We start from the raw sequence: 230686 nt of genomic DNA, 5'->3' as shown, positions 1-230686 counted from the left end.
GGTGGAATTAGCGACAGCAAAACCACAAAATGTAGCTAATGCCAAAGTAACAAGTGATTTTTTCATGATATTCTCCTCATTAGAGTTATTGTATTTGCATTTTTATTATTCTATTAAACCTTTTATTTTAGACATCTAGATGGCTAAAATAAATTTGATATTAAAAAAAATCTTGCCCGAAAGCAAGATCTAATTTGCAAATTTTTGAAAAAATCTAACCGCTATAAAATTAGTCGTTTACCAATACGCGTGAAATTCTCTCTAATTCTTCATCACGAATTGTCATAATCTCACAACCATCTTTTGTTACAACAATTTGATGCTCATATTGTGCTGAATGACTACGGTCTTTGGTTTTTACTGTCCAACCATCTTTCATTAAACGCAGCTCTTTTTTACCTGCATTGATCATCGGCTCAATAGTAAAAACCATTCCTTCTTGTAAAATCACACCACCATCATCACCATAATAGTGTAATACTTGTGGATCACAGTGGAATTCGACACCGATACCGTGTCCGCAGTATTCGCGAACCACAGAGAACCCTTCTTTTTCAACATAGGTTTGGATCACTTTACCAATTTGGTTTAAACGCACACCTGGTTTTACAACACGAATCGCTTTATACATTGCTTCTTGAGTCACTTCACAAAGACGCTTATCTTTTAACGAAGGTTCGCCCACAAAATACATTTTGGAATTATCGCCAAAATAACCGTCTTTAATCACAGTAACATCAATATTAACGATATCACCTTTTTTCAATTTTTTATCATCACTTGGGATACCGTGACAAATCACTTCATTGATTGAAATACATACTGATTTTGGGAAACCGTGATAATTTAAACAAGCAGGAATCGCTTTTTGCTCATTCACGATATAATCGTGACAAATGCGATCTAATTCACCTGTCGTTACCCCTTCTTTTACATAGGGTTCGATCATAACTAAAACATCAGAGGCGAGTTTACAAGCGATACGTAATTTTTCAATTTCTGCCGCTGTTCTAATTGGAATATTGTTCATTAAAATTTACCTTTTTAACAGAATTTATCTAAGAAACGATAATAACGTACACCGACAAATAATGCCGCCTTTTTAACTAATTTGCCACCAAAAACGCTTGGCACTTTTAATTGTTCAAAAATAGCTAATCTTTCATCATTACCACAAATTGCTTCGCTGATAATTCTACCTGCTAATCCAGTTAATGCAACACCGTGCCCCGAAAAACCTTGTGCAAAATATAGATTTGGTTTAATTCGCCCAAAATGTGGCGCAGAATTAAGCGTCATATCGATAGGGCCACCCCAACCATAGTTGATTTTTACATTCTCAAGATGAGGGAAAACTTTCAACATATTGCTACGCATTTTAGCAATCATATCGACATTAGTACTAGAATCACTACCAAACAATAAACGGTTATCAGCACTAATACGATAATAATTAAGTAAATAGTTACTGTCGCACACCGACATTCCGTTATTGATAATGCTATCCACAACATTTTGTTCTAATGGTTCAGTAGCTACGATAAAGCTCTCTACAGGTAAAATTTTCTTCGCAATGCCAAAATGAATTCTATCTGAAAGCTCTGAAATATAAGCATTTGTAGCTAACACTACATCTTTTGCGACAACCGTTGCTTTGTCTGTTTTAACCGTAATTTTACTCGTACCAACATCAAGATCAACCACTGGCGAATGCTCATAAATCTGCACACCTAAATCTTGACAGGCTTTTGCTAAACCTAAGCAATAGTTAAGAGGATGTAAATGCCCAGAAAGACTGTCATATAATGCCCCACAGTAAACATCACTGTTTAAGTGTTGTTTCAGCTGGTTTTTATCCCAAATTTGTGAGTGCTTGTAATCAAAAATATCACGAGCGACTTTTTCTGAAAGCACTAATTCTTCCATTCTACGTTCATTTAAGGCTAAGGTTGCATAACCTTGTTGCCAATCGCATTGAATATTATATTTTTTAATTCTTTCTTGGATAATATCTAAGGCTTCAAGGGACATATCCCAAATTTTACGGGTTTTTTCTAACCCTAATTCTTTGATATAAGATTCAATGCCTTCTTCAAAACCATTGATGGCTTGCCCGCCACTACGGCCTGATGCACCAAAGCCTACTCTTGCACCATCAAGCACAATCACGCTTTTGCCTTGTTCTGCAAGTTCTAATGCTGTCGATAAACCAGTGAAACCAGCCCCAATAATACATACATCAGCGGTCTGATTTTGGGATAAATTTGTAAATTCTAAATGGATATTTGCCGTATCTGAATAATACGTTTTAATATGTTCTTGATATGCGAAATTAAGCATAAAAAATCACTTTGTTAATAATGTTAAGAGTAAGAAATGGGATTTGATAAAAAGAAAATGGTGCACCCAAGAGGAGTCGAACCTCTAACCGCTCGGTTCGTAGCCGAGTACTCTATCCAATTGAGCTATGGGTGCATATTTTTGAAGTATTATAAACCGTTTTACATTATTTGCAAAGTAGAAAATGGTGCACCCAAGAGGAGTCGAACCTCTAACCGCTCGGTTCGTAGCCGAGTACTCTATCCAATTGAGCTATGGGTGCATATTCTATTTACAAATGGCGGTGAGAGAGGGATTCGAACCCTCGATAGAGTTTTTGACCCTATACTCCCTTAGCAGGGGAGCGCCTTCAGCCTCTCGGCCATCTCACCACACGGTCTGTGGGTGCGAATATTACTAGAATACGTAATAATGTCAAATAGTTTTTTATATATTTTTCATCATTTGATTGATTACTAATCAAGTTGTTTGATTTTAGATAATTTTATGCTGAGATTTGTTAAAAAATGTAAATTCATCAGAAAAAATGACCGCTTACTACATTCATTTTTATGCTTATACTTAGACAAATATAAATAAGGTGTTTGTCTCGAAAATGATAATTGAATGTTGTTCTATGGTTACTTATCCCTAAATTTTATTCAATCATAAGCGGTCACATTTTGAGGAGATTTTACAAATAATAAAATCCCAAACATTATCTCTAACATTTGGGACTTATTCTAAAAGAGTAAATTTTATAAAAAATATAACCGCTTCTCTTTTATTACTGAGGGCTAAAACGCAATTTTATACACTTCTAAAATTTCTTCTGCGGTACAATCTCTTGGGTTTCCGCCTGTACATACGTCGTTAAAGGCATCAACAGAAAGTGCTGGTAAATCTTCTTCTTTCACGTCAATCATTGAAAGTTTTTCAGGAATGCCTACATCTTTTGCAAGTTGTTTCACCGCTTCAACCGCTGCATTGCGATATTCAGCTTGCGACATTTCATCAACACCTTTCACGCCCATTACACGAGCAATTTCACGATATTTTTCACCTGTGTAATCTTTATTAAAGTCCATTACATAAGGTAATAATACAGCGTTTGCGATACCGTGAGGGGTGTCATAATAGGCTGAAAGTGGATGTGCCATTGAGTGAACCACACCTAAACCTACGTTAGAGAAGCCCATTCCAGCAACATATTGCCCTAATGCCATTCCTTCACGTCCTTCTGGTTCGCCATTCACTGAGCTACGTAATGAGCGAGAAATCAATTCGATTGCTTTTAAGTGGAGTGCGTCTGTTAATTCCCACGCAGCTTTTGTGATGTAACCTTCGATAGCGTGTGTTAATGCGTCCATACCTGTTGCAGCAGTTAAGCCTTTTGGCATACTCGCCATCATATCAGGATCAACAATCGCTACCGCTGGAATATCATTCACATCAACACAAACAAATTTACGTTTTTTCGCTTCATCTGTGATTACATAGTTAATGGTTACTTCTGCGGCTGTACCTGCTGTTGTAGCGACAGCAATCACAGGTACGCATTTTTTCTTAGTTGGTGCGACACCTTCAAGGGAAAGTACATCGCTAAATTCTGGGTTATTGATGATAATTCCGATTGCTTTTGAGCTATCAATTGGCGAACCGCCCCCAATTGCAATTAAATAATCTGCACCTGCTTGTTTAAATTTTTCAACACCACGTTTGATAATATCCACGCTCGGATTTGCTTTTACTTCATCAAAAATTTCGTAAGCAAGCCCTGCTTCATCCAATAATGAGGTGACTTTGCTTGCAACATTAAATTTAATTAGATCTTTATCTGTTACAACAAGTGCTTTTTTGAAACCACGTGCTTTTGCTTCTACCACGATATTTTGGATTGCACCTTTGCCGTGATAGCTGGTTTCATTTAAAATCATTCTGTTAGCCATAGTAATAACTCCACAATTACTTTTAAAAGATGGCGTATGTACTACGCCATCCGCGTTTTACTAGTAAAGCACGCCTTGTGCTTCTTCTGAGTCAATGTTGTCTTTTGTTACATACACAACACCAGTATCAATGAATTTCTCAACTTTTTCTTTATTTAAGATACGGCTGATAGTATTCACACCTTTTTTACCCATTTGGAAAGAAGATTGAACCACGATACCATCTAATGTTCCATCTCTTACAAAGTCTTGTAATGCTTTGTTACCGTCAAAGCCTACTGCAACAATTTTACCTGCATAGCCTTTTGCTTTCACAGCACGTCCCATACCAACCGCTGTTGGTTCGTTTGCCCCAAAGATTGCAACGATATCAGGGTTAGACTCGAGTACGTCGGTTGTTTGGTTAAGTGCGGTTTCCATTTTTGAATCGGAGTATTTGGTCGCTAATAATTCAAGACCTTGTACTTTTTTCACTGTGTCAATGAAACCACCGCCACGTTTAATCGCACTATCAGAGCCTGGTGTGTAAGACATTACGCCGATTTTTCCTTTTTTATCTCCTAATTTTGCAAGTAATTTTTCTGCTGCAAGTTTACCTGCGGCATAATTATCTGTTGCAAGATAAGATTGATAATATTTGCCGTCACTGTTGATGCCAGAGTCAATAATTACCACTGGAATACGATGTTCCCACGCTTTTTTCACTGGTTGAATAAGTGCATTTGGATCTGAAGCCGCTAATACGATACCCGCAACATCACGGTTAATTGCGTTAGTAACCATATCCACTTGCTTATCAACATCTGTTTCAGCAGGTGGACCTTGGAATGAAATAGTATATTTTCCACCCAATTCTTTTTCTGCTGTTAACGCTCCCTTTTTAACATTTTGCCAGAAGTTAGAGTTTTCTGATTTTACAATCACAGCAATTTCATTGGTTTTAGCGAAAGTCGCTTGTGATGCAAACAGAGTTGATAAACCTAAGATAGTTGCACTAATTACGGTTAATTTTCTCATTTTGATTTCTCCTGTTTTTGTTTAGGTTGATTTTTTGGGCTTTTTTGGGTTTTCTTAACTTGACGAAGTTGATCCAATCCAACAGTAACGATAATTACCAGACCGATGATGATTTGTTGCACGAATGCTGACACACCATTCATATTCAAGCCATTACGTAACACCCCAATAATGAAGGAACCGATTAAAGCACCAGGGATTGTTCCCACACCACCAGATAATGATGTTCCTCCAACTACCGCACTCGCAATGGCATCTAACTCTGCCGCAATTCCCCCATTAGGCTGTGCAGTAATCAAACGTGAAGCCACGATTACCCCAGCTAGACCAGATAAGAGACCACTTGCAATGTACGCGTAATTTTTTACTTTATTTGTTTTAATACCTGATAAACGAGCCGCTTCTTCATTTGAACCGATTGCATAAATGTAACGACCTGTTTTTAATTTAGAAAGTGCGAAGGTAAAGAGTATGACCACGAAGATCATAATGATTACAGGATATGGAATACCTGTAAAGGTCACAATTGGGAAGCCATCATCGCCGATTTCTACCATTCTGAACAATGCACCATTACCTAGCTCACCAAAGCTTTCTGGCATACCTGAAACTGGTGCCGCATTCGTAATATAAAGGGCAAGACCACGTGCTACCATCATCATCCCTAGTGTGGCAATGAAAGGAGGCAAACGCATTATGGTAACGATAATACCATTAGTGAAACCACATAATCCGCCAATAAACACCCCAAACACCATACTAATTGGAACAGGTACACCAGCATTCGCTGCAAGTGCAGCAGATACCCCTGCTAAAGCCATCACAGACCCTGTACTTAAATCGATACCACCGGTTAAGATAACGACGGTCGCACCAATACCAATTAACGTGATGGTTGAAGTTTGTAATCCAACGCTTAAAATATTGTTGAAAGTAAAGAAATATTCGTTAGTCATACTAAAAACTAACACCAATAATAATAACCCTGCGAGCGATGCGACTTTTCTTAGCATCTCTTTTTGTTTATCGTTCATTTAAGCCTCCCCATATTCGTGAGTAAACATATCTTTCACACCTGTTGCATAGTGCATAATTTCTTCTTGGTTGGTTGCTTTTGTTTCAAGCATTCCAGTCATACGACCTTCTCGCATTACGATCACACGATCCGATACCCCTAAAATTTCAGGTAACTCAGATGAGATCATAATGACCCCAACACCACTGGCTGCTAATTCATCTAATAATTGATAAATGGCATATTTTGCCCCAACGTCGATACCACGCGTTGGTTCATCAAAAATCATTACCGTTGCATCACGGAATAACCATTTTCCGATAACCACTTTTTGTTGGTTACCACCACTTAAGTTATTCACCAGTTGCTCGATAGTCGGTGTTTTGATTTCCATTTTATCGATAAAAGTATTAGCCGCTTTTTTCTCTTTATCATAAGAAATTACCCCTGCCCCATTGGATACTTTATCCATCGATGCCATCGTAATATTCTCACGAATCGTCATCCGAACAGCGACACCATTTAATTTGCGGTCTTCGGAAAGATACGCGATCCCCGCTTTGATCGCATCAGAAGGATCTTTTATGGAAACTTTATGATCATGCACATAAATATCCCCACCATCTAATGGATCCGCACCAAAAATAGATCTCGCTAATTCTGTTCGTTTTGCACCAACTAACCCTGTAATACCTAAAATTTCACCTTTACGTAAATCAAAATTAAGCGGTTCAAACACCCCATAACGCTCCGCATTCATTACCGATAAGATCACTTTATCTTCAATCGTCGCTGTTTTTGGTGGGAAATGGTTATCTAATGAACGTCCTACCATTTTGGTAATAATTTCATCCATTGAGATTTCACTAAACACGTGATCTGAAACATAAGTACCATCACGGAAAATCGTAATATGGTCACAAATACGTTTTAGCTCTTCCATACGGTGTGAAATATAGACGATACTCACGCCTCTTTCGCGAAGTTTATCCACTAACTCAAAAAGTTTATCAATTTCTTTCTCCGTTAATGCAGAGGTAGGCTCATCCATAATTAAGATTTCAACGTCAAAGGATAGCGCTTTAGCAATCTCAACCATTTGTTGTTTAGCCACAGGTAAGGTACGAACTTCATCCGTTGGGCTCACGTCGATATCAAATAATGATAAAAGTTTTTCTGATTCTTTAATCATTTTCGCTTTATCAACCATTCCCATCTTCATTGGCTCACGAGCAAAGAAAATATTTTCCGCCACGGTTAAATGAGGAATTAGGTTTAATTCTTGGAAAATCATACTAATTCCAGCATGTTGAGCTTCTAAAACGGAGGCAAATTTTACCGTTTTACCTTTGTAAACGATTTCCCCTTCATCCGCTTCGTGAACCCCAATCATACATTTCATCAATGTTGATTTACCCGCACCATTCTCGCCCATTAAAGCGTGAACCTCTCCTTTTCTCAAAGTGAGCTGCACGTCTTTTAATGCTTGAACACCTGCAAATCCTTTACTAATGTTTCGCATTGTGAGTAACGTTTCTTTCTGTTTCGACATTGCGCACTCCAATTCTAATTAAGTTATTGATTTTTATAAGACTGATGATTTAAGCGCTACAAAGGCAACCTTTTTTATCATCTTCTATTCTTAAACCATAAGATTTGAATTTCTCTAATACCACATCCATTTCTTCTCTTGGAAGTATTGGAATAGGTTGATTTGTTGCGAGTAATTTGAGATACCATTCTGCCAAAACTTCAACTTCGTGAGCAAGCCACAATGCTTTATCTAGATTTTTCTCCGCACCAATAAAACCATGATGAGCAAGTAAAATAGCTTTACTTTCTTTGATTCCTTCACCTACATATTCCGCTAGTTTACGAGAACCAAAAGTTGCATAAGGAATACAAGGAATGCGATCGGTTCCACCAACAGCAATCATATAGTGAATAGCTGGAATTTCTTTTTCCAAAATAGATACAGCTGCACAGTTGATTGCATGGTTATGAATAACAGCATCACAATCAGGACGATTTTCATAAACCGCAAGGTGGAAATTCCATTCACTTGAAGGTAATTTACCTTCTTCAAAATTTCTATCTCCATCAACGTAAACAATACTATCTTCAGTTAATAATTCATAAGGTGTACCCGTTGGTGTGATTAACATACCATCTTTATAACGTACACTCACATTCCCTGCTGTGCCTTGATTTAACCCTAAACGCGTCATTTCTAAGCAGGTATCAATAATTTTTCTGGATAATTCTTTTCTGTTCATTTTAAATTCCCCCTCGTTTTAGATAATTGGTGTCACACCTTTTTTAATGATGATATTGCCATATTTTGCGGTTTCACCACTGATCACAACGGCATAAGCAGTTTTGGCACGATCATAAAAGGCAAAGCGATCAATTCTTGTTAATTTTGGTGTAAATCCGACCGCTTGCTGGATTGCATTTAAGTAGTTTTTCTCAACAGTTGGATCGAGCGTATCCCCTTCCACTGCTTGCATCATTACTAACGGTGCATCAACATAAGCATCAAATTCAAAGAGTGGGCTAATGCCACTTAATAAGGTGCTGACACTGATTCCATCGGCTCGAATAACCTTATGATGAAGTGAATGTGCAGGGAAATGTGCATCGGATAATACAAGTTCATCGCCGTGCCCCATTTCTGCAAGTATTTTTAGCAACTCTGGCGAGATTGCTGGATGAATACCTTTTAACATACAATTTTCCTTAGTTTTCTTTTAATATGAGTTATTTGTAAAAATGAGTGCTTTAAATTTCTTTTAACCATTTTTGATAGCTTTCACTATCTTGTGATGGATAAATCCGTTGTTTATTTGGTTGCATCTGTTGTTGAGCTTGTTCGACATTTTCAAACACACCCACACCTGCAAAGGTAAACATTGCAGCACCTAGAACGGTACTTTCTGCCACATCAACGATATCTAATGGCAAACCTAAAACATCGGCACGGATTTGATTCCATAATTTATTTTTAGAACCACCACCCACACAAATTAAACTTTCTGCTTCGAAGTGGCTGACTTTTTGTAATACTTCCAGACCATTTTTAAGCTGTAATGCCATATATTCCAACGCCGCACGATAAATCTGTCCGCGTTGATTGTGCATTGATAAACCGGTGATGCCTCCCAAACCCACTGGCTTATCTGTTGCTGCGAATGTACCCGTAAAGCGGATACCATTTGAACCTACTGCGACTTTTTCACCTTCGCTGATCATCGTTGGATAATATTTATCTGTTCCCACCACATCAGCAAAGAAGAGCTTACCGATCCACTCCATCACGCCTGAACCGACCCATTGCACCGCTGGATTAAAACAGCGATCTTGAGCATCAAATTCAGTAGTCAAACCTTGCGGAACAAATTCAATATGTGGCTCGGCTTTCTCGGTTCTCGCCATTAAAATTTCCCACGTACCAGAACTTAATACTGGCTGATTTAAACCTGCCCCTGAACCGAATACCGCAAATTGCGTGTCGTGTCCGCAAGAAATAACTGGCACTTCATTTAAACCAAATTTTTGAGCTAACTCTTTTGATAGTGTCCCTATTTGCTCACCTGCATTGACCATTGTTGGAAAATGATCTTTGGTTAAACCTAATACAGATAACACATCACTATCCCAATCATTGCTTTCAAGATTGGTCATCATTGAGGTTCCCGCCATTGTGCGGTCAGTGGTAAATTGACCCGTTAAGCGTTGGCTAAGCATTGAAGAGATAAACACCCATTTATCCATTTTTTGGAATACATCAGGTTTATTTTCTTTAAGCCATAATAATTTGAAAAGCGTGTTAAAGCTGTATTGACCAATACCGTTGCGTTGATATAACTGTTCAACATTTAAGTATTTATCAAGGTTCGCCATCACAGGTAAGGTGCGTGGGCATTTCCACGAAATAATCGGATAAATTTGTTTACCATTTTTATCAAAAGGCGCACCGTCCACCCCAAAAGTGGTCACAGCAATCCCTTTAATATCCGATAAAGCGGTGTGATTTTTTTGTAAATTTGCAATTGTCTGTTCAGCACAAGTTTCTAACTTTTGCCAAATTTCTGCGAAATCCCAAATATGGTATTGTGGGTTTTCAGGATCTGGTTGAGTGTTGTTTGCAATGTGATGAGAAGCCACTATTTTACCTTTTTCATCAATCGCAATTGTGCGTAAATTAGTCGCGCCACAGTCAAAAATGAGTGCAATAGACATTCACGCCTCCCCTTTTAATAAAATTAAAATAAGATTTGAGTTGTAGTGCGACTAATCAATCACTAGCCGCACTTTGATTTTTATTGATTATTTATGCTTTCTTATTTATATAATGCACCGAAGTTTTCACAAGCACGATAATCTTGACCTTCTTTCTCTTGACCGAATGCACTCCACGCACTTGGACGGAAGATGTCTTTTTCATCCACGTTGTGCATACAAACTGGAATACGTAGCATTGATGCAAGGGTAATTAAGTCAGCACCCACGTGTCCGTAAGTTGCTACACAGTGGTTTGCACCCCAGTTCGCCATTACAGAGTACACATCAGTAAATGCCCCTTTACCTGTTAAGCGTGGTGTAAACCAAGTAGTTGGCCACGTTTCATTGGTACGTTTATTTAAAATATCGTGGACATTTTTAGGTAACTCAACAGACCAACCTTCGGCGATTTGTAACACAGGACCAACGCCTTTAACGATGTTGATACGGTGCATTGTGAATGGCATTCCGCCTTTGGTTAAATATTGAGATGAGTAGCCGCCCCCACGGAAGTATTCGTGAACCGCTGGACACCATTTAGTGTTTTCATAGCAACGTTTTGCTTCTTCTTCGGTTACTTCCCAGAATGGTTTGATCACAGGTTGACCATTTTCATCGGTATGTTGCCCTGTACCATCTAAGCTTGCTGAACCTGAGTTCACTAAGTGGATAAAGCCTGCTTCTGGTTTAAAGCCTGTTGCTTTTTCTACTGATTCAGGTGACCAGTAAGTACGCACATCAGCAAAGATTTGAGCCTGACCGGTTAGTTGATGACCCAACAACATTCCCACACCATTTAAGCTATCATTTTCCGTAGCAAGAAGGTGTGGCGGACGTAATCCATTCCAGTCATAAGTGGTATTTAATACCGCTTCCATAAAGTCACCATTTGGAAGATGATCTGTCCAGTGGCGTTGACCTTGGAAGCCTGCTAATACAGCATTATGACCTAACGCTTCTTCGCCATAATCTAAATCGGCTAAACGTGGATTACCCACCATTAAATCACGCACAATGATGGTCATTTTAACCACTGTTGCCCAAAGTTCTTCACGTTCTTCAGGTGTACGTTGATGTTCTGGTGTGTTCACATCAATGCCTTCTGGGCAGTTTTCTTTCACCCATTTGAAAGCAAGTTCAAACTCTTCTTTATCATAAATTTCACGATCTAGGCGGCGTTTGATTTCTGTCATATCCACATATTCATTACGCATACCTAAATATTCTTGGAAGAATGGTTGATTCACAATTGAACCTGCGATACCCATTGAAACCGCACCGATAGATAAATAAGATTTACCACGAATGTTTGCCACAGTTAAGGCTGCACGAGCAAAGCGTAATAATTTTTCTTCAACGTCTGCTGGAATGGATGTATCGTCTGCTTCGCAAACCTCTGTACCGTAGATAGAGAATGCAGGTAAGCCCATCTGGTTATGACCCGCTAACGCAGCGGCTAAATAAACTGCCCCAGGGCGTTCTGTACCATTAAAACCCCAAATCGCTTTTGGAAGGTGTGGATCCATATCAATGGTTTCAGAACCATAGCACCAACAAGGTGTTACTGTAATAGTTGCACCCACATTTTCACGTTTAAATTTCTCAGCACAAGCTGCCGCTTCGGTTACCCCACCAATACAAGTATCAGCAATTACACACTCTACTTTCTCGCCAGTCGTGTGATAAATTTTGCTTTCTAGTAATTGTTTAACCGATTTCGCCATATTCATGGTTTGATCTTCAAGGGACTCACGTACTCCCATACGACGACCATCAATAGTTGGACGGATACCAATTTTTGGTAATGCAGGTTTGAATGTTTTCATATTTATTCTTCCTCTTTTTGTGATTAAGAAAATCTCTCTTGTTGGAGTTTATTTTCAAATAAAAAAAAGAAAAAGAATAATGATTTTGGACTTTTAATGTTGATTTTGTGATACGAATCACAAAAATCGATGTTTTTTAATACTAAAAATGAATAATTTATGCCTGAATTTGCCCGAATTATAAAAAAACGGTCAAATTATTATAGACACATTGTGGGTTTTACAAATTTCTTGCAAATGATTATCAACATTTTCAGTAGTAAAAATCATATCAATTTGAGAAAAATCGGTAAGCTGAATTAAATTTGTTTTTTGATATTTTGAATCATCTGCGAGTAGAAAAACTTGTTTAGAGACATTCATTAACTTCTGTTTTACAGACGCATTCATCTCATTGGATTCCCAAATTCTCCCTTCACTATCAAAGCCTACGCAAGAAATAAAACTAATATCAATATGCAAGCGTGATAACAAATGTTCTGACAAAGGTCCATAAAAGGCATTATATTTGCTCGAATATACCCCGCCCGTCGCAATGGTTTTAATGTTGGGTTTATTCACCAAAGCGGTCATATTATGCATCGAATTTGTCACAACCGTACAAGGCATATCGGGCATTAACTGGGCAAAATGCCAACTTGAAGAACTTGCATCTAACCCAATGACCATATCTTCAAACAAATATTCCATTGCTTTTTGCGCCATTACTTTCTTTTTATCTAGGTTATAACGTTGTCTCGTTTGAAAAGAGTTACCTGCATCTTTCACTTTCTTATTGATCGCCCCGCCATGCACACGATAAAGCAGCCCCTTTTTCTCTAGCGCCGTTAAATCACGACGAATCGTTTCCACAGAAACCCCATATTCCTGTGCCAAACGGATCACCTCAACCTTACCAAGTCGATTCACCGTTTCTAAAATAAGATCGATACGTTTTGTCATAATAATTCGAGAAGTTAATCAATTTCACCTTATTATCTGTATATAATGACTAAATAACAACCATTTTTTAAATAATTTGAAAATTATTTGTAAATTTATATAAAAATATGACCGCTTGTAAACTTTAAAAAGGTTTAAATACTTCAATAAATATTTTTGGTTCTTTGTAACTAAATAAGTCAATATTACTTTTCACTAAACTATAAGAAAAATGTAATTTAGGAATAACACCCTGCATTGACCATTTGGGGTTCCAAATGGCTATCCCTAAATTTACTGTTGATTTTTTCTCAGTAGTATTAAAAATCATTTTTAAACCTTTGTATCGAGATTGATAATATTCCATAGAAAACTGGCTCCCCAAATGGCTTCCCCAAATCTCATTCCACAATACGCCTACTCCAAAGGTTTTATATCCTTTTGATTTAAAAATAGAATTATAAAAACTTTCTTCATAGAAAATATTTGTTTTTAAATTTGTTCTTAATCTTGGTTTAAATAATGTCATTACATCAATTTTATGAATATGATTATTTAATGCTTCATTCTCTTGATGATAAGATCGATATTGAACTTTATATTCAGTACCAACTTGCCATCTTGATGAAATGTTATAATTCATTTGGGTCTTAAAACCTAAAATGGTAGCACCATAATCAAAATGAGAGTTCATATTATTAAATACAATCTCTGAAAATGGCGTTAATTGTATTTCTTTTTTGGTATCTTGATAGCCAATCCCAAAATTAGAATAAATACTCAAATAATTTAGTGGTTTGTACTTAGGATAAAAATCACTTTCTGTCATTAGTTTAGTATTTATAAAAAATCCTTTTGGTAAATGCCATCTTTTTTCTAAGCCTATACCTAAATGAATACCATAGGTATGTCTAGGCTCTCCAAAAGTCCAACCATTTTGAGAACTATTTCCTTGATTTACATTATAATTACTAACAACATTAAAATTACCGAGTAAATTCCATTTATGCTCTAAATCAATATGTTCTAATATCTGGTTAGGAACTTGAGAATTTATCTTACCTTTAAGTTCCGTAAAAATCCTTTTTGCCTCATAATACCGTCTATTTGCAAATAGGCTCATTCCCCACTGAAATTTTAATGGTAGCATTTCTGGGTAGATATTATGTAATTTTTCATAATAATTAAGTGCTTCTAAATGTTCTCCTTTACTCGCACTTAAAATAGCCAATGACCAAAGTCTAATATCCTTAGTTTGAAATGACTTAGGCAGTTTTGAATAAAGAGGAAATAACTGAGAAACAGCATCTACATTTGTCTGTAATAGTGCATTGACTAATTGTGTTAACAATTTGTCGGGTTGTTCGTCTAATTTTTTATAAGTATTTAAAATAGCCTTTGAAGGTTCTTGAGTATATGCAAAAACCATTTGAAAATTTAGTAAAAAACAGAGAAAAAATAATCGCTTAATATAATGATTCATAATATAAAAAATAAAAGCATTTCTTATTTTTTATTAAAGAAATGCTTTAAATATAAATTTCAATAAAAATTAACGTTTACCGCCAAAAACATAATTGCTATCAAGTAGCACACCTTTCTTAGTCCAATAGCCACCAATTTCTTGTGCTTTTGGACCATAGAAGAATCCTGTTCCATTCCCTTGATCAAAAATAAACGCATTTCCTGAAATTCGTCCTGACATATATTTATCGTTATTGTAAACCATATCAATATGTGCTTTACCAAAATCTGCTGTAGCTCTTAGAGGATATTTTTGTCCATTAGAAACTTTAACAAACTCTCCATTATAGGTAGCAATACCTTCATTATCCATTTTAGATGTTCTAAATCCATAAGATACCATCTTATTATTACCAATTACGCCATAAAGAGAATAGTTATAATAATTTTGGCTACTATCGCTTAATATTTTAATAGAAGAGCCATATTTATTTTGTACATCTTTTAGTACCTGAGATCGAAGATCACCAGCAACAGTTCCACCACCTTCACTTCCACCTGATGAACTACAAGAAGCAAGACATAGAGATAATAAACTTAATAAAATTATTTTTTTCATTTTAAGCTCCAATGAACTAAATTAGGATATAGAATAAAAAGAGATTATTCTTGATTACTTTGTCTTTTACGTGACACAACTTACAATTAGCAAATTGTTGATATAATAATACTATCAAAAAAAAAAAAACAATAGGTCATAACTATGTAAGTAAAATCTCTTTCTTTAGTCTTGATATAATTTAAAATCTAAGTTCAAAATCTATTTATTTTCATAAATCTAAAATTTTTTTTATTTTCCCCCTTGATCCTTAAAAATTTACCCCTATTTAATAGAGCGTCAGGATGAGGAACAAAAACCTCACTCTTTTTTATAACATTGAAAAATTTAAAATCTTATTGGAGAATGAAAATGGGAAAAATTATTGGTATTGACTTAGGAACAACTAACTCTTGTGTAGCGGTAATGGACGGCGATAAGCCACGTGTAATTGAGAATGCAGAAGGGGCGAGAACGACTCCTTCAATCATCGCTTATACAGATAAAGAAACCTTAGTTGGACAACCTGCAAAACGTCAAGCTATCACAAACCCAAAAAATACCGTATTTGCAATCAAACGTTTGATCGGTCGTCGTTTTGAAGATAATGAAGTACAACGTGATGTGGATATTATGCCATTTAACATTGTTAAAGCAGACAATGGCGATGCGTGGGTATCAATCAATGATGAAAAATTAGCACCACCACAAATCTCTGCGGAAGTATTGAAAAAAATGAAAAAAACAGCAGAAGATTTCTTGGGCGAGAAAGTTACAGAAGCGGTTATCACTGTACCTGCATACTTTAACGATGCACAACGTCAAGCAACCAAAGACGCAGGTCGTATCGCAGGTTTAGAAGTAAAACGTATCATCAACGAACCAACAGCGGCAGCATTAGCGTACGGTTTAGACAGCAAAAAAGAAAACCAAATCGTGGCAGTTTATGACTTAGGTGGTGGTACATTTGACTTATCAATCATTGAGATGGATAACTTCGATGGCGAGCAAACTTTTGAAGTGCGTGCAACCAATGGTGATACTCACTTAGGTGGTGAAGACTTTGATAACCGTGTAATCAATTACTTAGTTGATGAGTTCAAAAAAGAACAAAACATCGATTTACGCAACGATCCAATGGCGATGCAACGTGTGAAAGAAGCGGCTGAAAAAGCGAAAATCGAGCTTTCTTCTGCACAATCAACGGAAGTAAACTTACCTTATATCACAGCGGATGCAACAGGTCCTAAACACTTAGTAATCACAATTTCTCGTGCGAAATTAGAATCATTAGTGGAAGATTTAGTGGCAAAATCATTAGAGCCAATCAAAATCGCATTGAAAGACGCAGGTTTAAGCGTGTCTGAAATCAACGATGTAATTCTTGTTGGTGGACAAACTCGTATGCCTCTTGTACAGAAAAAAGTAGAAGAGTTCTTCGGTAAAGCACCTCGTAAAGACGTAAACCCTGATGAAGCGGTAGCAATCGGTGCGTCAGTACAAGGTGGTGTATTAGCGGGTGATGTAACAGACGTATTATTATTAGACGTAACCCCATTATCATTAGGTATTGAAACAATGGGCGGCGTGATGACTACGTTAATCGAGAAAAATACTACGATTCCTACTAAGAAATCACAAGTGTTCTCAACAGCGGAAGACAACCAAAGTGCGGTAACAATCCACGTGTTACAAGGTGAGCGTAAACAAGCGTCTGCAAATAAATCATTAGGTCAATTCAACCTTGAAGGCATTAACCCAGCACCTCGTGGTATGCCACAAATTGAAGTGACTTTTGATATTGACGCGAACGGTATCATCAACGTATCTGCGAAAGATAAAAATACCGGTAAAGAGCAACAAATCAAAATTCAAGCGTCAAGTGGTTTGAGTGATGAAGAAGTAGAAAAAATGGTACGTGACGCAGAAGCGAATGCGGAAGAAGATCGTAAGTTTGAAGAATTAGTTCAAGCTCGCAACCAAGCAGATCACTTAGTTCACTCAACGCGTAAACAAGTTGAAGAAGCAGGCGATGCAATCAGTGCTGACGATAAAGCAAAAATTGAAGACGCAGTGAAAGCATTAGAAGCTGTTGCGAAAGGCGATGACAAAGCAGAAATTGATGCAAAAGTTGAAGCATTAGTAAAAGCAGCAGAACCTTTAATGCAAGCAGCACAAGCTCAGGCACAAGCAGCTCAACAAGGTGCAGGTCAAGAGCAATCATCTGCGAAAAAAGACGACGATGTTGTTGATGCAGAGTTTGAAGAAGTAAAAGATAAATAATTTTATTTAATTCAAATTGTAGGGGCGTATTGAATACGCCCCTTTACCGTATATAGAAAATTACATATAAAATTTTTGCTATTCTCGTTCCCTGAGCTTGTCGAAGGGAATTTTATTTAAAAAGCACTTATGCTTCGACAGGCTCAGCAACCGTGCTTAGATAGTTCCGTAGTTTAATAAAATGATTAGCAATGATTTTAATTTACTATAAAACAAAGCGGTATTTTTTAGCGAAAATTTGCAAATTTTTATCAAAATATTACCGCTTATAATTAGGTCAAAACAATGTCAAAAAAAGATTATTACGAAATCCTTGGTTTAAACAAAGGGGCGAGCGAGCAAGAAATCAAACGTGCTTATAAACGTTTGGCGGCGAAGCACCACCCTGATAAAAACCAAGGCAGTAAAGAAGCAGAAGAAAAATTTAAAGAGATCAAAGAAGCCTATGAAGTGTTAGGCGATCAAGAAAAACGCTCAATGTACGATCAATACGGACACCAAGCCTTTGAACAAGGCGGTTTTGGTGGCGGATCAGGTGGATTCGGCGGTGGTTTTGGTGGCTTTGAGGATATTTTCAGTGAAATGTTCGGCGGCGGTGGTCGTGGACGTTCACGCGTGGTGCGTGGCGATGATCTACAATATAACCTTGAAATTACCCTTGAAGAAGCGGTGCGTGGGGTTAAAAAAGATATTCGCATTCAAACCTTAACCCAATGTGATCGCTGTCACGGTAGTGGTGCAGAAGAAGGCTCAAAAGTTTATACCTGTTCGCACTGTCACGGAAATGGACGCATTCGCCGTCAGCAAGGTTTCTTTGTGTCAGAAGCAATCTGTCCAAGCTGTAACGGAAGCGGTAAGAAAATTGAGAAAAAATGTAATTCTTGCTATGGCGAAGGACGTGTTAATAAACCTCGCAATCTTTCTGTTACTATTCCAGCTGGCGTGGATACAGGCAACCAACTTCGTTTATCAGGCGAAGGAGCAGCAGGCGAACACGGTGCACCAGCGGGCGATTTATACGTCGTCATTCACGTTAAACCACACGATATTTTTGAGCGTGACGGTTCAAACCTTTATTGTGAAGTGCCAATCAGCTTTACGATGGCAGCTCTCGGTGGTGAAATTGAAGTCCCAACCCTTGAAGGCAGAGTAAAATTAAAAGTACCTGCTGAAACTCAAACAGGGAAATTATTCCGTGTGCGTGGTAAAGGCGTACCTTCTCCTCGTGGTGGTTATGCAGGCGACTTAATCTGTAAAGTGACGATTGAAACCCCTGTTTCATTAACGGACGAGCAAAAAGAGTTACTTAGAAAATTAGAAGAAACCCTTGAAGGACATAAAAAACATCGTCCAAAACACGACGGTTTTTTTGACGGCGTAAAACGTTTTTTTGATACGCTAGGTAAATAATTTCTTATTTAATAAGGGCAAATATGTTGAGTATTTGCCCTTTTTTATTACGATTAACGAGAATGAAAACAGCGATTTTTTTAGAAGCACAAGCTCACTATTATGAGCGAGCATTACAAGAAATTCAGCAAGGTAAAAAACGTTCCCATTGGATGTGGTTTATTTTTCCGCAATGTCAGGGTTTGGGCAAAAGTAAAATGGCACAACAGTTTGCGATTGAAAACGTTACAGAAGCAAAAAATTATTTACAGCACCCTATTCTTGGGCAACGCTTGATTGCCATTACCACCGAATTACTTAAACACAGAGATACAGATCCGTTGCAGATTTTAGGCTTTCCAGATAATCTGAAATTACAATCCTGCATGACGCTTTTTAGTGCGGTTTCAACGGATGAAAACAATGTGTTTAAACAGGTTTTAGACCTTTTTTATGATGGTAAAATGTGTCAAAAGACGATGGATTTTTTGAGTCAATAAGGGCAGTAATCTGCCCTTGTATTAGAATTGATGTTCAAGGGATTTTCCACAATGTGGGCAATGTTTATAATGTTCCTCTTCTATTCGCTGATATTCCATTCTCTCGATGTCTTCAGCTTCTTCATCGGATAAATTATTTTTTAATTGAATATCTTTTAACAGCTCTCTTTCTATTTTAGATATTTTTCCATCTCTTAAACTAATTTTTACTGCTTTACGATACTGATCTTGATTTTTATGTAATTTATCAGAAAAACCTGATGCCAGAATACCCGCAGGCAATGCAACTAAGCCAATCCCCATTACCATAATTACGGAGCTAAATAATTTTCCCATTGGGGTGATTGGGAATACATCGCCATAACCAACCGTCGTTAAGGTGACCATTGCCCACCACATTGATTTTAAAATACTGCCAAAATGCTCTGGCTGTGCAGTACGTTCAAAGTAATACACACCACTTGCGGCAATCACAAGAATAATCATCAAAATAAAAATCACGGATAAAAATGCATTTGCTTCTTGTTTGATCACGCTTAATAAGGTGTTCATTGCGGTGTTATAACGTGTTAACTTAAAAATTCGCACTAATCGCAATAAACGAAGTATTCTAAGATCTACGAAGAAAAATGAAACAATAAAAGGAATAATCGCCAATAAATCAATCACACTAAAAAAGGAGGTTGCATATTTTAAACGTGCTTTGAAAGGAGAAAGATGACAATATTCCTTATCAAGAGGGATAACATATAAACGTGCGATATACTCTAGGGTAAATAAGAGGGTTGAACCGATTTCAATGCAATAAAACCAGTGACTATATTGTATTCTGATACTTGGCTCTGATTCAAGAATGATAGATACAACAGTAATTAAAATGGTAGAAATAATGATTCCATTGACGATTTTAGATAGGCGTCCTCCATTTGAGGGGGTAAGTGCGTTAAATAATATTTGATTAACTTTATTAGATGTCATAAAACGTAATATTTGTTATTAAAACAAAATTTTAACATAAAAAATCGCACCAAAAGGTAACTTCTGGTGCGATTATCTAATTTTCAAAAATTATTTACTTAATTTAAGTGGCATTGTTTTCCAAATTTTCTCTGCATATTCCGCAATTGTACGATCTGATGAGAAGAAACTCATATTTACAATGTTTTGTAATGCACTTTCTACCCACGCTTGTTGATTTTGGTATTTCTGGTCCACTAATTTTTGTGTTTCAACATAACTACGGAAATCAGCAAATGCTTGATAGTAATCGTAAGATTTTAATCCATTCAACAGATCTTGATAACGATTTGGCTCTTCAGGGGAGAAATAGCCACTTGAGAGTTGATCAATCACAGTGCGTAGTTGCTCATCAGACTGATAAATCTCAAAAGGATGATAGCCATTTTTACGTAAGGTTTCGACTTGCTCAACCGTATTACCAAAAATAAAGATATGTTCTTCACCAACATTCTCTAAAATTTCAACATTTGCACCATCGAGTGTACCCAATGTTAATGCACCATTTAAAGCAAACTTCATATTACTTGTCCCAGATGCTTCTGTTCCTGCAAGAGAAATCTGCTCTGAAATATCCGCTGCAGGAATAATTATTTGGGCAAGGCTCACGCTGTAATTTGGAATAAAGACAACTTTTAAACGACCTTTTAAGCGAGGATCATTATTGATAACCTTCGCAACGTCGTTAATTAAGTTAATTGTCTGTTTCGCTGTATAATAAGCAGAGGCAGCTTTACCTGCAAGAATAAATACACGTGGTGTCCACGCTTTTTCAGGATTCGCAATCATTTCATTATAACGAGCAACAATATGTAATACATTTAAAATTTGACGTTTATATTCGTGAATTCGTTTTACCTGTACATCAAAAAGTGCATTTGGATCAATTTCAACGCCTAGCTCTTTTTTAACATAGCTTGCTAAACGCTCTTTATTAGCACGTTTAATTTGTGGAATCGCTTGTTGTAACTCGCTATCGTGTAGGTGTGATTTTAATTTTTCCAGCTGCCCTAAATCACGTCGCCATTCTGTACCAATATATTTATCAAACAATGCGGATAAGTCTTGGTTTGCTACGGCAATCCAACGACGAGGCGTAATACCATTTGTGACGTTTGTAAAACGTTCTGGATAAATTCGAGCAAAATCAGCAAAGGTTGAGCTAACCATTAGATCGGAATGAATTGCAGCGACTCCATTTACTTTATGTGATCCTACAACAGATAACCAGCCCATTCTCACTTTTCTAGCATGCCCTTCTTCAATCAGAGAAACACGACGCACAAAATCATTATCTGAGGTGATATTGGCACGCACGTGATCTAAGAAATGTTCATTGATTTCAAAAATGATTTGTAAATGACGAGGTAAAATTTTTGCCATCATTTCAACTGGCCACGTTTCTAATGCTTCTGACATTAACGTATGGCAAGTATAAGAGAAGATATTACAACACATTTGCCACGCTTTATGCCATTCATAGCCTTCTTGATCAATGAGAATATACATCAATTCAGGAATGGCGAGTGCTGGGTGGGTGTCATTTAGGTGAATCGCAATTTTATCAGCAAGATTATCTAATGTTTTATGAGTACGTTTATGGCGTTTTAAAATATCTTGTAACGATGCGGAAACTAAGAAATATTCTTGGCGTAAACGTAATTCTTGTCCTGCCCAAGTTGAATCATCAGGGTAAAGCACGCGAGAGACATTTTCAATGGTAGAACGTTTTTCAATTGCACCAAAATAGTCACCTTTATTAAAGTCACTTAAGTCAAACGTGTCTCCAGCATGTGCACTCCATAAGCGTAATGTGGCAGCTGAATCATTTTGATAGCCTGGTATCATTTGGTCATAAGCAAGAGCAACTAGCTCTTCATCATTATTCCAAATGCATTTTTTACCTTCAAAATAGATATGTCCGCCAAAACGAATATTAAAACGTTTTGAAGGGCGAATAAATTCCCAAGGTGCATCTTTTTCCAACCAAGCATCTGGTGTTTCTACTTGGCGACCATTTTCAATCGTCTGTTGAAACATTCCATATTCATAGCGAATACCATATCCCATTGCTGGAATACCTAAGGTTGCAATAGAATCCATAAAACAAGCTGCTAAACGACCAAGCCCACCATTTCCAAGACCTGGATCAACCTCTTTCTCTAATACATCTTCTAAATCAACCTCTAATTTGGCTAAAGCGTCTTTGGTCAGTTCATATATTCCTTCTGCAATTAAGGCATTAGATAAAGTACGTCCGATCAGAAACTCCATTGAAAGATAGTAAACTCGTTTGGTTTCTTCACTTCTCGCTTGATGTGCTGTCGAAATCCAACCTTCTGTGACTAAGTCGCGTACCGCATATAAGGTTGCATTTAACCAATCTCGTTGACTTGCTTCTTTTGGTGAGCGTCCAATAAGAAAAATCAACTTATATACAATCATATTTTTTAACGTCTCTGCGTCATCTTTCAAATGATTATATAAAAAGGGAAATTGAATGTTATTTGTCATAATTTGCTTCTCCTCCAATTTTGAATATATAAAAATAGATACTTTTATGTTTTTTTAATTATTGATATAACTGTTTGTAATTTTCTGCTGCAATCTTCCAACTAAAATCTTGCTCCATTGCAACAGTTCGTACGCTAAACCATAAACGTTGTTTCTGCCACAATGTAAAGGCATTGCCTATCGCTTGGCTTAATGCTTCTGAGGTTGCTTCATCAAATACAAACCCCGTCGCCGTGCGTGATTTTATATTTTCTGATGTACTATTGACGACGGTATCCGCTAATCCACCTGTTGCTCGAACTAATGGCAAAGTGCCATATTTCAAGCCGTATAATTGGGTTAATCCGCAAGGCTCAAAACGACTAGGAACTAAAATCACATCGCCACCGGCAATAATTAAGTGAGATAATGCTTCATCATAGCCAATTCTCACCGCAATATTTTCAGGATAACGTGTTGCAAGTTCATCAATGCTCTGCTCCAATTCTGCCGCCCCTGATCCAAGAATAATAAGTTGCCCACCTTGTTTGACAATCTCTTCGGCACTCTCAATCAATAAATCCACCCCTTTTTGCTCCGTTAAGCGTGTCACCATTACAAATAACAATGCCTCTGCTTGCTGTGGTAGATTAAAATAAGATTGTAATTTCTGTTTGTTATGACGTTTTTTGGTCATAAATTTAAGTTTATAATGATCTTGAATATAAGGATCATTATTAGGATGCCAAATCGTTTCATCCACACCATTGAGCACACCAAATAATTTACCTTGCTGCGTTAATGTTGTGAGTAAACCTTCTAAGCCGTAACCAAATTCTGGTGTGGTAATCTCTTTCGCATAGGTTGGACTCACCGCTGTGACTTTATCAGAATAATAAAGCCCTGATTTTAAATAAGAAATTTGACCGTGTAATTCTAATCCATTGATATTAAACATTTCACTCGGCAAGCCAATTTCATATAAATGATGAGCTGAAAAATTACCCTGATAAGCCAAATTATGAATCGTAAAAATAGATTTTGCCGGACGACCCTTATGCGCTAAATAGGCACTCACTAAACCTGCATGCCAATCATGGGCGTGAACCACTTCTGCACGCCACCAGCTATCTAATCCTGTTGCTAGCTCTGCCCCTACCCAACCTAACAAGGCAAAGCGTTTATAATTATCCGCATAGTCTTGATAATTTTCACCATAATAAGGATTGCCCTCACGAGCATATAAATGTGGTGCATCAATTAAGTAAATCCCAACACCATTATATTCGCCATAACGTAATACGATATGTCCCGCAAAATTATCAAATTCATGCACAATTACTGTATTCGGTATGCCTGTCATAATGGCTGGGTAGGCGGGTAATACTATTCTTGCATCAATACCAATTTCTTTCTGTGCGAAAGGTAACGCACCGATCACGTCAGCTAACCCACCAGTTTTTAAAAGGGGATATAACTCTGAACAAACGTGTAATACTCTCATTTAATTTATCCTTTTAATATTTCCTTGCTAATATAAAAACAATATTGTAGAGGCAAGCCATTTCTCACCTCTACAAATTCATTCAAATAATCACTTTAATCTAAATGCTCTTCATGAGCGATTTTTTTACCTTGTAACTTTTCAATCATCGGCTTAGTGACTAAAACTACTTTACTCGAGCTACTCACTCTAAAACGCTGACGATCTTCTTCTAAATTTACACCGATTTCCGTACCATCCGGAATAACGACATGGCGATCAATAATACAATTTCTTAATGTACAATTTTTACCGATAGTCACCTGTGGCAATATCACACTATATTCTACCGTTGAACCTTCTTTTACAATAATATGGTCAAACAGTACCGAATGACTAATTTCAGCGTCAGTAATCACACAACCGCCAGAAATCAATGAATTATCCACCGCCTTGCAATTGGCTTTTTTATAGAAAAATTTTGAAGGATAGGCTTGAATTGGATTACCACGAATTGGCCAACGTTGATCATAAATATCTAGTTGCGGATGTTCAGAAACTAAATCAATATTTGATTGCCAGAAGCTGTCTAATGTCCCCACATCACGCCAGTAAATTTCACCTTCCGTATTACGTCCCATACAAGAACGGCTAAATGGGTGTGCATACAATACACCTTCTTTTAAAGTACGCGGTAAAATATCCTTACCAAAATCGTGGGAGGTGTAAGGGGTTTCCACTTCTTTTTCTAACACTTCATATAAATAATCTGCGTCAAACACATAAATTCCCATTGAAGCAAGAGACATATCAGGTCGACCAATCATCGCAGGAGGATTTTCTGGTTTTTCCACAAAAGATTTCACTTTTAAGTTTTCATCAACTGCCATCACACCAAATTCGGAGGCAATTTTACGTTCTACTTCAATACAGCCAACGGTACATTTTGCCCCACTTGAAATATGATCCAGTAGCATTTGGCTATAATCTTGTTTATAAATATGATCCCCCGCCAAAATTAGCACATATTTCGGGCGATAATGATTACGCAAAATCGCCATATTTTGATAAACGGCGTCTGCTGTACCACGATACCACGTTGAATCATCAATTTGCTGACGAGCGGGCAACATATCTACAAATTCGCCTCGTTCCTGTGGCAAAAAAGACCAGCCTTTTTGTAAATGGCGTAACAATGAATGGGCGGCATATTGGGTCACAACGCCAATACGGTTTAGCCCAGAGTTAATACAATTAGATAATGCAAAATCAATAATGCGACGATTACCACCAAAATAAAGGGCTGGTTTTGCACGCTTATCCGTTAGTTCATGAAGACGAGACCCTCTACCACCGGCTAAAATCAGCACTAGTGTGTCTTTTACCACTTCATATTTATTTGGGGATTTTGTCATACTACTCATAGTCACTCCTTGTTTTTCTTAAATTCACCATTGAATTCAATTTGTTAATGAAATACTTTCTTCAAAATAGAAAATGACACATCTTCTACATCAAAAATTTTTCCATTTAATGTAAATTTTGGATCAAATATGACCGCTTGCCATTCGCCTTCTGGTAACTGAAATTGCTGTAAACCTGCTTTTCCATTTATGACGAATAGCCATTGATTATCTAATTGAATTTGAAATGCTTTTTTTTCTACATTGTGCCAATCTGTAATATCCATCAAATGCCCTTCAACATTAAACCACTGCACCTCATTGAGTTGCCACCAGTTATCTTTTAATGTCTTTGGTAAAGCTTTACGTATCGTAATTATCTGTTTTGTTAGCTCAAAAAACGTTTGCTGAAAATCATTCCATTTCAGCCACGCAATGTCATTATCTTGGCAGTAGGCATTGTTATTACCATATTGCGAATTACCAAATTCATCGCCTGCCAGCAACATTGGTGTCCCATTTGCTAATAATAGGCTGGTTAGTAATGCACAACAATGAACTAAACGCATTGCTTCTACGGTTGAGGATGCCCCTAATGAACCTTCAAACCCCTGATTGTTACTGTAATTTTCATCTCGTCCATCACGATTATTCTCGCCATTGGCAACATTATGCTTATGGTTATAACTCACCAAATCTCTAAGGGTAAAACCATCGTGGGCAGTAATAAAATTGATAGAATTGTGGGGTAGGTATCCCTCTCGTCGATAAATATCACTCGAACCTGCAAAACGTTGAGCAAACATATCTAATCTGCCACTTTTTTGAAGCCAGAAACGGCACATATCATCACGGAAATGATCATTCCATTCTGAAAAATAGACAGGGAAATTCCCGACTTGATAACCCCCTTCACCAATATCCCAAGGCTCGGCAATAAATTTACATTTCTGTAAGCTCGGTACTTCGGCAATTTCTTGAAATAATTTTGCATTCGGATTAAACGCCGGTGTTTCTCGCCCTAAGGTGGGTGCTAAATCAAAGCGAAAACCATCTACGTGGCACTCTTCAACCCAGTATCTTAAACAATCAATCACCCAACGACGCCCAATATCAGAAGAGACGTTGAGCATATTGCCACAGCCCGTTGCATTGATATATTCCCCTTGATCATTCCGCCAATAATAGGTTTCATCATCAATACCACGCTGACAAAACGTAGGAAAATGTTTTTCCGATTCTGCACTGTGGTTAAACACCACATCAAGTACCACTTCAATCCCCGCTTTATGCAAAGCTTGTACCATTGCTTTAAATTCTGAAAGTGGTGAGGTGCCTTTTCTTCCCGACCAATATTTTGGTTCTACCGCAAACATCGCCAGTGGATTATAGCCCCAATAATTCTGTAACCCTTTTTCCTGTAAATGCGGTTCATCTAAATGATAATTGATAGGCAATAGCTCTAAGGTCGTAATCCCTAGCTCTTTTAAATAAGCAATCATTTTAGGGTGAGCCACGCCAGCATAAGTGCCTCGAATATCTTCTGGCAGATCTTCACGTAATTTGGTTAATCCTTTTACATTTGCTTCATAAATAATGGTGTCCGCCCAAGCAATGTTTGGAGCTTGATCATCTTGCCACGCAAATTTATCTTCAAAAATGACCGCTTTAGGTGCAAGGTGGGCGTTATCTCTTGGATCATCTAATAAAAACCACGATCTTTTTTCCGTACTACTCAGATCCGGCTTTCCGATCACCTCTTTAGCATAAGGATCAAGAATCAATTTATTTGGATTTAAGCCATCGCCATACATACGATAGCCATATTTCATTCCGTGATTCACTTCCGATAACCAGATGTGCCAAATATCATCTGTTTCATACATCGGTAAACGAATTTCTTGCCAATTATTTTCATCAAAAAGACACAGTTCCACTGCCACCGCTTTTGAAGAGAAAATAGCAAAATTGAATCCTTTAAATCCTTTTTTAGGTCTAAGGGTACAGCCTAAAGGATACGGCTTCCCTAATGTTATCTTTTTCATTCTATCCACTTTTAACTAAGAGAAATGTTCTCTTAGTTTTACTCACCTTACTAACTTAATTTTAAATAGATTGTTGCCAATGGCGGAACAGTAACCTTAATAGATTGTGCTTTTCCGTGAGAGCCAATAGCTTCGGCCTCCACTCTACCTAAATTTCCGATATTTGATCCCATATAAACTTGAGCATCAGAATTTAAAATCTCCGTATATGTCCCCATTTCATTGACACCAATACGATATTCATTATGTGGAACTGGGGTAAAGTTACTGATAACAATAACTCGCTCGCCATTACGGCTACGACGCTCAAAGGCAAATACAGAGTTTTGTGCATCATCAACCACTAACCACTCAAAGCCATTTGGATCACAATCTAATTCAAATAATGGAGCGTTTTGCTGGTAAGTATGATTAAGATCTTTAACAAAATCCTGCACCCCTTTATGCCAGCCACCACCCTGTTGCTCATCTAATAAGAACCAGTCCAAACTTTCTTGATAATTCCACTCACGCCCTTGTGCAAATTCATTACCCATAAAGAGCAATTTCTTACCTGGGTGACCCCACATATAGCCATAATAAGCACGTAAATTTGCAAATTTCTGCCAAGTATCGCCCGGCATTTTGCCCAATAAAGAGGATTTTCCGTGTACCACTTCATCGTGAGAAAGGGGCAATACAAAGTTTTCACTGTATTGATACATCATTCCAAAAGTCATTTGATTATGATGGTGCTTGCGGTAAATCGGATCTTTTTGCATATAGGATAAAGTGTCATTCATCCACCCCATATTCCATTTAAAATTAAAGCCTAGCCCACCATTTTCCAAACTGTGGGTTACGCCTGCAAAAGAGGTCGACTCTTCCGCAAAAGAAACTGCACCATTCATCTCTTTATTGATTAAATAGTTGGTTTGTTTTAAAAATTCTATTGCTTCTAAATTTTCACGTCCGCCATATTGATTTGGGATCCATTCTCCTTCCTTACGGCTATAATCTCGATAAATCATTGACGCCACTGCATCAACACGGATCCCATCTAAGCCAAAACATTCCAACCAATACAACGCATTACTTACTAAGAAATTACGCACTTCATTACGGCCATAGTTATAAATCAGCGTATTCCAATCTTGATGATAACCTTCTCTTGGATCTGCGTGTTCATATAATGCAGTGCCATCAAACGCCACTAAACCGTGTGTATCACTTGGGAAATGACCAGGTACCCAATCTAAAATCACATTTATGCCTTCTTTGTGTGCTTTCTCGATTAAACGTTTAAATCCTTCTGGTGAACCAAAGCGACTCGTTGGAGAATATAATCCAATTGGCTGATAACCCCACGAGCCATCAAAAGGAAACTCTGAAAGAGGTAAAAATTCGATATGGGTAAAGCCCATCTCTTTAACATAAGGAATCAGCTCATCAGCAATTTGATCGTAATTAAGCCAATAATTATTTTCGAGATTACGACGCCACGAACCTAAATGGACTTCATAAATAGAAATCGGTTGATCGGATTGATTTGCCTTACGACGCTGTTCTGTCATTGGCACAATTTCTGGCAACATACTCACTTGCGATGCAGTATCAGGACGTAATTGAGAACTAAATGCGTAAGGATCCGCTTTTAAACGAAGTTGATCATTACAATCAATCAGTTCAAATTTATAAAACTGCCCAAGTGACACTTTGGGTAAAAACAGCTCCCAAATCCCACTTTCAAAATGTTTTTGCATTGGATGACGACGACCGTCCCAATAGTTAAAATCCCCCACCACTGAAACTCGTTTCGCATTCGGTGCCCAAAGACGGAAAACCACACCTGAAATACCATCACATTCTGTAAAGTGAGCCCCTAAAATTTCATAAGGACGGTGATGCGAACCTTCAGAAAGCAGCCAGTTATCTAATTCATCCACCATCAAATGGAAACGGTAAGGATCTTCAATTATTTGGGATTCATTACCCCAAAAAACCTGTAATTGATAATCGTAAAAAGAATGGGTATCTGGTGTGATTCCCGCAAAAAAACCACGTTCATCAAGCGGTAATAATTCGAATAAAATTTGCTGATTTTCTCTCTCAATCACTAACACCCGTGTCGCATCAGGTAATAATGTACGAATTTCGATGCCATTATCTGTCTCGTGCATACCTAACACAGCAAAGGGGTTTGAGTGCTGCCCATTAAAAAAAGCGTCTATTTCTGCTTGTGATACTAATTCCGTTACCATAAATCCTGCCTATCATTGTTAAGTATTACGCATAAATAAGCCTTGTTAAATATAGATAACAATAGTGAAGTAAAAAAAGGCAATATGCGTAAAGGGAGATTATTTAATATTGAAAATAAAAAGGAGAAGGTTGTTAGTTGAGAAATAAAGGTGCGTAGCAAAGATAAGGAGGAAAAAGGAACGGAACGTATCATATCTAAGCATATGAAATACAAATGCCAAAAAAAGCCATCAGCCCAAAAAGTTGGCATCAGCACTCTTTCCGTGTATTTATGTTGTATTTGCTCCGCAATAATCATCTGACAACCTTAACTAAAATGATTGTTACGGCAATATTACAACCTTATTGATAAAAAGCAACCGTTTACATTATAAATTATGATCTTTATCAAATAAAAAAACTATTCCGATGCATAAGTTTTTCTTATGCATCGAAATAGTTTAAAATGACTTACTTTCTAAGAATTACTTTTCTGTAAGAGACAGCACAATATCGATATAACGCTGAATAAATTCTTCGTTCGTTTTCACATCAGAGAAACCTTCATTGTTTACTTGATATTTATTATCCACGAAGAAAGCTGGCACACCTTGAACATTTAACGATTCTGCTAAATCTTCTTGCTTTTTCACCAATCCATTCACAGCAAAACTATTGATTCCACCATCAAATTGCTCAGCTGAAATCCCATTTTCAATAAACAACGCTCTAATATCATCCATTGAATTGATTTTATGCCCTTGCACCGCTTCAAATAACGGGGTTTTTACTTTATCTTCTACGCCCATTGCCATTGCAAGTGACCATGCGCGCGTTAAGTCTTTTCCTTCCTTACCTAAAAAACTCACGTGATATTGCTTCATCGTCACGTCTTTTGGTAATTTTTCCTTGATTAAACTTGGAATTTTATATTCCATTTCAAAGTTATAACAATGCGGGCAGTAGAAAGAGAAAAACTCAACCACTTCTTTTTGTGCCACAGGGGCTTGGCTGACTTCAATATAATCCTTGCCTAAAGTTGGTTCAAACGCTGTTGCATTAAAACTTGCTAGACCTAATAACGCCACAAGGCTACTTTTTAATAATAATTTTTTCATTTTGCTTCCTTAAAAATAAATGTCTTACATTGACAACACTAATCTTTTAAAATTCCACGTGCTCTTAATAATGCCGTTTTAAAATCGTCCTCGTAATCTTTTTGAATACCAGGAATAACCGTATCACTGCTCGTGCCACGCATTTTTAATTGATAAACCAAGACTTCATCCGTCAACGCCGTTAAATCATCTGGCTTGCCAACTTCTTTCGCTAATTGATGTAAAAAATCCATCAAAGATAAATCCGGCTCTTTACGCCAATGTTTACCCATTAAATCAAGAATTTCATCTACTCGGTGTGTTAACGCATTATTCATTTTCATGTCCTTTATATCAAAATAGTGCTTAATCATATATTTTTAGTCAAAAATTTGCAAAATTTTCTTAAAATATGACCGCTTACTATTTGGTTGTAACTAGAAGTTATTATATGATAAGCACAATTTTAGAAATTTAATTGGGTAATAATAATGACAACTAGCACCTTTAATCGTTCTTGGTCATATCTTATTTTAAATGCGTTATTGCATCACGGTGTAAAACATTTCTGTATTGCACCAGGCAGTCGTTCAACACCTTTAACTTTAGAAGCGATAAACTTACAAAAACAAGGTGTTGTAAAATGCCATACTCACTTTGATGAACGTGGATTAGGCTTTTTTGCTTTAGGTATCGCAAAAACGACGATGGATCCTGTAGTGATCATCGTCACCTCAGGCACTGCGGTTGCAAACTTATACCCCGCTATTATCGAAGCAAGTATTACCCATCATAATTTAATTATTCTTTCAGCAGATCGCCCCCCTGAGTTAATCAGTTGTGGGGCAAATCAAGCAATTCAACAGCAAGGAATATTTGCAAATTACCCAATTGAAAGCCTCAATTTACCTAAACCAAGTCGAGATTACAGTGCAAATTGGGTGCTTTCTCAAATTGAAAGAGCTTGTGGTAAACAGCAACATCAAGCGGGTGTCATTCATATCAACGCCCCTTTTGCTGAGCCATTATATGACGCCGATGAGAGCAGAATTTATAACGATGAATGGCTCGATTCTGTACAACATTACCTTAAAGCAAAAGACAGAAAATATTTAGTACAACACGCCAATCACAGTGAAGTATTTACTCACTCAAACTGGGAAGAATGGCGAACTAAACGAGGAGTCATTGTTGTTGGAAAATTAACAGCTGGCGAAGGTGCAAAACTTAGAAATTGGGCGGAAACGCTCGGCTGGTGCTTAATTTGTGATATTCAATCTTCTGTTACGCCAAATTTACCGTATGCGGATATCTGGCTTGCCAACAACACAGTGCGTAAACGATTAAGCCAAGCGGATATCGTAATCCAATTTGGCACACAAATTATCAGCAAACGAGTCAATCAATTTTTAAGCGGATTTAATGGCGAATTGTGGATTGTTGATCAGCATTCTGATTACTTAAACCAATTTGCAAAACCCCATACTCGTTTTATTGCCAAAGCATCCCATTTTGTACAAACGCATCCAGCGATACCACAAAAAAAATGGTTGCTTGAACCCTTAGCTCTATCTAAATTCTGCGATGAGTTTGTTACAAAACAAGTAGGGACGAGCCTAAATGAAGCCTCTTTTGCTCATCAGTTAAGTCAATTATTACCGCCAAACGGACACTTATTTTTAGGTAATAGCTTATTTGTTAGGCTAGCTGATGCCTTTGCTCGCTTACCAGATAATTACCCAATTTACACAAACAGAGGAGCGAGTGGCATTGACGGTTTAATCGCTACAATGGCAGGAGCAGCAATTGGTGGCGAGCGTCCAAATGTTGCTATTATTGGCGATATTTCCGCATTACACGATCTCAACTCAATCGCCTTATTGCGTCAAATTACTCAACCGACCACTCTTTTTATTATCAATAACAGTGGTGGAGCAATTTTTGATACCTTAGGCGTAGATCCAAAAGTAAAATCCAAATATTACCGTGCTTCACATAATTTTGAATTTTCCCATATTGCAACTATGTTCGGCATTGATTATATTCGCCCATTCACTTGGGCAGATTTAAAAACTAAGCTCAAACAGGCTTACATTCGCAAAGGTGTAACCATTGTTGAAATAAAAGTAAATGAGATTGAAGGTAGCTCAATTTACCAATCTATTCTGAAACAAATTGCCCGAGCTTCTATTGACTAATGTTAGCATTTCAATGGCATAATGTACCAAATCTAGCAGAACCGAGTATTCCGGTGGTCTTTTTACACGGACTACTCGGCTCGCAACAAGATTGGAATAAGGTGCTAAAAAATTTGCAAAATCATCCAAAAATTAGACCGCTTACTCTCGATCTTCCTTTTCACGGACAGAGTGAAACAATTTGTTGTAATGATTTTAATGAAGTATGCCAGCAAATTCACGATACCTTACAAACTCAAATCGATCGTCCTTTTTATCTTGTCGGTTATTCACTCGGCGGACGAATCGCACTGCATTATCATTTATTCAAGAATAATCCACTTCTACTTGGTACTATTGTAGAAGGGGCAAATATCGGCTTAGAAACTAAATCTCAACGCTACGTTCGCTGGCAAAATGATATCGCTTGGGCAACACGTTTTGAAACGGAAAATATCGAAAATGTATTACAAGATTGGTATCAACAAGCGGTCTTTTTTGATCTTGATTTTGCAAAAAAACAACAGCTGATCCAAAAGAGAAAAAGCAATAACGGAAAATGTATTGCTCAAATGCTCAAAGCCACTAGCCTTGCAAAACAAGCCTTTTTATTAGAGCAAATAAAAACTCAGTCTAATTTACATTTTATAATCGGCGAGCGAGATAAAAAATTCCAAACCCAAGCAATACAATATCAATTAAATTATCAACTTATTGAAAATGCAGGGCATAATTGCCATTGGGAAAATCCTGTTGGATTCATTAAAAAATTGGAAACAATTGTGCGATAAAATAAAACCCACCTAAAATAGATGGGTTTTAGCAGTCTAATACAACAAACGATTAGTCTTTTTTCTTCATATCTAGAACCATTCGTCCTTGAATTTTACCATCACGCATTTCTTGGAATACGTCTGCTACTTCATCTAATCGGCGCTTTTGAACGATTGGTGTAACAATGCCACGAGCACCGAAATCAAATGCTTCTGCAAGATCTTGCCGTGTACCAACCAAAGATCCAATAATTTCAATGCCATCAAGTACGGTACGAGGAATAGATAGATCCATCGTTTCAACTGGCAAGCCCACAGCAACAACTTTACCACCCGCACGAACACAATCAATTGCACTATTAAATGCCACTTTTGATACTGCGGTTACAACAGCAACGTGAGCACCACTTTCTGTCACTTCTTTAATTTTTTCTGCTGCATTTTCTCGACCCGCATTGATAACAACCTCAGCACCTACTTCTTTGGCTAAATTTAACTTATCATCATTAAGATCAATTGCAATGACTCTTGCTCCAAAGACATTATGAGCATATTGAATAGCTAAATTACCTAAACCACCTGCACCATAAATCGCAATCCATTGTCCTGGACGAACAGCTGAAACTTTAATCGCCTTATAAGTGGTTACGCCAGCACAAGTGATACTACTTGCCTGAGCTGGATCTAAGCCTTCTGGTACTTTAACCGCATAATCTGCCGTTACAACGCAATATTCTGACATACCGCCATCAACGGTGAAACCTGCATTTTTTACGCTTCTACATAGGGTTTCACGCCCACTATTACAGTATTCACATGTGCCACAGCCTTCAAAAAACCAAGCGATACTTACACGATCGCCAATCTTCAATGAGGTAACATTTTTGCCAATCTCTTTTACGATTCCAATTCCTTCATGCCCTAATATTCTTCCCGGTTGTTTTCCATAATCCCCAGAACAAACATGCAAATCCGTATGGCATACGCCACAGTATTCTACTTCAACTAATGCTTCACCTTCCCCAATAGCAGGTATTGGTTTTTCAACGATTTCAACGTCAGTACAAGCTTGATTTACAACTGCTGCTTTCATAGTGAACTCCGTAATAAAATTTTATTGAGGCTAAGTCAAATTTTAATAACGAGATAAAGAAATGAGAATCTAATGATGAGTAAGGTAAATAGATTAAATCTTCCGTTCGTTATTATCTTATTTGACCTACTTATATAAACAAAAATAATGATTATCTTTGCTATACAGTATTATTGTAACGCTATGAAAAAAGATAGGCAACATAAAATAATAATGAAGAAATAATTTAAGTATATGGAAAATAAGTAAAATATATAGTGAAATAAAAAGGAAAGTGGTCGGCGAGATAGGATTCGAACCTACGACCCACTGGTCCCAAACCAGTTGCGCTACCAAGCTGCGCTACTCGCCGATCTTAATTTGAACTAGACAAAATGGGGTGGCTAATGGGACTTGAACCCACGACAACTGGAATCACAATCCAGGGCTCTACCAACTGAGCTATAGCCACCATCGTCTATTTTGTTGTTTTAAAGCATTAACTTCTGGCGCGCTCGACAAGATTCGAACTTGCGACCTTTGGCTCCGGAGGCCAACGCTCTATCCAACTGAGCTACGAACGCCTTTAAGTATTGCGTCGTTGCGGAAGCGTATATTAGTGATTTTATCTAATCTTGTCTAGCTTTTTTTTTAAATTTTTCACTAAGTGTAGTATTTTTATTCAAAACTAGCTTTCTGGTGAATAATAAAGCGTTCCAATTTCTATTTTTTGACGCCCTGTCGCTTCTCGCCATTTATTTGAATCACGTAATGAATAAACGCAACCACAATATTCTTGCTGATAAAATTTCTCTCTTTTGCTGATTTCTATCATTCGTTGCGAACCACCACCTTTACGCCAGTTGTAATCCCAATATATGACATCATCATAAGGTTCAGCCGCACGATGTCCACAACCATTGATTTGGTTCATATCCTTCCAACGAGAAATCCCTAAACAGCTCGTATAAACGGGAAAACCATTCTCGTGAGCATACTGAGCAGCTTTCTCAAAACGCATATCAAAACACATTGTACAACGAATACCGCGCTCAGGTTCATCTTCCATTCCTTTGGCACGTTCAAACCAATCCTTACGGTTATAATCCGCATCAATGAACGGAATATTATATTTTTCAGCAAAGCGAATATTTTCTTCCTTGCGAATTAAATACTCTTTCAGTGGATGAATATTCGGATTATAAAAATAAATCGTAAATTCGATCCCTGAAGCTAAAATTGCTTCCATCACTTCACCAGAACAAGGTGCACAGCAAGAATGCAATAATAACTTGTTATGCCCGTCTGGTAATTCTAATTTTGGTCGTACAAAAGGAGCATTTGGATCTTTCTTTTGACGGCGCTTCTTTTGTCTGTGTTCTAATGGTTGCTGCTGTTGGTCTTGCATTTAGTTAAATAATCCTTTTACTGTTAATACACCCCAGTCCCAAGCTTGTCCTAAGATATTGCTTTCCATTACATCTTCCATTACTTGTAAATTTGCAGAAGCGATATCTTTTCCAGCTAATTGATAAATTACTTTACCCACAACTTGCCCTTTCACTAATGGTGCTTTTAAAACTTTGCCTTCTAACTCGTAACGTGCTTTTAGCTGAGATTGCTTACCTTTTGGAATAGTAATATAGCTATCCGTGAATGAACCTAGATGAACCTTGTTTTTATCGCCATAATAAACACTTTGTTCAGCAATACTTTTGCCAGCTTGAAGCGGTTTAAAAGTTTCAAAATTTGCAAATCCCCATTTAAGTAATTTCTTACTTTCAGTTTCACGACCTTTATAGGTTGGTACACCCATTACTACTGAGATTAAACGTGTATTTGCATTGTTTGCTGAAGCTACTAGATTATAGCCAGCTTCATCGGTGTGACCTGTTTTCATTCCATCAACATTCATTGATTTATCCCATAACAAGCCATTACGGTTATTTTGTTTAATTTTATTAAATGTAAATTCTTTCTCTGAATAAATTTTATATTCTTCTGGTAAATCACGAATAATACGAGAACCAATAATTGCCATATCATAAGCTGAAGAATACTGATTTGGATCATCTAAGCCGTGAACTGTCGCAAAATGAGTGTTTTTCAAACCAAATTTTTTCACATACTGATTCATTACGTTAATAAATTCTTTTTGCGTACCTGAAATATGTTCTGCCATAGCCACACAAGCATCGTTTCCAGAAGCAATAATAATCCCACGATTCAAATCAGCCACAGAGACTTTTTGATTCAAATTTAAAAACATTTTTGAAGAGCCTGGAAATTTTGCTCCCCACGCATTTTCAGAAACCACTACTTTATCATCATTACTAATATAGCCCTGCTTTAATGCTGAGCCAATCACATAGCTAGTCATCATTTTGGTTAAGCTAGCAGGATAATGACGTTGATCTGGGTTTAAGCTCGCTAACACTTGCCCTGAGTTATAATCCATCAGAACATAGCTTTTAGCTTGTAATTTGGGAATACCCTTATTAAATTCAATCGTATCATCTGCATAAACTGTTGATGAAATAAATAACGCACTCACGCCTAATTGAAATAATTTTTGTCTAATCTTTAACATTGGGTATTCCTTTTTGTTTATTTAGTATTATAAGTGTAAACTTTATTATGTGTAAGAATTGCCAGTTGCTGTCTTACTTTTTGTGATTGTTTTACATTTTCTGGGTAAATTAACACATCGTAATATTTACCATTCTTTTTGATTTCAGCTTTAGGTTTCACCGCTTTCATCATTTTAGTTGCAATATGTTTAGACTTAAATTGAGCTACTTTTACAATAATTTTATTAGTTGCAATTTTAGCCTTAGATGATCGCGTCTTCTTTTGCTCTTGAACAGACTTTGTATAAGTATAAACCTTATTATGTGTTAACAGTGCAAGTTGTTTTTTAACCTTCTGTGTATTCTTCGTATCTTTTGGATAAATGAAAACATCAAAATATCGACCATTTTTCTTAATTTCAGCTTTAGGTTTTACCACTCTAGCTATTTGCTTTGCCAACTTCTCAGATTTAAATTTAGTCACTTTTACAATAATATTGTGACTAGAATAGTGCGTTACTTTTGCCTTATTCGATCTATCTGAGCGTACTTTTAATTTTAATCCTGATCTTTTCGCAATTTTTAATAACGAATGCGTTCCCTTACCAAAAATATATCCGTCTTTATCAACCTGCAATGCTTCAATTTTTACTTTTGAAATTCCTGATTTCAGCATCCCCAAATAGCGTGCAGATCTTTTCGACAGGTCTAAAATACGCTTATTGCTAAATGGACCTCGGTCATTAACACGAACAATCAGCTTACGTCCATTACGTAGATTCGTAACAAGCAAATAAGTTCCAAATGCCAGTGTTTTATGTGCTGCAGTAAAATGGTTTTCATTAAAAATTTCGCCATTTGCGGTTTTACGACCATTAAACTTTCCACCATAATAACTTGCCATCCCAACTGCTGAATAACGTGCTGATTCTGCTGGAGTTAATGTGGTATATTTTCTACCTCGATCACGGTATGAGTATTTGTGATTAGATACTTTAGAAGGCAATAATTTTGCCCCTTTAATCCCACCATTCACTGAATATTTCGCTATTGCGGGCATTCCGCCTATTATCAACATAGCGACCAATAATGATCGAATGACCTTTGTTATTTTCATAAATTACCTTTAATTTCTCAAATATTTTTACGCTCTATTCCTTGCTAGTTTTCTATTATAAGGATTCGTATCCTTTTGTTTAGCTTGATGAACATAAGTGGACATAATCAATCCAAATGCTGCCATTAAGGTTACATAAGATGTTCCACCATAGCTAAAGAGCGGCAATGGTACACCAACTACTGGAAGAATTCCACTTACCATCCCAATATTTACAAAAACATAGACGAAGAATAATAACGCCGTTCCTCCTGAAATTAAACGTCCAAATGCTGAATTTGCTTTCACGCCGATGATTAAACCTCGACCAATAATAAACAAATAAATACCAAGTAGAACCAGTACGCCAACCATACCTAATTCTTCCCCTAATACCGCAAAAATAAAATCAGTATGCGGTTCAGGTAAGAATTCTAGCTGAGATTGCGTTCCTTGTAACCAACCTTTTCCATAAAATCCACCCGATCCAATCGCAATCTTAGATTGAATAATATGATAACCAGCACCCAAAGGATCTTTCTCAGGATCAAGCAACGTCATCACTCGCGTTTTCTGATAATCGTGCATTAGATAGAACCACATTATCGGAATAAATCCCGCAACGCCCACAACACCCGCACCAATAAGTTTCCAGTTTAATCCCGCTAAAAAGAGAACAAACATACCTGCTGCACAAACTAAAATCGCCGTTCCCAAATCAGGCTGTTTCGCCACTAATAAAGTGGGAACAAAAATAATCAATAGTGCTATGCCTGTATCTTTTAATGAAGGTGGTAATGCTCGCTTACCTAAATAAGTTGCAACCATTAAAGGTACAGAGAGTTTCGCAATCTCAGAGGGCTGAAAACGAATAAAACCAAGATTTAACCAACGCTGAGCCCCTTTACTAACCTCTCCCGCTACATCAACTAAAATCAACAAAATAATACAAAGAATATAAAGCAATGGCGAAATACGTTGATAAAAAGTAGGTGGCAACATTGCCATTACAAATAATACAAAAAAACCAAGCGAAACTTGAATAATACGCAAAGTAAACATTCGCTCATTTGCACCACTTGCACTATATAACACCCACAAGCCATAGCAACTAATCACGATTAGTCCGAGTAATAGCCAAATATCAATATCAAATATTTTTTTTATAAAACCAGTGATTTGATTACTCATTACAGCCCCTTTTCAAGCGGTGATATTTTTGGATCTTTTTGCGATTTTTTAAATATATCGGAATGCAACAAAATATAATCTAAAATTTGTCGTACTACTGGAGCAGCATGACTTGACCCGCCCCCTTCATTTTCTAAGATAATCGAAATAACTACTTTCGGGTTATCATAAGGAGCAAAACTAATAAATAATGCGTGATCGTGCAACTCTTTTTTAAGCTCTTTTGCATCATATTCTTGGTTTTCAGCTAAACTAAACACCTGTGCCGTGCCTGATTTTCCAGCGACTTTATAAGGTGTATCAGCAAAGGCTTTACGTGCTGTACCATTTGGTGCATTTACTACGCTATACATACCTTGCTTTGCAGCTTTCCAGTAAGCTTTTGGCACATTTTTAATATCTTCATAAAGCAGTGGGTCTTCATAGGTTTGTACGTCTGTACCGACAATCTGCTTCATCAAATGTGGCGTATTAACTTGCCCATTATTCACTAATACCGCCAATGCCTTCGCTAATTGTAATGGCGTCGCAATCCAATAACCTTGTCCGATACCTATAGATACCGTATCCCCTTGCAACCACGATTGTTTATAACGTTGTTGCTTCCATTCACGGCTTGGCATAATCGCCGCAGACTCTTCAAAAATATCAATCCCTGTTTTTTGCCCAAAACCAAATTTTTTCATCCATTCTGATGCTTTATTGATCCCTAAATTAAAGGCAAGCTGATAGAAATAAGTATCCGATGATTCTGCGATTGCTTTGTTTAAGTTGGTTGTACCATGCCCCACTCTTTTCCAATCCCTAAATTTACGAGTAGTATTTGGCACAATCCAATAACCAGGATCAAAAATAGTTAATTCAGGCGTAATTATCCCTTCTGTTAATCCCGCTACCGCCATAAAAGGTTTGATGGTTGAAGCTGGAGGGTAAGAACCTTGCGTTGCTCGACTATATAAAGGACGATCAGGATCATTAAGCAATAATTTATAATTGTCATATGAAATCCCATCAACGAATAAATTATTGTTATAACTTGGATTCGTCACCATCGCTAGAATGCTACTATCCTTCGCATCAAGCACCACAACAGCCCCTTTCTTGTCTATCAATAGATTTGAAATATAACGTTGTAAATCAATATCAAGTGTTAATTGAATGCTACTTCCAGCAACCGCCGATTTTTCTCGTAATTTACGAATAACCTTACCACGATTATTGATTTCTACCTCTTCAAAACCTGTTACACCGTGTAGCTGATCTTCGTAATATTTTTCAATTCCCAGCTTCCCAATATTGTGCATACCAGCATAATCGTGGTATTTTCCTTCCTCTTTAAGACGTTTTTGGTCACGATCGTTAATTTTAGCGACATAACCAATAATATGCGTCAACGCTTCACCATAAGGATAATTTCTCTTGAAGTAGGCTTGCACATCCACATTAGGAAATAAATATTGGTTTACCGCAAAGCGTGCAATTTGTTCTTCACTCAGATCTTTTTTGAGTAAAATTGGTGTATAGCGAGAAGCACGTTTGCGTTCTTGATAAAACTCAGCAATGTCTTCATCCGTTAGCCCAACGACTTCCTTTAATTTTTCTAAAGTCTCAGATAAATTATCTACTTTTTCAGGCACAACATACAAGCCGAAAAAAGTCAGATTTTCAGCTAAAACTTCTCCTTTACGATCATAAATTAAGCCTCGTACAGGAGGGATTGGTAGTAATTTGATGCGATTACCATTTGAGCGAGTTTGATAGTCTTGATAATCTGAAACTTGTAAATGGTAAATATTGGCTAATAACACCGACGTTAATGCCAATACACCTAAAAAACCGACTAAGGCACGGCGTGCAAATAAATTAGCTTCAACCTTACCATCTCTGACTCGCTCTCGAGTTGTTAATAGAAATGGTGATTTTTTTTTACTAAAAAACTTCATTATTCTCGATGATAAGGGTGGTTCGTTGTTAATGACCACGCACGATATAAACTCTCGGCCACCACCACTCTCACAAGCGGATGCGGTAAAGTTAAAGGTGAAAGCGACCAACTTTGTTCTGCTCGCTGTTTACATTCTTGGGATAAACCTTCAGGGCCACCGATAAGTAAACTCACGTCTCGCCCATCGTTTTTCCACATTTCTAACTGTTGTGCTAATTGCTCCGTTGTCCAAGGCTTACCTGGAATATCTAAGGTAACAATACGATTACGCCCACAGGCATTCAGCATCGCATTCCCTTCTTGATCAAGAATGCGTTTAATATCAGCGTTTTTTCCTCGCTTTCCAGCTGGAATTTCCACTAATTCAAAAGGCATATCCTTAGGAAAACGACGTTGATATTCTTCAAATCCCGTTGTTACCCATTTCGGCATTTTTGTGCCAACAGCGACTAACTGAATTTTCATCTATGCCACAATTTCTCTAATTGATACACTTCACGGCTATCTTGTTGCAAGATATGTACAATTGCTTGCCCAAAGTCAACGGCAATCCAATCTGATGTCACTTTACCTTCTGATGCAAATACTTCAATACCTACTTTTTTGCTCTCTTCTGTTAAATTGTCCGCCATCGATGCCACGTGACGGCTTGATGTCCCTGTGCACACAATCATTGTATCAGTAATACTTGATTTACCTGTTACATCAATGACTTGAATATCCTCAGCTTTTAAATCAGCTAAAGTATTCTTTAAAAAATCAACTAAATTCTTTTCCACGTTATCTTTTTCCTTGTATTTTAAATATGTAAGCGGTCATATTTTTTTCACTTTTTGCAAAAAATTTTCTGTAAAAAATAATAATAATGACCAATAAATTTTCTGATGAATTGGCGAATTCTATCACAAATGCACTAATCCAAAGAAATTATTTTAATAAAGCATTTATTTAAACATTTAAAACTTTCGTGCAAACTCCGTCACCTTATTCCAATCTGTATATTCAATCTCTTTGGTCGTATCTGTTTCGCCACCCGTTAATTTCATAATAAAGCGGATAATCGCACGATCATACCAATTATATTTTGGATAACTTAACTTCCCTGCAAACACAGCCGCTTCTGTCGGTTTCCAACTGATTTCTGCCAACAACTTACGCGTATAAGAATTGGTTTCAGGGGTATTTTTTTCTTCTTTTCTCGCCACTAAATTGACACTAAAAAATGCCGATTTTTTTTGATTTAAAAGTTCATAATGTTGTTGTATGAATTTTTTCAACATTGGACTAAAATGCCCATAACGAATAGACGCGCCAATAATGATTTGATCCGCCTCTTTTAATTGCTCTGCTGAAATTTGTTGCTCTTTTAAATCAATTAACGTTATCTCGCCCTGTATTTCATTTGCGATATGTTGAGCAATTTTTTGCGTTTGCCCATCTGTGGTTAAATATAAAATCAATGTTTTCATTACTCTGCTCTAAAATCTTTTTTACGTAATCCTAATAATACCAAGCACCCAAAATAGAGCCCTGCTGCTAATAAAATCAACCAAGCAAGCCAATGAATTCGTCCTAATAAGGTTAAGCTGTACCACTGTTGTAAGGTTGGCGAGAAATAATTGACGACCGCCCCCATTAGTAAAGCTGAAATCAATAATTTTAAACTAAATATAATCGTTTTTTTGGAAAGTTTATAAATGCCCCGTTGTGATAAGCCACGATAAAGCAAGGTGGCATTCACTGCTGCGGAAAGGGCGGATGCCATAGCTAATCCAATATAGCCAAAAGGAATCGCTAATAAGCCAAAACAAATATTACTGATTGCCGCGATAATCCCGATTTTTACCGGCGTTTTAGTATTTTGATTGGCATAAAAACCATTCGCTAAAATGCTGATCATCATATAGCTAATCAAACCAAAGCACATTACTGTTAAAGAGTGCGACGCTGCTACCACATCACTTAACTGAAATTTACCTCGCATAAAAATTGTCATCAATAACGGCTGAGCGAGCAAAGCAATACCAATCATCGCTGGGATACCGAGTAACAATACCATTCGCACCCCCCAATCCATTGTTTGATTAAACTGTGCTTGGCGTTGAAGGTCATCAATATCTTTCTTTTTAGCAATTTTAGACAGACTCGGCAACACGACCGTAGAAATCGCAATCCCAAATAAACCGAGTGGAAATTCAATTAAACGATCTGAATAATAAAGCCAGCTGATCGATCCTGTTACCAAAAAAGAGGCGATCACTTGGTTTAACAATAAATTGACCTGAGTCACTGACACGCCAAACAGGGCAGGAATCATTAAACGGCGAACCTTCGTGACCCCTTCATCTCGCCACGCCCATTTGGGTTTAACTAATAATTTTTCTTTTTTCAAAAACGGAATCTGAAACAGAAATTGTAATAATCCCCCTAAAAAGACCCCAAAGGCGAGTGCAATATCCGTCGAGGGAAAATAATCTGCCCCAAACAGAGCGACACCAATAATCGCCACATTCAACAAAACAGGTGAGAATCCCATTACCCCAAATTTGCCAATGGTATTTAAAATCGCCCCTGAAAGAGCGACAAAAGTGATAAACCATAAATAAGGAAAAGTGATTTTTAAGAGTAATGAAGCTTGGGTAAATTTCTCTGCGTCCGCCCCACCATTGAGCCAATCCACAAACCAACCTGTACCAAACAAAGCTGCCACGATAGGCGAGCCAATCATTGCGACAAGGGTAATAATCGTGACCAATCCCCCTAGTGTTCCTGACACTTTGGCGATAAATTCACGAGTTTTATCCAATTCGCCGTCGGCATTATATTCCGCCAACACCGGCACAAATGCCTTAGAAAATGCCCCTTCGGCAAATAATCGGCGTAAAAAATTAGGGATACGATTTGCGAATAAAAAGACATCGGCAGACACGCCCGTGCCTAGTATATTGGCAATCACCACATCTCGTACTAAACCTAACACACGAGAAAGCAAGGTCATTGAACTGAAAATCAATCCTGATTTAATCAATTTGTTACTCAAAATAATCTCTCTCTACTTTGTTTTTTAAAATTGTTCGGAATTTTATCAGTTTTGTATGGGAAAAACAGAAAAAAACTGTTAGAATTGCACACTATCTTTTCCACGAGAGTTTTCTTTGTGTGAAATGGTATTATTTTCAAGCCCGTGTCTCATTGAAAATGACAGATTTCGTCGCATAGATAATCGAATTTATGCGTAGTATTATTTTATATAGATATTTTTAGGAGTTTGACCTTGGCTAATATCAAGTCGGCAAAAAAACGTGCGGTTCAATCAGAAAAAAACCGTCAACACAATGCAAGCTTACGCTCAATGATGCGTACTCACATTAAAAAAGTTTACGCAGCAGTTGAAGCTGGTGACAAAGAAGTTGCTCAAAAAGCATTTTTAGAAATGCAAAAAGTTGTGGATCGTATGGCATCAAAACGCTTAATTCACAAAAATAAAGCGTCTAACCACAAAGCTAAATTAGCAGCTCAAATCAAAAAATTAGCATAATTTAATTTGCAAATTTTGATAAAAAACCTACCGCTTGGTAGGTTTTTTTATGCACAAAAAAACACCTCAAAATGTCAATTATTTTGAGGTGTTATGCTATTTAATATATTAAATTACAATACTTTTTTCAATCCTTCGATCGTTGCGGTTACGCTACGAACTTCAACGGTTTTCGCATCTTCTTCATTTGGAATTTCTTTTTGAGTACGGTTTACAATTACACCTGAAACCATCGCTGCTTTTAAGCCTAATGCGTGAGCCATTGTGTAAAGTGTTGCAGATTCCATTTCAAAGTTCATTACGCCAAGATCTTGCCATAATTTGAAGTTACCTTGATAATCTTTCCACACACGACCTGTGTAAGTGTCATAACGTTCTTGACCTGGATAGAAAGTATCAGATGACGCAGTTACACCGATATAAGTTGGATATTCACAGCCTTTTGCCGCCTCATACATTGCTTGGGTTAATTCAAAGTCTGCAACCGCAGGGAAACACATTGGTGCGAAATGTTGGCTTGCACCGTCAAGACGTACTGCACCTGTTGTGATCAAGATATCACCGATATTGATATGTGGTTGAATTGCCCCTGTTGTACCGATACGCACAAAGTTACGCACGCCTAATTGTGCTAATTCTTCTACACAGATAGACACTGATGGACCACCGATACCTGTTGAACATACTACAACTGGTTTGCCATTGATATAACCTAACCAAGAGGTATATTCACGGGTTGAGTTTAAGAATTTTGGATTATCCATATATTTAGCAATACGCTCACTACGTGCAGGATCTCCAGGTACGATCGCATATTCCGCACCTTCTAACATTGCTTTCGTTAAGCCTAAGTGGAAAACTTCTGACATTTTGATTCTCCTTATTATTGTTAAAATTTATTAAAAATCGATTTTTGAGGGATTGATACTTCTCTTAATTGGATTTTGCATTGAAACAATTGTTTCGGTTGATTGAATCTCATCAAGAGATTGAATTTTTGCTGACAGTAAATGATGCAATTCTTCGATAGTATGTGTCATTACTTTCAAAAAGATAGAATAATTACCAGTGGTATAATAGGCTTCAATAATCTCATCAAACTGAGATAATTTTTGAATAACCGCATTACTATCTTTGGCACTTTTCAAAATAACACCAATAAAGCAACACACATCATAGCCAAGCTTCTGTTCATCGATACGAATCTTCGTACCCTTAATCAAACCTGACTGACGCATTTTTTCAACACGAACATGAATTGTTCCCGCACTTACATTAAATTGTTTTGCCATTTCCGCATAAGGCGTGCGAGCATCAAGTGTCAACACCCTTAAAATTTGTCGATCTAACTGATCCGTCGGAATGGTATTTTGATAATTTTTCATCATTTTTATCTCGAATATTATTTTATCTATTAAAATATATCTGCTATTTTTAAATATATTCTAATTATATCGCTAAAAAATAATCTCAATACGATTAAATTCTTAAAATGTGAGCCAGATCACGAAATTTTGTAAAAAAAATAACAAGATAATAAAAAACATTCGATTTTATATCAAAAGAAATGTTTAAATTTCTATTTCAAATAAAACTGTATAAAAAGCATCATAATAAGCGGTCATTTTCTTACAAAAATTTGCAAATTTTTAAGGAAATTTGACCGCTTTTTTGTTATGGTTAGCCTTATTTTCTTATCTAAAAAAACACTATGAAAAATCAATCCTTATCACAACAAACTGACACAACCCATTTTGGTTTTAAAACCGTTGCCAAAGAAGAAAAACAACAACTTGTTGCCCAAGTTTTTCACAATGTAGCGGGTAAATATGATTTAATGAATGATCTGCTCTCTTTTGGTATCCATCGTATTTGGAAGCGTTTTACAATAGATTGCAGTGGCGTACGAAAAGGGCATAAAGTCTTGGATCTTGCAGGTGGAACAGGCGATTTTACCGCTAAATTTTCTCGTATTGTGGGGTCAACGGGCGAAGTCGTGCTTGCGGATATTAACAGTTCTATGCTGGAGGTTGGACGTGAGAAATTGCGTAATCTAGGCGTGGTAGGTAACGTGAGTTATGTGCAAGCGAATGCAGAAATGTTACCTTTTGCTGACAATACTTTTGATTGTGTGATTATCAGTTTTGGGCTACGCAATGTGACCGATAAAGATAAAGCATTGCGTTCAATGTTCCGTGTCCTAAAACCAGGTGGACGTTTATTAGTATTAGAGTTTTCTAAACCGATTATTGATCCTATCAGCCAAGCTTATAATTTTTACTCTTTTAATATTTTACCAAAAATTGGTGAAGCGGTTGTTAACGATGGCGACAGTTATCGTTACTTAGCGGAATCAATCCGAATGCATCCAAAGCAAGACGAGCTAAAAGCAATGATGGAACAAGCTGGGTTCGAAAGTGTAAATTATTATAATTTAAGTGCGGGCATTGTGGCGTTGCATAGAGGCTATAAATTTTAAGACATTATGCTAAGGAGTAGTTAATGGTTATTACGCAGTTATGGATATACCCTATCAAATCCTGTCAGGGAATAGCTGTTTCATCGGTGGATTTACTTGCGAGTGGTTTCAAACACGACCGAGAAATGATGATTGTTGATGAAAAAACAGGGATGTTTGTCACACAGCGTAGCGATAAAATTTTATCACATATTAAAGTGGTATTACCTGATGAAAACAATGTGTCTATTATCTTTAACCAGCGAGCCATTACCTTTGAAAAACAATATGTTAACACGGTTAACTCAAAAGTTTGGAAACGTGAATTAAAAGCGTTTGATCAGGGCGATACAGTAGCTCAATTTCTCAGTGAGATTATTGGGCGTAATGTCCGTTTATTAGCAATTCGCCCAATGGATACTCTCAATTCAGCTAAAAATATCTTATTCCAAGATAGCCAAGCGGTGCATTTAGTAACAGAATTTTCATTACATCATTGTCAGCAACACTTAGCCGATTATCATATTGATGTGCAACGTTTCCGTCCCAATATTGTGATTGGAAGCCGTATTTCAGAAGACGCATTTCCGCCTTTTATTGAAGATAACTGGCAAAAAATACAAACAGAACACACCGAACTCATCATTAAAAAACGTTGTGAACGCTGTACCATTCCAAGCATCAATCCGCAAACCTTAGCAAAAGAAAAAGCAATTGACCATTATTTACAACAACATCGTACTTTTAAGAAAAAACCTGTTTTTGGCATCTCTGGATATGCATCAAAACTGGGAACATTACACGTTGGCGATCCCATTCAATATACATAAATCACAAAATAATTGATCTAAATTTATTCCGATTTTAAGAATTGATTGGTAAACTACGCATAGTTTCTGTTAGAGGAATAAATTGATGAAAAGTAGTGATATAACCATCATTGGTGGTGGAATGGTAGGGCTTGCATTAGCCGCATTGTTAAAAGAAGCTCGCTGTAAAATTACCATTATTGAACGTGCATTGCCATTTTTTGAGCCAAATTTACTGACAAATCGAGTCAGTGCAATCAATTTTACAAGTCAAAAAATGTTAGAAAACGTTGGAGCATGGCAAAATATTCCAGAGAATAAACGCTCCCCTTACTCTAAAATGCACGTTTGGGAAAAAGACAGTTTTGCTAAAATTGAATTTGATAATAATTCAGCTGAAATTAAATCATTAGGTTTAGAGCAGTTAGGTTTTATTATTGAAAATCAACATATTCAGCAAGCATTATGGCAACAAGTCAGCACACAAGATAATGTAGACATTATTTTGGCAACCCCAAAAAACCTTGCAATCAATGAGTCTAGTGCGTTTTTAACCCTAGACAACGGTGAAACAATTTCATCAAAATTGATTATAGGTGCGGACGGTGCAAATTCTTGGGTTCGCACGCAAATGAATATGCCTTTAGTTTCAAGGGAGTATCAACATACTGCATTAGTTTGTAATGTTAAAACCCAAGAATCTCATCAACAAACAGCATGGCAAATTTTCTCGCCTGAAAGTATTCTCGCTTTTCTTCCTTTTAATGATGAACATCACTGCTCTATTGTTTGGTCTTTACCACCAGAAAAAGCCAATCAATTAGTAAACTGCGATGAAAGCGAATTTAATAAGGCATTAACTATTGCCTTTGATAATAAATTAGGATTATGTGAACTTGCTACCGATTTGCAAAATCCTCGTGGAATTTACCCGCTTACTGCACGCTATTGCCGTGATTTTGCCAAAAATAGAGTGGCGTTAATCGGCGATGCTGCTCATACAATCCATCCGTTAGCAGGGCTTGGGGTTAATCTTGGTTTTGCTGATGCCATAGAAATGGCAAAACAAATTCAAGCAAATCTCGAACAAGGGATGGATATTGGCGAATACCGTCATTTACGAGAATATGAAAGAATCCGGAAAGTCGAGGCAGTGAAACTTTTGGGGGCAATGGGTGTCTTAAAAGAGTTATTTTCAGGCAACAATCCAATGAAAAAATTGCTCAGAGGTATGGGGCTAAGCCTTACAAATCAACTTCCTATTGTGAAAAATAGCCTGATAAAACAAGCGATTGGTTTATCAATTTCAGAAACATAAATAACATTCAATTTTATAATACTAAGGAATTTTAAATGAAAAATTTACTCAAACTTTGCCTTGTGGCAATCACCACTTTTTTTATTGTAGCTTGTGATAACAGCAACGAAATCAAATCAGATCTTGCTCAGTTACAAAAAATTGATAGCTATTTTGAAACAGCAATATTAAACAATACAGAGTCAGAAAAAGTGCTTCCAATTATGCAAGAAACAATTAAGCAATATTCTGCATTAACACTGGAAACGCCTGAAATCAAAGCAATGCGAGATGATTCTGTTTCCGTGTTAAAAGATACAATGATATTAGCTCTGTCAGCTAAAAAACTTCAACAAGAAGATGTGTTGAAACAAAGCCAAGCTCTCGTTAATAGAGGAAAAGAGCTTAAAAAGAAAAAAGCTGAATTAGAGAAAAAATACGCTAAATAGAAAAAAGAGCAATAAAAAAGAGTGAAATATTAAATAGATTTCACTCTTTTTTTTACCAAGATGATTAAGATAACATTTCTACTTTCGCTTGCTTAACCATATTATCTGCCACTTCCAATACCGTCACTTTTAAATTATAAAAAGTAAATTGCGTATCTTCATCTGGAATTTTTTCCAAATATTCCATAATTAAGCCATTAAAAGTACGAATTTCCTCAGCAGGCAAGTTCCATTTAAACATTTTATTCAAGTCTCTTAAATTTGCAGAGCCTTCAATAATAATCGAACCATCAGACTGCTTTTGAATCTCTTGTTCAAGGGTTGGCGAGGTTGATGTAGTAAACTCACCAATAATTTCCTCTAAAATATCTTCAAGAGTAATTAAACCTTTAATATCACCATACTCATCCACAACTAAACCCACTCGCTCTTTATTCTCTTTAAAATTGATCAGCTGTGAAGTTAGTGGCGTACCTTCTGGAATAAAATAGATATTATCCAATGCTCGAACTAAAATCTCTTTACTAAATTCGTTCTTTTCAAGCATAAAACGGAAAACTTCTCGAACACGTAACATTCCTAATACATTCGTATCAATGCTTTCTTTATAGATAACAATTCGTCCGTGTGCTGCCCCTTTTAATTGACGCATTATAGACTTCCAATCATCATCAATATTGATTCCATCAATATCATTACGAGGTACCATAACATCATCAACTGTTGCTTTTTCTAAATCCAAGATAGAAACCAGCATATCTTGGTGTTCTGTTGGAATAAACTTACCAGCTTCTAACACCACACTACGTAATTCTTCCGCACTTAATCCGCTCTTATCATGGGATTTAATACGCAATAATTTTAATAATGTACTGATGATTATATTCATTATAAAAATCAATGGGGTAAGTAATTTTTTTAAAGGTGTTAAAATATAACTTGCTGTAAAACCTACCCTTTCTGGATAAATTGCCGCGATGGTTTTCGGTAAAATTTCCGCAAACACCAGCATAACCAAAGTAAGTAAACCTGTTGCAATCGCCACCCCAGCATCCCCAGAAAGACGCATCCCAATCATTGTTGCAATAGCTGATGCAACAATATTAACAAGGTTATTACAGATTAAAATTAAACTTAGCAAAATATCAGTTTTCGCCAATAATTTTTCTGTTTGTATTGCCCCACGGTGACCTTTCTCAACAAGGCTTCGCATTTTATAGCGATTTAGCGACATTAGCGCCGTTTCAGAGCTTGAAAAAAAGGCAGAAAGAAAAAGAAGAAAGACAAGAGTAATAAAAAGCGTACTCAAGGATACGGTATCCAAAATTAAAGTCCTATGTTAGTTGATTACCTAACGATCATTTTTATAAATTTTTGCAAAATCTTATAAAAATATGACCGCTTACTATATAAAAATCACTTGTGAAATTTATCTGATTCTATTCAGCATCTAATACAGCCGATAGTGAGCAAGATCATACCTGAAATTGAATAAATTAGCACACATTTTCCACATCTATATAATCATCATTATATAAAAAATAACGCATAATCTATAAATAAGACTCAAAACAATAAAAAAGATAAAAATGCTTAATAAATATTTTATTTTTTTATAAATTTGATGTGGCTTAATACCGATACTTATGCCATTTTTTATCAAAAAATAGTTAATTTTTACTCTAAACCCTTATTTTTGATGAAAAACAAATCAAACAAACATTTTTTTTATTTTTCTACTTGACCAATTCTTACAATATCTATATTATTCACCTCGTTTTCAACGGAGGAATGGTCGAGCGGTTGAAGGCACCGGTCTTGAAAACCGGCGAGGGTTTAAATCCTCCGTGAGTTCGAATCTCACTTCCTCCGCCACTTATTCTAAACCACTGATAAGAAATTATCGGTGGTTTTTCGTTTTTTTCATAATAAACACCTTTCTCTTTGTAATATTCTTTACAAGAGAAAGGCCTGTTTTAAACTCCTAAGATTTATTCACTTATTTTAGTTCACCAAAATACGTTCTCTATTTTTTTCTAATGTGGCTTTGCCAATCCCAGAAACTTCTGTAATTTGTTCCACACTTAAAAATGTCCCATTGTTCTCTCGATACTCCACAATAGCCTGTGCTTTTTTGGTTCCAATGCCCACTAATTTATCCTTTAATTCAGCTGCTGTCGCAGTATTGATATTCACACTATTTAAATCCTGCAAAGCCACTTGTTGTTGCTCTGTAACCTCTGTTTTTTGTACTTCTTTTGGCACGCTCTTAACATTTTCCTTTGCCACAACTGAGGTGGCTAAGACACCTAATAAAACACTAATTCCCAAATTTTTTAAAATTTTCATGTAACGCTCCTTGAATGTAAATGGAGTGACTAGATTAGGAGAATTTATTTTTCACAGCAATAACTCACCATTATTTTGTCGATCTTGATCGAAAAAAATATATTTTTATAAAAAATAACCAAGATGAAATAAAACTAGGTGATGATTACTAAAAAATCAATTAAACTATGGCAATCTATTTATAGCTCAATACAGGATAATATTATGTCTGAGAATAACCTTCAGAATGAATCAAATTTAGAAAACACACCGAAGAAAAAATCTAAATTAAACCTTACCTACCCAAAACCAGACTTTGCTTACAAAGGTCCTAAATTTACAGAAAATAAAGATATGTCAATAGAAAAACCTACTGAAGTTGAAGAGCAAGAACCATCAACAAACGTCATTCCAGATAATATCGTATCAGAAAAAACAGAAGAAACTGTTGAGGAATCACAACCATTTATCAGTCATATTGCACCTGAGCGTGTTATTCCTGTTACATCAACGCCAAAAGAAAAAACGGTCGTAAAAGAAAATTTCTTTGCAAAATATAAACGATTATTACTTGTTTTACTGATTCTTTTATTACTTTTTATTGCATTTTGGGCATTGAAACCAAGTACACCTAAAATCGTAGAAGAATTGAAAAATAACCAAGAAAATGATTTACCTATTGAATTTAGACCAATAGACGCAGAAGAAGCAAAACGTGCCGAAGAAGCCAAAAAAGCCTTACTTGCACAAAAAGAAGCTGAATCTAAAGAAGAGCTACAAAAAACAGAAGAGCAAAGAGCAAATGCCATTCTGAATGCAACAGAGCAGCCAACAACTGACGTTGTTGAAAAAGCAGATAATGCTCCAGCAACACCTGATATTGCAGCAGTACCAGATACAAACCTTGTAGCCAAAACTAAGGCAACAGATAACGTTATAGTGACTGAGCAAGTAGCTAAACCAGTAAAACAAAAAGTTGAAGAGGTTAAAAAAGCACATAAAATTGAAAAACCTGCATCAAAAGTTAAACCTCAGCCAAAATCTGATACAAAAACAAAAGTTTTAGTAATGAAAGATGGGGTTTCTTTAATGCAGTTATTCCGTAACCATCATTTAAGAATCTCTGATGTGAATGCAATGACTAAAGCCAAAGGTGCAAGCCGTGTATTTAGACACTTAAATCAGGGAGATAAAGTAGTTTTACACTTAGATAATCACAATCGAGTAACCTCAATGAGTGTTAAGGGTGGACGTTTCATTCGTCAATCAAATGGCACATATATTTATAAAAAATAATTTAAAATCAAAAGAGTGAGTTTTTACTCACTCTTTCTTTTTATAAGAGAACAGAATGAATATTTTAATTATTGGACCTTCTTGGGTGGGCGATATGATGATGTCCCACTCTCTTTACCAACAACTCAAAAAAAACTATCCAAATTGTCAAATTGACGTAATGGCACCTGACTGGTGTCGTCCTTTATTATCTCGTATGCCTGAAATTCGCAAAGCTATCACAATGCCACTGGGACACGGTGCGTTTGAGTTACGCAAGCGGTATGATTTAGGAAAAGATTTGCAAAATCAATATGATATGGCAATTGTGTTACCTAATTCATTGAAATCAGCATTTATTCCTTTCTTTGCAAAAATCCCCGTGAGACGTGGTTGGAAAGGCGAAATGCGTTATGGATTATTAAATGATTTACGCAATAATAAAAATGATTATCCGATGATGGTACAACGCTATGTGGCACTTGCCTATGAAAAAGGGCGAATTCCAAACGCTGAGAAAATCAAGATTGATTATCCATATTTAAGTGTTGAAAAACAACAAGTTGAGCAAACACTCACACAGTTTGAAAAGCAATTTGCTTATGCAGAAAATCGAGAAACCATCGGATTTTGCCCTGGGGCTGAATTTGGTCCTGCAAAACGTTGGCCACATTATCATTATGCAAAATTAGCTCAACTTTTGATTGAAAGAGGCTACTCGATCACCATTTTTGGTTCAGCTAAAGATAATACAGTTGGTGAAGAAATTCGTACTGCATTATCAGAAGAACAGCAACGTTACTGCATTAACCTTGCAGGACAGACTAACTTAAACCAAGCCGTTGATCTGATTTCAACTTGTCGTGCTGTTGTGAGTAATGATTCCGGCTTAATGCACATTGCGGCGGCTTTGGGTAAACCACTTGTGGCACTTTATGGTCCAACAAGCCCACAATACACCCCGCCACTTTCTGAAAAAGTGAAGATTATTCGCTTAATTGAAGGGGGCTTGATTAAAGTCCGCAAAGGCGACGCTGAGCAAGGTTATCATCAAAGTTTGATTGATATTCAGCCTGAAACAGTATTGAGTGAATTAGATAAATTATTAACAGAATGAAAATCTGTCTTGTAAAAACCTCATCAATGGGCGATGTGATCCACACCTTGCCCGCTTTAACCGATGCACAAAATGCTATTCCTGATTTACAGGTGGATTGGGTCGTTGAACAGGCTTTTGCAGAAATTCCCAAATGGCACAGTGCCGTTAATCAAGTTATCCCTATCAAAATTCGTCACTGGCGTAAAAATCTGTTTCAGCGACAAACGTGGCAGGAATGGCAGGCTTATAAAAAGCAATTACAAAGCACACAATATGATGCTGTGATTGATGCTCAAGGGCTGATTAAAAGTGCTTGTTTAGTCACAAAGTTAGCCAAAGGCACAAAATATGGTTATGACAGCCAAAGTGCTAGAGAAGGATTAAGCAGTCTGTTTTATGATGAAAAATTTACTATTCCTTACCAACAACACGCCGTTGATCGGATACGTCAGCTACTCGCAAAAAGTTTAGGTTATCCTGTTCCAACACAAATCGGTGATTATGGTATAGCGGGCATATTTTTAGCAAAATTTGCAAATTCTTCACAAAATATGACCGCTTATAACCCTTATATTGTAGCAATCCATTCCACGACCAGAGCCGATAAACATTGGAATGAAAATTATTGGATTGAAATTATCAAAGAAATTACAGCTCTGCAAATTGAAGTCCATTTACCTTGGGGAAATTTAACGGAAAAAGCCCGAGCGGAACGTTTAGCCACAGTATCGCCCTTAGCAAAAGTGTTGCCAAAACTGACTTTAACAGAACTCGTTCAACATATTGCGAACAGCCAAAGTGTAATTTCAGTGGATACTGGATTAAGCCATTTGACCGCTGCCTTAAACAAGCCTAATATTATTCTGTATGGGGCAACGGATCCCAAATTGATTGGGGCTTATGGTCAAAATCAGCATTATTTACAGGCAGATTCAATGCAAAACATTAAGCCAAGCCAAGTTTTAGACATATTGAGAACAGAAAATGCAATTTAAAAATTCACGTCGTTTTTATCAAATTATTGAAACCTTTTTACGCTACGGCATTGATGAGGCAATTCCTGATCATCGCCTGACGAATTCGCTAGGGATTGCTCGCAAAGGGCTATTTTGGATTAAAAATCAGCACGTGGATAAACCTTTTGGGGAAAGATTGCGTTTAGCCTTGCAAGAATTAGGACCTGTTTGGATTAAACTTGGGCAAATGCTCTCAACGCGTCGAGATCTGTTTGAGCCTGAATTAGCCGATCAGCTTGCATTATTACAAGATAGCGTTGAGGCGTTTGATGGCAAATTAGCACGTCAAATTATTGAAACTGCCTTAGGGGATAAATTAGAAAAATGGTTTGATGATTTTGATGAAAATGCCTTAGCCTCAGCCTCTATTGCTCAGGTTCACACCGCAAAATTCAATCAAAATCAACCTCTTGCAGGTAAAGAAGTGGTGCTGAAAGTCATTCGCCCTGAGATTGAGCCGATCATCAAATCTGATATTGAATTGATGTATCGCCTTGCCAATTTAATCCCTAAATTATCCCCAGAAGGTAAGCGACTACGAGCCGTTGAAGTGGTGCAAGAGTATGAAAAAACCTTAGTAGACGAGCTGAATTTACGTCGTGAGATGGATAATGCTATTCGTTTAAGAGCAAATTTTCACGAGAGCGAAGAACTATATATTCCAGAAATGTACCCTGATTTTTGTCACAAAAATGTGATTGTAATGGAACGTATCTATGGCATTCCTGTGGCAAATATTGATGAGTTGAAAACGAATGGTACGGATATGAAATTACTTTCTGAACGTGGCGTGCAAGTCTTTTTCACACAGGTGTTTAGGGACAGTTTTTTCCACGCTGATATGCACCCCGGTAATATTTTTGTGAACCCAAATCACCCTGAAAATCCACAATATATCGGCATTGATTGTGGCATTGTCGGACAACTTAATCAGCACGATAAACGCTATCTCGCAGAAAGTTTTGTGGCATTCTTCAACCGTGATTACCGCCGTGTCGCCTTAATGCACGTGGAATCAGGTTGGACACCTGCCGATACCGATATTGACGCTTTTGAACAAGCATTTAGAGAAGTGTGCGAACCGATTTTTGCCAAACCTTTATCAGAAATCTCCTTTGGACACGTGCTGTTAAACCTGTTTAAAGTCGCTCGTGAATTTAATATGGAAGTGCAACCACAGTTAGTCTTACTCCAAAAAACCTTGCTCTATATTGAAGGCTTAGGCAGACAAATTTACCCTGAATTAGATTTATGGCAAACCGCCAAACCATTTTTACAAAACTGGCTGAACGAACAAATCGGTGTCAAAGCAATATTTAAAGATATTCAGCAACATTTACCACAATTTAGAGAACATTTTGCGGAATTTCCTGAGGCAATGTTTAATGCATTTCAGCAACAAAAACAGATTAACAAACATTTGCAAGCAATCAATCAAAGCTTAGAAAAACAAGCCAAAAGCAGTGAAAAACGCACGCGTTGGATTATTGTAGGATTGGTGTTACTCGGCACACTTTGGAAGTTTGAAAGCTTACCGACTTGGGTTAGTGTGCCGTTGTTACTGGCTGAATTATGGGTGTTGATGAAATAGAGATTATAATAATTTTAAAAACATCATTTTAATTCAATAAGTTAATATTTTTAATTTTGTAAATTATATAAAATGTTTTCGGGGCGTATGGCATACGCCCAATGTTTATTACGATTTGTGGGATATAGGACGAATGCAATTCCCCCTATGAATTTCACAACAAAAAAATATGTTATAATGCCCTACAACAGGTTTTTGATTAGAAGAAATCAGTATTTTAAGAACGGACTGTGCTCCCGTATTGCCTTTTCTTGCAGATTTTTTCAGTGCTATTTACAAAACTAAAAAGAGAAAAAGATAAAATTACGATTAAATATATAAGTTTTTTCATTTTAAATTTCCTTTTTGATTAAGAATATTTTTTATTACTTTCCATAGCCATTTACATAGTATTAGCTCTACAACTATACAGCTAATTATAATGAGTATCATTGATTGAGTTGAAACCTCAGTTTCATTAACACATTGATATATGGTACAGGCTACAAAAATAGCTAAGATTAGAAATGTGAAAATCCCCATTGTTAAATAATATATACAGAATTTTATTGCTTCGAAATCAAAGTCTCCTTTCAATCTAGCAAGTTGTTCAAAACAGAAGAATGAGCAGATAATAGGAATAAAACAAGAAACAATTAGGGCTATATAACAGAGAGGGTGAAGAGATGCTTTTAATAATACAAGATTATCAGGTAAGTTACTTAAAAAAATGGCATTTGTTGCAACAATCATTGTAAGAAAAACGAAATAACTATCTATATTTTTTTTATTTATTGCTAGCCATTTACAAGGGGACTGTTCTTCTTGGATCTGACTTTTAGAATCAGATATTTCCATTTGCAAAGAAACATTTTCAATTTTAATTTGTTTTGTTGATTTACTCATAAAGTGTCCTTTTATTAAATTCGAATTTAAAGTAAAAATGTATAAATTCTCAGCATTTAACGTGATTTTTTCAAAAAAATCTTGCACTTGAATTTATACAGGACACAATTTTATCCGATCCGATCCGATCCGATCCGATCCGTCTAGCCATTTTTTAGCCAATTTTTGGTGGGATATTGAAATGTTTTAGAGTGCTTATCATAAAATAAAACAACCTTAAAAACAAAGAGTTATGCGAGGTTTAGTTTTATTATTCAAATAAAATAGGTTCAACTAACTCCATCGCTGTCGGCACACCATCTTGGCGTAAGAATGTCGCTTTATAGCAAAGCATTTGCACGCCATTTAATTGTGCGGTTTTGCATAACTCGGCATATTTAGGATCGATTTGTTCCGCTACTTGAAAGGAATTGATCCCTGAATGCAAAATGGCAAACAATACCACAGCTCTATTTCCTTGATTTGCAACGCTGGTTAATTCTCGTAAATGTTTTTGTCCACGCAAGGTTTGGGTATCTGGGAACATTCCGATTCCCTTTTCTGTTAGTAAAGTCGTTGATTTCACTTCCACAAAACATTTTTCATCAAGTAAAAAATCAATGCGACTTTTTTCATCACCATATTTTACTTCGGCTTGAATTTGCTGATATTCGCTCAGTTCAGCAATCCAGTTATTTTGTAACGCTTCTTGCACAAGCTGATTGGCTCTTTGGGTATTGACGCAAATTAAATCCCCCGTTTGAGTTTCGGTTAGTTCCCACGTGTATGCATATTTACGCTTTGGGTTATCCGATGTTGAAAACCAAACTGTATCACCGACAGTTGCACAACCTATCATTGCTCCGGTATTTGGGCAATGAATAGTAGTTTGCTCACCATTGGGAAGTTGAATATCGGCAAGAAAACGTTTGTAGCGTTGAATAAGTTTGCCCTGTTGAAGTGATGGAAGTTGCATAATATATTTCCTAAGCGGTTAAATTTTTATATGTTTTTGCAAAAATTATATCTAATTTATTTTCGTTGATATAAAAAATCCTCTAACAGTCGTTACCGTTAGAGGATTTTATTGGATATTAGATAGTTAATTTATAAATTAGTTATCTAAACCTGCATTTAATAATGCTGCTAAGCTTTGTGCTGCTTCATCAGTTGCAGAAGATGTTTCTTGCTCCTGTGCAAATGCAACTACTGGTTGCTCATCGGCTTGTGCTGTCATTGCAGAGAAATCTAATTTAACTTCACTTTCTTGACGTTTTTGTGCACGTTTTTGATGATATGCAAAACCTGTACCTGCAGGGATTAAGCGACCTACGATTACGTTTTCTTTCAGACCACGTAATTCATCACGTTTACCCGCAACTGCTGCTTCAGTAAGCACACGTGTTGTTTCTTGGAACGATGCCGCAGAAATGAATGATTCTGTTGCAAGTGATGCTTTGGTAATACCTAATAATTCACGTTGATATTGAACTAATGGTTTACCTTCTGCTTCACGTTTACGGTTCACAATTTTCACTCGTGCTACTTCAACCTGTTCCCCATTTAAGAATTCAGAATCTTGAGCATTTGTAATAATTGCTTTACGTAACATCTGACGAACAATTACCTCAATGTGCTTATCGTTAATTTTTACCCCTTGTAAGCGGTAAACTTCTTGCACTTCGTTTACGATATAATCCGTTACTGCGTGAACGCCACGTAAACGTAAAATATCGTGAGGCATTTCAGGACCATCAGAGATTACATCACCTCGCTGGATCATCTCACCTTCAAACACGTTAAGCTGACGCCATTTTGGAATCATTTCTTCGTAAGCTTCACCTTCCGCTGGTGTAATCACTAGGCGACGTTTTCCTTTGGTTTCTTTACCAAATGAAATGATACCTGAGATTTCTGCTAAGATTGCTGGCTCTTTTGGTTTACGTGCTTCGAATAAGTCTGCTACGCGAGGAAGACCCCCTGTAATATCCTTAGTTCCCACAGATTCTTGTGGCATACGTGCAATCGCATCACCGACAGAAATTTCTACGCCATCAGTTAAACTTACAATCGCTTTACCTGGTAAGAAGTAATTCGCTGGTACATCTGTACCTGGAATTAACACATCATTACCTTTTGCATCAACTAGTTTGATTGCAGGACGTAAATCTTTACCTGCTGCAGCACGTTCACCGATATCTTGAACCACAATAGAAGATAAACCTGTTAATTCATCGGTTTGACGAGTAACAGTAATACCATCAATAACATCGCTGAATTGAACAAAACCACTTACTTCTGAAATAATTGGCAATGCGTGAGGATCCCAGTTTGCAATCACTTCACCAGCATCAACTTCTGCACCATCGCCTTTAGAAAGAATTGTACCGTAAGGCACTTTATATTTCTCTTTAGTACGACCAAATGCATCAATCACGGTTAATTCTGTTGTACGAGAAGTGATAACTAATTTACCATCTTTGTTCGTTACAAATTTCGCATTCGCAAGTTTTAATGTACCTGCTGTTTTCACTTGAACGCTAGATTCTTTCGCTGCCGCTGATGCCGCACCCCCGATGTGGAACGTACGCATCGTTAACTGTGTACCTGGTTCACCGATTGATTGTGCTGCGATAACCCCAACGGCTTCACCTTGGTTGATGATATGACCACGAGCAAGATCACGTCCGTAACATTTCGCACACACACCGAAGTCTGTATCACAAGTTACTACTGAACGTACTTTAATTACATCAACAGACTCAACATCAATCACATCACACCATTTTTCATCAAGTAATGTATTGCGAGGGATTAAGATTTCTTCTGTACCTGGTTTGAACACATCTTCTGCAACTACACGACCTAACACACGCTCACGCAATGGTTCTTTAACATCACCACCTTCAATAAGCGGAGTCATCATAATACCTTCGTGAGTATGACAGTCATCTTCAACGATAACTAAATCTTGTGCCACATCAACTAAACGACGGGTTAAGTAACCTGAGTTCGCTGTTTTAAGTGCCGTATCCGCAAGACCTTTACGTGCACCATGGGTTGAGATAAAGTACTGAAGTACGTTTAGACCTTCACGGAAGTTCGCGGTAATTGGTGTTTCGATGATCGAACCATCTGGTGCCGCCATCAAACCACGCATACCTGCCAACTGACGAATCTGTGCTGCCGAACCACGCGCTCCTGAGTCCGCCATCATAAAGATACTGTTGAATGATGCTTGTCTTTCTAGTTCGCCGTTGCGATTTTCAACTTCTTCCGTAGAAAGATTTTCCATCATTGCTTTTGCAACACGCTCATTGGCTGCTGCCCAGATATCGATTACTTTATTGTAACGCTCACCTGCGGTTACTAAACCTGATTGGAACTGCTCTTGGATATCCGCAACTTCTGCTTCTGCTGCTGAAATAATTGCTTCTTTCGCATCAGGAATAACCATATCATCAATACCAACTGATGCACCACTACGTGCCGCATAAGCGAAACCGGTATACATAATTTGGTCAGCAAAAATAACACTCTCTTTTAACCCTAATTGACGATAGCTTTCGTTAATTAGTTTAGAGATTGCTTTTTTACCTAATGTTTGGTTAAACAACGCAAACGGCATACCTTTTGGTGCGATCATCCATAAAATTGCACGACCAACGGTAGTATCCACTAAGTTAGTTGTCGCAACGTAATTTCCGCTTTCTGATTTTTGGTATTCAGTAATACGTACTTTTACACGTGCGTGTAATTCTGCTTGACCTGTACGATATGCTTTTTCAGCTTCACGAGGGTCTAAGAAATACATACCTTCACCTAACGCATTGATATTTTCACGCGTCATGTAGTAAAGACCTAATACAACGTCCTGAGAAGGTACGATAATTGGCTCACCATTTGCAGGAGATAAAACGTTGTTGGTTGACATCATTAACGCACGTGCTTCTAATTGAGCTTCAAGTGTTAATGGAACGTGAACCGCCATTTGGTCTCCATCGAAGTCCGCATTGAACGCCGCACAAACAAGTGGGTGTAACTGAATCGCTTTACCTTCAATCAACAATGGTTCAAACGCTTGGATACCCAAACGGTGAAGTGTTGGTGCACGGTTTAATAAGATTGGGTGTTCACGGATTACTTCCGCTAAGATATCCCAAACAATCGGCTCTTCACGCTCAACCATTTTCTTCGCCGCTTTGATTGTTGAAGCAATGCCACGACCTTCTAATTTAGAGTAAATAAATGGACGGAATAATTCCAACGCCATTTTTTTCGGTAAACCACATTGGTGTAAATGTAAGTATGGACCTACGGTAATAACCGAACGACCTGAATAGTCTACACGTTTACCTAATAAGTTTTGACGGAAACGACCTTGTTTACCTTTGATCATATCCGCTAATGATTTAAGTGGACGACGGTTTGAACCGGTAATTGCACGACCACGACGACCATTATCTAATAATGCGTCCACAGACTCTTGTAACATACGTTTTTCGTTACGTACGATGATATCTGGTGCAACTAAGTCTAATAAACGTTTTAAACGGTTATTACGGTTAATAACACGACGGTATAAATCATTCAGATCTGATGTCGCAAAACGACCACCATCAAGTGGTACTAATGGACGTAAATCTGGTGGTAATACAGGTAATACAGTCATTACCATCCACTCAGGTTTATTGCCTGATTGTTCAAATGCTTCTAATACTTTTAAGCGTTTTGTGATTTTTTTACGTTTGGTTTCTGAATTGGTTTCTTGTAATTCTTCACGCAACATTTCACATTCGTGATCTAAATCTAATTCACGAAGTAAATCTTGGATACCTTCTGCACCCATTTTCGCTTCAAATTCATCACCCCAACGCTCTTCTGCATTCCAAAACTCTTCTTCAGTTAATAACTGACCTTTCTCAAGATCCGTCATACCTGGTTCTACAACCACATAAGATTCGAAATAAAGTACACGCTCAATATCACGTAATGGCATATCTAAAATGATACCGATACGAGATGGTAATGATTTTAAGAACCAAATGTGAGCCACTGGACACGCAAGATCGATGTGTCCCATACGGTCACGACGAACTTTAGTTTGAGTAACCTCAACACCACATTTTTCACAAATAACACCACGGTGTTTTAAGCGTTTATATTTTCCACAAAGACACTCATAATCTTTTACTGGTCCGAAAATACGAGCACAGAAAAGACCATCACGCTCTGGTTTGAATGTGCGATAGTTAATTGTTTCTGGTTTTTTTACTTCCCCGAAAGACCACGAACGGATCTTATCTGGTGACGCTAAACCAATTTTAATGACATCAAAATCATCATTTGTTTGAGATTGTGATTTTAAAAACTTTACTAAGTCTTTCACTTTCTACTCCTAATAAGGAATTAAAGTTTATCTAAGGCATCGCCTTAAACAATGAAATTTTATTTTGTTGGAAGCGGTCAAATTTTTTTAAGATTTTGCAAATTTGCAAATATCTACTTTTTCTTGACCGCTTATAACGTAATTAAATTACGCTTCGTCCAACTCCATATCAATGGCTAATGCACGAATTTCTTTCGTGATTACATTAAATGATTCAGGCATTCCTGGTTCCATATAATGTGTGCCGTCTACGATGTTTTTATACATCTTCGTACGACCATTCACGTCATCAGATTTAACTGTTAGCATTTCTTGTAGAGTATAAGCTGCACCGTATGCTTCTAATGCCCATACCTCCATCTCACCGAAACGCTGACCACCGAACTGTGCTTTACCACCTAATGGCTGCTGTGTTACAAGACTATATGAACCTGTTGAACGTGCGTTCATTTTATCATCAACTAAGTGGTTCAATTTCAGCATATACATATAACCAACAGTTACAGGACGCTCAAATTTCTCACCAGTGCGACCATCGTATAAGGTAATTTGACCCGATGCTGGTAAACCACCAAGCTCTAATAAGCCTTTGATTTCATGCTCGTGAGCACCATCAAATACAGGTGTTGCAAGTGGCATACCTTTGCGAAGATTTTCTGCTAAACGCATTACTTCATCATCAGTAAAGGTATTTAAATCAACAACTTGAACGCCTTGACCTAAGTCATACGCTTTTTGGATATATTCACGTAATTTTGCAATTTCTTGTTGCTGTTTAAGCATTTGGTTGATCTTATCACCAATACCTTTCGCCGCTAAACCTAAGTGAGTTTCAAGAACCTGACCGATGTTCATACGAGATGGTACACCCAGTGGGTTTAACACGATTTCAACTGGCTGACCGTTTTCATCATACGGCATATCTTCTACAGGGTTGATTTTTGAGATAACCCCTTTGTTACCGTGACGTCCCGCCATTTTATCACCCGGTTGAATGTGACGTTTAACCGCAAGGTAAACTTTAACCACTTTCAATACACCTGGTGCTAAATCATCGCCTTGAATAATCTTATTACGTTTGATTTCTAACTTACGTTCAAATTCTTTACGTAACTCTTCGTGCTGCTCAGCAAGCTGTTCAAGTTGATTTTGTTTTTCTTCGTCATCAATCGCTAATTCTAGCCATTTTTCACGTTGTGTTTTATCAAGTTCAGCTTCTGATACACCGCTCGTAATCAACAAGTTGCGAACACGAGAGAATAGACCTGCTTCAAGAATCGTTAATTCTTCCACTAAATCTTTCTTCGCTTCTTTCAACTGCATTTCTTCGATTTCTAATGCACGTTTATCTTTTTCAACACCATCACGCGTAAAGACTTGAACATCGATTACTGTACCTGAAATACTGTTTGGTACACGTAATGATGAATCTTTCACGTCTGACGCTTTTTCACCGAAGATTGCACGAAGTAATTTTTCTTCTGGGCTTAATTGGGTTTCACCTTTAGGGGTTACTTTACCTACTAAGATGTCCCCGCCTTTTACTTCAGCACCCACATAAACAATACCTGATTCATCAAGTTTGCTTAATGCAGATTCACCTACGTTTGGAATATCCGCTGTGATTTCTTCTGAACCTAATTTAGTATCACGTGCCACACAAGATAATTCTTGAATATGAATGGTTGTGAAACGATCTTCTTGAACCACACGCTCTGAAACTAACATCGAGTCTTCGAAGTTATATCCGTTCCAAGGCATGAATGCGATACGAATATTTTGACCTAAAGCTAATTCACCTAAATCTGTTGATGGACCATCAGCTAAAATTTCGCCACGCTCAACTGGTTCGCCTAAATTCACACAAGGAATTTGGTTGATACAAGTATTTTGGTTCGAACGGGTATATTTAATTAAGTTATAAATATCGATACCTGATTCGCCCGCGATAGTTTCATCTTCATTTACTTTCACTACGATACGAGATGCATCAACGTATTGGATTGTACCACCACGTTTTGCTACCACTGCTACACCTGAGTCTAGTGCTACTGCTTTCTCAATACCTGTACCTACTAATGGTTTATCCGCACGTAATGTTGGTACCGCCTGACGTTGCATGTTCGCACCCATTAAGGCACGGTTCGCATCATCGTGTTCCAAGAATGGAATTAACGCTGCCGCCACAGATACCATCTGTTGTGGTGAAACGTCCATATATTGGATGTCTTCTGGACGGAATAAACCTGATTCACCGTGTTCACCTCGAGCAGTAACATAAGTATCGGTAAAGCGTAAGTTTTCGTCTAAGTTTGCATTCGCCTGAGCGATAACATACTGACCTTCTTCAATCGCTGATAAGTATTCGATTTCTTCGGTTACTTGACCATCAATTACTTTACGATATGGTGTTTCTAAGAAACCATAGCTATTAGTACGCGCATAAACTGAAAGTGAGTTGATCAAACCGATGTTTGGTCCCTCTGGTGTTTCAATCGGACATACACGACCATAGTGAGTATTATGAACGTCTCGAACCTCAAAGCCCGCACGCTCACGGGTTAAACCACCTGGACCTAATGCTGAAATACGACGTTTGTGCGTGACTTCTGAAAGTGGGTTATTTTGATCCATAAATTGCGAAAGTTGTGAAGATCCGAAGAACTCTTTCACTGCCGCAGAAATAGGTTTTGCATTGATAAGATCTTGTGGTGTTACACCATCTAAATCACCTAATGATAGACGCTCACGAACCGCACGCTCAACACGTACTAAACCGATACGGAATTGGTTTTCAGCCATTTCACCAACCGAACGAATACGACGGTTACCTAAATGGTCAATATCATCCACTTCGCCACGACCGTTACGAATTTCAATCAGTTTTTTCATTACACCAACGATATCATCGTTGCTTAAAATGCTTGAACCTTCTTCTCCTGGAATATCAAGAGAACGATTGAATTTCATACGACCTACAGAAGAAAGATCATAACGATCCGTTGAGAAGAACATATTCTCAAATAGACCTTCTGCTGCTTCTTTTGTTGGTGGCTCACCTGGACGCATCATACGGTAAATTTCAACTAATGCACTTAAACGATCAACGGTTGAATCCACACGTAATGTTTCTGAAATATAAGCACCGTGATCTAAATCATTAGTAAATAATACATCAATTACTTTATAACCAGCCGCGGCTAATTTCGCTAACATTTCAAGTGAAATTTCTGAGTTTGCTGGGCAAACGACTTCACCAGTTTCTAAATCAATATAATCTTTTGCTGCAACTTTACCGACAATGTACTCAGCTGGTACTTGAATTTGAGTTACACCATCTTTATCTAAACTACGAATATGACGAGCGGTAATACGACGGCCAGCTTCTACATATACTTTGCCATTTGCTTCAATATCAAATGCTGCTGTTTCGCCACGTAAACGTTCTGGTACTAACGTCATCAATAATTTATTACTTCCGATCTCAAAGGTAATGGTATCGAAGAATAAATTTAAAATTTCTTCTGTTGTATAGCCTAATGCACGTAAAATGATAGTCGCTGGTAATTTACGACGACGGTCAATACGAGCAAATAAATTATCTTTTGGATCAAACTCAAAATCTAACCACGATCCACGGTAAGGAATAATACGTGCGTTATATAAGATTTTTCCTGATGAGTGAGTTTTACCTTTATCACTATCAAAGAATACACCTGGACTACGGTGTAATTGCGATACGATTACACGCTCTGTACCGTTAATAACAAAAGTTCCGTTATCTGTCATTAACGGGATTTCACCCATATATACTTTTTGTTCTTTAATATCTTTTACGGTTCCGGCTGCTGCTTCACGATCATAAGTGACTAAGCGAAGTTTTACACGTAATGGTGCAGCATAGGTAATTCCACGAATTTGGCATTCACGCACATCGAAGGTTGGTTCGCCAAGATCATAAGAAACGTATTGTAATTCAGTGCTTCCATTGTTACTTACAATAGGAAATACTGAACGGAATGCCGCTTCTAAACCTAGTTGTCCTTCTGGATCTTGTTGGATAAACTTATCGAAAGAATCAAGCTGAATTGCTAATAAATATGGAACATTCAAAACTTGCTGACGTTTACCGAAGCTTTTACGGATACGTTTTTTCTCTGAATAGGAATACGTCATTTTTTTATATCTCTGTTATTGATTCTTTGGTTGAATTCACAATCCGGCACTCAGAAGAGGCTGGAAGTGGCATTAAAAGTAAAAATAAATTTTACTTTCTTAATTACGGGGTGTCGTTTTCCAACTTTGCAAACTACAAGTCAAAAATCACTACTTATAGGGCATAAACTGGGGAAATGGAGTTCGTCAAACTAACGATAATTTAACAGATTAAAACGACAAAATCTGCTCAAGTTTTTAAAGTACAAAAGGCTGATGGAAAAATCCACCAGCCATTGACTCCTAAAAGAGCGTAACAGAAAAATCAAAATTATTTGATTTCTACTTCTGCGCCAGCTTCTTCTAATTGTTTTTTAAGTGCTTCAGCTTCATCTTTAGCAACACCTTCTTTTAAGGTTGCTGGTGCTGATTCAACTAAGTCTTTAGCTTCTTTTAAGCCTAAACCAGTTGCACCACGTACTGCTTTGATTGCTGCTACTTTGTTAGCACCTGCTGCTTTTAATACAACATCAAATTCTGTTTTTTCTTCTGCTGCTTCAGCTGGTCCTGCAACTACTGCTGCTGCCGCTGCTGATACACCGAATTTTTCTTCCATTGCAGAAATTAATTCTACGATTTCAGTTACTGATTTTGAAGCAATCGCTTCAATGATTTGTTCATTAGTTAATGACATAACAATTGTTTCCTAAAATAAAAAAGTTAATAATTGCACAACTTATTTAGTTAAAACTAAAATTAAGCTGCGGCTTCCATTTGATCACGAAGAGCTGCAAGAGTACGAACAAGTTTGCCCGCTGATGCTTCTTTCATTACACTCATTAATTGAGCGATTCCTTCGTCAAATGTTGGTAATGTTGCCAAGAAGTTAGGATCTTGGATTTTACCTTCAAAGGCTGCACCTTTTACTTCAAACTTATCATTTGCTTTAGCAAAGTCTTTGAACAAACGTGCTGCTGCACCTGGGTGTTCATTTGAAAAAGCGATAAGTGTTGGACCTACAAATGCGTCTTTTAAACACTCATATTCTGTCCCTTCTACCGCACGACGTAATAAAGTATTACGAACAACACGGATAGAAACGCCAGCTGCACGAGCAGATTTACGCAATTCAGTCATTTTATCTACAGTCACACCACGAGAATCCGCGATAACTGCAGACAGCGCACCTTTGGCTGTTTCATTTACTTCAGCAACAATTGCTTGTTTGTCTTGAAGATTTAATGCCATTGGTTTTAGCTCCTGATACCTCTGCCGTTCATTTATATAAATAAGCGGTCAGATTTTTTCTAAAATTCTCAAAAATAATTTACATCATCTTTGAGGCTAAAGGTGAACAGAAGCAGAAAAATTCTTCTATCATTCTGACACCATCTACGTAGGAAAATTAAGAAAATAACCTAAGTCACCTCACCTACGGTCTTGGACGGGGCTTGAAAAAGGTCAAGCACCAACCAGAAATTACTACCACGTCTTGTGATAAAAATTAGGGGGTTATTATACTTTTAAATAATCCCCTTGTAAAGCCTATTGTTGAAAATTACAACGCTTCTAATTTTTTAAGTCCACGATGTGACAAATAACAGAATACAAAACATAATACTGCACCAACCATAATGGTATAAAAACCACTTTCCCAACCGAAGTTATCCACTACATAACCGAATAAGGTTGTACCTAGTGATGAACCTACGATATAACTCATAAAGCCACGTAAACCAACCGCAGAACCTAATGCAAATGAAGGAATAACTTCCATTGCTTGTACGGCAACCATTGATTGTGGTACATAAATCAAACAACCTACAATTGTTGAGAAAAGCGTAATCGCTAATACTGATGACGATGACATATAGCCAAACACACAGAAAAATACCACCACTAAACATATCATTGGTAGATACATTACTTTACCACGAAATAGTTTATCTACTAAGAACCCAGCCACAATCGTTGAAGGAATTGCTGCCCATTCATAAAGTAGGAATGCACTTCCCATATCCGCTTTACTAAATCCTTTCACATTTAATAGATAAAGCGGGATCCAAGTAAGCATTCCGAAACGCACCATATAAGTGAAAATATCCACACCCACTAAATACCAAGAATTTGGATTTTTAAGAATATGCTCTACAAAAATTTGTTTTGAGGTTAAATCTTTTGGATCTTTGGTTAAATGTTTTGCGATATGTTTATTGACAGAATCTTCTTGATACATATCTTCAACTGTTGGTAAGCCTTCTTCAACAGGACGCTTTTTAACAAGAATAAAAATCAAAATAACACCAATAAAAGCACAAATAGCAGGAATAAAATACGCAGATAAACGCCAATTTTCTGTGCCTAAATACGCTAAACTTGCTCCAACAATTGGTGCAACTAATCCACCACCTAAGTTATGTGAAACATTCCAGATAGTACTTGCACGTCCACGCTGTCTGCGAGGAAACCAATGTCCAACAGTAATAATGGAAGGGCCAACCCCCATACCTTGAAATAGACCAAGCAATACAACAAGCCCTGCAAAAATATAAAAGCCGCTTGAAAAACCAAGTGCAATATTCACAATCACACATAACACTAGACCTAACGCCATAAAATTACGTGGATTTGCTTTATCTGCAAGAATACTCATTAACCCTTTACTACAACCATAAGTAATTAACATCAATGAAGTTAAAAAACCAATTTGGGTATTTGAAAGACCTAAATCCTGCTGAATATAAGGTGTAGAAAATGTAAAGTTATTACGCACAATGTAATAGCACATATAACCAATAAACACACCGACTAATGATTGAATTTGAAATGATTTAAACTTCTTTTCTAAATTGTGATCAGACATATACTCTCTCTGTTAAAAATAAAATCTTTAAATAAATAAGGAGGCGAATTATAGAAAAATCACATAATGAAAAATAGTAACAAATATTATTTTTGTGACATTTCTCACAAAATTTTATTTTTATGTATGCTTTTTAACTCTTTTTGTTCTTTTAATGTTATTTTTCACACATTTTGTAATGAGTATAAAAAAAGCGCAACTTAAAAAGTTACGCTTTATATTTAGAAAAATCTAAAAATTAAAGAGCTAATGAAGCTTGATCTACTTCAACACCAGCACCTTGAGTAGTAGAAATCGTTACTTTCTTAACGAAAACACCTTTAGCTGTTGTTGGGCGAGCTTTAATTACTGCACCTAAGAATGCTTCTAAGTTACCTTTAATTTGCTCTTCAGAGAAGTTAGCTTTACCGATTGAAGTATGGATAATACCATTTTTATCATTACGGTAACGAACCTGACCTGATTTAGCATTTTTCACTGCTTCAGCAACGTTTGGTGTTACAGTTCCAACTTTAGGGTTTGGCATTAAACCACGTGGACCTAAAATTTGACCTAATTGACCAACGATACGCATTGCATCTGGACTAGCGATAACAACGTCAAAGTTCATTTCGCCTTTTTTCACTAATTCAGCAAGATCTTCCATACCCACGATGTCTGCACCCGCTTCTTTCGCAGCGTCTGCATTTGCACCTTGTGTGAATACAGCAACACGTACTTCTTTACCAGTTCCGTGTGGTAACACAGTTGCACCACGCACGTTTTGGTCAGATTTACGAGGATCGATACCTAAGTTAACTGCTACATCAACGCTTTCAACAAATTTCTCTGTTGCAAATTTTTTCAATAAAACTACCGCTTCGTTGATTTCATAAGATTTAGTTGCGTCAACACCTTCTCTAATTGCTTTCATACGTTTAGTAAGTTTAGCCATTGATTAGTCCTCCACCACTAAACCCATTGAACGTGCAGTACCTTCAATAGATTTCATCATTGTTTCAATAGTTGCACCAGTCATATCTGCCGCTTTTAATTCTGCGATTTCTTGAACTTGTGCACGAGTTACTTTACCTACTTTAGTTTTGTTAGGTACACCTGAACCAGATTTAACGCCTGCTGCTTTTTTCAACAATACAGCTGCTGGTGGTGTTTTAGTAATGAATGTGAAAGAACGGTCTGCGTAAACTGTGATTACAACAGGAATAGGTAAACCTTTTTCCATGCTGTCAGTTCTTGCGTTGAACGCTTTACAGAATTCCATAATGTTCACACCGTGTTGACCTAATGCAGGACCAACTGGTGGACTTGGGTTTGCCGCACCAGCTGCAACTTGCAACTTAATGTAGGCTTGTACTTTTTTTGCCATTTTTGATTTCCTCTTAATGGGTAATAACGCTAAAAATTAGCTTCCCTAGTTGTGTAAAGACCGCAAATTCTAATGATTTTACGACCATTTTTCAAGCAAAACCGTCAAGATTTTGCAAAAAAGATAAAACAGACCACAATGAAGCGGTCAGTTTTTAATAAAAATTTACTAAAAATAAAAGTAAATATTGAGTCGCTGATTATAACTTAAAGTTAAACAATCTCAAAATGCGAAGGCGACATTATATCAAAATGATTCTCTAATTTAGCAAATGCAATATTTGTGCCGTGATCCTGATAAGATAATACGCCTGTCGATTGATTATAATCTAACATTTCCATTAAATTACTTTTATCTACACGTAATTCACTGAAAATTTCGTGATCTAATCTGATTTTATCACCTTGTTCAAAATCTAAAATCGTATCTAATGTTCCATCAAGCTGATTATTAAAAGCAAAAACATCATTTCCAGCACCACCCATTAAGGTATCCGCACCGACTCCGCCATCTAAATAATCATTGCCTTCGCCGCCTTTAATAAGATCATTGCCGTTACCTCCCCAAATTTTATTATTCGCTTTGTTACCGATTAAAGTATCTGCATATTGTGAACCTTTTAAATTCTCAATTTGAGTACCAAAGCCGATGAACGCATTATCTGTTGAAAATTTATAGCCAAATAGCCCTTCATTAAAGCTGTTACCGTCTTCTATTTTTATGCCTTTAGCGACTTCATCTTTGAAATATTCATTATAATTGCGATAAAACTCAATTTCTTCTAAACCAAAGGCTTTGTTATTCCAATCTGGTGCTTCGCTACCGCCACGATAAATACGAGAACCTGGTGTTAAATCAACATAAACACCATTACCATCAAGTTCATTTGATGCGTCAAAGGTATCAACACCCGCACCATCCCAAATATAAATATCACCATCGCTGCTAGTTTGATTAAAATCTTTAAAGGTATAAACATCATCACCTTTACGTGCGTTTGGGTTTACGCCATAACGATAATGTAAATAAGCCAAATCATACATTCTTAAATCATCAGTTTTGAGCCAGTCTTTATCTGTGACATAGCTCATTAAGGTTGAACCTCTGCTATCCAATTTCCCCTGAGACTCCCACTGATTTCCCTTATCAAACGGGTGCTTTAATCCCATTGTATGTAGCACTTCGTGGGCAATAGTCTGGAAATTCATCGCACTTGAACGATCATCAATCACGACATCGCCACCTAATTCAGCGTAAGCATTACTATTCGGCTTTTCAAGGTGTCGGTTGATATCAAAACGATAAAAATCTAACACTTCATTTTTATCCGATTGCGTTGTATCATTTGTCTCTTCAAATCTCACATCCACATATTCAGCTATCTTATCAAGGGCTGATTTCACTAACGCTTTATCTTGCTCTGAATACTCTTTAGCACCTCGATCAATTTTACCAGTAATGACTTGCCACCATTTTGCACTACCCCATCGAACATTATTTTCGCTATCAAAATGGTTAACGCTTTCTTTTTCGGTCGCAAAATGATATTTAATCACTTTTGTGCCATGAGCATTGCCATATTCACTGTCGGCTAAGCGACCTTCCTTATGAATATGTCCAGCTTCATCATTATAATTTTCATAGCTAAGTACTTTCATAAAGGATGGTAATTGATAATTGCTTAGTTTTTGCTGAGTATGTACCATCTTGCCATTATATTGTTCAAGCTCAACCTCTGAAAGATTAACGGATGTATGAGTTAATTTCGTTGAATCAATAATATAATGCCCATTTTGTTTGCTTAAAAAAGAATTATCAAAAGAAATATTGCGTTCAAGAATGGAAGGGGATGACATGACAAAAGGTTTATATTGATCACTAAACTGGACTAATCCTTGAATATTGGTATCTTTATGGATTTGATATGAAATGGTTTTATGATTGGCGTTGTAAAGATCTTTATAAGGAATATCAGTATAAAAGGTTTTTGTTTCTGAATTAAAGCTCGCAAAATACGCTTTATTATCAATAATAATATCAATGCCCTTAATCGTCTGTGGATTGTGTCCTTTATTAAAGATACCATCAAGATTGTAACCGTGATAATCCACAGCGATATTTTCTAAATCAATCTTTCCGCTCACTCTAATCATCTCGTTACTATTGCTATTTACGCTCATAAATAAAACTCCTATTTCTATAATAAATGATGATAAAGATACCACTGATTATAAAGATTTTTATACATTGAAATACCAAATAATCAGTATAAAATAAAATTAAACAGATAATTAAAAACAACCAGTTAGACCTATTTAATCACAAATATTCTACCATTGTTATTACCAATGAAACCATAAAAAAATACCCCAAATATTGTTTCCAACATTTAGGGTATCTTCATTATTTATAACTAAAAAATTAGCTCTGTTTCTCAACCTGATTAAATGCTAACTCCACAGGGGTTGCACGACCAAAGATTGAAACTGATACTTTGACACGGCTCTTCTCGTAATCCACTTCTTCCACAGTACCAGAAAAGTCTGCAAATGGACCTTCGGTAACACGCACCAACTCACCTGGTTGGAAAGTTGTTTTGTGTTTTGGTTTATCTGAAGTTTCTTGTACACGATTAAGGATACGCTCAGCTTCTTTTTGCGTAATTGGAGCAGGACGATCTGCGGTTCCACCAATAAAGCCCATTACACGTGGAACACTTTTCACTAAGTGCCACGTTTCATCATTCATATCCATTTGTACAAGTACATAACCTGGAAAGAATTTACGTTCTGTTTTACGGCGTTTACCTGCTACATTCTCAATAACTTCTTCTGTTGGCACCAATACTTCACCAAACTGATCTTCCATTTGATGTTGCTTAATATACTCACGCAATGTAATAGCTACTCGAGACTCAAAGCCAGAAAAAGCCTGCAACACATACCAACGTTTATCGCTTGGGGTTGCTTGCTGCTCTTCTTGTGATGTTACTTCTACTTCACTCATCTTAGAACCTCAACTCAGTTAAAAATGTCACTAATTGCACAATGATTGAATCCATTGCCCATAGAATTAAAGATACAACGACAGTAATTGCGATTACAATAAAAGTCGTTTGTGTTGTTTCTTGACGTGTTGGCCAAATAATTTTTCTTAGTTCTAAACGAGATTCTTTTAAAAATCCAATTGCTTTTTTACCTTCATTAGTTAGAGATGCAACTACTAAACCTGCAACACCTAGACCAACCATCAGTAAAACACGAACTAATAAACTAAAATGTGTTGAAAAATACACATTTCCAACGGCTACTACTGCTAAAAGTGCAATAGCAACAACCCATAAAAATGTATTTACACCTTTACTTTTTAATGTAATCTCTGGTGTTTTTTCAGAGACTTTTTTCTTGTTCTTATTTGCCATATAAAACCTAAAATTTGTGTAAAAAAAAGAATATTCAATTTTGAAAGCGTGTAATTCTACCATTTTCTACGCCACTTGCCACGATCTTTTACAAACTTTTGTAAATTTTAATAAAAATATGACCGCTTGGTTTATTTTTTCTTTTCTTGCACGCTTTCCAAAAACCGCTCAAAGTCAGAAATAATGCGTTCAATGATAGTCAAAAAACAGAAATAGTACGCTCTAAACGCTTGATTTCATCAGAGGATAAATAATTTTAGCAATCACGCTATCTGATTTTAAAATAATAATATCATATCGCTATATAAATGAAGTAAATTCTTATCAAAATATCACCGCTTATCCTTCACATATCCCCCTGAAACCTGCTTCACAGCCCCTTCCAATTCGAGGGTTAAAAGTTCAATGAGCAACGTTTCAATACTCATTTCACACACTTCTGCTAAATCATCAGCACTGATTGGCTCAAAACTTAATTTAGATAAAATTTGTTGCTGGCAAGCGGTTAAATTTAGATCGATTTTTGCAAAATTATTTTCTTTGGGTATATCAAACAAGGTCGCTTGTTTTGGGATATTAAAAACAGGCTGAATCTGAAATTCTATTGCTTTTAAAATATCTTCGACACAATCAACTAATAATGCCCCTTCTTTGATCAATTTATGGCAACCCTGTGCATAGGGATCTTGCACTGAATTAGGAATAGCAAACACTTCTCGCCCTTGCTCTAAGGCATAGCGAGCCGTAATCAATGAGCCACTTTTTATGGTTGCTTCCACGACCAATGTTCCCAATGATAAACCACTTATAATTCGATTTCGGCGGGGAAAGTTTTCAGCCAAAGGGGGCTGGTTAGGAAAAAATTCAGACACCAATGCACCATTATTTTCTAAAATCTGTTCAGCAAGCCTTTTATGGCGTGCGGGATAAATTTTATCTAACCCACTGCCTAAAACAGCAATAGTCCGCCCTTTTTCTTTGAGTACTTGTTGATGACAAAATCCATCAATCCCTATCGCCAACCCGCTAGTAACCACAATATTATTTTTCACTAATTCCGCTGAAAAATGTTTTGCCCAGTATTCGCCATAATGGGAATAATCACGGCTTCCCACAATGGCAATTTGTGGCTCAGAAAGCACCGCTTGATCGCCTTTCACAAAAAGTAGCGGAGGTGCTGTGCTGATTTGTCTAAGTAAAAAAGGATAATCTTCATCAAATAATGTTAATAAATGATGACTTTCCTTTTCTTGCCACACTAAAACTTCCTCAATCTTTTTTCTATCAGGGTTAAACCAACGCCGAATTTGTTTTTCATTCCAGCCCATTTGACGAAGCTGTGTTTTATCATAATCACAAAACTCGGTGAAATTGACTTCATTTAAAAGTCGCCCAATACGTTGAGCACCAAGCTGAGGAATTTGGATCAGTTTCAAAAGCTGTTCAATTTTATTCATTATTTTTACCATTTATTGCAATGCCTTTTATTTATAACTAAAAAACGTTAGAATGAAGAACTTTTTATATCAATTTTTCGATAGAGATCCCAAAAATGGCAAGATTAGAAATATTACTGTACCCAGATGAAAACCTGACCAAAATGAGTCAGCCCGTAGAAGTGTTTGACGATGAATTAAGTCAATTTATTGATGATATGTTTGAAACAATGTACGACGATGAAGGCATCGGCTTAGCAGCACCACAAGTTAATGTATTAAAACGCATTATCACCATTGATATTGAAGGCGATAAAACCAATCAAATCGTCTTAATTAACCCAGAGATTCTTGAAAGCAGTGGTGAAACAGGTATTGAAGAAGGCTGTTTGTCTATTCCTGGCTTACGTGGTTTTGTGCCTCGTAAAGAAAAAGTTACCGTTAAAGCACAAGATCGCACAGGTAAAGAATTTACCTTAGAAGCAGACGAATTACTGGCTATTTGTATCCAACACGAAATCGATCACCTAAATGGAATCGTGTTTGCAGACCATTTATCGCCATTAAAACGTAAGCGTATCAAAGATAAAATGGAAAAAATCAAAAAACAAATTGCTCGTCATAAATAGAGGAAAAAATTATGATTATTGTAACAGGCGGTGCAGGTTTTATCGGTAGCAATATCGTAAAAGCACTGAATAAAATTGGCCGTAAAGATATTTTAGTGGTAGATAACCTAAAAAAAGGTGAAAAATTTATTAACCTTGTTGATTTAGATATTGCCGACTACTGTGATCGTGATGATTTTATCGCTTCTATTATTGCAGGCGACGAATTTGATCACATTGATGCTATTTTCCACGAAGGAGCTTGCTCAGCGACCACTGAGTGGGATGGCAAATATATGATGCACAATAACTATGAATATTCAAAAGAGTTATTGCATTACTGCTTAGATCGTGAGATTCCGTTTTTCTACGCATCAAGTGCTGCAACTTACGGCGGTCGCACCGATAACTTCATTGAAAAACGTGAGTTTGAATCGCCATTAAATGTGTATGGTTATTCAAAATTCCTATTTGATGAATATGTTCGCAAATTATTACCAGAAGCGACCTCACCAGTCTGTGGCTTTAAATATTTCAATGTTTACGGCCCACGCGAGCAACATAAAGGTTCAATGGCAAGTGTGGCATTCCACTTAAATACTCAAATCCAAAAAGGCGAAAATCCAAAATTATTTGCTGGAAGTGAAACCTTCTTGCGTGATTTTGTGTATGTGGAAGATGTCGCAGATGTGAATATTTGGGCGTGGCAAAATAATATTTCAGGCATTTATAACTTAGGTACTGGCAACGCAGAATCATTCCGTGAAGTCGCAAATGCCGTTATCAACTTCCACCAAAAAGGCGAAATTGAAACGATCCCATTCCCAGATCATTTAAAATCTCGCTACCAAGCTTATACCCAAGCGGATATTGCCGCATTACGCAATGCAGGTTATGATAAACCATTCAAAACCGTTGCCGAAGGTGTTCAAGCTTATATGGAATGGTTGAATAAATAATCAATTTTTTATAAATAAAAAGATCAATGTTTTTAATATCATTGATCTTTTTTATTTGATCGCTACCTTACTACTCTCCTTGCAATCTTTGCAACACACGATCCATTGCTCGATAACCTAAAGCTTCAGCAAGATGTGGCTGTTGAATTTGAGGTTCTTCCGCCAAATCTGCAATGGTACGAGCGACTTTCAAAATACGATGATAAGCACGCACTGATAGCCCTAATTTCGTCAGGGCATTTTCTAAAAAAATCGCATCTTGTTTGCTGATTTTACAATCTCGCTCAATTTCTTTGGTCGATAGCTTGGCGTTGATTTTTCCTGCTCGTGTTAGCTGAATTTCTCTGGCTTTTAACACTCGTTGTTTAACTTGCTCGGTAGTTTCGCCACGATTAACATTGGGATTTTGCAATGCCCCTTTGGGTAATAATGGCACTTCAATAGATAAATCAAAGCGATCTAAAAAAGGACCTGATAAACGGTTTAAATATCGCATTACTTGTTGGGGCGAAGTGCGATTGTGTGTACCTTGATAATGCCCTATTGGGCTTGGATTCATTGCGGCAATCAGCTGAAAACTTGCAGGAAATTGTACCTTCGCATTGGCTCTGGAAATCACAATTTCGCCTGACTCCAACGGCTGTCGGAGTGCGTCTAATACTTTTTTCTCAAATTCAGGCAGTTCATCTAAAAACAAAATACCGTTGTGGGAAAGGGATATTTCACCGGGTTTAGGAATTGAACCGCCTCCCACTAACGCCACCATTGACGCCGAATGATGAGGCGAGCGAAACGGTCTTTGCTTCCAGTTATGGTAATTTAATTCATTTTGCACAAGGCTTGCCACTGCTGCCGTTTCAATGGCTTCTTCATCATTCATCTCAGGCAATAAATCCGCCAAGCGACTGGCGAGCATAGTTTTACCTGTTCCAGGTGGACCTAAAAATAATAGATTATGTTGCCCTGCCGCAGCAATCATTAAGGCTCTTTTGGCGTGTTGCTGTCCGATAATATCCGTTAAATCTCGTTGAATAAGCAGTGTGATTTTTTGTTCTTTTTGCAAAATTTGTTGGGCGATGGGTAACTGATCACGATTATTCAAAAAATTAACCACTTGCAACAGTGAAGTTGCACAGAGTGTCTGTGTATTAGATACAAGGGATACTTCATTGGCATTTTGTTTGGCGATAATCAAGGCTCGTTTCACTTTTTGAGCCGCAAGTGTGGCTGGAATTGCACCGTGTACACCACGTAAAAATCCCGTTAAAGCAAGCTCCCCTAAAAACTCAAACTGATTGAGTTTATCGCCATCAATCTGCCCTGAGGCTGCCAAAATTCCTATCGCAATCGGCAAGTCAAAACGCCCGCCCTCTTTGGGTAAATCAGCAGGAGCAAGATTAACTGTAATTCGGCGAGCGGGATAACTAAAATTGGCATTTAACAATGCACTACGCACTCGATCACGTGATTCTTTCACTGTGGTTTCAGGCAATCCCACTAACGTTAAACCGGGTTTACCATTGCTAATATGCACTTCAATCGTCACTAAGGGGGCTTCAACACCGATTGAGGCTCGGCTATATACAATGGCTAATGACATAAAAAATCCTGTTTTATTTTCATCTTATCTGAAATTTTAAAGGAGAAAATAAAGCAAAATTATTTTTTCGATCTAGATCGCAAAATTTGCAAATTTTTATAAAAATATTACCGCTTATGGAGTAAAATCCACACCCTATTCCTAAGTTAAAGGGTTAAATAAAGGATTTTGTATGGTGGGGTTCAAAAAACATTATTTTTTATTTATTGTGCTAGCATTGGCAATGATTCGTGGTAGTTCTTATCTTTTTATTAAAGATGTCATTACGGTTTATTCCCCCTTTGAAATCGTCTTTTTTCGGTTTTTCTTAACGGGAATCGTGCTTTTTATTTTTTATCGCAAACTGTTAGCCAAAGCGACAAAATATGATGTAATTTTCGGTGTTTTGGCTGGGTTGTTTCTCTTTTCTGCCTTTGCTTTTCAAACCTATGGCTTAAAATATACCACCGTTTCCAAGCAATCGTTTCTGACTTCTCTTTATATTGTACTCATTCCGCTACTCAATTTTGTTTTCTTTAAAGAAAAGCTACAAAAAGCCGTTGTCGCTGTTTTCTCTCTTATCCTGATTGGGTTATTTTTTATCTCTTTTGATAATGTAGTAAACCTCGAATTATCCTTTAATTATGGTGATTTTCTTACTTTGCTGTGTGCATTTGGGTTTGCCTTAAATATCATTTTAATTTCAAAAATAGCCAAATTTGAGATCCATATAATGAACATTACCACCATTCAAATGCTCTCTACGGGTCTCTTTGCCTTTATTTTTCAGCTTATTTTTGAAAAAGAGATGATTTCATTACAAAGTATGAATTTCTCACTTATCTATTTAATTTTGATTTGCACAATGTTGAATTTCACGCTACAAAATATCTCGCAAAAATACGTGCCAGCTCATATAATGGGGCTGATTTTATCCACAGAAGCCATATTCGGCACTATTTTTGCGGTTATTTTTTTAGAAGAAAAACTAAATACAAATTTCATTATCGGCACAATATTGATCACCGCTGGCGTGGTATTAGTGCAATTTTTTGAGAACAAAAAAGAAAAACAGTCTTTAAATTAAAATTTTTGCGTTTGCTTAAAGTCAAAATTTTTGTAAATTTTTATAAAAATATGACCGCTTGTGATGTAAAATTTGGGTGTATCTAAATTGAAAAGGGTAACAAACAATGCAAGATGTAATCGTGATTGGTGGTGGAATGGTTGGGGCTGCCACAGCGTTAGGTTTGGCAAAGCAAGGGTTAAACGTTGCTTTGCTTGAAAAAAGAGCCTTACCAACATTTTCATCTGAACAGCCTTATGATTTACGCATTTCAGCAATCAGCAAAGCCTCCGTTCAATTATTGGACGAGTTAGGGGCGTGGCAAGCCATTCAAACGATGCGAGTTTGCCCTTATGACGGTTTGGAAACGTGGGAAATTGACGGGTTTAATACGGTATTTTCCGCACAGGATTTAGGGCTGAATGAACTGGGCTATATGGTTGAAAATAATGTAATCCAGCTCGGTTTATGGCAATGTTTAAAAGATTATCCAAATTGTCAGCAAGCGGTCGGATTTGAACAACTTTCTGCAAAAAATGAACAGGGCATTTGGACGATAACCATTGATGATCAACAACAATTTTCTGCCCCTTTAATTGTCGCCGCTGACGGTGCAAATTCTCAGGTGCGTGGTTGGGCTGGGATTGGGCTAACCAGTTGGCAATATCGTCAGCACTGTTTATTAGCTGTCGTCAAAACTGAATTACCGCAACAGAGCGTGACTTGGCAACAATTTCATCATAGCGGACCTCGTGCTTTTTTACCTTTATTAGATTATCAAGGTTGTGTGGTTTGGTACGATTCGCCACAACGTATCAAGGAATTACAAAACCTTTCATCAGAAAAATTAACCACAGAAATTCTGACACACTTTCCACAACGTTTAGGACAAATTGAAGTGGAAAATTGTGGGGCGTTCCCACTCACTCGCCAACACGCCCAAAGCTATTTTAAAAATGGGATTGTATTGGTGGGAGACTCGGCTCATACGATCAACCCACTGGCTGGACAAGGAGTAAATTTAGGCTTTAAAGATGTCAAAGCCCTCTTAAATGTATTAGAAAAAGCCCAACAAAAAGGCGAGAATTTGGCGAGTGATGAGGTGTTAAAACGCTATCAAAACAAACGTAAACCTGATAATTTGTTAATGCAATCCGGAATGGATTTCTTCTATAAAACCTTTAAAACGGATTTATTGCCCCTTAAAATTGTCAGAAATTTAGGGTTATTTACCGCAGATAAAATTACGCCTTTGAAAAATCGTGCATTGAAATATGCGATTGGGTTGTAACTTTTAAGCGGTCATATTTTTTGAAATTTTTGCAAAAATAAAAGGCTTGTGAAATTCGCAAGCCTTTGTTGTATTTACCCTAAATCAGCTCAAATGCACTGATTGGCTGTATCGCCATATCATAGCTCGTCGGCTCATTGAATGAATAGTTGCTGTGTCTTGAAGTAGATACACTTCCGTCAACAACATCACCTAAATCCCAACGATGAGTAATATCTTTATTGATAGGGGTATATTCTTTCAATTCCCCATTTATATTTGAGATTTTGCTTGAATCCAACCAAGCTTGATGTTCCTTACCTATTGCATCTAAATAAACATCAACTTTATTGGAAAGTAAATCACGTACTTGAACCTGAGAATCCCCTTCTGTTCCAACTTCTCCGTAAACTAAGTGCTTATCTAAATCAATTCTTACATACCAATGATCGTCTGGATTATCAGGGTGTTTAGGATCTCGTCCAAAATCATATTCAACCAATTCATAATTTAACACCGTCGTTTTTCCTTGTGCATTATGTTCTGCTGAACCAAAAACCTTAAATTCATCGTGCCATTTACCATTAGAATAATGAAAAATGGGTTTATATAAATTTAATAATTCTCGATCTGATAAAACATTCCCCTCTTCATTTGGTTGCTCTATTTTTGGGTCATCCTGATGAGAATTATCTTTTGGAGAGGGTTCATTTTTATGATTTTCATCCTTTGGTTGATCTTTATGTGTTTCATCTTTATGGCTTTCATCCTCTGGCTCAGGCATTAAATTGCCCTTCTCTGTTGAAGAACCATTAGAATGATGATTACCGCCACTATGACCTCGACTTGCTAAAAGACCAAGCGGTGCAAGTGCCAAAGCTCCCCACCATAACGAGGAGCTACTAATACTGCTATCGTTGGTAAGCACTTGTGGAGTTAAATCCCCATGTATCAAAGAATAAGAATCTTGAGCTTCTGAATCAGTAGGAGCATATTCATAATATTGCCCATTACCATTTAAGCCCACCAAATGATTTTCAGTACTTATTTCATTCGTGTTCTGATAATAGTTTTTAATTTGAATACTCGGCTGAGGGGGTGGATTGTCATCCAAAGAATAAGTAAAGAGGTAAATAAATAAGTCTGAACCGATTTTTTTGGTGATAATGCGTTGTGGTGCTAGTCCAGAAATAGTATCGAATAGCTCATAGTATGCTGTGCTGTGCTGTGCTGTGCTGTATCTAAGACTAATGTCTTTCCTTTCACAATGTCAAACCAATCTTGCAAATTTTGTTGACTATCTTTGATTCTTAACTGAAAACCCATTGATTTCTCCTTAGTAAGCAAATTTTTTACACTATTTGTTGATAATACAATAAATAATTATCTAAGCTCTATTTTAATAATAAACTTGTTCTTTTTCTATATTTTGTATAAAAAATAAGTTATTTTTAATAAACTGTTACCACTTTCTTAAATCCACACTGTTTTGCATAATCTACTAATTGATCCATATCTTCAATAGTTGGAATATAAGGGGCTAAACCGTCAGGGTCTCTCGACCCTTTATTATGTACGCGGATTATTTTTAAAATTACGTCTTTTGATGGATTAAGCTGAGCAACGCTTTCAAGCAATAATTTTCCATCAAAAAAGCCATTTATCATGACTAAGCGGATTTCTTCCACTTTGTTTAATTTCAGCAATTTTTCTAAATTTTGTAAATTTCGATCTAAATTTGACCGCTTGATCCTTTGGTGAAAGGGATCCGTTATCGCGATTCTTTCAGGATAAACCTTGCCCTCTCGATTTTTACGATCAAAACAGAGGCTTTGTAAACCGTCGCCTATCCCTTTGAGATCAAATAAAAATTTATCGGTAACGTCGATCAATTCTTTGGTTTTTTCAAAATCAAAAAAGCCACAGCTATCCAAGTAACAAGTCAAACCTTGCTCTTTTAGGGCTTTGAACAGGGGAACTAATTTTTTATGGTGAATGGTTGGTTCGCCTCCTGAAACAGTTACGCCACGAATAAAAGGTACGGCATCCATGACTTGCTGATACAAATAATCTAAGCTGACATTTTTGCTTTCAGCAGTGTAGCGTGGGATAGTTTCAGGGTTGTGGCAATACAAGCAGTTGAGCTTGCAACCTTGCAGAAAAATACTGGTGCGATTGCCCATTCCCTCCACATTGGAAAAGGGGATAATCCGATGTAGAGGGAGGGTAATTTCGCTTAGAGAAACGGGGTTATCAAGCGGTTGTTTTTTATGAAAAATTTGCAAATTAGGCATTTACATCTTTTTCATCACGCAGTTGGCGGTCAAACACTTGGGCACATTCGTCTGTGCCAGAGCCGAACCAAGTGGTGTCACGCATAACCGCTTCGCCTTTTCTAAATTTTTCTACTTCGCTTTTCTTCACAAGATAACCTGTCACGCGGATTAAATCGGTATTTTTGAGATAAGTTGTTATGTAGCGATAGCCATTCGCAAAGGCACCATCAATAATATCCACCACCGCATCTAAATGATCAACATAAGTTTGATCAAAAGCGAAAAGATCCCCCGTGCCTGATGGGAAATATTTATGATAAGGGGCGGATTGTTTTAAGTGTGGCAGTAATGATGGCTCTTGCCCAACACGGATACGGTGAGCAGGGGTATTGGCTTTGTCTTCTTCGTTGATGCTTGCCCCCACTTGTGCGTGTAGTAGGTAACGTCCGTGAGTGCGTTCTACATATAGCCCTTTGTGTGCATTCGTTATTGCTTCTAATTTATCCATAATGGCGGTCGCAATTTCATCGCCTCTTACACTTTTTCCAAAGGTTTCATCAATGCCTTCGCACTGTAACAAATGGTTGGTGGCATCCGCCAGCCCTACGATGGCAAGCATACTCGTGAAATTGTGGGGCTGTAAAAAGCCTTCTTTTACCAAGAAATCGCTTTTGAAGAAGTTGCTCTCTTCCACTAAGAATTTATGGCGTTTATCCATGGTAGAAAGGGCCAATTTTGCCACTTTTGGTAATAAATGATTAACCATTTCATCAACGGTTTTACAAGCTCGTCCGATAGTACCCAAACGTAAACGCGTTAAGGTGTAAGCCCCGCCACATTCAGGTAAGGCGTTATAACAACTTGCAATACCATAGGCTTCGCCAAGTTCTGATTTGTAATATGGATCATTCGCAAATGATGGCTTTGAAACAAGTAAACACGCTTTTGCAGCAAGTTCAGCAAATTCTTGCGAAGTTTGAGCTTTGTCGTAGCGAATCGTCATATTTGGGGTTGGATTTTCAAGCTCAATCACGGCTTTTAAGATTAAACGCCCCGCTTTGGTGTCCACAGGTCCAACGTTAGCGTGACAGAAAGAATCCGGCACGGTTTTATCGACGTGATTTAAGAAACGTTTAATTTTGATGTAATCCTGCTCTTCATCGGTGATAAAAGGATCGAGCAAGAGATCAAGGCGACCGATATACACAGGGAAAGTGGTAATTGACGGCACGTGGGAATAAATAATCAACAAGCCGTCTAACACTTCATCCAAATTCGTCGGCACGGGCAAATCCAAAAACTGGCAACCTTTTTGAATATACACATTGTAATCAGGCAAAATATAGCGTGGACGATAAATCGCATAACCTTCATTCAAATCGCAAATCATATGATTTGCGATATATTGATATTCTTCTTCCGTGTAGTTGAGTAATTCTTTTGGATTGATGAGACGCTCCGCAATGTTCGCCAGTAACATGCCTTTTTGCTGACAAGTTAAGGCGTCCGATTTGACGGTGTCTAAAATATCTTGAATGGTTGATTGCATTTGAAATTCCCCTTAAATAAAAGTTAAGAAAATTATTTTAAAATAGCCTATATAAAGGTACAAACCGCATTTGTTAATTATGTGATCTATTTAACAAAATTTATTCATCAATAATTATAACGAACGCTTCAATGCCTCACGAATAATCTCTTCGCTACTGAGATCTTTTTGAGTAATATGTTTTAACATTTTCTCAATTTCTGTTGCTTTATAACCTAATGAAATCAATGCTTCTTTTGCTTCATCGGTTGGATTAGGTGTATTTATTTGTGCTGTCTGATGACTAGATTGTTCCATAAAGAAGTCAGTTTGTGCCACAGATTTGAATTTGCCTTTTAATTCTACAAGCAAACGTTCTGCTGTTTTTTTACCTATTCCTGGTATTTTAGTTAATTTTACGACATCTTCATTTTCAATTGCTGTCGCAAAGTCATACACCGACATTGCCGATAAAATCGCAAGGGCAAGCTTAGGTCCAACGCCGTTGGTTTTAATTAAGTCTCTAAATAAGGTGCGATCGATTTTTTCTGAAAAACCAAAAAGTAAATGGGCATCTTCTCGAATACTTAAATGAGTAAAAAGTGTGGTTTCTTCTCCAACATTGGGTAAGTTATAAAAACTGGTCATTGGGAGGAGTAATTCATAGCCGACACCTTGCACATCTAACACAATTTCAGGTGGCGTTTTTTCAATAATTTTGCCGTGTAATCGTCCGATCATGGTTCTTTTCTCTCTCTAAAATAATAGGCTTAAGGATACACAAAGACTGGATAAAATAACAGTGGAATTTGCGATTTATTTGTTATAAGAGGGGGAAAATGGTAGTATAATGCTCTTTTTTATCGGACTTAGAGGAAATATGAAACCAAAAAAACATCACGATAAGTACAGTATTCACAATACTGATTACGAAATCGGACAAGATAATATCCAAAAATGGGGCTTTGATATTCACAATGCTGTTTTCGGTATTAGTGCGGGCTTAATTATTCTTTTCTTAGCAGCAGTATTGATCGCTGATTCTCATGTAGCAAAAGAAGTATTAGATGGCATTAAATGGAAAATCATCGGCAATTTTGACAGTTTATTTATTATTGCAGGTAATATTTTTGTTATTTTCTGTTTAGCGTTAATCGTGTTACCTGTTGGACGTATCCGTTTAGGCGGTGCAGATGCAAAACCTGAGCATTCACGTGTTTCTTGGTTTGCAATGTTATTCGCAGCAGGAATGGGGATCGGTTTAATGTTCTGGTCTGTGGCAGAGCCTGTGGCTTACTATACTGGCTGGTATAAAACGCCATTAAATGTGGTTGCAAATACCAAAGAAGCGGCTGATCTTGCAATGGGTGCAACAATGTATCACTGGGGCTTACACCCTTGGGCAGCTTATGCATTAGTGGCACTTTCATTAGCATTCTTTGCTTATAACAAAGGCTTACCTCTTTCTATCCGTTCTGTGTTCTATCCATTATTGGGTGAAAGAACGTGGGGTTGGATTGGACACATCATTGACGTTTTAGCCGTAGTTGCAACACTATTTGGTTTAGCAACATCATTAGGTTTAGGCGCTCAACAAGCTGCGGGTGGTTTACACCATATTTTCGGCTTTGAAAATAACATTACCTTACAAATCGTTATCATCGTTGTGGTAACCCTAGTTGCCCTTTACTCTGTAGTAAAAGGCGTTGATGGCGGTGTGAAATTATTAAGTAACATCAATATGGGTATCGCGGTTGCATTATTACTTTTTGTTGCTGGATTAAATATCGCTATCGTTTCTGACACAATTCCAACCACATTAACGGCTTATGTAAAAAATATTATTCCATTAAGTAATCCGTTTGGACGCGAAGATGAAGCGTGGTTCCAAGGCTGGACAGTATTCTACTGGGCGTGGTGGTTCTCTTGGTCACCATTCGTGGGTATGTTCATTGCTCGTGTATCAAAAGGACGCACAATCCGTGAATTCTTACTCGCTGTATTGATTGTTCCAACGTTAGTGACTTTAGTTTGGATGTCTACTTTCGGTGGTGTAGCGATTGATCAAGTGTTAAATAAAGTAGGTGCATTAGGTCAAAATGGCTTAAAAGAAGTGTCACTTGCAATGTTCCAAATGTTTGACGCATTGCCATTTGCAAGCATTCTTTCATTTGTAGGTATTATTTTAGTATTAGTGTTCTTCGTGACTTCATCAGACTCAGGTTCATTAGTAATTGATAGTATTACCGCAGGTGGTAAAGTGGACGCACCCGTGCCACAACGTATCTTCTGGGCAACCATTCAAGGTGCTGTTGCAGCCTCATTGATTTGGGTGGGTGGAACAGAAGCAATTCAAGCACTCCAAGCAGGAGCTATCTCAACGGCACTACCATTTACAATTATTCTATTGTTAATGTGTGTAAGCTTAGTGATGGGATTACGCACCGAGCGTTATAAGTAACATAAATCACATTAAGTGAAAAAACGAAGACCTCATTTTTATGAGGTCTTTTTGTTTTTGCAAATTTTACAAAAAATATGACCGCTTATTTTTGCATTCTCATTTCAAGCTGATTCACACGCTTTTCCAAAGCGGTTACTTCATCACAAAAATTTGCAATTTCAAGTTGATGTACTAAAACAGGGCGTTCGTTGATCAGATTATCCACCAAATGTTCTTGGGTTTGAAAAACTTGTTGTTTGACTTTATTTAGCACCCCTCTAGCGAGATCTGTTGAGCCTTGTGCTATCACATCGCCCACAAAAGGTGAAAGTAACTCAGCCGGATCTTTTTCTAATTCATCAAGCAATTGGACAAAATGTTGTAAAACTTGGATATCACCTTCTAAAAGTAAGGTTTTATTATTGATTAACGTTGTCAGTTTGCTTTTATCTGCAAGCTTAGGCAGAGCTGAACGTTGTAAAGTTACACTGCAATTTGGTTCGCCTTCATAATTTAAAAGCCAATTTGTTTGTGTGTCACTAAATACAATTACACAGCGAAATTCAGGCTGTAATAATATAATAGAAAGCGTTGTTTCATTAAGTTTGCGTAAAGTAGTTAAGCAATGAGGGGAACGTTTGATTAGATGATTAAAGCTGGTTTCTAAGATACCAATACCAAGCTGAGGTAACATAAGTTGTTGTTTTAGTTGAGCTAACATTATAATTTCCTATTTATAATTCAAAACCTTCCTCACTATTATTAAAAAATATTAAGGAAGGCTTTATGCTTAATTTAGGCTAAACTATGAACGTTTCATTATCTCAAAAAATTCATCGTTAGTTTTAGCAACCATTAACTTATCAATTAAGAATTCCATTGCGGTCACTTCGTCCATAGGATTGATAATCTTACGAAGTACCCACATTTTTTGTAGTTCATCAGGTGTCGTAATTAAATCTTCTTTACGTGTACCAGAAGGATTAAAGTTAATCGCAGGGAACACACGTTTTTCAGCAATTTTACGAGAAAGGTGTAATTCCATATTACCCGTTCCTTTAAACTCTTCAAAGATTACTTCGTCCATTTTTGAACCTGTATCCACAAGTGCTGTTGCAATAATGGTTAAGCTTCCACCTTCTTCAATATTACGTGCCGCACCGAAGAAACGTTTTGGACGATGTAAAGCGTTTGCATCCACACCACCAGAAAGAATTTTACCTGATGAAGGCGTAACAGTATTGTAAGCACGTGCTAAACGGGTGATTGAGTCTAATAAAATGACGACATCTTTTTTATGCTCAACTAAACGTTTTGCTTTTTCAATCACCATTTCAGCCACTTGTACGTGACGAGAGGCTGGCTCATCAAAGGTTGAAGCAATCACCTCGCCTTTTACTGAACGAGTCATTTCTGTTACTTCTTCTGGACGCTCATCAATCAATAGTACGATTAACTCACATTCAGGATAATTTGCAGTAATACTTTGTGCGATATTTTGAAGTAAAACCGTTTTACCCGCTTTTGGTGGTGCTACGATCAAACCACGCTGACCTTTACCGATGGGTGCGGCTAAATCTAAAATTCGAGCCGTTAAATCTTCACTTGAACCATTACCACGTTCCATTTTTAAACGTGAGATTGGGTGTAATGGGGTTAAGTTTTCAAATAAGATTTTGTTACGAGAGACTTCAGGTTTATCGTCATTAACTTTTGATACTTTAAGAAGGGCAAAATAGCGTTCGCTGTCTTTTGGCGGTCTAATTTTACCTTCAATGCTATCACCCGTTTGTAGATTAAAACGGCGAATTTGACTTGGAGAAACGTAAATATCGTCTGGCCCTGCTAAATACGAACTATCATTAGAACGTAAGAAACCAAAACCATCTGGTAAAATTTCTAATACGCCTCGTCCGAAAATGTCTTCACCACTTTTTGCGTGTTGTTTTAAAATAGCGAAAATAATATCTTGTTTACGTAAACGACCTAGATTTTCTAAGCCTTGTGATTCGCCTAATGTCAGTAATTCTGAAACAGGCATTGTTTTTAACTGTGTTAAATGCATAGGAAAGTTTTCTATATTTCTGTGTAAATTAAATTAAAAATGTTGATTGGATAACTGAATTTTATTTTGAATAGTTTCAGTAAGAATTGCGGTTGTAAAGGTTACCTTGATTTGCATAAATTTGCAAATTTTTTATGCAAATTGCCCACTATTTTTTGTAATTTTAGACATTTAGAATAATATTTTTTACGCTTTTAAAAATCTTGTTATAATTCTGTCTCAATATTTTTTAGCATCTCTCTTTATTTAGGAAAATTTATGCAAAAACATACTGGTTTTACGCATCTTTTTAAAGCAACAATCTACTCTTTACAAGGCTTAAAAGCCGCCTTTAAATACGAAGCAGGATTTCGCCACGAAGTGCTAGGAGCGATTTTTCTGATTCCTCTCGCATTCGTTTTAGGCGAAACAAAAATAGAAATTGCGTTAATGATTGCCTCAGTGCTAATGGTTTTCGTCACAGAATTATTAAATAGTGGCCTCGAAGCCATTGTGGATCGTGTAGGCACGGAATATCACGAATTATCTGGACGAGCCAAAGATCTTGGTTCTGCCGCTGTCTTTATGGCAATGGTGACCTGTGCGGTTGTTTGGGCAATTATTCTGTTTCTGTAACTTATTTAAATAAATGGTAAATCATCATCTCGTTTTACCATTTATTTCTTCTCTTTGTGTATATCCCACAACATTTTTGCATCTAAATTTGAAGATGAAATCATTGTTAAAAATACTGCAGAGCCAAAAAATACCGCTGCACCACCTACAGAAAAGCTAATAATTTGCCCTCGTTCAACCAATGACATCATCAATGCCAGCACAAATAAATCTAACATCGACCAACGGCCAACAAAATGCACATAATGTAATAACTTCAACTGTCTGTGAATGTTATGTTTCCAACGATAACGAATCGCTAACAATAAATAAAAAATGATGGCAACTTTACTAAATGGCACAAAAATACTCGCAATAAATACAATCGCAGCCACAGCATAACTACCCATATCAATAAATAGCATTACTCCTGAAATCAACGAATCCGCAGAAATTGAACCAGCAAAAAGTGTACTTGAAATAGGCAAAATATTGGCTGGAATCATCATTATTGTGCCTGCAATAAGCGTCGCCCAAACGCGTTGCAATTTTACTTTTTCAGATACCGATAAATTACTTTCACAGCGAGGACAGCGTAACTGCCCTTTTTTATCCATAATTTGCTCTGCAAACGTATATTCACACACAGAACACAACTGCACATCACTAGAACAGTCTGGCGATACATTATGATATTCTGGATAAAATTCTTGCCACATTCGTTTAAGATCAATTTTAATAAATAATAATGTCATCGAAACAGCTGTAATCAAAAAAGCAGAAAGATAAATATCAAAATGTAACTGAGCATATTCACGAACTTTAAATGCAGCAACCCCTAATGCCACAAGATAAACATCTAGCATTACCCATTGCTGAGCCTTAGACAACAACAATAAACTGTAATGAGGACGCTGTTTAATGAGTCGTTGCAAAGCGATTAACACAACGAGAGAAGCAAAAGCAACGGGCATAATCACAGAGCAGAAAAGTACCATAAAAGCCGTTATAGCATAACCAGAGGTTGCCATTTTCCAAACGCCCCCCCATACCGAAGCATAGATAGGCACGCCCAATAGGTCAATATTCATCAACGGAAAACTTAAACCAAAAGGAAGCAAGATTAAAATAGCAATGGCCAAAATCGTACACCGAGTCAAACTCCAAGAGCTACCTTGTTGTAAAATTTCATCACAATTTGGACAGTAAGCGGTATGATTTTGATCAGAATTTGCAATTTTTATTACCGAATTACATTCTTTACAGCATTGTAAATAGGAGGAATCTTGTTTCATTTATGGATAATAATTAGAAAAATGAGCTATTATTGTCTATGATTTAACAAATTTTGCAAGTAAGTTCTAAAAAATTTCATTTTCTCTTTGACTATTTTGCTTTCTGTATGTAATATTTGCACCCTATGAAAAAGGTAAAACTACCCCTAACAATTAACCCAAGAAAAGATGCACAGCATCGAGCAGACTATGAAGGTGTTTTTGTAAATGCCCAATTAAAACGCTTAGGCGAAATTGTTAGACAGGTGCAAAGTGATGCACAAATTACTCTATCGCTTGGTATCGATTCACAAGGCTTGACTGTAATGAAAGGTACAGCACAAGTTGATGTTGAGTTAGAATGTCAGCGTTGTGGTAACCCATTTTCACAAACATTGGAATGTAACTTTAGTTTCAGTCCAGTATCAAATATGGATCAGGCGGACAATTTGCCCGAAATTTACGAGCCAATGGAATTAAATGAATTTGGCGAAGTAAATTTACTAGATATAATTATTGACGAATTTATTCTAAATTTACCCCTAGTCCCGAAACATGATGATGAACACTGTGAAGTGTCCGTGGCGGATATGGTATTTGGTGAAATTCCTGACGAGGAAGCAAAAAAACCAAATCCGTTCGCTGTATTAGCTAACTTAAAAAAATAATCTAGATTATAGGAGTATGGCCAATGGCTGTTCAACAAAACCGTAAAACTCGTTCAAAACGTGGCATGCGTCGTTCACACGATGCTTTAACAACTGCAGCAGTATCAGTAGATGCTCGTGGTGAAACTCATTTACGTCACCACGTAAGTGCAGATGGTTTCTACAAAGGTCGTAAAATTAAGTAATTTTTTTACACTTTAAAGAACCAAAAAAACGAGAGCTTTTGCTCTCGTTTTTTTATTTCAAATATTCAGAAAAGAATTCTATTTTTATAACAACTTAACAATAAGCCCTAGCAATAATACCCAAACCAGTTAATTGATAATTTCCTAAACAATATCCTACAAATACTGATTCACCTTTTTTCAACATAATCTCTTTACCAAATGATGAAACACAAATATTCCCTTCAATACAAAATAGAATTTCAGCACTATTAAGCGGTATATTTTTAGCTTGTTTTTGCACATTAATGATCGCAAATTTAAAGTCGTCAACAGGAATAGGGTATTCATTCTCTGCATTGGGTTGCATTTTAATACGCTCTGGCAAAATTGACTCAAATTTAGTATTCGCAATAAGTTCTGGCACATCTATATATTTAGGTGTTAAACCTGCTCTCAATACATTATCCGAATTCGCCATTATTTCAAGCCCTGTGCCTTCAATATAAGCGTGAGGCGTTTCTGCATATAAAAACATTGCTTCATTTGGCTGTAATTCTACTAAGTTAAAAAGTAATGGAGAAAGTAACCCTATATCATTTGAATAAAATTGTGCAAAATGATGAATATATTTAACCGCTTGTTTGCCTTGCTCTGTTTCTGAACCTTGCTTTAATCGCTCAAATAAAGCCTTTAAAGTGACTTGCTTTTGAGCTTCACTCAAAGACATTATTTCCTTGAAAAATAGCTTTAACCCTTCACTATTAGGCTGATCTTTAAATCTAGAAAATGAATCTGTAAGAGGGGCTAAATTCATTTCTTCAAACAATGCAATAATTTGCTCAATGGGGCGAAAGCCATTCATCGCTTTATATTTTGTTAAAGCATAAACCAACTCAGGCTTATGATTAGGATCTTTATAGTTACGATTAGGTGCTTTTAAATCAATACCTAATTTATTCTCTTTGGAAAAACCGAGTTCTGCATTCGCTTTATTGGGATGTACTTGAATGGATAATGGCTCTGCAGCACATAGCACTTTAAATAAAAAAGGTAACTCTCCAAAGCAAGAAGCGGTCTGATTTCCTAAATAATTTGCAATATCCTGATTGATCAATTCAGATAATAACTCGCCTGTTTCTGCATTTTTAGAACAACCATTCGAATGAGCCCCCATCCACAATTCCGCTTGAGGTTGATTATTTGGATTAGCAATATCAAATAATTTAGCGAGAGATGTTTTACTTCCCCACGAATAATTTTGAATAACATTATCTAATTTAAACAGATACTTTTGCATAATATTTTCCTAGTAAGTCATATTTGTCATTTTATAAAATTATATATAAAACACATACAGTATTCTATCAAATAACCACTTTTACTCGGTTTCCGTTACTCTAACGCTAAATAAAATAACAATTTTTTGAGCTATATTTCGTTTTTATCAAAAATAAAAAAGGCGTATCTTTCGATACGCCTTTTCCTAGCATTTTGCTTTAATTAAATAATCTAATTATTTAATGATTTTAGCAACAACACCCGCACCTACTGTACGTCCACCTTCACGGATTGCGAAGCGTAAACCTTCGTCCATCGCGATTGGGTGAATTAGGCTTACTACCATTTGGATGTTATCACCTGGCATTACCATTTCTACGCCTTCTGGTAATTCGATTGTACCAGTTACGTCAGTTGTACGGAAGTAGAACTGTGGACGGTAACCTTTGAAGAATGGAGTGTGACGACCACCTTCATCTTTGCTTAATACGTAAACTTCTGATGTGAAGTCTGTGTGTGGTGTGATTGAACCTGGTTTAGCAAGTACTTGACCACGTTCGATTTCTTCACGTTTTGTACCACGTAATAATGCACCTACGTTCTCACCAGCACGACCTTCGTCTAGTAATTTACGGAACATTTCAACACCAGTTACAACTGTTTTTGTTGTTTCTTTGATACCAACGATTTCTACTTCATCACCAGTACGGATGATACCACGCTCAACACGACCTGTTACTACTGTACCACGACCTGAAATTGAGAATACATCTTCAATTGGTAATAAGAATGGTTGGTCAATTGCACGCTCTGGCTCTGGAATGTAGCTGTCTAAGTGTGCTGCTAATTCTAAGATTTTTTCTTCCCACTCTGCTTCGCCTTCTAACGCTTTTAACGCTGAACCACGAACGATTGGTGTATCATCACCTGGGAAGTCATAGTCTGAAAGAAGTTCACGAACTTCCATTTCAACTAATTCTAATAATTCTTCATCATCTACCATATCACATTTGTTTAAGAATACGATGATGTAAGGAACACCTACTTGGCGACCTAATAAGATGTGCTCACGTGTTTGTGGCATTGGACCATCTGTTGCAGCTACTACTAAGATTGCTCCGTCCATTTGTGCAGCACCTGTGATCATGTTTTTCACATAGTCCGCGTGTCCTGGACAGTCAACGTGTGCATAGTGACGAGTTTCTGTATCATATTCAACATGTGAAGTATTGATAGTAATACCACGTGCTTTTTCTTCTGGTGCGTTATCGATTTGTGAGAAATCGCGTTTTTCTCCACCAAACTGCTTAGAAAGTACTGCTGTAATTGCAGCAGTTAAAGTTGTTTTACCGTGGTCAACGTGACCGATTGTACCCACGTTTACGTGTGGCTTAGTACGTTCAAATTTTTGTTTAGACATTTGTCAAATTCCCTTAGAGAGAGATCTATAACACTCTATGTGTTATAGATCGGTTTATAAAATTACTTCTTACGAGCTTCGATAATTGCTTCTGCAATATTTCTTGGTGCTTCTGCGTATTTCAATGGTTCCATTGAGTATGATGCACGACCTTGAGTTTGTGAACGAAGATCCGTTGCATATCCGAACATTTCAGATAATGGAACTTGTGCTCGAACTGTTTTACCAAGACCAGTATCATCCATACCTTCAACTAAACCACGACGACGGTTTAAGTCACCAATTACATCACCCATATATTCTTCAGGTGTTTCTACTTCAACTTTCATCAATGGTTCAAGTAATACTGGTTCTGCTTTACCGAATGCTGATTTAAACGCTAACGATGCAGCAAGTTTAAATGCTAATTCAGATGAATCTACATCATGGTATGAACCGAAGTGTAAACGAACACCGATATCAACTACTGGGTAACCAGCTAATGGACCAGATTTAAGTTGTTCTTGGATACCTTTATCAACTGCTGGAATGTATTCACTTGGAATAACCCCACCTTTGATCTCATTGATAAATTCGTAACCTGGACCATCTTCCACTGCTTCTAGTGGATATAAATCGATCACAACGTGACCATATTGACCACGACCACCAGATTGTTTTGCATGTTTACCTTCAACGTCATTAACACGTGTACGGATTGTTTCACGGTAAGATACTTGTGGTTTACCAACGTTCGCTTCAACTTTAAATTCACGACGCATACGGTCAACGATGATATCTAAGTGTAACTCACCCATACCTGAAATGATTGTTTCGCCAGATTCTTCATCCGTGTGAACACGGAATGAAGGGTCTTCTTGTGCTAAACGACCTAATGCAAGACCCATTTTTTCTTGGTCAGCTTTAGTTTTTGGTTCAACAGCAACAGAGATTACTGGTTCTGGGAATTCCATACGTTCAAGAATGATTGGTGCATTTTGATCACATAAAGTATCACCTGTAGTTACATCTTTTAAGCCGATTGCAGCTGCGATGTCACCTGCACGAACTTCTTTGATCTCTTCACGTTTGTTTGAGTGCATTTGAACGATACGACCGAAACGCTCACGTTTTTGACGTACAGAGTTCATTACTGTATCACCAGAGTTAACCACACCAGAGTAAACGCGGAAGAAGGTTAAGTTACCTACAAATGGATCAGTTGCGATTTTAAATGCTAATGCAGAGAATGGTTCGTCATCAGATGCATGACGTTCACCTTCTGTTTCATCAAGGTTGATACCTTTAATTGCAGGAACTTCTGTTGGTGCAGGTAAGTAATCGATAACTGCGTCAAGCATTGCTTGAACACCTTTATTTTTAAATGCAGAACCACAAGTTACAAGAATGATTTCATTTGCAAGAACACGTTTACGTAATGCTGCTTTGATTTCTTCTTCAGTTAATTCTTCACCGCCGAAGTATTTGTCCATTAGTTCATCAGATGCTTCTGCCGCTGCTTCAACTAATTTACCACGCCATTCTTCACATAATTCGGCCATATCTGCTGGAATATCTTCATAGGTAAATGTCATACCCATATCTTCTTCATTCCAGTTGATCGCTTTCATTTTGATTAAATCAACGACACCTTTGAAGTTATCTTCTGCACCGATAGGAAGTTGAAGTGCTACTGACTCACCACCTAAACGTGTTTTGATTTGTTCAACAACACGTAGGAAGTTTGCACCAGTACGGTCCATTTTGTTCACGAATGCAATACGTGGAACATGATATTTGTTTGCTTGACGCCATACTGTTTCTGACTGAGGTTGAACACCACCTACAGCACAGTAAACCATTACTGCACCATCAAGAACACGCATTGAACGCTCTACTTCGATAGTAAAGTCAACGTGTCCTGGAGTATCGATGATGTTGATACGATGTTGATCGTATTGTTGTGACATACCTTGCCAGAAGGTTGTTGTCGCAGCTGATGTGATTGTGATTCCACGCTCTTGTTCTTGTTCCATCCAGTCCATCGTAGCTGCACCATCGTGCACCTCACCGATTTTATGACTAAGACCTGTATAGAATAAGATACGCTCAGTTGTTGTTGTTTTACCAGCATCAATGTGAGCACTAATACCGATATTACGATATCTTTCAATCGGGGTTGTACGAGCCATACTATTTCCTAACTTATTTTAAAAATTTTTTATATAACAAGGCTTCATCGCATAATAATGTATGTGATGAAGCCTAAAAATAAAACGATATTTCTATTACCAGCGGTAATGTGCAAACGCTTTATTCGCTTCAGCCATACGGTGTACGTCTTCACGTTTTTTCACCGATGTACCTTTGTTTTCTGTTGCATCAGAAAGTTCGTTAGCTAAACGTAATGCCATAGATTTATCACCACGTTTACGTGCTGCATCTACGATCCAACGCATTGCTAGTGCATTACGACGCACTGGACGAACTTCAACTGGCACTTGGTAAGTTGAACCACCAACACGGCGAGATTTAACCTCAACTGTTGGGCGTACATTTTCAAGTGCTTCTTCAAATGCTTCTAATGGCTCTTTACCAGTACGTTGTGCTAACGTATCTAGTGCACCATAGACGATTGATTCTGCGATAGATTTTTTACCATCTATCATTAAAACATTAATAAATTTCGCAAGTAATTCTGATCCGAACTTAGGATCTGGAAGGATCTTGCGTTGTCCAATAACACGACGACGTGGCATTGCAAATTCTCCGTATAAATCTTCAGGATATCCAAAACTCTTTTGACTGGAGTTTGGTATAAATATAAATAACTAAATTAACGTTTGGCCTTACTTAACGGAGAACCATTAAGATTTAGGACGTTTAACGCCGTATTTAGAACGTGCTTGTTTACGATCTTTTACGCCAGCACAGTCTAATGCGCCACGTACGGTATGGTAACGTACACCAGGTAAGTCTTTAACACGACCACCACGGATAAGAACAACACTATGCTCTTGAAGGTTATGACCCTCACCACCGATGTAAGAAGTTACTTCGTAACCATTTGTTAAACGAATACGGCAAACTTTACGTAATGCTGAATTCGGTTTTTTAGGTGTAGTTGTGTACACACGTGTACACACGCCACGTTTCTGCGGGCAAGCCTCTAATGCAGGAACGGTGCTTTTTACAACCTTTTTCACACGCGGTTTGCGTACTAATTGGTTGATAGTTGCCATTAAAAAACTCCAGTTTAAATTTGAATATTAATTAAAAATCCTTTTCTTACTAGAAAAGGATGTTTGATTTTATTGTTTTCTTAGATAATTGTCAAGAAATTATGCAAAATAGAGAATATAAGCGGTCTGATTTTTACTAAGATTTGCAAATATTCTCTTTTTCATTTTTTACTCTAATTCAGACTATTATTTCGCATCTTCATCAAATATTGCTACTCTAGGAGCTGAATAAATATGACTTATTGCACTTGAATGCCCACCAAAGCCTTTTCCATAGAAATAATAACGAGAATCTTGCCATTGTACAGCGTTGAACTCTACGTTTGTTTCAACAGGAGTTTCAGGTAAAGTCATCTCTGCACGAGTGTGTTTTGCTCGTGAAATCGTTCCCAATGCTCCTTCAAATTTATAATCACTTTTATAAACTTGAGGTTTAGGAATTTCTACCATAGCAGCATCCTGCACATTTTCAGTCGATTGAGCAGCTGCTTTCACTTTATTTAGTCTTTCATTTTTTTCTTTAACTAAATCTCTTTCTGATTTTTGAGTAACAACATTCCCCAAAGGTATTGATGAACTTTCAATAGCCGAATTATCTAATACAGGCATAACTGGGCTTGATACATCTGCTTTTTTCTGTTGCTCTAACATTTCTTCCACAGAAAGGAAATTTGGTTTAGCTTCAGTCTCTGCCATTTTGTATTCTTTAACCCAAATCTTACCGCTTGCCATTTCTGGTGACATTACCGCTGAGGTTAATTTCATACCTTGTTGCGTTGCAGTAGAATGGCGACGCTGATTTCCTACACGCAAATGGCGAGGTAAACGACGACGAGAACCGCCTTTTTCAGTGTTATCACTTTGCGTAATAACATTTTCAATAGGCTGAGTTAATTTTGTTTCAACATTTTGTTCTACTCGCTGTAACGGTTGAGATTGTTTTGATTGCTTCGCTTGTTCTAGTTCAGTAATAACTTGCTCTTGTGGAAGCTGTTCTTCGACTAGTGCTGTCTCTATTACCTCTTCTTGAATACGAATTTGTTTACGTAAATCACGACGCTGACGGCGTTCAACAATTTTATTTGTTGGTTTTTCCACTGTTCTTTTAGCTGGCTGTTTTTTCTCTACAACCGCTTTTTCTGTAACTACTTTTTCTTCAATAACTTTATTTTTCTTAATATCGTTATTCTGTTCTCTCACTTTTACATCAGTTTGAGTTTTACGTTTGTTACGATTTGGACGCTCTTTACGATTACGTTTATCACGCTGATTTTGTGGCTTAGCCTGACGTTTTGCTTTCTTAGGAGCTTCTTCTTCAACCGTTAACATTGATTTAATTTTAGCAACAACACGACTTAATAATGACACTTTTTTTACTTTCGGCATTGGTGCTGGCTGTAAATTTAAGTCGCTATTTTGTAATACTGATTCAACCGTAATGACTGGTTCACTTGTCTGAGGGGCATTCACAGGTGCAAAAGTAGGAACAAAATTCGCATCTTCTTCTTTTGCTTGATAGAATTTTGCAAGATCATAGCTTAATGTTGATGACACTTCATTTTCACGCAAGCGATATACATTGAAATGTGGCGTTTCAATATTTTCATTTGGCACAATCATCACATTCACATTATGACGTTTTTCAATACTATCAACAGCTTTACGTTTTTCATTTAATAGATAAGAAGCCACTTCCACAGGTACAACTGCATGTACTTGTTTTGAATTATCTTTGATCGCTTCTTCTTCAACTAAACGCAAAATAGATAAGGCAATAGATTCATTATCACGCACTTTACCTGTTCCTTGACAACGAGAACAGATATGCGATGAGGCTTCACTTAATGAAGAACTTAAACGTTGGCGTGACATTTCAAGCAAACCAAAACGAGAGATTCGGCTAAATTGAATTCTAGCACGATCTTGGCGTACAGCATCACGAATACGGTTTTCTACTTCACGTTGATGACGAACTGGCGTCATATCAATGAAGTCAATCACAATTAAACCACCTAAATCACGTAAACGTAATTGACGAGCGATTTCATCAGCTGCTTCAAGATTGGTATTTAATGCCGTTTCCTCAATATCCCCTCCACGTGTTGCACGTGCAGAGTTGATATCAATCGCCGTTAATGCTTCTGTCACATCAATAACGATTGAACCACCCGAAGGTAAACGAACTTCTCTTTGGAATGCAGATTCAATTTGTGATTCAATTTGATAGTGACTGAAAAGTGGCACTTCACCTTCATATAATTTTACACGATTGATAAAATCAGGACGCACTAAACTAATATGATTTCTAGCTTTTTCGAAAACTTTTTTATTATCAATTAAGACTTCGCCAATATCGCGACGTAAATAATCACGAATTGCACGCAGAATCACATCACTTTCTTGATGAATAAGGAATGGAGCTTGGCGAGTATCTGCCGCCTTTTTAATCGCATTCCAGTGGTGTAATAAAACTTGTAAATCCCACTGTAATTCTTCTGGCGATTTACCCACACCAGCAGTTCTCACAATTAGCCCCATATTATCAGGGACATTTAAATTACTTAGAGCTTCTTTTAATTCTTGACGCTCTTCTCCTTCAATACGACGAGAAATACCACCTGCACGAGGATTATTTGGCATTAAAACTAAATAACTACCCGCTAATGAAATAAAAGTCGTTAACGCTGCCCCCTTATTTCCACGCTCTTCTTTATTTACCTGAATAATAACTTCTTGCCCTTCTTTAATCACATCTTTAATGCTTGGGCTACCTTGAAATACATATCCCTCAGGGAAATATTCACGGGAAATTTCTTTTAGTGGAAGGAAACCGTGACGATCTGTACCATAATCGACGAATGCCGCTTCAAGACTTGGTTCTACACGGGTAATTTTACCTTTATAAATATTTGATTTTTTTTGCTCGTGACCCGGATTTTCAATATCCAAGTCAAATAAACGTTGCCCATCAACGAGAGCAACTCGCAACTCTTCTTTTTGAGTTGCATTGATTAACATTCTTTTCATTGTATTTTCTCTTAATCTGTCTTGTTATCCCTTAAACCTTACCGATCTCACGAGCGTTAAACAAAGGGCTAAATAATATTTGGTTTACGTCTTATATCTATATATTGCGTAAGTGTTTTTGTTGCGTAACAAAACCGCCATCTAAGCGGTTAAAATTATTTTGTTTTTGGGAAAAATTTTAAATAAACAAAAACGCCTAATTATGACATTGATGACAGTTAATAAGCAAGGCTATTGTAGATTATTTTGAAATGTTTTTGAGATAAAAAAGAAAACGCTGATTATTTCTAATCAGCGTTTAAGAATTTGGCTCCTCCTGCTGGACTTGAACCAGCGACATATGGATTAACAGTCCACCGTTCTACCGACTGAACTAAGGAGGAATTGAGAGATGGTGCCTCGAGGCGGAATCGAACCACCGACACGGGGATTTTCAATCCCCTGCTCTACCGACTGAGCTATCGAGGCATCTCGTCTTTGCGGGGTGTATTAAACCGTTTTTTACGCCCCTCGTCAAACACTTTTTTCAAAAAATTTAAAAAAAACGTTTAACAGATTGCTTTGTGAGCAAATCATCTAAAAAAACGTCAACTATCTGACGTTATGATACTCTTTATAGGCTTTATTTACTTTTAATAAATAATTTCTTGCCTGAGCTGATGGATGCTTGTTGGTCAAAATTTGATAAACTAATTCAGGTGATAAACGATTTATTTTATCAATTGCTCGTGAATTATCATTATCAAATACTCGTAACACAGCTCCTGCTCCACTATTATATGCTGAAATCATCGCATAACGCATTGAAATTGGGTTATTGATTCCCGCTAAATAATCATTTTTAAGAATATGTAAGTAGGTGGTACCTGCATCAATATTATTTTGTGGGTTATAAAGGTAGTTACGACTCGGTTTACCACTTTTTCCTTTATATTTGAATATATCAATCCCCGCTGTACGAGGTACAACTTGCATTAACCCAATCGCATTCGCATAACTTACAGCATAAGGGTTAAAGCTTGATTCAGTTCGCATAATAGCTAAAATTAAATTAGGAGGAATGCCATAACGAGTAGCAACTTGACGAATAGTCGGTAAATATTTTCTCGCACGAGCCTCTACGTGATTAGCAACCATCGTAATCGTTACATAACTTACCACTCGCCCATTTTTAAGACGTCGTTTCTGTAATTTATTATGTAATAAATAATTAGCGTACTCACTAGCAATCATTATATTAGAAATAGAACGATTAAAATTATCTACAACCTGCCCTTGCAAGAAAGGATGGTTGCTAATTGGCGTATCCCCAGCAGCAAATAGGTCGATACCAGAAGCATCATTACCCATTAAAAGAGTATGAATAATCGCATTGCGTAACCGATTTGCATCTGCCAACGTTTCAATCGTAATACGCCCTTCCTCAAAGCTAATATGGGAACGAGTATAAAATTGATCCGTATATTTCACATAATCTTTTTTAGTGGCAACTAATAGTTCATTTACACCCCAAATCTTATCAATATTGCGTGAAAATTGCCCAGTTAAAATATCCAATCCTCTAGTATCTTTGGTGTAAACACGAGGTTGTTCCTTCGTCGAGCTACCGCAAGCAATCAAAAAAGGCAAAATAACCAGTGGAAATAGTTTTTTCATTACTTTTTATCCTCTGGCACATATCCCTCAATATGCACGTCTTTACCTTCAAATAAAAACTTCACCATTTCTGTTTCCAGTAATTTACGATGTTCGCTATCCATCATATTTAATTTTTTTTCATTAACTAACATCGTCTGCTTCTTGATCCACTCTGACCACGCTTGTTTACTGATCGAATCAAAAATTCGTTTACCAAGTTCACCTGGATAAAGTTGGAAATCTAAACCTTCTGCTTCTTTTTTTAAATACTCACAAAATACGTTACGAGCCATTGTTTACCTCTTATTATGTTTCAATTCATTTAAAATTCGTTTGATCGGCGTGGCAAGCCCCACCTTACTCGGATTGTCTAAATCATACCAATAATCTTGCTGTAAAGATATATTTGCATTATAAATCCCCTGATTTTCAGCGACACGAAGCGGTTCATTTTTTCTCTCTTTTTGCAAATCTAGATCAATAAGAATCGGAATGATATCTAAATGAAAATGGCTAAATGTATGCCGAAATGCAACTTGTTGATCCATTATTTTTAGTAAATTTTCATCAAAAAGTGACCGCTTCAATTCTTCTAAACTGTCAAATTGAGGAAAAGAAAACAATCCGCCCCACAATCCTTTTGCTTCTCTTTTTTCTAATAAAACCTTTGAGCCTTGCTTTAAAATCAAAAAATAGCTCTGTTTTTCAGGTAAGATTTTCTTTGGTTTTTTAGTAGGAAACTGTTCCCACACTTGCATTTCATTGGTTTTACACTGTTTTTCTAATGGGCAAAGCGTACATTTAGGTTTAGTTCGAGTGCAGATCATCGCACCTAAATCCATCATTGCCTGATTAAAATTAACGACACCTTCATTGTTAGGTGTAATTTGCTCTGAAAGTTCCCACAATTTATTCTCAACACTCTTTACACCGCTCCACCCTTCAACCATAAAAAAGCGAGCTAAAACACGCTTTACATTGCCGTCTAAAATAGGGTGAGGTTGCCCTAAAACCGAAGATAAAACAGCCCCAGCAGTACTTCGTCCCACACCTGATAATGCAAGTACATCATCAAAATTTGTCGGAAATTCACCATTGAATTTATCTCGAATTTGCACCGCTGCTTTATGCAAATTTCTAGCACGAGCATAGTAGCCAAGCCCAGTCCACAAATGAAGTACTTCATCAATATCTGCATTTGCTAAATCAACCACCGTTGGGAAACGCGTGATAAAACATTCAAAATAAGGAATAACCGTTGCAACCTGTGTTTGTTGTAACATCACTTCCGAAAGCCATACACTATATAAAGTCTTATTTTGTTGCCACGGTAAATTCTTGCGTCCATATTGTTGATACCAACTCAATACAGCAGTTGAAAAATTAAAATCTGATTGCATTTTCGATGCTCTTTATTTAAAAAATTGAATAAAAAACGGATACTTGCTCAGTATCCGTTTATATTTATACGATGAAAAGACAAAATAAATTAAACGACGAATTTACCCACACCTAACTCATCTTCTTTACGAGTACGAGCAATCACACTTTGTGGGCTTTCTGAAATACGTAATCCCATTTGATCTTCGGTACGTACTAATTCGCCTTTGCACGAGTTCATAAAGGTATCGGTAATTTTTACATCAACAAATGTACCGATTAAAGACGGATCGCCTTCAAAAGTCACGATACGGTTGGTTTCACTACGTCCAACAAGATGCATTACATTTTTCTTACTCACGCCTTCCACTAATAAACGCTGTTCTGTTCCCATCATTAAACGGGTAAATTGCGACGCGTTATTGTTGATACGTTGTTGCAAGCGATATAAACGCTCTTTTTTCTCTTCTTCGCTAACATCATCAGGCAAGTCAGCCGCAGGCGTACCTGGACGAGCCGAGTAAATAAAGCTAAACGACATATCAAAATTCACTTGCTCGATTAACTTCATTGTATCTTCAAAATCTTTGGCTGTTTCGCCCGGAAAGCCGACGATAAAGTCAGAACTGATTTGAATATTTGGACGAGCTTGGCGTAATTTACGAATAATTGCCTTAAATTCCAATGCCGTATGATTACGTTTCATCATTGTTAATACACGATCCGAGCCACTTTGAATCGGTAAATGTAAGAAACTGACTAGCTCGGGGGTATCACGATAAACATCAATAATATCATCAGTAAATTCAATCGGGTGGCTTGTGGTAAAACGTAAACGATCGATACCGTCAATCGATGCCACTAAACGTAATAATTCCGCAAAAGTGCAAATTCCACCATCAAAAGTTGCTCCACGATACGCATTTACATTTTGCCCTAATAAATTCACTTCACGCACGCCTTGTGCCGCAAGTTGTGCAATTTCAAATAACACATCATCCACAGGACGGCTCACTTCTTCACCACGAGTATAAGGCACTACGCAGAACGAACAATACTTGTTACAGCCTTCCATAATAGAAACGAAAGCCGTTGCCCCTTCGGCACGTGGCTCTGGTAAATTATCGAATTTCTCAATTTCTGGGAAGCTAATATCAATAATTGGATTGCCGTTTCGCTTATTTAACATTTCAGGCAAACGGTGTAAGGTTTGTGGTCCAAAAATCATATCCACATAAGGCGCTCGCTCACGGATATGCTCACCTTCTTGCGATGCTACACAGCCCCCAACCCCAATCACTAAATCAGGTTTATTCTTTTTAAGGTTTTTCCAACGCCCCAACTGATGGAATACCTTTTCTTGTGCTTTTTCACGGATTGAACAGGTATTTAAAAGCAACACATCAGCTTCTTCTGCATTATCGGTTAATTCAAATCCGTGGGTTTCATTCAGCAGATCCGCCATTTTTGATGAATCATATTCATTCATCTGACAGCCCCACGTTTTAATATGTAATTTCTTTGCCATTATAAAATATATCTTAAAATAAATAGGTTAAAATAAAAATGCGTTTTCAACTTTCACAAACGCTTTGAGGTAACAGAATATTTTACCTTTTTGTGTGTTTTATCGCTAGTGTTTATTTTTAGGAATCAAAAAGTATGAAAGGGAATTGATACAATAATAGAGATGTAATATGACATCTCTATTATTTATATGTTAAGAATAATTAAAGAAACTCGGTCTTAATTAAAGCAAAGAAACATTCAAATCAGAGCTTGAACCTACGATTCTTACACGTTTACCTGGTAAAAATCCTGCTTCTTTTTTCTGAACAACCACAATTTCTTGACCGTTGTCTTTACGAATAACAAGTTCCATTGAAGCAACTTGATTAACTTTTTGTTCAGCTTTGTTACCTACAACAGCACCAGCAATAGCACCTACTGCGGTCGCGATATCTTGACCTTTACCACCACCAACGGTTGAACCTAAAATGCCACCGATAGCTCCGCCGCCTAAACCACCGATAATACCTTCACTTTGTGCTTGAATTTTTACATCACGCACAGAAACAATTTTTCCGTAGCTGATTGAGCGAGCTTCTTTTGCTTGTGAACCTGTGTAAACATCGCCACTGAAAATGTCTTGGTTTGCACAACCTGTTAAACCTAAGGTTGTCGCAAGGGCTAATGTTAAAGCTAATTTTTTCACGTTATTTTCCTCTTAAATAAAAAAGACTAAAAGATAATCTTTTAGTATGGACAACTCATTATGACACTATTTCAGACAATTATCACTTAAATGAGTTCCTTTCTTATAAAATAAGCGATAAAATCGCCCCAAAGTTCTGCAAAAAATTGCAAAATTTAGTATTATTTTACGCAACTTTACACAATTTAATTAAATATGGGTTATTACTATGAATATTCAACAAATTCTATCAAAACAAGTTAAAGAAGCGATGGTGTTAGCAGGTGCAGATGAAAACTGCGAGACACTTGTTCGCCAATCAGGTAAGCCACAATTCGGCGACTATCAAGCAAACGGCATTATGGGCGTTGCGAAAAAGTTAGGCGTGAATCCTCGTGAATTTGCTCAAAAAGTATTAGACAAGGTTAATTTAGACGGCATTGCAGAAAAATTAGAAATTGCAGGTCCAGGCTTTATCAATATTTTCTTAAATCCACAATGGTTAGCACAAAATACTGAACAAGCACTGAGCAGTGAAAAACTGGGGATTGAACTTAATCAAGGGCAAACCGTTGTTATTGACTACTCTTCGCCAAACGTAGCAAAAGAAATGCACGTAGGACATTTACGTTCAACCATTATCGGTGATGCCGTCGTACGTTCATTAGAGTTTTTAGGCAATAAAGTGATTCGTGCGAACCATATTGGTGACTGGGGAACGCAGTTCGGTATGTTAATTGCTTACCTTGAAAAAATGGAAAATGAAGATGCGTCAGAAATGGAATTAAGTGACTTAGAAGCATTTTATCGTGATGCAAAAAAACATTATGATGAAGATGAAGAATTTGCGAAAAAAGCACGTGGCTATGTGGTAAAACTACAGGGTGGCGACGAATATTGTCATACAATGTGGCGTAAATTGGTTGATCTAACGATGAGCCAAAACCAAAAAAATTACGAGCGTTTAAACGTGACGTTAACCGAAAATGATGTAATGGGTGAAAGCTTATATAATCCAATGCTTCCAGACATTATGGAAGATTTAAAAGCACAAGGTTTAGCGGTAGAAAGTCAAGGGGCTTATGTGGTTTACCTTGATGAATTCAAAAATAAAGATGGCGATCCATTAGGGGTAATCGTACAAAAAGGTGACGGCGGATTCCTTTATACCACCACCGATATCGCTGCAGCAAAATATCGTTGCCACACGTTAAAAGCAAACCGTGCCTTAGTTTTCTCTGATTCTCGTCAAGCACAACATATGCAACAAGCGTGGTTAATCACACGTAAAGCGGGCTATGTACCAGACAGTTTCAGCCTTGAACATCACTACTTTGGTATGATGTTAGGTAAAGATGGCAAACCATTCAAAACACGTTCAGGCGGTACTGTTAAATTAGTGGATTTACTTGACGAAGCAGAAAGCCGTGCAGATAAATTGATTTCAGAAAAAAATCCAAACTTAACCCTTGATGAGAAAAAAGCAGTGGTTGACGCGGTTGCGATTGGTTCTGTGAAATATGCGGACTTATCAAAAAACCGTACCACAGATTATATTTTTGATTGGGATAATATGTTGAGTTTTGAAGGTAACACCGCACCTTATATGCAATATGCTTATACCCGTGTAAGTTCAATCTTCAATCGTGCTAATATCGATCCTAAAACTTTATCTGGCGAGCTTGTGATCAACGATGATAAAGAACGTGCCCTAGCCTTAAAATTATTACAATTTGAAGAAGCGGTAACAGTGGTCACCAAAGAAGGGACACCACACGTTTTATGTCAATACTTATATGAATTAGCGGGTACATTCTCTACCTTCTATGAAGCTTGCCCAATTTTAAGTGCGGAAGAAAGCGTGAAACAAAGCCGTTTGAAATTAGCTTATTTAACCTCTAAAACCTTGAAACAAGGCTTAGATTTATTAGGCATTAAAACCGTTGAAAAAATGTAATTTTTTACAAAAGTAAGCGGTCATTTTTTTATAAAAATTTACAAATCCCCCTTAGCGATAAGGGGGGAAGCAAACACAATACTGACAGGAAGTTATAATGAAAATTACCAATTCTCTTGATAAATCAAAAATTAAATTTGTATTGCTTGAAGGCGTACACCAAAATGCCGTTGATATATTGAAATCAGCGGGATACAACAATATTCATTATTATAAAGAAGCCCTTGATGGCGAAGATTTAATTGAGGCAATTAAAGACGCACATTTTGTCGGCATTCGCTCTCGCACCCATTTAAGTGCGGAGGTTTTATTACAAGCCAAAAAATTGATTGCTATCGGTTGTTTCTGTATCGGCACCAACCAAGTGGATACCGAAGCCGCAAAATGTTTGGGTATCCCCGTTTTTAACGCCCCTTTTTCAAATACACGCTCAGTGGCTGAATTAGTGCTTGCTGAAATTATTTTGTTAATGCGTAAAGCTGTGCAAGCAAATATGGAAGTACATCGTGGTTTATGGAATAAATCTGCTGTTGGTGCAAACGAAGTGCGTAATAAAAAATTAGGCATTATCGGTTACGGGCATATTGGCTCGCAGTTAAGTATCATCGCAGAATCGATCGGTATGCAAGTCTCTTTTTATGATATTGAAAATAAACTGCCATTAGGTAATGCAAAACAAGTGACAAGCTTAGAAAACTTGTTAGCAGAATCGGATGTGATTTCATTACACGTCCCTGAAAATGCTTCAACTAAAAATATGATCAACGCTCAACGCCTTGCTCAATGCAAAGACGGTGCGGTATTCATCAATGCAGCACGTGGCACAGTTGTGGATATTCAAGCCCTTGCCGACGCACTGAAAAGTGGTAAATTACGCGGTGCTGGCGTTGATGTATTCCCTGTTGAACCTGCCTCAAAAGATGAACCTTTTGTCTCACCATTATGCGAATTTGATAATGTCATTTTAACGCCACACATTGGTGGTTCAACCTCAGAGGCACAGGAAAATATCGGTACCGAAGTGGCGAGCAAGTTTGTGAAATATTCAGATAACGGCTCAACGCTTTCAGCGGTCAATTTCCCAGAAGTCTCTTTACCAGAACATAGCGGTGCAAAACGCTTATTACACATCCACGCCAACAAACCAGGTGTGATGAATCAAATCAACCAAATTTTTATGAATGAAAATACCAATATCGCCGCTCAATATTTACAAACCGACGCACAAATCGGTTATGTTGTGATTGACGTGGAAGCGGACGATGTTGCAGATACGCTTGCTAAATTAAAAGCCATCGATGGCACAATCAAAGCAAGAGTACTTCATTAAAGCTATCCATTAAAAAGGAACAAAATGTTATTAAATAAAGTCTCTCAAAGTTTACTTGCCCCAAGCGGTCTAGAATTATCTAAAATTTGCAATATTTTGGATATTTTTGCGAGCCGCCATATTGACTACGGCGACCTGTTTTTCCAACTCAGTATGGATGAAAGCTGGTCGTTAGAAGACAGTATCATCAAAGAAGGGGGCTTTTACATTGATCGAGGCGTAGGTGTCAGAGCCGTTTCAGGCGAGAAAACAGGGTTCGCTTATACGGATCAAATCAATTTTCAACAACTGGAACAGTGTGCAACGGCAGCGAGAAGCATTACTAATGAACAAGGGCGTTTAAAAATTCAACCTTTTAAACAAACCCAAGCCATTTCACGCTACCCTGCCATCAACCCACTTGAAAGCCTTGCTCGTGAACAAAAAGTTGAGTTACTGCATTTAATTGACAAAACTGCTCGAGCTGAAGACCCTCGCGTGATCCAAGTAAACGCAGGACTTTCCGCACTGTATGAAGAAGTTCTGGTGGCCGCTACCGATGGCACATTAGCGGCGGATATCCGCCCGTTAATTCGCTTATCGGTGTCGGTTTTAATGGAACAAAACGGTAAACGTGAACGTGGGGGTTGTGGTGCAGGCGGACGCTTATCACTTAATTATTTCTTAGAACCAAACGCAAACGGCGAAATCCGTGCGATTGAAATGGCAAAAGAGGCAGTTCGCCAAGCCTTAGTAAATTTAACCGCCATCACTGCCCCAGCGGGTGTAATGCCCATTATTTTAGGGGCTGGTTGGCCGGGAATTTTATTACACGAAGCGGTAGGACACGGTTTAGAGGGCGACTTCAACCGTAAAGAATCCTCACTTTTTACCGACAGAATCGGACAGCAAGTCACTTCGCCACTTTGTACTATTGTGGATGATGGCACTATCGCCAATAAACGTGGTTCAATTACCGTTGATGATGAAGGCGTACCTTCACAGCGTAATGTTCTAATTGAAAACGGCATTTTAAAAGGCTATATGCAAGATAAACTCAATGCACGTTTAATGGGTGTTGCTCCAACAGGAAACGGGCGACGTGAATCTTATGCCCATTTACCAATGCCACGAATGACAAACACCTATTTAACCGAAGGAAAAGACAGCTTTGAGGATATGATCGCCTCAGTGGATAAAGGCTTATACGCCCCTCATTTCAGCGGTGGACAAGTGGATATTACCTCTGGAAAATTCGTTTTCTCAACCTCAGAAGCCTATTTAATTGAAAAAGGCAAAATTACCAAACCAGTTACGGGTGCAACCTTAATCGGTAGCGGTATTGAAGCAATGCAACAAGTTTCAATGGTCGGCACCGCAATGGAATTAGACAAAGGTGTCGGCACTTGTGGCAAGGAAGGACAAAGCGTGCCAGTGGGCGTGGGGCAACCGACGGTTAAATTAGATAAAATCACGGTCGGTGGACGTGGCTAGGATTATTTAATACATTGTTTCTTAAATGAAAAAACGGTGGTTCTTTTACTGAAAGAGCTACCGTTTTGTTTGAAAAAGTAATAATGTATAAAAGTAAAGCGGTAATATTTTAATCAAAATTTGCAAATTTCTGATCAAATATAACCGCTTAAATATCAATATAATTTTATATCAAGTAATGAGTGGATATACGCAAACAAGTTTGCTAATGCCACCTCTACAACGTTTTAAACTATAAAATATAACGACTTAAATCTTCATTCTCAACCACATCATCAAGCTCTTTGGCAACGAATTCTTGGTCAATCACAATTTTCTCGCCTGAGCGTTCGCTTGCATTGAAAGAAATGTTATCCATTAAGCGTTCTAATACAGTATGCAAACGTCTTGCACCGATATTTTCCGTTTTTTCATTCACGTGGAATGCAGATTGTGCAATTCGGCTGATACCGTCTTCGGTAAACTCAATTTCAACGCCTTCGGTTTTCATTAACTCTTTGTATTGTAAGGTTAATGATGCATTTGGCTCAGTTAAAATACGTTCAAAATCGTTTTGAGTAAGGGATTTCAATTCAACACGAATAGGTAAACGACCTTGTAATTCAGGTAATAAATCAGATGGGCGAGCCACTTGGAATGCACCTGAACAGATAAATAAAATGTGATCCGTTTTTACAATGCCGTGTTTGGTGTTTACTGAGCTACCTTCAATGATTGGTAGTAAATCACGTTGCACACCTTCACGAGAGACATCGCCACCACTATGCTCAGATTTTTTACAAATCTTATCGATCTCGTCGATAAACACGATACCGTGCTGTTCCACCGCTTCAATCGCTTGCTGTTTTAACTCTTCTGGATTAACTAATTTTGCCGCTTCTTCGTCAATTAACACTTTAAACGCGTCTTTGATTTTCATTTTGCGTTTTTTCTTTTTGCTTGGGGATACGCCTTCAAACAGGGATTGTAATTGCGACGTCATCTCTTCCATTCCCGGTGGTGTCATAATTTCTACACTCACTTGGGCAGCGATATCAATTTCAATCTCTTTGTCATCTAATTGACCTTCACGCAATTTTTTACGGAAAACTTGGCGAGTTGAATTGCTTGTATTGGTGTCTTCACTGTTACCCCATTGATCTTTGGCTGGTGGCAGTAATACATCTAAAATACGCTCTTCCGCTGCTTCTTCAGCACGGAAACGATTTTTTTCAATCGCTTGTTCACGCACTAATTTCATTGAAACATCGGCTAAATCACGAATGATCGCATCAACTTCCTTACCCACATAACCCACTTCGGTAAATTTGGTTGCTTCCACTTTCACAAAAGGGGCGTTAGCTAATTTCGCTAAACGGCGTGCAATTTCTGTTTTACCTACACCGGTAGGTCCAATCATTAAAATATTTTTTGGGGTGACTTCTTGGCGTAAATCTTCTGGTAATTGCATACGACGCCAGCGGTTACGCAATGCAATCGCTACGGCACGTTTAGCTTCTTTTTGCCCGATAATATGAGCATCTAATTCTGATACAATCTCACGAGGTGTCATTGACATAATCTGTTCCTATTTTTCAATTTCTTCAATAATATGGTTGCTGTTGCTGTAAATATCGATTTCGCCCGCCACTTTTAATGACTCTGCAACAATTTCTTTAGCTGATAATTCGCTGTTTCTTAACAATGCAAGGGCAGCGGATTTTGCATAATTCCCCCCCGAGCCGATCGCTAACACATCGCTTTCAGGCTCAATCACATCGCCACTACCTGAAACTAATAAAAATTCGCTTTCATTGGCAACGATCATCATTGCTTCTAAACGACGTAATGCACGATCGGAACGCCACTCTTTGGCTAATTCTACGGCGGACTTCACTAAATGCCCTTGATGAAGTTCTAATTTTCGCTCGAATAATTCACGTAAAATAAAAGCGTCTGCCGTTGAACCAGCAAACCCTGTGATCACTTTATCTTGATACATTTTACGCACTTTTCTTACTGTGCCTTTTTCCACACAGTTACCGAGCGTGGCTTGACCATCGCCCCCCATTGCTACTTTGCCATCACGACGTACACATACAATAGTTGTCATTGTTATTCCTTAGTTTTCATAAAAAGTTTTCTTAAAAAGATTTTTATTAAATTGTGATGAATGCCGTAAATTTCAAGGGGTAAAAAAGAATTTGTAAATATTCAAAAAAATATGACCGCTTATTATTGTCTTTTTAACAAAAAAATTTTGTAATTTATCACCTTTATTCTTACTAAAAATAGGTCATAATGTCAGACTACATATAATGATGGGAGAAAAATATGATTAAAGCATACGCTGTGAATGAAGCTGGTGGAAAGCTCGTTCCTTTTGAATATGATGCTGGGCAATTAGGGCAAAATGAAGTTGAAATTGATGTGAAGCATTGTGGTATTTGTCACAGTGATTTAAGTATGATTGATAATGAATGGGGAATTTCACAATATCCCCTAGTGGCTGGACACGAAGTGATTGGCACGATCAAGCAAATGGGTGAAAACGTGAAAGGCTTTCATCTAGGACAAATCGTTGGCTTAGGCTGGCATAGTGGTTATTGTGGCGAATGTGCAATGTGTCATAGTGCTGATGAAAATTTATGTCGTAATGCTCAACCAACCATTATTTCTCACTATGGCGGCTTTGCTGAGCAAGTGCGTGCTGACGCAAAAAGTGTAGTTGCATTGCCTGAAAATATAGAACTAAAATCAGCAGGACCGTTGTTCTGTGGGGGTGTAACAGTATTTAATCCACTAGTGCAATTTGATATCAAGCCAACAGATAAAGTGGCTGTGATCGGTATTGGTGGATTAGGACATATCGCATTGCAATTTTTAAATGCGTGGGGCTGTGAAGTTACGGCGTTTACATCAAGCCCTGAAAAAGCCAAAGAAGCCTTAGAAATGGGGGCTCATCATACCATTAACTCTCGAGATGTGGCTGAAATTCAACAAGCTGCAAGTAAATTTGATCTGATTATTTCAACCGTAAATGTAAAGCTTGATTGGAATAGCTATATCAGTACCTTAAAACCAAAAGGGCGTTTACATTTTGTGGGTGCAACCCTTGAACCATTAGATATTGCAGCAACAGGCTTAATCGGTTCACAACGTTCCATTTCTGGCTCGTTAGTCGGTAGCCCTTCAACTATTGCTAAAATGCTAGATTTCGCTCAGCAACATAATATTAAACCTATCATTGAAGAATATTCGTTTGATAATATCAATGAAGCAATTGAAAGAGTGCGTAGTGGTAAGGCTAAATATAGAGTAGTGCTTTCTCGCTAATTAAAAATTGAAATATCGAGTTCATACACACCTTAATAAAAAATAGGCTAAATGATTTATTACCATTTAGCCTATTTTAATAACGTGCTTACAAAATTACTCTCTATTACCAAATTCCACTAAGGCTTTATCAAATTGCTCTGCTACTTTTGGATTCACAGGGTCAAAAATTGATGAGGTTAATGTGATAAATGAACACATTAAGAAACCTGGAATGATTTCATAAAGATTTGCTAAATCAGACCAACCGAAATATTGAATCATTGGTTTCCAAATAACAACTGTGATCGCTCCTGATAACATTCCGTAAAGGGCTGCTTTTGAGCTGATATTACGGTTGAAAAGGGATAAGATAATTACTGGACCAAAAGCAGCACCAAATCCTGCCCACGCATAAGACACTAATCCCATTACCTTAGAATTTGGATCTTGTGCGATAGCAATCGCTACTAATGCAATCAGTAATACCATTGCACGTCCAACCCACACTAGCTCTTTACTTGATGCAGAAGTACGGATAAATCCTTTATAAAAATCTTCGGTAATCGCTGCTGAACACATCAATAACTGTGCCGATAAGGTACTCATTACCGCCGCTAAAATCGCTGAAAGCACCACACCAACAATCCAAGGATTGAACATCAATTTAGACAGCTCAATAAAGATGGTTTCGGCATTTTTTAATTCAAGATTGTTTGCGGTAAAGTAAGCAAGCCCAAAGTAACCCACAGCAACCGCACCACCTAAACATAGTACCATCCAAGTGATCCCAATACGGCGTGCTTTATCCAATGAGTGTAATGAATCTGCTGCCATAAAACGTGCGAGAATATGCGGTTGTCCAAAGTAGCCTAAGCCCCACGCCATTGCTGAAATAACACCAATCCCAGAAACATTATGCAACCAGTTTGAATAAGGAATATGTGTTGCTTGTGATTTTAATTCAAGGGCGGTGTTTATCTCTGCCCAGCTTAAATTTACCATTACCATTACCGGTGCAAGCAGTAATGCAAAGAACATTAAGGTTGCTTGGATTGTATCACTCCAAGAGACTGCTAAATAACCGCCAATAAAGGTATAAGCGATGGTGGCTAATGCCCCTAACCAAAGAGCCGTTGAATATTCAAGTCCTAATAAACTTTGGAATAATTTTGCCCCTGCAACCACACCTGATGCACAATAAATTGTAAAGAAAAATAGAATGATTGATGATGAAATCAGTTTTAAGGCTTTCTTTTGATAAGGAAAACGTTGTGCAAAAAATTCTGGTAGGGTTAAGGCATTTTTATAGCTTTCAGTAAAAATACGTAATCGTCCAGCTACGATACGATAGTTGAAATATGCTCCAATGGTTAAACCCACTGCAATCCACGCTTCTGATAAACCAGATACAAAAATTGCACCTGGTAAGCCCATCAATAGCCAACCAGACATATCCGATGCTCCCGCAGACATTGCGGTCACAAAGCCTCCCATTTTTCGTCCACCTAAGATGTAATCATCAAAATTATTAGTGGAACGATAGGCATAAATCCCTATTCCTAAAATAATGGCTAAATATAGCCCAAACGTAATATAAATTTGCATAAAATCTCCTGTGTTGTTTATTGTTCTTGTGAAGCCATCAACGAGGCATTACCACCTGCTGCGGTAGTATTCTCACTACGAGAAAACTCATCATATAATGGCATTAAATCTTGTGTTTCTCGCCAATCATAACATTTAAAAATAGCTTGGCTATTTTGAGCTAACCAAACACGCTGCTCTTTGGTTAAATTTTCTAAATAAACACCCTTTTGACAATGCCCTAAGGTCGTTGCCACACGAACATTTTTAAGACCTAATCTTGCCAGAGGATGCTGTGGCTCAACTAAAATACTAAAACCTGCATTTAAAAGTTTTTGAGCAACAGATTGAGATTGTTCCAAAGAACCATCTAAGATAGCCACTTCACAAGGTAAATAAGCAAGAGAATTATCTTCTCCTGTAATACTTTCTAGCAGTGGTGTTTGGGTTGCAAGTTCAATGTCATTGCCAAACTGGCTGTAATATTGTGTGCTTTTGGTTAAACGTTGAATATAAAATTCACCTCCCGCTTTTGGACCTGTCCCTGAAAGACTGTGTCCACCAAAAGGTTGCACGCCAACAACCGCACCGACAATATTTCTATTGATATAGAAATTACCACAATTCAGATTTTTCTCAACAAATTTTATCTGTTTCTGAATACGACTATGGCAACCGCCCGTTAATGCGTAGCCTTTTGCGTTCACTTCCTCTAAAATTTGCCCTAAATTCTCTTTTTGATAAGCAACTAAATGCAAGATCGGTCCAAACACTTCTCTTTCTAATTGAGCGAGGTTGTCTAACTGATAAAGAGCAGGGGCAACAAAATACCCCTCATTTGGCGTATCTAATTCCACATAACGTTTTGCAACCTGACGCATTTTCTGTTTATGATTTTCAAGATTTTCTTTTGCCTCTTGATCAATCACAGGCCCAACATCTGTATTCAGCCCTTGTGGATTGCCGACTTTTAATTCTGCCATCGCTCTACTTAGCATTTTATACAATTTATTCGCTACTTCTTGTTGAACCAATAACACACGTAATGCCGAACAGCGTTGCCCTGCACTGTCAAAAGCAGAATTTAACACATCAGCGACCACTTGCTCCGCCAATGCCGATGAATCGACCACTAGCACATTTTGTCCGCCTGTTTCTGCGATAAAAATCGGATCGTTATCCGCTTGGGCTAACTGTTCATTGATCAGTTTTGCGACTTCCGTTGAACCCGTAAACACTACGCCATCAAAAGGCTGTTTAGACAATGCTGCCCCAATATCGCCTGCCCCTAACACTAATTGTAAAGCACTGCGAGGTAATCCTGCTTGATAAAAGAGTTGTGTCGCAGCAAAAGCCACCATTGAGGTTTGTTCAGCAGGTTTTGCAATCACCGCATTTCCTGCCGCTAAACTGGCAGCGATTTGCCCCGTAAAAATCGCAAGTGGGAAGTTCCAAGGGGAAATACATAAAATTTTGCCACGTGGTTCAGCAAGTTTACCGAGCTGATCTAATTTTTCTAATTGAGTTGCATAATAACGTAAAAAATCGACCGCTTCTCGTAATTCAGCAATCGCATTTGGTAAGGTTTTGCCTGCTTCTAAGATCGTAATTTTCATCAACAAATCAAAATGTTGCTCATATAAATCAGCGGTTTTTTGCAATACTGTTGCTTTTTCTGTGGCACTAAATTGTTGCCAATCCAATGTTGTAGCTTCCTCAAAAACTTGTGGGATCATTTCAATATTACAGAATGCCACATCGCCCACTTTTTCTGTTGTATCTGCAGGATTAAACACCGAATGGCTTTCACAATGAAGTTGATCATTTGCAAAATTTACCAAAGAATTGACCACTTGTAGCTCGGCATTATTAAAACCTTGCTCTAATTTCTCCAGAGTAAATTCATTTGTTAAATCAAACCCTTGTGAATTTTTACGCTCACTAAAAATGTCTAACGGCAATTTCACTGCTTTATTTGGATTGCCTTGCGATTGCTCATACAATTTCCAAGGGGCGGTAACAAGTTGCTCCGCCGGAATAGTTTCGTCCACAAGCTGATGAACAAATGATGAATTTGCCCCATTTTCTAATAAACGACGTACCAAATAAGCCAACAAGGTTTCGTGCGTCCCCACAGGGGCATACACTCGCACTAAGCGATCAAAATTCTCTTTGCCGACCACATTATCATATAAATTCTCGCCCATTCCGTGTAAACATTGAAACTCGTAATTTTTACCTTTGCCTAATTCGTAAATTGTACACAGGCTCTGTACGTTATGGGTCGCAAATTGTGGATAAATTACATCTTGTGCAGTTAATAATTTTTTGGCACAGGCAAGATAAGAAATATCGGTGTGATTTTTTCGAGTATAAACAGGGAATCCTTCCAAACCTTCCGTTTGAGCCCATTTAATTTCGCTATCCCAATATGCCCCTTTTACCAAGCGAATCATTAAATGCCCTTGTTTTTCACGAGCCAACTCAATCAGATAATCAATTACTTTCGGACAACGTTTTGAATAGGCTTGAATCACAAAACCAATTCCTTTAAAGCCTTTTAATTCTGGCTCATCTAACAGTTTTTCCACCAAATCTAAGGAAAGTTCTAAACGGCTTGCCTCCTCTGCATCAATGTTGATCCCAATATTATATTTTTTACCCAATAACATTAACTGTTTTAATTTTGGATAAAGCTCATTCATCACACGATCATATTGCGAGCGGAAATAACGTGGGTGGATTGCGGATAATTTAACGGAAATACCGTTAGATTGATAAACGTCTTTCTCGCCTGAATTTTTGCCGACGGCTTCAATCGCATTGACATAATCTTGGAAATAACGCTCTGCATCTTCAGCAGTCATTGCTGCTTCGCCAAGCATATCAAAGGAGAAACAGAAGCCCTTTTCAATACGTTTTTGAACACGACTTAATGCATTATTGATATCTGTCCCTGTAACAAACTGCGAACCCAATACTCGCATTGCCTGTAACATTGCTTGTCGCATTACTGGGGCAGAAAAACGAGCAAAACTACGGGTTAACGCATTCGAAAGCTCTTTTTCATCAAAGGTTTTACTTAATTTTTTTCCTAACAATAAACCATAACTCGCGGCATTGATAAAAAAGGAATTTGAATGCCCAATATGGCTATCCCAATTACCCTCTATCAATTTATCGTGGATCAATTCATCACGGGTTTTATCATCAGGAATACGTAATAAAGCTTCCGCCAAGCACATCAAGGCAATCCCTTCATCATCGCCAAGTGAAAACTCTTGCATTAAAGCATCAATAGCGTATTTGTTTTTCTTAATATTACGGACTTTATTGATTAAATTAACAGCGTTTTTTTGAATGTTATTTTCTTGCTCAGGGGTAAAATCAAGTGTTTGGTATAAATTATCCACCGCTGTTTTTTCATCAAGGCGATAAAAAGCAGTAATCTCACGGCGTAATTGAGGATATTTTTTAGAAAATGAAAAAGACATAACACATTACTCCTAACTATTTTGTAAAAATTTTGTTAAAAAGTAGCAATTAAACTGTTAATGGTAAACTGTTATTTACTATTTCTGTGAGCTCAATCACAAAAATTTGCCTAAAAAATAGAATTTTTTTATCTATACTTTGTACTAAGTTAGAATATTACAAACAAATCGCACATCGTTTATGGCAAGTGATTAAAAATATGCTATAAATCGACTCTCTTTGAAGGCAATTACACAAGGTTTATATGATGAAAAAAGGCTCATTATTTACGTTTTTTACTACAATATTATTTTTATCTGCTTGTAGCTCGATAAAATATCAACCTGTAGAAACAATTTCTCGTATCGATCTTGCTCGAGGCTATCGCCTTTACAATGCCGTTTTAGAAAATAAAAAAAGTGAAAATTTAATTATTATGATGTTTTCAGGGGGCGGAAATCGTGCTGCGTCACTAGGCTATGGTGTATTAGAAGAATTTGCAAAAACGCCAATAAATCCGACCGCTAAGGGGAACACATTATTAGAAAATGTTGACTTAGTTTATGGCGTTTCGGGTGGTTCAGTACTCGCTGCTTATTTTTCCCTAGAAGGTAAAAATGTTGTACCTACATTTGAAAAAAACTTTCTAAAAACAAATTTCCAAAAGCAAATGATGAGCAAACTTTTTTCGACATCAAGTATGTCACGCCTGACTTCGCCTCAATTTGGCAGAGGGGATTTACTTGAAGAGCAGCTTAATCTTGCTCTTTTCAAAAATAAAACCTTTGCTGATTTACAATATCATCGTCAAGGCCCATTTGCCGTAATTAGTGCAACTGATATGAAAGCAGGACAGCGTATTAACTTTACACAGGAATACTTTGATTTATTGTGCCTCAACTTAGAGAAAGTCAAAATCGCTCGAGCAGTTGCAGCATCAAGTTCTGTCCCTTTAATATTTAGCCCTTTAACCTTTAATAATAATGGCGGACAATGTTTCTACAATACCGCTTCTCAGATGATGAGTGTTAAAGGTAATTTAAAAGGAATGGAAAGATTAAAATCCCAAGTAGATTTATATAAACATAGCGATGAACGCCCTTTTATTCACTTAGTCGATGGTGGATTAACGGATAATCTTGGCTTACGTAGCTTATTAGATGTTTATGATATGTTTGGTTCAAAAGGCGTTAATGGGCATTTAAAACAAGCCAATTTAAAAAATGTGATTGTGATCAATGTGAATGCACAAAATCAAATGGTGAATGAAATTGATAAGTCAGCAGATATTCCTAGTACATCAGACATTGTAAACTCAATTATCAATGTGCCTATTGATAATAACACGCAAAATACCTTAAATAGTTTTAAAAATCTCATTGAAGAATGGAATACTAAACAGCATGAGATTAAGGCTTATTTTATAAGTTTAAATTTAAAAGATCTGCCCCCTTCACAACTACGTACTGAAATGCTTAATATCGACACTTCACTGTATTTGCCAAAAGAAGATGTGAACAAACTAAAACAATCTGCCAGAATATTATTGGCTCAATCTAAAGAGTATCAAAAAGTCTTAAAAATATTACAATAGTTATTTTTCTTCAACCGTTTATTTTTCAACCAAAAATAGGTTGATCTTTTCTTTTATTTTTGTACCATTGAACTAATACACAAATACAACAAAGAGGAAAAGAAAAATGACAACACATCAAAATAATACGACACAAAATATCGGTTATGCACTCGCTCCTATCATTTTACCAGACGATAACGGCTTTTTCGGCGAATTTGGAGGCAAAATTCAGCACCCTGAACTGGCAAAAGCATTGCAAGAAATTGAGCAGGGATTTAGAGAGTTAATTCAAGAACCTGAATTTCACGCTGAAATGCAACGTCTTCGCCAAACCTTTGTAGGTCGTCCAAGCCCAATTTATCACGCAAGACGTTTAAGTGAACACTGCGGTGGGGCGCAAATCTATTTAAAACGAGAAGATTTAAACCATACCGGTGCACATAAAATCAATCACTGTTTAGGCGAGGTTTTATTAGCTAAAAAACTGGGCAAAACCAAAGTTATCGCTGAAACAGGGGCAGGGCAACATGGTGTTGCATTAGCCACAGCAGCCGCGTTAATGGGATTAAAATGTGAAATTCATATGGGGATTGTGGATATCCAAAAAGAAGCCCCAAATGTCAGCCGAATGAAAATTTTAGGGGCAAAATTAGTCCCTGTTTCTGAGGGTGCAGGTACACTGAAAGAGGCGGTGGACAGTGCATTTAATGCCTATTTAAAAGAACTAGACACCAGTTTATTTGCGATTGGCTCAGTGGTTGGTCCAGCACCTTATCCTGAAATGGTCAGCTATTTTCAATCAATAGTTGGATCGGAGGCACGAGCTCAATTTTTAGAAATGACCAACCAATTACCGGATAAAGTGATCGCTTGTATCGGTGGTGGCTCAAATGCCATCGGATTATTCAGCGGTTTTATTACCGATGAGAATGTGGATAAAGTCGGTGTTGAGCCAGCTGGAAAAGGTTTAGATACACCTTATCACGCCGCCACAATGACCAAAGGGGTAAAAGGCGAAATTCAAGGGTTTAAATGCTATGTATTACTTGATGAAAACGGCAACCCAGCACCCGTGCATTCCATTGCCTCAGGATTAGATTATCCCGGTGTTGGACCTGTTCACTCTTATTTAAAAGATACCAAACAAGCTTTTTATGAAAGTGCTACCGATGATGAATGCTTGGACGCATTTATGGCTCTCTCTCGCTTTGAAGGGATTATTCCTGCCTTAGAATCTTCTCACGCTGTGGCTTATGCGATGAAAATTGCCCCAACATTGCCAAAAGAAGCTAAATTATTAGTGAATTTATCAGGACGTGGCGATAAGGATATTGATTTTATTTTGAGTAAAATTGAGCTGTAAATAAATACGCATTTGAAAATATAGGGGAGCATTAAATGAGCGTAGCGAATGAAATATACTCCCGCAAAATAGAATAGTGTTCGGGAGCATATACGCCAACAAGTTTGCTAATGCTCCCCTACAATATCTTTGATAAGCGGTCATATTTTTATAAAAATTTACAAGAAGATAATTTCTTATAAAAATAGTTTTCCGTAGGGGAGGATTGAATGAGCAATGCGAATGGAATATCCTCCCGTAAAATAGAATAGCATTCGGGAGCATATACGCAAACAAGTTTACTAATGCCCCCCTACCATTCATTACTATCGCTTAATGTTATCAAGCATTCGCAATAATCACGGCACGTTTCGGTGCAGGATAACCTTCAATCGTTTTAGAATGATCCCGTGGATCTAAAAAGTCTTCAAGGGATTCAGTGTCGATCCATTCGGTGCGACGCTGTTCTTCGATCGTTGTTACCGCCTCATCAACACAACGTACATTTTTAAATCCCGCTTTTTCCAACCAACTAATCAGAGCTGGCACAGACGGGATAAAATAGATATTTCGCATTTTTGCATAGCGATCGCTTGGCACAAGCACATCATTGACATCACCATCAATCACTAAGGTTTCAAGCACTAACTCGCCTCCTTTGCGTAACTGATTTTTTAGCTGTAAAAAATGGTCAAATGGCGATTTTCGATGATATAACACGCCCATTGAAAACACCGTATCAAAGGCTTTCAGCGGTTGCATTTCTTCAATGCCCATAGGGATTAAATGGGCTTGGCGATTGTTATTTAATAACTTACGCACCGCCTCAAACTGACATAAAAATAAATCCGTTGGATCAATGCCGACCACTAATCTTGCCCCTTCGCCCACCATTCGCCACATATGATAGCCACTGCCACAACCCACATCTAAAATGGTGCGATCTTTTAATGGCGATAAGTGAGGCAACACACGATCCCATTTGAAATCAGAACGCCATTCGCAATCAATATGCACATCATACAAATGATAGGGCCCTTTTCGCCACGGTTTCAACAGTTTCAAATTATGGATAAAACGTTGCTTTTCCCCTTCGGATAAAGGTTCATTCGCCGTTGCGGTTACACTCTCTTTTAAATCAATTGTTCCCGCTTTTACAGGCAAATGTTTCAAGGCATTTTCCCACTTATCAAAATCACCGTGAGCTTGGGTTTGCCACTGTTTCATTTGTAAAGGTAAGGTTTCAAGCCAGTGAGAAAGCGAACTTGTCGCTAATTGTTGGTAAAAAGGACGAAAATCTATCATTGTTAATTATTTTATTGGTTGTATGAAAATCGTAGGTACAGAGTAAAACCCTGTACCTACCGACTAATTTTGCAAAAAGTTAAAAAAATTTGACCGCTTATTTTACAGTAACACGAGCAAATTTACGTTTACCGACATTATAAACCGCCGTTGTCCCAGCCTTGATGGTTAAACGTGGATCTTCCACTTTCTCGCCATCAATTCGTACACCGCCACCTTTCACAGAACGCATTGCCTCTGAGGTTGAAGGCGATAATCCTGCTTCTTTTAATAAGCTCGCTAATCCCATTTCGCCTTCAAAAGTGAATTCAGGCATATCGTCAGGCATTGCCCCTTTTTGGAAACGGTTGATAAACTCTTGCTCCGCCGCGTCAGCGTCAGCATCTGAATGGAAGCGAGCGATAATTTCTTTGGCTAACAGAATTTTCACATCACGAGGATTGCGACCAGCGGTCACTTCTTCTTTGAATTTTGCAATTTCTTCTAATGAACGGAATGAAAGCAAGTCGTACCAACGCCACATTAACTCATCAGAAATTGACATCACTTTACCAAACATCTCGCTTGGCGTGTCAGAAACACCGATGTAGTTACCTAATGATTTAGACATTTTTTTCTCGCCGTCTAAGCCTTCAAGCAATGGTAATGTCATTGCAACCTGTGGTTTTTGCCCGTTCGATTTTTGCAATTCACGTCCTACTAATAGGTTGAATGTTTGGTCTGTTCCACCTAATTCTACGTCCGCCTCTAATGCCACTGAATCGTAACCTTGTAATAATGGATACATAAATTCGTGGATGGCGATAGATTGATTATTTGCAAAACGTTTTTTGAAATCATCACGTTCTAACATACGCGCAACGGTATAGTTAGACGCAAGGCGAATCATTCCTTCTGTTCCCAGCTGGCTTAACCATTCTGAGTTAAATACTACTTTGGTTTTTTCAGGGTCTAAAATTTTAAAAATTTGAGATTTATAGGTTTCCGCATTGCGTAACACATCTTCTTTGGTTAAAGGTGGACGAGTCGCATTTTTACCTGATGGATCGCCAACCATACCTGTGAAATCCCCAATTAAGAAATACACTTCGTGACCTAACTGTTGGAATTGACGTAATTTATTTAATACTACCGTATGCCCTAAATGGATGTCTGGTGCGGTTGGATCAGCCCCTAATTTAATGCGTAATGGACGGTTTTCTTTTAATTTTTCAATTAAATCATTTTCTGAATAAATATCTTCTACGCCACGTTTTAATTCGGCAAGTTGAGTTTCAATAGACATATATTTCCTTAAAGTAAAAAGTTTAAAATTAACATTCGGTTATTATAGCGAGAATAGAAAAAAAAGGCGAAAAAAAAGCACCTTATCTTGTGGGGGTGATAAGGTGCAAAGAGTTGGAGTGATTACCTATTATTTTTTAAGTGCGGTAATGATAACAATTCTCATTTATTTCACAACTAAATTTACAATTCTTTACAATTTGCAAATTTTATAAAAATAATAGATATAGCCAGAGCATACTCTGGCTCTACGGTTAAATTTAACGACGTCCGCCAAACATTCCACCAAGACCGCCTAAGCCGCCCATTCCGCCAGCACCGCCCATCATTCCTTGCATACCACGCATCATTTTACTCATTCCGCCTTTACGCATTTTTTTCATCATTTTTTGCATATCGTCGAACTGTTTGAGTAATTTATTGACATCTTGCACCTTCGTACCCGATCCCATAGCGATACGTTTACGGCGTGATCCTTTGATAATCGATGGATCAGCACGCTCTTTTAAGGTCATTGAGTTGATGATCGCTTCCATTTTATGGAACATTTTATCGTCCACTTGATTTTTTACATTCGCAGGCAGATTTTTCGCACCCGGTAATTTATCAAGCATTGACATCATTCCGCCCATTTTTTTCATTTCAATCAGCTGCTCACGGAAATCTTCAAGGGTAAACGCATCACCTTTCTTGAATTTTTTCGCCATTTTCTCGGCTTTTTCACGATCGACGGTTTTCTCTAAATCCTCAATCAGAGAAAGCACATCCCCCATACCTAAAATACGAGAGGCGATACGATCAGGGTGGAAAGGTTCTAAGGCGTCAGTTTTTTCGCCCACACCCAAGAATTTAATCGGTTTACCTGTGATTTGACGAATCGATAACGCCGCACCACCACGTGCGTCCCCGTCCACTTTGGTTAAGATAACCCCTGTTAAAGGCAACGCCTCATTAAAGGCTTTTGCGGTATTCGCCGCATCTTGACCTGTCATTGCGTCCACAGTGAATAAGGTTTCAATCGGATTTAGCACCTGATGAATTTGTTTGATTTCGTCCATCATTTCGCTATCAACGTGTAAGCGACCCGCCGTATCCACAATCAACACATCAAAGAAATTTAATTTTGCGTGTTTTAAAGCTGCTGTTGCGATTTCTGTCGGTTTTTGGCTGGTTTCACTTGGGAAGAAAGCAATATCTAAATCACTCGCTAGGGTTTCTAACTGTTTGATCGCCGCAGGACGATAAACGTCGGCAGACACCACCAAGACTTTTTTCTTATGTTTTTCTTTTAAGAATTTAGATAATTTACCCACAGAGGTGGTTTTACCTGCACCCTGTAAACCCGCCATTAAAATAACCGCTGGCGGTTGGCTTGCAAGGTTTAGCCCTTCGTTTGCCTCGCCCATTGCATTTTCAAGCTCAGCCTGAACAATTTTAACGAATTCTTGACCCGGCGTTAGGCTTTTATTGACTTCAACACCAATCGCACGCTCTTTTACCTTGTTGATAAATTCACGAACCACAGGTAACGCTACGTCCGCTTCAAGCAATGCCATACGCACTTCGCGGAGCGTGTCTTTAATATTGTCTTCGGTTAAACGCCCTTTGCCACTGATGTTTTTAAGGGTTTGGGAAAGTCTATCGGATAAATTTTCAAACATAATTTTCTCGTTATTTAAAAATGGTAAATTTTAATTGAAATATGACCGCTTATATTAGTGTAGTTCTCGTAGGGAAGGATTAACGAAGCGTATATCCTCCCGTTGCTCAATATAAAATTTTAACAAAAACTATATGTAGCGAGCTTATGAAATGACAAATTTTTATCATTTTATTTCACATTAGTAAACCGCACATTGCGGGCGGATATTCCATTCGCTATGCACATTAAATCCGCCCCTACAAAAAATCAATTATTATCAATTTCTGATTACTTCACATTATACATAAAAAATAATCATTTTTCAGTTTACGGATCACCTTTGAATGGCTAAAATCATTTTTGTTCAAAAAATTAAAATAAAAAGGAACGGAAATGAACTTATACAACATCAAACACCCAGAAGAGCAAGTGAACTTTGCACAGGCAGTGCGTCAAGGATTAGGCAAGGATCAAGGGCTGTTTTTTCCTGAGATTTTACCTAAATTAGATAACATTGATGAACTGTTAGCAATGCCGTTAGTTGAGCGTAGCCAAGCGATTTTAGGGGCAATAATCGGCGATGAATTACCAAAAGAAACGTTAAATACTGCGATTAAAAATGCCTTTACTTTCCCCGCTCCCCTTGAAAAAGTGACAGATAATATTTACGCCTTAGAACTTTTTCACGGTCCAACCTTAGCTTTTAAAGATTTTGGCGGACGCTTTATGGCACAAGCCTTGAAAGCGGTTAGTTCTGATCAAAAAATTACTATTTTAACTGCGACATCAGGCGACACAGGGGCGGCGGTGGCTCACGCATTTTATGGCTTAGAAAATATTGAGGTTGTGATCTTATATCCAAAAGGCAAAATCAGTCCGTTACAGGAAAAATTATTCTGCACGCTGGGTAAAAATATTCGCACCGTTGCTATCAAGGGCGATTTTGATGATTGCCAAGCCTTAGTAAAACAGGCTTTTGACGATAAAGCGTTACGAGAAACCATCGGTTTAAACTCCGCAAACTCAATCAATATCAGCCGTTTATTGGCTCAAATTTGTTACTATTTTGAGGCTGTGGCTCAGTTGCCAAAAGAGAAACGTAATAACCTTGTGGTATCCGTGCCAAGTGGCAATTTTGGTAATCTAACCGCAGGCTTAATCGCCAAAAGTTTAGGTTTGCCGATCAAACGTTTTATTGCTTCAACGAATGCGAATGACACCGTACCACGCTATTTGCAATCAGGGTTATGGCAACCTAACCCAACCGTTGCAACCCTTTCTAACGCAATGGACGTGAGCCGTCCGAATAACTGGCCTCGTGTTGAGGAATTGTTTAAACGTAATCAGTGGCATTTAAGCGAGCTTTCTTCTGGAATGCTCACCGATCCACAAACCGAGCAAGCCTTAAATGCAATGAATAACTTAGGTTACTTATGCGAACCACACGGTGCGATTGCATATCAAATGTTAGCGAGCCAACTCACTAAAAATGAAACAGGCATTTTCCTCTGCACCGCCCACCCTGCAAAATTTAAAGAGAGCGTTGATCGCATTCTAGATATGGATTTACCATTGCCTGACGCACTTGATAAACACAACAAAATGCCGTTGCTTTCTGATGAAATGGACAATGATTTTGCGATTTTAAGAGATTATTTATTAAAATAATTTTTCGTTAAAATTTAAGCGGTAAGATTTTTATTAAAATTTGCAAAAAGTAATAAAAATCTCACCGCTTGTTGATTATTGGTTTAACGATTATTTAGAAAATCCGAGATAGCTTTGCGAATAAGTAAAAGACACAACGAACAGGCGACGACTTTTAATATTTTTATTAAAACAACATCTGTGGGTGTGATCACGAATGCGGTTTATTTTTCATCAAAATACACCTAAATTTTTTCCATCCTCTCTATACAACACGGCTTTTCAATTCAGGCAATAACTGCACAATTAAGGATAACTGCTGGACTAACAATCTGGCGTTATCTTTGCCGTTATCTAAAAACGCTTGTTCGAGATTTTGTAAATTCGTTATCGTGCTTGCGAGATCCGAAGAGCATTCAAGACAATCCTCATCATAAATTTTATCCAATAATTGAGAAATCTGTTTACCCTGTTGGAAAAAATAAGCAGAGCCATCTAGCTGTTGATTTAAGTGTTCGCTTTCGTGTCGATAGGTCGCAAGGGCGGAAATATAACTTAACAGGGTATAATTCAGCTCTAATAATTGCGGTGCGGTGGCAAGAATTTTTTGGTATTTTTTAGGTTCTTCTTGCATAGCGGTCACAGTTGCACTGAGTTTTGCAATTTTGTGATAAGCGGTGCGACGTGCCAAGCGATAACTAAAATGATCACGATAGCCAAATTGGAGCTGTGCCATAATGTGACGTAGATAAAGTGAGCTACTTTGTAAACTTTCGACTAAATTCGCTCGCAAATTGAGATATTTCCAATCTGCCCACATAAAGCTAACCGCAAACCACGCAATGCCTGCTCCGATAAAGGTATTCACAATACGAGGTAACATTGCGACTTCTTCGCCAAGCCCGATCACATCAAAACTGACTAATACCTGAATCGTAATAAAGAAACTGGAATAGCTGTATTTTTTCTCCATAAAGAAGAAAAATAAGCTACTAGATGCCACGATAATGCCGAGTTGAGCCTCTAAAGTTGGAGATAAATATTGCAATGATAATCCTACAAACACCCCCAACACCGTTCCTAACACACGCTGAATCAGGCGTTTTTTGGTGGCGGAATAATTGGGTTTACAGACTAAAATCGCAGTTAATAATACCCAGTATCCTTGTTGAATTTCAAAAATTGGTACGAGCGAACAACACACAAAAACCACAATAGAAAGGCGTACTGCGTGACGAAACAGGGGCGAATCTAAATGGCACTGCTTTTTAATCGTATCAAAAATATTGCTGAATCCTGAAATATTTTCAGAAAGTAAGCGGGTATTTTTTAGGTTATTTTTACTAAATTCAATATTGATATTTTCATCGTATAACTGTTCAAATAAATGCACAATATTTTTTAGATTTTCACTGATCGTACAAAGCTTTTCAAACTGTGGATTACTTTTTTTAGGTCGATGAAATTCAAGGGAATTTTGCAAACCAATCAGAATATTTTGAATATTAAAATTAGAGGTATAATCGATATTTTGGCGTAATGCCGTCGCAATATAACGGCTCTCTTGGGCTTCCAACTCCAATAAACGGCGAACCCTAAACGTTAAATCAGTGCGTTCAAAAGTGGTTAATAAATCTTGATATTGTGAATAACTCGAATTGGCTCTTTCCCAAATTTCTTGGGCGGTCAGAAAATAACGTAACATTTTTTGGGTATGAAAATGTTGATTTTGCTGATCTAAACGAGTAAATAACGCCTCTCGTGCATCATCAAAGGCTTGCATTACCTTAATATTCGCTCTAGCTAAGGCAAGTTTTTTGGCAAAGAGTTTGTTGGTATCGTCAATATCAAAAAAGGTGGATTTTTGCTGTAAATACTCTCCCAAAGCATCAAATAATACCGCTAAACTCTCTTGGGTGGCGGTGTTTGGCACACATAAAAAAATCACGAGAGCGACAAAGCTATAAATTAACGTGCCGAGTAAAATCAGTAAGGTGTTGGTGTACCAAAGGGTATCGGGCGTGTAAACCAATGCCGTGTAAACGGCAACTAATAGCGTACAAAAGGCGATTTTGCTGTAACGTCCGCCAACTGCACCGAGCATTACCACTACAAAAGTAATCAAGGTTAATAGGGGGACAAAAATCCAGCCCTGTGAAAGGGATAATTGCGAGGTTAATGACACAATCCCAAAAGAAACAAGCATTAAAATCACATCTTTTAAGCGTCCTTTCAGGCGATTGCTGTGATCCGATAACGCCGCTGAGATAATCCCTAATACTAAGGGCATTGCAAGGCTTGATATCTCTAATTGCCAAATCACAATGGCGGCAATATTGGTTGCAACAAACACCCCTAATACGTTGAGCATATAAGGGTTCAACCATTTTGAGTAAAATTGTTGCAACAGTTGTTTCATTAGCTTAAACGTTCAATCATTTTTAACACAATTTTTGATGATTTCTCAGCAGCGAGAGGTAAAAACTCATCAAAAGATAAGTGAGATTCTTTATCTGCCACATCAGAAATCGCACGCACTACCACAAAAGGAATCTTGAAAGCGTGACACACTTGGGCGATTGCCGTTGCTTCCATTTCAACCGCCACGACCTGTGGGAAATTTTTGCGAATTTGCTCAATAATTTGACCACTATTTACGAATAAATCGCCACTACAAATCAAACCTGACACTGCATTTTCACCCACTTCTTGGGTTAAGCTAAAGGCTAATTCACTTAATGCTTTATCTGATTCAAATCCTGCTGGATTAGCGGGAAGTTGCCCAAATTCATAACCAAAAGCGGTGACATCAACATCGTGATAGCGTGCTTCGGTGGAAATTACAATATCGCCGACACTTAAATTTTTATCTAAACCACCCGCTGAACCCGTATTGATGACACAATCTGGTTTTGTTAATTGTAGAAATAATGCCGTTCCCATTCCTGCGGCAACTTTACCGATGCCTGATTGCAATAAAGCCACTTCTTTGTTAGCGATTTTACCTTCAAAAATGGTGCAACCTGCAATTTCTGTCACTTTTAAATCTTGCATCGCATTTTTTAAAATTTCTACTTCTTGTGCCATTGCACCGATAATACCGATTTTCATAAATTTCCTTTCATTTTTTAGTAAAAAATTTATTATTCAAAAACATTTAATACTAATTTAGTTAAACAATCCATCAATATCAACTCCTGATTAACGGCGTTAATATGAATTAAGTCTTGTTGAGTTTGTTGTACAATTTTATGCCCATTGAGTAATTTTTCAGAGTGTAATGCTTCTGCGAATAAAATTATACCTTTTTGTAAATCCGCATTCACCCAGTGGGTCGCAATATTCATTCTTGCTTTTAACGCGTCACTAAAAAAGCTACTTAACCAATCCAACTGCTCCAAAACATCTTCTTTTTCTTTATCAAACTGTGAGAAAAGCAATAATGGATTTTTACTTTTATAAAACCGCCAAAAAGTTTGCAAGAATGCTTTACGTTGCGTTAAGCGGTCATTTTCTAAGAACTTTTTGCAAGAAATTGGTTGATGATGACACAATCTCAATGCCGTGTTTAATTCATCTTGGGTCTTATTTGGATAACGTTCATTAAGCCAACTTAAAACTTCCTCAGGTTGCGGTGCATAAACAACCCATTGCTGACAACGGCTTTGAATTGTCGCTAAAATGCTTGATTGTAACGGTGTTTGCAATAAAAAATAGACATTTTTATGCGGTTCTTCTAACGTTTTCAATAACGCATTGCCACTGGATTCATTGAGTTTATCTGTATCCGCAATATAAATCACAATATTGCCATCTTGCTGAGCAAATTGCTGTAATTTGGTATTCAGCTCCCGAATTTGATCAACGCCGATCTCTTTGTTATCCACAGATTGCAGAATATGAAAATCTGGGTGATTGCTATGCTCAACCAACAAACAACTTTTACAGTGATAACAAGGCTCGCCTGCTTGCTGATTTTGACACAACAACCAATGGGCAAAATGACGAATCAGACAATCTGTTGCCAAGCCCTTTTCAGTTTTGAAAAGCAAAGCGTGATGCTGATGATTTTGCAAAAAAGTGGTCGTTAATTGCTGATATAAATCATTTTGCCAAGGGTATAATGTCATAATCGTTCAGGGATAAAATAAGATTGGGCTATTTCACCACTTAATGCTTTTTTTTGCAAATTTTTATCTAAATTTTATCGCTTATCATTGAATTTATGCGATAATTTGGGCAATTTTATTTTCTATTTTAGAGCGATTATGCAAAATCAATATCAAGGAAAAACCGTTACAATTATTGGCTTAGGCAAAACTGGGCTATCTTGCGTTCACTATTTTTCAGATAAAAAAGTTAATTTACAAGTAATGGATACTCGCACTCACCCAAAGGGTGTAGATGAATTGCCTGAAAACGTACAATTACACACAGGTAGTCTAAATTTAGAATGGCTATTGCGTTCCGATTTGGTCGTTATCAGTCCAGGATTAGCACTGACCACCCCAGAAATTCAGGCAGTATTAAAGGCTGGCATTGAAGTTGTCGGCGATATTGAGCTATTTTGTCGTGAAGCAAAAGCACCAATTATTGCCATCACAGGCTCAAACGGAAAAAGCACCGTGACGACCCTTACCGCTGAAATGGTAAAACAGGCAGGTTTAAAAGTAGGAATGGGCGGAAACATTGGTATTCCAGCATTGAGTTTATTGGAAAAAGAATGCGATATGTATGTGTTGGAATTATCCAGTTTTCAATTAGAAACCACCTATTCATTAAAAGCCAAAGCAGCGACAGTGTTGAATATTAGCGAAGATCATATGGATCGCTACAATGCTTTAGAAGATTACCGTTTGGCAAAATTAAAAATTTATGAAAATGCCGAAAATGTGATCGTAAACGCCGAAGATAAACAAACTTATCCTCAACAAGCGGTCAAATTTTTGATCGATTTTGCAAAAAAAGAGGCAAAATATCATTTTGATGACAATTATATTTATTGCGACCAGCAAATTATTCTGCCAATTAGTGAATTAAAAATCACAGGACGTCATAATTTATTAAATGCGTTAGTTTCAGTCGCATTAGCGGATGCAACCAATGTGCCAAGAGAAGGTATTATCAAAGCCTTACAAAATTACAGTGGGTTAGATCATCGTTTTCAACTTGTGCCAACCAATGACGGAATCACTTGGATCAATGATTCTAAAGCAACCAATGTGGGCAGCACAATCGCTGCCTTAAATGGCTTACAAATTGCCAATAAATGCTATTTATTACTCGGTGGCGATGGCAAAGGTGCAGATTTTTCAGAACTTGCCCCTTTTATCAATCAAGCGAATATGATTTGTTATTGCTTTGGAAGAGATGGCAAAAAATTAGCAGAGTTAACCTCAAATAGCGTGCAAGTTGGCACAATGGCACAAGCGATTGAGCAAATTCGTCCGCAGTTACAACCAAATGATATGGTATTATTATCACCCGCTTGTGCCAGTTTAGATCAATTCCCTAATTTTGAAATCAGAGGACAACAATTTATGCAATTAGCCCAAAAGAACACTATAGGGGAACAGAATGTTTGAAAAAATAATCCAAAATAAAGACGAATGGCTTAGGCTTACGCCAAGCACGGCTCTTTATGATCGTACTTTAGTTTGGTTATATTTATCCCTACTGGTCTTCGGCTTCGTAATGGTAACATCTGCCTCTATTCCTGTTGGGCTAAGATTAAGAAATGATGCTTTTCACTACGCATTACGAGATGGCGTTTACATTATTTCTTCCATTGCAGTAGTCTTCTTTTGTGTACAGATTCCGATAAAAAAATGGGAAAAATACAACGGTGTTTTATTTGGTGTTGCTCTACTCCTACTCTTCTTAGTTTTAGCTGTAGGAAGTAATATCAATGGTGCAAAACGCTGGATTTCACTCGGTATATTAAACTTTCAGCCAGCTGAATTAGCTAAATTGTCCATTATCTGCTATTTTGCTAGCTTTTATGTACGAAAATTTGATGAAATTCGTACTGGTTTTGCAAGTGCTTGGCGACCAATGACTATTCTAGCCCTGTTCGGAGGATTTTTACTGTTACAGCCCGATTTAGGTAGTACCTTCGTACTCTTTGTGTTGACCTTTGCAATGCTCTTCATCGTAGGGGCAAAGCTATTACAATTTATCATTCTCGGATTTCTTGGTTTAGGTTTAATTGCCTTCTTTATCGTGACCTCTAATTATCGTCTGGCACGTGTGAAAACATTCTTAGATCCTTGGGCTGATGCTTATGGAGATGGCTTCCAATTAACCAACTCACAAATGGCATTCGGACAAGGTGAATGGTTTGGACGAGGACTTGGAAATTCTGTTCAAAAACTCGGTTACCTTCCAGAGGCAAATACAGACTTTGTGATGGCGGTAATAGGTGAAGAACTGGGGTTTATGGGGATTCTCGCAGTTATTATATTATTTGTGTTACTCTCCATCAGAGCCTTTAAAATCAGCAGTGAATCACTACGCTCAGAAGAGCGTTTTAAAGGATTTTTAAGCTTCGGCATTGGTATTTGGATTTTCTTACAAAGCTTTGTAAATCTAGGGGTAACCACAGGATTACTTCCAACCAAAGGCTTAACGTTTCCCTTTATCAGTTATGGGGGCTCAAGTTTAATGATAATGTCAGTAGCGATTGCAATTTTATTACGAATAGACTTTGAGAATCGCCTAGAAAAAGTGAAATATGCGAATCCAAAGGATTATTAAGCAAATTTATTAAACCAATAAGCGGTCATATTTTATGAAAAATTTGCAATTTTTTTTAACCTTAGTTAATTAAGAAGAAAACAATGACAAAAAAATTATTAGTAATGGCAGGGGGAACAGGGGGACACGTCTTTCCTGCATTAGCTGTTGCCACAGAATTACAGCAACAAGGCTGGGAAATCTGCTGGCTAGGAACAAAAGACAGAATGGAAGCAGAGCTTGTTCCAAAATATAATATTCCGATTAAATTTATTCAAATTTCAGGTTTGCGTGGCAAAGGAATCAAAGCCTTGTTAAAAGCACCGTTTGCGATTGCACGTGCAGTGTGGCAAGCCCGTAAAATTATCAAAGAATATCAGCCTAATGCGGTTTTAGGAATGGGCGGTTATGTCTCTGGTCCAGGTGGTATCGCAGCGAAATTATGTGGTGTGCCGATTGTGTTACACGAGCAAAATGCGGTCGCAGGACTCACCAACGTATGGCTTTCCAAAGTAGCCCGCCGTGTATTACAAGCTTTTCCAAATGCATTTGCAAATAAAGAGGTGGTGGGCAATCCAGTACGTCAAGATTTATTCCAACTTCCATCCCCTGAAGAACGTTTTGCGGATCGTAAAGGTGCGATCAAAATTTTAGTAATGGGCGGTTCGCAAGGGGCAAGAATTTTAAACCATACTTTGCCACAGATAGCGGTCAAATTTGGTTCAAAAATTACCATTTTGCACCAAGTGGGTAAAGGCAGTTTGGATGAAGTGGAACAGCTTTATGCTCAGCAATCCGCTGAAAATGTGGAAGTAATCGAATTTATTGATGATGTGGCGAAAGCCTATGGCGAGGCGGATTTAGTGATTTGTCGCTCAGGTGCATTGACGGTGTGTGAAATTGCAGCGGCAGGCGTACCCGCTATTTTTGTACCATTCCAGCATAAAGATCGTCAGCAATATTTGAATGCAAAATATTTAGAAGATGTAAATGCAGCAATTATTATTGAACAAAAAGATTTTAATGCTGACAATTTATCTGAACAATTACAAAAGTTAATCGCCGATCGCTCACAATTATTAGCAATGGCACAGCAAGCACGTCAAGTGGCGACCCCACATTCGGCAAAACGCGTGGCGGAAGTGATTGTGGAAGTAGCGAAGTAACAAAATAAGAAAGGATAAAATAATAACAATGAAAAATTATCAAGATGAAGTAAGAAAAATCATTCCTGAAATGCGTCGAGTGAAGCAAATTCACTTTATTGGCATAGGCGGTGCTGGAATGAGTGGTATTGCAGAGATTTTATTAAATGAAGGTTACCAAATTTCAGGTTCAGATATCGCTGAAAGCCCTGTCACACAAAACTTTGTTAACAATGGGGCAAAGGTTTTTATTGGACATCGTGCAGAAAATATTGAAGGGGCGAATGTAGTGGTCGTTTCAAGTGCGATTGATGAAACAAACCCTGAAATTATCGCAGCGAAAGAACAACGTATTCCAGTAATCCAGCGTGCTCAAATGCTGGCTGAAATTATGCGTTTTAGACACGGTATTGCGGTGGCGGGAACACACGGCAAAACCTCAACGACTGCAATGCTTTCAATGATTTATGCTGAAGCAAAACTTGATCCAACCTTTGTAAACGGCGGTTTAGTGAAATCAGCAGGCAAAAATGCTCACTTAGGGGCGAGCCGTTATTTAATTGCAGAGGCGGATGAAAGTGACGCGTCTTTTTTACATTTACAACCGATGGTGTCGGTCGTCACAAATATTGAACCTGATCATATGGATACTTACGGCGGTTCTTTTGATAAGATGAAAGAAACCTATGTAAAATTCTTACATAACTTGCCGTTTTATGGCTTAGCGGTAATGTGTGCCGATGATGATGATTTAATGGAATTAGTGCCACAGGTTGGACGTCAAGTGATCACTTATGGATTCAGTGAAAACGCTGATTATCGCATTGAAAATTACGAACAAACCGGTTTTCAAGGGCATTACACCGTCGTTTGTCCAAACGGCGAAAAAATCAATGTATTGCTAAACGTACCTGGTAAACACAATGCGTTGAATGCAACGGCAGCCCTCGCAGTCGCAAAAGAAGAAAATATTGCAAATGAGGCGATTTTGGCTGCGTTAGCCGATTTTCAAGGTGCAGGACGTCGTTTTGATCAGCTTGGCGAGTTTATTCGTCCGAATGGAAAAGTGCGTTTGGTGGACGATTACGGACACCACCCAACGGAAGTGGACGTGACCATTAAAGCGGCTCGAAATGGTTGGAAAGATAAGCGTGTGGTAATGATTTTTCAACCGCACCGTTATTCTCGTACTCGTGATTTATTCGATGATTTTGTGAATGTTTTATCCAATGTTGATGTGTTGATTATGCTTGATGTTTATGCAGCTGGCGAGAAACCAATCGCAGGGGCTGACAGCCGAGCATTATGCCGTTCAATTCGTAACTTGGGCAAAGTCGATCCTATTTTGGTATCGGATACCGATCAATTAGGTGAAGTATTAGATCAAGTGATTCAAGATGGCGATTTAGTGTTAGCACAAGGTGCAGGAAGTGTGAGCAAAATTTCACGCAATTTAGCAGAGAGTTGGAGAGAATAAAATGAATTTAAAAAATGAAAAAATCGCTGTTTTGTTTGGCGGTGTATCGTCAGAGCGTGAAGTGTCTTTAAAATCAGGGCAAGCGGTATTCAACGCGTTAAAAAATCTAGGTTATAACGTAGAAGCGGTGGATACTAAATTTACCCCTGTTGAAAAATTAAAAGAAATGGGCTTTCAACGTGTGTTTAATATTTTGCACGGCGGTGTAGGTGAAAATGGCGTATTGCAAGGCGTGTTAGATCAGCTTGAAATTCCTTATACCGGCAGTGATGTGATGGCATCCGCAGTCACAATGGATAAGTTCAGAACCAAATTATTATGGAAAGCGGTGGGCTTACCAACCGCAGAAATGGAAGTAGTTCACAAAGGTGAAGCGGTCAATTTTGATCAAATTCTTGCAAAATTAGGCTTGCCTCTTTTTGTTAAACCCGCTTGTGAAGGATCAAGCGTGGGGGTGGTTAAAGTTAAAACCAAAGAAGAGTTAGCCCCTGCGATTGAAGAAGCCTTAAAATATGATGATACGGTGTTAATCGAAGAATTTTTAGCAGGTGCAGAATATTCTGTGCCAGTGCTGGGCGATGAAGTATTGCCAACGGTGCAAGTGATTCCAGATGGCGAATTTTATGATTATCACGCGAAATATATTTCTGATAAAACTCAATATATTTGTCCTGCGTTAGATGATAAACGCCAAGCAGAAATTGCAGAATTAGTGATGAAAGCCCATAAAGTGCTAGGCTGTCGTGCGTGGAGTCGCATTGATGTAATGGAAAATGACAAAGGCGAGTTTTTCTTAATGGAAGCAAACACTTGTCCAGGTATGACAACGCACAGTTACTTTCCTTTTGCAGCAGCGAAGATAGGATACAGTTTTGAGCAACTTGTGGAACGTATTTTGGAGTTAAGTGTTTAATGTTGTTTCATAAAAACAATCATATATTTGCTCGGCGAAAAAAACAGCGTACACTACGACCAAATCGGTTACATCATCGAATTGGGACAACGTCGCTGTCGTTGCTCGCCTTTATTCGCCCATTGATATTGCTCTCCATTATTATTTTTGGTTATATCGCCTACACGAATGGAGCAAATTGGTTGAGTAGTTTAGATAAATCACCACTTAAATCTTATACTATTACTAATCCATTGCAATTTACCACTGACACGGATATTCGAGATGCTCTCTCGACAGGAACACCTTTAAAAGGTTATTTTGGACAAGATATCAAACAAGTTGAAGCACGATTAACCCAAATTCCTTGGGTTAACAAAGTCCTTGTTAGAAAATTATGGCCAAATAAACTAAGTTTGACCATTTTTGAGCATCAACCTGTTGCATTATGGAACAATAATAAATTATTATCTGAACAGGGAGTGGTATTTAATCTTCCTTTTGACCGTGTTAATCGGGTCGGTTTTCCAGTATTATATGGCCCTGATTCCGAAGGCAAAAAGGTATTAGATGCTTGGTGGAAAATCAAACAGGATTTGATAGTAAGAAACTTAGTGTTAAAATCTGTTACCATAGATAAACGAGGTTCATGGAAGATATCACTATCAGATGGTGTAGAATTACGACTAGGCCGAGGCGATTGGTTACCTAAAATTGACCGTTTTGTAAAAATATTTCCTCAGATTGAAATACCTGATGGAAAAATGATTTCCTATGTCGATTTACGTTATAAATACGGTGCAGCAATAGGGTTTGTTTCTAAAAATAATAAGTAGATAAAGAATATGACAAAAATAGCAGAATCTAAAGTGATCGTTGGTTTAGAAGTTGGATCTTCGAAAATTGTAACCGTCGTTGGCGAAGTTTTACCAGACGCCGTTGTAAATGTTTTGGGTACGGGAGTGTGCCCATCAAGAGGTATTGAACGAGGCAGTGTTGTTGACTTGGAAGCTGTCACCAGCTCAATCAAAAAAGCTATTGAGCAAGCGGAATCCATAGCAAATTATGAAATTCAAGGCGTCGCACTTGCAATCACAGGCAAACATATTAAAACAATTAACGAAAGTGGTTGTGTTCCTCTAGAAACTGGTGAGGTAACCAGTGAATATATCGACAGAGCGATTCGAACTGCAAGTTCAATAAAATTGGACGAAGGTTCAGAAATTCTACACGTTATTCCTCAAGAATATAAAGTCGACCATTTAGAAAAAACGAAAAAACCATTGGGTTTACAAGGTGTACGCTTACAAGCTCAGGTTCATATGATCACTTGCCACCAAGATTGGCTACGTAATTTACGTAAAGCAGTAGAAAATAATAAACTAAAAATCGATCAAGTTGTCTTTTCTGGTATGGCTTCAAGTTATTCTGTTTTAACAGAAGATGAAATGGAGCTAGGTGTATGCTTAATTGATATCGGTGGTGGGACAATGGATATCTTAGTTTATGCTGATGGTGCATTGCGTTACAGTCAAGTACTTCCATTTGCAGGAAATGAGATTACTAAACATCTTTCAGAAATCTTTATTACATCTCCGAGAGATGCAGAAACAATTAAAGTAAAATTCGCAAGTGCTGTTTATCCACCATTAACTTTTGCTGATAAAAAAATTGAAATTGCGGGTCTTGGAGGACGTTTACCACAAAATATAACCAAACAGAAGTTAGCACAAGTAACCTCTGTATGTTATACCGAACTATTAAGCATAGTAAAAGAAGAGTTAATTACCTTACAAAATGAATTAAAACAAAAAGGTATAAAATCAGATTTAACCGCAGGTATTGTTTTAACCGGTGGGGGTTCTCAGGCAGAGGATATTGTACAGTGTGCAATGGATATTTTTGGCATTCCTGCTCGAGTAGGTTACCCACAAAATATTACTGGTTTAACAGATTATGTAAACAAACCACAATATGCGACCGCTTTAGGATTGCTACAATATTGTTATTTAAACAGCGAGGATTCGCACATTACCCCTCCTCCTTTACAAAATAATGGATTTGTAAGTGGAGCAAAAAAAGTGGTTGACTGGATTAAAAAAACATTTTAAACATAAAATAATACAATGAATTATTAAAGTTATTTGGAAAATCATCTTTATTATGGAATAATATCAAGATTATGATAGTATGCACGTATTATAGCGGTGGTTTAACTATACAAATTGAATATAAAGTTATATCCAATTAAAAATCAAAATAAGTGATATTTTTAGATATACAGCATAAATGTAATACATTTACATTAGGGAGAATAAATAATGTTTGAGCCAATATACGAAGATACACCAGATGCAGTAATTAAAGTTATTGGTGTTGGTGGTGGTGGCGGTAACGCTTTAAACCATATGGTTGAAAATCAAGATGAAAATGGTGATGCAAGTGGTGTTGAGTTTTTCTCAGTCAACACGGATGCACAAGCATTACGCAAAGCCTCTGTACGCCAAACCATTCAAATTGGAGATAAAATCACCAAAGGTCTTGGTGCTGGTGCAAACCCTAATGTTGGTCGTCAGGCTGCCGAAGAAGACAGAGATGCCTTAGCCAATATGCTCTCAGGTGCAGATATGGTTTTCATTTCTGCTGGAATGGGCGGTGGTACAGGAACTGGTGCTGCTCCAGTTATCGCTGAAATTGCTAAAAATATGGAAAACCCTGCTCTTACCGTTGCAGTGGTAACAAAACCATTTAGATTTGAAGGCCGTAAACGCTTAAATTATGCAGAACAGGGTATCGCTGAACTCTCTAAATATGTTGATTCTCTAATTATCATCCCTAATGATAAATTATTAAAAGTTCTTCCTAAAAATATTAAAATGCTTGACGCATTCCAAGCTGCAAATGATGTATTGCGTAACGCAGTTCTTGGTATTACCGATATGATTACGTCACCAGGCTTAATCAATGTAGACTTTGCCGATGTTCGCACAGTAATGTCTGAAACTGGTCGTGCTATGATGGGAACTGGCGTTGGTGAAGGTGATAGTGATAGTGGTCGTGCAGAAAAAGCAGCACAAGAAGCAGTCGCAAGTCCATTATTAGAAGATGTCGATTGGAGTGAAGCAAAAGGTATCCTTGTGAGCATCACGTCTGGAATGGATATTGAGCTTGGTGAAATTTATGACGCAATGGACTTTATCCATGAATATGCATCAGAAGATGCTAACGTTGTTTTCGGAACTACTATCTATCCAGAAATGGAAGGTAAAATTCGCGTAACACTTGTTGCAACAGGTCTCGGAAATACTGAACCAGAGGTTATCAAACAACCAGCTCTAATGTCTCGTCCTGAATCGAGAGAGCCTCGTGTAAGCGTTAACCCAAATCCTTATGATAGTTTGCAAGGAACAACCCATAAAGTAAGTAATACACCTCATTCAATCAATACTGAAGAGTTAGTTACACCGACATCATTTAAAGATCTCTTAAAAAGATAAACAAACATAAATTAAAGTAATACAAGCAAAGGAAGATATATGATCAAGCAAAGAACACTTAAAAAATCTGTAAAAGTAACAGGGATCGGATTACATAGTGGTAAGAAAGTGACTCTTACCCTGCGTCCAGCACCTGAGAATACAGGTGTGATCTATGCACGAACAGATCTAGAGCCAACTGTATATTTCCCAGCAAACGCTGAAAATATCCGTGATACTCAACTTTGTACTTGTATGATCAATGATGATGGTGTAAAAATTTCAACCGTAGAACACCTAAATGCGGCAATGTCGGCAGTTGGACTTGATAATATCATTGTAGAAATAAATGCACCTGAAATTCCAATTATGGATGGAAGTTCAAGTCCATTTATTTATCTATTGCTAGATGCTGGTATTGAAGAACAAAACGCACTAAAAAAATTCATTCGCATTAAAGAAAAAGTACGTGTAGAAAATGAAGATAAATGGGCGGAATTAAAACCTTACAATGGGTTTAAATTAGATTTTACTATTGATTTTGAACACCCAGCAATCAGCAAAGATGTTGGACATTATCAGATGGAATTTTCAACCCAAAACTTTATTCAACAATTAAGTCGTGCAAGAACTTTTGGCTTTATGAAAGATATCGAAATGCTTCAATCAATGGGCTTGGCACTCGGTGGAAGTCTGGATAATGCGATTGTATTAGATCAATACCGCATCTTAAATGAAGATGGCTTACGTTTCCCTGATGAATTAGTACGCCATAAAATGCTTGATGCTGTCGGTGATTTATTCATGTGCGGCTACAATATTATTGGCGAATTTACAGCTTATAAATCAGGACATGCAGTAAACAACCAATTATTAAGAGCTGTTCTTGCAAATGAAAATGCGTGGGAATTTGTAACCTTTGATGATAAAGTAACCGTTCCTCAAGGCTACCAAGCTAAACAGCGTATTTGGTCTTAATACTCATTTAATATAAATTATACTAAATCGAGCATAGAAATATGCTCGATTATTATAAAATCTCATACTTACAGCTATAATCCTATAACCTATCCTCACCATTAAAAATATAAAAATACTAAATTTTTTCACACATTTAATCTCAAACATACTAAAATAGCCACGTTTTGTCGTATTTCTCAAAAAAGGAAACAGAATGACACAAGAATACTTAGACTTTGAACTACCTATTGCTGAACTTGAAGCAAAAATCGACGCTCTGCGTTCTACCACAGCAAATGATGATAAAATCAATCTTGATGATGAAATTAAACGTCTTCAAAAAAAATGTAATGAACTTACAACAAAAACATTTGCAGATTTAGATGCGTGGCAGATCACAAAAATGGCTCGCCATCCGAATCGCCCTTATACATTAGATTATATTGAGCGTATTTTTACTGAATTTGATGAACTCGCAGGCGATCGAGCTTATGCTGATGATCGTGCGATTGTTGGTGGAATGGCTCGTCTTGATGGACGTCCAGTCATGGTTATTGGACATCAAAAGGGACGTAGCGTTAAAGAAAAAGTCATGCGTAATTTTGGTATGCCAGCACCTGAAGGTTATCGTAAAGCATTACGCCTAATGAAAATGGCAGAACGTTTTAAAATGCCAATTATCACTTTTATCGATACGCCAGGAGCATATCCAGGTGTAGGTGCAGAAGAACGTGGGCAAGCAGAAGCAATCGCTCACAACTTACGTGAAATGTCTAAATTATCTGTTCCAGTAATTTGTACTGTTATTGGTGAAGGTGGTTCAGGTGGTGCATTAGCCATTGGTGTTGGCGATAAAATCAATATGTTACAGTACGCAGTTTATTCGGTTATCTCCCCAGAAGGCTGTGCCTCAATTCTTTGGAAAGATGCTGAAAAAGCTTCTGTTGCTGCCGAGACAATGGGGTTAACAGCAACCCGTTTACAAGAATTAAAACTGATTGATAGCATCATTGAAGAACCATTAGGTGGAGCTCAAAAAGATTTTGACTTAATCGCAAAAAATATTAAGCAACGCTTGCTTGACGATCTTGAAGATTTAGATGTAATGTCATCAGACGAACTTTTAGAACGCCGTTATACTCGACTAATGAGTTATGGTACTTAATATAAGCGGATAGATTTATATAAAAATTTACTTATATTTGTCACCATCCTCCTATTAGAAAATAAGGATCTTATTATGAAAAACGTTCTATCAATTCAATCTCACGTCGTTTATGGCTATGCGGGCAATAAAGCGGCGGTTTTTCCAATGCAGATGTTGGGAGTTGATACTTGGGCATTAAATACGGTGCAATTCTCAAATCATACTCAATATGGCAAATGGACAGGTATGGTGATTCCACAAGAGCAAATTACCGAAATTGTGCAAGGTATTGATAATATTGATTCGTTAAGTGAATGCGATGCTGTTTTATCAGGTTATATCGGTGCCGCAAGTCAAGGTAGTGCAATTTTAGATGCCGTAGCGAAAATTAAAGCGATAAATCCAAATGCAATTTATTTTTGCGATCCTGTAATGGGACACCCTGATAAAGGCTGTATTGTGGCTGATGGTGTGGCGGAATTTTTGCGTGATGAAGCAATGACAAAAGCAGATATTATTGCTCCAAACTTAGTAGAATTACGTGAATTAACAGGCTTAGAAGTAGAAAACTTTGCCCAAGCCTTAGAAGCAGTAAAAGTGATTCGTTCAAAAGGGCCGAAAAAAGTCTTGGTTAAACATTTGAGCAAGGTTGGGCAAGATCCAAGCCAATTTGAAATGTTACTTGCAAATGAAGAAGGTATTTGGCATATCAGCCGCCCATTACACGAATTTAAAGCTAAAGATCCTGTGGGCGTGGGCGATTTAACCAGTGGTATTTTCTTAGCAAATTTACTTAATGGTAAATCAGATTTAGAAGCATTTGAACACACTGCAAATGCAGTGAATGATGTGATGAGCGTAACTCAACAAAGCGGTAAATATGAATTACAAATTATTGCTGCCCGTGAATTTATTGCTAATCCAATCAGTCAATATAAAGCAGTTAAAATTAGTTAAATATTGAGCTATCTTTTTATCGGGAGGATTTAATGAGCAACACACCTCCCATTCATTTAATATAAAATTCTTTATAAGCGGTCATATTTTTTTACGATTTTGCAATTTGTAAATTCTTAAGAAAATATGACCGCTTGTTTTATCATTAGTTTTTCTAATGATAAAATGTACTAAATCCTCTTTTTTATAAAAAAACCTGTTTTGTTCATCTGATGTGATAAATTATTTTGGTTTAGTAATGTGAATTTTTTATGTTACAGTGATGCCTTAACTAATTTATCGGAGATGTTTTATATGAACAAGAATGTATTTGTTGTGGGATTTATGTTATTTGCTATCTTTTTTGGAGCAGGTAACTTAATTTTCCCACCTAAATTGGGATTGGATAGTGGCGTGGCATTTTGGCCAGCGATCATTGGTTTTGTGGTAACAGGTGTAGGCTTACCACTATTAGGTATTCTTGTGGCAACACATTACAAAGGTGGTTATAAAAAAGCATTAGAAGAAATCCACCCTTGGATCTCATTATTACTTTTAGGGGCAATTTACTTAACAATCGGACCATTCTTTGCGATTCCTCGTACAGCAGCGACCGCGTTTGATATGGCGGTGATTCCATTTATTGGCGAAGTTGATCCTGTTTCATTATTTCTATTTACCCTTGCTTATTTTGGTATCACATTATGGGTGAGCTTAAATCCAACCAAAATGGTGGATCGCATTGGTTCAATCTTAACACCAGTGCTTTTAGTTTCAATCATCGCGTTAGTGCTTAGAACAATGAGTTTGTTGATGGGTGGCGAAGCTGTTCATACAACAACTGCAATGAAAACACCATTAGTTGACGGTTTCCTTGAAGGTTATCAAACAATGGACGCATTAGCAGCCTTCGCTTTCTCAGTTGTGGTAATGAATGCAATTCGTGCTAAAGCGAGAAAAGGCGAAAGTTTAACTAAGCAAGCGACCGCAGCGAGTGCAATTGCCGCTGTTGCATTAGGTATCATCTATATCGCTATCGGTTGGATCGGTAACAAAATGCCATTGAGTGCAGAAACGATCAGTGAAGTTGCAGACTCAGGACAAAACTTAGGTGTGTTCATCTTAAACAATGCTGCAATGCAAGCCTTTGGCGAGTTAGGTAGAAGCTTACTTGGTTTAATCGTAACCCTTGCGTGTTTAACAACATCAATCGGTTTAGTGGTTGCAACCGCATCTTATTTCCACAGTGTATTTGAGAAAATCTCATACCGTACTTACGCAATCGTATTTACTTTAATCGGTTTTGGATTAGCGAACCAAGGATTAAACGCGGTAATCAGCAAATCAATCCCTGTGTTATTGATCCTTTACCCAATCTCAATGACAGCAATGCTAGTATTATTAGTAAACTTAGTTATGCCGTTATCAAGATTAGCAAGAGGTGTGCCAATCGTATTAGTAACTGTAGTGTCAATCTTATCTGTAATGGGTTCAGATTTAGTGGCAAACTTACCGCTTAAAATGTACTCAATGGAATGGCTACCATTTGCAGTAGTAGGTGCAGTGATTGGTTTTGCAATCTCAAAAACACAGAAAGTACCTGCTTAATTTGAACGTGAGCAAACACAACATATCGGCAAATAATTAAAAAATAACAACACATAAAGCCGAAAACTCACAGGTAGCATCTATAAATTTAGGTGCTACCTTTTTTGTCTGATACAATACCTCCATTATTTTTTTAACTAAACATAACGATGAACTATACCCAATGGCTGAATAGTGCGACGGCAGAACTTGCAAAAAATTGTCAGTTTGACCCTTATCTAAATCCTAAAACGGATGCAAATTTACTGTTACAATTTGTGACGAAGCGTTCCAAAGCGAGTATTTTTGCGTTTGCAGAAACCGAATTATCCAATGCAGAGCAACAGCAACTTGCCGAATTACTGCAACGCCGTTTACAAGGCGAACCAATGGCGTATATTATTGGGGAAAAAGAGTTTTGGTCATTACCTCTAAAAGTGGCAACATCCACCTTAATTCCTCGCCCTGATACGGAAAGGCTCGTTGAGGTCGCCCTTGATTTTGCTTATAAGCGGTTAGATTTTTGTGAGAATTTGCAAATTTTAGATTTAGGTACAGGCACTGGAGCTATCGCCTTAGCATTGGCAAGTGAGTTGGGGAAAAAGGCTCAAATTATCGGTGTTGATAAATCGTTAAATGCAGTACAATTGGCACAACAAAACCGCCAAAATTTAGGCTTTTCACAGGTGAGTTTTTTACAAAGTGATTGGTTTGATAGTTTGCAAAATGATACTTTTGATATTATTGTAAGTAATCCGCCTTATATTGATAAACAAGATGAAAATCTCACACAGGGCGATGTACGATTTGAACCGCTTTCAGCCTTAGTTGCCGAACAGCAAGGATTAAGCGATTTGCAAAAAATCATCAAAAATGCACCGCTTTATTTGAAATCAGAAGGTGGATTGTTCCTCGAACACGGTTGGCAGCAGGCAGAACAAGTACAACAATTATTTTCAGATAGCTTGTGGCACGAACCAAAAACAGAAAAAGATTACGGCAATAATGACCGCGTTACTTGGGCGATATTAAGGTAAAACCAGTATAAAATTTTGTAGGGGAGCATTGGCAAAGGTGCTTTGCGTATATGCTCTCGAATGTGCAGAATAAAATATTTTAGAATAATTTTATATCTAGCAACGGGCGAATATACGCAAGCAAGCCTGCGAATATCGCACCTACGATTCATTGAGTATAAAAGGTAATGAATAAACAGACAAAACAGCAAAAAGAATTAAAGCAATTTCTCTACAAAGAGCTAGTGAGAATCACAATAATGATTGAAGATGATCTGACTGAGCCACAAGTGTTTGGACAGATGTCCGCCCTCGTCAAAAAAGCAAGATATCTGGTGAATGGTGAAACGCACGAACAACGTATCAATCAATTGTTAGAGCTAGTGTATAGTATGTGGGGATTCTATTGCGATCATCAAGAATATTTTTATTATGATAATCTGCTTATCAACAAAGTATTGCAAAGCAAACAAGGAATGCCTGTTTCATTAGGGGCTGTTGTGCTTTATTTAGCTGCTGCCCTAGACTTACCCATTTATCCTGTTAATTTTCCAACACAATTGGTGCTACGAGCTGATTTTATCAGTGATAAAGGCGAACATACTACTCGCTTTATCAATCCTTGGGACGGACAATTCCTCTCTTTTTCTCAATTAGAAAAATGGTTAGAGGGCGAGTTTGGTTTTGAAACGACCTTATCCGTTGAATTTACTAAAATTGCGGAACTCAATGAACTGTTAGAGCGTTTAGAAACCGTCACTAAAATGGCTCTGACTCGTGAGGGGCAATATGAAAAAGCATTAAAACTGATTGAATATCGTCTTATTTTCACCCCTGATGATCCTTACGAAATTCGAGATCGTGGTATGGTGTTAGCCAGTTTAGACTGCTTTGATGCTGCTGCTAAAGATCTCAATTATTTTATTGAGCAATGCCCAGAAGATCCTTCAGCATTGATGCTCAAACTTGAAATGCCGACATTATTAAGTCAAACGTACGATCATAAAGTACACTAACATTTACCTAACTTTAAGGAATTTTTATGAAAAACAAAGTAATCCAACTCGATAATATCCAAATCGGTAACGACAAACCTTTTGTGTTATTCGGTGGAATGAATGTATTAGAAAGCCGTGATATGGCAATGGCAACCTGTGAAAAATATGTTGAAGTCACCCAAAAGTTAAACGTGCCTTACGTTTTCAAAGCGTCATTTGATAAAGCAAACCGCTCGTCAATCCACTCTTATCGTGGACCGGGTATGGACGAAGGCTTAAAAATCTTCCAAGAATTGAAAGACACTTTTGGTGTGAAAATCATCACAGATGTACACGAAATTTATCAATGTCAGCCTGTTGCTGAAGTTGTGGATATTATTCAACTTCCTGCTTTCTTAGCTCGCCAAACAGATTTAGTGGAAGCAATGGCTCGCACTGGGGCGATTATCAATGTGAAAAAACCACAATTTTTAAGTCCTGGACAAATGGGGAATATCGTGGAAAAAATCGCAGAATGTGGCAATGATAAAGTGATTTTATGCGATCGTGGTGCAAACTTTGGTTACGATAACTTAGTGGTAGATATGTTAGGTTTTGGCATTATGAAAAAGGCCTCACAAGGTGCACCTGTTATCTTTGACGTAACCCACTCATTACAATGCCGTGACCCATTTGGTGCAGCCTCTGGTGGTCGTCGTGATCAAGTAACCGAACTTGCACGCTCAGGAATGGCGATTGGGTTAGCAGGATTATTCCTAGAAGCCCATCCTAACCCAAATCAAGCAAAATGTGACGGTCCATCTGCGTTACCACTTTCCGCATTAGAGCCGTTTGTTGCTCAAATGAAAGCGATTGACGATTTGGTAAAATCTTTCCCTGAATTAGATACCTCAAACTAATCTCTACACGGTATGATTTTTGCAAAAAGTTGAAAAAATCATACCGCTATATTTATAAACTAAGGAGCAAAAATGAGTAATGTAAAAACAATTGAAGCAACACAATTACAACAGTGGTTAGCAAATCAAGAAGCGATCTTAGTTGATGTGCGTGAAGCGAATGAATTTAGTGAATGGCGTATTCCACAAGCGACTTTTATGCCTCTAAGCCGTCTTGATGAGCAACTTCCTCATCTTGCGAATGAAAAGCGTAAAATTGTTTTTCAATGCCTAAAAGGTAAACGTGGCGAGATGGCGACGGAAAAAGCGATGCAACAATTTCCTGATGCGGATATTTATAACCTAACAGGTGGTATTGAGGCTTGGGAGAAAGCAGAATTGCCATTGATTCGTGAGCAAGCCAAAGGCAAAATGCCAATAATGCGCCAAGTTTTAACCGCTGCGGGTTCATTGAATATCTTATTTTCATTGATTGGTTTTGGTTCTACGTTGGGGACATTATTAACACTTTTCTTAGGCTGTGGCTTGGTTTTTGCCGGTGTAACGGGAAAATGTGGAATGGCAATGTTACTCCAAAAAATGCCGTGGAATAAATAATCATAATAAAATCGAATTATTATAAAATTAATGTTACGTCACATTTTTATCATCAAAGGCTTGCTCAATCGAACAAGCCTTTTATAATTGAAATCATCTAACCGAACAGGAGAATTTCAATGTTAAATATTGTGTTTTTAGAAAGTTTTGCGATACCAAGCACACATCACATTCCTCGTCCTACTTTTCCACATCATTGGACAGAATACACCCATACCACAGCTGATCAAGTTCACGAGCGAGCCAAAGAGGCGGATATTGTGATTATGAGTAAAATCAATTTTACTCGTGAAGTAATGGCGAACTTACCAAAATTAAAATTGATTGCAATTACCGCAACTGGCACCAATAACGTGGATTTAGTGGCAGCAAAAGAATTAGGCATTGCAGTGAAAAATGTGACGGGCTATTCCAGTGTTACCGTGCCTGAACACGTGCTTGGTATGATATTTTCATTGAAACATCAGCTGATTGCTTATCATAAAGATCAAGTGTTAACAGATCGTTGGGCAACCTGTGGACAATTCTATTATGCCGATTTTCCGATTAGCGATATTCGTAGCTCAACCATTGGGATTTTTGGTAAAGGCTGTTTGGGTACAGAAGTCGGGCGTTTAGCACAACTGTTAGGAATGAAGGTGCTTTATGCGGAACATAAAGGTGCAACCATCATCCGAGAAGGTTATACCCCTTTTGAAACGGTGTTAAAAGAGGCTGACATTGTGACCTTGCATTGTCCTTTAACAGAAAATACTCAAAATCTGATTAACGCTGAAACCTTAGCCTTAATGAAACCAAATGCGATTTTAATCAACACGGGGCGTGGTCCATTGGTTGATGAAATGGCGTTACTCAATGCCTTAGAAACCGGACAAATCGCAGGAGCAGGGATTGATGTGATGATCCAAGAACCGCCACAAATTGATAATCCGTTAATGCAAGCCGCTAAACGTTTACCGAATTTATTGATTACCCCACACGTTGCTTGGGCAAGTGAGTCAGCAGTAACAACACTGTGTGATAAAGTGGCTCAAAATATTGAAGATTTTGTGAAAGAGTTAGCACAGCACCAATAAGCGGTCATATTTTTTTACATTTTTGCAAAAAAGAAACCCTCTAAGAATTGTTAGAGGGTTTTTTATAAATAGCTTATTGATGTTCAAAACGGTAAATTTTTGCACTGTATCCTTTGACCGTTTTACAACAAATCAAATGCACAATGAACGCACCTAAGAACGGGATAACGGCATAACTGAGTAAAACTCTGGTCAGTGGCATATCTAGCCCAGCATTGATTGCTTGGTTATAGGCTTCAATAGGTCCAATCATTCCCGCAAGACCAAATCCTGCACTAATTGGCGTGCCGGTGATATGGAATGAGTAAGCGGTCACCCCAACAATAATGGCATTGGATATCAAAGCGACATACATAATCGGTGCTTTGAATAAATTTGGGATCATCATTTTCATCGCCCCTAAAAATACCGCTAAGGCAACGCCGGATTTATTTCTAGCGTATAACGAGCCAATCACTAGCACGGCAGCGGTGCTTGTGACGCCTAAATTAGCCGCACCTGAAGCTAGCCCTGATAAGCTAATAATCAAACTAATCGCGACCGTTGAAATGGGTGAAATAATCAAGACGGCAAATGAAATAGCAATCAGAATGCTCATCAGTAATGGCTGTAATTGGGTGAAATATAGGATCATTTTTCCAATAGCAACAGTTACGCTAGCAATATAAGGTAGTGCCATTAAGCCCAAAAATCCCACCAATGCCCCTGCGATAATAGGCTGTATGAGTATCGTTAATGAACCTAAGCGATCTTTTAACCACAGCGTAATCAGCACGGAAAGGCTCGTAAAAATGAGGACGTTGAGCAGATCACCAATCCCCACAAGCATTAAACCGTTATCGGTATGCTTTAATACACCCGAAGAGACAAAGGCGGCAGCCCCGATAATGGTGGCTTTCATCGGATTTAATTTAAACGCAAGAGCGACTAAAATCCCCGTAATAAATGAAACCAACCCTTGCATTACCACCAACGCGTCCATAAATACGGCGATGGAGGGAATATGCACAAAAGGCTTTAACGCTGTACCAAGAATAGCATTGGGTGAAAGTGCAATCACGACCGCCTGTGCCATACCAAATAATAATTTATATAAAAAATCTTTAATATGTTGCGTCGCGGTCAGTGAATCTGTGGTTATTTCCTCATTGGGAATAGAAATTTGTTGTGTCATAGTGTGTACTTCCTGTTATTTTAAATAATCTTATTTTTGTACAAAAAAACCTGCAAAGTGGTTAAACAATGCAGGTCGATGAAAATATACATTGTTTATATTTTTACGATCCAATTTTCTGGTGCAGGCACATCGCCAAATTGGATACCCACTAACTCGTTATACAGTTTTTTTGTGATTTCGCCGACTTCGGATTCACTGAAAAAGACGTGAAAATTATCTTTATATTGAATTCCACCAATTGGTGTAATCACAAGTGCTGTACCACAAGCCCCCGCTTCTTTATATCGATCTAATTGATCAATATAAATGTCACCTTCAATTGCTTCTAAGCCTAAACGCTCTTTGGCTAAGTAGAGTAATGAATATTTTGTGATACTCGGCAAAATTGATGGCGAAGCTGGGGTGACAAAACAATTATCGTGGGTAATCGCAAAAAAGTTGGCAGCTCCCACTTCTTCAATTTTGGTATGCGTGGCAGGATCAAGATAGATACAATCCGCAAATTGACGTTGTTTGGCTAATTTTGCTGGCAATAAACTGGCTGCGTAGTTTCCACCGACTTTTGCCGCCCCTGTACCTTGCGGTGCAGCACGGTCATAGTCTGAAATTAAGAAATTGGTCGGTTTTAAGCCCCCTTTCACATAAGAGCCAACAGGGGTACAAAAAACGCAAAAAATGTATTCTTTGGCAGGGTTGATACCAAGATTATCACCAACACCAATCACAAAGGGACGAAGATAAAGCGTTGCACCTGAGCCATAAGGCCCAAGCCACGCTTCATTTGCTTTCACTACCTGCTTACAAGCCTCAATAAACAAATCCTCTGGAACTGGTGGCATCAAAAGACGCTCACAAGAACGCTGTAATCGTTTTGCATTTTCATCAGGACGGAATAAATTGATAGAGCCATCTTTACAGCGATAGGCTTTTAATCCCTCAAAACATTGTTGCCCATAATGTAATGCTGGCGAGGCTTCACTCATTGTTAGTTGATTATCTTCAACAAGCTGACCAGATTCCCATTGCCCTTCTTTGAAGCGAGCAACAAAACGAAAATCGGTTTTGATATATTCAAGACCTAAATTGTTCCAATCTAAATTTTTCATGTTGTGTTTCCTTTTTTTATTATAGTATTCGCACTGTTATTATTTTTTGTGCTTTTTCTTTTTAAATAAAAAATAAAATACTGTCAATCATAAAATTAAAGATTTTATATATAATTTGGCATAAAATATCAGGCTAAAATTTTGACGATTTTGCAAATTTTGATCAAAATCCTACCGCTTGTTAAAGGAGAATAAATGTTTCTTTATATTTTTGATCTGCTTGGAACCGCAATTTTTGCTGTGTCGGGGGTGTCAATGGCGTTTCGATTAAAAATGGATGCTGTTGGCGTGTTAGTTTTAGCCAGTGTGGTCGCTATTGGTGGCGGTACAATTCGGGATCTTATCTTAGATGCCCCAGTGTTTTGGCTTACCGATAATAATTATATTTGGATCGTCGTTGCCACCTGTGCCTTGATGATAGCCTTTATTAAAAAACCGACACGTATCCCGTGGTATGTTCTCCCCGTTTCTGATGCGGTCGGCTTAGCGGTATTTACAGTAATCGGTGCAGAAAAAGCCTTACATTATGGCTTCTCGCCAACGGTTGCGGTGCTAATGGGAACTCTCACCGGCTGTGGAGGCGGAGCAATTCGTGATGTGCTTGCTGGTCAAATTCCCTTTATTTTCCAAAAAGAAATTTACGCTTCTGCTTGCATCATCGGTGGATCGGTGTACTGCTTATTAGATTATTCTCACTTACCACGAGTGATCAATATTTTAGTCGCTGCAGGGGTGGTGTTAGCCATTCGTTTAACGGCGATAAAATGGCAACTTTCTTTGCCAACTTTTTCAAAATAAAATGTGATGAAAACGAGATGTTGTAACTGTGCTGAACAAAGATAATCACACATTAAAATTATTTGTTACAATACTCGTTTACCAATAAAAATTTTTTCGCTATATTGCTGGTTTTTCTTTAAAATAGCACCAGTTTTCAAAATTACATATAAAAATAGGAATATAAAATGCGTACAACTCAATATTTACTTTCAACCTTAAAAGAAACCCCAAATGATGCACAGGTGGTAAGCCACCAGTTAATGTTACGTGCGGGGATGATCAGACCTTTGGCGTCAGGGCTTTACACTTGGTTGCCAACAGGGCTGCGAGTGTTGAAAAAAGTAGAAAATATCGTGCGTGAAGAAATGAATAAAGCGGCGGTTGAAGTGTCTATGCCGGTTGTTCAACCTGCGGATCTTTGGATTGAATCACAACGTTGGGACGATTACGGCCCTGAATTATTACGTTTTGATGATCGTGGCAATCGTCCGTTCGTATTAGGCCCAACTCACGAAGAAGTGATCACCGATTTAGTTCGTCGTGAAGTGACCTCATACAAACAATTACCGTTAAATTTATACCAAATTCAAACTAAATTCCGTGATGAAGTGCGTCCTCGTTTTGGGGTAATGCGTTCACGTGAATTCTTAATGAAAGACGCTTACTCTTTCCATACTAGCACCGAGTGTTTACAAAATACGTATGAAGTGATGCACCAAACCTATTGCAATATTTTCAATCGCTTAGGCTTAGATTTCCGTCCTGTTCAAGCAGATACTGGCTCAATCGGTGGTAATGCGTCACACGAGTTCCAAGTATTAGCACAAAGTGGCGAAGACGATATCGTATTCTCAACAGAATCGGATTACGCAGCCAATATTGAATTAGCAGAAGCAGTGGCTGTGGGCGAAAAACACGCACCAACCAAAGAAATGGCATTGATGGACACGCCAAATGCGAAAACCATTGCCGAAGTGGTCGAGCAATTTGATGTGGCGATTGAGAAAACCGTTAAAACTTTAGTGGTAAAAGGGGCAAGCGAAGAGCAACCGTTAATCGCATTGGTGTTACGTGGCGATCACGACTTAAATGAAATCAAAGCCATTAAATTACCAGAAGTAGCTGAACCTTTTGAATTTGCTGATGAAGCAGAGATTAAAGCTAAAATCGGTGCAGGTGTAGGTTCACTAGGGGTTGTAAATATGCCAATTCCTGTGATTATCGACCGTAGCGTTGAGTTAATGAGCGATTTCACCACAGGGGCAAACATTGACGGTAAACACTATTTCAATGTGAACTGGGAACGTGATGTAGCGTTACCAAAAGTCGCAGATTTACGTAACGTTGTGGAAGGCGATCCAAGTCCAGACGGTAAAGGTACATTATTGATTAAACGTGGTATTGAAGTAGGACATATTTTCCAACTTGGTTCAAAATATTCAGAAGCAATGAACGCAACAGTGCAAGGCGAAGACGGTCGTCCACAAACCTTAATTATGGGTTGTTATGGTATCGGTGTTTCTCGTGTGGTTGCCGCAGCGATTGAGCAAAATCACGATGGGCGTGGTATTAAATGGTCAAATGCGATTGCACCTTTCACGGTGGCGATTGTGCCAATGAATATGCACAAATCTGATGAAGTAAAACAAGAAGCTGAAGCCCTTTATGAGCAATTAAAAGCCTTGAATATTGATGTGATTTTTGATGATCGTAAAGAGCGTCCAGGTGTGATGTTTGCGGATATGGAATTGATCGGCGTGCCACACACCATCGTAATCGGACAGCGTAGTCTTGAAAATGGTGAGCTTGAATATAAGAGCCGTCACACAGGCGAAAAACAGATGATCGCCAAAGATCAAATGGTTGAGTTTATTCAATCACAATTAAAAGGTTAAGTTTTATGCTTAAATTTTTACGAATTATCGTCGTGGTTTTATTAGCGATTGGGATTTGTTTAATCGGCTCAATTTATTCATTGTGCCGTTTTAAAAACCCGAATAATGTACATTTTATTGTAAAAATGCTGGGTTGGTTACATCATTTTGTGGGGATTAAAGTGATTCTTCGCCCTAAAAATGAATTTACCCAACCTGCTATTTATATTGCAAATCATCAAAACAACTACGATATGGTTACCATCTCCGCCATGGTACAACCGAATACGGTCAGCGTGGGTAAACGTAGCCTTCTATGGATTCCATTTTTTGGTTTACTTTATTGGAGTAGCGGTAATATTTTGATTCATCGTGAAAATCACAATAGTGCGATTAGAACAATGAGCAAAGTAGCGAAAATCATTAAAGAGAACAAAATCTCAATTTGGATGTTCCCAGAAGGGACGCGTAGTCGTGGACGTGGTTTACTTCCATTTAAACGTGGGGCGTTTCATACCGCCATCGCAGCTGGTGTGCCAATCGTCCCAGTGGTATGTTCTAACACTCACAACAAAATAGATTTAAACCGTTGGGATAATGGTTATGTGATTTGTGAAACCTTAGAACCTATTGATACAGCGAACTATTCTCGTGAGAATATCAATGAGTTAATCCAACTTTGTTATGACAGAATGGAAGCAAAAATTGCAGAGCTGAATAGCGAAGTGGCAGAGTTAGAAAAATCTGCTTAACGGTTTTATAACCATATAAAAAAGGCGAAATAAGTATTTCTTATTCCGCCTTTTTCTATATTAAAAATTTATTCTACAACAAATCTATAATTACTTAGGTGCACCCACTGGCAATACAGTACGACCAAAACTTTCATTGATCATTTCTGCTGCTGCTAAGTAGAATGCTGCTAATGCCGTTGCATAACCGAAGTAACCACCGATATGGCTGATTGCGTGATTTCCAGTGAAATCGCCCGCTGCCAATAGGTAGAAGGTGATAGTTAATAATGCAAAAATAGTTTGCAATGCACGAGGTTTAGTTAATGAAGCCACGAACATCATCAGGGTGAATGTACCCCAAGCGACTAAATACCAAGCAACGAATGACGCTTCCACGCCTGTTGCAAAGAAGATTTTGAATAATGCGAAGCTCCACCAGAATGCACCATAGCTCGTAAATGCAGTGAAACCAAAAGTGTTACCTTTTGAAAATTCAAACATACCTGCGATCATTTGTGCAGTACCGCCGAATGCTAATCCCATTGCTAGTACTAAGCCCACATTTGAACCTGCAAAATGTCCCGCATTGATTAGGCTAAGTAGCCACGTTGTTAAAGCAAAACCACAAAGTCCTAATGGACCCGGATTTGTTGATACTTGTTTGTTCATAAAAAGTCCTTCCGAATTAAAAGCGTGGATTTTAACAAAAATTAGCAACTTTGCTATGTTTTTTGTATTTAAAAAGGCTTTTTTGCAAATTTTTATACAAATATGACCGCTTATGTTGTAGTAAAAGACAATATAAGAGAAAATAGCCCCTAAATTTTTAATCATAATGAATAACAAACGGAAATAAAATGAGTTATCCACAACAACAAGTTGATAAAAGACGTACTTTTGCGATTATTTCGCACCCCGATGCAGGTAAAACCACTATCACAGAAAAAGTGTTACTTTACGGACAAGCCATTCAAACTGCTGGCTCAGTAAAAGGCAAAGGTTCTGCTCAGCACGCAAAATCAGACTGGATGGAAATGGAAAAACAACGTGGGATTTCCATTACTACCTCAGTAATGCAGTTCCCTTATAACGATTGCTTAGTCAATTTATTAGACACACCAGGACACGAAGACTTCTCGGAAGATACTTACCGCACGCTAACGGCGGTGGATAGCTGTTTAATGGTGATTGACTCAGCAAAAGGTGTTGAGGAACGAACCATTAAACTGATGGAAGTTACTCGCTTGCGTGATACGCCGATCATCACATTTATGAATAAATGTGACCGTGATATTCGTGATCCACTGGAATTATTAGACGAAGTTGAAGACGTTTTAAAAATCAACTGTGCACCGATCACTTGGCCTATCGGCTGTGGAAAACTCTTTAAAGGGGTTTATCACTTAGCCAAAGATGAAACTTATCTGTATCAAACAGGGCAAGGACATAAAATCCAAGAAGTCCGTGTAATTAAAGGCTTAGATAATCCTGAATTAGACGCAACCGTCGGTGATGATTTAGCCTCACAATTGCGTGATGAATTAGAATTAGTGTTAGGGGCAAGCAATGAATTTGACCTTGACGCATTCTTAAAAGGCGAATTGACCCCTGTTTACTTCGGAACGGCATTGGGTAACTTTGGTGTAAACCATTTCTTAGATGGCTTAACCGAATGGGCACCAGCACCGCAATCTCGTGAAACAGATACCCGTAAAGTTGAGGCAAAAGAAGATAAATTCAGTGGTTTTGTGTTTAAAATCCAAGCAAATATGGATCCAAAACACCGAGATCGTGTCGCATTTATGCGTATTGTTTCAGGTAAATATGAAAAAGGAATGAAATTAAAACACGTTCGTATCGGAAAAGATGTAGTGATTTCAGACGCTTTAACCTTTATGGCGGGGGATCGCTCCCACGCTGACGAGGCGTATGCGGGGGATATTATCGGCTTGCACAATCACGGCACAATCCAAATCGGCGACACCTTCACACAAGGCGAGCTGATGAAATTCACTGGCATTCCAAACTTCGCCCCTGAATTGTTCCGCCGTATCCGTTTAAAAGATCCATTAAAACAAAAACAACTGTTAAAAGGCTTAGTACAACTTTCAGAAGAAGGGGCGGTGCAAGTATTCCGTCCACTTATCAACAACGATTTAATCGTGGGTGCAGTGGGTGTGTTACAGTTTGATGTGGTTGTAGCTCGCTTAAAAGCGGAATATAACGTAGAGGCGATTTATGAAAGCGTAAACGTCGCAACCGCTCGTTGGGTTGAATGCGATGACGTGAAAAAATTTGAAGAATTCAAACGCAAAAATGAACAGAATTTAGCCCTAGACGGCGGTGATAACTTAACTTATATCGCCCCAACAATGGTGAATCTGAACCTTGCTCACGAACGCTATCCTGATGTGAAGTTCTTCCAAACAAGAGAGCATTAGTCTTAATTTTCAAGCGGTCATATTTTCTTAGAAATTTGCAAATTTTAGTGAAAATATGACCGCTTGTATGTTTATAAAAACTAACTTTCTGAGTTAAATAAAAATGGATTTAAACCACTGCGTAGCAATTCTTTTTCACCCATTTCAATGTCTAAATAAATAGAGGCTAAATCATCTGCTACGGCATCAACATTGGCTTCTTTTTCTTTATATAGCACCTTTAAATAAGTGTGACAGTCACGACAACTTTCGGTGCGAACGCTAGCAAATTCATCGTCAATGCTCCAATAATCTAATTTATCCATTTGATCACAGTTCGAACATTTAGCACGCACCATATACCACTCGGTTTCACATAATGCACAATGTAAATAGCGTAATCCTTGATTTGCACCAAAGTGAATAACACTTGATACAGGTGCTGAATTACAAACAGGGCAAGTGTGTAAGCCTTGCCCATTTTCTAGCATTGCATTATGAGGAATATTTTGAACAAGTTGTGTCCAATAGAAAGCGAGGGCTGACCACAAAAAGACCGCTTTATCACTGCTCACATAATGAAATTCTTGATTTAAAAGTTGATCCGCCAATTCATTTAATTCTTTGTCTGAGGCTTTTTCTAACCATTCAATGGTGCTTAAAATAGTTTCATTAGCATTAGCTTTTAAGTGTTGTAACAACGCCTGTAAAATTTTTATCCAAATAGGATCACGTTGCCAAGTCTTATAATCAAGTGGTTTATTCGCTAATTTCTCAGCGGTTAATATGATTTCTTGTTGCAAGCTGAAATGGCTTAAAAGCTGATCTTGTGCTTCGCAAATTTTAGCAACAAAACTTAAATAATCCGCCATTGGATTATTTTCAGCTAAGCTTTGTAACCGCTCAGCTCGTTGTTTATAAAGCGTTTTTGGATTAGCAAAAAGCAGCGGAGGGATATGTGTTGAAGGTGCGACTTTTTGAATTTCATCTTTTGAAAGTATTTTAATACCCATAATTTTCCTGTGCGATTGCACGCCTCCATTTATTATGTTTAACAGAAAAGTGCGGTAAATTGTACCGCACTTTTGTTTTATAATGATATATTGTTATTGCTTAGGTTGCTGCTTCTCTGCCAATTCTTGTTCCAATTTTGGCATAACCTCTTCTCTAAACCAACGAGGGTGATGCTTTCTCGCCCAACGTACGGTTACCCAACCTTCCACCATTCCTCGAATTGAACCTTTAACCCAATATGCCATATAAATATGCACCATAATGCCTGTAAAAAGCATAAAGGCACTAAATGAATGTAATAAAATTGCAATTCGAATAACGGGTATCGGAAAATTATCTGAGAAATATTGTCGCCACATAATAATCCCTGTTGTAAGCAAGGTTAACATTGCTAAAATGAGCGTCCAAAATAGCATTTTTTGCCCAAGATTATATTTGCCGTTATCCGACACAGCGTGTTCGTTGCCTTTTAGTACTTCCTTGATATTTTTAAGCCACACCCAGTCATTTCGTTCTGGGATATTATGCTGCCAATAAATAAAGCAAAGGTTAATAAAGGCAAAAAACATAATAATTCCCGTGAATGGGTGAACAAAACGTGCAATTCTTGGATTGCCGAGAATTTCAGTGAGCCACGCAAAATCAGGGAAGAAAAATGCCAAACCTGATAAGCCTGTGGTAAAAAAGCAGATTACCAATAGCCAATGACTTAAACGAGCAGGCAGTTTATGACGAATGATTTTTTGTTCATCAGAGAGTTTTAGCTTATTCATCTTTGCCCCCTTTATTTTCTTCACTGTGTGTTTCATCGTGTTCATCAAATTCTTCGGTGTTTGGACCTACCGCAATATAGTGGGCGATTTCTGCCAGTGCAATCCCCCCTAATGCTACCGCTGCAACAGGTTTTAAGAAATCTTTCCAGATTTTAACCGTTGGATCGATATGCGGATTTTTTGGTAACCCTGCATAAAGTTCTGGTTGATCTGCGTGGTGTAAAATATACATCACGTGTGTTCCGCCCACCCCTTTTGGATTATATAATCCGGCATTCTTGTAGCCACGAGATTTTAGATCGGCAATGCGAGTTTGAGCATATTCGATCATATCTTTCTTCGTACCAAAATGAATGGCACCCGTTGGACAGGTTTTTACGCACGCAGGTTCTTGTCCGACAGTAACACGATCAATACAAAGCGTACATTTATACACGCGATTGTCTTTGTCATTCATTTTCGGCACGCCAAAAGGACAGCCCGCCATACAATAACCACAGCCGATACATTTATCCGATTGAAAATCCACAATACCATTAGCATATTGCACGATTGCCCCAGGTGATGGACACGCTTTTAAACACCCCGGTTCTGAACAGTGCATACAACCGTCTTTACGAATTAACCATTCTAAGCGGTCATTTTGTTCCACTTCACTGAATTTCATTACCGTCCATTGTTCCGCATTCATATCACGTGGGTTATCATAAGTTCCCACACACTCTTGAGGCGGGGTGCGTAAGTTATTCCATTCTGAACACGCCACTTGGCACGCTTTACAGCCGGTGCAAACACTTACATCTATCAATTTCGCCACTTCAAGCTGATGATTTCTTGCCTGTGGTGAAGGGGTCAACACAGAATTTGCTGAAACGCGAATAATATCTTGAGATTGAACTGTACTCATCTGTTAGCCCTCCACTTTCTCAATATTCACAAGGAATGCTTTATACTCAGGGGTTTGCGTATTCGCATCTCCCACAGGTGGTGTTAAGGTATTTGTTAAAAATCCTTTTTGCCCTACAGTGCTAAAGCTCCAATGTGTCGGTAGCCCAATTTGATGAACAGTTTGACCATTGACTTGTAAATCTTTCAAACGCTTAGTAACGACAGCTTTCGCTTTAATAAAACCACGTTTTGAGGTGACTTTTACCCAATCGCCCGCTTTAATTCCTTTTTCATTTGCCAGTGCTTCACCAATTTCAGCAAATTGCTGAGGTTGTGCGATCACATTGAGCATTGCCTGTCCTGTCCAACAGTGGAAAAGCTCCGTTAAGCTGTAAGTCGTACCGACATAAGGAAACTCTTTTGCTGTACCAAATGAATTTCTATCGTCCTGTAACACTCGAGCCACTGGGTTTTGTACCACATTTGGGTGCAGTGGATTTGTGCCAATCGGGGTTTCCCAAGGTTCATAATGTTCAGGGAACGGACCATCACCAATGCGATTTGAACCAAAAATACCACCGCTTCCGTCAGGTTGCATAATGAATGGCATTGTTTTTGCATTTGGTGGTGCTGTTCCAAAATCCGCAATATCAATGTAGTTCCAGTTTTTACCGTTCCATTTCACTAATTGACGATCTTTATTCCAAGGATTACCCGCTAAATCAGCACTGGCTCGGTTATACAAAATACGGCGGTTTGCCGGCCACGCAAAAGACCAGCCGAGTGTATTTCCTAAACCTGACGGATCGGCATTATCTCGGTTTGCCATTTGGTTACCTTGCTCTGTCCATTGCCCTGTATAAATCCAGCAGCCCGCCATCGTTGAGCCATCATCACGTAAGTGCCCAAAGCCTGATAACAATTGCCCTTTTTTCGCAATCAATTTACCGTCCGCATCGTACAAATCTTTTAAGGCATAACCATTATTCTCTTTCGCCAATTCTTCTGCTGTTGGTTCGAGAGGGTTCATATAGTTCCACTGCATTGCTTCTAAAGCCTCAAAATTTGCCCCTCCTTCTTTGCGATACATTTCTAATAAAATCGCACGCAATTCGGATAAAATTTCAACATCAGGTTTTGCTTCATAAGGCTGTTCAACGGCTTTCCAGTGCCATTGTAACCAACGTCCTGAGTTAGCAATTGAGCCATCTTCTTCTGCAAAACAAGTGGTTGGCAAGCGGAATACTTCTGTTTGGATATCAGCAGGATTAACATCATTCATCTCACCGTGATTTTGCCAGAAGTCAGAGGTAGCGGTCTTAATTGGATCAAAAATGACCAAAAATTTTAATTTGCTTAACGCAGCAATCACCTTATTTTTATTTGGGAATGAACCCACAGGGTTAAAGCCCTGACACATATAACCCGTTACTTTACCTTGTGACATTAAATCAATATATTTATCCGGATCATAACGCTGATCGTATTTTGGCAAGAATTGATACCCAAATTCATTGTCAGCTGTTGCATTATCACCATAAAAGGCTTTAAGCAAACTCACCATAAATTTAGGGGTATTTTTCCAATAGTTAACCTGATCTTCACCCAAGGTTTTTGGTGTGGTACGAGCTAAGAAATCCGCCAAAGTGCGATCTTTATCCTGTGGCAATTTCAAATAAGACGGTAAGGTGTGTGGATATAAGCCCAAATCCGTTGCCCCTTGTACATTTGAGTGTCCACGCAACGCATTGACACCGCCCCCTGCCATACCGATATTACCGAGCAATAACTGAATCATCGCCATTGAACGAATATTTTGCGTCCCCACGGTATGTTGTGTCCAACCTAGTGCATAAAGGAAAGAGGTCGTTTTTTCTGGAACGGCAGTCGCACCAATGGTTTCACAGAATAATAATTGATTTTTTGGTGAAATGCCCGTGATTCGCTCCACCATTTCAGGGGTATAACGCTCAACGTGTTTACGCAATAAGTTGATCACACAACGAGGATCTTTCATCGACATATCGCGGATCGGATTGCCGTTTTCATCTAATTGATAAACCCATTTTGATTTATCATAGGTTCTCGTTTCAGGATCGTAACCGCTGAATAGCCCGTCCTCAAAATCAAATTCATCACTGACTAAGAATGTCGCATTCGTATAATGACGCACATATTCGTGCTGAATTTTATCATTTTCAAGTAACCAACGAATGGCACCTAATAGGAAAGCAATATCAGAACCACTACGAATGGTAATATAGTGATCTGCCACCGCAGCACTACGGTTAAAACGAGGGTCAATCACCATAAAGGTGGCATTATTTTGTTTCTTCGCTTCAATCACCCATTTAAAGCCGACAGGGTGGGCTTCCGCAGGATTTGCTCCCATTGCAATCACCACGTCCGCATTTTTAATATCGACCCAATGGTTTGTCATTGCACCACGTCCGAATGACGGTGCAAGGCTTGCTACCGTCGGACCGTGACAGGTACTGCCTTGATTATCAAGCACCACCATACCCAACGCACGTCCCCATTTATGGGTCAACCAACAGGTTTCATTGCTCGCTGCCGATGCACACAGCATTCCCGTTGTCGTCCAACGATTAACGGTTGTGCCTTCAGCGTTCGTTTGTTGGAAATTCGCATCACGATCATCTTTCAATAAACGTGCAATACGCGTTAAAGCATCGTGCCAAGAAATTCTCTCCCATTTATCCGAGCCAGCCGCACGATATTCAGGATACAACACACGGTTAGGACTATTCACAAAATCCATCACCCCTGCCCCTTTCGGGCAAAGTGATCCTCGGCTAACTGGGTGGTCTGGATCGCCTTCTACGTGGATCAGTTTTGAACGTACATTTTTTGCTCCATCACCTAAACTATACATCAACATTCCACAGCCAACAGCACAATAAGTACAGGTTTGACGTGTTTCCTTCGCACGTAACAATTTATATTCACGGGGGGCTGCCAACGCTTTTGTCGGTGCAAAACCTAACATTGTGGCTGAAGTCCCCGCCATTACACCTGTACAGATTTTAAAGAATTTTCTTCTTGTAACCTGCATAAGTAACACTCCAAAATCAAATATAAAATGACAACAAACAGTACATAAATAGTACTAAATTTGTTCTAATGTTATATCTATGTGAAAAAAAATCTAGTATTAAATGTCATAAATGCGACATATATCAAAAAATCAAAAATTCGTTATAGTATAATTAGTTATACTTAGCACAAAGGAAAATAAGAGTGATTTTTATTACCAAAAAAGAAGCTGTTTTCTTTAACAAAAATAACAAATTAGATGGCGACAATAAAACGGCATCATTATTCGTCACTAAAAATGAAAATCTTGCGGTAGAAATGCCTGTGGCACTTGTTTATAACGGCATTTCACACACCGTGATGATGGCAAGCCCCCAAAACTTGGAAGAGTTTGCGATTGGTTTTTCTTTGGCGGAAGGCATTATTCAGGATAAAAAAGAAATTTACGGCATTGATATTAACCCTGTTTGCAACGGTATCGAAATCAACATTGAATTATCGACACGCCGTTTTACTGCTTTTAAAGATCATCGCCGTACTCTCGTGGGCAGAACGGGTTGCGGCATTTGTGGTACAGAGCAACTAAACCAAGTGATCAAACCTCTTCCCCCTCTTAAAACCACCTTTCAGATCGATATTCAACAACTTGATCCTTGCTTAGATCTTTTATCCCAACAACAGATCTTAAACCAACAAACAGGGGCAACCCATGCGACTGCTTTCTTTGACTTAAATTACAATTTACTTGCCATTCGAGAAGATATCGGTCGCCATATCGCCCTTGATAAATTGCTCGGTTGGTACGCACTCAACGACAAACCACAGGGCTTTATTATCGTCACCAGCCGAGCCAGTTATGAAATGGTACAAAAAGCCGTCACCTGTGGCATTGAAATGCTGATCGCTATCTCCGCCGCCACGGATTTAGCCGTAAATATGGCACAGCAATCCAACTTATCCTTAATCGGCTTTGCTCGCCCACAACGAGCCACCATTTATTCAGGAAAAGAGCGTTTTAATCTCGACGGGTAATTTTAAACATCGCCCAAGCGGTCATACTAAGGTATAATTTATCCAATAATCTATTTTAATAGCGGTCATATTTTTTATAAAATTTGCAAATTTTCAATAAAAAATGACCGCTTACCACCCCGATAATTTGGAATAAAAATGACAGAAAAAGTAATCAGTGCCAAAGTGCAATTTGTAACCATTAGTGATGATGAAAGTGGACAGCGAATTGATAATTTCTTACTTGCAAAGCTTAAAGGCGTGCCGAAAAGTTTAATTTATCGTATCGTTCGTAAGGGCGAAGTACGCGTAAACAAAGGGCGTATCAAACCTGAATATAAGCTACAAGGTGGCGATATTGTGCGTATTCCGCCAGTGCGTGTATCTGAAAAAAATACCACTCCAATTTCCACCAAACTCAATAAAGTGGCTGAATTAGAAAGCCATATTTTATATGAAGATGAAGTGCTAATTGTGGTAAATAAACCATCAGGCATTGCGGTTCACGGTGGTAGTGGATTAAGTTTTGGACTAATTGAGGCGTTGCGAGCATTACGTCCAGAAGCACGCTTTTTGGAATTAGTCCACCGTATTGACCGTGATACCTCAGGAATTCTGTTAGTCGCTAAAAAACGCTCTGCGTTACGCAATTTACACGAACAGTTACGCGTTAAAACTGTGAAAAAAGACTATCTCGCCTTAGTACGTGGACAGTGGCAATCCCACGTAAAAGCCGTTAAAGCACCGTTGAAAAAGAACGAATTAGCCAGTGGCGAACGTATTGTGCGAGTGAGCGAAGATGGCAAACCGTCTGACACCCGTTTTAGCATTGAAGAACGATACCAAAGTGCGACCTTAGTGAAAGCCTCGCCAGTAACAGGACGCACTCACCAAATCCGTGTGCATACTCAATATGCAGGGCACCCGATTGCATTAGACAGTAAATATGGCGACGCCGAATTTGATCAAAAAATGAAAAGTTTTGGGCTAAACCGTCTGTTTTTACACGCTTATTCAATTCGTTTCACACACCCAAGAACCGAAGAAGAAATGGTGATTACCGCTCCACTAGATAGCAACTTAAAAGCAATTTTAAAAAGGCTAAGAGATGAAAATTAATTTCAAAAATTACCAAAAATGTGACCGCTTATTAGATTTAACCAAGCCGAATATTATGGGGATTTTAAATTTTACCCCTGATTCATTCTCGGATAGCGGACGTTTTTTCTCGTTAGACAAAGCTCTTTTTCAAGTGGAAAAAATGCTTAATGACGGTGCAGATATTATTGATATCGGAGGCGAATCAACTCGCCCTAACGCTGAAATTATTAGCGAACAACAAGAGCTAGAACGTGTCGTTCCTTTGGTTGAGGCGGTTCGCTCACGCTTTGATTGTTTAATCTCAGTGGATACCTCAAAAGCCGAAGTAATGAAAGAGTCCGCCAAAGTCGGAATGGATATTATCAACGATATCCGAGCCTTAACCCTGCCGAATGCGTTGGATACCGCTGCCGAATTAGGCTTACCGGTGTGCTTAATGCATATGCAAGGTACGCCTCAAACAATGCAACAAAACCCTGATTATGATGATGTAGTGGATGAAGTGGCAACGTTCTTAAATAAGCGTGCCTTTGCGTGTCTAATTTCAGGTATTCCACAGGAACATATTATTTTAGATGTCGGTTTTGGTTTTGGAAAAACTGTTGAACACAATTATCAACTGTTAAAACATTTAAACATTTTCGCCGAATCAGGCTACCCTATTCTTGCAGGGCTTTCTCGCAAATCAATGATCGGTGCAGTGTTAGATAAACCCGTTGAAGATCGCTTGATTGGGAGCGTTGCAGGGGCATTATTATGTGTGCAAAATGGGGCTAAAATTGTGCGAGTTCATGATGTAAAAGAAACCGCAGAAGCGTTGAAGGTTTGGAATGCGATGAACGAAGTAAGTTGATTTAAGCGGTTAAATTTTTATCACTTTTTGCAAATAAAAAAACGTCCTTAATTTTTATGATTAAGGACGTTATTTTTTAAAGGTTAGATGCTTCAATCAAACGCTGTGTATAAGGGTGTTGTGGGTTGTGGAAGATTTGTTGGGTATCACCGCTCTCCACGACTTCGCCCTGTTGCATTACCATTACGTGGTTACTTAATGCTTTCACCACCGATAAATCGTGGCTAATAAACAAGTAACTTAATCCGTATTTTTTCTGTAAGTTATTTAATAATTCAATCACGGTTAATTGTGTTGAACGGTCTAATGCTGATGTTGGTTCGTCAAGTAATACGAATTTAGGTTCTAAAATCATCGCACGAGCAATTGCAATACGCTGACGTTGTCCCCCTGAAAATTCGTGTGGGTAACGGTTGATCATTGAAGGGGATAAATTCACTTCTTCTAACATTTTCATTACGCGTTCACGACGTTGTTGTTTACTCATTTCAGGATAGTGAACAAGCAAGCCTTCACCGATAATTTCGCCAATGGTTAAGCGTGGCGAGAGTGAATTGAATGGGTCTTGGAACACCATTTGCATATCTTTTTTCAAGGCTTGACGCTCTGCTTTGGAGAGCTGTGGAATATCACGTCCATCAAAATAAATATCGCCTTTGTAATCTAAAATTTGCATTACGGCACGTCCTAAGGTCGATTTTCCTGAGCCTGACTCCCCTACAATACCGAGCGTTTCGCCTTCTTTTAAGTTTAATGAGATATTTTTTACCGCATTAAAGACTTTTTTCGGTTTACCAAACCACGAACGTTGTACCACATAATCTACGTCCACATTTTCAAGCACGATTAAATCTTTGGCATTTTCATCAGGTGCAGGTTTTAAGGTATCAGGAATCGGATTGAGTAACTCTTGGGTGTAAGCGTGCTGTGGATTATTAAACACGTCATCGGTGTTACCACTTTCAATAATTTTACCATTTTGCATTACGCAAACATCATCGGAATATTTATGCACAAGGCGTAAATCGTGTGAGATTAAAATAATCGCCATTCCCATTTCTTTTTGGATATCCAACATCAAATCCAGAATTTCTGCCTGTGTGGTTACGTCAAGGGCTGTGGTTGGCTCATCGGCAATCAGTAAACACGGTTTATTGATAATCGCCATTGCAATCATAATACGCTGTAATTGCCCGCCTGAAAATTCGTGAGGATAGCTTTTCATTTTCTTTTCAGCGTCAGGAATTTTTACGATATTTAAGGTATCTAGCGTTAATTGCTCGGCTTCTTTTTTAGAAAGATGAGGTTGGTGGGTCATCACGGATTCTACAATTTGCGAGCCAATTCGCATAAATGGGTTAAGCGAAGTCATCGGCTCTTGAAAAATCATACCAATACGCCCACCACGCAAATCACGCATTTCTTTTTCTGAAAGGGTTAAAATGGATTTATCTTCAAAAATAATTTCAGAATTTTCCCCAAAAGAGACGATATTTTCAGGTAATAATTGCATAATTGACATTGAGGTTACCGATTTACCTGAACCAGACTCCCCTACAATCGCCAATGTTTGCCCACGCTTCACATCAAATGAGATACCTTGCACAGCGTGAACCAGTGCGTCATCGGTTTTAAGGTAAACATTCAAATCTTTCACTTCAAGTAATTTCATTTTTATATCCTGTTATTAACTAAATTTGTTATTTTTTTATTCTTCGTTCCCTGAGCTTGTCGAAGGGATTTTTTCTATTTAATTTTTACTATTTATCTTTTGGGTCTAATGCGTCACGCAATCCGTCGCCGATAAAATTAAAGCAGAACAGCGTTAAACAAAGGAACAACGCAGGGAAAAATAATAACCACGGCGAGGTTTCCATTTGGGCTGCACCATCACTTAATAATGCTCCCCAGCTACTCATCGGCTCTTGGGTACCTAATCCTAAGAAACTTAGGAATGATTCAAATAAAATCAAATTTGGTACTTCTAATGAGGCATAAACGGCGACGATCCCCAATACGTTCGGAATAATGTGTTTAGACACGATTTTCGTGTGGCTAACCCCTGTGACTTGAGCGGCTTCAATAAATTCTTTATTTTTTAAACTCAGAGTTTGACCTCGCACAATACGGGCTAAACTTAACCACGCAATCGCCCCAATGGCAACAAAAATTAACAGAATATTTTGCCCAAAGAAAGTGACGAGTAAAATAATAAAAAACATAAAAGGGAATGAACCTAAAATTTCAACTAAACGCATCATAATTGAATCGGTTCTTCCGCCAACATAGCCTGAAATTGCTCCGTAGGTTGTGCCAATTAACACCGAAATAATCGCACCTAACACGCCGACCATCAAGGAAATTCTACCACCAATCGCAATCCGAACCAATAAATCTCGTCCAGATGAATCTGTGCCGAAATAATGTCCTGATTCAAAATCCGGTGCAACGCCCATCATATTCCAATCGGTGTCTTCGTAGCTAAATGGCATTAACATCGGTGCAAAAGTAATAAATAGCACGATGAAACACAATAAAATCAAGCTAGTAACAGCAGCTTTATTTCTAAAAAAACGACGGCTAGCGTCCTGCCATAAACTGCGTCCGACAATAGTATTATTTTCAATTTGTTCTGCGACATTATCCGCTAATTGCGATACAAATTCTTCATTCTTTTTATTGTTCACTAACATTTGCTTTTCCTTATGAATTTTTATTATGAATAGCGGACTTTTGGGTCAATAATGGCGTAGAAAATATCCACTAAGGCATTAAAGAAAATGGTTAATGTCCCCACCAAAATAGTTAAACTTAACACCAATGAATAATCACGGTTTAATGCTCCATTCACAAAAAGTTGCCCGATACCTGGTAAACCAAACACACTTTCAATGACCATTGAACCGGTAATAATCCCCACAAACGCAGGTCCTAAGTAAGTGATAACAGGCAATAATGCTGGTTTTAATGCGTGTCTAAAAATAATTTTTTTGAGGGATAAACCTTTGGCTTTTGCGGTGCGGATATAGTTAGAATGCAACACTTCAATCATTGAGCCACGCGTGATACGAGCAATCCCTGCTAAATAGCCAATAGTGAGCGATAACACGGGCAACACCATATAATAGATCTCGCCCCCATTCCAACCGCCGGCGGGCAACCATTTCATATAAATTGCGAAGAATAAAACCAATAATGGGGCGAACACAAAGCTTGGCATTATTACCCCCGTCATCGCAAAGCCCATCACAATATAATCCCATTTGCTATTTTGTTTGAGTGCTGCCACAACGCCTGCGGTTATGCCTAATAACACTGCAAAAACAAAGGCGATTGAGCCTAGTTTGAAAGAAACCGGAAAGGCAGAGGCGAGCAAATCATTCACACTTTGGTCTTTATATTTGAATGAAGGGCCAAAATCGCCGTGAGCGAGATTTTCTAAATATAAGCCATACTGTTTATATAACGGTTCGTTTAAATGATATTTTGCTTCAATATTTGCCATTACTTCTGGTGGGTAAGCTTTTTCAGAAGAAAAAGGGTTACCCGGAGCGAGACGCATTAGAAAAAAGGAGAAGGTAATCAAAATAAACAACGTTGGAATGGCTTCCAAAATCCGTTTTAAAATAAATTTCAACATAAGTAAGATCCCCAAAAAAAGATAAAAAATAAGCGGTCATATTTTTATAAAAATTTGCAAATTTTATGGTAAATCTGACCGCTTGTTTGTTTAGTGTTTAATAATGTATAAGTTTTTCAAGAAGATATTATCCAATGGATCTTTTCCGCTATAACCTTTTACATAGGTTTTTACTAAACGTGGATTTACATAGTTATACACAGGCACAATTGGATAGTCATTGGCTAACACGGCTTCCGCTTTGGCATAAGCCTCCGCACGACCTTCGGCATCTTTGGCTTTAAAGGCACTGGCAAGTGCGTCATCATAAGCTTGGCTTTTATAGAATGCGGTATTATTGCTTGAATCTGAAAGGTAATAATTGGTAAAGGTGGTTGCTTGGTTGTAGTCCCCAGACCAGCCCGCACGTGCAATATCATAGCTTCCATTATGACGGCTATCTAAATAAGTTTTCCACTCTTGGTTTTCTAATTTAACGTTAATTAAGCCCTTGGTGTTTTGTTTCCAAATGGAAGCAGCTGCAATCGCAATCTTTTTATGGTTTTCACTGGTGTTATATAAAATCGTGAACGTTAGCGGATTTGCTTTGCTGTACCCTGCCTCTTTAAGTAATTTAATCGCTTCAGTATTACGCTCTTTCATACTTAATTTACTGTATTCAGGCTGTTGAATTTTCTCGCCTTCTTCAATATAAGTTGGAGTAAATACGTAAGTTGGGGTTTGGCCTTGTCCCATCACTTTATCAGTAATAATTTCACGATCTAAGGCTAAATTTAACGCTTTACGCACACGCACATCGGTGAATTTTTTATTATTGATTTCATAAATATAGGTCGATAGCGAACGTGGTGCAAAGACTTCATCCGGAATTTCTTTTTTCAATTTTGCAAATTGCTCTGGTGGTAAAGCGTGATCTGTCACATCTAAATCCCCTGCACGATAACGCGCCACGTCGGTGGTTGGATTCGGAATTTCTAGGAACGTCGCTTTATCAATCACCGTTGCTTTATCATTCCAATAAAGCGGATTACGCACAAACTCAATTTTTTCATTGATCACGTGTCCTGCTAACTTATACGCCCCGTTACCAACAATGTTTTCTTGTTTCACCCATTGATCCCCAAATTTCTCAACCACTTTTTGATTCACAGGTAAGAGTGATGAGTGAGCCACTAAGCCTACCGCATAAGGCACAGGATCACTTAAATGTACCACAAAAGTATGATCGTCTTTGGCTTCAACGCCTAAGGTTTTTGCCTCTTTTTTACCGTCAATAATATCTTGGGCATTTTCAACTTGTAAGAATGTCACATAACTTGCATAAGGTGAAGCAGTACTTGGTGACACGACACGTTGCCACGAATAAACAAAATCTTGAGCAGTCACAGACTCGCCATTTGACCATTTGGCATCATCTCGTAAATGGAATGTCCACGTCTTGAAATCATCGGAATGCTCCCACGATGTTGCCACACCCGGTTCAACTTTACCGTCAGAGTTTTTAGTGACTAAACCTTCAAATAATTGATAAACCACTTGAGATTCTGGCGTACCTTCAATTTTATGTGGGTCAAAACTTGATGGCTCAGCACCGTTGTTTATTGTGATTTCTTGTACTTTAGCTAACGCCGTGCCTTCGGGTACATTTGCCGCAAAAGAGTAATTTGATAGCCCAACGAGAACCGCTGTGGCTAATAGAGAACGAATAAATTGTGTTTGCATACTTAACTCCTCATTTTATTTTAAATATTGTGATGGATCTTTATTCGAAAATTATTTCTACTACAAAAAAATTGATTTGTAAATATTAAAATAGTCACTTTTTTAAATCTTATGCTTTTTGCAAAAAATTCACTAAATTTGACCGCTTATTACCTGAAAAATAAGAGGATTGTTTAAATAATGTGAATTTTTTTACTAAAAAGAGACGGAATAAATGACAAAATTCGCCTTATTTTATTTTTTGAAAAATAAAAATGTGATCTAGCTCTAATTTATGATTTAAAGGCTTGATTACCCTCTTGTTTTTTGACAATAAAAGCAGATAATTCGCAACGAATTTTAATGACGAGGAGTTTGAATTATGTCAAATGTTATAAATGATAATAAGATTTCGCCTACGGTGTTAAACCATCCAGCGGGGCTATTTGTGTTATTTTTCACTGAAATGTGGGAGCGTTTTAGTTACTACGGAATGCGTGCCTTATTGGTGCTATTCTTAATTTCTTCCGTTGAAAAAGGAGGCTGGGCATGGTCTCGTGAAGATGCTGGCGTGCTTTATGCGTGGTACAGTTCTTTAGTATTTTTCACACCGTTAATTGGTGGTTACATTGCTGACCGTATTATCGGGGCAAGGGTTGCCATTGTCACTGGGGCGATCTTAATGATTTTAGGACACGTCTCTTTGGTAACGAATTACAGCGAAGTAACCTTCTATCTTGGCTTATCTTTAATCGTGTTCGGTAACGGCTTATTCAAACCAAATATTTCCTCTATCGTTGGGCAACTTTATACCGATGAAAACAAAAAAGACAGTGCTTATACCATTTTCTATATGGGCATTAACGCAGGGGCATTCTTAGGCGTTATGCTTTGCGGTTATGTTGGTGAGATGATCGGTTGGTCTTATGGCTTCGGATTAGCTGGGGTGTTTATTTCATTTGGTTTATTACAATTCTATTTTTCTAAAACCATCTTTGGCACTATTGGGCTAGCACCGAAAAAAGTCAATGTCGCAAAAAAAGAAGTAAAAGTTGAACCTAAGAAAACAGGCTTAGCAAAAGATGAAATTGATCGCTTAGTGGCGATCAGCGTGTTTGCTTTCTTTACGATTATTTTCTGGTGGGCGTTTGAACAAGCGGGTTCATCGATGAGTATTTTTGCAAAAGATTATACGCAACGTATTCTAACGGGTGACTCTGTAACGATTTTCATTGTCGTCAATTTCTTCTTAACGGTTGTGCCAGTGTTGATCATCACTTGGGTACTATATCTGTTAGTGAAACAGACTTTCCCAATTATTCCAATGTCTAACACTTTCCTCGTACTCAGCTTTGTATGTATTTGGGGCGTGATTATTTGGAAAATCGTGGGCGAATTTAGTGCAACGGATCAAATTGAAGTGCCAGCGTCTTGGTTTGGTATTTTAAACTCTTTCTTTATCATCGCCTTTGCCCCATTAGTGTCTAAAATTTGGGACAGTAAATTTAATCCATCAGGTCCCGTTAAATTCGCGATCGGTTTAGCCTTATTAGGCGTTGGATTTGGTTTCTTAGCTTATGGTTCAATGAGTATCAAATCAGGCGTTGCAGAAGCCTCTGTTTCAATGTTCTGGCTGATTATCGCTTATTTCTTCCACACAATGGGCGAACTCTGTTTATCACCAATCGGCTTATCTTATGTAAATAAACTTGCTCCGCAACGTTTTATGAGTTTAATGTTCGGTGTGTGGTTCTTCGCTCAATTTATCGGTAACTTATTCGCTGGTTACACCGCAAGTTCAATCGATAGCTTAAATGAAGTAATGGGATTATCTGGCTTCTTCTTACTGTTCACCGCAATTCCAATTGCAACCGGTGTGATTATGCTAATGCTAACGAAATTCTTGAATAAACGTATGCACGGTATTCACTAAATATACTTGCAAATTCTTCTAAAAAACCCACCGCCTGGTGGGTTTATTTTTGTAAAAATGTTGTGATTTTTAATAAAAAATTATGCTTGTGAAAAAAATGTGATCTCCCTCTAATTTATACAGAAAAAATCAATTTTTTCCTTGTTTTTCATAAGAAAAAACGCTAGTTTACGGAAATTTACAATTATTAGGAGTTAAATGATGTCAGAAATTACAGTCGACAAAAAAATCGATCCTAAGGTATTAAATCACCCTGCGGGATTGTTTGTATTATTTTTCACAGAAATGTGGGAGCGTTTCAGTTACTACGGAATGCGTGCATTATTAGTACTTTTCTTAGTTTCAGCCCTTGATGAAGGTGGTTGGGCTTGGTCTCGTGAAGATGCGGGTGTTTTATATGCGTGGTATAGCTCATTAGTTTACTTCACACCGTTAATTGGTGGTTATATCGCTGACCGTTTAACAGGGGCAAGAACCGCGATTGTTGGCGGTGCATTTTTAATGACCTTAGGGCATTTATCCCTTGCGTTTGAATTTGTGGGACAATGGTCATTCTATCTTGGTTTAACCTTGCTTGTATTAGGTAACGGTCTATTTAAGCCAAATATCTCAACAATGGTGGGCGATCTTTACAAAAAAGAATCTAAAAAAGACAGTGCTTACACCATTTTCTATATGGGTATCAATGCAGGTGCATTCTTAGGTATTATGCTTTGTGGTTATGTAGGTGAAACGGTGGGCTGGTCTTATGGCTTCGGTTTAGCGGGTATCTTTATGTTATTCGGTTTACTTCAATTCTACTTCTCAAAAGCATTATTTGGAGAAATCGGTTCACTACACAAAAAAGCGGTTAAACATACCGAAAATAAAGCGGTAGAAAAAGAATCTCTTACTACAAAAGAAAAAGATCGCTTAATTGCTGTCAGTGTTTTTGCAATATTTACCATTGTTTTCTGGTGGGCGTTTGAACAAGCGGGTTCATCAATGACCATCTTCGCAAAAGACTATACGCAACGTGTGCTAACCGGCGAATGGGCAACCCTTTTTGTATGGGTAAACTTCTTCTTAACCGTTGTACCTGTCATCATCGTAACTTGGGTTTTAGGCTTACTGGTGAAACAGACTTTCTCAAAAATTTCACTTTCAAATAGCTTCTTAATGGCGAGCTTTGTGATTATTTGGGCTATCGTAATCTGGAAATTATACGGTGAATTCAGCTCAACAGATCAAATTGAAGTACCAGCATCTTGGTTTGGTATTTTAAACTCATTCTTTATCATCGCATTTGCCCCGTTAATTTCTAAAATTTGGGATACAAAATTCAATCCATCAGGTCCAGTGAAATTTGCGATTGCAATGGTATTACTAGGTGCTGGATTTGGTTTCTTAGCCTACGGTTCAATGAGTATTAAATCAGGTGTGGCAGAAGCGTCAGTATCCATGTTCTGGTTAATCGCGGCTTACTTCTTACACACAATGGGTGAACTTTGCTTATCACCAATCGGCTTATCTTATGTAAGTAAATTATCTCCAAGACGTTTAATTGGTTTAATGTTCGGTGTGTGGTTATTCGCGTCATTTATCGGTAACTTATTATCAGGTTACACCGCAAGCTCGATCGACTCATTAAATGAAATGATGGGATTATCAGGGTTCTTCCTACTCTTTACTATTATCCCAGTAGGTGCGGCAGTTATCATCTTAGCAATGTCTAATTTCTTGAAAAAACGTATGCACGGTGTTCACTAATTGATGAATAGTTTGTGATAAATTCATTTTTATAGCCTCAAATATTTGGGGCTATTTTTTTGTCTAAAAAACAAATTCAGCCTCCTCGTTATTTTCTGTTTCAAGGGATGACATAATCATCTTGAACCGCCCAATTTAATATTATAATATTGATAAATATCATCCACTTATATTATTAAGGAGCTCATCTATGCTTTATTCAACCTTAGAAACGATTCCAAACAGAGAAATTGATACTGTCATCGATATTGTTTTTGGTAATGTCGTAAAATCGAAGCATATCGGTCATGACATAATGGCTGCATTAAGGCAACTTATTGGTGGAGAAATAACCTCATATACGGCATTATTGGCAGAATCAAGGGAGGAAGCATTACAACGGTTATTATCCTCTGCCAAAGAAAAAAATGCAGATGCCGTCATCGGCGTTCGTTTTACAACCAACAGTATTTCAGCTAACAGCTGTGAAATTCTCGCTTTCGGCACGGCAGTCAAATTAAAATAGAGCTTACAGCGGTAACTCGTTATTGTTATAACTAAAAACAAAAAACGGTAATATTTATAAAAAATATTACCGCTTCAAATACCTTAAATTTATAATTCAAAAAACCAGAAAAAAACCAATTCTGATAATTTTAAATAGAGGGCTGACTATTCAGCCCATTTATTTAACGCATTGTTACAAATTCTTCCGAACCTGTTGGGTGGATTGCCACTGTGTTATCAAAGTCTGCTTTTGTTGCACCCATTTTGATTGCAACCGCAAAGCCTTGAATCATCTCATCCACACCAAAACCGATACCGTGTAAGCCGACGATTTTCTCATCTTCACCCGCACAAATCAGTTTCATTCTGCAAGGCTGACGGTGTTGGGTTACAGCGGTGTACATTGCCGTAAATGATGAAGTATAAACTTTCACATTTTCTTCGCCATATTGCTCAATCGCTTGTGGCTCAGTTAAACCGATCGTACCAATTGCTGGGTGACTGAATACCACTGTTGGGATTAAGCTGTAATCTAAATGCTCGTTTGGTTTGTTATTGAATAAACGCTCAGATAAACGACGTCCCGCTGCCACTGCCACAGGGGTTAATTCCACGCCACCTTCGATAATATCGCCGACCGCATAAATGCCTTCCACGTTGGTGTTTTGGAATTTATCCACTTTGATAAAGCCACGTGCGTTTGTTTCCACGCCTGTTGCTTCAAGGTTGATCACGTCCGTTGCTGGCTGACGACCGATTGCCCAAATTAAGCAATCAACAGTTTGCTCACGACCGTCTTCTAATTTTAAGGTTACTGAACCGTCTGCATTTTTAACTACTTCTTGTGGGATTGCTTGGGTGTGTAATTGAATGCCGTCTTGGGCTAACACTTCTAATAACGTATCCACAATGAATGGGTCAAAAGTACGTAATGGTGCGTGTTTACGCACGAATAAATGAGCCTCAGCCCCTAAGCTGTTTAATACGCCTGCAAGTTCTACGGCAATATAACCTGCACCCACCACAGCTACACGTTTTGGTAATTCGGTTAATTCAAAGAAACCGTTAGAATCGATACCGTGTTCCGCCCCTTTAATATTTGGACGTGTTGGACGACCACCCGTTGCGATCAAAATATGATCCGCTGTGATTTGTTCGCCGTTCACTTCAACGGTATTTTTATTCACAAATTTCGCAAAACCATTGATCACATCGATATTATTTTTTGCTAACACATTGTTATAAGATTGATGAATACGTCCGATATAAGCTTGACGGCTTTCGATCAATTTTGAAAAATCAAAGTCTTTCAAATCAACATTGAAACCATAATCAGGTGCATAAAGTTTAATTGCTTCCGCAATTTGAGCCCCGTGCCACATCACTTTTTTCGGCACACAGCCCACGTTCACGCAAGTACCACCTAAATCTTGTGCCTCAATAATCGCACATTTTTTGCCATAGCTTGCCGCACGGTTGATTGAAGCAATACCACCGCTACCACCACCGATAGCTAAATAATCATAATGTTTTGTCATAGTCTGTTCCTATTGTTAATTTGTAAGCGGTCAAATTTTGCAATGATTTTACCAAATTTTACACACAAAAGAACCCTTTTAATTTAATAGGGGGAAACAATGATTGTGGGTAGGAAAATATTTTATTTTTATAACAATTAGAAAATATGTAATGGTAAAAAAGTTGATAATCACAACCTAGAAACTTAGAATAATGAAGTTAATTAAGAAAACAAAACGGTTATAAGGGGATTAAAATGATTATTGAAATTATTGGCACAATAGTAATTTTGGATTTGCATTCATTGGCTATACAGCCTTAAAACACGATTAAATAAGAACACGAAAAAGGGGCTGATTTCTGTATTGTATAGAAATCAGCCCTTTTAGTTTTAACCTAATTCTTCGCATAAATCATTCCCAACCCCCCTAATTCTTGTTAGAATTGCAAAACTTTGACTTTTAACATTTTAGAGAAAAATATGTATAGCAAAATTCTCGCAACAGGTAGCTATTTACCTGCCAAAGTTCGTACTAATCACGAGCTTGAACAGATGGTTGAGACCTCTGATGAGTGGATCACTCAACGAACAGGGATTAAAGAACGTCGCATTGCAGCGGATAATGAAACCGTTGCAACAATGGGCTGTGAAGCGGCGAAAAAAGCCTTAGCAATGGCAAATATCGATCCGAATGAAATCGGTTTGATTATTGTAGCGACCACCACATCAAGCCACGCATTTCCAAGTTCAGCGTGCCAAGTGCAACAAATGTTGGATATTGATGACGCGATTTGTTTTGATTTAGCAGCTGCTTGTTCTGGATTTGTATATGGGTTAAGTGTTGCGGATCAATTTATTAAAACAGGGCAAGTGAAAAAAGCCTTAGTAATCGGTTCAGATTTATTCTCTCGTGCGTTAGATCCAAATGATCGCACGACGGTGATTTTATTTGGCGACGGTGCGGGTGCGGTAATTTTAGAGTCCTCAGAAGAGGCGGGGATTTTATCGACCCACTTACACGCAACGGGCAAAAGTGCCAACGTTTTATCCCTAGAAAATCAAGCACGTATCGTTGAAAGCGATCCTGCTTATGTAGAAATGCAAGGCAATGACACCTTCAAAATTGCAGTGCGTGAGCTGGCAAATGTGGTGGAAGAAACCTTGAACCATAATCAATTAGAGCGTGGCGATATTGACTGGTTGATCCCACATCAAGCGAATTTACGCATTATTTCTGCGACTGCGAAAAAATTAAAAATGGGATTAGAACAAGTGGTGATTACCCTTGATCGACACGGCAACACTTCTGCAGCCTCAGTGCCTGCCGCCCTTGATGAAGCGGTGCGTGATGGACGTATTCAACGTGGACAACTTTTATTATTAGAAGCCTTTGGTGGCGGTTTAACTTGGGGTTCAGCCCTTGTTCGATTTTAATTAAATAACAATAAATATATAAAATGACTCAACAAACATTAGCAGATAAAAAACGTAAAACAGTAGAACAAGCCGAATTTACCGAAGATGGACGTTATAAACGCAAAGTGCGTAGTTTTGTGTTACGCACAGGGCGTTTAAGTGAACGTCAGCGTAATATGATGAATGAAAACTGGGCAACAATGGGCTTAGATTATCAAGCAGAACCTTTTGATTTCAAAGCAATTTTTGGCAACGATAATCCTGTGGTATTAGAAATTGGTTTTGGAATGGGTAAATCGCTGGTAGAAATGGCGGAGCAAAATCCGGATAAAAATTATATCGGTATTGAAGTACATACACCAGGTGTGGGGGCGTGTATTGCCTATGCAGTTGAAAAACAAGTGAAAAACTTGCGTGTGATTTGCCACGACGCAACGGAAATTCTGCGTGATAGTATCGCCGATCATTCCCTAGCCGGTTTACAGCTTTACTTCCCTGATCCTTGGCATAAAACTAAACACCATAAACGCCGTATTGTACAACCAGAATTTATTGTAAGAATTTTACAAAAATTGACCGCTTGTGGTTTTATCCATTTTGCAACCGACTGGGAAAATTATGCTGAGCATATGTTAGAAGTATTGCAACAGTTTGACAGCGAGTTAGCAAATCAATCGCCAACCAACAATTATATTCCACGCCCTGATTTTCGTCCTTTAACCAAGTTTGAAGAACGTGGAAAAAATCTCGGACACGGTGTATGGGATTTGTATTTTATTCGTAAATAATTTTTTGAAGCTCAGTTATTGGGTTTGCGGTTGGTGAGCCTGTCGAACCATCGAAGCATAAGAGTTTCCCTTCGACAAGCTCAGGGATCAAATAAAGCGGTCATTTATTTTCTAAAATTTGCAAAAATTGAAAATTAAATGACCGCTTCGTATTCTACTCATTTCATTGATACGAGCCTTGAGTTTACTGTTTGAAATAATATTAAAATATTCCGAAGAAACAAGGTTTGCCTTATTTGTTCAATATAATTTAATCTTGCTGTAACCCAAAATGGCTATACGTTTTAAGAGTCGCGACTCGTCCTCTTGGAGTGCGTTGTAAAAAGCCCTGCTGAATTAAATAAGGCTCTAATACATCTTCGATGGTATCTCGCTCTTCACCGATAGCGGCAGCGAGGTTGTCTAGACCAACCGGTCCGCCATCGAAGCGTTCGATGACGGCAAGCAATAATTTTCTATCCATAAAATCAAAGCCTTTAGGATCAACATCAAGCATTTGTAAGGCTTGTTGAGCAATCTCTTTGGAAATGACACCGCTATTTTTTACATCCGCAAAATCACGCACTCGACGAAGTAAACGGTTCGCAATTCGGGGTGTACCCCGAGAACGACACGCAATTTCTATTGCAGCCTCTTCTGATAAAGTAAGGTTTAAACAAGCCGCACTACGACTAACAATTGAGGTTAAGTCTGCCACAGAATAGAATTCTAAACGCTGCACTATCCCAAAACGATCACGCAATGGCGAGGTTAATGAACCCGCTCTGGTGGTTGCCCCCACAAGGGTGAAAGGCGGTAAATCCAATTTAATAGAACGCGCAGCAGGACCTTCGCCAATCATAATATCAAGCTGATAATCTTCCATTGCCGGATATAAAATTTCTTCAATAGCAGGAGACAAACGATGAATTTCATCAATGAATAGTACATCGTAAGGCTCAAGATTAGTCAGCATTGCCGCCAAATCACCCGCTTTTTCTAGAACGGGCCCTGAAGTCGTTCTAAGATTAACCCCCATTTCATTAGCGACAATATTCGCTAAGGTGGTTTTCCCTAAACCTGGAGGGCCAAAAATGAGCAAGTGATCAAGAGCATCTTGTCGCATTTTAGCGGCTTGGATAAAAATGTGCATTTGCTCTCGAACACTGGCTTGTCCGATATAGTCGCTCAGTAATTTAGGGCGAATAGCACGATCTATTGCCTCTTCCTCTAATTTAGGCGAGGCACTAATAATACGATCAGCTTCAATCATCACTGGTTTTACGCTTACTTAACGTAATCAAATGCAGTGATAACTTTTTTCACACCTTTAATATGGCGAACGATATCAACAACAATTTTAGCTTGGCTTTGAGTGACTTTACCCATTAAGAAAACTTCTGCATTTTCTGTGTAGATTTTCACATTTGAACTTTTCACAGAAACATTTCTTAATAACTCGGTTTTTGCTTGTGCAGTCAGTAAACTATCTTTTGCGATACGTCCTACAGTGATTTTTCTACCAATACGAATTTCATTATAGATATTTTTTACACCATCAACGCCAGCAACAATATTTTGTGCTGTATTCACCGCCATCACATCTGGTGCTTGTCCAGTTAGTAGCACATTACCATTATAAGAAACGATTTCAATACGTGTTTCTTCTTTTAATTGAGAATCACGATTTAATCGAATACGGATTTTCTCTTCTAAGGTTTCATCATCAACTTGAACCCCTGTCGTTCTAGGGTCGGTCGCCACTTTGGTTACAGCAGTAACCGCAGCAACAGTCCCTACCACAGCCGCAGTAACACAGCCTTGTAGAGAGATCACACTCACAGAAAATAAGGTGGCAGCACCTAATTTTTTAAGAAAAGTTTTTTTGAATAAAGCGTTAAACATAATATCTTCCTTATTTGAATAACATTAAGAAAAAAGTAATGAATCTATGGTTTCACACAGTAGATTTAGACTAAATAAATGCCCCTCTACAATTCGCATTTCATTATTAGAAGGGATTACAATTTCAGTGTCGTTCTTGGTTAATAATCCTTTTGTGTGATCATTATGACTACTCGTGAAGGCTATAATACCTAAATTTTCATTTACTGCACTATAAATCGCATTTAAGACAATTTCTTCATTTCCAAAAGGCGAAAAAGCAACCAAAATATCGCCATCTTTAGCGATTGCTTGTAACTGTTTTTTATACAATAAATTGATTTCATTATCTTGTGATGACATTGTGGCACTGATCCCTTCAAAGCTAAGCAAAACACTTGCAAAACTTGGACGAGCCAGTTCATAACGGTGCGACAAATGGCTCACCAGCAATTGTGCATTGCCATAGGAACGCCCGTAGCCACAAACAATGATTTTATTACCATTAAGTAAGCACTCAACTATTCTTTCAGCGGCTTTTAAAATCACTGGTGGTAGCAATTCTGATGATGCAATCTGAATCTGAATACTCTCTGAAAATTTATCTTGAATTTTTTGTAACATTGTTCATTTTTATCCGAAAATAAGCGGTTATTTTTTATTAAGAATTTGCAAATTTAATCTAAAAAATTTTCAATCCATAAAGGAGAATTAGTACCTTCAAAGGCAACAACGTCAAAACGGCAATCCGCCGTATCAAGGCTTAATCCTTTGCTTGCAAGCCATAAATTGGCTGCATTTAACCATTTTTGTTGCTTACTATAACTAATACTTTCAACCGCACTGCCAAATTTGGCATTTTTACGTTGACGAACCTCAACAAAGACAAAGGTTGTTCCTTGTTTCATAATTAAATCTAGCTCACCACACTTAAAAAATTGGTTAGCGGCAACAAATTTCAGCCCATTTTTCTCTAAGAATAAACGGGCTTTTTGTTCAAAAACATCCCCTTGACTACGCACCTTAGTTATTAAAATCAGGTGTGTTGAAATCAGGCGTATCAGTTTCTGTGATACTTTGCTCCGTGTTTTCTAACACGATATTGCCACCTTGATATTGTAGCCATTGCATTTCACGTTCAATATGACAACCAACACTCGATTTTAATTCCCCTGTTAAGCCTTCTACGCTGAAATCAGGAATTTGACTTAATTCATTGAAATTATTGATAAGTAACCAAGCATCAGCCCCCATTGCATATAAACGCATCATTGAATAATCGTTATTCGCAATTCTACGTGCTTTTTTAAATTGTTCTGCTAAATTTTGTTGTTTTGCAAGTAAAGGAATTTCACTAAATTTAATGCCTTCCATTGTTGCTTTAAAATCAGTGTTATTATTTGGCGAATTGCTACGAGATGAGCTATAAATCGCAAATTTTCCAGCAAGTTCTGAACCTTCTAAGGCTTCTTTGGCTTCAAGAAGTTGTTCTGCTGTTCCTAAGAAGTAAACCGCTCTGCCTTGCATTCCTTGTAATTTATTCACGATATCAATCGCTTGATTATAATATTGTACACTTGCATCGCTATTTGTGAGTTTACGCCAGCGAGTACTAAACGCATTGGCTGAACGGCGTCCAAAATCATCATTTGGCACAACAACGACAACCTGTGAAATATTATCGTGATAAATCTTATTCGCTGCGGAATGTGCCTCTGCTTCTGGAGCTAGCCCGTAATAACAAACTTTGGCTCGTGAGCGTGAACTATTGGTTGCATTTAAGGTGAGTACGCTTAATCCATTTAGATCACTATAACTTAGCATTTCATCCACTTTCGATTTGAGTAAAGGGCCAATAATCGCTTGCGAACCAAGTGATTTTGCTTGTTGTACTAATTGATCCAAAGGTGCTGAATTACTATCTAGAATATGCACTGTTGTGAAATTATCACCACTATTACTACGTGCGTCATTGAATCCTTGCTGAATAATTTCCCCTAAGAATTTCAAATTGCCACTTAATGGTAATAATAATGAAATATTACTAAATTGTGTGGTTTGGAAAGAGGTTAATGATTTTAATTCTGTTGGTAATAATAACGAAGCACTGTGGCTTGGATAGTATGATTTCCACTGAGAAATTGCCTGTGGCAACATTGCTGGTTGCGATAAATTATCGTTATATAACTTAATTAAACTTAACCAGCCAGCAAGTGATCGTTCACCCGCTTTCACATTGCTTTGTGCTAACATTTGTGGATTAGATTTTCTTAATAGTTCCCAAATTTTATTATTATTTTGTTGAACGGTTTGGGAATTAGTTAAATATTTTTCTAACAGAATATGAGTTCTAATTGCTCCCATTAAATCCTGATTGCTTTCGGCAATGCTCGCTAAAATAGTATAATAGCGTTTCATTTCCGTATTGCTTAATTCAGCTAAGGGTATGCTTCTTAATAGTGAGTTTGCTTTATCCGTATTATGTTGCATTACATAAAAACGGGCAGAAACTAGTTGATATTCAATTTTCTGAATCTCATTAAATTCACGAGAAAGTGTCGCAAACATATTTTTTGCTTCCACTAATTTATTTTCATCAAGTAGTTTACGAATTGCTAATAAACGGTAGCTCTGTTGCGTTTCTTGGTCTTGGCTTTGAGCCGCTTTGCGCACATAAAATTCAGAGCTTGAATAAGCCTCTTGTTGTAAAGATTGTGTCACTTCATTCTGAAAAAATCCACCACCAGTACAGGCTGAAAGAAACAATGCCATTGCTGTTGGAACAAAAGTTGCTTTTATTTTCTGTTTTAATCTAGGGTTTTGTACTAGAATAGTTGATACTTTATTTAACATATAGCATTCCTTTATAGAAAGATTAGTGCAGATATTACTTAGCTAATGAGCGAAAATCAAATGAAAAACGATCACAACCCACAACAATTCGGTAAATTATACATCGTTGCTACACCGATTGGAAACCTTAATGATATTACCCACAGAGCGATTTCAACCCTTGAAGAAGCTGACCTTATCGCCGCCGAAGATACTCGTCATAGCGGATTATTATTAAGCCATTATGGTATCAAAAAACCTTTCTTTGCATTACACGATCACAATGAGCAACAAAAAGCGAGCGTGCTTGTTGAAAAGCTACAACAAGGCTTAAATATTGCCTTAATTTCTGACGCTGGTACACCGTTAATCAGCGATCCAGGTTTTCATCTGGTGCGTGAATGTAAACAACAAGGTATTCAAGTCATTCCAATTCCAGGTGCTTGTGCAGCAATTACCGCTCTAAGTGCCGCAGGTGTTGCATCAAATCGTTTCAGCTTTGAAGGCTTTTTACCTGCCAAAACAAAGGGGCGTTGTGATAAATTAGAGGCATTGAAAGATGACTCTCGCACTCTTATTTTTTATGAATCCACCCACCGAATTTTAGATTCGTTGAGCGATATGCAAAAAGTATTTGGCGATGAACGCTATGTTGTGATCGCCAGAGAAATTACCAAAACGTGGGAAACCATTCACGGCGATAATTTACCGCAACTGATCGAATGGCTGAGTGCGGAAAATAATCGAACCAAAGGCGAAATTGTCTTGATCGTGGAAGGAAAACCAGAAGATAGCTCAGAGGAGTTCTCTCCTCAAGCCATAAAGGCTCTAACGTTACTTACCCAAGAATTGCCTTTGAAAAAAGCAGCTGGATTGGTTGCTGAAATTTTTGGTTATAAGAAAAATGCCTTATATCAATATGGGTTAGAGTTTTTGAAATAGATAGAATAATACGAATCAATACATTAGAAAGGTGATAACACAAAGATAAAAAATACGCCAAAATTTTTTGTTTTGGCGTATGAACACCTTTCTATCAATTCTTTACACTTTTCTCAACGACACTTCCCCTATTGCAAAATGCTTAATTTGATTTTGCTGTTGTAGTAAAAGTTCGCCTTGTTCGTTGATACCTTGTGAAATGCCAGAGTAAACGAGCGATTCCGTGATCACAGAAACTTCTTGTTGAAAAAACAAATCATAACTCTGCCACATTGCATAATAGGGCTGAAATCCAGTTTGAGGATAATCAGTGAGCATTTTCTGTAATTTCGCCGTTAAATAAATTATAAGCTGATTCAAATCAACCTGATATTGCGATAAATCGCTCACGGGCTGATCAATACTGCTTTCGTTAATTGGTGCAAGATTTAGTCCAATTCCCATCACTAAATGAAGATGAGAGGGCGTTGTGTTTAGCTCAATTAAAATGCCTCCAGCTTTTTTACCTTGATGGTAAATATCATTTGGCCATTTTATACTCAGATCTTTCACGCCCTGTTGTTGCAAACTTTCAATAACCATTAAGCCGACAATTAAACTTAGTGGAGGAAGAACTAAATGAACCTTTCTTGGGTAATGCCAGCTTAATGAATAATTAAGATTACCAACAGGGGCAACCCAATTTCGTCCACGTCTGCCACGCCCTGCGGTTTGAGTTTTAGCAATACAAATTGAGCCTTTTGGTAAATTTTTACAATGAGTAACTAAATATTCATTGGTAGAATCTAACTCATCAAACAAATATAACTCGCCCTGAGTTAATTGAGATTGAATAAGAGAGGCTGACAGAGTCATCGTGTTATTTGCTCACTATCTACTTCTCCCTCAGCACCAATAAAACGGACTTCAGGGGTAATTTCTATACCAAATCTATCACGCACTTGTTTACGTACTTCTTTGGCTAATGCCACAATGTCATCCCCTGTTGCTTTACCCGTGTTAATAATCACAAGTGCCTGTTTAAGGTGAACCATTGCTCCGCCCATTTTAAAACCTTTTAAATGACATTGGTCAATCAACCAACCCGCTGGTAATTTTACTGAGCCATCAGCTTGTGGATAGTATGGAACAAAAGGATAAGCGGTCTGAATTTTTTCAAATTTTGCAAATTCAACCACTGGGTTTTTAAAGAAACTGCCTGCGTTTCCGTATTCATCAGGATTTGGCAATTTTTCCATTCTTACTCGACACACTTCGTCAAAAATTTGACGTGGCGTAACGGTTTGTGGATCAAATTGATCAAGTGAACCATAATTTAATTTTGGCTGCCACGCTTTTGGTAGCTTAAAACCTACGCCGATAATCGCATAATTATCTTTGTATTGATGTTTAAAAATACTTTCACGATATCCAAATTGACATTCATCTTTGGTTAAACAAAATTGCTTACCAGTAGTTAAATCAAGCACTTCCACATAATCACACACCTGCTCAATTTCCACACCGTACGCCCCAATATTTTGAATGGGTGATGAGCCGACACAACCAGGAATTAAAGCTAGATTCTCTAAACCAGCAATATTATTGTCGAGTGTCCATTTTACAAACTCGTGCCAGTTTTCTCCACCAGCTACCTGTAAATAGTGAAAGTCAGCATCTTGATGATGCGTAATTCCTTTCAAACGATTGATGAAAATAGTCCCACTAAAATCCTTTAAAAAAAGGACGTTGCTACCTTGTCCTAATAATAATTTAGGAGGTAAAGTATTTCGCCATTCAATCAATAATTTCTTTACTGAGCCAACTTCAATAATCTGTTTTGCACTGGCGTTCAAATGAAATGTATGAAAAGGGGTTAAATTTGTTATCATTATTCTTAACCTTTAATTAAAAATTTATATTTCCGTCATAAACGTGGGTGGCACTGCCTGTCATAAAGAGATCGTATCCCTCTCCTTTCCATTCAATTTGTAAGCTACCGCCTCGCAGTTCTACTTTTACACTACGATCAAGTACACCTTGCATAATTCCCACAGCAACAGCCCCACAAGCACCACTGCCACAAGCTTGGGTTTCGCCTGCACCACGTTCATAAACCCGTAATTTAATATGATTGCGAGTCAGCACTTGCATAAAGCCAACATTAGTTTTTTCAGGAAAACGTTCGTGTTTTTCAAGTAATGCACCTAATCTTTTTACATTCGCTGTTTCAACGTTATCGACTTGTAGCACACAATGAGGATTGCCCATTGATACCACGCCACAAATCACTGTTTGAATATCCGTTAAAAGTAAGTAGTTTTTTTCAAATCGATTCGCAATAAAAGGAATTTGAGTAGGCTCCCAAATCGGTTGCCCCATATTGACACGAATATCACCGTTATCTTGTAAAAATAACGTCATTTTGCCTTTTGCTGTGCTAACTTTTATTTCTTTTTTATTTGTTAAACTTTTTAACGTCACAAAACGAGCAAAACATCTAGCCCCATTCCCACATTGCGATACTTCTGAACCATCCGCATTAAAAATACGATAATGAAAATCTAATTCAGGATCATAGGGCGGTTCAACGAGTAAAAGTTGATCAAAACCAATACCACAATGACGGTCAGCCCACTTTCGAATAAGCTCTGGCGTAAGGTAAATATTTTGAGTTACGCCATCAATAACCATAAAATCATTGCCGAGTCCGTGCATTTTTGAAAACTGCATAACTTTTCCTATTGATATGTATAAAAAATTATCTTGATCTAGATTATAGAGTTTCAAGGTATTTATTGCTATCTATAAATGCAATAATTATAATCCGTTCAGTTTATTTTTATTTCATTACCTTTGGAGGTTCTTATGAGTGCAATGTTTCTCATTCAATTTTTAATTGTTTTAGTGTGTATCTTGCTTGGTGCAAGAGCAGGAGGTATCGGTTTAGGTGTATTCGGCGGTATCGGTTTAATTATTTTAGCCTTTGTATTTGGTTTAGTACCAACTTCGCCACCGATTGATGTCATGTTAATGATTATGGCGGTAGTTTCAGCAGCGGCAGCAATGCAAGCCGCAGGTGGTTTAGATTATATGATCAAAATCGCAACAAAAATCTTACGTAAAAATCCAAAATACATCACTTTCGTTGCCCCAGCCGTTACTTATATTTTCACATTCTTAGCAGGAACAGGACACGTTGCTTATTCAGTATTACCCGTAATTGCAGAAGTAAGCCGTCATAATGGTGTTCGTCCTGAGCGTCCACTTTCAATGGCTGTAATCGCATCACAATTTGCTATTGTAGCAAGCCCTATCGCAGCAGCAGTTGTGGCAGTGGTTGCATTCTTAGAACCACAAAATATCACATTAGGAAGCGTTTTAGGTGTCACGATTCCTTCAACAATTTTAGGTTTAGCGCTTGCTTGTGTTTTTGTAAATAAAATGGGAAAAGAGTTAAAAGATGACCCACATTATCAAAAACTGTTACAAGATCCTGAATATGTAAAAGAAAATCACGCTGATATCAACTTAGATGAAATGGAAGTAACGCCAACCGCAAAAACGTCTGTGGCATTATTCCTATTCGGTGCATTACTTGTCGTAATTATGGGTACATTCCCATCATTACGCCCAGTATTTGATGGCAAAACATTAGGCATGGCACACACCATTGAAATGGTAATGTTAGCGGTAGGTGCATTGATTATCTTAACCTGTAAACCAGATAACCACGCTATCACAAAAGGTTCTGTATTCCACGCAGGTATGCGTGCCGTCATCGCAGTATTCGGGGTTGCTTGGATGGGTGATACCTTAATGCACGGTCACTTAGTGGAAGTTAAGACAGCAGTATCAGGCTTGGTTGAAACTGCACCTTGGGCATTTGCTTTCGCATTATTCGTATTATCAGTATTGGTAAACAGCCAAGGAGCAACAGTAGCAACTTTATTCCCAATCGGTATCGCATTAGGCATTCCAGCACCAATTTTAATTGGTACATTCGTCGCAGTTAATGGTTACTTCTTCATTCCAAACTATGGTCCAATCATTGCGTCAATCGACTTCGATAGCACTGGTACGACACGCATTGGTAAATTCATCTTTAACCACAGCTTTATGCTTCCAGGCTTATTAAGTATGGCATTCAGCTTAGGTTTTGGATTATTATTCGCAAATATCTTACTTTAAGATAAAAAGCTGGTTTTAAGCGGTTAAATTTGTAATAAGTTTTGCAAATTTAACCGCTTTTTTATTGGTTGATAAAAGCGAATAGAAATCTAAACTAAAATGCAGGAAACACATCAACAAACCTGCTTGGGTATATCCTCTTTATGTACAGGTTATTTAACCGCTCTCCATTCAATTTTATAAAGCAATGTGCAGATATACACAAGCAAACTTGCTAACGCCAACAACAAGCCAGTAATCAGACTTAATATATAGATTTCTATCTAATATTAACGCTTTTTTATACCGCCAAAGATAAGCTCAAGTACCTATTTTTTATTATGCAAACTATCCACATTAGATGTAGATAATGCTGTGGATAACAGTATAACTCTTTATGAATAGCTGTGCAGAATCTTATTAACTTCTTGTTTTATAAAGATCTTATTTTTGCGAACATTGAGGTTATAAAAGATCATCAACTCAACAAAAAGATCCTTTTTATGTGCTTTATTTAAGCTAAATATTGCTATACCAATACGATCTTTTTATCCAACCCTTCTGTTTTATACACAAGATCTATTTATCCCCACTTGATGTGGATAACTATGTGGTAGATCGAATAACTAATTGAGAATAAAAAAGATGGTTTTATAAAATAACAATAAAAACAATAGGTTAAGTTATATTTTAATACGTGGATTTATGCTGGTTGTATTTTGAGCAACCTTGTTTTGCGTTAAGTTAAATGTGATCATAAAAATGATCCTTTCTAAAATAGCGTGATTTAATACGCTAAATTAGAAAAGATCTTGTATCAACACTTCTCTAATAAAGCCTGATTTACAACGGTAGGAACGAACTGACTCACGTCACCTTGATGATAATAAATTTCTCGTACTTGGGTTGAAGATAAATATCGCCAATTGACCGAAGGTGGCAAAAAAAGCGTTTGTAGTGTTGGGGATAATTTTTCATTAAGCTGTGCTAATTGAATTTCATATTCCACATCATCACTGCTACGGATACCACGAATTAACACGTTAGTTTGATGCTCTTTGGCTAAATCAATCAATAAACCACTAAAACCAACCACTTCAATATTCTGTAAATGCACTAAACTTTGCTGTACCAGCTCAACACGCTGTGCTAATTCAAAAAGTGGTCGTTTCGTTGGGTTTTTTGCCACTGCAATGATCACTTTGCTAAATAATTTTGCTGCTCGCTCAATTTGGTCTAAATGTCCATTGGTAATAGGATCAAATGTACCGGCGTAAATTACTTTCATTCTTTTTCCTCTAAATAGGGTTTAAGTAGATCTAAATGACGCTGTAAAGCTCCCTGATTCTCTTTTAACACTTGAAAACCTGCTTCACCAATTTGCTGACGCTCATTTGCATTTTTTAGTAAAAATTCGACCGCTTGGGTAAGTTTATCCACATCACTTGCAACTTCAATAAAGCCATTTACGTTTTTCAGTTTTTCATAAATTTCAGTGAAATTATAGGTATGTCCCCCTGAAATAACCGGAATTTTAAAAGCAATTGGCTCTAATGGATTATGTCCACCGTGCTTAATTAAGCTTCCTCCGACAAAAGCAATATCAGCCATTCCATAAAATAACATCATTTCGCCCATTGTATCGCCCAGTAGCACCGATGTTTCATTTGTTAAAGGCTGATTAGCCGAACGGCGAATAAAATGTAAATTTGACTGCTCAACGGTTTCAGCAACAGAATTAAAACGTTCTGGGTGGCGAGGCACAAGAATCAAAATTAAGTTAGGATAGGTTTTTAACAACTGTTTATGAGTTTCCAATAACAAGGTTTCCTCACCCTCGTGAGTGCTTCCAGCAACCCAAATAGGACGATCTGTGATATTTAAACTTTTAATAGTTTCTTTGATTTCTTGATATTGTTGCTCATTCACATTCAAATCAAATTTTAAGTTTCCCGTATTCACGAGTTTTTGAGGCTTGACTCCTAATTCTAAATAGCGATCTGCACTTACGGTATCCTGTGCCATAATCAATTCAATATTGTTGAACATTGGTGCTAACCATTTTTTGATCGCACCATAACGCTTCGCTGAACGTGGTGACAAACGAGCATTTGCAATAATAAAAGGAATTTTTTGCTGATGTGCCTGTGCTATCAAATTAGGCCATAACTCCGTTTCTACCACAATAATAGCCTTAGGCTGAATAAAATTGAGGTACTTTTTCACAAAAATAGGCAAATCATAAGGAAGATAAAAATGTGAGAGAGTATCGCCGAAAGCGGCTTTGACTCGCTCCGAACCTGTCGGGGTCACCGTAGTAAAAACGAGTGGTAAATTTGGATAACGTTTTTGCAAATGCTTAACCAAAGGGGTAATAGCGATTACTTCTCCGACTGAAGCGGCGTGGATAATGACTCCGCCTTTTGTCACTTTTTTCTGTTTACTATAAAGAGCATAACGCTCTTTTAATCTCGATCTATATGCAGGCTGTTTTATACTACGTCTTAGCATTTCTAAAAAAATAAAAGGCTGTAGCAAATAGCTCATTATTGTATAAAGCTTAAATATCATTCTTCATCTTCCTTTGCTGTAACTCGTTGTAGGCTAAGTAGTATCACCACTGTAGCAAAATAAAATAGATTCCCTGAGTGATGTGATAAAAAAGATTGAGTTAAACAATAACCCATTGTCGATAAAATATGTACTGTTCCTAATGCACCAAAAAGTTGTGAAACACTATTCTTTGTTTGTTTTATTCCTTTGATAAATAACCTCATAGGCACAAAGAAAATAGCCAATAATGCAAACAATCCCAATATGCCACGAGCAGAGCAATCTTGCAAAAATTGATTATGTGCATGATTAAATTGCGATGCCATTTTAGAAATATAACCTTGTTGAGCGTGCTGTTTTCGCATCTCTTTAACACCCTCAAGACCCCAACCAAAAATTGGTTTTTGTTGGATACCCCGTATCGCACTTTTATACATATCCAATCTAGCACCAATTGAGGTAGAACACTTATTTTTCTCTAAACATTGGATAATTTGATGACTCACTCTATTCCAGCGACTCTCCGCTATTTTATAACTTACACCACCAGAAAAAATGGTAAAAATCATAAAAAAAATGACCGCTTTCTTAGACAGTAAATGGCGATAGAAAAATAAAATTGCCCCTAATCCTAAAATAAAACCAATTAACGCCCCACGAGAAAGACACAATAAACTCGCAATAAAGCCCAAAGAAAATGCAACACCACCAATAAGAAGTAACAGTTTATTTTTAATTTGGTAAGCGTAACAGGTAATGCAAAGAGAAAATAGAGCAAGGCTCATTGCGATATCGCCCGATTGAATACGGATTCCGTGCTGTGGGAATGGATTTGGTAAATGAAGATAAAATTTCTGAATAATAGCCACTATACCTGCGACCATACTTGAGATCAGTATTGAAAAGAGAATCCAGCGTGATTTTACTTTTATTGTTGTAAAAAGCGTTAATATTGGCAGAACAATCAATACTCGGCTGGGTAAATCTAATTCTCTTACCTTACCATCGTTGATCACTAAAGAGATAACAAATAAAGCAAAATAAAGCGTAAAAGCACCTATCAATAACTTATTTTCAGGCTGGATAGCAAATGTTTTATTTCTCAGACGCTGTGCGACAAAATATAAACCAGATAATCCTAAAATAACGGGAATTGCGGTATAACTTACTTTAAAATGCAAGATAAGAATAAAGAATAACCCAGCTAATAACGCATAAATGCCGTTATTTTTTAAAATTGCTAACATCACTGTTCCCCTACATTGAATGGGTTAATGATAATTTAAAGGCCTGTCGCTGTAAACAACGCAAAAAGCTCATTAACTTTAACTCTAGATTCCGTTGTTTGTCCAATAAAACGTTGCACAGGAAAGCTAACAATCTTACTTTCTTGGTAAATTTCACGAGTAAAAACAGTGTCGTGATTTGAAATCATCACTGGGGTATTTTTACTTGCGAGCTGTTTTGCATATTCTGCCAACTGCTGCTGTTGCCCCATACTAAAGCCACCGCTCGAATAACTCGTAAAATTGGTACTTTGAATTAAAGGGGCATAAGGCGGATCGCAATACACCACATAATCATCGGGATGCTTCTCTAAATAAGCAAAAGTTTGTTCAAAATCAGCACAAATAAATTGGGCTTTTTGGGCTTTTTTAGAGAAAAAATAGAGTTCTTTTTCTGGGAAATAAGGGCGTTTATAGTCACCAAAAGGCACATTATATTGGTGCTTTTTGTTATAACGACACAATCCATTAAAACCAAAACGGTTTAGGTATAAAAAAAGGACCGAACGACGAAAAGGATCTTCACATAAATTAAATTCTTGACGACGTTGATAGTAAAAAGTATCTGAATTTGCAAATTTATCAGAAAAAATGACCGCTACTTCTGCAACATAACGATCTACGTCATTTTTAACAGTATTAAAAAGATTGATTAAATCAGGGTTTACATCAGCAAGTAAATAACGTTCATAATCCGTATTAAGAAAAACTGACCCTGCCCCAACAAAAGGCTCAACCAAACATTTTCCTTTCGGTAAATGCTTGGTGATTTCTGGGATCAAGCGATATTTTCCGCCAGCCCATTTTAAAAAAGGACGGTGTTTTTCAACATTCATTTGCGTTATAAGTTGTAATTGCTGATTGAGAGCAATGGGTAATTGAATCAATAATTTGTTGTTGAGTTATATCCGATGAGATATAAGCTTGCCCTAATTGTTTAAGCAAAATTAAACGTAATTTTCCGGCTATAACTTTTTTATCACGTTGCATATAAGCAAGATAATCTGTAGCTTGCATTGTCTCAGGTGATCCGGTTGGAAGTACTGCTTGAATCAGTAATTTTTCAATACGAGCGACATCCTGCTGGGTTAAATCTCCCAGTAAAGAAGATAAAACTGCGGCTTCTAACATCCCAACTGCCACTGCTTCACCGTGTAGCCATTGTCCATAGCCTAAATGACTTTCTATGGCGTGTCCAAAAGTATGCCCAAAATTTAACAAGGCACGTTCACCTTGCTCCGTTTCATCTTTTGCCACAATGTCCGCTTTAAGCTGGCAACAACGCTGGATACAATATTGTAATGCAGTTTGTTTTAATGCCATTAAATCAGCCATATTTTGTTCCAACCACTCAAAAAAAGGCAAATCCAAAATAGCACCATATTTGATAACTTCGGCAAGCCCAGAACAAAACTCTCGTTTTTTCAGGGTATATAACGTGTTGGTATCAATAATAACGGCGATCGGTTGATGAAAAGCCCCTATCATATTCTTGCCCAGTTGATGGTTGACGCCTGTTTTTCCACCTACAGAAGAATCCACCTGAGCGAGTAGCGTGGTTGGAATCTGCATAAAACGAATGCCACGCTGATAACTTGCCGCAGCAAAACCTGCCATATCGCCAATCACACCGCCACCCAGTGCGATAATAACAGAATCACGGCTATGTTTTTTCTCTAACAAAGCCGTAAAAATCAAATTGACACTTTCTAGGGTTTTATATTCTTCGCCATCAGGCAACAACACACTATCTACTTGACAACCAAGTTGTGTTAAAGCCTGTGTAACCGTATCAAGGTAATGTTTAGCCACCGTTGGATTGGTAACAATCATTACCTTATCATTGGCTTTTAAAGGTGCATAATTTTCTGGTTTTGCAAGCAAACCTGTCCCTATACGAATAGGGTAACTTTGTTGCTTTGTATTTACATCAACCTGAATCATCATACACCTAATATCTAATTGATTTTATAAATTATCAATTAAATCAATAATATGCGATGCCATTAGTTTCGCACTTTGTTGATCTGTTGGTAATGTGATATCCGCAATCTCTTTATAAAGAGGATTACGCACTTCTGCCAATGCTTCTAATGCTGCTCTTGGATCATCATTTTGTAATAATGGGCGTTTTTTATCACGAATGGTACGCTCATATTGTTTATCTACTGTCGTTTCTAAGTAGATCACGATACCACGAGCCGATAACATATTACGGTTATCCTTAGATACAATCGTACCACCTCCAGTTGAAAGCACTACGCCTTGCATTTGGGTCAATTCATTGATGATCTTTTCTTCTCTTTTGCGAAATCCTTCTTCCCCTTCAAGATCAAAAATCCAGTCGATTCCCACTCCAGCACGTTGCTCGATTTCTGTATCAGAATCCACAAAATCCATTCCGAGTAACTGTGCAAGTTGGCGTCCAACGGTGCTTTTTCCTGCTCCCATTGGCCCAATTAAAAATATATTACGTTTTTCAGCCATTTTCTGCCTATCATTTTAACTAATTAAATATAAATACGATTTGTAAATTCTTACAAAAAACTAACCGCTTGAAATAAGATACAAGCGGTCTGTTTTATTCTATTTTTTGCAAAGTTAATGGAGTGTTTTTAAAAATCACTTAATTTTTTTACTTTGTTCCTACAAATCGCCCACAAATATGTAAACAATTATCTCAATAAATGCCCACATATTTCAACAGTTAATTTGACAAAGTTAGTAAGTATTTTCTCTCTCATAACTTTAATAGAGATCTCGCTCGTTATACTTTCTTTTTAGCGGTTTTTTTCTTTCTACTTTTAGTTGTCTTTGGTTTTGCTGATTTAAGTTTGGTCGATTTAACCTCTTTAAACACCTTTTTACTCTTACTTTTTGATTTTTTCTTAGTCGGTTTTTTCGCTTTATTATCCCCTAGCGAACGACCTTTTGAATCAAGTAATACAAAATCAATTTTTTTATCATCTAAATTTACACCAGCAACTTTGATTTTCACTTGATCCCCTAAACGATAAATAATTCCGCTTCCACCCACTAAACGCTGACGATCGCCGTCATAACGATAGTAATCATTGTCTAGCGTTGAAATATGCACCAAACCATCGATCATCAATTCGGTAATTTTTACGAATAAGCCAAAGCCCGTTACGCTAGTAATCACACCTTCAAACTCTTCACCGATGTGATCCTGCATATATTCACATTTCAACCAATCCGCCACTTCACGAGTTGCGTCATCAGCACGACGCTCTGTTGCTGAACATTTTTCGCCAAACTGATCAATATCATCAATTTTATAATGATAACCGCCACCGTCTGTATAATGACGTTTATTGCCTTTCTCTTTTTCCACCAAATATTTTATTGCACGGTGTAATAATAAATCAGGATAGCGGCGAATTGGCGAGGTAAAGTGAGCGTATTCCGTTAAGGCTAATCCAAAATGTCCCACGTTATCCGCTGAATAAACCGCCTGTTTTAAAGAACGTAACAGCATTGTTTGGATTAACTCCGCATCAGGACGTTCACGCACTTTTTCTAATAATTTAGCGTAATCTTTTGGCGTTGGTTTTAAGCCACCTTCTAATAATAAGCCGTGTTCTTTTAAGAAAGTTCTAAAACTGGTAAGTTTTTCTTCACTTGGTAAAGCGTGAACACGATATAACGACGGTTCATTCGCTTTTTCGATAAATTTTGCTGAGGCAACATTGGCTAAAATCATACATTCTTCAATGATTTTATGTGCGTCATTACGAATTAACGGCTCAATGCGTTCAATGCGTCCTTCTGGGTTAAAAATAAATTGATTTTCAATGGTATCAAACTCAATCGCACCACGATTTTGACGTGCTTTTGTTAGCACTTTAAACATATTATTTAATTCTTCTAAATGTGGCACTAGCGGTGCATAACGTTCACGTAAGTCTTCATCACCTTGTAGCATTTTCCACACTTTGGTATAGGTTAAACGTGCGTGAGAATTCATCACCGCCTCATAAAACTCATAGCCCGTTAATTTTCCTTTTTCCGATACGGTCATTTCCGCCACTAAACAAAGGCGATCCACCTGTGGATTTAACGAGCAAAGTCCATTTGAAAGCACCTCTGGCAACATTGGTACAACACGATTTGGGAAATAAACCGAGTTACCACGCTGAATTGCCTCTAAATCAAGAGCAGTTTTAGGACGAACATAATAACTTACGTCCGCAATCGCCACCCATAAACGCCAACCTTTGCCTTCTTTTTGACAGAATACCGCATCATCAAAATCTCTGGCACTTTCGCCATCAATGGTAACAAGAGGAAGTTCTCTTAAATCAACACGTCCTAATTTTGCTTCTTCTGGCACTTCTTCTTTCAGTTTTGCGACCTGTTTTTCTACCTCTTTTGACCATTCATAAGGAATGTCGTGATTTCGTAACGCGATCTCAATTTCCATTCCCGGTGCTAAATTTTCACCTAAAATTTCAGTGATCACCCCGATTGGACGTTTAAAACTGGCTGTACGTTCTTTTAACTCTACTACCACGATTTGCCCCATTCTCGCCCCTAAACGGTGTTCATCAGGAATTAAAATATCTTGGGTAATTCGGCTATCGTCAGGCACAACAAAACCGACTCCTGACTCCACAAAAAAGCGTCCTACAAGCTGTTTCTTACGTGCTTCAATCACTCGTACAATGCGAATTTCTTTACGTCCACGACGATCTCTACCATTTGGTTGAGCTAACACATAATCGCCGTGCAGCACTCGGCTCATTTGTCCATTTGGAATAAACCAGTCATCGTCTTCGCCTTCTACATTTAAAAAACCGTAGCCATCTCGGTGTCCAACTACCGTGCCTTTAAGTAAATCCATTTTTTCAGGTAACGCATAACGTTTACGTTTCGTAAAAATCAGTTGCCCTGAATTTTCCATTGCTCGTAAGCGACGACGTACGCCTTCCATTCGTTCTTCATCATCGATATTGAACGCTTTAAGTAATTCTTCACGGCTCATTGGCGCGTCATATTGACGAATAGTGTTTAAAATAAATTCTCGGCTGGGTACGGGATTATCGTATTTTTCAGATTCTTGTTGATAATTTGGGTCTTGCATAGGGTATTCCTTAGATTGAATTCTTTTTTTGAATAATAAGCGGTTAAATAAATGTAGAAATTTACATTTTTAACAAAATAGATTTATTTATGTATAAAAATTATGACATTGTTCCGAAATTTAATAAACCTTTTTATTTTTTATTGTCTTTACCCAATCTTATAGGCAGAATGCTCCCTTTTTTTATCTAAGGGAAAGCATTTTATGTTTAAATTTTTAGAGGCTGTTCGCAAGCCAACGCTGGATCTACCCGTTGAAGAGCGAAGAAAAATGTGGTTCAAACCATTTATGCAATCATACCTTGTGGTCTTTTTTGGCTATTTAGCAATGTATTTAATTCGTAAGAATTTTAACGTTGCTCAGAATGATATGATTGAAACCTATGGTTTAACTAAAACTGAACTTGGGATGATCGGTCTTGGATTCTCTGTGGCTTACGGTATTGGTAAAACGGTTGTTTCTTATTATGCTGATGGAAAAAACACTAAACAATTCTTACCATTTATGTTGATTTTATCAGCACTTTGTATGCTTGGTTTTAGTTTAAGTATGGGCGGTGGTAGCATCGCACTTTACTTAATGGTGGCGTTCTACGGATTAAGTGGCTTCTTCCAAAGTACTGGTGGACCATCTAGCTATTCAACCATTACAAAATGGACACCTCGTAAAAAGCGTGGGTCTTATTTAGGTGTTTGGAATATTTCTCACAATGTCGGTGGTGCCGCAGCGGCTGGCGTAGCGATTGTTGGAGCAAATGTATTCTTTGACGGTCACGTTGTGGGGATGTTCGTATTCCCTTCTATCATTGCTTTAATCATTGGTTTTATTGGGCTACGCTACGGTTCTGATTCCCCTGAATCTTATGGCTTAGGTACAGCAGAAGAAATTTTTGAAGAAGCACCAAGCGAAGAAGATATTATTGCAGAAAAAGAACAATTAACCAAATGGCAAATCTTTATTCGTTATATTCTTAAAAATAAAATCATTTGGATCTTATGTTTTGCGAACATTTTCTTATACATCGTACGTATTGGTATCGACCAATGGTCACCTGTTTACGGTTATGAAAAATTAGGTTTCTCAAAAGATGTCGCAACTTCTGGTTTTGCATTATTTGAAGTTGGTGCATTAGTGGGAACATTCTTATGGGGCTACTTATCCGACTTAGCAAATGGTCGCCGAGCATTAGTTGCTTGCGTCGCATTAGGCTTGATTATTTTCGTTTTAGAATTTTATCAATTCGCTACACACTACCTTGTCTTTGTGGGTTCACTCTTTACACTTGGCTTCCTTGTATTTGGTCCACAATTACTCATTGGTGTTTCAGCAACAAACTTCGTACCTAAGAAAGCAATTGCGGTTGCTGATGGAATCAAAGGTACATTCGCTTACTTAATTGGTGATAGCTTTGCTAAATTAGGTTTAGGTATGATTGCAGACGGCACACCAATTTTCGGACTAACAGGTTGGAAAGGCACATTCGTTGCACTTCAAACTTCAACTATTGTTTGTATTATATTACTTGCTTTTGTTGCTATTGCTGAGGAAAGAAAAATCAGACGCAGTAATAAAATTAAAAAACTAAAAGCGGCTCTTGAAACACAAAAATAATAATTCTTAATAAAGAAAAAAGAGCAGGTAAAACTATTTTTATCTGCTCTTTTTTATTCAATCACTCCCAAATATCGCTATAAATAGTAATAATTCTCAGTTTTTTGTGATCAACTTCATATTTTTTAACTTTATTATTACACTTTCTTTACATTTCCCTTTAAAATGTTACCTTAATTTTATTTTTTGGAGTGGCTTTATGGCTCTTTTTCTTAGTATCTTTCCTATCATATTACTGATTTACCTTATGGTGAAACGTAATGCTCTTCCTTCTTATGTTGCTCTGCCTTGGATTGCAGCAGTTGTCCTTATCGTTCAACTGATCTTCTTTGAAACAGATATTACTACTATTAGTGCGAACATCGTTTCAGCACTTATTTCTGTTCAAACCCCTATCACTGTTATTTTTGGGGCAATTTTATTTAACCGTTTCTCTGAAAAATCAGGGGTAACGAATACCTTGCGTAAATGGTTAGGTAATATTAACGCAAATCCAGTAGCACAACTTATGATTATCGGTTGGGCATTTGCATTTATGATTGAAGGTGCGAGTGGATTTGGTACACCTGCAGCTATCGCAGCACCTATCTTAGTTGGTTTAGGTTTCCCTGCTTTACGCGTGGCAATGCTAACACTTGTAATGAACTCTGTGCCAGTATCATTTGGTGCGGTAGGTACGCCAACGTGGTTTGGTTTCGGCCCATTAAATTTAAGCGACGCACAAATTTTAGAAATTGGCTCAATGACAGCCTTAGTTCACACAATCGCTGCTCTCGTTATCCCGATTATGGCATTACGTATGATCGTTAGCTGGCAAGAAATCCGTAAAAACATTGTCTTTATTTATATCAGTGTTTTTGCCTGTGTTGTCCCTTATTTACTAATCGCTCAAGTAAACTATGAATTCCCATCATTAGTTGGTGGTGCAATTGGTTTACTTATCTCTGTATTTGTAGCAAATAAAGGCATTGGTTTGGCAAAAGTTGAAAATAACTTAGATGACAATGCAGTAAGTAAAGCAGAAGTAATGAAAGCTTTATTACCAACTGGAATGCTTATTTTCATCTTAATTATTACGCGTATTAAACAGCTACCCTTTAAAGCAATGCTAACCAGCTCAACAGAATGGTTCAGTGTTCAATTAGGTTCACTTGGTCACTTTGAAGTAAGCCAAAGTTTAATTCTGAGTTTAAAAAGTATCTTTGGTTCGTCAATTGGTGCAAGCTATAAAGCCCTTTATGTACCAGCGTTTATTCCATTTATCATTACGGTACTGTTAGTTGCACCATTATTTGCAATGTCTTTCGGAAAAACTAAAACGGTATTTGCAGATAGCTTAAAACAAACACGTAACCCATTCTTAGCTCTAGTTGGAGCATTGATTATGGTTAAATTGATGTTAGTGGGTGGCGACGGTTCAATGGTGAAAATTATCGGTAAAAGTTTTGCAGAAGCAACAGGGGAATACTGGACAATCTTTGCCTCATTCTTAGGTGCGGTAGGTTCATTCTTCTCAGGTTCTAATACCGTATCTAACTTGACCTTTGGTAGTGTACAGCTATCAACCGCTGAATTAACTGGTCTATCGGCAACCTTAGTACTTGCATTACAATCAGTGGGTGGAGCAATGGGTAATATGGTGTGTATTAACAACATCATCGCCGTAAGCTCAGTATTGAATATTGATAAGCAAGAAGGTGTTATCATCAAGAAAACCATCGTTCCAATGGTTGTTTATGGTATCATCGCTGCGTTATGTGCTTCGTTTGTTATTCCGCTGTTCTTTAATGTATAAATAAGCGGTCAGATTTACATAAAAATTTACAAATTCATAAATAAGGTTTGTTCGCAAAAGTGAGCAAGCCTTCGTAACAATAATAATATAGAGAGGAAAATGATGAGTTTTCAAATGAATCCAGATTATCCAAGTATTGAGCATCTTCGTGTTAAATCAAAAAAACGTATGCCAAAATTCGCCTACGAATATTTAACCGAAGGTTGTAACGAAGATCTAAACGTATATAAAAATACCAAAGAGATTCGTGATATTGAGTTAATGCCAACTTACTTAACTGATTTAAAAGAAGTTTCTATGAAAACAGAACTTTTTGGCAAAACCTATGATGCCCCATTTGGTATCACTGCGGTTGGTTTACAGTCGTTAATGTGGCCAAATACTGCACAAATTCTTGCTAAAACCTCTGTTGATTTCAACATTCCATTTATGCTTTCAACAGTAACGACAATGTCTATTGAAGAATGTGCTGAAATCACAAAAGGTAACTTCTGGTTCCAACTTTATTATCCAAAAAATAAAGAATATCGTGAAGATATTTTAAAACGTGCTTGGGATAACGGCTGTCGTGTACTTTGCTTATTATCAGATGTACCAACATTCGGATATCGTCCAAAAGATATTTACAATGGCTTCGGTATGCCACCAAAAATGATGCTTCGTAACATCGTGAATGCAGCATTACACCCAACTTGGGCATTAGAATCATTAAGAGTGAATGGCATTGAAAATCGTGGAATGCCAAGCTTTAAAACCTTAGAAAAATATATGCCAGGTGGTATGGATTTACGTCAATTAGGTCTATTTATGGATGATTTCTTTGATGGTAAATTAACCGTTGAGCGAATTAAAGACATTCAAAAAATCTGGCCAGGTAAAATCGTTATTAAAGGTGTTGCAAGCGTTGAAGATGTACAAACCTGTGTAGATTTAGGCTTAGATGGTGTCATCGTATCTAATCACGGTGGTCGCCAATTAGATGCTGGTCCAAGCTCAATTTCAACCTTAGGTCCAATCGTTGAGAAATTCAAAGGTAAAATTACCATTATGATGGACGGCGGTATGCGTAATGGTCCAGATATGGCTCGCGTGCTTGCAAGCGGTGCGGATTTCTGTTTCTTAGGTCGTCCATTTATGTATGGAACAGGTGCATTAGGTACAAAAGGTGGCGATCAAGCTGCTTGGATCTTAAAACGTGAATTCCAACAAGTAATGGAACAGTTAAACTGTGAAAAAGTAGAAGATTTACCAAAATTTTTACATAAAAAATAACAGTTAAATTTTAAAAATAAAAGACGTTATACAATTTAAGTATAGCGTCTTTTTTATTTTTTTATAATCATATTAAATAACTTTTTGTTCCTAAAATTACAGGAAAGGCTAATCAGATAAAAAAGGTCGCTCAGATAACCAAGCGACCATATTTTTAACATTTATTAAAATAAACTGTTAGTGTTTATTTCAAACTTCCAACCATATCTTCTGGGCGTACCCATTCATCAAATTGCTCAGAAGTCACTAAGCCTAAGTTAATTGCTTCTTCTCTTAATGTTGTGCCATTTTTGTGTGCAGTTTTTGCAATTTTCGCCGCATTTTCATAACCGATATGGGTATTTAACGCAGTCACTAACATCAGTGAATTTTCTAATTGCATTTTAATGCGTGCATGATTTGGCTCGATACCACTTGCACAATGCTCATCAAATGATAAACACGCGTCTGCTAAAAGTTGGGCAGATTGTAAGAAGTTAAACGCCATCACAGGTTTAAATACGTTTAACTGGAAGTGACCTTGTGAACCTGCGAATGAAATGGTTGTATCGTTACCTAACACTTGTGCTGCCACCATAGTTAATGCTTCACACTGTGTTGGATTTACTTTACCTGGCATAATTGATGAACCTGGTTCATTTTCAGGAATTAAGATTTCGCCGATACCACTACGCGGACCAGAGGCTAATAAACGCACGTCATTTGCGATTTTGAATAACGACATTGCGATTTGTTTTAATGCACCGTGTGTTTCTACGATTGCGTCGTGGGTTGCCAATGCCTCAAATTTATTTTGTGCAGTCACAAATGGTAAACCAGTGAACTGTGCAATATATTCCGCTACTTTTACATCATAACCTTTTGGTGTATTTAAACCTGTACCTACCGCAGTACCACCTAATGCTAACTCGCTTAAATGTGGTAAGGTATTTTCAAGAGCTTTGATACCAAATGAAAGCTGTGCCGCATAAGCCGAGAATTCTTGTCCTAAGGTTAATGGGGTTGCGTCCATTAAGTGAGTACGACCAATTTTAACCACATCATTGAATGCTTCTGATTTATCCGCAAAGGTTTTTTGTAATTTTCTTAATGCAGGAAGTGTATGCTCAACCACTTTTTTGTATGCAGCGATGTGCATTGCGGTTGGGTAAGTATCGTTTGAAGATTGTGATTTATTCACATCATCATTTGGGTGAATAACACTTTTTTCACCTAATTTACCGCCATTTAAAACGTGAGCACGGTTTGCCACCACTTCATTCACATTCATATTTGACTGTGTACCAGAACCTGTTTGCCAAATTACAAGTGGGAACTCACCTTCTAATTGATTTGCTAAGATTTCATCGCACGCTTTTGCAATTAAATCACGTTTTTCAGTTGGTAACACGCCAAGATCACAGTTAGCAAAAGCCGCCGCTTTTTTCAAATAACCAAATGCCTCAATAATTTCTTTTGGCATTGATGCTTCTTCACCAATTTTAAAGTTATTACGCGAGCGTTCAGTTTGAGCAGCCCAATAACGATGAGCAGGCACTTTTACTTCGCCCATAGTATCGTGTTCAGTACGAAATTCCATAGAATACTCCTTCAATTTATAAAAAAGATAACGTTGAAATAGTATCACTGCCTAAAAAAGAAAGGAATAATATAATGTTGATTTTCTGATATAGATCACAAATTTAAGCGGTTATTTTTTACAAACTTTTTGCAAAATTTATCCGCTTATTATTGTTGCTCAGTTTGTATTTTTAAGGCGTGTCTAATTTTAGAGCGAGTTTTGGCATTTACTACAAAATTTAGCCATTCTTGATCAGGAAGATGACCTTGTTCTGTTTCAATTTTAACCGTCTGCCCTGTTTTTAAAGGCTTAGAAAGTGGATAAGGGTTACGATCAACAATGGCCGCGACACAACTATGCCCAATATCTGAATGTAACGCATAGGCAAAATCAATCGCGGTTGAATTAGCAGGCAATTCAATAATTCGACCTTTTGGCGTGAATACATAAATGTCATCAGAAAAAAGATCTGATTTTACATTTTCAATAAATTCTTCTGTATTTTCAACACTTTGCTGCAATTCAACAATACTTTGTAACCACTTGTTGGCTCGCAACTGAACACTGGTGTGAGCTTCATCTTTATAGCTCCAATGTGCTGCAACCCCCATTACGGCCATTTGCTCCATATCTTTGGTACGGATATGAGCCTCAATCGGCATACCTTTATGCCCAAACATCGAAGTATGCAAAGATTGATAGCCATTCGGTTTCGGTATAGCAATATAATCTTTAATTAAGGTTGGGCGAGGTTTATATAATGAATGCAATAATCCCAAAGTGCGATAACAACTATCAATGCAATCCACCACAATTCTGAATGAATAAATATCTAGAATAGATTGAAAATGCTGATCTTTCTGACGCATTTTTTGATAAAGGGTATAAATATTTTTCTCACGACCGTAAACATAACCCTGAACATTAGCTTTATCTAATAGCTCCTGAATCTCGTTACAAATTGTCTCAATTAAACGCTTACGATTTTCTCTTGCGTGTTCTACTGCTGTTTTCAATACTTGAAAGCGGTGTGGATATTGAGCTTCAAAGCAGAGATCTTCTAACTCACGTTTCAAGTTATCTAATCCCAAACGATGAGCAAGAGGCGTATAAATTTCAAGGGTTTCTTTTGCGATACGGCGACGTTTATCAGGACGTAGTGATCCCAACGTTCGCATATTATGCGTTCTATCCGCCAGTTTAATTAAAACCACTCGGATATCTTTTGTCATCGCTAATACCATTTTCTGGAAATTAGCGACTTGGGCTTCTTGGCGTGTGCGGAACTTCAATTTATCTAATTTTGATACACCTTGTACAATTTCCGCCACACTCACACCAAATTCATCAGCAAGTTCTTGCTCCGTATAAGGTGTATCTTCAATTACATCGTGTAACAAGGCTGCCATTACAGCCTCGTGATCGAGCTTCATCTGAGCAATAATAATAGCAACAGCGACTGGGTGGCAAATATAAGGCTCGCCACTTGAACGAAACTGCCCCTCGTGAGCATCTCGAGCCACGATAAATGCTTTTTTTATCAATGCTACTTTATCCGCAGGTAAATAGGTTTTAACAACCTGATTTAACTCTTCAAAAACCTCAGCCAGATACACGATTAACACCTAATCTTATTCTGCTTTTGATTCAATTTCTTGATCTTTTAATTCAGTTAAAAAAGAAATGGCTTCTTTTTCAGCTTCTTCTTTTTGAATTGCATCGCTATTTTCAAATTGATCCATTACGTTGTTATTGATTAAACCTTGTTCAATTTCACGTAATGCAATAACAGTTGGTTTATCGTCTTCTTCTTCAACCAATGGTTCACGAACATTAAGTTGTAATTGTCTTGCACGGCGTGCTGCCATTAAAATTAAATCAAAACGATTACCTACTTTATCAACTGCACCTTGTACCGTTACTCGAGCCATATTATTTACTCCAAAAAATTTATATAAATTATAGAAAAGGTTTCTGATTATACTAAACTTGTACCTAAGTTACTAGCTAAAAGCGGTCATAAATAAAACAATTTTTGTAAAATGTTGAGTTATTAAATAAAGAGATCTATACTGACACTCAAATTCATCTTTTAAATAGGATTTCTTATGAATATCGATACTTCTTTACTTTGTGATCTTTATGGCGATCAACTTGACGTAGTTGAACCAATGTTCTCAACATTTGGTGGCAACAGTGCGTTTTTTGGTCAAATCACCACTGTTAAATGCTTTGAAAGTAACGGGCTTATTAGCGAAGTGTTAGAAGAAAATGGCGAAGGACGAGTGCTATTAGTTGATGGGGGTGGCTCTGTAAGACGTGCCTTAATTGACGCTGAATTAGCAACATTAGCCGCTGAAAATGGTTGGGAAGGTATCATTGTTTATGGTGCAGTTCGCCAAATTGATATTTTGGAAACCCTTGAAATCGGTATCCAAGCCCTTGCACCAATCCCTGTAGGTGCAGAGCAAACTAGTATTGGCGAAGTTGATACCCCTGTTAATTTTGGTGGTGTAACCTTCTTCCCTGAAGACTATGTTTATGCGGATTTAACAGGCATTATTTTATCGCCAGAACCACTGGAAGAAGAGCCAGAAGAAGACGAAGAATAAATCTAAATTTTACCTAATATAAAGCGGTCATATTTTTGAAAAAATTTGCAAAAAGTTTCAAAAATATGACCGCTTGTTTTTTTATAAACTAGCAGGCTAGCTACTTAAACACCAATAAACAACGTTCCGCGTTTAGGCTTGGTACTCGTAATGGAATAACATCAATATGCTTAATTTTATCTTTTATTTCAGTGACTTCTTCCTGTTTATAAATTCCTTTTAGCGCATAAAACTTACCCTTTTCACTCGGTAAATGCTCACACCAATGCACCATATCAGAAAGTGATGCAAAAGCACGACTTAACACGCCATCAAAACCTTGTTCAGGTTGATATTCCTCTACACGAGATTGTACAGGGGTCACATTTTTAATACCAAGCTGTAATAAAACTTGCTCAATAAAACGTATGCGTTTACCCAGCGAATCCAGTAGTACAAATTCTTTATCAGGATTGATGATCGCAAGGGGAATACCAGGTAATCCTGGTCCTGTTCCCACATCAATAAAACGAGATCCAACAAGGTGTGGGCTAACCACTAAGCTGTCTAGAATATGTTTTACCCACATTTCATTTGGATCACGCACCGAAGTTAAATTGTATGCTTTGTTCCATTTATCTAGTAGTGCAACAAACTTGAACAATTTTTCTTTTTGTTCAGCTGAAATCTTAATATCCAGTTCATTAAGCAAGGCTTCGGCTTTGCCAATATTCATTACAATTCCCCTCTTTTCAACATACCTTGTTTTTTCAATGAAACAAGTAGAATTGAAATCGCTGCTGGGGTAATACCTGAAATACGTGATGCTTGTCCGATAGAAACCGGTTTATGCTCCACTAATTTTGCACGCACTTCATTTGATAAACTTTCAACCTTCGCATAATCAAAATCTGCTGGTATTTCTGTATGTTCGTGGCGTTTTTGTTTCTCAATTTCCGCTAATTGATGTTCAATATAACCTTGATATTTAATCGAAATTTCCACTTGTTCCGCTGCTTGTTTATCTTCAATGGCAGGAGAAAAAGGGTCTAATTGAGTTAAATTTTGGTAATTTACCTCTGGACGACGTAATAGATCTTCGCCACTTGCCTCACGAGTTAAAGGCGTTTTAACCAATTCATTTATGGCTTGTAAATATTGTGATTTTGGGTGAATCCAAATCTGTTTTAGACGCTCACGCTCTTTCTCAATATTTTCCATTTTTTGATTAAATCGTACCCAACGAGCCTCATCAATCAAGCCAAATTTATGGGCAATCGGTGTTAAACGAATATCTGCATTGTCTTCACGCAGCAATAAACGGTATTCCGCACGAGAAGTGAATAAGCGGTATGGTTCTTTTGTGCCAAGCGTACACAAATCATCAACCAATACGCCCATATAAGCCTGATCACGAGTTGGATACCAGCTCTCTTTACCTTGCACCTGTAAACCTGCGTTAATCCCTGCGAGCATTCCCTGAGCAGCTGCCTCTTCATAACCTGTCGTACCGTTAATTTGCCCAGCAAAGAATAATCCTGCAATTGCTTTGGTTTCTAAGGTAGGCTTTAAATCACGCGGGTCAAAATAATCATACTCAATGGCATAACCAGGTCGCATAATGCGTGCATTTTCCAAGCCTTTCATTGAATTGACTAATTTTTGTTGCACATCAAAAGGCAAACTGGTTGAAATACCGTTAGGGTAAATTTCAGTTGTGGTCAGACCTTCTGGTTCCAAGTAGATCTGATGGCTATCACGATCAGCAAAACGCATTACTTTATCTTCAATAGATGGGCAGTAGCGTGGTCCAACGCCTTCAATCACACCAGCATAAAGTGGACTGCGATCTAATCCAGCACGAATAATGTCGTGGGTCTGTGCGTTAGTGTGCGTGATATAACAAGAAATCTGTTGTGGATGTTGATCCACATCTCCCATAAATGACATTACAGGCAAGTTTTGATCGCCTTTTTGCTCTGTTAATACCGAAAAATCAATACTTCTTGCATCAATTCTTGGTGGCGTACCCGTTTTTAAGCGATCAATTCTTAAATTCAGATCACGCAAACGATCCGATAGACTATTTGAAGCAGGATCACCCGCACGTCCACCGGCATAATTTTCCATTCCAATGTGGATCTTACCTTTCAAGAACGTCCCCGCTGTTAATACAACGGAACGAGATTTAAAAGTTAAGCCCATTTTAGTGACTGCACCTACCGCACGATCATTTTCAACTAAAATATCAACCACTTCTTGTTGGAAAATATCTAAATTTTCTTGGTTTTCAAGGGCTGTTCTCACCGCTTGGCGATAAAGTACACGGTCTGCTTGAGCACGTGTCGCACGTACTGCGGGTCCTTTACTGCTATTCAAAATACGAAATTGAATCCCACCCAGATCCGTTGCTTTTGCCATTAACCCCCCCATTGCATCCACTTCTTTCACTAAGTGACCTTTACCAATTCCGCCAATGGCAGGGTTGCAAGACATTTGCCCTAATGTATCAATATTGTGTGTTAATAATAACGTTTTTAGTCCCATACGAGCAGGAGCAAGTGCCGCTTCAGTACCCGCGTGTCCTCCACCAATTACAATGACATCGTATATTTGTTGATAAATCATATTTTATATTTAACCTTTAAATTTATTCTTTTTTCAATTCTTAATTTAGGGGATCATTCTACCTGAATTTTTCAGATCTTAAAAAAGCTATTTTGTAAAATTTTTTGAGGAGTAAAAGGAAAAATAAGCGAGTACTAATAAATAATATATATTTATATATAGATCTTTATTATTATGATTATTAGTAAAATGATCTTTTGTGTATAACGTTAAATTTATTTTATAGATCATTAAGTTAAAGGATCTTAAGATCTGTATAAAACTATCTTTTAAACAGGATCATTCTTGTGTATAACATAGGTAGTTATCCACAGGTAAATATATTTATAAAGTTATTCAATAATAGATCTAAGGTTAAACACAGTTTAGATCCCTAGTTATCCACATTTTAAATGCTTAAAAAAGCCTCAAAAATGGAATAAGATCTTAAAATAGGCGGTCATTTTTTATCAGGATTTTGCAAAAATTGCTTGTTTTTTCATAAGATCTCTTATTTCTTCTTTTTTACAATTATATTACAATGCAAATTATATGTTTTTTTATGCAGTACTTTAATATAATAAAGGAGAAAAAATCTCCAGAAAAATAAACTTTTCTTATTTTAGGTCTTCATTGGGGTATAGCATATCGTTTTTATGGTATTAAAATTAACGGGATCTGTCTTAATGGTTTCATTTTCTTATGCCTTAGATGTGATCTCTTATATTTTAATTATGCCAATAATTGGTGTATTTGGGGATAATTATGACAAGAAAAAAATTATTTTAGTTGGAGGGACTCTTTGTTTATTGTCGTGACGTATTTTATATTCCGCCAGCCTCTCTTTTATTGGGTTATATTTTAAAATCCTCCCATAACGATACGATTATTTATTTAAAATCTAAAAATGATTTTTAATACATCGATCATATTCCACTTTATTTAAAGCGGAATCAGTGGGAAGTCCTTGTGTTCTTTTCAGATAATTTTCACCGATGACTTCGTGGAAACATTCTAATTCATTGGTATTTGGTAACAGCTTTTCTGTTGTCGTACAAGAAACTAAGCAGGAAATGGATAATATAAAAAGTATTTTGTTCATTATTATTGCTCCTTCAATATAGTGAATAATTATAATTTTTTTGTAAAATATTTTTCTATTAGAATGCTAATTAAAATAAGAAATAATCCGAGTATGGGAGCGGCAATATATCGGTTTATTTCAAAAGGTAAAGAGGGATAAACAAAACTTGAAAAAATATAGAAGATAAATCCATATAATATGACATAACTAAGCTTCATTTTATTTACGACCATATTCGCTGAAATGTAGTTTAATATTAAATAATGAAATTGTGATTGGCAAGAGGGTTTTTATTAGGCATAAAAAAAAGAAGCCGTAAGCTTCTTTTTAATAAGCTAATCTTGATTAGCAGTCACTAAAATAATGGTTAATCACTTTCTCAATTCCTTGTGCATCAAGCCCTAAATCTGCATAGCTTTCATCTTGGGTCGCTTGTGGGATAAATTCATCAGGAATGCCCAACATAATAAGCGGTTTAATTTTTTTGATTTTTTGCAAATATTCATTAACCGCACTGCCAGCACCGCCTTGAATAGCATTTTCTTCTAGGGTCACTAATAGCTCGTGAGAATTGGCTAGCTCAGCAATCATTGCTTCATCTAATGGTTTTACAAAACGCATATCAATAAGGGTGTAATCGTGTTTTTCTGCGACTTTTTTGGCACTTTCTAAATGGGTACCAAAATTTAAAATAGCCACTTTTTGACCTTGTTTAATTTTATTTGCTTTACCGATTTCTACGCCTGTTAATGCTTGTAATTCAATGCCTTTCACATTACCACGAGGGTAGCGAATTGCCATTGGCGAATTGGTTTTATAAGCAGTATATAACATCTGTCGCATTTCATTTTCATCGCTTGGGGTCATTATGGTTAGATTTGGAATGCAACGCATAAAACTTAAATCAAATGCCCCTTGATGGGTTTGTCCATCTGCACCAACGATACCAGCTCGGTCAATCGCAAAAATAACTGGTAAATTTTGAATGGCGACATCGTGAATCACTTGGTCGTAAGCACGTTGTAAAAAGCTAGAATAAATCGCAACTACAGGTTTATAACCAGCAATCGCTAATCCTGTTGCAAAAGTAACGGCGTGTTGTTCAGCAATGGCGACATCAAAATATTGTTTTGGAAAACGTTTAGAAAATTCCACCATTCCAGAGCCTTCACGCATTGCTGGCGTAATACCAATCAATTTTTCATCTTGCTCTGCAATTTCACACAACCAATCTCCAAAAATATCAGAATAGGTTTTGGTGGTTTTTGATTGCGGTAACGTGCCATTTGTTGGATCGAATTTTGGTACGCCGTGAAAACTAATCGGATCTTGCTCAGCGGGTTTATAGCCTTTGCCTTTTTTGGTCATAATATGCAGTAATTGCGGACCTTTACGATTACGCATATTTTTTAAGGTGCTGATTAGCTCGTCAATATCGTGTCCGTCAATTGGTCCAATATAATTAAAACCAAGGGTTTCAAAAATGGTACCGACAGGGGAAATAAAGCCTTTCATATGCTCTTCGGTTTTACGCACAAATTCTTTGATCGGCGGTAAACCTGAGAGAATTTTTTTACTGCTTTCACGGAAAGTCGTGTAAAGCTCGCCTGATAGAATGCGGGCGAGATGATTATTTAACGCTCCAACATTTTCAGAAATCGACATTTCATTATCGTTTAAGATAACTAACATATCATTATGTAATGCCCCTGCATGATTCAGTGCTTCAAACGCCATTCCAGCGGTCATTGCACCATCTCCGATCACACAAATCGTTTTACGCCCTGCATTTTCTTTTTCAGCAGCAATGGCTAAACCTAAGCCTGCACTGATAGAGGTGGAAGAATGTCCAACACTTAACACATCATAAGGACTTTCTTCACGCCACGGAAAAGGGTGTAAACCGTTTTTTTGACGAATGGTGTGCATTCGCTCACGACGACCCGTTAGAATTTTATGGGGGTAGGCTTGATGACCCACGTCCCAAATCAACTGATCAAAAGGGGTATTAAAGATGTAGTGTAACGCAACGGTTAGTTCAACGACACCTAAACCAGAGGCTAAATGTCCACTTGTTTGGCTAACGGATTCAAGAAGATAGCTTCGTAATTCAGTACAAAGTTCAGGAAGTTTGTCTTTTGAAAGTAAACGTAATTCATCAGGCGAATCGATTTGGCTTAAAAGTGGATAATTATTTTGCATAAATAGCAGTCTTCTGGTTTAGCGGTCAAATTTTAATGATTTTTTACAAATTTTATCAAAAATTTGACCGCTTATTTAAGGGTTATTTTTTTAAATCGTCAGTTAAAATAGGCTTAATGCTATTTAATGTTTCTTTTACGATACGTGCATTACCGGCAATGATGTTGCCAGAGGTTAAGTAGTCAGTACCACCAACGAAGTTAGTGACTAATGCACCTGCTTCACGTGCGATTAAATCGCCAGCGGCACAGTCCCAAGGTTTTAAACCAATTTCAAAGTAACCATCAACACGGCTTGCTGCGACATAACATAGGTCTAATGCCGCTGATCCAGTACGACGGAAATCAGCAACGCCTTTTTCCATTAACGCTTCGATCATATTTAAGTGAGCAGGGCAGTGTCTTGGGGTTTTAAAAGGGAAACCTGTTGCTAAAACAGTACCCGCTAAGTCACGTTTGTTATCAACACGTAAACGGAACTCATTTAATTTTGCACCTTCGCCACGTACGCCAGTGAATAATTCATTACGGATAGGATCGTAAACCACACCCACAGTGGTGATGCCATTTTCACGAATTGCGATAGAAACCGCAAAATGGGGGAAACGATGTACAAAATTGGTTGTACCATCTAATGGATCAATTACCCATTGCACATTGCTTTCTTTGCCTGCGATTAACCCTGACTCTTCGCCGATAATTGCGTGATCAGGATAAGATTGATGTACGACTTCAATAATCGCTTGTTCTGCCGCTTTATCGATAGCAGTGACATAGTCGTTCGTACCTTTTTGAGCAACTTCAGTATCTTTCGTTGATTGCTCATAGCCTTTCATAATAATATTTCCTGCTTTTCGTGCTGCACGAATAGCAATGTTTAACATAGGATTCATAATTCCACCAGATAGATTTTAAAGAACATTGTGAGGGTGCATTATAGAGAAAGTTGTCAAAGAAATAAACTGTAATATATTACTTAGTGCATAGGAATAATGATTTAGTTATGCTGCTTAAAATAATTTTATATAAATAAAGGATTATAAAAGTGTTACTCATCTTGTTAATTATGATTAGTTTGTTTTTATAGTATCTGTATTTTAACAAGAGAAACGATGATCGCTCATTTTTTACTACAAGAAATGATGAATGCCCAAGATAATAAAAAGGTCATTCAACGAATGCGGTTATTAGGGGTGAGATTTGATATTAAAGTTGTCACTTTAACACAATCATTACCTTGTTTATATTTATGAATTTCTTCCTTATTTAATTCAACGTTTATCGCCAATATCTTTTCAAGCGTTATTTCTACTTCTATTGTTATATTGGCAAAGCCATTATTTAGTAAAAGGTTATAAAAATTAACATCAAAAAATCCCACAATCTTGAAAAATTGTGGGATTTGCAAATTTTAATAAAAATATAACCGCTTATAAATTTACTTGCATAAAGCGAGTCATATCCGTTTCAGTAAAATTCTGTTTTTCCTGCCCAAACTGAAACCAAGTATAAGGTTTATTATTCGGTGTATGATAAGTTAATCCGTTATCGCTTAAATGCAACCACGTTCCTTCTGGAAGACCTATTACCGATTTGTGTGGATTGCGGATACAAAATTCTTCAATGCGTTCATCACGAGTCTCGCCCATATGATTTTCAATCGTGGCATCAATATAATGGGCGTTGATATGAAATGGCACAAGATTAAGTGATGGGGTAATCGCTGCATCAACAATGCACATATCATTAGTGGTACACATATTTGGCGAGCAAATTACAGAACCTGCACTCCAGCCAACATAAACCGCATTTTGATTTAACACTTTGTCACGAATTGGCTCAATTAAACCATTATCGTGTAAACATTTGTTTAAGTGCCATGTATTGCCACCGCTTACCATAATCGCGTCAGCATCATAAATGGCTTGCACAGGATCGGCAAATTCGTGAATCCCTTTGATTTCTAAGCCGTCTAATTCCGCTAAGGCGTCTTTTACGCTTTGTACGCGTTCATCATAACTCAGACGAATAACAGCATAAGGAATGACCACGACTTTTTTGATTTTTTGTGCTTTGAAACACGGAATAATCGCAGGTAAGGCATATTCAAGTAATACTTTTGAGTTTGGCAATTTTCCGTTACTTAACATAAAAATATTCATTTTGGATCTCCTAGAAAGTCATAATACTCACGAGAGTTGAAATAATGATACCGCCGAGCATTGGGATTGCGGTACGTTTTGCAAGAGCGAATGGCGATACATTCGCGACCCCTGCGATTGCCACCATATTTGGTGCAATTGGCGAGATGTTACGGCTTAATCCTGCCACAAATTGCATTGGGAGTAACATCATTACTGGTGCAATGCCCATTTTAGAGGCTATTTCTGGAACTAAATTTGCAAATGAGAAGAATGCGGCGTTGCCTGATCCCATTAACACAGAGGTAATCATAATAATTAACACCATCACAATGGTCATTGCGATAGCCCCAAAACCTGCGGTTTCCGCACTTTTAATAATAATGTCAATTACGCCAATCGTCGTTAAGCCCTGTGCAAAGGTTTGACCTGCCACAATGAAAGTCACTACGTTTGCAAATTGTTTGCCCATTCCATCAAAGAAAATTTGGATAGAATCGATCACTTTTTTGGCGTTGCCTAATGTGAAATATTCAAAAACTAATGCAATCACAACAGAAACCAGCATTGCGGTGGTTACGTCCATTGTTATGCTACTAATAGTGAGCTTATTAAACATAAAAATAAGCACTAATGGAATGATCGGTAAAATAGCATAAATGGTCGGTGCTTTTTCTAAATCTTGTTGAGTTTTTGCATCAACTCGCACATCTTCAATATTACCAGTATGTTGATAGCCTTCTGCTTTATCAAAATATTTTTGTACCACAATATGTAAAAATGCGATCACAACCAATGACGCCACAGCGACTAATACTTGATAATTAACCACATATTCCACCACATCAATGCCGATCAATTCTGCGGCAAAGTTCACATTCCCCTGTGCTGGTCCCATTTCTACGGCAACCGCAGTCGCAATGGGTGCACAAGCGGTAAGTGGGCTTAATCCTACGCCACGCATTAAGGGATAGAGCGTTACCATTAAAAGCACCCCTAACCCTGAGGCACTGGTAATAAAGATAGATAAAAACTCGCCGACAAAGAAACATAACGCCATAAAGAAATACGGCATATGGCTAACTTTTTCTAGCGGTTTAGTTAATACTCGCACCAATGAGGCAGAGGCACCGATTTCGTGCATATAGAAAGCAAACCCTGCGATTGCCATAATTTTTAAGCCGAGTCCGGCACTTTGAGAAGAGAAGGTAATTTTGATGAAGTGGAAAATATCTAATAAATGCGAGCCTGTGGATTTACTTTCCGGAAGGGGTAACCCTTTTCCCAGTAACATTGAGGCAAGCATTAAAAGGATACCACCAAAAATTAAGATTGCTTGGGCTTTGTAGCCTTTGAGTACAAAGTAAGCAACCACCGAAGTTACTGCTAATGCAATAAGAATTTCTAACATAATAAAGTCTCCATAAGTATAAAAAAATCAATTCTTTTAAATAATATTGAGCTTAAAAATCTGTTGTTATCCTTTTATTGTCCAGCCACCGTCCATTGTTAAAATTGTACCGTGCATATAATCAGCCTGATCACTGGCTAAAAAAAGTGTGAGATTGGCAACTTCTGCTGGTTCAGCCCATCTTTTAATGGGGGTTTCATTTTGAACCCAACGAGCTAATTCTGCCTCTTGGGCAAAATCAGGCTCCGTCATTTTTGTTCTAATTGCACCAGGTGCAATGCCATTGATTCTGATATTTTTGCCTTGATATTCATAGGCTAGCTGTTTTGTAAAACCGATAACCGCGTGTTTGGATACCGTATAAGCAATTCCCCCACCTGCTGTGGTTAGCCCTGCAATAGACGCCATATTGATAATACGTGAAGAAGGGGCTTTTAATAAAAGAGGGATAAATGCTTTTGTGATAAGAAACATAGAACGAACATTAGTGTTAATAACCTTATCCCATAATTCTATATCGGTATTTTCTATATTTTTAAACTCATCTAATATCCCAGCCGTATTGCAAAGTACATCTATTTGAGAAAATTTCTCAGCAACAATCTCAAACAGCTTATCTACTTCTGCTTTTTGAGAAATATCAGCGGTAATTTTAAGGATATTTTGATGTTCTATGGAAATAGGTGCTTTATCTATGACGATAACAAAAGCACCGTGATTTAAAAACGCGACCGCTTGTGCCTTTCCAATACCCGAGCTTGCCCCCGTGATAATCACGGTCGGCGTTTTATTTACACAGTGTTGAACACCAACTTTTATCGTCATTTCACTTCAATCCAATCCGTCGCTAAAATATCGCATACTGTTGGTTGAAACATTGAATAACCTTCGCCTTTTACCGAAATCACAAAATAGGGGGTAAATTTTTGTCCATCGAGGGTTTTGGTATCTTTTAATACAATATATTCCTCTAAACCGCCCCAGCCTTGTCTCACAAATTTCTCGCCCTGTTTTAATCTTGGAAGGATTTCTTCAAATTTCATATTTTTCTCTTTTTGTTACTGTTTAAAATGTTGCTTTATTATGCCACAGGCTTATCAACAATCAATTATTAGATTAAGAGAAAAATCATAGTGTTGTATTTGAATGACAAAAAAGAAGAGAGTAGAATCCAAAAATTAGTTTACTCAGATACTAAAATACAATTACTGACAAAATGAAACCAACAATCCTTATTTACGATTCAGGAATGGGAGGATTAACCATCTATGATGAAATCCGCAAGAAAATTCCAAATGCCTACTATATATATTGTTTTGATAATGCTTATTTTCCTTATTCAGAAAAATCGGAAAGCGAGCTTGTAGCAAGAGCAGAACATATTGTGCAAAAAATTATAAAAAAACACCCGCTTGATCTTGTCGTTGTCGCTTGTAATACCGCAAGTACTGTTGTATTGCCTACATTAAGAAAAAAATTTGATATAGAAGTAGTAGGAACAGTTCCAGCTATAAAACCTGCTGCACAGATCTCACAGACGAAAACAATAGGATTATTAGCAACAAAAGGAACAGTGAATCGTCGTTATGTTCAAGAGCTAATAGATAGCTATGCCAAAGAGTGTGTTGTCGAGAAAATAGGATCTACTACATTAGTAGAATTGGCTGAACAAAAAATGCAAACAAATACGGTCGATAGTGAAAAATTACAAGAAATTATTGCAACGTGGCAATCTAATCCAAAATTAGATACTGTTATTTTAGGTTGTACCCACTTTCCAGTAGTCAAAAAAGAGCTACAACAATTGCTCCCACAGGTAAAAAACTTTATTGATTCAGGAAAAGCGATAGCAAATAGAGTGGAATTCTTATTAAAAACAAAAAAAATAGCTGAAAAATCCTCTTTTGATAACATTGCTTACTGCACCAAAGTCACAAAAAACATAAAAGACCAAGAAAATATAATGATCAAAAATGGATTGAAGCGGTTAGATTTTATCTAATTTTTACAAAAAAACATCGTTTTGAATTAAATTTAATCTCTTGTTCAATTTTTTTAAACTTTTTTGCAAAAAGTGCTTGCGTAGTTTTTTAAAATCCCTATAATACGCCACACACAACGACGCACTGTTGTGAAGAAAGAAAGTTTACTAGGTGCGTCGTTGATTTTTTTGCTCTTTAACAATTTATCAGACAATCTGTGTGGGCACTTGTTGATTTGACTTATTTAAAAAATATTTTGAAATTAAAGTCTTAATAAGTGTCACTGAAAATTTATTTAATAAAAATTCTATGTCAGTTTATTGAGCGATTAAACTTTTAATTGAAGAGTTTGATCATGGCTCAGATTGAACGCTGGCGGCAGGCTTAACACATGCAAGTCGAACGGTAACAGGAAGAAAGCTTGCTTTCTTTGCTGACGAGTGGCGGACGGGTGAGTAATGCTTGGGAATCTGCCTTATGGAGGGGGATAACTACGGGAAACTGTAGCTAATACCGCGTAATATCTTCGGATTAAAGTGTGGGACCTTCGGGCCACATGCCATAAGATGAGCCCAAGTGAGATTAGGTAGTTGGTGAGGTAAAGGCTCACCAAGCTGACGATCTCTAGCTGGTTTGAGAGGATGACCAGCCACACTGGAACTGAGACACGGTCCAGACTCCTACGGGAGGCAGCAGTGGGGAATATTGCACAATGGGCGCAAGCCTGATGCAGCCATGCCGCGTGAATGAAGAAGGCTTTCGGGTTGTAAAGTTCTTTCAGCGATGAGGAAGGTGCTATATCTAATAGGTGTAGCAATTGACGTTAGTCGCAGAAGAAGCACCGGCTAACTCCGTGCCAGCAGCCGCGGTAATACGGAGGGTGCGAGCGTTAATCGGAATAACTGGGCGTAAAGGGCACGCAGGCGGTTGTCTAAGTCAGATGTGAAAGCCCCGAGCTGAACTTGGGAATTGCATTTGAGACTGGGCGACTAGAGTCCTCTAGGGAGGGGTAGAATTCCACGTGTAGCGGTGAAATGCGTAGAGATGTGGAGGAATACCGAAGGCGAAGGCAGCCCCTTGGAGAGAGACTGACGCTGAGGTGCGAAAGCGTGGGTAGCAAACAGGATTAGATACCCTGGTAGTCCACGCTGTAAACGATGTCGATTTGGGGGTTGGGCTTTAAGCTTGGCGCCCGTAGCTAACGTGATAAATCGACCGCCTGGGGAGTACGGCCGCAAGGTTAAAACTCAAATGAATTGACGGGGGCCCGCACAAGCGGTGGAGCATGTGGTTTAATTCGATGCAACGCGAAGAACCTTACCTACTCTTGACATCCATAGAAGAGCTCAGAGATGAGCTTGTGCCTTCGGGAACTATGAGACAGGTGCTGCATGGCTGTCGTCAGCTCGTGTTGTGAAATGTTGGGTTAAGTCCCGCAACGAGCGCAACCCTTATCCTTTGTTGCTAGCAGGTAATGCTGAGAACTCAAAGGAGACTGCCAGTGATAAACTGGAGGAAGGTGGGGACGACGTCAAGTCATCATGGCCCTTACGAGTAGGGCTACACACGTGCTACAATGGCGTATACAGAGGGCGGCGAACCTGCGAGGGTGAGCGAATCTCAGAAAGTACGTCTAAGTCCGGATTGGAGTCTGCAACTCGACTCCATGAAGTCGGAATCGCTAGTAATCGCGAATCAGAATGTCGCGGTGAATACGTTCCCGGGCCTTGTACACACCGCCCGTCACACCATGGGAGTGGGTTGTACCAGAAGTAGATAGCTTAACCTTCGGGAGGGCGTTTACCACGGTATGATTCATGACTGGGGTGAAGTCGTAACAAGGTAACCGTAGGGGAACCTGCGGTTGGATCACCTCCTTACCTGAATAAGCGACAGCGAGTGTTCACACAGATTGTTTGATGAAGTAATAAGAGACAATAAAAGAGATAAGAGTATCTCTAAATGTTGTCCCCATCGTCTAGAGGCCTAGGACATCGCCCTTTCACGGCGGTAACGGGGGTTCGAATCCCCCTGGGGACGCCATTTAAAGATATTTGTTATCTTATTGTTCTTTAAAAAATTGGAAACAAGCTGAAAACTGAAGACTTTCAAGTTTGATGTTTAATTTATTAACTTAAATTGATGAATTGAATATTAAATCTTTATGAAGTCTGAGTAAGAAACTAAAAAATAGTATGTTGAACAAAAGCAACATACGAACTTGAGTTGTTTAATGACAACTTTAGGTGTGAAAGCACTTGAGGTTGTATGGTTAAGTGACTAAGCGTACACGGTGGATGCCTTGGCAATCAGAGGCGATGAAGGACGTGCTAATCTGCGATAAGCTTGGAAGAGTTGATAAGAAACGTGATAATTCCAAGATTTCCGAATGGGGAAACCCAATAGGTGAAGAACCTATTATTAATAACTGAATACATAGGTTATTAAAGCGAACCGGGAGAACTGAAACATCTAAGTACCCCGAGGAAAAGAAATCAACCGAGATTCTGTGAGTAGCGGCGAGCGAAAGCGGAAGAGCCAGTTAGTTTTAGCAGTAGTATTAAGAGAAGAAGTTGGGAAACTTCGCGACACAGGGTGATAGCCCCGTATCTGAAAATACAATTGTGGAACTAAGCTAACGATAAGTAGGGCGGGACACGTGATATCCTGTTTGAAGATGGGGGGACCATCCTCCAAGGCTAAATACTCCTGATTGACCGATAGTGAACTAGTACTGTGAAGGAAAGGTAAAAAGAACCCCTGCGAGGGGAGTGAAATAGAACCTGAAACCGTGTACGTACAAGCAGTAGGAGCAACTTTGTGTTGTGACTGCGTACCTTTTGTATAATGGGTCAGCGACTTATATTTTGTAGCAAGGTTAACCGAATAGGGGAGCCGTAGGGAAACCGAGTCTTAACTGGGCGTTTAGTTGCAAGGTATAGACCCGAAACCCGGTGATCTAGCCATGGGCAGGTTGAAGGTTGGGTAACACTAACTGGAGGACCGAACCGACTAATGTTGAAAAATTAGCGGATGACCTGTGGCTGGGGGTGAAAGGCCAATCAAACCGGGAGATAGCTGGTTCTCCCCGAAATCTATTTAGGTAGAGCCTTGAGCGGACACCTTTGGGGGTAGAGCACTGTTTCGGCTAGGGGGCCATCCCGGCTTACCAACCCGATGCAAACTACGAATACCAAAGAGTGATACTCAGGAGACACACGGCGGGTGCTAACGTTCGTCGTGAAGAGGGAAACAACCCAGACCGCCAGCTAAGGTCCCAAAGTCTATATTAAGTGGGAAACGAAGTGGGAAGGCTTAGACAGCTAGGATGTTGGCTTAGAAGCAGCCACCATTTAAAGAAAGCGTAATAGCTCACTAGTCGAGTCGGCCTGCGCGGAAGATGTAACGGGGCTCAAATATAGCACCGAAGCTGCGGCATCAGAATTTATTCTGTTGGGTAGGGGAGCGTTCTGTAAGCGGATGAAGGTGAATCGAGAGGTTTGCTGGACGTATCAGAAGTGCGAATGCTGACATAAGTAACGATAAAACGAGTGAAAAACTCGTTCGCCGGAAGATCAAGGTTTCCTGTCCAACGTTAATCGGGGCAGGGTGAGTCGACCCCTAAGGCAAGGCTGAAAAGCGTAGTCGATGGGAAACAGGTTAATATTCCTGTACTTGTAATAACTGCGATGTGGGGACGGAGAAGGTTAGGTTATCAGGGTATTGGATTGCCCTGTTTAAGCCGGTAGGTGGGAATTTTAGGCAAATCCGGAATTCTATTAAACACCGAGAAGTGATGACGAGACGCTAAGGCGTTGAAGTAACTGATACCACGCTTCCAGGAAAAGCCACTAAGCTTCAGGTTATTATAAATCGTACTGTAAACCGACACAGGTGATCAGGTAGAGAATACTCAGGCGCTTGAGAGAACTCGGGTGAAGGAACTAGGCAAAATAGCACCGTAACTTCGGGAGAAGGTGCGCCGGCGTAGATTGTAGCCCTTTACGGGTGAAGGTTGAACCGGTCGAAGATACCAGCTGGCTGCAACTGTTTATTAAAAACATAGCACTCTGCAAACACGAAAGTGGACGTATAGGGTGTGATGCCTGCCCGGTGCTGGAAGGTTAATTGATGGTGTAATCGAAAGAGAAGCTCCTGATCGAAGCCCCAGTAAACGGCGGCCGTAACTATAACGGTCCTAAGGTAGCGAAATTCCTTGTCGGGTAAGTTCCGACCTGCACGAATGGCATAATGATGGCCAGGCTGTCTCCACCCGAGACTCAGTGAAATTGAAATCGCCGTGAAGATGCGGTGTACCCGCGGCTAGACGGAAAGACCCCGTGAACCTTTACTATAGCTTGACACTGAACCTTGAATTTTAATGTGTAGGATAGGTGGGAGACTTAGAAGTAGCAACGCCAGTTGTTATGGAGTCGTCCTTGAAATACCACCCTTTAACGTTTGATGTTCTAACGAAGATTACGAAACGTGGTCTCGGACAGTGTCTGGTGGGTAGTTTGACTGGGGCGGTCTCCTCCCAAAGAGTAACGGAGGAGTACGAAGGTTTGCTAATCACGGTCGGACATCGTGAGGTTAGTACAATGGTATAAGCAAGCTTGACTGCGAGACGGACATGTCGAGCAGGTACGAAAGTAGGTCATAGTGATCCGGTGGTTCTGAATGGAAGGGCCATCGCTCAACGGATAAAAGGTACTCCGGGGATAACAGGCTGATACCGCCCAAGAGTTCATATCGACGGCGGTGTTTGGCACCTCGATGTCGGCTCATCACATCCTGGGGCTGAAGTAGGTCCCAAGGGTATGGCTGTTCGCCATTTAAAGTGGTACGCGAGCTGGGTTTAGAACGTCGTGAGACAGTTCGGTCCCTATCTGCCGTGGGCGTTGGAGAATTGAAAGGGGCTGCTCCTAGTACGAGAGGACCGGAGTGGACGCATCACTGGTGTTCCAGTTGTCTCGCCAGAGGCATTGCTGGGTAGCTACATGCGGAAAAGATAAGTGCTGAAAGCATCTAAGCACGAAACTTGCCTTGAGATGAGTTCTCCCTGACTATAAGTCAGTAAGGGTTGTTTGAGACTAAGACGTAGATAGGCAGGGTGTGTAAGCATAGTGATATGTTGAGCTAACCTGTACTAATTGCCCGAGAGGCTTAACCATACAACGCTCAAGTGTTTTTGGAAAGACGAATAAAGAAAGTAGAAGTAGAAGCTTGTTTTTAATTAAAGAATAAAGAAAATTAGAGAAGAATATTGAAAGATTTTCCTGATGGCCATAGTGCAACGGAACCACCTGACTCCATACCGAACTCAGAAGTGAAAAGTTGTAACGCCGATGGTAGTGTGGGGTTTCCCCATGTGAGAGTAGGACACCATCAGGGTTTTATTAAATTAGTTTATTTTTAGTTAAGTAAACTAACTTAATAAAAATTTTCCTAATAGCGATAGTGCAGTAGCCCCACCTGAATCCATACCGAACTCAGAAGTGAAATGCTGTAACGCCGATGGTAGTGCAGGGTTTCCCTGTGTGAGAGTAGGGCACTATTAGGTTTCCATATTTGCGGAGTGGTAGTTCAGCTGGTTAGAATACCTGCCTGTCACGCAGGGGGTCGCGGGTTCGAATCCCGTCCATTCCGCCAATTCTTTTTAGGGGCGTAGTTCAATTGGTAGAGCGTCGGTCTCCAAAACCGAATGCTGGGAGTTCGAGTCTCTCCGCCCCTGCCATATCGTCTTATAATCCCAATTAAATATTAAAATATAGTTAGTGAGTTTTCATTTGATTTGATAAAATATTTTTCATAATTTCACAAAAATTAGAATATTTCTATTTATCCTAGTAAAGTGTAATGATGAATGTCTATATTTACATATATTTTTGATGAATTTAGAGAGTAACAAGCTACTTTTTTGTTAATGTTGCATAGATATAAGCTGTATTATATTTTCTGATAGTTTTAATCTTGTATTATTTATAATAATAAGAGGAGATGCGAGGCTTGTTTTTAATTTAATCGTCAGTTTGCTATTCTAAGTATAATAGAAACGATAAAGGGTGTAATGTAATACACCCTTATAGAATCGCTATGTTAATAATATTAAGGATTACGCTTAAACTTATTGAAATCTGGCAGGCGTTTTTCATTGAAGGCATTACGTCCTTCTTGCCCTTCTTCTGTCATATAGAATAACATTGTGGCATTACCTGCAAGTTCTTGTAAACCGGATTGACCATCACAGTCTGCATTTAATGCTGCTTTTAGGCAACGTAATGCGATTGGGCTGTTACGTAACATTTCACGACACCATTTTACAGTTTCTTTTTCTAATTCACTGTAAGGCACAACAGTATTTACTAGTCCCATCTCTAATGCCTCTTGTGCGTTGTATTGACGGCATAAGAACCAAATTTCACGAGCTTTTTTCTGTCCCACGATACGCGCCATATAGCTTGCACCCCAACCACCGTCAAATGAACCCACTTTTGGTCCTGTTTGACCGAAAATGGCATTTTCAGCAGCAATGGTTAAATCACACATCATATGTAATACGTGTCCACCACCGATAGAGTAACCGGCAACCATTGCCACCACCGGTTTTGGACAAGTACGGATGTCACGTTGGAAATCAAGCACATTTAAGTGATGTACACCACTATCATCTTTATAACCGCCGTAATCGCCACGTACTTTCTGATCACCACCTGAACAGAAGGCTTTTTCACCTTGACCTGTTAATACAATCACACCCACTTTTTCATCAAAACGTGCGTCAGCAAAGGCTTGAATCATCTCTTTTACAGTTTGTGGGCGGAATGCGTTACGTACTTCTGGACGGTTAATGGTGATTTTTGCGATACCGTCGGTTGATTTATGATATAAAATATCGCTATAACCTTCACTATGGTCTTGCCATTCTACGGGTGCATAAAGCACATCATCATTTGGATTTTGCATAATTATTCCTTATTTAGTTTAAAGTTGTCAGATTATAACGGAAATTTCATTTTTTAACGATAGTCAAAATAATTTAAGCGAATAGCTATAAATATAAATATTATCTAATATTACAATATTTTTGTTATATAAAATTCTGCTTGTTGTGTGGTTTTTTGTTTTTGTTTAAAAATAGTTTGCATTTTGTTTGTTTTTATTTAAAATTGTTGATAATTTATTAAAGAATAATCAACTCGGAGACAAATATGTGCGGTTTTGTATTCTCATCTGCAAAAGAGATGAGCGAAACATTTAAGAAAAGTTATGATTCAACCTTCCATCGCGGACCGGATCATCAAAGTATTACAGCGGATGACGGCGGGATTTGGGGATTTCATCGTTTATCTATTATGGATATGACGAATAATGGAAACCAGCCTTTTGTACATAACGATGTAAAATTGATGTGTAATGGTGAAATCTATAATTTTGAATATTTGACCGAGATTTTAAAAGATACCTATAATTTCCATTCACACAGTGATTGCGAAGTGTTAATCCCGCTTTACGAACACGTTGGCATTGATGTCATGATGAAAATGCTTGACGCTGAATTTGCACTTGTAATGTTTGATCGCAAAACAGGCGAAGTTATGGCTGGGCGTGATCCAATGGGAATCCGTCCATTATTTTATGGCTACGACAAAGAAACGGGTGCGATTGCCTTTGCATCAGAAGCAAAAGGCTTAATCTCATTTTGCCGTGATGTGACGCCATTCCCACCTGGGCATTACTATAAAGCGGGCAAATTTGTTTGTTATAACGATATTGCCGATCCAAAAGTGATTATCGATCAAGACGTAGAAACAATTGCCAAAAACTTAAAAGAAAAATTAGAAGCAGCCGTGATCAAACGCTTGCACGCGGATGCACCATTAGGCTTCTTATTAAGTGGTGGTTTAGATTCATCATTAGTGTGTGCGATTGCACAAAAACATTTAGATAAACCAATTCGTACGTTCGCAGTGGGAATGGATACCGATCCGATTGATTTAAAATATGCCAAAGAAGTGGCAGATTATTTAGGTTGTGAGCACACCGAAGTGATTATGACCAAAGAAGATATTTTGGAAGCATTAGAAACCGTTATTTGGCACTTAGAAACGTGGGATATTACCACTGTTCGTGCAAGTATGGGCATGTACTTAATTTGTAAATATATCCGTGAAAACACCGATCTTAAAGTGCTTTTAACGGGTGAAGTAAGTGATGAAATTTTTGGTTATAAATATACCGACTTTGCCCCAACGCCAGCAGAATTCCAAAAAGAATCACAAAAACGTATCCGCGAATTATATATGTATGATGTATTACGTGCAGACCGCTGTTTATCAGCAAACTCAATTGAAGCTCGTGTACCATTTAGCGATATTGATTTTGTGGATTATGCGATGAGTATCAATCCTGAGCGTAAAATGAATAAATACGGCAAAGGTAAATACTTATTGCGTCGTGCATTTGAAGGTTTGGATTATTTACCAGATAGCATTTTATACCGTGAAAAAGCGGCATTTTCTGACGCAGTTGGTCACTCAATGGTTGATCATCTTAAAGATTTTGCTGAAAGTAAATATTCAGATGAAGACTTAGCAAAAGCGAAAGAAACCTATTTACACGGCACACCATTTACCAAAGAAAGCTTGCTTTACCGTGATATTTTTGAAAAAT

Annotated in this window: 183 protein-coding genes, 12 tRNA genes, 4 rRNA genes and 2 pseudogenes (2 of these 201 running past the window's edge); 75 read left to right on the top strand and 126 right to left on the bottom strand. The window is 37.8% G+C overall.

The genetic code is table 11. From position 1 onward, the window contains the following. From DYE60_RS09250 to DYE60_RS09170, 17 genes are all read right to left on the bottom strand, one after another. Positions 1-66 carry the start of an SAM hydrolase/SAM-dependent halogenase family protein gene (locus DYE60_RS09250; RefSeq protein ID WP_115316303.1) on the bottom strand. 858 nt of this gene lie to the left of the window's left edge, so only the first 66 of its 924 coding nucleotides appear in the window; its start codon is at positions 64-66; its stop codon lies off the left edge, out of view. A gap of 163 nt (positions 67-229) precedes the next feature. After that, positions 230-1030 (bottom strand): type I methionyl aminopeptidase, encoded by an 801-nt coding sequence (gene map, locus DYE60_RS09245; protein ID WP_115316302.1) that lies wholly within the window; start codon positions 1028-1030, stop codon positions 230-232. A 14-nt stretch (positions 1031-1044) separates the two neighbouring features. Continuing rightward, positions 1045-2340, bottom strand: a complete 1296-nt coding sequence (locus tag DYE60_RS09240; protein WP_115316301.1) for an NAD(P)/FAD-dependent oxidoreductase — start codon at positions 2338-2340, stop codon at positions 1045-1047. Positions 2341-2398: 58 nt separating this feature from the next. Further along, positions 2399-2475, bottom strand: a tRNA-Arg gene (locus DYE60_RS09235). Between the two features lie 50 nt (positions 2476-2525). Beyond that, a tRNA-Arg gene (locus tag DYE60_RS09230) sits at positions 2526-2602 on the bottom strand. Positions 2603-2618: 16 nt separating this feature from the next. Next, positions 2619-2711: transfer RNA gene (locus tag DYE60_RS09225), tRNA-Ser, on the bottom strand. 405 nt (positions 2712-3116) lie between these two features. Beyond that, positions 3117-4268 carry a lactaldehyde reductase gene (gene fucO, locus DYE60_RS09220; protein ID WP_115316300.1) on the bottom strand — a complete coding sequence of 384 codons (1152 nt, stop codon included), beginning with the start codon at positions 4266-4268 and terminating at the stop codon, positions 3117-3119. Between the two features lie 60 nt (positions 4269-4328). Further along, on the bottom strand, positions 4329-5285 hold the full coding sequence (locus tag DYE60_RS09215) for an ABC transporter substrate-binding protein (RefSeq protein WP_115316299.1): 957 nt from the start codon (positions 5283-5285) through the stop codon (positions 4329-4331). Then, positions 5282-6319, bottom strand: coding sequence for an ABC transporter permease (locus tag DYE60_RS09210; protein WP_115316298.1), 1038 nt, complete (start codon positions 6317-6319; stop codon positions 5282-5284). Before DYE60_RS09210 ends, DYE60_RS09215 begins: the two co-directional genes overlap by 4 nt. Beyond that, positions 6320-7852, bottom strand: a complete 1533-nt coding sequence (locus DYE60_RS09205; RefSeq protein ID WP_245942694.1) for a sugar ABC transporter ATP-binding protein — start codon at positions 7850-7852, stop codon at positions 6320-6322. Positions 7853-7901: 49 nt separating this feature from the next. After that, entirely contained in the window at positions 7902-8576 is a 675-nt protein-coding gene (gene fucA, locus DYE60_RS09200; RefSeq protein WP_115316297.1) for an L-fuculose-phosphate aldolase, read from the bottom strand. An 18-nt stretch (positions 8577-8594) separates the two neighbouring features. Next, a complete protein-coding gene (gene fucU, locus DYE60_RS09195; RefSeq protein ID WP_115316296.1) occupies positions 8595-9029 on the bottom strand; it encodes an L-fucose mutarotase in 435 nt (144 codons plus the stop codon). A gap of 52 nt (positions 9030-9081) precedes the next feature. Continuing rightward, positions 9082-10542, bottom strand: coding sequence for an L-fuculokinase (gene fucK / locus DYE60_RS09190; protein WP_115316295.1), 1461 nt, complete (start codon positions 10540-10542; stop codon positions 9082-9084). A 101-nt stretch (positions 10543-10643) separates the two neighbouring features. Beyond that, positions 10644-12410, bottom strand: coding sequence for an L-fucose isomerase (gene fucI, locus DYE60_RS09185; protein ID WP_115316294.1), 1767 nt, complete (start codon positions 12408-12410; stop codon positions 10644-10646). Between the two features lie 192 nt (positions 12411-12602). Next, positions 12603-13352, bottom strand: coding sequence for a DeoR/GlpR family DNA-binding transcription regulator (locus DYE60_RS09180; RefSeq protein WP_115316293.1), 750 nt, complete (start codon positions 13350-13352; stop codon positions 12603-12605). A 124-nt stretch (positions 13353-13476) separates the two neighbouring features. After that, positions 13477-14760, bottom strand: a complete 1284-nt coding sequence (locus DYE60_RS09175) for a surface lipoprotein assembly modifier (protein ID WP_172460398.1) — start codon at positions 14758-14760, stop codon at positions 13477-13479. Between the two features lie 123 nt (positions 14761-14883). Then, on the bottom strand, positions 14884-15414 hold the full coding sequence (locus tag DYE60_RS09170; RefSeq protein ID WP_115316291.1) for a HupA family protein: 531 nt from the start codon (positions 15412-15414) through the stop codon (positions 14884-14886). Positions 15415-15765: 351 nt separating this feature from the next. On the opposite strand from DYE60_RS09170, the gene dnaK reads away from it, so the two are divergent. The 3 genes from dnaK to DYE60_RS09155 all read left to right on the top strand — a co-directional run bounded on the left by dnaK (position 15766) and on the right by DYE60_RS09155 (position 19565). Then, complete coding sequence (gene dnaK, locus DYE60_RS09165) at positions 15766-17676, top strand: molecular chaperone DnaK (RefSeq protein WP_115316290.1); 1911 nt, start codon at positions 15766-15768, stop codon at positions 17674-17676. 285 nt (positions 17677-17961) lie between these two features. Next, positions 17962-19086: a molecular chaperone DnaJ gene (gene dnaJ / locus DYE60_RS09160; RefSeq protein WP_115316289.1), complete on the top strand. Its 1125-nt coding sequence runs from the start codon at positions 17962-17964 to the stop codon at positions 19084-19086. Positions 19087-19148: 62 nt separating this feature from the next. Then, on the top strand, positions 19149-19565 hold the full coding sequence (locus DYE60_RS09155) for a DUF1810 domain-containing protein (protein WP_115316457.1): 417 nt from the start codon (positions 19149-19151) through the stop codon (positions 19563-19565). Between the two features lie 21 nt (positions 19566-19586). Here DYE60_RS09155 and DYE60_RS09150 read toward each other — a convergent pair whose 3' ends face one another. The 8 genes from DYE60_RS09150 to DYE60_RS09115 form a co-directional block, all read right to left on the bottom strand. Continuing rightward, positions 19587-20543 (bottom strand): ion transporter, encoded by a 957-nt coding sequence (locus DYE60_RS09150; RefSeq protein ID WP_115316288.1) that lies wholly within the window; start codon positions 20541-20543, stop codon positions 19587-19589. Between the two features lie 90 nt (positions 20544-20633). Continuing rightward, complete coding sequence (locus DYE60_RS09145; RefSeq protein WP_115316287.1) at positions 20634-23096, bottom strand: glycogen/starch/alpha-glucan phosphorylase; 2463 nt, start codon at positions 23094-23096, stop codon at positions 20634-20636. Positions 23097-23154: 58 nt separating this feature from the next. Then, a complete protein-coding gene (glgA, locus tag DYE60_RS09140) occupies positions 23155-24579 on the bottom strand; it encodes a glycogen synthase GlgA (protein WP_115316286.1) in 1425 nt (474 codons plus the stop codon). A 95-nt stretch (positions 24580-24674) separates the two neighbouring features. Next, positions 24675-25982, bottom strand: coding sequence for a glucose-1-phosphate adenylyltransferase (gene glgC / locus DYE60_RS09135; protein WP_115316285.1), 1308 nt, complete (start codon positions 25980-25982; stop codon positions 24675-24677). 44 nt (positions 25983-26026) lie between these two features. Continuing rightward, on the bottom strand, positions 26027-28006 hold the full coding sequence (gene glgX, locus DYE60_RS09130; protein ID WP_115316284.1) for a glycogen debranching protein GlgX: 1980 nt from the start codon (positions 28004-28006) through the stop codon (positions 26027-26029). Positions 28007-28056: 50 nt separating this feature from the next. Continuing rightward, positions 28057-30246, bottom strand: a complete 2190-nt coding sequence (gene glgB, locus DYE60_RS09125) for a 1,4-alpha-glucan branching protein GlgB (RefSeq protein ID WP_115316283.1) — start codon at positions 30244-30246, stop codon at positions 28057-28059. Positions 30247-30711: 465 nt separating this feature from the next. Next, positions 30712-31344 (bottom strand): thiol:disulfide interchange protein DsbA, encoded by a 633-nt coding sequence (dsbA, locus tag DYE60_RS09120; protein ID WP_115316282.1) that lies wholly within the window; start codon positions 31342-31344, stop codon positions 30712-30714. Positions 31345-31382: 38 nt separating this feature from the next. Next, on the bottom strand, positions 31383-31661 hold the full coding sequence (locus DYE60_RS09115) for a YihD family protein (RefSeq protein WP_115316281.1): 279 nt from the start codon (positions 31659-31661) through the stop codon (positions 31383-31385). Positions 31662-31814: 153 nt separating this feature from the next. Between DYE60_RS09115 and menD the strand changes: the two genes are divergently transcribed. Next, positions 31815-33521, top strand: a complete 1707-nt coding sequence (gene menD, locus DYE60_RS09110; protein ID WP_115316280.1) for a 2-succinyl-5-enolpyruvyl-6-hydroxy-3-cyclohexene-1-carboxylic-acid synthase — start codon at positions 31815-31817, stop codon at positions 33519-33521. Next, entirely contained in the window at positions 33521-34291 is a 771-nt protein-coding gene (gene menH / locus DYE60_RS09105; RefSeq protein ID WP_115316279.1) for a 2-succinyl-6-hydroxy-2,4-cyclohexadiene-1-carboxylate synthase, read from the top strand. Before menD ends, menH begins: the two co-directional genes overlap by 1 nt. 52 nt (positions 34292-34343) lie before the next feature. On the opposite strand, the gene adhP is transcribed toward menH, so the two are convergent. The 13 genes from adhP to murJ form a co-directional block, all read right to left on the bottom strand. Beyond that, on the bottom strand, positions 34344-35366 hold the full coding sequence (adhP, locus tag DYE60_RS09100; protein WP_115316278.1) for an alcohol dehydrogenase AdhP: 1023 nt from the start codon (positions 35364-35366) through the stop codon (positions 34344-34346). Positions 35367-35641: 275 nt separating this feature from the next. Beyond that, positions 35642-35718: transfer RNA gene (locus tag DYE60_RS09095), tRNA-Pro, on the bottom strand. Positions 35719-35741: 23 nt separating this feature from the next. Continuing rightward, positions 35742-35817: transfer RNA gene (locus tag DYE60_RS09090), tRNA-His, on the bottom strand. Between the two features lie 35 nt (positions 35818-35852). Beyond that, a tRNA-Arg gene (locus DYE60_RS09085) sits at positions 35853-35929 on the bottom strand. A gap of 104 nt (positions 35930-36033) precedes the next feature. Beyond that, positions 36034-36753, bottom strand: coding sequence for an epoxyqueuosine reductase QueH (locus DYE60_RS09080; protein WP_115316277.1), 720 nt, complete (start codon positions 36751-36753; stop codon positions 36034-36036). After that, positions 36754-37935, bottom strand: a complete 1182-nt coding sequence (locus DYE60_RS09075) for a serine hydrolase (RefSeq protein ID WP_115316276.1) — start codon at positions 37933-37935, stop codon at positions 36754-36756. Positions 37936-37952: 17 nt separating this feature from the next. After that, positions 37953-39032 carry a septal ring lytic transglycosylase RlpA family protein gene (locus DYE60_RS09070; RefSeq protein WP_115316275.1) on the bottom strand — a complete coding sequence of 360 codons (1080 nt, stop codon included), beginning with the start codon at positions 39030-39032 and terminating at the stop codon, positions 37953-37955. A 27-nt stretch (positions 39033-39059) separates the two neighbouring features. Then, positions 39060-40202 carry a rod shape-determining protein RodA gene (rodA, locus tag DYE60_RS09065; protein ID WP_115316274.1) on the bottom strand — a complete coding sequence of 381 codons (1143 nt, stop codon included), beginning with the start codon at positions 40200-40202 and terminating at the stop codon, positions 39060-39062. Next, entirely contained in the window at positions 40202-42145 is a 1944-nt protein-coding gene (gene mrdA, locus DYE60_RS09060; RefSeq protein WP_115316273.1) for a penicillin-binding protein 2, read from the bottom strand. The genes rodA and mrdA overlap by 1 nt, the downstream gene beginning before the upstream one ends. Continuing rightward, positions 42145-42612 (bottom strand): 23S rRNA (pseudouridine(1915)-N(3))-methyltransferase RlmH, encoded by a 468-nt coding sequence (rlmH, locus tag DYE60_RS09055; RefSeq protein WP_115316272.1) that lies wholly within the window; start codon positions 42610-42612, stop codon positions 42145-42147. The genes mrdA and rlmH overlap by 1 nt, the downstream gene beginning before the upstream one ends. Continuing rightward, positions 42609-42926, bottom strand: coding sequence for a ribosome silencing factor (rsfS, locus tag DYE60_RS09050; protein WP_115316271.1), 318 nt, complete (start codon positions 42924-42926; stop codon positions 42609-42611). Before rsfS ends, rlmH begins: the two co-directional genes overlap by 4 nt. Positions 42927-43103: 177 nt before the next feature. Continuing rightward, positions 43104-43616, bottom strand: a complete 513-nt coding sequence (gene hemG / locus DYE60_RS09045) for a menaquinone-dependent protoporphyrinogen IX dehydrogenase (protein ID WP_115316270.1) — start codon at positions 43614-43616, stop codon at positions 43104-43106. After that, on the bottom strand, positions 43616-45187 hold the full coding sequence (murJ, locus tag DYE60_RS09040; protein ID WP_115316269.1) for a murein biosynthesis integral membrane protein MurJ: 1572 nt from the start codon (positions 45185-45187) through the stop codon (positions 43616-43618). The genes hemG and murJ overlap by 1 nt, the downstream gene beginning before the upstream one ends. 234 nt (positions 45188-45421) lie before the next feature. Between murJ and rpsT the strand changes: the two genes are divergently transcribed. Next, a complete protein-coding gene (rpsT, locus tag DYE60_RS09035) occupies positions 45422-45685 on the top strand; it encodes a 30S ribosomal protein S20 (RefSeq protein ID WP_115316268.1) in 264 nt (87 codons plus the stop codon). Between the two features lie 113 nt (positions 45686-45798). Here rpsT and udp read toward each other — a convergent pair whose 3' ends face one another. After that, positions 45799-46554, bottom strand: a complete 756-nt coding sequence (gene udp / locus DYE60_RS09030) for a uridine phosphorylase (protein ID WP_115316267.1) — start codon at positions 46552-46554, stop codon at positions 45799-45801. A 30-nt stretch (positions 46555-46584) separates the two neighbouring features. After that, the gene (gene asnC / locus DYE60_RS09025; protein WP_115316266.1) at positions 46585-47073 is read right to left on the bottom strand and encodes a transcriptional regulator AsnC; all 489 of its coding nucleotides are present in this window, start codon (positions 47071-47073) and stop codon (positions 46585-46587) included. A gap of 323 nt (positions 47074-47396) precedes the next feature. Between asnC and ubiE the strand changes: the two genes are divergently transcribed. From ubiE to DYE60_RS09005, 4 genes are all read left to right on the top strand, one after another. After that, positions 47397-48164 carry a bifunctional demethylmenaquinone methyltransferase/2-methoxy-6-polyprenyl-1,4-benzoquinol methylase UbiE gene (gene ubiE, locus DYE60_RS09020; RefSeq protein WP_115316265.1) on the top strand — a complete coding sequence of 256 codons (768 nt, stop codon included), beginning with the start codon at positions 47397-47399 and terminating at the stop codon, positions 48162-48164. A 23-nt stretch (positions 48165-48187) separates the two neighbouring features. Next, complete coding sequence (locus tag DYE60_RS09015) at positions 48188-48973, top strand: MOSC domain-containing protein (protein WP_115316264.1); 786 nt, start codon at positions 48188-48190, stop codon at positions 48971-48973. Between the two features lie 85 nt (positions 48974-49058). Then, entirely contained in the window at positions 49059-50270 is a 1212-nt protein-coding gene (locus DYE60_RS09010) for an FAD-dependent monooxygenase (protein WP_115316263.1), read from the top strand. A gap of 35 nt (positions 50271-50305) precedes the next feature. Beyond that, positions 50306-50698, top strand: coding sequence for a hypothetical protein (locus tag DYE60_RS09005; protein ID WP_115316262.1), 393 nt, complete (start codon positions 50306-50308; stop codon positions 50696-50698). Between the two features lie 64 nt (positions 50699-50762). Here DYE60_RS09005 and DYE60_RS09000 read toward each other — a convergent pair whose 3' ends face one another. Next, positions 50763-52022, bottom strand: a complete 1260-nt coding sequence (locus DYE60_RS09000) for an HlyC/CorC family transporter (RefSeq protein WP_115316261.1) — start codon at positions 52020-52022, stop codon at positions 50763-50765. A 461-nt stretch (positions 52023-52483) separates the two neighbouring features. Between DYE60_RS09000 and DYE60_RS08995 the strand changes: the two genes are divergently transcribed. Continuing rightward, positions 52484-52573 (top strand) — tRNA-Ser (locus DYE60_RS08995). A gap of 129 nt (positions 52574-52702) precedes the next feature. Here DYE60_RS08995 and DYE60_RS08990 read toward each other — a convergent pair. After that, a complete protein-coding gene (locus DYE60_RS08990; protein WP_115316260.1) occupies positions 52703-53047 on the bottom strand; it encodes a ComEA family DNA-binding protein in 345 nt (114 codons plus the stop codon). A 204-nt stretch (positions 53048-53251) separates the two neighbouring features. On the opposite strand from DYE60_RS08990, the gene DYE60_RS08985 reads away from it, so the two are divergent. The 4 genes from DYE60_RS08985 to ubiB are packed head-to-tail and all read left to right on the top strand — an operon-like array spanning position 53252 to position 58007. Beyond that, a complete protein-coding gene (locus tag DYE60_RS08985) occupies positions 53252-54322 on the top strand; it encodes a LysM-like peptidoglycan-binding domain-containing protein (RefSeq protein ID WP_172460397.1) in 1071 nt (356 codons plus the stop codon). Between the two features lie 55 nt (positions 54323-54377). Beyond that, on the top strand, positions 54378-55418 hold the full coding sequence (waaF, locus tag DYE60_RS08980; protein WP_115316258.1) for a lipopolysaccharide heptosyltransferase II: 1041 nt from the start codon (positions 54378-54380) through the stop codon (positions 55416-55418). Next, positions 55415-56395, top strand: a complete 981-nt coding sequence (rfaC, locus tag DYE60_RS08975; protein ID WP_115316257.1) for a lipopolysaccharide heptosyltransferase RfaC — start codon at positions 55415-55417, stop codon at positions 56393-56395. The genes waaF and rfaC overlap by 4 nt, the downstream gene beginning before the upstream one ends. After that, positions 56385-58007 carry a ubiquinone biosynthesis regulatory protein kinase UbiB gene (gene ubiB, locus DYE60_RS08970; RefSeq protein WP_115316256.1) on the top strand — a complete coding sequence of 541 codons (1623 nt, stop codon included), beginning with the start codon at positions 56385-56387 and terminating at the stop codon, positions 58005-58007. The genes rfaC and ubiB overlap by 11 nt, the downstream gene beginning before the upstream one ends. Before the next feature lie 327 nt (positions 58008-58334). Here the strand turns inward: ubiB and DYE60_RS08965 are convergent, their stop codons facing one another. From DYE60_RS08965 to dprA, 13 genes are all read right to left on the bottom strand, one after another. Next, positions 58335-58892 (bottom strand): hypothetical protein, encoded by a 558-nt coding sequence (locus DYE60_RS08965; RefSeq protein ID WP_115316255.1) that lies wholly within the window; start codon positions 58890-58892, stop codon positions 58335-58337. A gap of 250 nt (positions 58893-59142) precedes the next feature. Continuing rightward, complete coding sequence (gene sfsA, locus DYE60_RS08960) at positions 59143-59847, bottom strand: DNA/RNA nuclease SfsA (RefSeq protein ID WP_115316254.1); 705 nt, start codon at positions 59845-59847, stop codon at positions 59143-59145. Between the two features lie 138 nt (positions 59848-59985). Continuing rightward, positions 59986-64260: a DNA-directed RNA polymerase subunit beta' gene (gene rpoC, locus DYE60_RS08955; protein WP_115316253.1), complete on the bottom strand. Its 4275-nt coding sequence runs from the start codon at positions 64258-64260 to the stop codon at positions 59986-59988. Positions 64261-64407: 147 nt separating this feature from the next. Next, positions 64408-68436: a DNA-directed RNA polymerase subunit beta gene (rpoB, locus tag DYE60_RS08950; RefSeq protein WP_115316252.1), complete on the bottom strand. Its 4029-nt coding sequence runs from the start codon at positions 68434-68436 to the stop codon at positions 64408-64410. Positions 68437-68746: 310 nt separating this feature from the next. Further along, positions 68747-69109 (bottom strand): 50S ribosomal protein L7/L12, encoded by a 363-nt coding sequence (gene rplL / locus DYE60_RS08945; RefSeq protein ID WP_115316251.1) that lies wholly within the window; start codon positions 69107-69109, stop codon positions 68747-68749. Between the two features lie 62 nt (positions 69110-69171). Further along, positions 69172-69663: a 50S ribosomal protein L10 gene (gene rplJ / locus DYE60_RS08940; protein ID WP_115316250.1), complete on the bottom strand. Its 492-nt coding sequence runs from the start codon at positions 69661-69663 to the stop codon at positions 69172-69174. Positions 69664-69973: 310 nt separating this feature from the next. Continuing rightward, positions 69974-71278: an MFS transporter gene (locus DYE60_RS08935; protein ID WP_115316249.1), complete on the bottom strand. Its 1305-nt coding sequence runs from the start codon at positions 71276-71278 to the stop codon at positions 69974-69976. A 238-nt stretch (positions 71279-71516) separates the two neighbouring features. After that, positions 71517-72212 (bottom strand): 50S ribosomal protein L1, encoded by a 696-nt coding sequence (rplA, locus tag DYE60_RS08930; protein ID WP_115316248.1) that lies wholly within the window; start codon positions 72210-72212, stop codon positions 71517-71519. Positions 72213-72215: 3 nt separating this feature from the next. Continuing rightward, complete coding sequence (rplK, locus tag DYE60_RS08925; RefSeq protein ID WP_115316247.1) at positions 72216-72644, bottom strand: 50S ribosomal protein L11; 429 nt, start codon at positions 72642-72644, stop codon at positions 72216-72218. Between the two features lie 212 nt (positions 72645-72856). Further along, the gene (locus tag DYE60_RS08920) at positions 72857-74824 is read right to left on the bottom strand and encodes a reprolysin-like metallopeptidase (protein ID WP_115316246.1); all 1968 of its coding nucleotides are present in this window, start codon (positions 74822-74824) and stop codon (positions 72857-72859) included. A 241-nt stretch (positions 74825-75065) separates the two neighbouring features. Next, a complete protein-coding gene (gene nusG, locus DYE60_RS08915; protein WP_115316245.1) occupies positions 75066-75650 on the bottom strand; it encodes a transcription termination/antitermination protein NusG in 585 nt (194 codons plus the stop codon). 1 nt (position 75651) lies between these two features. After that, on the bottom strand, positions 75652-76065 hold the full coding sequence (gene secE / locus DYE60_RS08910) for a preprotein translocase subunit SecE (protein ID WP_115316456.1): 414 nt from the start codon (positions 76063-76065) through the stop codon (positions 75652-75654). A gap of 332 nt (positions 76066-76397) precedes the next feature. Beyond that, positions 76398-77522: a DNA-processing protein DprA gene (gene dprA / locus DYE60_RS08905; protein WP_115316244.1), complete on the bottom strand. Its 1125-nt coding sequence runs from the start codon at positions 77520-77522 to the stop codon at positions 76398-76400. Positions 77523-77617: 95 nt separating this feature from the next. On the opposite strand from dprA, the gene def reads away from it, so the two are divergent. Then, a complete protein-coding gene (gene def / locus DYE60_RS08900) occupies positions 77618-78130 on the top strand; it encodes a peptide deformylase (protein WP_115316243.1) in 513 nt (170 codons plus the stop codon). Positions 78131-78141: 11 nt separating this feature from the next. Next, the gene (rfaD, locus tag DYE60_RS08895) at positions 78142-79068 is read left to right on the top strand and encodes an ADP-glyceromanno-heptose 6-epimerase (protein ID WP_115316242.1); all 927 of its coding nucleotides are present in this window, start codon (positions 78142-78144) and stop codon (positions 79066-79068) included. 70 nt (positions 79069-79138) lie between these two features. Here the strand turns inward: rfaD and DYE60_RS08890 are convergent, their stop codons facing one another. Beyond that, positions 79139-80668, bottom strand: a complete 1530-nt coding sequence (locus tag DYE60_RS08890; protein ID WP_115316241.1) for a YifB family Mg chelatase-like AAA ATPase — start codon at positions 80666-80668, stop codon at positions 79139-79141. A gap of 172 nt (positions 80669-80840) precedes the next feature. Here DYE60_RS08890 and DYE60_RS08885 point away from each other — a divergent pair, with 172 nt between their 5' ends. Together DYE60_RS08885 and DYE60_RS08880 are read left to right on the top strand one after the other, a co-directional pair. Further along, positions 80841-81734: a DMT family transporter gene (locus tag DYE60_RS08885; protein ID WP_218563625.1), complete on the top strand. Its 894-nt coding sequence runs from the start codon at positions 80841-80843 to the stop codon at positions 81732-81734. 106 nt (positions 81735-81840) lie between these two features. Further along, positions 81841-83004 (top strand): FAD-dependent oxidoreductase, encoded by a 1164-nt coding sequence (locus tag DYE60_RS08880; protein WP_115316240.1) that lies wholly within the window; start codon positions 81841-81843, stop codon positions 83002-83004. Between the two features lie 79 nt (positions 83005-83083). On the opposite strand, the gene DYE60_RS08875 is transcribed toward DYE60_RS08880, so the two are convergent. From DYE60_RS08875 to ruvA, 5 genes are all read right to left on the bottom strand, one after another. Then, positions 83084-84097 (bottom strand): hypothetical protein, encoded by a 1014-nt coding sequence (locus DYE60_RS08875; RefSeq protein WP_147285455.1) that lies wholly within the window; start codon positions 84095-84097, stop codon positions 83084-83086. 65 nt (positions 84098-84162) lie between these two features. Continuing rightward, the gene (locus tag DYE60_RS10250) at positions 84163-84309 is read right to left on the bottom strand and encodes a hypothetical protein (protein ID WP_172460396.1); all 147 of its coding nucleotides are present in this window, start codon (positions 84307-84309) and stop codon (positions 84163-84165) included. Positions 84310-84434: 125 nt separating this feature from the next. Then, complete coding sequence (locus DYE60_RS08870) at positions 84435-85277, bottom strand: radical SAM protein (RefSeq protein WP_115316238.1); 843 nt, start codon at positions 85275-85277, stop codon at positions 84435-84437. After that, entirely contained in the window at positions 85270-86808 is a 1539-nt protein-coding gene (locus DYE60_RS08865; protein ID WP_115316237.1) for a YjjI family glycine radical enzyme, read from the bottom strand. Before DYE60_RS08865 ends, DYE60_RS08870 begins: the two co-directional genes overlap by 8 nt. Before the next feature lie 114 nt (positions 86809-86922). Continuing rightward, positions 86923-87528, bottom strand: a complete 606-nt coding sequence (gene ruvA, locus DYE60_RS08860; RefSeq protein ID WP_115316236.1) for a Holliday junction branch migration protein RuvA — start codon at positions 87526-87528, stop codon at positions 86923-86925. 139 nt (positions 87529-87667) lie between these two features. On the opposite strand from ruvA, the gene DYE60_RS08855 reads away from it, so the two are divergent. After that, on the top strand, positions 87668-89248 hold the full coding sequence (locus DYE60_RS08855) for a BCCT family transporter (protein ID WP_115316235.1): 1581 nt from the start codon (positions 87668-87670) through the stop codon (positions 89246-89248). Positions 89249-89333: 85 nt separating this feature from the next. Here DYE60_RS08855 and DYE60_RS08850 read toward each other — a convergent pair whose 3' ends face one another. Together DYE60_RS08850 and rho are read right to left on the bottom strand one after the other, a co-directional pair. Next, on the bottom strand, positions 89334-89951 hold the full coding sequence (locus tag DYE60_RS08850; protein WP_115316234.1) for a ubiquinone biosynthesis accessory factor UbiJ: 618 nt from the start codon (positions 89949-89951) through the stop codon (positions 89334-89336). A gap of 84 nt (positions 89952-90035) precedes the next feature. Continuing rightward, positions 90036-91295 (bottom strand): transcription termination factor Rho, encoded by a 1260-nt coding sequence (gene rho / locus DYE60_RS08845; protein ID WP_115316233.1) that lies wholly within the window; start codon positions 91293-91295, stop codon positions 90036-90038. 258 nt (positions 91296-91553) lie between these two features. On the opposite strand from rho, the gene DYE60_RS08840 reads away from it, so the two are divergent. Beyond that, complete coding sequence (locus DYE60_RS08840; protein WP_115316232.1) at positions 91554-91910, top strand: diacylglycerol kinase; 357 nt, start codon at positions 91554-91556, stop codon at positions 91908-91910. 41 nt (positions 91911-91951) lie between these two features. Here DYE60_RS08840 and DYE60_RS08835 read toward each other — a convergent pair whose 3' ends face one another. Beyond that, on the bottom strand, positions 91952-93184 hold the full coding sequence (locus DYE60_RS08835) for a paraquat-inducible protein A (RefSeq protein WP_115316231.1): 1233 nt from the start codon (positions 93182-93184) through the stop codon (positions 91952-91954). 125 nt (positions 93185-93309) lie between these two features. Between DYE60_RS08835 and yceD the strand changes: the two genes are divergently transcribed. After that, the gene (gene yceD, locus DYE60_RS08830) at positions 93310-93831 is read left to right on the top strand and encodes a 23S rRNA accumulation protein YceD (RefSeq protein WP_115316230.1); all 522 of its coding nucleotides are present in this window, start codon (positions 93310-93312) and stop codon (positions 93829-93831) included. Between the two features lie 23 nt (positions 93832-93854). Then, positions 93855-94016, top strand: a complete 162-nt coding sequence (gene rpmF / locus DYE60_RS08825; protein WP_115316229.1) for a 50S ribosomal protein L32 — start codon at positions 93855-93857, stop codon at positions 94014-94016. A 94-nt stretch (positions 94017-94110) separates the two neighbouring features. Here rpmF and manA read toward each other — a convergent pair whose 3' ends face one another. The 13 genes from manA to DYE60_RS08760 all read right to left on the bottom strand — a co-directional run bounded on the left by manA (position 94111) and on the right by DYE60_RS08760 (position 108177). After that, positions 94111-95295 (bottom strand): mannose-6-phosphate isomerase, class I, encoded by a 1185-nt coding sequence (gene manA, locus DYE60_RS08820; protein ID WP_115316228.1) that lies wholly within the window; start codon positions 95293-95295, stop codon positions 94111-94113. A 216-nt stretch (positions 95296-95511) separates the two neighbouring features. Beyond that, positions 95512-96696, bottom strand: a complete 1185-nt coding sequence (gene tuf / locus DYE60_RS08815) for an elongation factor Tu (RefSeq protein ID WP_115316087.1) — start codon at positions 96694-96696, stop codon at positions 95512-95514. Positions 96697-96758: 62 nt separating this feature from the next. Beyond that, positions 96759-98867 carry an elongation factor G gene (fusA, locus tag DYE60_RS08810; RefSeq protein WP_115316227.1) on the bottom strand — a complete coding sequence of 703 codons (2109 nt, stop codon included), beginning with the start codon at positions 98865-98867 and terminating at the stop codon, positions 96759-96761. A 96-nt stretch (positions 98868-98963) separates the two neighbouring features. Continuing rightward, positions 98964-99434: a 30S ribosomal protein S7 gene (rpsG, locus tag DYE60_RS08805; RefSeq protein ID WP_115316226.1), complete on the bottom strand. Its 471-nt coding sequence runs from the start codon at positions 99432-99434 to the stop codon at positions 98964-98966. A 108-nt stretch (positions 99435-99542) separates the two neighbouring features. Beyond that, positions 99543-99917, bottom strand: coding sequence for a 30S ribosomal protein S12 (gene rpsL / locus DYE60_RS08800; RefSeq protein ID WP_115316225.1), 375 nt, complete (start codon positions 99915-99917; stop codon positions 99543-99545). 186 nt (positions 99918-100103) lie between these two features. Then, entirely contained in the window at positions 100104-102944 is a 2841-nt protein-coding gene (gene rne / locus DYE60_RS08795; protein ID WP_115316224.1) for a ribonuclease E, read from the bottom strand. Positions 102945-103251: 307 nt separating this feature from the next. Then, a tRNA-Asn gene (locus DYE60_RS08790) sits at positions 103252-103327 on the bottom strand. Between the two features lie 9 nt (positions 103328-103336). Then, positions 103337-103412 (bottom strand) — tRNA-Phe (locus DYE60_RS08785). 123 nt (positions 103413-103535) lie between these two features. Further along, positions 103536-104600, bottom strand: coding sequence for a membrane-bound lytic murein transglycosylase MltC (gene mltC / locus DYE60_RS08780; protein ID WP_115316223.1), 1065 nt, complete (start codon positions 104598-104600; stop codon positions 103536-103538). Beyond that, on the bottom strand, positions 104600-104875 hold the full coding sequence (locus DYE60_RS08775) for an oxidative damage protection protein (RefSeq protein WP_115316222.1): 276 nt from the start codon (positions 104873-104875) through the stop codon (positions 104600-104602). The genes mltC and DYE60_RS08775 overlap by 1 nt, the downstream gene beginning before the upstream one ends. A gap of 3 nt (positions 104876-104878) precedes the next feature. Further along, the gene (gene mutY, locus DYE60_RS08770; protein ID WP_115316221.1) at positions 104879-105982 is read right to left on the bottom strand and encodes an A/G-specific adenine glycosylase; all 1104 of its coding nucleotides are present in this window, start codon (positions 105980-105982) and stop codon (positions 104879-104881) included. Positions 105983-106071: 89 nt separating this feature from the next. Further along, positions 106072-107490 (bottom strand): tRNA (N6-isopentenyl adenosine(37)-C2)-methylthiotransferase MiaB, encoded by a 1419-nt coding sequence (miaB, locus tag DYE60_RS08765; RefSeq protein WP_115316220.1) that lies wholly within the window; start codon positions 107488-107490, stop codon positions 106072-106074. Between the two features lie 222 nt (positions 107491-107712). Then, the gene (locus DYE60_RS08760; protein WP_115316219.1) at positions 107713-108177 is read right to left on the bottom strand and encodes an outer membrane lipoprotein; all 465 of its coding nucleotides are present in this window, start codon (positions 108175-108177) and stop codon (positions 107713-107715) included. A 208-nt stretch (positions 108178-108385) separates the two neighbouring features. Between DYE60_RS08760 and argS the strand changes: the two genes are divergently transcribed. The 3 genes from argS to tldD all read left to right on the top strand — a co-directional run bounded on the left by argS (position 108386) and on the right by tldD (position 112916). Next, on the top strand, positions 108386-110113 hold the full coding sequence (gene argS, locus DYE60_RS08755; RefSeq protein WP_115316218.1) for an arginine--tRNA ligase: 1728 nt from the start codon (positions 108386-108388) through the stop codon (positions 110111-110113). A gap of 103 nt (positions 110114-110216) precedes the next feature. Then, positions 110217-111443 carry a phosphoglycerate dehydrogenase gene (serA, locus tag DYE60_RS08750; protein ID WP_115316454.1) on the top strand — a complete coding sequence of 409 codons (1227 nt, stop codon included), beginning with the start codon at positions 110217-110219 and terminating at the stop codon, positions 111441-111443. Between the two features lie 24 nt (positions 111444-111467). After that, entirely contained in the window at positions 111468-112916 is a 1449-nt protein-coding gene (tldD, locus tag DYE60_RS08745; RefSeq protein ID WP_115316217.1) for a metalloprotease TldD, read from the top strand. Between the two features lie 232 nt (positions 112917-113148). Here tldD and hslU read toward each other — a convergent pair whose 3' ends face one another. Both hslU and hslV read right to left on the bottom strand, forming a co-directional pair. After that, positions 113149-114477, bottom strand: coding sequence for an ATP-dependent protease ATPase subunit HslU (gene hslU, locus DYE60_RS08740; RefSeq protein ID WP_172460416.1), 1329 nt, complete (start codon positions 114475-114477; stop codon positions 113149-113151). 6 nt (positions 114478-114483) lie between these two features. Next, positions 114484-115008, bottom strand: a complete 525-nt coding sequence (gene hslV / locus DYE60_RS08735) for an ATP-dependent protease subunit HslV (protein ID WP_115316215.1) — start codon at positions 115006-115008, stop codon at positions 114484-114486. Between the two features lie 221 nt (positions 115009-115229). Here hslV and ahr point away from each other — a divergent pair, with 221 nt between their 5' ends. Further along, on the top strand, positions 115230-116231 hold the full coding sequence (ahr, locus tag DYE60_RS08730) for an NADPH-dependent aldehyde reductase Ahr (protein WP_115316214.1): 1002 nt from the start codon (positions 115230-115232) through the stop codon (positions 116229-116231). 96 nt (positions 116232-116327) lie between these two features. Here ahr and putP read toward each other — a convergent pair whose 3' ends face one another. Both putP and putA read right to left on the bottom strand, forming a co-directional pair. Next, positions 116328-117818: a sodium/proline symporter PutP gene (gene putP / locus DYE60_RS08725; RefSeq protein WP_115316213.1), complete on the bottom strand. Its 1491-nt coding sequence runs from the start codon at positions 117816-117818 to the stop codon at positions 116328-116330. Between the two features lie 17 nt (positions 117819-117835). Next, positions 117836-121291 (bottom strand): bifunctional proline dehydrogenase/L-glutamate gamma-semialdehyde dehydrogenase PutA, encoded by a 3456-nt coding sequence (gene putA, locus DYE60_RS08720; RefSeq protein WP_115316212.1) that lies wholly within the window; start codon positions 121289-121291, stop codon positions 117836-117838. Between the two features lie 245 nt (positions 121292-121536). Here putA and DYE60_RS08715 point away from each other — a divergent pair, with 245 nt between their 5' ends. Both DYE60_RS08715 and trpB read left to right on the top strand, forming a co-directional pair. Next, positions 121537-122865 carry a patatin-like phospholipase family protein gene (locus DYE60_RS08715; RefSeq protein ID WP_115316211.1) on the top strand — a complete coding sequence of 443 codons (1329 nt, stop codon included), beginning with the start codon at positions 121537-121539 and terminating at the stop codon, positions 122863-122865. A 106-nt stretch (positions 122866-122971) separates the two neighbouring features. After that, entirely contained in the window at positions 122972-124210 is a 1239-nt protein-coding gene (trpB, locus tag DYE60_RS08710; protein WP_115316210.1) for a tryptophan synthase subunit beta, read from the top strand. Positions 124211-124531: 321 nt separating this feature from the next. On the opposite strand, the gene cmoB is transcribed toward trpB, so the two are convergent. The 3 genes from cmoB to ffh all read right to left on the bottom strand — a co-directional run bounded on the left by cmoB (position 124532) and on the right by ffh (position 128439). Next, on the bottom strand, positions 124532-125494 hold the full coding sequence (cmoB, locus tag DYE60_RS08705) for a tRNA 5-methoxyuridine(34)/uridine 5-oxyacetic acid(34) synthase CmoB (RefSeq protein ID WP_115316209.1): 963 nt from the start codon (positions 125492-125494) through the stop codon (positions 124532-124534). 97 nt (positions 125495-125591) lie between these two features. After that, complete coding sequence (gene tyrS / locus DYE60_RS08700; RefSeq protein ID WP_115316208.1) at positions 125592-126779, bottom strand: tyrosine--tRNA ligase; 1188 nt, start codon at positions 126777-126779, stop codon at positions 125592-125594. A 259-nt stretch (positions 126780-127038) separates the two neighbouring features. Beyond that, positions 127039-128439: a signal recognition particle protein gene (gene ffh / locus DYE60_RS08695; RefSeq protein WP_115316207.1), complete on the bottom strand. Its 1401-nt coding sequence runs from the start codon at positions 128437-128439 to the stop codon at positions 127039-127041. A gap of 374 nt (positions 128440-128813) precedes the next feature. Between ffh and thrC the strand changes: the two genes are divergently transcribed. After that, the gene (gene thrC, locus DYE60_RS08690) at positions 128814-130088 is read left to right on the top strand and encodes a threonine synthase (RefSeq protein ID WP_115316206.1); all 1275 of its coding nucleotides are present in this window, start codon (positions 128814-128816) and stop codon (positions 130086-130088) included. A 244-nt stretch (positions 130089-130332) separates the two neighbouring features. On the opposite strand, the gene yccS is transcribed toward thrC, so the two are convergent. The 3 genes from yccS to DYE60_RS08675 are packed head-to-tail and all read right to left on the bottom strand — an operon-like array spanning position 130333 to position 134197. Next, positions 130333-132486, bottom strand: coding sequence for a YccS family putative transporter (gene yccS / locus DYE60_RS08685; RefSeq protein WP_115316205.1), 2154 nt, complete (start codon positions 132484-132486; stop codon positions 130333-130335). Next, positions 132486-133178 (bottom strand): 5'-methylthioadenosine/S-adenosylhomocysteine nucleosidase, encoded by a 693-nt coding sequence (mtnN, locus tag DYE60_RS08680; protein WP_115316204.1) that lies wholly within the window; start codon positions 133176-133178, stop codon positions 132486-132488. The genes yccS and mtnN overlap by 1 nt, the downstream gene beginning before the upstream one ends. 32 nt (positions 133179-133210) lie before the next feature. Beyond that, on the bottom strand, positions 133211-134197 hold the full coding sequence (locus DYE60_RS08675) for a DNA polymerase III subunit delta' (RefSeq protein ID WP_115316203.1): 987 nt from the start codon (positions 134195-134197) through the stop codon (positions 133211-133213). 138 nt (positions 134198-134335) lie between these two features. On the opposite strand from DYE60_RS08675, the gene murD reads away from it, so the two are divergent. The 17 genes from murD (at position 134336) to DYE60_RS08590 (ending at position 153008) form a co-directional block, all read left to right on the top strand. Further along, positions 134336-135652, top strand: a complete 1317-nt coding sequence (murD, locus tag DYE60_RS08670) for a UDP-N-acetylmuramoyl-L-alanine--D-glutamate ligase (RefSeq protein WP_115316202.1) — start codon at positions 134336-134338, stop codon at positions 135650-135652. Continuing rightward, positions 135645-136823, top strand: a complete 1179-nt coding sequence (gene ftsW, locus DYE60_RS08665; protein WP_115316201.1) for a putative lipid II flippase FtsW — start codon at positions 135645-135647, stop codon at positions 136821-136823. The genes murD and ftsW overlap by 8 nt, the downstream gene beginning before the upstream one ends. Before the next feature lie 83 nt (positions 136824-136906). Then, complete coding sequence (gene murG / locus DYE60_RS08660; RefSeq protein ID WP_115316200.1) at positions 136907-137968, top strand: undecaprenyldiphospho-muramoylpentapeptide beta-N-acetylglucosaminyltransferase; 1062 nt, start codon at positions 136907-136909, stop codon at positions 137966-137968. A gap of 28 nt (positions 137969-137996) precedes the next feature. Further along, complete coding sequence (murC, locus tag DYE60_RS08655) at positions 137997-139424, top strand: UDP-N-acetylmuramate--L-alanine ligase (protein WP_115316199.1); 1428 nt, start codon at positions 137997-137999, stop codon at positions 139422-139424. A 1-nt stretch (position 139425) separates the two neighbouring features. Then, entirely contained in the window at positions 139426-140337 is a 912-nt protein-coding gene (locus DYE60_RS08650; RefSeq protein ID WP_115316198.1) for a D-alanine--D-alanine ligase, read from the top strand. After that, entirely contained in the window at positions 140337-141152 is an 816-nt protein-coding gene (locus DYE60_RS08645) for a cell division protein FtsQ/DivIB (RefSeq protein WP_115316197.1), read from the top strand. Before DYE60_RS08650 ends, DYE60_RS08645 begins: the two co-directional genes overlap by 1 nt. A gap of 9 nt (positions 141153-141161) precedes the next feature. Beyond that, on the top strand, positions 141162-142427 hold the full coding sequence (gene ftsA, locus DYE60_RS08640) for a cell division protein FtsA (RefSeq protein ID WP_115316196.1): 1266 nt from the start codon (positions 141162-141164) through the stop codon (positions 142425-142427). A gap of 210 nt (positions 142428-142637) precedes the next feature. Beyond that, the gene (gene ftsZ, locus DYE60_RS08635) at positions 142638-143813 is read left to right on the top strand and encodes a cell division protein FtsZ (protein WP_115316195.1); all 1176 of its coding nucleotides are present in this window, start codon (positions 142638-142640) and stop codon (positions 143811-143813) included. A gap of 39 nt (positions 143814-143852) precedes the next feature. After that, entirely contained in the window at positions 143853-144770 is a 918-nt protein-coding gene (lpxC, locus tag DYE60_RS08630) for a UDP-3-O-acyl-N-acetylglucosamine deacetylase (RefSeq protein ID WP_115316194.1), read from the top strand. 196 nt (positions 144771-144966) lie between these two features. Continuing rightward, positions 144967-145917 (top strand): acetyl-CoA carboxylase carboxyl transferase subunit alpha, encoded by a 951-nt coding sequence (gene accA / locus DYE60_RS08625; RefSeq protein WP_115316193.1) that lies wholly within the window; start codon positions 144967-144969, stop codon positions 145915-145917. 75 nt (positions 145918-145992) lie between these two features. Next, positions 145993-146856, top strand: a complete 864-nt coding sequence (gene pdxY, locus DYE60_RS08620; protein WP_115316192.1) for a pyridoxal kinase PdxY — start codon at positions 145993-145995, stop codon at positions 146854-146856. 294 nt (positions 146857-147150) lie between these two features. Then, entirely contained in the window at positions 147151-148443 is a 1293-nt protein-coding gene (brnQ, locus tag DYE60_RS08615) for a branched-chain amino acid transport system II carrier protein (protein WP_115316191.1), read from the top strand. A 149-nt stretch (positions 148444-148592) separates the two neighbouring features. Next, on the top strand, positions 148593-149459 hold the full coding sequence (gene prmC, locus DYE60_RS08610) for a peptide chain release factor N(5)-glutamine methyltransferase (protein ID WP_115316190.1): 867 nt from the start codon (positions 148593-148595) through the stop codon (positions 149457-149459). 167 nt (positions 149460-149626) lie between these two features. Further along, on the top strand, positions 149627-150454 hold the full coding sequence (locus DYE60_RS08605; RefSeq protein WP_115316189.1) for a SirB1 family protein: 828 nt from the start codon (positions 149627-149629) through the stop codon (positions 150452-150454). A 26-nt stretch (positions 150455-150480) separates the two neighbouring features. After that, positions 150481-151335, top strand: a complete 855-nt coding sequence (kdsA, locus tag DYE60_RS08600) for a 3-deoxy-8-phosphooctulonate synthase (RefSeq protein WP_115316188.1) — start codon at positions 150481-150483, stop codon at positions 151333-151335. Between the two features lie 72 nt (positions 151336-151407). After that, positions 151408-151932, top strand: a complete 525-nt coding sequence (locus DYE60_RS08595) for a rhodanese-like domain-containing protein (RefSeq protein ID WP_115316187.1) — start codon at positions 151408-151410, stop codon at positions 151930-151932. A 119-nt stretch (positions 151933-152051) separates the two neighbouring features. After that, complete coding sequence (locus DYE60_RS08590; protein WP_115316186.1) at positions 152052-153008, top strand: 2-hydroxyacid dehydrogenase; 957 nt, start codon at positions 152052-152054, stop codon at positions 153006-153008. A 73-nt stretch (positions 153009-153081) separates the two neighbouring features. Here DYE60_RS08590 and DYE60_RS08585 read toward each other — a convergent pair whose 3' ends face one another. Both DYE60_RS08585 and DYE60_RS08580 read right to left on the bottom strand, forming a co-directional pair. Then, a complete protein-coding gene (locus DYE60_RS08585; protein ID WP_172460395.1) occupies positions 153082-154182 on the bottom strand; it encodes a PTS sugar transporter subunit IIC in 1101 nt (366 codons plus the stop codon). Positions 154183-154277: 95 nt separating this feature from the next. Then, a pseudogene (locus DYE60_RS08580) lies at positions 154278-155300 on the bottom strand (branched-chain amino acid aminotransferase); the annotation flags it as partial. Positions 155301-155486: 186 nt separating this feature from the next. Between DYE60_RS08580 and DYE60_RS08575 the strand changes: the two are divergent. From DYE60_RS08575 to DYE60_RS08565, 3 genes are all read left to right on the top strand, one after another. Continuing rightward, positions 155487-156089 carry a trimeric intracellular cation channel family protein gene (locus tag DYE60_RS08575; protein ID WP_115316184.1) on the top strand — a complete coding sequence of 201 codons (603 nt, stop codon included), beginning with the start codon at positions 155487-155489 and terminating at the stop codon, positions 156087-156089. A gap of 167 nt (positions 156090-156256) precedes the next feature. After that, complete coding sequence (proS, locus tag DYE60_RS08570; RefSeq protein ID WP_115316183.1) at positions 156257-157966, top strand: proline--tRNA ligase; 1710 nt, start codon at positions 156257-156259, stop codon at positions 157964-157966. Positions 157967-157971: 5 nt separating this feature from the next. Then, positions 157972-158697, top strand: coding sequence for a 1-acylglycerol-3-phosphate O-acyltransferase (locus DYE60_RS08565; protein WP_115316182.1), 726 nt, complete (start codon positions 157972-157974; stop codon positions 158695-158697). Between the two features lie 90 nt (positions 158698-158787). Here the strand turns inward: DYE60_RS08565 and DYE60_RS08560 are convergent, their stop codons facing one another. Next, on the bottom strand, positions 158788-159348 hold the full coding sequence (locus tag DYE60_RS08560; RefSeq protein ID WP_115316181.1) for an acetate uptake transporter: 561 nt from the start codon (positions 159346-159348) through the stop codon (positions 158788-158790). 188 nt (positions 159349-159536) lie between these two features. On the opposite strand from DYE60_RS08560, the gene prfC reads away from it, so the two are divergent. Next, positions 159537-161120: a peptide chain release factor 3 gene (gene prfC / locus DYE60_RS08555; RefSeq protein ID WP_115316180.1), complete on the top strand. Its 1584-nt coding sequence runs from the start codon at positions 159537-159539 to the stop codon at positions 161118-161120. A gap of 80 nt (positions 161121-161200) precedes the next feature. Here the strand turns inward: prfC and fdhE are convergent, their stop codons facing one another. The 4 genes from fdhE to fdnG all read right to left on the bottom strand — a co-directional run bounded on the left by fdhE (position 161201) and on the right by fdnG (position 166850). Then, entirely contained in the window at positions 161201-162112 is a 912-nt protein-coding gene (gene fdhE / locus DYE60_RS08550) for a formate dehydrogenase accessory protein FdhE (RefSeq protein WP_115316179.1), read from the bottom strand. A 93-nt stretch (positions 162113-162205) separates the two neighbouring features. Then, the gene (locus DYE60_RS08545; RefSeq protein ID WP_115316178.1) at positions 162206-162886 is read right to left on the bottom strand and encodes a formate dehydrogenase subunit gamma; all 681 of its coding nucleotides are present in this window, start codon (positions 162884-162886) and stop codon (positions 162206-162208) included. Further along, complete coding sequence (gene fdxH, locus DYE60_RS08540; protein ID WP_115316177.1) at positions 162879-163793, bottom strand: formate dehydrogenase subunit beta; 915 nt, start codon at positions 163791-163793, stop codon at positions 162879-162881. The genes DYE60_RS08545 and fdxH overlap by 8 nt, the downstream gene beginning before the upstream one ends. A 3-nt stretch (positions 163794-163796) precedes the next feature. Next, entirely contained in the window at positions 163797-166850 is a 3054-nt protein-coding gene (fdnG, locus tag DYE60_RS08535; RefSeq protein ID WP_115316176.1) for a formate dehydrogenase-N subunit alpha, read from the bottom strand. A gap of 185 nt (positions 166851-167035) precedes the next feature. Here fdnG and fdhD point away from each other — a divergent pair, with 185 nt between their 5' ends. From fdhD to folP, 3 genes are all read left to right on the top strand, one after another. After that, on the top strand, positions 167036-167863 hold the full coding sequence (gene fdhD, locus DYE60_RS08530) for a formate dehydrogenase accessory sulfurtransferase FdhD (protein ID WP_115316175.1): 828 nt from the start codon (positions 167036-167038) through the stop codon (positions 167861-167863). 138 nt (positions 167864-168001) lie between these two features. After that, positions 168002-168961 carry a 23S rRNA pseudouridine(955/2504/2580) synthase RluC gene (gene rluC, locus DYE60_RS08525; RefSeq protein WP_115316174.1) on the top strand — a complete coding sequence of 320 codons (960 nt, stop codon included), beginning with the start codon at positions 168002-168004 and terminating at the stop codon, positions 168959-168961. After that, positions 168951-169796, top strand: coding sequence for a dihydropteroate synthase (gene folP / locus DYE60_RS08520; RefSeq protein ID WP_115316173.1), 846 nt, complete (start codon positions 168951-168953; stop codon positions 169794-169796). The genes rluC and folP overlap by 11 nt, the downstream gene beginning before the upstream one ends. Positions 169797-169872: 76 nt before the next feature. Here folP and DYE60_RS08515 read toward each other — a convergent pair whose 3' ends face one another. From DYE60_RS08515 to DYE60_RS08500, 4 genes are all read right to left on the bottom strand, one after another. Then, a complete protein-coding gene (locus DYE60_RS08515; protein WP_115316172.1) occupies positions 169873-171468 on the bottom strand; it encodes an ABC transporter ATP-binding protein in 1596 nt (531 codons plus the stop codon). An 88-nt stretch (positions 171469-171556) separates the two neighbouring features. Continuing rightward, entirely contained in the window at positions 171557-172489 is a 933-nt protein-coding gene (gene oppC, locus DYE60_RS08510; RefSeq protein WP_115316171.1) for an oligopeptide ABC transporter permease OppC, read from the bottom strand. A gap of 23 nt (positions 172490-172512) precedes the next feature. Continuing rightward, the gene (oppB, locus tag DYE60_RS08505; protein ID WP_115316170.1) at positions 172513-173436 is read right to left on the bottom strand and encodes an oligopeptide ABC transporter permease OppB; all 924 of its coding nucleotides are present in this window, start codon (positions 173434-173436) and stop codon (positions 172513-172515) included. Between the two features lie 90 nt (positions 173437-173526). After that, positions 173527-175158, bottom strand: coding sequence for an ABC transporter substrate-binding protein (locus tag DYE60_RS08500; RefSeq protein WP_115316169.1), 1632 nt, complete (start codon positions 175156-175158; stop codon positions 173527-173529). Between the two features lie 361 nt (positions 175159-175519). On the opposite strand from DYE60_RS08500, the gene DYE60_RS08495 reads away from it, so the two are divergent. The 3 genes from DYE60_RS08495 to DYE60_RS08485 all read left to right on the top strand — a co-directional run bounded on the left by DYE60_RS08495 (position 175520) and on the right by DYE60_RS08485 (position 179324). Then, positions 175520-177070: a peptide MFS transporter gene (locus tag DYE60_RS08495; RefSeq protein ID WP_115316168.1), complete on the top strand. Its 1551-nt coding sequence runs from the start codon at positions 175520-175522 to the stop codon at positions 177068-177070. 198 nt (positions 177071-177268) lie between these two features. After that, positions 177269-178819 carry a peptide MFS transporter gene (locus DYE60_RS08490; protein ID WP_115316167.1) on the top strand — a complete coding sequence of 517 codons (1551 nt, stop codon included), beginning with the start codon at positions 177269-177271 and terminating at the stop codon, positions 178817-178819. 190 nt (positions 178820-179009) lie between these two features. After that, entirely contained in the window at positions 179010-179324 is a 315-nt protein-coding gene (locus DYE60_RS08485) for a heavy metal-binding domain-containing protein (RefSeq protein ID WP_115316166.1), read from the top strand. Between the two features lie 163 nt (positions 179325-179487). Here the strand turns inward: DYE60_RS08485 and gorA are convergent, their stop codons facing one another. Then, the gene (gene gorA / locus DYE60_RS08480; protein WP_115316165.1) at positions 179488-180843 is read right to left on the bottom strand and encodes a glutathione-disulfide reductase; all 1356 of its coding nucleotides are present in this window, start codon (positions 180841-180843) and stop codon (positions 179488-179490) included. A 461-nt stretch (positions 180844-181304) separates the two neighbouring features. Here gorA and DYE60_RS08475 point away from each other — a divergent pair, with 461 nt between their 5' ends. Beyond that, the gene (locus tag DYE60_RS08475) at positions 181305-182258 is read left to right on the top strand and encodes a beta-ketoacyl-ACP synthase III (protein WP_115316164.1); all 954 of its coding nucleotides are present in this window, start codon (positions 181305-181307) and stop codon (positions 182256-182258) included. A gap of 23 nt (positions 182259-182281) precedes the next feature. After that, positions 182282-183028, top strand: coding sequence for a tRNA (guanosine(46)-N7)-methyltransferase TrmB (gene trmB / locus DYE60_RS08470; RefSeq protein ID WP_115316163.1), 747 nt, complete (start codon positions 182282-182284; stop codon positions 183026-183028). 250 nt (positions 183029-183278) lie between these two features. Here trmB and ruvB read toward each other — a convergent pair whose 3' ends face one another. The 5 genes from ruvB to DYE60_RS08445 are packed head-to-tail and all read right to left on the bottom strand — an operon-like array spanning position 183279 to position 187744. After that, positions 183279-184280, bottom strand: coding sequence for a Holliday junction branch migration DNA helicase RuvB (gene ruvB, locus DYE60_RS08465; protein WP_115316162.1), 1002 nt, complete (start codon positions 184278-184280; stop codon positions 183279-183281). Between the two features lie 14 nt (positions 184281-184294). Further along, positions 184295-184912, bottom strand: coding sequence for a division/outer membrane stress-associated lipid-binding lipoprotein (gene dolP, locus DYE60_RS08460; RefSeq protein ID WP_115316161.1), 618 nt, complete (start codon positions 184910-184912; stop codon positions 184295-184297). A gap of 24 nt (positions 184913-184936) precedes the next feature. Beyond that, complete coding sequence (locus tag DYE60_RS08455) at positions 184937-185515, bottom strand: D-sedoheptulose-7-phosphate isomerase (RefSeq protein WP_115316160.1); 579 nt, start codon at positions 185513-185515, stop codon at positions 184937-184939. 53 nt (positions 185516-185568) lie between these two features. Then, a complete protein-coding gene (locus tag DYE60_RS08450) occupies positions 185569-185931 on the bottom strand; it encodes a YraN family protein (protein WP_115316159.1) in 363 nt (120 codons plus the stop codon). After that, complete coding sequence (locus tag DYE60_RS08445) at positions 185915-187744, bottom strand: penicillin-binding protein activator (RefSeq protein ID WP_115316158.1); 1830 nt, start codon at positions 187742-187744, stop codon at positions 185915-185917. The genes DYE60_RS08450 and DYE60_RS08445 overlap by 17 nt, the downstream gene beginning before the upstream one ends. Before the next feature lie 60 nt (positions 187745-187804). Here DYE60_RS08445 and rsmI point away from each other — a divergent pair, with 60 nt between their 5' ends. Then, positions 187805-188665: a 16S rRNA (cytidine(1402)-2'-O)-methyltransferase gene (gene rsmI, locus DYE60_RS08440; protein WP_115316157.1), complete on the top strand. Its 861-nt coding sequence runs from the start codon at positions 187805-187807 to the stop codon at positions 188663-188665. 102 nt (positions 188666-188767) lie between these two features. On the opposite strand, the gene DYE60_RS08435 is transcribed toward rsmI, so the two are convergent. From DYE60_RS08435 to dapF, 3 genes are read right to left on the bottom strand one after another with little or no spacing between them, the layout of a single operon-like run. Next, the gene (locus DYE60_RS08435; RefSeq protein WP_115316156.1) at positions 188768-189520 is read right to left on the bottom strand and encodes a biotin--[acetyl-CoA-carboxylase] ligase; all 753 of its coding nucleotides are present in this window, start codon (positions 189518-189520) and stop codon (positions 188768-188770) included. Beyond that, entirely contained in the window at positions 189517-190536 is a 1020-nt protein-coding gene (gene murB / locus DYE60_RS08430; protein WP_115316155.1) for a UDP-N-acetylmuramate dehydrogenase, read from the bottom strand. The genes DYE60_RS08435 and murB overlap by 4 nt, the downstream gene beginning before the upstream one ends. 16 nt (positions 190537-190552) lie before the next feature. Further along, positions 190553-191377: a diaminopimelate epimerase gene (gene dapF / locus DYE60_RS08425; protein WP_115316154.1), complete on the bottom strand. Its 825-nt coding sequence runs from the start codon at positions 191375-191377 to the stop codon at positions 190553-190555. 135 nt (positions 191378-191512) lie between these two features. Between dapF and DYE60_RS08420 the strand changes: the two genes are divergently transcribed. Next, a complete protein-coding gene (locus tag DYE60_RS08420) occupies positions 191513-192835 on the top strand; it encodes an anaerobic C4-dicarboxylate transporter (protein ID WP_115316153.1) in 1323 nt (440 codons plus the stop codon). Between the two features lie 796 nt (positions 192836-193631). Here the strand turns inward: DYE60_RS08420 and coaD are convergent. The 7 genes from coaD to rnr all read right to left on the bottom strand — a co-directional run bounded on the left by coaD (position 193632) and on the right by rnr (position 201757). Then, the gene (coaD, locus tag DYE60_RS08415; RefSeq protein WP_115316152.1) at positions 193632-194102 is read right to left on the bottom strand and encodes a pantetheine-phosphate adenylyltransferase; all 471 of its coding nucleotides are present in this window, start codon (positions 194100-194102) and stop codon (positions 193632-193634) included. Further along, positions 194099-195385, bottom strand: a complete 1287-nt coding sequence (gene waaA / locus DYE60_RS08410) for a lipid IV(A) 3-deoxy-D-manno-octulosonic acid transferase (RefSeq protein ID WP_115316151.1) — start codon at positions 195383-195385, stop codon at positions 194099-194101. Before waaA ends, coaD begins: the two co-directional genes overlap by 4 nt. Then, a complete protein-coding gene (locus DYE60_RS08405; RefSeq protein ID WP_115316150.1) occupies positions 195382-196614 on the bottom strand; it encodes an O-antigen ligase family protein in 1233 nt (410 codons plus the stop codon). Before DYE60_RS08405 ends, waaA begins: the two co-directional genes overlap by 4 nt. 35 nt (positions 196615-196649) lie before the next feature. Then, a complete protein-coding gene (locus DYE60_RS08400; protein ID WP_115316149.1) occupies positions 196650-197489 on the bottom strand; it encodes a Dam family site-specific DNA-(adenine-N6)-methyltransferase in 840 nt (279 codons plus the stop codon). Further along, positions 197479-198597 (bottom strand): 3-dehydroquinate synthase, encoded by a 1119-nt coding sequence (gene aroB / locus DYE60_RS08395; RefSeq protein ID WP_115316148.1) that lies wholly within the window; start codon positions 198595-198597, stop codon positions 197479-197481. Before aroB ends, DYE60_RS08400 begins: the two co-directional genes overlap by 11 nt. 24 nt (positions 198598-198621) lie before the next feature. Next, the gene (aroK, locus tag DYE60_RS08390; protein WP_115316147.1) at positions 198622-199140 is read right to left on the bottom strand and encodes a shikimate kinase AroK; all 519 of its coding nucleotides are present in this window, start codon (positions 199138-199140) and stop codon (positions 198622-198624) included. A 280-nt stretch (positions 199141-199420) separates the two neighbouring features. Then, positions 199421-201757 carry a ribonuclease R gene (rnr, locus tag DYE60_RS08385; protein ID WP_115316146.1) on the bottom strand — a complete coding sequence of 779 codons (2337 nt, stop codon included), beginning with the start codon at positions 201755-201757 and terminating at the stop codon, positions 199421-199423. Between the two features lie 204 nt (positions 201758-201961). On the opposite strand from rnr, the gene uhpT reads away from it, so the two are divergent. The 3 genes from uhpT to DYE60_RS08370 all read left to right on the top strand — a co-directional run bounded on the left by uhpT (position 201962) and on the right by DYE60_RS08370 (position 206435). Further along, the gene (gene uhpT / locus DYE60_RS08380) at positions 201962-203368 is read left to right on the top strand and encodes a hexose-6-phosphate:phosphate antiporter (protein WP_115316145.1); all 1407 of its coding nucleotides are present in this window, start codon (positions 201962-201964) and stop codon (positions 203366-203368) included. Between the two features lie 199 nt (positions 203369-203567). After that, a complete protein-coding gene (locus DYE60_RS08375; protein ID WP_115316144.1) occupies positions 203568-205163 on the top strand; it encodes an L-lactate permease in 1596 nt (531 codons plus the stop codon). Positions 205164-205262: 99 nt separating this feature from the next. Further along, entirely contained in the window at positions 205263-206435 is a 1173-nt protein-coding gene (locus DYE60_RS08370; protein WP_218563624.1) for an alpha-hydroxy acid oxidase, read from the top strand. A gap of 184 nt (positions 206436-206619) precedes the next feature. Here DYE60_RS08370 and fumC read toward each other — a convergent pair whose 3' ends face one another. The 3 genes and pseudogenes from fumC to rpoZ all read right to left on the bottom strand — a co-directional run bounded on the left by fumC (position 206620) and on the right by rpoZ (position 209927). Next, positions 206620-208014: a class II fumarate hydratase gene (gene fumC / locus DYE60_RS08365; RefSeq protein ID WP_115316142.1), complete on the bottom strand. Its 1395-nt coding sequence runs from the start codon at positions 208012-208014 to the stop codon at positions 206620-206622. Between the two features lie 170 nt (positions 208015-208184). After that, positions 208185-209606, bottom strand: a pseudogene (locus DYE60_RS08360) (RelA/SpoT family protein); the annotation flags it as partial. A 21-nt stretch (positions 209607-209627) separates the two neighbouring features. After that, entirely contained in the window at positions 209628-209927 is a 300-nt protein-coding gene (gene rpoZ, locus DYE60_RS08355) for a DNA-directed RNA polymerase subunit omega (protein WP_115316140.1), read from the bottom strand. Positions 209928-210104: 177 nt separating this feature from the next. Between rpoZ and rraA the strand changes: the two genes are divergently transcribed. Continuing rightward, the gene (gene rraA / locus DYE60_RS08350) at positions 210105-210608 is read left to right on the top strand and encodes a ribonuclease E activity regulator RraA (protein WP_115316139.1); all 504 of its coding nucleotides are present in this window, start codon (positions 210105-210107) and stop codon (positions 210606-210608) included. Positions 210609-210708: 100 nt separating this feature from the next. On the opposite strand, the gene rsmG is transcribed toward rraA, so the two are convergent. From rsmG to suhB, 4 genes are all read right to left on the bottom strand, one after another. Further along, positions 210709-211323 carry a 16S rRNA (guanine(527)-N(7))-methyltransferase RsmG gene (gene rsmG, locus DYE60_RS08345; protein ID WP_115316138.1) on the bottom strand — a complete coding sequence of 205 codons (615 nt, stop codon included), beginning with the start codon at positions 211321-211323 and terminating at the stop codon, positions 210709-210711. Next, a complete protein-coding gene (mnmG, locus tag DYE60_RS08340) occupies positions 211323-213215 on the bottom strand; it encodes a tRNA uridine-5-carboxymethylaminomethyl(34) synthesis enzyme MnmG (RefSeq protein ID WP_115316137.1) in 1893 nt (630 codons plus the stop codon). The genes rsmG and mnmG overlap by 1 nt, the downstream gene beginning before the upstream one ends. A 1408-nt stretch (positions 213216-214623) precedes the next feature. Further along, on the bottom strand, positions 214624-216480 hold the full coding sequence (gene dxs, locus DYE60_RS08330) for a 1-deoxy-D-xylulose-5-phosphate synthase (RefSeq protein ID WP_115316135.1): 1857 nt from the start codon (positions 216478-216480) through the stop codon (positions 214624-214626). 82 nt (positions 216481-216562) lie between these two features. Next, entirely contained in the window at positions 216563-217372 is an 810-nt protein-coding gene (suhB, locus tag DYE60_RS08325; RefSeq protein WP_115316134.1) for an inositol-1-monophosphatase, read from the bottom strand. A gap of 219 nt (positions 217373-217591) precedes the next feature. On the opposite strand from suhB, the gene DYE60_RS10245 reads away from it, so the two are divergent. Next, entirely contained in the window at positions 217592-217732 is a 141-nt protein-coding gene (locus tag DYE60_RS10245) for a hypothetical protein (protein WP_172460394.1), read from the top strand. Positions 217733-217909: 177 nt separating this feature from the next. Here DYE60_RS10245 and pepE read toward each other — a convergent pair whose 3' ends face one another. From pepE to DYE60_RS08305, 4 genes are all read right to left on the bottom strand, one after another. Next, a complete protein-coding gene (pepE, locus tag DYE60_RS08320; protein WP_115316133.1) occupies positions 217910-218641 on the bottom strand; it encodes a dipeptidase PepE in 732 nt (243 codons plus the stop codon). Between the two features lie 10 nt (positions 218642-218651). Further along, on the bottom strand, positions 218652-220031 hold the full coding sequence (gene dcuC, locus DYE60_RS08315) for a C4-dicarboxylate transporter DcuC (RefSeq protein ID WP_115316132.1): 1380 nt from the start codon (positions 220029-220031) through the stop codon (positions 218652-218654). Positions 220032-220097: 66 nt separating this feature from the next. Continuing rightward, positions 220098-220856 carry a 3-oxoacyl-ACP reductase gene (locus DYE60_RS08310; RefSeq protein WP_115316131.1) on the bottom strand — a complete coding sequence of 253 codons (759 nt, stop codon included), beginning with the start codon at positions 220854-220856 and terminating at the stop codon, positions 220098-220100. After that, entirely contained in the window at positions 220853-221074 is a 222-nt protein-coding gene (locus tag DYE60_RS08305) for a DUF2829 domain-containing protein (protein ID WP_115316130.1), read from the bottom strand. The genes DYE60_RS08310 and DYE60_RS08305 overlap by 4 nt, the downstream gene beginning before the upstream one ends. Before the next feature lie 173 nt (positions 221075-221247). Between DYE60_RS08305 and murI the strand changes: the two genes are divergently transcribed. The 8 genes from murI (at position 221248) to DYE60_RS08265 (ending at position 227750) form a co-directional block, all read left to right on the top strand. Then, positions 221248-222033, top strand: a complete 786-nt coding sequence (gene murI / locus DYE60_RS08300) for a glutamate racemase (RefSeq protein WP_115316129.1) — start codon at positions 221248-221250, stop codon at positions 222031-222033. Between the two features lie 317 nt (positions 222034-222350). Continuing rightward, positions 222351-223893 (top strand): 16S ribosomal RNA (locus DYE60_RS08295). 87 nt (positions 223894-223980) lie between these two features. Further along, positions 223981-224056, top strand: a tRNA-Glu gene (locus DYE60_RS08290). A gap of 227 nt (positions 224057-224283) precedes the next feature. Beyond that, positions 224284-227187, top strand: a 23S ribosomal RNA gene (locus tag DYE60_RS08285). Positions 227188-227291: 104 nt separating this feature from the next. After that, positions 227292-227407, top strand: a 5S ribosomal RNA gene (gene rrf, locus DYE60_RS08280). Between the two features lie 53 nt (positions 227408-227460). Beyond that, a 5S ribosomal RNA gene (gene rrf / locus DYE60_RS08275) occupies positions 227461-227576 on the top strand. Together the 16S, 23S and 5S rRNA genes with 3 tRNA genes alongside form the textbook arrangement of a ribosomal RNA operon. A 12-nt stretch (positions 227577-227588) precedes the next feature. Further along, positions 227589-227665, top strand: a tRNA-Asp gene (locus DYE60_RS08270). 9 nt (positions 227666-227674) lie between these two features. Further along, positions 227675-227750, top strand: a tRNA-Trp gene (locus DYE60_RS08265). Positions 227751-228121: 371 nt separating this feature from the next. Here DYE60_RS08265 and menB read toward each other — a convergent pair. Next, positions 228122-228979, bottom strand: a complete 858-nt coding sequence (menB, locus tag DYE60_RS08260; protein ID WP_115316128.1) for a 1,4-dihydroxy-2-naphthoyl-CoA synthase — start codon at positions 228977-228979, stop codon at positions 228122-228124. A 245-nt stretch (positions 228980-229224) separates the two neighbouring features. Here menB and asnB point away from each other — a divergent pair, with 245 nt between their 5' ends. Then, positions 229225-230686, top strand: partial view of an asparagine synthase B gene (gene asnB, locus DYE60_RS08255; RefSeq protein WP_115316127.1) — the 5' portion only. The gene runs 122 nt beyond the window's last position; the window shows 1462 of its 1584 coding nt (coding positions 1-1462); it begins with the start codon at positions 229225-229227; the stop codon falls past the right edge of the window.

The organism is Phocoenobacter uteri (assembly GCF_900454895.1).
Taxonomy (GTDB): Bacteria; Pseudomonadota; Gammaproteobacteria; order Enterobacterales; family Pasteurellaceae; genus Phocoenobacter; species Phocoenobacter uteri.
The sequence above is the reverse complement of the archived record's forward strand: the minus strand, read 5'-3'. Positions and strand labels throughout refer to the sequence as shown.

Coding starts and splice junctions, on each gene's coding strand:
- murC (WP_115316199.1), top strand. CDS start 137,997: ATGAAAAATTATCAAGATGAAGTAAGAAAAATCATTCCTGAAATGCGT.
- kdsA (WP_115316188.1), top strand. CDS start 150,481: ATGAAAAACAAAGTAATCCAACTCGATAATATCCAAATCGGTAACGAC.
- rlmH (WP_115316272.1), bottom strand. CDS start 42,612: ATGAAAATTCAGTTAGTCGCTGTTGGCACAAAAATGCCGAAATGGGTA.
- dsbA (WP_115316282.1), bottom strand. CDS start 31,344: ATGAAAAAATTATTATTAAAAAGTAGCCTTGTGGCGTTATTAGGTCTA.
- mnmG (WP_115316137.1), bottom strand. CDS start 213,215: ATGATTTATCAACAAATATACGATGTCATTGTAATTGGTGGAGGACAC.
- menH (WP_115316279.1), top strand. CDS start 33,521: ATGTTAGCATTTCAATGGCATAATGTACCAAATCTAGCAGAACCGAGT.
- murB (WP_115316155.1), bottom strand. CDS start 190,536: ATGATAACAAATTTAACCCCTTTTCATACATTTCATTTGAACGCCAGT.
- ftsW (WP_115316201.1), top strand. CDS start 135,645: ATGTTTGAAAAAATAATCCAAAATAAAGACGAATGGCTTAGGCTTACG.
- ruvB (WP_115316162.1), bottom strand. CDS start 184,280: ATGATTGAAGCTGATCGTATTATTAGTGCCTCGCCTAAATTAGAGGAA.
- DYE60_RS09010 (WP_115316263.1), top strand. CDS start 49,059: ATGAAAAGTAGTGATATAACCATCATTGGTGGTGGAATGGTAGGGCTT.
- pepE (WP_115316133.1), bottom strand. CDS start 218,641: ATGAATATTTTTATGTTAAGTAACGGAAAATTGCCAAACTCAAAAGTA.
- ahr (WP_115316214.1), top strand. CDS start 115,230: ATGATTAAAGCATACGCTGTGAATGAAGCTGGTGGAAAGCTCGTTCCT.
- dcuC (WP_115316132.1), bottom strand. CDS start 220,031: ATGTTAGAAATTCTTATTGCATTAGCAGTAACTTCGGTGGTTGCTTAC.
- oppB (WP_115316170.1), bottom strand. CDS start 173,436: ATGTTGAAATTTATTTTAAAACGGATTTTGGAAGCCATTCCAACGTTG.
- ftsA (WP_115316196.1), top strand. CDS start 141,162: ATGACAAAAATAGCAGAATCTAAAGTGATCGTTGGTTTAGAAGTTGGA.
- rsmG (WP_115316138.1), bottom strand. CDS start 211,323: ATGAATATTGGCAAAGCCGAAGCCTTGCTTAATGAACTGGATATTAAG.
- DYE60_RS08310 (WP_115316131.1), bottom strand. CDS start 220,856: ATGACGATAAAAGTTGGTGTTCAACACTGTGTAAATAAAACGCCGACC.
- DYE60_RS08855 (WP_115316235.1), top strand. CDS start 87,668: ATGAAACCAAAAAAACATCACGATAAGTACAGTATTCACAATACTGAT.
- DYE60_RS09170 (WP_115316291.1), bottom strand. CDS start 15,414: ATGAAAAAAATAATTTTATTAAGTTTATTATCTCTATGTCTTGCTTCT.
- thrC (WP_115316206.1), top strand. CDS start 128,814: ATGAACTTATACAACATCAAACACCCAGAAGAGCAAGTGAACTTTGCA.
- nusG (WP_115316245.1), bottom strand. CDS start 75,650: ATGAGTGAAGTAGAAGTAACATCACAAGAAGAGCAGCAAGCAACCCCA.
- folP (WP_115316173.1), top strand. CDS start 168,951: ATGAAAATTAATTTCAAAAATTACCAAAAATGTGACCGCTTATTAGAT.
- adhP (WP_115316278.1), bottom strand. CDS start 35,366: ATGAAAGCAGCAGTTGTAAATCAAGCTTGTACTGACGTTGAAATCGTT.
- glgA (WP_115316286.1), bottom strand. CDS start 24,579: ATGAGAGTATTACACGTTTGTTCAGAGTTATATCCCCTTTTAAAAACT.
- DYE60_RS08935 (WP_115316249.1), bottom strand. CDS start 71,278: ATGTCTGATCACAATTTAGAAAAGAAGTTTAAATCATTTCAAATTCAA.
- miaB (WP_115316220.1), bottom strand. CDS start 107,490: ATGGCAAAGAAATTACATATTAAAACGTGGGGCTGTCAGATGAATGAA.
- DYE60_RS08870 (WP_115316238.1), bottom strand. CDS start 85,277: ATGCCTAATTTGCAAATTTTTCATAAAAAACAACCGCTTGATAACCCC.
- uhpT (WP_115316145.1), top strand. CDS start 201,962: ATGTTTAAATTTTTAGAGGCTGTTCGCAAGCCAACGCTGGATCTACCC.
- map (WP_115316302.1), bottom strand. CDS start 1,030: ATGAACAATATTCCAATTAGAACAGCGGCAGAAATTGAAAAATTACGT.
- waaA (WP_115316151.1), bottom strand. CDS start 195,385: ATGATATTTAAGCTTTATACAATAATGAGCTATTTGCTACAGCCTTTT.
- asnC (WP_115316266.1), bottom strand. CDS start 47,073: ATGATGAAAAATTATCAAAATACCATTCCGACGGATCAGTTAGATCGA.
- DYE60_RS08675 (WP_115316203.1), bottom strand. CDS start 134,197: ATGACATTATACCCTTGGCAAAATGATTTATATCAGCAATTAACGACC.
- DYE60_RS08455 (WP_115316160.1), bottom strand. CDS start 185,515: ATGTTACAAAAAATTCAAGATAAATTTTCAGAGAGTATTCAGATTCAG.
- DYE60_RS08445 (WP_115316158.1), bottom strand. CDS start 187,744: ATGTTAAATAAAGTATCAACTATTCTAGTACAAAACCCTAGATTAAAA.
- rplL (WP_115316251.1), bottom strand. CDS start 69,109: ATGTCATTAACTAATGAACAAATCATTGAAGCGATTGCTTCAAAATCA.
- DYE60_RS08515 (WP_115316172.1), bottom strand. CDS start 171,468: ATGAAATTACTTGAAGTGAAAGATTTGAATGTTTACCTTAAAACCGAT.
- mltC (WP_115316223.1), bottom strand. CDS start 104,600: ATGAAAAAACTATTTCCACTGGTTATTTTGCCTTTTTTGATTGCTTGC.
- DYE60_RS08400 (WP_115316149.1), bottom strand. CDS start 197,489: ATGAATGTTGAAAAACACCGTCCTTTTTTAAAATGGGCTGGCGGAAAA.
- DYE60_RS08885 (WP_218563625.1), top strand. CDS start 80,841: ATGGTGGGGTTCAAAAAACATTATTTTTTATTTATTGTGCTAGCATTG.
- pdxY (WP_115316192.1), top strand. CDS start 145,993: ATGAAAAACGTTCTATCAATTCAATCTCACGTCGTTTATGGCTATGCG.
- tldD (WP_115316217.1), top strand. CDS start 111,468: ATGTTATTAAATAAAGTCTCTCAAAGTTTACTTGCCCCAAGCGGTCTA.
- murG (WP_115316200.1), top strand. CDS start 136,907: ATGACAAAAAAATTATTAGTAATGGCAGGGGGAACAGGGGGACACGTC.
- dnaJ (WP_115316289.1), top strand. CDS start 17,962: ATGTCAAAAAAAGATTATTACGAAATCCTTGGTTTAAACAAAGGGGCG.
- rne (WP_115316224.1), bottom strand. CDS start 102,944: ATGAAAAGAATGTTAATCAATGCAACTCAAAAAGAAGAGTTGCGAGTT.
- DYE60_RS08605 (WP_115316189.1), top strand. CDS start 149,627: ATGAATAAACAGACAAAACAGCAAAAAGAATTAAAGCAATTTCTCTAC.
- rpmF (WP_115316229.1), top strand. CDS start 93,855: ATGGCTGTTCAACAAAACCGTAAAACTCGTTCAAAACGTGGCATGCGT.
- accA (WP_115316193.1), top strand. CDS start 144,967: ATGACACAAGAATACTTAGACTTTGAACTACCTATTGCTGAACTTGAA.
- menD (WP_115316280.1), top strand. CDS start 31,815: ATGACAACTAGCACCTTTAATCGTTCTTGGTCATATCTTATTTTAAAT.
- DYE60_RS08305 (WP_115316130.1), bottom strand. CDS start 221,074: ATGAAATTTGAAGAAATCCTTCCAAGATTAAAACAGGGCGAGAAATTT.
- murI (WP_115316129.1), top strand. CDS start 221,248: ATGAAACCAACAATCCTTATTTACGATTCAGGAATGGGAGGATTAACC.
- ruvA (WP_115316236.1), bottom strand. CDS start 87,528: ATGATCGGACGATTACACGGCAAAATTATTGAAAAAACGCCACCTGAA.
- DYE60_RS08435 (WP_115316156.1), bottom strand. CDS start 189,520: ATGACTCTGTCAGCCTCTCTTATTCAATCTCAATTAACTCAGGGCGAG.
- rplJ (WP_115316250.1), bottom strand. CDS start 69,663: ATGGCATTAAATCTTCAAGACAAACAAGCAATTGTTGCTGAAGTAAAT.
- DYE60_RS09115 (WP_115316281.1), bottom strand. CDS start 31,661: ATGAATAATGCGTTAACACACCGAGTAGATGAAATTCTTGATTTAATG.
- brnQ (WP_115316191.1), top strand. CDS start 147,151: ATGAACAAGAATGTATTTGTTGTGGGATTTATGTTATTTGCTATCTTT.
- DYE60_RS08495 (WP_115316168.1), top strand. CDS start 175,520: ATGTCAAATGTTATAAATGATAATAAGATTTCGCCTACGGTGTTAAAC.
- mrdA (WP_115316273.1), bottom strand. CDS start 42,145: ATGAAGTTTTTTAGTAAAAAAAAATCACCATTTCTATTAACAACTCGA.
- DYE60_RS08490 (WP_115316167.1), top strand. CDS start 177,269: ATGATGTCAGAAATTACAGTCGACAAAAAAATCGATCCTAAGGTATTA.
- rluC (WP_115316174.1), top strand. CDS start 168,002: ATGACAGAAAAAGTAATCAGTGCCAAAGTGCAATTTGTAACCATTAGT.
- DYE60_RS08375 (WP_115316144.1), top strand. CDS start 203,568: ATGGCTCTTTTTCTTAGTATCTTTCCTATCATATTACTGATTTACCTT.
- DYE60_RS08965 (WP_115316255.1), bottom strand. CDS start 58,892: ATGAGTAAATCAACAAAACAAATTAAAATTGAAAATGTTTCTTTGCAA.
- fucK (WP_115316295.1), bottom strand. CDS start 10,542: ATGTCTATTGCACTCATTTTTGACTGTGGCGCGACTAATTTACGCACA.
- DYE60_RS08595 (WP_115316187.1), top strand. CDS start 151,408: ATGAGTAATGTAAAAACAATTGAAGCAACACAATTACAACAGTGGTTA.
- DYE60_RS09150 (WP_115316288.1), bottom strand. CDS start 20,543: ATGACATCTAATAAAGTTAATCAAATATTATTTAACGCACTTACCCCC.
- DYE60_RS09080 (WP_115316277.1), bottom strand. CDS start 36,753: ATGCAAGACCAACAGCAGCAACCATTAGAACACAGACAAAAGAAGCGC.
- aroK (WP_115316147.1), bottom strand. CDS start 199,140: ATGGCTGAAAAACGTAATATATTTTTAATTGGGCCAATGGGAGCAGGA.
- fucU (WP_115316296.1), bottom strand. CDS start 9,029: ATGTTAAAAGGTATTCATCCAGCAATCTCGCCAGAGTTGCTAAAAATA.
- fucO (WP_115316300.1), bottom strand. CDS start 4,268: ATGGCTAACAGAATGATTTTAAATGAAACCAGCTATCACGGCAAAGGT.
- DYE60_RS10245 (WP_172460394.1), top strand. CDS start 217,592: ATGATCGCTCATTTTTTACTACAAGAAATGATGAATGCCCAAGATAAT.
- DYE60_RS08650 (WP_115316198.1), top strand. CDS start 139,426: ATGAATTTAAAAAATGAAAAAATCGCTGTTTTGTTTGGCGGTGTATCG.
- manA (WP_115316228.1), bottom strand. CDS start 95,295: ATGCAAAAGTATCTGTTTAAATTAGATAATGTTATTCAAAATTATTCG.
- def (WP_115316243.1), top strand. CDS start 77,618: ATGGCAAGATTAGAAATATTACTGTACCCAGATGAAAACCTGACCAAA.
- rho (WP_115316233.1), bottom strand. CDS start 91,295: ATGCATTTAACACAGTTAAAAACAATGCCTGTTTCAGAATTACTGACA.
- rfaD (WP_115316242.1), top strand. CDS start 78,142: ATGATTATTGTAACAGGCGGTGCAGGTTTTATCGGTAGCAATATCGTA.
- tyrS (WP_115316208.1), bottom strand. CDS start 126,779: ATGTCTATTGAAACTCAACTTGCCGAATTAAAACGTGGCGTAGAAGAT.
- dprA (WP_115316244.1), bottom strand. CDS start 77,522: ATGAATAAAATTGAACAGCTTTTGAAACTGATCCAAATTCCTCAGCTT.
- dxs (WP_115316135.1), bottom strand. CDS start 216,480: ATGCAAAATAATTATCCACTTTTAAGCCAAATCGATTCGCCTGATGAA.
- waaF (WP_115316258.1), top strand. CDS start 54,378: ATGAATATTTTAATTATTGGACCTTCTTGGGTGGGCGATATGATGATG.
- DYE60_RS09070 (WP_115316275.1), bottom strand. CDS start 39,032: ATGAAAATAACAAAGGTCATTCGATCATTATTGGTCGCTATGTTGATA.
- DYE60_RS08405 (WP_115316150.1), bottom strand. CDS start 196,614: ATGTTAGCAATTTTAAAAAATAACGGCATTTATGCGTTATTAGCTGGG.
- hslV (WP_115316215.1), bottom strand. CDS start 115,008: ATGACAACTATTGTATGTGTACGTCGTGATGGCAAAGTAGCAATGGGG.
- proS (WP_115316183.1), top strand. CDS start 156,257: ATGCGTACAACTCAATATTTACTTTCAACCTTAAAAGAAACCCCAAAT.
- DYE60_RS08840 (WP_115316232.1), top strand. CDS start 91,554: ATGCAAAAACATACTGGTTTTACGCATCTTTTTAAAGCAACAATCTAC.
- DYE60_RS08545 (WP_115316178.1), bottom strand. CDS start 162,886: ATGAATAAGCTAAAACTCTCTGATGAACAAAAAATCATTCGTCATAAA.
- DYE60_RS09210 (WP_115316298.1), bottom strand. CDS start 6,319: ATGAACGATAAACAAAAAGAGATGCTAAGAAAAGTCGCATCGCTCGCA.
- prfC (WP_115316180.1), top strand. CDS start 159,537: ATGAGTTATCCACAACAACAAGTTGATAAAAGACGTACTTTTGCGATT.
- fdxH (WP_115316177.1), bottom strand. CDS start 163,793: ATGAGTACAGTTCAATCTCAAGATATTATTCGCGTTTCAGCAAATTCT.
- hemG (WP_115316270.1), bottom strand. CDS start 43,616: ATGAAAACATTGATTTTATATTTAACCACAGATGGGCAAACGCAAAAA.
- DYE60_RS08775 (WP_115316222.1), bottom strand. CDS start 104,875: ATGGCTCGTAACGTATTTTGTGAGTATTTAAAAAAAGAAGCAGAAGGT.
- ubiB (WP_115316256.1), top strand. CDS start 56,385: ATGCAATTTAAAAATTCACGTCGTTTTTATCAAATTATTGAAACCTTT.
- yccS (WP_115316205.1), bottom strand. CDS start 132,486: ATGAAACAACTGTTGCAACAATTTTACTCAAAATGGTTGAACCCTTAT.
- DYE60_RS08835 (WP_115316231.1), bottom strand. CDS start 93,184: ATGAAACAAGATTCCTCCTATTTACAATGCTGTAAAGAATGTAATTCG.
- rpoB (WP_115316252.1), bottom strand. CDS start 68,436: ATGACGTATTCCTATTCAGAGAAAAAACGTATCCGTAAAAGCTTCGGT.
- rodA (WP_115316274.1), bottom strand. CDS start 40,202: ATGAGTAATCAAATCACTGGTTTTATAAAAAAAATATTTGATATTGAT.
- DYE60_RS08485 (WP_115316166.1), top strand. CDS start 179,010: ATGCTTTATTCAACCTTAGAAACGATTCCAAACAGAGAAATTGATACT.
- rsmI (WP_115316157.1), top strand. CDS start 187,805: ATGAAAAACGATCACAACCCACAACAATTCGGTAAATTATACATCGTT.
- DYE60_RS08565 (WP_115316182.1), top strand. CDS start 157,972: ATGCTTAAATTTTTACGAATTATCGTCGTGGTTTTATTAGCGATTGGG.
- rplK (WP_115316247.1), bottom strand. CDS start 72,644: ATGGCAAAAAAAGTACAAGCCTACATTAAGTTGCAAGTTGCAGCTGGT.
- oppC (WP_115316171.1), bottom strand. CDS start 172,489: ATGTTAGTGAACAATAAAAAGAATGAAGAATTTGTATCGCAATTAGCG.
- rraA (WP_115316139.1), top strand. CDS start 210,105: ATGAATATCGATACTTCTTTACTTTGTGATCTTTATGGCGATCAACTT.
- glgB (WP_115316283.1), bottom strand. CDS start 30,246: ATGGTAACGGAATTAGTATCACAAGCAGAAATAGACGCTTTTTTTAAT.
- argS (WP_115316218.1), top strand. CDS start 108,386: ATGAATATTCAACAAATTCTATCAAAACAAGTTAAAGAAGCGATGGTG.
- DYE60_RS08590 (WP_115316186.1), top strand. CDS start 152,052: ATGTTAAATATTGTGTTTTTAGAAAGTTTTGCGATACCAAGCACACAT.
- DYE60_RS09240 (WP_115316301.1), bottom strand. CDS start 2,340: ATGCTTAATTTCGCATATCAAGAACATATTAAAACGTATTATTCAGAT.
- tuf (WP_115316087.1), bottom strand. CDS start 96,696: ATGTCTAAACAAAAATTTGAACGTACTAAGCCACACGTAAACGTGGGT.
- DYE60_RS08865 (WP_115316237.1), bottom strand. CDS start 86,808: ATGCAATCAACCATTCAAGATATTTTAGACACCGTCAAATCGGACGCC.
- DYE60_RS08920 (WP_115316246.1), bottom strand. CDS start 74,824: ATGAGCGTAAATAGCAATAGTAACGAGATGATTAGAGTGAGCGGAAAG.
- fucI (WP_115316294.1), bottom strand. CDS start 12,410: ATGAAAACATTCAAACCTGCATTACCAAAAATTGGTATCCGTCCAACT.
- secE (WP_115316456.1), bottom strand. CDS start 76,065: ATGGCAAATAAGAACAAGAAAAAAGTCTCTGAAAAAACACCAGAGATT.
- mtnN (WP_115316204.1), bottom strand. CDS start 133,178: ATGAAAATCGGTATTATCGGTGCAATGGCACAAGAAGTAGAAATTTTA.
- murD (WP_115316202.1), top strand. CDS start 134,336: ATGCAAAATCAATATCAAGGAAAAACCGTTACAATTATTGGCTTAGGC.
- DYE60_RS08645 (WP_115316197.1), top strand. CDS start 140,337: ATGTTGTTTCATAAAAACAATCATATATTTGCTCGGCGAAAAAAACAG.
- DYE60_RS08575 (WP_115316184.1), top strand. CDS start 155,487: ATGTTTCTTTATATTTTTGATCTGCTTGGAACCGCAATTTTTGCTGTG.
- ffh (WP_115316207.1), bottom strand. CDS start 128,439: ATGTTTGAAAATTTATCCGATAGACTTTCCCAAACCCTTAAAAACATC.
- fdhE (WP_115316179.1), bottom strand. CDS start 162,112: ATGGGTATTAAAATACTTTCAAAAGATGAAATTCAAAAAGTCGCACCT.
- fumC (WP_115316142.1), bottom strand. CDS start 208,014: ATGGAATTTCGTACTGAACACGATACTATGGGCGAAGTAAAAGTGCCT.
- putP (WP_115316213.1), bottom strand. CDS start 117,818: ATGCAAATTTATATTACGTTTGGGCTATATTTAGCCATTATTTTAGGA.
- menB (WP_115316128.1), bottom strand. CDS start 228,979: ATGCAAAATCCAAATGATGATGTGCTTTATGCACCCGTAGAATGGCAA.
- mutY (WP_115316221.1), bottom strand. CDS start 105,982: ATGCAATCAGATTTTAATTTTTCAACTGCTGTATTGAGTTGGTATCAA.
- DYE60_RS09180 (WP_115316293.1), bottom strand. CDS start 13,352: ATGACAAAACGTATCGATCTTATTTTAGAAACGGTGAATCGACTTGGT.
- rnr (WP_115316146.1), bottom strand. CDS start 201,757: ATGCAAGACCCAAATTATCAACAAGAATCTGAAAAATACGATAATCCC.
- DYE60_RS08475 (WP_115316164.1), top strand. CDS start 181,305: ATGTATAGCAAAATTCTCGCAACAGGTAGCTATTTACCTGCCAAAGTT.
- DYE60_RS08990 (WP_115316260.1), bottom strand. CDS start 53,047: ATGAAAATTTTAAAAAATTTGGGAATTAGTGTTTTATTAGGTGTCTTA.
- dapF (WP_115316154.1), bottom strand. CDS start 191,377: ATGCAGTTTTCAAAAATGCACGGACTCGGCAATGATTTTATGGTTATT.
- rpoZ (WP_115316140.1), bottom strand. CDS start 209,927: ATGGCTCGAGTAACGGTACAAGGTGCAGTTGATAAAGTAGGTAATCGT.
- suhB (WP_115316134.1), bottom strand. CDS start 217,372: ATGAATCCTATGTTAAACATTGCTATTCGTGCAGCACGAAAAGCAGGA.
- aroB (WP_115316148.1), bottom strand. CDS start 198,597: ATGATTCAGGTTGATGTAAATACAAAGCAACAAAGTTACCCTATTCGT.
- DYE60_RS09015 (WP_115316264.1), top strand. CDS start 48,188: ATGGTTATTACGCAGTTATGGATATACCCTATCAAATCCTGTCAGGGA.
- prmC (WP_115316190.1), top strand. CDS start 148,593: ATGAACTATACCCAATGGCTGAATAGTGCGACGGCAGAACTTGCAAAA.
- DYE60_RS09175 (WP_172460398.1), bottom strand. CDS start 14,760: ATGGTTTTTGCATATACTCAAGAACCTTCAAAGGCTATTTTAAATACT.
- DYE60_RS10250 (WP_172460396.1), bottom strand. CDS start 84,309: ATGGGTTTTCAGTTAAGAATCAAAGATAGTCAACAAAATTTGCAAGAT.
- putA (WP_115316212.1), bottom strand. CDS start 121,291: ATGTCTTTTTCATTTTCTAAAAAATATCCTCAATTACGCCGTGAGATT.
- DYE60_RS09215 (WP_115316299.1), bottom strand. CDS start 5,285: ATGAGAAAATTAACCGTAATTAGTGCAACTATCTTAGGTTTATCAACT.
- DYE60_RS09145 (WP_115316287.1), bottom strand. CDS start 23,096: ATGACAAATAACATTCAATTTCCCTTTTTATATAATCATTTGAAAGAT.
- rpsL (WP_115316225.1), bottom strand. CDS start 99,917: ATGGCAACTATCAACCAATTAGTACGCAAACCGCGTGTGAAAAAGGTT.
- DYE60_RS09075 (WP_115316276.1), bottom strand. CDS start 37,935: ATGTTAAAGATTAGACAAAAATTATTTCAATTAGGCGTGAGTGCGTTA.
- DYE60_RS08880 (WP_115316240.1), top strand. CDS start 81,841: ATGCAAGATGTAATCGTGATTGGTGGTGGAATGGTTGGGGCTGCCACA.
- yceD (WP_115316230.1), top strand. CDS start 93,310: ATGAAAAAGGTAAAACTACCCCTAACAATTAACCCAAGAAAAGATGCA.
- DYE60_RS08985 (WP_172460397.1), top strand. CDS start 53,252: ATGTCTGAGAATAACCTTCAGAATGAATCAAATTTAGAAAACACACCG.
- DYE60_RS08585 (WP_172460395.1), bottom strand. CDS start 154,182: ATGACACAACAAATTTCTATTCCCAATGAGGAAATAACCACAGATTCA.
- coaD (WP_115316152.1), bottom strand. CDS start 194,102: ATGAAAGTAATTTACGCCGGTACATTTGATCCTATTACCAATGGACAT.
- DYE60_RS09155 (WP_115316457.1), top strand. CDS start 19,149: ATGAAAACAGCGATTTTTTTAGAAGCACAAGCTCACTATTATGAGCGA.
- DYE60_RS08370 (WP_218563624.1), top strand. CDS start 205,263: ATGATGAGTTTTCAAATGAATCCAGATTATCCAAGTATTGAGCATCTT.
- DYE60_RS08850 (WP_115316234.1), bottom strand. CDS start 89,951: ATGTTAGCTCAACTAAAACAACAACTTATGTTACCTCAGCTTGGTATT.
- DYE60_RS09005 (WP_115316262.1), top strand. CDS start 50,306: ATGAAAAATTTACTCAAACTTTGCCTTGTGGCAATCACCACTTTTTTT.
- fdnG (WP_115316176.1), bottom strand. CDS start 166,850: ATGCAGGTTACAAGAAGAAAATTCTTTAAAATCTGTACAGGTGTAATG.
- DYE60_RS09205 (WP_245942694.1), bottom strand. CDS start 7,852: ATGTCGAAACAGAAAGAAACGTTACTCACAATGCGAAACATTAGTAAA.
- lpxC (WP_115316194.1), top strand. CDS start 143,853: ATGATCAAGCAAAGAACACTTAAAAAATCTGTAAAAGTAACAGGGATC.
- gorA (WP_115316165.1), bottom strand. CDS start 180,843: ATGACAAAACATTATGATTATTTAGCTATCGGTGGTGGTAGCGGTGGT.
- DYE60_RS08890 (WP_115316241.1), bottom strand. CDS start 80,668: ATGTCATTAGCCATTGTATATAGCCGAGCCTCAATCGGTGTTGAAGCC.
- dolP (WP_115316161.1), bottom strand. CDS start 184,912: ATGTTTAACGCTTTATTCAAAAAAACTTTTCTTAAAAAATTAGGTGCT.
- glgC (WP_115316285.1), bottom strand. CDS start 25,982: ATGAGTAGTATGACAAAATCCCCAAATAAATATGAAGTGGTAAAAGAC.
- rfaC (WP_115316257.1), top strand. CDS start 55,415: ATGAAAATCTGTCTTGTAAAAACCTCATCAATGGGCGATGTGATCCAC.
- rplA (WP_115316248.1), bottom strand. CDS start 72,212: ATGGCTAAACTTACTAAACGTATGAAAGCAATTAGAGAAGGTGTTGAC.
- glgX (WP_115316284.1), bottom strand. CDS start 28,006: ATGAAAAAGATAACATTAGGGAAGCCGTATCCTTTAGGCTGTACCCTT.
- DYE60_RS08560 (WP_115316181.1), bottom strand. CDS start 159,348: ATGAACAAACAAGTATCAACAAATCCGGGTCCATTAGGACTTTGTGGT.
- ubiE (WP_115316265.1), top strand. CDS start 47,397: ATGAAAAATCAATCCTTATCACAACAAACTGACACAACCCATTTTGGT.
- DYE60_RS08715 (WP_115316211.1), top strand. CDS start 121,537: ATGATGAAAAAAGGCTCATTATTTACGTTTTTTACTACAATATTATTT.
- DYE60_RS08420 (WP_115316153.1), top strand. CDS start 191,513: ATGAGTGCAATGTTTCTCATTCAATTTTTAATTGTTTTAGTGTGTATC.
- udp (WP_115316267.1), bottom strand. CDS start 46,554: ATGTCAGAAGTTTTCCACTTAGGCTTAACGAAAGCAATGTTAGAAGGT.
- fucA (WP_115316297.1), bottom strand. CDS start 8,576: ATGAACAGAAAAGAATTATCCAGAAAAATTATTGATACCTGCTTAGAA.
- sfsA (WP_115316254.1), bottom strand. CDS start 59,847: ATGCAACTTCCATCACTTCAACAGGGCAAACTTATTCAACGCTACAAA.
- ftsZ (WP_115316195.1), top strand. CDS start 142,638: ATGTTTGAGCCAATATACGAAGATACACCAGATGCAGTAATTAAAGTT.
- rpsG (WP_115316226.1), bottom strand. CDS start 99,434: ATGCCACGTCGTCGTGTTATTGGACAACGCAAGATCCTTCCAGATCCT.
- trpB (WP_115316210.1), top strand. CDS start 122,972: ATGACAACACATCAAAATAATACGACACAAAATATCGGTTATGCACTC.
- cmoB (WP_115316209.1), bottom strand. CDS start 125,494: ATGATAGATTTTCGTCCTTTTTACCAACAATTAGCGACAAGTTCGCTT.
- dnaK (WP_115316290.1), top strand. CDS start 15,766: ATGGGAAAAATTATTGGTATTGACTTAGGAACAACTAACTCTTGTGTA.
- trmB (WP_115316163.1), top strand. CDS start 182,282: ATGACTCAACAAACATTAGCAGATAAAAAACGTAAAACAGTAGAACAA.
- DYE60_RS08500 (WP_115316169.1), bottom strand. CDS start 175,158: ATGCAAACACAATTTATTCGTTCTCTATTAGCCACAGCGGTTCTCGTT.
- fusA (WP_115316227.1), bottom strand. CDS start 98,867: ATGGCTCGTACAACCCCGATTGAAAGATATCGTAATATCGGTATTAGT.